We start from the raw sequence: 228676 nt of genomic DNA on the forward strand, positions 1-228676 counted from the left end.
GGCGTTGACTTTTGGCACGCTGTTGAGTTCTCAAGGAACGGTCGCTTCCTTTGTACTCACCCTCTCGGGCTTTCCTCCGGGCGCTTCCCTTCGGTGTTCCAAACTCTATCAGTGTTTTTCCGGCCCCCTGACCACTCTCCTGCGGGCATGCAGAAGGTGATCCGAAGATAGGATCTGACAAGTTGGTTGCTGCCCGGCCAGGACGCGAGGTCGCGTCGCTCAGCCCCAGGCAGGAGTACGACTGTACACGCGGCCGCGGAGCAGGGGCAAATCGATTTGAGGTATGGTCTAGACCACTTCGAGGTGCTCACGCGGAACCGGCACTTCAGGTGACATACGCTGCTGAACAGTGTGCCGCCCGGTACCTACAGGGACGGCCATACCGATCTCCACCCCTGGGAGGCTTCCCATGACCACCGTGACGTCCCCGCTCGCAGGACGCGCCATCGGACTGGCAGCCGTGCCGGATCCCGTCTTCTCCGGGGCCATGGTCGGCCCGGGCACAGCGATCGACCCCGTACGTGAGCCTTCCGAGGCCGTCTCGCCCGTGGACGGCGTCATCGTCTCCCTGCACCCCCATGCTTTCGTCGTGGTCGACGAAAGCGGACACGGCGTGCTCACCCACCTCGGTATCGACACCGTGCAGCTCAACGGCGAGGGTTTCGAGCTGCTCGTGAACAAGGGCGACACCGTCAGGCGCGGTCAGGGCGTCGTGCGCTGGAATCCGGCTGCCGTCGAGTCCGCCGGCAAGTCCGCGATCTGCCCGATCGTGGCCCTGGAGGCCACGGCCGAAGCTCTCTCCGATCTTCGCATCGACGGCGAAGTGAAGGCCGGCGACAGTCTCTTCCTCTGGAAGTGACGTCAGTGCCGTCGTATGACGGCGAGTACCACAACCAACGCGGCGGCGGGGCCCGCCGCTCTATCGGAGACGGGTGAGATGGAGACAACGCTGCGAGGCGTCGGCGTGAGCCACGGTGTGGCCATAGGCGAGGTCAGGCATATGGGAACGGCGGTGCTCGAGCCGCCCGCGAAGCAGATTCCGGCGGAGGAAGCGGAGCGTGAACAGGGGCGCGCCCGCAAGGCCGTCGAGGCGGTGGCGGCGGACCTGATGGCGCGGGGCAACCTGGCCGGTGGCGAAGCCCAGGCGGTGCTCGAGGCGCAGGCCATGATGGCCCAGGACCCCGAGCTGATGGCCGATGTGGAGCGGCGGATCGCCGTCGGCAGCACGGCGGAGCGCGGCGTGTACGACGCGTTCGCCTCCTACCGCGAGCTGCTGGCGGGAGCCGGTGAGTACCTCGCTGGCCGCGTTGCCGACCTCGACGACGTGCGGAATCGAATCGTCGCCCGGCTGCTGGGGGTGCCGATGCCGGGCGTCCCCGACAGCGACGAGCCCTACGTCCTGGTTGCCCGTGACCTCGCTCCGGCCGACACCGCGCTGCTGGACCCGACTCTGGTGCTCGGCTTCGTCACGGAGGAAGGCGGTCCGACCAGCCACAGCGCGATCCTGGCCCGGGCGCTCGGTGTGCCGGCCGTGGTGGCGCTGCCGGGAGCCGGTGAGCTCGCCGAGGGCACGATGATCGCCGTCGACGGCAGCACGGGAGAGATCTTCGTGGACCCGAGCGACGAGAAGAAGGCTCAGCTGGAGGCCGCGGCCGCCGAGCGCAAGGCTGCGCTGGCCGCGTCTACCGGGCCCGGTGCCACCGCGGACGGTCACAAGGTGCCGCTGCTCGCGAACATCGGTGGCCCCGCTGATGTGGCGGCCGCCGTCGAGGCCGGTGCCGAGGGAGTGGGTCTCTTCCGCACCGAGTTCCTCTTCCTCGACGACAGCAAGCAGGCGCCGTCCGAGGAGAAGCAGGTCGCTGCCTACCGGCAGGTGCTCGAGGCGTTCCCCGAGGGGCGTGTCGTGGTGCGGGTCCTGGACGCGGGGGCGGACAAGCCGCTCGACTTCCTCACGCCGGCCGACGAGCCGAACCCGGCGCTCGGTGTGCGTGGGCTGCGGACGCTCCTCGACCACCCGGAGGTCCTGCGCACGCAGCTGACCGCGCTCGCCAGGGCCGCGGAGGGGCTGCCGGTCTACCTCGAGGTCATGGCACCGATGGTGGCGGACCGTACGGATGCCCGGGCTTTCGCGGACGCCTGCCGTGCGGCTGGGCTGCGGGCGAAGTTCGGCGCGATGGTCGAGATCCCGTCGGCCGCGCTGCGAGCCCGCTCGATCCTTCAGGAGGTCGAGTTCCTGTCGCTGGGGACGAACGACCTCGCTCAGTACACCTTCGCCGCCGACCGTCAGGTGGGTGCTGTGTCCCGTCTGCAGGATCCGTGGCAGCCCGCTCTGCTCGACCTGGTGGAGCTGTCCGCCGAGGCGGCGAAGGCCGAGGGCAAGAGCTGTGGTGTCTGTGGTGAGGCCGCGTCCGACCCGCTGCTCGCGTGTGTGCTGACCGGTCTGGGCGTCACCTCTCTCTCGATGGGTGCCGCGTCGATTCCCTATGTCCGGGCGACGCTGGCCAAGTACACGCTGGCGCAGTGCGAGCGGGCCGCCGCGGCGGCGCGGGCGACGGACAGCGCTGAGGACGCGCGCAGCGCCGCGCAGGCGGTGCTGTCGGGCGAGTAGGCCCGGCCTGCGACGAACGGTTTCCCGGGAGGGGCGCTCCACTGAGGTGGGGCGCCCCTCCCGGCATGTCAGTGCTGGTGCCCCGGGGTGGGTTTCTCCTCCCCGAGGTCGGGCGGCGCGCAGTAGTCGACGTTGGATTCCGGGGAGATCAGGTCTCCGGATTCGACGTCGGTGCAGTAGGCGTCGAAGACCTCTCCTGCGGTGAGGGGTTCGAGTCCGTAGCCGCGCATGCGCCAGCCGTAGACGCGGTCGGGGCTGTCCGGGGCGCTGGTGCGGATGACGAGTCCTCCGGGGCTATCGGTGGCCAGGCCGAGGGCCAGGATCGTCGTGAACTCGAGGGCTTCGCTTTCGTTCAGTTCCAGGGAGGCCCCGTCGTCGGTGATGTGGAGGGCGGCGGTGAGGGTTTCGGGCGGTCCGGTGACGCTGCAGACGAGGTGGCGGTCGCCGGGTGGGGCCGTGTCGAGGATGCGGACGAGCAGGCTCGCGGCTCGGCTGAAGGCGGCTCGTCCGATGTCCTCGCCGCAGGAGGCGCAGGGGCCCAGGCGGGCGAGGAGGGTGGTCGCGTACTCCCAGGTGGCCTGACGTACGGCTTCGTCGACGAGGGCCGGGAGCAGGTCGGCAAGCGGGCGGCCGTCGTAGGGAAGGGTGGGGCCTGTGGTTGCGATCTGTGCGGTGAAGCGTGTGCGGCTCGACGGGTGGTCGGGGTCCAGGCCCTTCTGTGTGCAGAACTCGGCGTACGCCTCGGGGTCGAAGAGGGCGACCGTGGTGTGGCTGCCCTGCAGGGCGCGGGTCCTGAGGAGGGCCTCCACCTGTTTCAGGTAGGTCGCGTGATCGGCGAAGGTGAAGCTGCGGTAGCGCCGCATGGCCCGGAAGTCGTGTTCGTCGGTCAGCAGGCCGATGGTGCCGGCGATTTCGCGGTGCAGGACGCGTCGCATGGTCCGGTTGTCGGTGTGCGCCATTGTTTCCCCCTGTGCACGGTCGATCAATGCTCACTCACAGTAACCGGCGGCACTGACAATGGCCCGTCTTCGGGCGTTCACGTACCCGGGAGAGGCCGGAAGGGGCAGGTCACAGCGGGTGCAGCTGTGACCTGCGCCCCGAGCGCCGGTGACGGGGAGTTGCGGGTCGGGGGCGGGGTCAGGCGCGTTTGCGGGCCAGCTCCTCGTAGAAGTTCAGCAGGTCGAGGTTGTCGATGGAGCCCGGGTTGACCGCCTTTTCCAGGGGAGTGCCCTGGAGGAGGCGTTTGACGGGGACCTCGATGCGCTTGCCGGTGAGGGTGTGCGGGACGCCGGGTACTTCGATGATCTCGTCGGGGACGTGGCGCGGGGAGAGCTGCTCGCGGATCGTCTGCTTGATGCGGTTCAGCAGGGCCTCGTCGAGGACGGCTCCGGGGGCCAGGTGTACGAAGAGGGGCATCCAGTAGCCGCCGTCGGGCTGCTCGATGCCGATGACGAGGGACTCCCTGATCTCGGGGAGCCGCTCGACGGCTTCGTAGATGTCGGCGGATCCCATGCGGACGCCCTGGCGGTTGAGCGTGGAGTCGGAGCGGCCGTGGATGACGACGGATCCGCGGGAGGTGACGGTGATCCAATCGCCGTGCCGCCACACGCCGGGGTAGGTGTCGAAGTAGCTGTCGTGGTAGCGGCTGCCGTCGGGGTCGTTCCAGAAGTGGATGGGCATCGACGGCATGGGGTTGGTGACGACGAGTTCGCCGACCTCGTCGGTGAGGGGGCTGCCGCCGGGGTCCCAGGACTGGAGGTCGGTGCCGAGACAGGGGGCCTGGAGCTCGCCGACGTGGACGGGGAGGGTCGGTACGGCTCCGGCGAAGCAGGAGCACACGTCGGTGCCGCCGCTGACGGAGGCGATCCACAGGTCGTCGCGGACCTCGTCGTGGAGCCAGCGGAAACCGTCGGGCGGCAGGGGCGAGCCGGTGGTGGCGACGCACTGGACCGAGGAGAGGTCGAAGTCGCGGGACGGGTGCACGCCCGCCTTGCGGCAGGCCATGACGTAGGCGGCGGAGGTGCCGTAGAGGGTGGCCTTCGTGCGTTCGGCGATCCGCCACTGGGCGCCGGTGTCGGGGTAGCCGGGGCTGCCGTCGTAGAGGACGATCGTCGTGCCGGTGAGCAGGCCGGAGACGAGGAAGTTCCACATCATCCAGCCGGTCGACGTGTACCAGAAGAAGCGGTCCTCGGGGCCGAGATCGCAGTGCAGGCCGAGTTGCTTGAGGTGCTCGACCAGGATGCCGCCCTGGGACTGGACGATGGCCTTGGGCAGCCCGGTCGTGCCGGAGGAGTAGAGCACCCACAGGGGGTGGTCGAAGGGCACCTGCTCGAAAACGGGTTCCGTGTCGGCAGAGGTCAGGGCCGACCACTCCAGGGCTCCCGGGGGTGCCTCGGTGCCGAGGAGCGGGATGTGGATCACCGCGCGCACGGTGGGCAGTTCACGGCGCAGTTCGGCGACGACCTCGCGTCGGTCGTGCTCCTTGCCGCCGTAGCGGTAGCCGTCGACCGTGAAGAGCACGACCGGTTCGACCTGCTGGAAGCGGTCGAGGACGCTGCGGGCGCCGAAGTCGGGCGCACAGGACGTCCAGACGGCGCCGACGGCGGCCGTGGCGAGGAGGGCGACGACGGCCTGTGGGACGTTCGGGAGGTAGCCGCTGACCCGGTCGCCGGGGCGTACTCCGAGCGCTCGCAGTTCGGCGGCGAGGGAGCCGACCTGGCGGCGCAGCTCGGCCCAGGTCACGGGGCGTGGTTCGTGGGTCTCGTCGACGTGGAGGAGGGCCGGTTCGTCCGCGCGGGTGCCGGCCGCGCGCAGGGCGTGTTCGGCGTAGTTCAGGGTCGCTTCGGGGAACCACTGGGCGCCCGGCATCGAGCGGTCGCCCAGCACGCGCGCGTAGGGGTGCGAGAAGCGGACCTCGAACCACTCGGTGACGGCTTTCCAGAAGGTGTCCAGGTCGTCGACGGACCAGCGCTGCAGGGCCGCGTAGCCGCCCTCGGCGGGGGCCCCGTGGTGCTCGGCCGCCCAGGCCTGGAACCTGGTGATCCGTGCGCGGGCGATGCGCTCGGGGTCGGGCTGCCAGAGCGGCTGGGGACTAACGGTCGACATGGTCGGCTCCCGGACTGTGCGCGTCGTGTGCGTCCTCCGCGCACGGGCTGGGGTGTGCGCGTGAGCGGCTGGCACGGACAATGCCATGTGATCGACTTCGGCACCAGGGTGCGCCCCACATAGTCCGTGTCGTGAAGATGTGGTCCTGGCACGGGTGAACGGCAGTTGAACGACACTCGATTGCGAGGCGGTCAGTGGCAGGGTGAGCAGCATGAACGGTCGTGACCTGGTGCGTTCGGTGAAAGCGGTGGCTTCGGTGGGGGCGGCGCAGGGTGTGCGTACCGTACGAGCAGCGTGGCGCAGGCGCCGGGCCGACGCCACCGGGCTGCCGGCGCGGGGGGCGGAGCGTGCGCGGGTGCCCGGGCTCGTGGAGGGCGCAGAGCCGGGGCCGGGAGGCGGCGTCGTCCGGTTCAGCCGGTCGGAGCTGCGGATTCTGGTCGCCGTGAACGGGGCCGTGTTCTGGGGCTGGGACGGGGCGGAGCCCGAGCCGTCGTACGCGCTGGCCGGCCGTTGCCCGGAGCCCGATCCGCGAGCGGTCCTGGAGCCGGACAAGGACGGCGGCTGGCGTGTGGTGGCCGAGCGGGTGACGGTGGTGGTCTCCCGGCACGGTGCGGTGGAGGTGCTCACTCCGGGTGGTGTGACCCTGCGGCGTGATCTGCCGCCGCGGTGGTGGGAGCCGGTCGGCGGCGGCCCGGCGCGGTGGATGCAGCGGTCGGAGGTGGGCGCCGACGCGCGGTTCTTCGGGCTCGGGGGGCGTGCCTCGGGTCCTCGGCTGCCGGACGGGACGTACCGGCTGTGGAACACCGATCCCGGCCGCGCCTTCGCCCCTGGGGACGACCCGCTGTACATCACGATGCCGGTGCAGCTGGTGGTGTCCGACGGCGGTACGCACCTGGCCTTCCACGACAGCTCGTGGGACGGCACGGTGACGCTGCGGGAGGGCGAGGAGGGCGCGGGTTCCGGGCACGACCGTGCCGGGACGAGCGAGCTGCGGATGGAGGGCGGCCCGCTGCGTTGTTGGGTGATGGTCGGCACCCCCGCGCGCGTGCTGCTCGCCTGGGCGTCGCTCACCGGGGCGCCCGCGCTGCCGCCCGCGTGGGCCCTCGGGTACCAGCACGCGCGGTGGGGGTTCGGCAGTGAGCAGGAGGTGCGGCGGATCGTCACGGGGTACCTGGAACACGGTCTGCCGCTGGATGCCGTGCACCTGGACATCGACCACCTGGAGGCGCATCAGGTCTTCACCGTCGACCGGGACCGCTTCCCGAAGCTGCCCGTCCTGGCCGAGGAGCTGCGGCGGGAGGGCATCAGGCTGGTGTCGATCATCGACCCGGCTGTGAAGGCCCTGCCCGGCCATGCGGTGTACGACGGTGGGGCTGCCGAGGACGCGTTCGTGAGGGGTGCCTCGGGGGACGTGGTGGAGGGGGTCGCATGGTCCGGGGAGGCGGTGTTTCCCGACTTCACGCACGCGCGCGTGCGTGCGTGGTGGGGCGGGCTCTACGAGGAGCGGCTCGCCCAGGGCTTCGCGGGCTTCTGGCACGACATGAACGAACCCACGTCCTTCGCCGCCTTCGGTGAGTCGACCCTGCCGCGGTCGGCCCGGCACTCCCTGGAGGGGAGGGGCGGCGACCACCGCGAGGCGCACAACGTGTACGCGCTGTGCATGGCCAGGGCGGCCTTCGAGGGGTTGCGGAAGCTCGCTCCCGGGGAGCGGCCGTTTCTGTTCTCCCGCTCCGGGTGGGCCGGCATGCAGCGCTACGGAGGGACGTGGTCGGGGGACGTGGCCACCGGCTGGCCCGGGCTGCGGGCGTCCTTGGCCCTGGTGATGGGGCTCGGGCTGTGCGGTGTCCCGTACTCGGGTCCTGACGTCGGGGGCTTCGACGGGCATCCGTCCCCCGAGCTGTATCTGCGGTGGCTCCAGCTGGGCGCGTTTCTGCCGCTGTTCCGTACCCACGCGAGTCTGCGGGCGGGGCGCAGGGAGCCGTGGGAGTTCGGGGGTGAGGTGCTGGAGCACGCGCGCGTGGCGCTCGTCGAACGCCGGCGGCTGCTGCCGTACTTCATGACGCTGGCGCATCTGGCGCGGCGTACGGGAGCGCCCTATGTGCGGCCTGTGTGGTGGACGGCGCCGGAGGAGCGGGCGCTGAGGGAGTGTCAGGACGCCTTTCTGCTGGGCGACAGCCTGCTGGTGGCGCCGGTGCTGGCCCCGGGCGCCGACCGGCGTGCGGTGCAGTTGCCGCGGGGGCGCTGGTACGACACCGCGACGGGGCAGGCGTACGAGGGGCCGGGGCAGGTGCTCGTCGACGCGCCCCTGGCGCGCATCCCGGTGCTGGCCCGCGCGGGTGCCGTGCTTCCGGTACGCGGGGAGGACGGCGGGCTGGAACTGGAGGTGTGGGCGCCCGCCCGGGGGCGGACCGGGGGCGGGCTGGTCGTGCCGGACGGAGGCGACGGGTGGGACGAGCCGGAGATCGAGCGCTACACCGCTCGGTGGAGGGGCTCGCGGGTGGTCGTGGAGCGGGAGGGTGAGGACGGCGGGGGCGCGCCGCCCTACCCGGTGCGCGTCCGCGGGGCCGGGGAGCCGTGAGCTCAGATGTACCGGCCTTCGAACCAGGCCCGTACGGCCAGGGTGTGCAGGGGGAAGGCGAGTTCCTCGGGCCTGCGCAGGAGGTGCCAGCCCGCTGTCTCGTTGGTGGCGGCCGAGGAGGGCAGGCCCTCGGCCGGTCGCTCCGGGAGGAGACCGAACAGCAGCAGGTGTCCGTCGGGTGAGCTCATCGCGTCGGCGAGCCGTACGTCGCGGCCGGCCGCGTCGATGCCGGTTTCCTCTCTGAGTTCGCGTATGACGGCCTGCCGCCAGTCCTCCCGGTCGTCGATGTAGCCACCGGGCAGGGCGATCCCCCCGCGCGCGGGGGCGATGGTTCGGGTGATGACGACCAGGGCGGTGCCCTGGGTGTCGTACACGGGCTGGAGGGCCACCGCGACCGGGAGTGGATTGCGGTAGGCCACGGCACCGCACACCGGGCAGGTGCGGGGCCAGCCGGTGACGCCCTCTCCGTAGGGCGCGCCGCAGCTGGAACAGTGGGAGTTCGGCGCGGAGTTGGAAGCGGAGTGCTGAGTCTCGGACACGCGGCGGACTGTAGCCGATCACGGAGAGGGCTCCTCGGGCAGGCCGCTCAGTGCGCGCTGGTCAGCGACTTCCTGGACACAGGGAAGTCGAAGTAGGTGTCCGGATAGGCCTCGGGCTTGAAGGTGTAGTGCCACCACTCCTCTGCCAGGTTCACGAAGCCGAGTCCTTCCAGGGTGCTTTTGAGGAGCATCCGGTGGTGGCGCTGCCGGCCCTGGATGCGTGGGTCGAGGGTGTGGGAGAGGGTGTCGAAGCAGTCGAACCCGGTCCCCATGTCGACCGAGTTGTCGGGGAACCGCTCACCCTGGGGGGCGAAGCACGGCACCAGGGGCTCCCCGGGGTGGTAGGGCCTGGTCGGCTTGGCCGGGAGTCTGACGAGCGTGACGTCCAGGGTGGAGCCGCGGCTGTGGCCGGATTTCGCCGCGATGTACCCGTCGGCGAACAGCCGGGCCTTGTCGACGTTCGGGTAGAACTCGCCCTTCATGGCCTCGTCTTCGAGATCCTCGGCCCAGCGGACGAAGTGGTCCACCGCCCGCTGTGGCCGGTAGCAGTCGTACACCTTGAGCGTGTAGCCCTGGCGAAGGAGCTTCCGCTGGGCCTTGTGGAGGGCTTCGGCGGCGGGGCGGGTGAGGATGCAGACGGGCTGCCGGTAGCCGTCGATGCGCTCGCCCACGAAGTTGTGCGGGGTGACGTAGCGCATCTCCTGGATGATCGTCGGGTCCACGCTTCTCAGCGCCACGAATTCGTCCGGCGCCTTGGGGTCGGTGCCGGCCCGGGCGGTCGCGGTGGGGGCGGTCGATGCCAGCAAGGCGGCGAACGCGGTGATCAGGGCACGTGCCACGGTGGAGAGTCGTGTCATGTCCCTGCGTCTATCAGGAATGGCGGAGTTGGGGAAAGGGACCGCGGCCGGCGTGGCAACCACCCGGCGCACTCGGGGTCGTGCCGCCGTCCTCCGGCCGGCCGTGACACATTTCTGACATCACGTCACATTAACCCCCGAGTCCTACGCTGCGTGATCGCTCCGGAATGCTGCGTGAACGTCTCATGAACTGCGCTCGGGCGTGCGCCGGTGACGTCAATCATGCTGCTGTGCACTCCTGGACGGACACTCTCCGCTTCGCTTTCCAACCGGTGGTCAATCTGACGACCGGCGCGGTCGCGGGGCTGGAGATACTCGCCCGCCCGGAGGCCGGCGACGTCCTGGCCGAGGCCCGCCGGGACCCCGGGCTGGACTGCCGGCTGGCGGTGGCGGCGGTTCGCGCGGCGGCGCGCATGGAAACCCTGCTTCCGCTGTTCGTCAACGTGTTCGCCGGGACACTCGCGGACCTCGGCGGGCTGCCGTCACTGCACGACGCCGTGCGGGAGGCGGGGCGGCTGCCCTGGGAAGTCACGATCGACCTCTGCCCGCCGTACACACATGTGCCACAGCGGGCTCTCCTGGAGGCGGTGGCCACGCTGCGCGGGCAGGGCTTCCGGTTCTGCGCGGACGGGGTCGGGGACGGCGACGTGCCCTTGCGGCTGCTGTCGGACCTCTCCCCCGGCCTGCTGAAGCTGGATGCGTCGCTGCTGGCACGGCCGGCGGTGGTGCGGTCGATGCGGACACTGTGCGACGAGCTGGGGGCGCTCCTGGCCGTGGAGGGCGTGGAGACCGAGGGACAGTGTGCGGCGGCGCTGGCGGGCGGGGCGCAGTTGGCGCAGGGCGAGCTGTTCGCACCGCCGGCGCGCCTGCCCGCCGCGGACGTCTACGTCCCGCCCCGCTCCCCCGCCGAGGTGGCCGCACCGCGGACCGGGCCGTCGGTGCGGGAGTTCGTCCGGCCCGCCGCTCTGCTGCCGGCCACCGCGTCCGCGGGGCAGGTGCGCGCCCTGCTGACCGGGTCGCCGGACGTGTCCGGGGTGCTGCTCGTGGACACCACCGGCGTGCCGGTCCGGTCGGTGCACCGCTCGCGCTTCCTGCTGTCGATGTCGGGGCGCTACGGACACGCCCTGTACGCCGACCGGCCCGCGGCCAAGCTCGGTGACCCACCGCGGACGGTGGGCGTCGACGCCACCGCCTGGGAAGTCCTGGACGTGGTGGCGGTCGGAGGGCGGGACCGTACGTCGGACGACGTGGCCGTGGTGGACGAGTACGGGCGGTGCGTGGGGACCGTGCGGCTCGCGGACCTCGTGCGAGCACTGGCGGAGACACGGGTGGAGGAGGCGGCCGGGCTCAATCCGCTGACGCGTCTGCCCGGCTCGGACGCGATCACCGGCGAGGTGGACCGGCGGATCGCAGCGGGGCGGGCGTTCGCGTTGAGCTGGCTGGACGTCGACCACTTCAAGCAGGTCAACGACGGGGCCGGGTTCGCGGCGGGCGACGAGCTGATCCGGGCGGTGGGCCGGGCACTGCAACGAGCCGCGTCGGACGGGGCCCGTGTGGGGCACATCGGCGGGGACGACTTCCTGGTGCTCGCCGATCCGGACGGTCTCGATCCGCTGGCCGCCTCGGTGCTGGACGCCGACTGGTCGGCGGGGGGCCGGCCGGTCACGCTGTCTCTGGCGACGGTGCTCTGTACACCGGGCAGTGTGAGCGACCACCGGCAGGCCGCGGCCTGCCTGGCTCCCTTGAAGAAGGCGGCGAAGGCGCTGCACGGGGCGAGTTGGGTGCTGGGCCGGGCCGGCGTGCCGGGCCATGAGGCACGCAGGGGCTCGCGGCCGGCGCCCGCTTCGGCGGGGTGCGCGGTGGCGGTCGAGAGGGGCGTGCAGGGCGTCTGAGGCGTGCGCGAGAGCCGTCGCGCCTCCTCATGGGCGGATGCTGCTGGGCTGGTCCTGGCCGACGGTCCGGAACCGCGGCATCCGCGCCCTTCGGCAGCTGAGCCAGGAGGGCTCGGTGCACGGGGTCGCGGCGCTGCCGAGGTCGTGCCCGGGGCGGGCGGTACCCGGCCCGCGCGGGGTCTTCCGGGGCGGCCATGGCGCCGCGGAACTCCTGCGGTTGAGAAACCGCCAGGTCAGGTGAATCCTGGACACTAGCAAGCGAGGAGTCAGGTGCGGCCGGGCTTTCGCCCCCTGCGGAGCCCGGCGGAGGCCGGACACCATCAGTCAAGCCTCGCGCGGCTCACGGAGGCCCGCGCGGGTCCGGACCAGATCTGAACAACGACCCGACCGGGCGCGCCATGGCCGAGCAACCGGCCCGTCGGCCCGGCGCGAGCCCGGCGGCCGTCGGATGGCCGTCAACCGTTGCGGTCGGCGACCTTGACGCCCCATGGGTGCCGGTGAACACTTCCGGTGTCAGTCGACATCGCCGTACATACGCGGCGTATTCCGGCACTGCGGCGCGTGGATGCGCCTGCGCCAAGGCCCATTCCTCCACGGGCGATTCGGCTGCGACGGCACGCTCGTCACGGATGCCGGGCGGGGCGCGGACACTCCCCGCCTCCGGCTGAAGTAGCCACGGGAAACGCACCTTGCAGGTGAGAACCGGGGCCGATCGTCCCGGGCCAGGGCTGAGGAGCCGCCATGACTAACGGAGACATTTTCGTCGGCGAGATGATCGGCACGGCGATCCTGATCCTGTTCGGTGCCGGCGTGTGTGCCGCCGTCACCCTCAGATTCTCGAAAGCGCGAGCCGCGGGGTGGGTGGTGATCGCGTTCGGCTGGGGCTTCGGCGTGCTGGCGGGCGCGTACACCGCCGCTCCCCTCTCCGGAGGGCACCTCAACCCGGCCGTCACCTTGGGCCTGGCCGTCGACACCGGCGTGTGGGACAAGGTGTGGATCTACCTGCTGGGACAGATCACCGGCGCCATGATCGGGGCCGTCCTCGCCTACCTCGTGTACTTGGCCCAGTTCCAGGCGAACGTGCGGAAGACGGGCACCACGGAGGGCACGGTGGACGAGCCGGTTCCGACGCTGGGCATCTTCTCCACGATCCCCGAGATCCGTAACCCGGTGGCCAACCTGATCACCGAGATCCTCGCCACCATCGCCCTGGTGCTGCCCCTCCTCGCCCTGGTGGGCAGCAACAGACACGTCGAGGGCGTCGGCATCGGCTTGATCCCCGGCGAAGAGGGCATCTACGGGTCCGGCATCGCGATTCTCCTGGTCGCCTTCCTGGTCGTCGGTATCGGCCTGTCCCTGGGTGGCCCCACCGGCTATGCCATCAACCCGGCGCGTGACCTCGGCCCGCGCATCATCCACGCCATCCTGCCGATCCCGAACAAGGGCACCACCGACTGGGGCTACTCGTGGATCCCCGTCGTGGGACCAGTGATCGGCGGCCTCCTGGGTGGCGTCATCTACAACGCAGCCTTCTGACCAGCCGAAGGGGTAGCCATGACGGACAACTCCGCGAAGTACGTCGCAGCCATCGACCAGGGCACCACGTCGAGCCGCTGCATCGTCTTCAACCAGGACGGCGCGATCGTCGCCGTTGACCAGCGTGAGCACCGCCAGATCTTCCCGAAGCCCGGCTGGGTGGAGCACGACGCCACCGAGATCTGGTCCAAGACGCAGGCGGTGGTGGCAGGGGCGATCGCCAAGGCCGGTCTGAGGGCCGACCAGCTGAGCGCGATGGGGATCACCAACCAGCGCGAGACGACCCTCCTGTGGGACCGCTCCACGGGCAAGCCGGTGCACAACGCCATCGTCTGGCAGGACACGCGGACGGCGGCGCTGTGCAACCAGCTGGGTGGCTCGGACGGGCAGGACCGCTTCCGCGAGCAGACGGGCCTGCCGCTGGCCACGTACTTCTCGGGGCCCAAGGCGGCCTGGTTGCTCGACAACGTGCCCGACCTGCGGAAGCGTGCCGAACGCGGCGAGATCGCCTTCGGCACGATGGACTCCTGGCTGATCTGGAACCTCACCGGCGGCACGGACGGCGGGCAGCACGTCACCGACGTGACCAACGCCGGGCGCACCATGCTGATGAACCTGGAGACCCTCCAGTGGGACTCCTCGATCCTCTCGGCCATGAACATCCCCGAGGCCATCCTGCCCGAGATCCGCTCCTCCTCCGAGGTGTACGGCACCGCCGTCGGCCAGCTCGCCGGTGTGCCCGTGGCGTCCGCGCTGGGCGACCAGCAGGCGGCCGTGTTCGGGCAGGCCTGTTACGACGTGGGCACGGCGAAGAACACCTACGGCACGGGGAGTTTCCTCCTGCTCAACACGGGTGACCGCCCGGTGCCGTCGAAGAGCGGACTGCTGACGACGATGGGGTACAAGATCGGCACCGAGGCGCCGGTCTACTGCCTGGAGGGCGCGATCGCCATCACGGGCGCGCTGGTCCAGTGGTTCCGGGACCAGCTCGGCATCATCCGGACGGCCGACGAGATCGAGCCTCTCGCGGCGAGCGTGGAGGACAACGGCGGCTCGTACATCGTTCCGGCGTTCTCGGGCCTGTTCGCGCCCTACTGGCGCTCCGACGCACGCGGTGTGATCACCGGCCTGACCCGGTACGTCACGAAGGCGCACCTCGCGCGCGCGGTGCTGGAGGCGACGAGCTGGCAGACCCGTGAGGTCGTGGACGCCATGTACCAGGACTCCGGGGTGCACATCACCACCCTCAAGGTCGACGGCGGCATGACGAAGAACAACCTGCTCATGCAGCACCAGGCGGACGTGCTCGACGTCCCGGTGGTGCGGCCCAAGGTCTCCGAGACGACCTGTCTGGGCGCCGCCTACGCGGCCGGTCTGGCCACCGGCGTGTGGAACGATACGGACGAACTCAAGGCGCACTGGCAGAAGGACGTCGAGTGGACTCCGGACATGGAGGCGTCGGTGCGGGACCGCCAGTACCACAACTGGCGCAAGGCCGTGGAGAAGAGCTTTGGCTGGGAGGAGGGCGACAGCTGACCACGCGCGCGTGGAGCGTCCTTTCCGACGGCGGCCCGTACCCCGGTCGGCGGGGGTACGGGCCGCGTGAGCCGACGGGGCGGCGTCAGCCGGTGACGACCTCGCGGCGGTCGGCGGCGTACGCCATGGCGTGCTGGACGACGCCGATGAGTGCCTCCTTGACCGACTCGCGGTCGCGGGCGTCGCACATCAGCAGCGGCACGCCCTCGTCCAGGTCGAGGGCCTGGCGGACGTCCTCGACCGGGTAACGGGGAGCGCCCTCGAAGCAGTTGACGCCGACGAGGAAGGGGATCGAGCGGCGTTCGAAGTAGTCGACGGCGGCGAAGCAGTCCTCCAGGCGGCGGGTGTCGGCGAGGACGACGGCACCGAGCGCGCCCTCGGAGAGTTCGTCCCACATGAACCAGAACCGCTCCTGGCCGGGTGTGCCGAAGAGGTACAGCACGAGGTCCTCGCGGAGGGTGATACGGCCGAAGTCCATGGCCACGGTGGTGGTGTGCTTGCCCTCCACGCCGCTGGTGTCGTCGACCGGGCGCCCGGCCTCGGTGAGCAGCTCCTCGGTGCGCAGCGGCCTGATCTCGCTGACCGCGCCGACGAGCGTGGTCTTGCCCACGCCGAAGCCGCCGGCCACCAGGATCTTGAGCGTGACGGGCTCGACCGGAGGCTTGCCGCGCTCAGAACGCCCGAAGATCATCGATCTCTTCTCCTGCTTGATGGGGGTCGGGCGACGGCGGGCCGTAGCCTCCGCCGCCGGGGGTTTCGATGACGAGTACGTCGCCGGTGACGAGGTCCGCGGAGTCGCTGCCGCCGAGTGCGGTCACCGTGCCGTCGGCGTGCTCCACCCGGTTGGCGCCGAGAGCACCCGGCTCACCGCCCGCCATGCCGTAGGGCGGGACCCGGCGGTGCTGGGACAGGGTGGAGACGGTCATGGGTTCGAGGAAGCGGATGCGGCGTACCGCGCCGTCCCCGCCGTGCCACCGGCCGGCGCCGCCGCTGCCCCGCCGGACGGCGAACTCCTCCAGACGCACGGGCAGTCGCCACTCCAGCACCTCGGGGTCGGTGAGGCGGGAGTTGGTCATGTGGGTCTGGACGACGGGTGCGCCGGGGAAGCCGTCGCCCGCGCCGGAGCCCGAGGCAACGGTCTCATAGTACTGGTGGCGTTGGTTGCCGAAGGTGACGTTGTTCATGGTCCCGGAGCCCTCGGCCTGGACGCCGAGCGCCGCGTAGAGGGCTCCGGTGACGGCCTGGGAGGTCTCCACGTTCCCGGCGACCACGGCAGCGGGCGGCTCGGGCGCGAGCAGGCAGCCGGGCGGGACGACGATGTCCAGGGGGCGCAGACAACCGTCGTTGAGGGGGATGTCGTCCGCGACGAGGGTGCGGAAGACGTAGAGGACGGCGGCGTTGACGACCGAGAAGGGGGCGTTGAAGTTGGTGGGCAGTTGCGCGGACGTGCCGGTGAAGTCGATGGTCGCGGACCGGTCCTGGCGGTCCACGCGCACGGCCACGCGGATGACGGCACCCGAGTCGGTCTCGTAGGCGTAGTCGCCGTCGTCGAGGGCGCCGATGACGCGGCGTACGGCCTCCTCCGCGTTGTCCTGGACGTGCCTCATGTAGGCCTGGACGACGTCGAGGCCGTAGTCCTCGATCATGCGGCCGACCTCGTCGACGCCCTTGTGGTTGGCGGCGATCTGGGCGCGCAGGTCGGCGAGGTTGGTCTTCGGGTTGCGGGAGGGATGGGGCGCGTCGGTGAGGAGGCGGAGCGTCTCGTCCTCGCGGAAGCGGCCGTTCTCGGCGAGCAGCCAGTTGTCGAAGAGGACGCCCTCCTCCTCGATGGTGCGGCTGCCCGCGGGCATGGAGCCGGGGGCGATGCCGCCGATCTCGGCGTGATGGCCGCGCGAGGCGACGTAGAAGAGGATCTCCGGGTCGCTCCCCGCACTTCCTTCCGTGTCACTCTCCGTGTCCGGTGACGGTGAGGTGTCGAAGACCGGGGTGATGACGGTGACGTCGGGCAGGTGCGTGCCGCCGTGGTAGGGGTCGTTGACGGCGTAGGTGTCGCCGGGGCGCATGCGGGGGCCGCGCCGGCGGATGACCTCCTTGACGCTCGTGCCCATCGAGCCCAGGTGGACGGGGATGTGCGGGGCGTTGGCCACCAGGTTGCCGTCCGGGTCGAAGAGGGCGCAGGAGAAGTCCAGGCGCTCCTTGATGTTGACGGACTGGGCGGTGGATTCGAGTCGGGCGCCCATCTGCTCGGCGATCGACATGAACAGGTTGTTGAAGACCTCCAGCAGAACCGGGTCGACTTTCGTGTCGAGATCGGAACTCTGCGTAATCGCGGCGCGTTCCATGACCAGATGCCCGTCGTGGGTCGCCGCAGCCCGCCAGCCGTCGTCGACGACGGTCGTCGAGCCGGCTTCGGTGATGATCGCCGGGCCGGTGACGGTGTCGCCGGGGGGAAGGTCCTCTCGGCGGTGGAGGGGCACGTCGCGCCAGGCGCCGCCGGTGTGAAGGCGGACGGTCCCGGGCGCTGCGGAGCCGCGGCCGGGGCTGCCGTCGGGGGTGGCCGCGTGGGGCGCGAGAGCGGACAGATCGGGGGGTTCGGTGATGCCGGTGGCTTCGACGGAGAGGGCTTCGACGACGATCGGGCGGTCGAGAGTGAAGGAGTACGTGGCGCGATGACGGTCTTCGAAGGCGCGCCGCATCGCGCCGGGCTCGGTCAGCTCCACGGTGAGGGTGGTGTCGGTGCCGTCATAGCGGAGTTCCGCGCGGCGGGTGACCTCGATGTGCTCCTCGGGCACGTCCTCGGCGAGGAGCTCGGCGCGGGCCGCCGCTTCCAGGTCTTCGGCGGTCTTGAGGACGCCGGGCATCGAGTCCGGTGCCAGGGGCGCCTCGACGGACTGCTCACGCATGGCGGTGGTGTCGGCGAGGCCGATGCCGAGTGCGGACAGGACTCCGGCCATGGGGGGCACGAGGACGGTGCGGATGCCGAGGGAGTCGGCGACCATGCAGGCGTGCTGGCCGCCGGCGCCGCCGAAGGTGGTGAGGGCGTAGCGGGTGACGTCGTGGCCCTTCTGGACGGAGATCCGCTTCACGGCGGAGGCGATGTTGGCCACGGCGATCTGCAGGTAGCCCTCTGCGACCTGTTCGGGCGTGCGGTCGTCGCCGGTCTGCTCGCCGATCTCGCGGGCGAGGGCGGTGAAGCGGTCCCGGACGAGTGTCTCGTCGAGTGGCTGGTCGCCGTCCGGTCCGAACACCTTCGGGAAGTGAGCGGGCTGGATCCGGCCGAGCATGACGTTGGCGTCGGTGACGGCGAGCGGTCCGCCGCCGCGGTAGCAGGCGGGCCCCGGGTCCGCGCCCGCCGAGTCCGGCCCTACGCGGTAGCGGGAACCGTCGAAGTGCAGGACGGACCCGCCACCGGCGGCGACGGTGTGGATGTCCAGCATGGGCGCGCGCAGCCGGACGCCGGCGATCTGGCTGGTGAAGACGCGCTCGTACGCGCCCGCGAAGTGGGAGACGTCGGTGGAGGTCCCACCCATGTCGAAGCCGATGACCCGGTCGAACCCGGCCAGCTGCGACATGCGGGCCATGCCGACGATGCCTCCGGCCGGCCCGGACAGGATGGCGTCCTTCCCGCGGAACTGCCCTGCTTCGGTGAGGCCGCCGTTGGACTGCATGAACATCAGCCGGACGCCTTCGAGCTCGTCGGCGACCTGCCGGACGTAGCGGCGCAGCACGGGCGAGAGGTAGGCGTCGACGACGGCGGTGTCGCCACGGGGTACGAGCTTCATCAGGGGGCTGGCCTCGCTGGAGAGCGAGATCTGCGGAAAGCCGATACGGGCGGCGACTTCCCCGACGGCCTGCTCGTGGGCCGGGTGGAGGTGGCTGTGCATGCAGACCACCGCGACGGCGCGGATCCCGTCGTCGTACGCCTCCCGCAGCGGCCCGGCGAGGGCCTCCGGGTCGGGGGCGCGCAGGACGGTGCCGTCGGCGGCGATGCGCTCGTCGACCTCGACGACCCGTTCGTACAGCAGCTCGGGCAGGTCGATGCGGCGGGCGAAGATGCTGGGGCGGTTCTGGTAGGCGATGCGCAGGGCGTCGCGGAAGCCGCGGGTGATGAGCAGCAGGGTGCGCTCGCCCTTGCGCTCCAGGAGGGCGTTGGTGGCGACGGTGGTCCCCATGCGCACGCTGTCGACGGGGTCGCCGGAGCCTGCCAGCAGGGTACGGACACCCTCGACCGCGGCGTCGGCGTAGCGTGCGGGGCTGTCCGAGAGCAGCTTGTGCGTGAGCAGCCGGCCGTCCGGGCGCCGGGCGACGACGTCGGTGAAGGTGCCGCCCCGGTCCACCCAGAACTGCCAGCCAGTCACGTCAGTACCCCGCTTCCGCGCTGCTCACAGCGCCCGGAGGCCGTTGATCACGTCGCGCAGAATACTCTCGTCCGGCAGTTCGGCAGGGGGTACGGGCCGGTTCACATGGACGAATTCCGCGTCCACGAGATCTCCGACGAGGACACGTACCACCCCGATCGGCAGGTCGAGTTCCGCTGCGAGTTCGGCGACCGACTGCGGGATGTCGCGGCACAGTTCGACGATGTCCACATGCTCCGGGGAGAGCATGTGGTCGGCTTCCGGATCGTCCGCGTGCGGCTCCGCGACCACGACCGCGATCAGGTCCAGGCGGTGCTGGCCCTGGCTGCTGGTGCGGCCGCGGGTCATGGCGTACGGACGGACGACCGGTCCGGCATCGTCGTCGAACCAGTGGCTTCTTCCCTGACCGTCAGCGCTCATGTCATCCCACTACCCGCCTGCGGGCAGATCGGTGCGCGGAGCGGCGGCCAGATGCACGCCCACCCGCTTCACGAGGAGCGTCATCTCGTAGGCGACCTGGCCGACGTCGGAGTCGGCGTCCGACAGGACTGCGAGGCAGCTGCCGTCGCCGGCCGCCGTCACGAACAGGAAGGCGTCGTCGAGCTCGACCACCGTCTGGCGGACGTTGCCGGCCTCGAAATGGCGCCCCACGCCCTTGGCGAGGCTGTGGAACCCGGAGGCGACGGCGGCCAGGTGCTCGCTGTCCTCCCTGGTCAGGTCCTTGGACACGCCCGTCGGCAAACCGTCGCCGGAGAGCACGAGGGCCTTGCGAATGCTCGCGACACGGTCCACCAGGTCGTCGAGGAGCCAGTTCAGCTCCCCCTTGATGGTCGCGGTGTGGCCGGTCGCCTTCGGTGCGGTCATCGACCGTCCCCCTCTGTCGTTCGTTGTGGTGCTGCGCCGTTGTGGGCTGAGTCGCCCTCGGCGTTCTCCTCACGGCCACGCTGCCAGCCACGCTGGAGCGATGCCATGCGGCTGCGTACTTCCTCGGCGTCGCGTTCGACGGGCTCGGCCCTGTCGTCGGTACGCGGCTCCGAGCTCCGCTTGAGCTGCGGGGCCAGGTTGGCCTGGCGGACACGCCGGGGCAGCGGCGCGGAGCCGGGGCCGGGCGGTGGTGCGGAGCCGGTCGCCCGGGCGCCGGAGCCTGTCTCGCTGCGTGAGGGCGCGCCGGTGGCCTCCGGCGTGCGGCCGGAGCCGTGGTCCGGCCCGTGCGGGCCGCTCGAGGCGATCTCCGCGCGGCGGGTCCGCAAGGGCAGAGCGGGGGGCTCGGAGCGGCCGCCGGCGGTGCTCCCGGACGAGACCGGGGATTCCGTGGGGTCCTCGGCGCGGCCGGCCGCGCCGATGCCGCGACGGGCGGGCTCCGTCCCGCGACGGCGCGCCGGAAGCGGCGGAGGCGCGTCCGGCAGGGCATCCGCCCGCCGGCTGCCGGTCGAGGAGCTCTCGCCGGGTCGCCGGGCCGGAAGGGCGGTCGCGGGGTCGGGTCCCGGCCGGCCGGCGGTCCGGCCGCCCGTGGGCTCCTCGCCCCGGCGGCGTTGCGGAAGGGCGGAGGTGGAGCCCGACTCCGTTCGGCCGGTGGCCGTGGTGGTCTCCTCGTCCGTCTTCCCCCGCCGGGGGCGCTGCTCGGTGACCGGACGCCCGTGTGAGCTGACCAGCTTGGGTGTGCTGCGGCGGGGCATCGAGACCGGAGCACTCAGCTCTTCGCCGCTGTCCGTCCGCTCCGCCGAGCCGCGGGCCTCAGTGCCTTGCCGACGTGGGTCGGCGCGGCGGCCCGCCGTCTCGTCCGGAGCACGGGTCAGGGAGTGGCGAGGGCGGAACAGACCGCCGTGTTCGCTGTCCTCGTCCTGGATGGCACCGGGGAAGTCCCCGATGGTCTCCAGGTCGACGGGGGCCTCCAGCTCGACCGGGCCGTCCAGCAGGGAGGCGGGCAGTCCGGTGCGCTGTGCCGGGGCATGGGACAGCGCGGCACGGCGGCTGTCCTGCGGCTCGCTGTCCGGGGCCAGCTGGGGGCGGTCGAGCCGGAACCCGATGCCGTTGGTGTCCGGGACGTCGTCGGTCAGCAGGGCGTCGGGGATGAAGACCACCGCGGTCGTGCCGCCGTACGGGGAGGGCTGCAGGGAGACCCGGACGTTCTGGCGCTGGGCGAGTCGGCTGACCACGAACAGGCCGAGCCGGTCGGTGTCGGACAGCTCGAACTCCGGCGTCTCGGCGAGCCGGAGATTGGCGTCCAGCAGCGCTTCGGCGGCCATGCCGAGGCCACGGTCGTGGATCTCCAGGGTGAAACCGTTGGCGACGCGCTCGCCGAGCACCTGGACGGCGGTGTGCGGCGGGGAGAACACCGTGGCGTTCTCCAGGAGTTCGGCCACCAGATGCGTGAGGTCCGCGACGGCCGGGCCGCTGATGGCGATGCGCGGAAGGCGGCGGACCTCGATGCGTTCGTAGTCCTCGACCTCGGCGACGGCGGCGCGCACGACGTCCATGAGCTGGACGGGCTTGCGCCACTGCCGGGAGGGCGCGGCGCCGGAGAGGATCACGAGGCCCTCGGCATGCCGGCGCATGCGGGTGGTCAGGTGGTCGAGGCGGAACAGGTCGGCGAGTTCCTCGGTGTCCTCGGTCCGGCGCTCCATGGCGTCGAGCAGGGTGAGCTGCTTGTGGAGCAGGACCTGGCTGCGGCGCGCGAGGTTGACGAAGACCTCGGAGACGCCGGCGCGCAGCTCGGCCTGCTTGACGGCGGCTTCGACGGCGGCGCGCTGCAGGGTGTTGAGGGCCTGGCCGACCTCGCCCATCTCGTTCTTGTCGTATTCGAGGCGCGGGACCTCGGTCTCGACGTCGACCTGCTCTCCCGCGGAGAGGCGGCGCATGACGCTGGGCAGGCGTACTCCGGACGCCTCATGGGCCTCCAGGCGCAGCTGCCGCAGATCGCGGATGAGGGTGCGGCCGACGCGTACGGACAGGAAGAGGGAGAGCAGGAGCGCGATCAGGCCGAGTGCGCCGGCGATGACCGCCTTGGCGATGACGCCTACGGCGACGGGGTGGACGCGGTCCTGGTAGCGGTCGTTGGCCTGGTCGTTGAGGGTGCCGAGCTCGTCGAGCACGTTGCCTGCGGCGCTGTCCCAGCTCTTGGCGGAGATACCGCGGGGGGTTCCGGCCCCGGAGGAGACGGCGGCCTCCTCGGCCACGCGCAGGGGGGCGGAGGAGGCGTTCTTCCAGAAGCTCTGGTAGCGGTCGCGCTCCGCCACGGGCAGCAGCGGCAGGTTGACGTCGTACATCAGGGTGCGCTGGGCCACGAGGTCGGAGATGTCCCGCTCTTCGGAGTGGGAGATCCTGCCGACGATCAGGGCGGAGCCGAGGAGGGCGTCCTCACGGGAGAGCAGTTCGCGGGCGCGGGCGAGGTTGACCAGCGCGCGGTACTGCTTGTCCAGTTCGACGTTGTCGACCACGTGCAGATTGGCGAGGAGGACGTAGCAGGGGTCGACGAGCCGGTTGTAGAGGTCGAGGGCCTGGGCGCGGTTGACGGTGCCGTCCTCGACGCTGCGGCGCAGCGACTCGATGCCGTCGAAGGCGTCCAGGACGGCGGTCAGCCGCTCGTCGGTGTCCGCGCCCATCGCGTCGCGCACGTCAGGGTTGCGGGCGTTCGCGCGGATGCTGCCGACGGCCTTGTCGGTGGCGGTCCGGCTGCGCCGGAGTGCGGCGAGCCCGTCGGAGGCACGGGGGTCGGCGAGATGGACGAGGGTCTGGCGGCGCTCCTCCTGGAGGACGCGGACGGTGTCCTCGATGGGGTAGCCGATCTTCTCCACCACGGACGACACGTTGAACAGGTCGCCCGCCTCACGCCCCGTGAGCACCGTGGCGAAGGCCCAGATCGCGGTCAGGGACACCAGCGGCACGAGAAGCAGCGCCACGATCTTCCGGCGGATGGACTTCCCGCGAAAGCGCATGGCCTCCCCCAGCTCGGGCCCCCGGCTACCGGGGGTACACATGTGCGTCAACAAACGGCGCGAGCCTACTACCGACCCACAGGGAACTCGAAGGCCGGTCCGGAACCTGAACTTCCGCGCCAGCCACGCGGCGTGGCGAGTTGTCCGGGCATTGCGGGAGTTGTCTCCCCGAAACCGGTGGTCGTGGCGTCGGCCAACCCCTGAACTCCGTCAGGGCGGTTGGCTGAAATTTTTCGATTCCTGGGAATCTTCACGAGGAGTTGTTCGTCCTTGCTTACGGGAAACGGGGGCGGAATCGGCCACAGGAGCCGCGTCCCGCACCTGGGCGGCGTAAAACAGCGCAAGCCGGGCAGCCACTGAGGAGCACGGGTCTTCGGATGCGAGCGAGCGGTCTGCTGGCGGTGGGGAGTGACACGGTGATGGGCACGGCGGAACGGCGCGGTGCGCCCAGGGCGGGTGGGGCGCGGCTGACGGGGCATCGGGATCCCGAGGCGACCGATCGCGACACCCCCGGGGGCGCAGCGGGCCTCCCGGGACGAGAGACGGAAGGCCTGGCTCACGAGGTGGGTCGCGGCGCCGGGAAGCAGCAGCGCTACAGGCCCCTGTGGGTCGAGGAACCCGCGCGCCGGCGCCGCTTGCCGGATCCGGTGCGGACTGCGGCCGTGCGAGCGGTCCTGCTCATCGCCGTGACGCTGCTCCAGGCGATGGTGGCCTTTCTGTGCACGATGGCGGGGTCCTGGCTGGCGTTCCCGATGGTGATCAGCGGTGTGGTCAGCACGATCGCGGCCACCTGGGGTGCGCTCGACGTATGGGTGACGCGCCAGGTCTGGAACCAGCGCCACGGTGTGGTGTCCGTGCCGAGCAGCACGGCGCGGGCTCTGCGGCGCGAGCGGCGGCGGACCCGTCGGCAGGAGCGGGCCGCCGAGCGCGCCCGGGGCCGGATACGCCGCCGGAGTGGTGCCGGGCAGTTGTCCCACTCGTAAGACCCGTGAGGACAGGGGGCTAGGCGGGACGAGGGCGACCGGATACGTGAGAGCGGCGTCCGGTCCGAGGCCCGAGCCGCCGCCTCCTTCTCATGGTGGGACCGGCTTCGCTCCCGGGCTCGCGAGGCTTGCCGGGTATCGCAAGGCGGAGAACCTCTGGCGCAACACCTGCCTCACCCACCAGGGTTGACGACTGATCCACATCAGTCTGAGGCAACCCATTGAGGAATTCCGCCATGAGAACAACCGCAGAGCCGACCGACCCACACGGCCGCGACGACGCCGAGCTCACCGAGTTCGGCTACCGGCCCGAGCTCAAACGCACCCTCGGCAACTTCCACACCTTCGCCGCCGGGATCAGCTACATCTCGATCCTGACCGGCACCTTCCAGCTGTTCTACTTCGGGTACGGCAGCGGCGGCCCCGCCTACTGGTGGTCGTGGCCGATGGTCTTCGTCGGCCAGTTCATGGTCGCCCTGTGCTTCGCCGAGCTCGCCGCCCGGTATCCCGTGGCGGGCTCGGTCTACAACTGGTCGAAGAAGATAGGCAATCCGCATCTGGGCTGGCTCGCCGGCTGGATGATGCTGATCGCCTCGATCGTGTCCATATCGGCCGTCGCGCTGGCGTACCAGCTGACGCTGCCGCAGATCTCGTCGTTCTTCCAGTTCGTGGGGGACGGCACCGGTACGTACGACGTGGCGACCAACGCGGTCATCCTGGCCGCGGTGCTGATCCTGTTCACGACCCTCGTGAACGCCTTCGGCGTCAAGCTGATGGCAAGGATCAACACGGCGGGCGTGTTCATCGAGTTGATCGCCACCGTGGTTCTGATCATCCTCTTCGCGGTCCACATCACGCGCGGTCCGCAGGTCGTCATGGAGACGCACGGCACCGGCGCGGGGTACGGAAACGGCTATCTGGGCGCCTTCCTGGTGGCTTCGCTGGCCTCGGCGTACGTCATGTACGGCTTCGACACCGCCGCCTCGCTCGGCGAGGAGTCCCTGGACCCGACCAGGAACGCGCCGCGCGCGATCATCCGGGCGATCGTGGCGTCGTTCGTGCTCGGCGGCCTGATCCTGCTGCTCGCCCTGATGAGCGTGTCCAGCCTCAAGGGCGAGAAGCTGTCCACGGACGGCCTGCAGTACATCGTGCTGGACGTGCTCGGCCCGACGGCCGGCAAGGCGATGCTGTGGTGCGTGCTGATCGCGGTGACGGTGTGCGCCCTGGCCGTGCACACGGCGGCGGTCCGGCTGGCGTTCGCGATGGCCCGCGACAACAACCTGCCGGCGTCCTCGAAGCTGGCCAAGTGCCACCCGCGGTTCCAGACACCGGTCCTGCCGACCGTGATCATCGGGATCCTGGCTCTGGCGATCCTGGTGGTCAACATCCGACAGCCGCAGATCTTCACGGTGGTCACCAGCATCGGCATCATCATGATCTACCTGGCCTACCTGGGCGTCACGGTGCCGTTGCTGGTCGCCCGGCTGCGCGGGAAGTGGCAGCCCGCGGGCGAGGGCCGGTTCTCGCTGGGCCGCTGGGGTCTGCCGGTCAACATCCTGGCCGTCCTGTGGGGCGCCGCCATGACGCTCAACCTGATCTGGCCGCGCGCCGCGGTCTACAACGCCGCGGCTCCCTACCACTGGTACCTGCGCTGGGGCGCGGTACTGTTCGTCGCCGTCATCGCGGGCGGCGGCTTCGCCTACTACTGGTTCGTCCAGCGGCACCGGACCGGCGTGCTCGCCGAGCACCGCTCGGAGCCCACGGACTCCGCTCTCCTCGACTCCAGCTCCCCGCGCCCCTAGGGGGTTGCGGACGCCGGGCGTTTGAACATCCTGGTCGCCGTGATCTCACTGTGTACGGCTTCCCCGGCGGGAGCCTCACGCGGCAGACCCGGGCGGAGGTGTTCCTCGACGCTGATGTACTTGAGGCCCGCCCTCAGGTCCGCGTCATTGCGCATACGGATGACCAGGGGGAACTCGGCCAGCGCGGTGGTGTCGAACAGGCCCGTGGTGTACAGGAGCTGGACGCCCAGGGCATCCGACACCGCCCGCTGGAGTTCCAGCAGGTACGTGGCGTTGGCGCGGCCGATGGGGTTGTCGAGGAACAGCGTGCCGGCGTGCCGGTGCTTGTCGCGGCCCCGGTCGTTCGAGCGCAGCGCGGCCATCGTGCAGTAGAGGGCGATGGCCGCGGTGAGGAGCTGCCCGCCGGAGAAGACGTCGCCCATCTGCCCGACGGGGACGCGCTCGGCGCGCAGCACCGCGTCCGGCTTGAGGATCTCGACGGCGACGCCCTTGGGCTGCAGGGCGGCGGCGACACCCCGCAGCAGCAGGGACATGCCGTCGCGGCGCAGGTCGGAGTTCTTCTTGACGGCGGCGCGGGTCGCCTCGTCGATGACCTCGCCGAGCCGCTCGGTGAGTGTGGCCTGGTCGGGCTCCTCGAAGCGGATGCGGAGGAACTCCTGCCCGGACCATTCGCCGAGGCCTTCCGGAAGCCGGGAGAGCCGCTGGGCGGAGCGCAGGGTGGCCAGGGCCGACTCGACGAGGCCGCGCAGGCGGTCCACGATCGAGTCGCGGTTGCGCTCCAGCTGCTCCAGTTCGTCGGTCAGGACGCGGAGCCGGGGCGCGAAGGCGTCCGCCCACTTCTGCGCGTGCTCGGGCAGAGCAGAGGCGGGCAGTTCGCGGATCTGCTGACGGGCCGGGGTGCGGACCTGCTCGTAGCGCGTGGAGTTGGCGTGCCGGACGAGGATGTCGCTTGCCTCGCGCACGGCGGACTCGGCGGCGGACAGGTCGGCGGCGCAGCCACGCAGGGAGCGGCGGGCCTCGGCGGCCGCCTGCCGGGCCTCCTCCGTGGTGCCGGGGTAGGGCTCGGGCTCTTCGTGCTCCTCGTCCGTGGTGTGCTCGCGCAGCAGGTCGCGGAGCATGGCGGCGATCTCGTCGAAGCCGCTCGCCGCGTCCTCGGCGGCGCGGTGGGCGTCGAGGAGTTCGGCATGCGCCTCCCGGGCCCGGTCGAGCGCCTCGGTGTGGGAGGCGAGTTCGGCCGTGGCGGTGCGCAGCAGGCTCTGCGCGTGCTCGGCGTCGCTGGGCTGGAGGTCCTCGGGGAGGTCGGTGTGGGCTTCGCCGTCCTCGGGAGCGAGCCGCTCGGCCTCGCCGCGCAGCCGTCCGAGCTGCTCGCTCGCGGTCGACATCCGGGTCTCCAGGAGCTGCACCAGTTCCTCGGCGCGGGCCGCGGCGGCCTGGCGGCTGGGCCCGTCGGAGCCGTCGGGGGATTCGAGGAGCTGCTCGGCGCGCGTACGGACCTTGTTGCTGAGCCGGTCCAGCTCCGCGCGGGCCGCGCTCTCGTCGCTCTCGGCACGGGCCTGCTCGGCGCGCAGGTCGGCGCCCACGCCCACCTTCTCGTACACCTGGGACGCGGCGCGGTAGGCCTCGCGCAGGGCGGGCAGGGAGGCCTTGGGGGTCTGGGCGTCGTCCTCGGGTACGTCGTCGGGGGCCCCGGCGATCTCCGAGCGCTCGGCGCGCAGCGCGCGGGCGGTGCGGCGGGTGTCGTCGGCGGCGCGCTGGGCGGCACGCCGGTCCTCGTCGGCGGCCCGGGCCCGCTCCAGGCAGGCCTGGGCGCTCGCCTCGGACTCGGCCGCCTCGTCGGCCAGTTCGCGGAGCTTCACCTGCCAGCCGGCCCGCTCGCGCAGCCGGAAGGCGAGCCCGGCGAGGGCGTCGGCGGAGCGGCGGGCCTTCTGGGCGGCTTCCTGGCGCTCGTCCCGGACGCGCGCGGCCTCGGCGGCGACCTCGTCCGCCTCGGCCCGCACGGTGCGGGCCTCGGCCAGTTCGGCCTCCGACTCCTCGGCGAACGTCCGGGCGGCGTGGGCCGCCTGGGTCAGTTCGGCGAGCCGGCCTGCGGGGCAGCCGGTGCGCCAGGAGGCGAGCCGGGCTGCCAGCTCGCGGTCCTTGCCGAGCCGGGCGGCGAGCGTGCGGATCTCCTCGTCCCGCTCGGTCGCCCGGGCGCGCAGGGCCTGCCGCTCCTCGTCCGCGGCGTGCTCGTCGTGCATGGCTGGGTTCGGCGGCACGAGGAACACGTCGCCGCTGTCGCTGTCCGGCGCCGGGGTCGGGGCGAGCAGGGCGGCGGCGGTGCCGACCGCCACGGCGGAGCGGGGCAACAGCGCGGCGTCGCCCAGCGCCTCCCGGGCCCGGGCGTGGGAGTCCGGATCGGTGATGATCACGCCGTCGACGAGTTCGGGCCGGGCGGCCAGCACGCGTGCGTGGTCGGCCGGGTCGACGGCCTGGGCGAGGTAGCGCCAGCCGGGCAGCGCGGGGATGCTGTGCTCGCCGAGGAACTCGACCGTGGCGAGCACGTCCGGGCCGGGCGGCAGCAGCCCGCCGTCGCCGAGCGCGCCGAGGATGCGGGAGTCGTCGGCGGCGGCCGTACGCAGCTCGAACAGCTGACGCTCGGCGGAGGAGACGGAGTCGTCGAGCAGGACGCGCAGGTCGTCGGCGAAGCGGTCGAGCTCCTCCGCGGTGAGCCCCTGCTCGCCGGGGGCCGCGTGCGTGACCGGCTCGCTGTCGGTGCCGTGGCGGGGTTGCGGGATGCCCGGGCGGGGCTCCGGGGTGAGGCTGAGCAGTTCCGCCAGCCGCTCCTCCGCCGCGAGTGCCTCGGCGGTGCGGCGCTCGGCCTCGTACGACCGCTCCGCCGCGGTCGCCGCGTCGGCCGCGCGGGCCGCGGTCAGCTCGGCGCGGTTCTCGGCGGAAGCGGCTTCGCGAGCGTGCTCCGTGGCCCGGCGGGACGCCTCGCGGGCCGAGTCCCAGGCCGCGACGGCGGCCTTCTCGGCGTCGCTGGCGGCCAGGGCGGCCCGGGCCGGGTCGGCGTCGGGCGCGGAGTCGTCGAGCCAGCCGGCCCGTACCGCCTCGGCGGTCTCCTGCTCGACCTCGGCGAGGCGCTGCTTGAGGTGACCGGCCTCGCTGCGGGCGCGCTGCGCCTGCGTCGCGGCGGCGGTGGAGTCGCGGTAGGCCGCGTCGCTGACCTCCTGGAGGGCGGCGGAGCGCTCCTCCTCCTCGTTGGCGTGGCTCTCCGCCTTCTCCGCGGCCGCGTGCAGGGCCCGTACGAGGTCGACGGCGGCCTTGGAGCGGGCGGCCAATGCCGGGGCGGCGTCCCGCTCGGCCTCCTGGATCGCGGCGGACACGCGGGTGACGCGGTCGGAGGCGGCGCGGTGGCGCAGCACGGCCTCGGCGGCCTGCCACGCCGCGTACAGCGTGCGGGCGTCGGCGAGCTCGCGCTTCTGCGCGGCGGCGGACTTCTCTGCCCCGGCGAGCGCCAGCGAGGCGTGCCGGTAGGCGAGTTCGGCGGAGATGAGCGCGCTGCGCTCGCGGGCCGCCTCGGCGTGTGTGACGGCGTACGCGGCGGCGGTGACGCGCTGGGCCAGGTCGGCGGCCCGCACGCGCTCCCGCACCCCGCGCGCGGAGAGCCGGCGGGCCAGGGTCCGGGTACGGCGCTCGGCCCCGGCGTGGACGTCACGCGCGCGTGAGCGGGCCTCGGCGGCCTCCACGATGCGTCCGAGAAGGTCGACGGACCCGGCGGTGAAGTCGCGTTCGGCGATCAGCTCGGCGCGCCGGCCCAGCTTGTTGCCGAAGCCGCTGACCAGGTCGGCGAGCCCGTCGGTGTCGCGGGTGTCGGTGACGGCACGCAGCAGCAGATCGGTGAAGTCGGCGTCCTTCTTGACCGCGAAGAGACCGGCGGCCTCACCTTCGTCGGCGTTCATCTCGCGCTGGTAGCGGAAGAGTTCAGGGTCGAGGCCGAGGTCGCCGAGGTGCTCGATCCAGCGGTCGTGGATCTCCTCCCAGTGCACCTCCAGGTGCGGGTAGGTCTTGCCCGCCTCCGTGAGGGCGTCCCGGAAGCCCTTCATGGTGCGGCGCCGCCCGCGCGCACTGGACTGGCCCTCGCTGGGGGCCCGTACGGCGGTGGCCTCGGCCACGGGGAGGTTGTCGAGGCTCAGTCCGGGCCCGGGGCGGAAGGAGTACCAGGCCTCGGCGAACTTCCGCGGGTCGTTGGAGACCTGCCGCCCGCGCCACTCGCTGACCTTGCCGACGACGACGCACTCGCCGGTCAGCACGTGCTGCCACTCCAGCGCGACGTGCCCGCAGTCGTCGGCGAGCAGGAACTTGCGCAGCACGCCGGAGCTGGCGCCGCCGAGGGTGTTGCGGTGGCCCGGCAGCATCACGGAGAAGATCAGCTTCAGCAGGACGGACTTGCCGCCGCCGTTCTCCAGGAAGAGCACGCCCGCGGGCGCCGGCCGGCGCGGCGGTCCGACGGGCTCCTCCTCGAAGAACTCCGCCTGCGCGGGGGCGGGATCCGGCACGGGTTCGCCCACCCCGCGCAGGTCAAGCACGGTGTCGGCGTAGCGCGCACCTGCGGGCCCGATGGAGTAGAGGCGGACCCGGGACAGCTCGTACATGGCGGACTCTCGTAAGCCTTCTCAGAAAAGGGACGTTCAGGAGGAGTGGAACGGCAGTCCGGCGTCGGCGACCAGCTCCAGGTCGTCGCTCTCCTCGGGGGGCAGCAGCGTCGGTGTGCCGTCGGTGACCGGGACGACGCCCAGCTCCAGCAGTTCGGCCAGGGCGGCGCTGCCGGCCAGGTCGCGGACCTGGAGCTGGTAGCGCGCCGTCGTGCGGTACGTGCCGCCGTGGTCGTCGCCGGTGCGCTGGAGGAATCCGGAGTCGGTGAGGAACGCGACGGCCTTGGCGACGATGCCGGTGGTCGAACCGGCGAGCCGGCGCGCGTCCTTGGTGGCGCCGGTGGCGCTGCGCCGCACCCAGATCCGCCAGGCGGCCTCCAGGCCGGGCGCGTCGGTCGCCGGGTCGGTGTTCTCGCCCTGCTCCTCGGCGCGCTCCTCCAGCCGGCGGCAGGCCTGGCGCACGAAGGCGTCGACGCCGTTGACCGTGACCCGGCCGATGTAGCCGTCGTCGGCGAGGTCCTCGGGGCGCGGGAACGCCAGGGCGGCGACGGCGAGATGGGCGAGACCGTGCAGGAACCGGTCGCCGCCGTCGGCGGACGTACGACGCGCGTAGTCGCCCATGCGGACGGCGAACACCGAGTCCTCCGCGGCGGTCACGGCCATGCCCGCGCGCGGGGACACCTCCAGGACGATCAGTCCCAGGCCGGTCGCCACGGCGTCCGCGAGCCGCGCGAACGGCGGGTCCTCGCGGTAGCGCCGCAGCAGGTCGGCGTACTCCTGGTCACGGGCGGGCTGCAGCTTGGGCTGCAGGCCGAAGGACACGAGCCGGGCCGCGTCGGCGGCGTCGGCGGGAGTGACGGCGGCGCCGGCCGCCGGGGCCGGTCCGTCCGGCTCGCTCCACTCGACATGCTCGCTCACGGTCGGGACTCCTTGTGCCACTCGTACTGACTCATGCTGCTTCCGTCCGGTCCGCCGCCATCCCCGCCGCGTCCAGCAGCGCGGTGCCCACGATCAGGTCCGCCCCTCCGAACTCCGGATCGTCGAGCTCGGTCCCGTCGTCCACGGCGAACAGCAGCTTCTGCTCGCCCTGGCGATAGGCCGTGCCGACCGGCGGGCTGGCGGCGTGCACCGCCATCAGGGCCACCAGGTAGGGCAGCTCGGGATCCTGCCGCCGGGCGTCGGCGAGCAGCCCCGACAACCGGCGCGGCGCGTCCGCCGGCAGGTCGAGCAGCTCCTGCGCCGCCGCCAGCTGCTCCTCGCTGAACCGGCTGTCGTCCGGTGTGGCGATCAGGTCGGGCTCCGGCATCTCCGCACCCAGGTGCTCGCGCTCCGCCGGCGGCGTCAGCAGTATGTCGACCAGGTCGCCGACCCGGACGGAGAACGGCGTGCGCAGCCCGGTGCCGCGGCCGAAGAAGGCGTCGGTGACGCGGACGGCCTGCTCCAGCGGCAGCGGCAGCACGGGCGAGAGGAGATGCCCGTACAGGTCCGTCCCCGAGGTCGTCATCGGGGTGGCGAAGGCCTGCCGGTCCTGCTCGGCGCGGAACAGCGGCCCGGCCTCCAGCAGCCGGGACTGCAGCTGGGTGTGCCGGCGGATGCAGTCCTTGACGATGTCGACGAGCTCGGCGGCGCGGCGCTTCTGCTCCGGGTCCTCGGACTCGTCACGGGCCTTGCGGATGTTGGTGAGGATCGCGTTCTCGTGGCGGTAGCGGTCGGCTACGTGCTCCAGCGCCTCGGCGATCATGTCGGGCACGGTGGACAGCCAGTCCACCGCGCGCACGTTGCGCCGGGTCGCGTCCAGGGCGCGGCGCAGGGTCTCCGAGTACTGCACGGTGCGGTAGCGGGCCTGTTCGGCCGCGAGCTGGGCGTCGGCGAGCCGGCCGCGGCTGATCAGAACCTCCAGCTTGACCTCGGCGGCGATCTGCGCGCTGGTGACGTCCGTGTCGAGGGCGCCGACGAGGACGTTGACCGCCTCGTCGGTCGTACGAAGGTAGACCGTGCCGCCGGGGCCGGGGACCTCCTCGATCAGCTTGAAGTCGTAGTCGCGGCGCACATAGGTGCCGTCCGCACCGAACGTGCCGTACACCGCGCGGAAGCCGCGGTCGACGCTGCCGACGTTGATCAGGTTCTCCAGGACCCAGCGGGCCACCCGCTCGTGCTCGGCGGCGGGCCGCTGCGGCGCCTGGGCGGCGATGCGCGGGATGAGCCGGGCGACGATCTGGTCGTGGTCGGCGCCCGTGTCGAAGTCCATGTTCAGGGTGACCAGGTCGATGGCCGCGAGGGCGACCTCCGCCATGCCGTACACCGAGTACTCGCCGGCCAGGTTAGCCTTGCGCGCGTCCAGGTCGTGCAGCGGCGCGGTGCAGGCGAGCGCGCGCAGCCGCCGCGCCAGGCCCTCGTCGGCGGCCGGCCCCGGGGCGGGGCGCGGCCCCGCGCTGAGCTGGGGCGGAACGCTGTCCGTCGATGCAGGCGAAGTCACGGTGCACAGACTAGGTCCTGGGTCTGACAACCACCCAAACGACGCGGTACGCCCCCTGCGCCGCTGCCCTCATCCGTCCCCGACCGCCACACTCACCTGTCCTCAACCGGCGTCCTCACCCGTCCTCGCCGACCCGCCGCCGGTACACCTCGACCACGCGCTCCAGCGAGTCGTCGAGGTACCCGGCGAGCAGGCGCTCGGCCTTCCCCCGCTCCCCTTCCTGAAGAGCCTCCAGAATCGCGACATTTCGCGCGATGTACGGCTCGTGCAGGCGCTGCGGCTCATCCACCACGTGGAAGGCCAGCCGCAGTTCGGCGAAGACGCTGCGCATCAGCTCGGCGGTGCGCTCGCTCGCGGCGAGGGCGACCAGTTCCCGGTGGAAGTGGATGTTGGCCGTACCCACACCATTCCAGTCACCTTCACGGGCCGCCCGGCGCCCCTCCTCCACGGCGCCGGCGAGCCCGTCGAGGCCGTACGGGGGCTCGCCCAGGCCGCGCACGACGGCGCACTCGACGAGCCGCCGGGTGCGGTAGATGTCCTCGACGTCCTCCACGGTCAGGACCCGGACGAAGACGCCCCGGTTCAGCTCGTGGACGAGCAGACGCTCGTGCGTGAGCAGCCGGAACGCCTCGCGCAGCGTGTTGCGGGAGACGCCGAGGGCGCCGCCGATGCTGTCCTCCGACAGGCGGGTGCCGGGAGGGAAGTAGCCCTCGGCGATCCGGCTCCTGAGGATGTCCGAGACCCGCTCCGCGGTACTGGTGCGGCCCAGGAGAGCCCGGTCGTCGGCGAGGTCCTTCAGCTGCTCTGCCATGCCGGAATTCAATCGCAGATCCCAAGAACGAACCAACATGGGTATTGAGGGATCGTTGAACAATCCTCTACGGTGCTACGCACGGCGTCGCTCCCCCACCGCGGCGCCGACCGCTTCCGCACGGCACGGCTCACCCCGAAGCACCCTCCGTCCTCCCACTGCGAGGTGCCCATGAGCACGACCCCTCCACCGCAGGCCAAGATCGACGACACACGCCCCGCGAGCCCCGAACGCACCTCGGACGACGGGGCGTTCGGCTGGCTGCGCGCGCTGGGCCCGCGCGGCCGCCGCGCCTTCGCCGGCGCCTTCGGCGGCTATGCCCTGGACTCGTACGACTACTTCACTCTGCCGCTGAGCATGGTCGCGCTGTCGGCCTACTTCGGCCTGAACAGCGGCCAGACGGGCCTGTTCACCACGGTCACCCTCGTGGTCTCGGCGATCGGCGGCGCCCTCGCCGGCGTCCTCGCCGACCGTGTCGGCCGGGTGAAGGCGCTGATGGTCACGGTGATCACCTACGCGGTGTTCACCGTCGCCTGCGGCTTCGCGCCCAACTACGAGACGCTGCTGGTCTTCCGCGCCCTCCAGGGCCTCGGCTTCGGCGGCGAGTGGGCGGTCGGCGCGATCCTGGTCGCCGAGTACGCGAGCGCCAAGCACCGGGGCCGCACGCTCGGCGCGATCCAGAGCTCCTGGGCGGTGGGCTGGGGCATGGCCGTGATCGCCTACACCGTCATCTTCTCGGTGGCCGGCGACGACCTGGCCTGGCGCATCATGTTCTGGACCGGGGCGCTGCCCGCGCTGCTCGTCGTGTGGCTGCGGCGCAGTGTGCAGGACGCCCCCGAGGCGGCTGCCGCGCGCGAACAGAACGCGGAGAAGGGCTCGTTCACGGCGATCTTCAAGCCCGGCCTGCTGCGGGTCACGGTCTTCGCCGGGCTGCTGTCGACCGGTGTCCAGGGCGGCTACTACACGCTGGCCACCTGGGTGCCGACGTATCTGAAGTCCGAGCGCGACCTGTCGGTCGTCGGCACCGGCGGCTATCTGACGTTCCTCATATCGGGCGCCTTCATCGGTTACCTGACCGGCGGCTATCTCACCGACAAGCTGGGCCGGCGGCGCAACATCTGGCTCTTCGCCCTGCTGTCGGCGCTCTGCATCCTGGCGTACGCGAACATCCCGAGCGGCGCCAACACCCTGCTCCTGGTGCTCGGTTTCCCGCTCGGGTTCTGCATGTCGGCGATCTTCAGCGGCTTCGGGTCCTACCTGAGCGAGCTGTACCCGACGGCGGTGCGCGGGACGGGGCAGGGCTTCACGTACAACACCGGCCGGGCGGTGGGCGCCGTGTTCCCGACGACGGTCGGGTTCCTGGCCGACAGCTGGGGCGTCGGCGGCGCGCTGGTGTTCGGCGCGATCGGCTACGGCATCGCGGCGCTGGCGCTGCTGGGGCTGCCGGAGACGCGCGGGAAGGAGCTCGCGTGAACCGCACGAGCACCGAGGACCGCCCCCTGCTCCTTGTCGACGAGCACGCGCACGCGTGGAGCCCCGCGACGGCCCGGTCCCGTTTCCGGGAGGGTCTGACCGGCCCCACGGCCGGGGTCGCGGCGGGCCACACCCAGGTCAACCTGATCTCGGTGCCCGCCGACTGGGCCTACGACATGCTGCTGTTCTGCCAGCGCAATCCCAAGCCCTGCCCGGTCCTCGACGTCACGGACGCCGGCTCCTGGACGACCGTGCTCGCCGACGGCGCGGACCTGCGCACCGACCTGCCGCGCTACCGCGTGTGGCGGGACGGCGAACTGGTGGACGAGCCGACGGATGTGCGCGCCTACTGGCGGGACGACCTGGTGTCGTTCCTCATCGGGTGCAGCTTCACCTTCGAGTGGGCGCTGGCCGGGGCGGGCGTGCCGATCCGCCACGTCGAGCAGGGCCGCAACGTCCCGATGTACGTGACGAGCCGGCAGTGCCGTCCGGCGGGGCGGCTGCACGGACCGCTGGTGGTGTCCATGCGGCCGGTGCCGCCCCGGCACCTGGCGGCGGCGATCCGGGAGAGCAGTCTGCTGCCGGCGGTGCACGGCAGTCCCGTGCACTGCGGCGACCCGTCGGGCCTCGGCATCGACGACCTCGGCCGCCCCGACTTCGGGGACCCGGTGGACGCCGAGCCGGACGACATCCCGGTCTTCTGGGCCTGCGGAGTGACCCCGCAGGCGGCCGTGATGGCCTCGCGTCCGCCGTTCGCCCTCACGCACGCCCCGGGGCAGATGTTCCTCACCGACGCCCGCGACGAGCAGTACCGCGTGGCCTGACAGGAGACACGGCACATGACCTCGATCGACCTGAACGCCGACCTCGGCGAGGGCTTCGGCCGCTGGCGGCTCACCGACGACGAACGACTGCTGTCCGTCGTCACCAGCGCCAACGTGGCCTGCGGCTTCCACGCCGGGGACCCGGTCACCATGCGCCGGGTGTGCGAGCTGGCGGCCGAGCGCGGGGTCCGGATCGGCGCCCAGGTGTCCTACCGGGACCTGGCCGGGTTCGGGCGGCGCGCGATGGACGTGCCGTCCGCCGAGCTGGCGGCGGAAGTCGCCTACCAGATCGGGGCGTTGGAGGTCTTCGCGCGCGCGGCGGGCGCCCGCGTGGCCTACGTCAAACCGCACGGCGCGCTCTACAACCGGGTCGTGCACGACGAGGAGCAGGCCGCCGCGGTCGTCGACGGCGTGCTCCTCGCGGACGCCGCGCTGCCCGTGCTCGGGCTGCCCGGCTCGCGCCTGCTGGAGCTGGCCGGGAAGGCCGGACTGCCGGTCGTCACCGAGGCGTTCGCGGACCGGGCGTACACCGATACGGGCACCCTGGTGCCGCGCACGCTGGAGGGCGCCGTGGTGACCGACCCGGACGCCGTCGTGGAGCGCTCCCTGGGCCTGGCCCGTTCCGGAGAGGTCGTCTCCCGCTCGGGCACGCGCATCGAGGTGCACGCGCGTTCCCTGTGCCTGCACGGCGACACGCCGGGCGCGGTGGAGCTGGCGCGCCGGGTGCGGGAGCGGCTGGAGGCGTCGGGGGTCCGGGTGGAGGCCTTCGCATGAAGGTCCTGCCCGTCGGCGAGGACGCCCTGCTCGTCGAGGTCTCCTCGGGCGACGAGGCCCAGGCCCTGCACGCGGAGCTGCTGCGGCGCCGCGCGGAGGGATCGCTCTCGGTCCGCGAGATCGTGCCCGCGGCCCGCACGGTCCTCCTCGACGGCCTCGACGCCCCCGCCCGGCTGGCCGCCGAACTGACCGCCGCCGACCTGCCGGCCGCTCCCCCACGCGCGCGGGAGGTCGTGGAGATCCCGGTCCGCTACGACGGCCCGGACCTGGCCGAGGTCGCCGCGCACTGGGGCGTGCCGGTGCCGGAGGTCGCCCGCATCCACGGCGCCACCGAGTTCCGGGTGGCCTTCTGCGGCTTCGCACCCGGCTTCGGCTACCTCACCGGGCTGCCGTCGCGCTACGACGTCCCACGCCGGGCCACTCCGCGTACGTCCGTCCCGGCCGGGTCGGTCGCCCTGGCGGGCCCGTACACGGGCGTGTACCCGCGCTCGTCGCCGGGCGGCTGGCAGCTGATCGGCACGACGGACGCCGTGCTGTGGGACCACGCGCGCGTGCCGGCCGCGCTGCTGTCGCCGGGCACGCCGGTGCGGTTCGTCCCCGGGGCGGGGTCATGACGGACCGCGCCCTCGCCGTCGTCCGGGCCGGGGCCCTCACCACCGTGCAGGACGCGGGCCGCCCCGGGCACGCCCATCTCGGCGTCCCCCGCTCCGGGGCGCTGGACCGGCCCGCCGCCGGCCTCGTCAACCGGCTCGTCGGCAATCCGCCGGAGACGGCCGTGCTGGAGACGACCCTCGACGGCTGTGCCGTACGCCCCCGTTCCACCGTGACCGTGGCGGTCGCGGGGGCGCCCTGCCGGGTCACGGTGGACGGGCGGCCCGTCGCCTGGGGCGCGCCGGTGCGCGTGCCTGCCGGGGCGCTGCTGGACGTCGGTCCCGCTGTGTCGGGCGTACGCGCCTACGTGGGGGTCTCCGGGGGCATCGCGGTCGACCCGGTGCTCGGCAGCCGGTCGACGGATCTGCTGTCGGGGCTGGGCCCGCCCCCGCTCGCGGACGGCACGGTGCTGCCGCTGGGGCGGCCGTCCGGCGTGCACGCGCGCGTGGACGTCGCCCCGCAGCCGGCGCCGCCGGCCGAGCTGGTGCTGCGGGTGACGCTCGGCCCGCGCGACGGCTGGTTCACGCCGGAGGCCGTACGGGCCTTCGTCTCCCGGCCCTACCGGGTGTCCTCGGCGAGCAACCGCATCGGACTGCGCACGGAAGGACCCGCCCTGGACCGGGCCCGGCCGGGCGAACTCCCCAGCGAGGGCATGGTGCTGGGCGCCGTGCAGGTCCCGCCGGACGGCAGGCCGGTGGTGTTCCTCGCCGACCACCCGACCACCGGGGGCTACCCGGTGATCGCCGTGGTCCGCGCCGCCGACCTCCCGGCCGCCGCGCAGGCGGTCCCCGGCACGCCGGTCCGCTTCGTGGCCGTACGGCGCCGCTAGGCCGCGTCCGCCCGCTCCGCCACCGACAGGCCGGCCAGGGCGGCGGACACCGCGGCCGAGGCCCGCAGGTCGAGCCGGGCGCTCGTGCCGCGGGCGCGGTGCCGGAGCTCGTCGGCGGCCAGGGTCAAAAGCTGGGGAAGCAGGTCGGTGCACCGGCGGGCCACCCAGCCGGTGCCGGCCGTGGCCAGCCACCACAGGCTCGCCGCCTTCGCCGGGACGGGGAACTCGGGGTCGGGCGAGGGCGCGGGCCCCGTCGCGAGGCCGTGCTCCGCGAGCAGCGCGTGGAAGCGCAGGGCGAGTTGCCGGTGACCGCGTTCCCCGGGGTGGAGCCGGTCCGCGCTCCACAGGGCACGGTCGGTGATCCAGTCGCCCTCGCACGCGTGCAGGTGCAGCGCCCGGTACCGCTCGGACAGGGCGTGCACCACCGTGTTCACGGCCCGTTGCCGCCGGGCGAGTGGGTCGGCGAGGGGGGCCGGCAGGCCGAGCATCCTGCCCGGGTCGGGCAGGCACGCGGTGAGCAGGACGGCGCCGTGCTCCGTGCAGGCCGCGTACACCTGGTCGAGCCGTGCGGCCACGGCCCGGATGTCGAACGTGCAGCGCAGGGTGTCGTTGACGCCGACGACGACGGACACGAGGTCGGGCCGCAGGTCCAGGGCGGCGGGCAGCTGCCGCTCCAGCACGTCCCGGGTCTGCGACCCGCTCACCGCGAGGTTGGTGAACCCGGCCGGCTCCTCGCAGAGCCCGTCCGCGAGCAGCGCCGCCCAGCCGCGCCACGCGCCGTTCCCGGCGGGATCCCCCACGCCCTCGGTGAGCGAGTCCCCGAGGGCCACGAACCGTGGGGGCCCGTCGAAGGACCCGGGCCTCTCGGCCCGCGGGGCTCCGTCGAGCAGCCCAGGCCCCTCGCACCGCGGGGGTCTCATGCCACGCCCCCGGGCACGAACGGCCGGACCGGCCGCACGGGGACAGGCGCGTCGTGCGCGGCGAGGAACGCGTCGACCGCCGCGTTCCACCCGAAGCACTCCGCACGCGCGCGTGCCGCCTCGCGCCGGTCCGCCTCCCGGCGTTCCCGCAGCAGGTCCACGGCGTCCGCGAACGCCTCCCCGTGGTCCGCCGCGACGGCACCGGCGGCGCCGATCACCTCCGACAGCGCCGACGAGGCGCTCGCGACCACAGGCGTGCCGCAGGCCATGGCCTCCAGCGCGGCGAGCCCGAAGGTCTCGGCGGGACCCGGGGCGAGTGCCACATCGGCGGACGCCTGGAGCGCGCCCAGCAGCCCGCGGTCGGAGACGTGCCCGAGGAAGGTGACCGGCAGGCCGCTCTCGCGCGCCCGCTGTTCGAGCCGGGCGCGCAGCGGACCGTCCCCGGCCACCACCAGTACGGCCCGGCGGCCGCGCCGCAGCAGCGCCTCCAGCGCGTCCAGTGCCGTGCCGGGCCGCTTCTCCACGGACAGCCGCGAGCACATGACGAGCAGCGTCTCGTTCACGCGCGCGTGCCGCGCCCGTAGCTCCGGGTCGCGCAGCGCCGGGTGACGCTGCACCAGATCGACGCCGAGCGGGGCCCGGACGACGTTGCGGGCCCCGATCCGCACGAACTCCCGCTCGGCGAACTCGGTGGTGCACACCACGCGCGCGTAGGTGTGGGCCGTGCGGACGTTGAGGGCGTCGGCGGCACGCCGGGCGGCCCCCTCGGGCACACCCCAGGTGCGCAGCACCCCGTCGGCCGTCTCGTGGGAGACCATCACGGCCGGGATCCGGGCGCGGCGCGCCCACTTGCCGGTCCACCGCAGGGTCGTCCGGTCGGACACCTCCAGCCGGTCCGGCCCGAGCTCCTCCAGGAGCCGGGCCACCCGCCGCTTGCCGGCGAGGACGCGGTAGCCGCCGGTGCCGGGCAGCAGCGGCCCGGGGAGGGTGATCACCCGCCCCTGCTCGGTATCGCGGTCGCTCATGCGCTCGCCGGGGATCACGAGGACGGGTTCGTGGCCCGCCGCCTTGAAGCCCTTGCCGAGTTCGCGCAGCGCGGTGCGCAGTCCGCCGGATGAGGGGGCGACGAAGTTGGCGAGCCGGACGATCCGCAGCGACTCGGGGCTTTCGCCGGAACGGGAGTCGCTCATGCCGCCACCGCCGTCCGGCGCCCGGCGAGCACCTTCGCGTAGTGCCCGATCAGCTGGTCGCCGACGGCCGCCCAGGTGCGGCCCTCGACCGTGGCCCGCCCGGCGGCGCCGTAGGCGGCCCGCAGGCCGGCGTCGGCGGCCAGGGACCGCACCGCGTCACGGACGGCGTTCGCGTCGCGCGGCGGCACCAGCAGCCCGGTGCGCCCGTGGGCGACCAGGTCCAGCGGTCCGCCCGCGGCGGGCGCGATCACCGGCAGTCCGCCGGCCATGGCCTCCTGGATCGTCTGGCAGAACGTCTCGAACGGGCCCGTGTGGGCGAAGACGTCGAACGAGGCGAAGATCCGGGCGAGGTCGTCACCGGTGCGCCGGCCGAGGAAGACGGCACCGGGCAGCGCCTGTTCCAGGCCGGGCCGGCTGGGGCCGTCGCCGACGATCACGACCCGGACGCCCTCCAGTCCGCAGACACCGGAGAGGAGTTCGACCTGCTTCTCGGGGGCGAGCCGGCCCACATAGCCGACGATCAGCTCACCGTTCGGGGCGAGTTCCCGCCGCAGGGCCTCGTCGCGCCGGCCGGGCCGGAAGCGCTCGGTGTCCACGCCGCGCGGCCACAGCTCGACGCGCGGCACACCGTGGGTCTTCAGGTCGTGCAGGGCCGCGCTGGACGGGGCGAGGGTGAGGTCGCAGGCGCCGTGCACGGAGCGGATGCGCCGCCAGGCGGCGGCCTCGCCGGCGCCCATGTAGGTACGGGCGTAGCCGGCCAGGTCGGTCTGGTAGACGGCGACGGCGGGGATACCGAGGCGCGCGGCGGCGGCCATGCCGCGCACGCCGAGGACGAAGGGGCTGGCGAGGTGGACGACGTCGGGACGGTGCTCGACGAGGGTGGCGGCCAGGCGGCGGCTGGGGAGGGCGACGCGGACCTGGGGGTAGCCGGGGAGCGGGAGGGAGGGGACGTGGACGACGGGGCACGGCGCGGAGGCGTCGGGCTTGTTGCCGGGCGCAGGGGCCGGGGCGACGACGACGGGGGCGTGACCGCGGTCGACGAGGTGCCGGGCGGTCTGGAGCGCGCAGTGTGCCACGCCGTTCACATCGGGGGGAAAGGATTCGGTCACGATGACGACTCGCATACCGACGTTGTCGCCGTGCCGGACGTGGCCGCGTCAACGTGGATCTTTCCGGCCGAGGAACGTCCTATGAGCGTTCTGAGGTGCACCCGCGCAGGTCAGGCGGCGTCCATGCCCTCCTGACCCGCGAGTCACCCGATGTTCACCCCACCGGCGCGATTCCGCCCCGGCATCCCGTCGGAGAGGGGGTCACACAGCGGTCTCCTCGGGACCGATCCGGCTGCGTACGGCCGTCTGCACCTCGTCCTCCTCGGCCGGGTCGGCGGCGAGCCGGCGCAGTCGCTCGACGACGCGGGTGTCCCCGGTCTCGGCGTGCCGGGCGGCGATCTCCCGGGTGGTCTCCTCGCAGTCCCACAGGCACTCGACGGCGAAGCCGGTGGCGAAGGAGGGGTCGGTGGCGGCGAGGGCCCGGGCGGCCCGGCCGCGCAGATGGGAGGAGGCGGTCTCGCGGTAGACGTGGCGCAGCACGGGTGCGGCGCAGGCGATGCCGAGCCGTCCGGTGCCGTCCACGAGGGTCCACAGAGTCGGCGCGTCGGGGCCTTCGCCCCGCACGGCCTCCCGTAGCGCGGCGAGGACCAGGTCGCGGTCCTGCACCCCGCCCCGGCAGGCCAGTACGCGTCCGGCGGCGGCGCCCAGCGCGTCGGGCCGCCGGGCCCAGCCGCGCGCGCGGTCCACGGCGGCCAGTGAGCGCATCCGTTCGAAGGCGTCGACGGCCGCGTCCACGACGAGCGTCGAGCCGGTGGCGACGGCGCCCTCGATCAGATCGAGGGCCTCGGGATCGTTGCCGTCGGCGAGGTACCTGAGGGCCGTGCACCGGGCTCCGTCGCCGCCGTCCTTCGCCGCCCGGACGATCTCGGCCCGGTCCTCGGGGCCCGCCACGGCGGTGAGGCAGCGGGCGGCCGGCACATGGAGGGCGGCACCTCGGTCGATGCCCTGCTGGGCCCACTCGAAGACGGCCTGCACGCTCCAGCCCGGCCGGGGGCCGGACGGCCGCATCTGCCGCTGCCAGCGGTCGAAGGAGCCCGTCTCGTGGGCGGCACGCACGCGTGTGGCGACGGATTCGCGCGGATCCTCGGCCCACAGGCGCCACGGCCGGGGCTCGAAGGCGTCCCGGACGGTGGCGGCCAGCTCGGCGTCGCCCTCCGGATCGGCGGGGAACCGGGCGAGGACGGGTGCGGCGAGGGCGCGCAGGCCCGCGTCGTCGTCCCTGAGGGCGAGTTCGTCGAGGGCCCAGGCCCAGTTGGAGCCGTGGGCGGCGTACCTGCGCAGCAGTTCCAGCGCGTCCCGCCTGCCGTAGGAGGCGAGGTGCCCGAGGACGGCGAGGGCGAGCCCGGTGCGGGACTCGTCGGTGTCGAGGACGTCCTCGGCGCAGAAGAGATGGGCCTCGACCTCGTCCAGCTCGCCGTTCAGGTCGAGGTAGAGGCGGGCGTAGTAGAGGGAGCGGTTCTCCACCTGCCAGTCGTGGCGGGGATCGCGCAGCACACAGTGGTTCAGCGCCGCCAGCGCCTCGGGGCGCGGGGCGGTGAGCGCGTGCAGCGTACCGTCGCCGCGGCCCCGCTGGAGCAGGCCGAGCAGCGTACCGCTGGGCGCTATGACCGGATCGAACATGGGAAACAGCCTCACATCAAGCGTCGACGCAACCGGGGACGTGTACTACCTGGCCGCGCGACAACACGTCGGAGTGCCCGCCGTTTCCTGCTTGCTGTAGACCATCTTCCTCTGCCTCTCGTCGGTGGCCCTTGCGGACCGCGTCACGGCCCGCGCGGTGCGGCAACACCTGCCCAACCATCACGTCCGTGAACCACGTCGTCATGATGACTCGGCACTCTCGTCTGCCGCGACCGAAATTTCGGCGGCCCTGTACCGCCTCCCCCGTTTTCTGTGTTTTTGCTGGTCAGACCTGTCGGTTCAGTGCTCGCCGAACAGTTCGAGCAACTGCGTCCGGCCGAACATCCGCGCGGTGTCGACGGCCGACGGCGTACCTGCGGACGGGTCGGCGCCGCCCTCCAGGAGGGCCTTGATGACGTCCGCCTCGCCCTTGAAGACCGCTCCGGCGAGCGGGGTCTGGCCTCGGTCGTTCACCCGGTCGGCCTCGGCGCCGCGCTCCAGGAGCGCGCGCACCGCGTCGGAGTGGCCGTGGTAAGCGGCGAGCATCACGAGCGAGTCGCCGCGGTCGTTGGTGAGGTTGGCCGGAACACCCGCGTCGACGTACGCCACGAGCGCCTCGGTCTGTCCCCGCCGGGCCAGATCGAAGATCTTGGTCGCCAGCTCCACGACCTCGGGGTCGGGGACTTCGGTCATCGGCCGGACCGCCTCTCCACTGCACATCGTCTCGGGTGCGTACGCCTGCGAGGGGCGCAGCCGTACGAGTGAATCGCCAGGGTACTGGCTCGTGCGGCACATGACCCGATGTGCCCGAGGTAAAGATCAGCACAGACCCGGACAAGCGCAGCAGCCCGGCTCCACCGGACCCGGGACCACTCCGCCACTCGGGGGAAATCATCCGAATTTCACCCAGTTGCACCTTTTATCGTATGGATACATCCTGTGAGCCTGGAAGTACTCATGGTGACTGTCCCCGCGAACCAGGAGAACTCAAATGATCCTCTCCATCTCAGGTGTGGTCCTGCTCGGCATCGTCGTCTTCATCTTCTTCCGCAAGGACGGGCTGAAGGCGTCGCATGCCGTGGTCGCCATGTTGTTCGGCTTCTATCTGGCGAGTACGGCCATCGCCCCGAGCATCAAGGCGGGCGGCGAGAGCCTGGCGAGCCTCCTCGGCGGCATCAAGTTCTGACGCACCCGCTCCCCGTACGCATCCCGCCCGTACGCACTTACTGGAGGCAGTAGTGGCCCGGCGCCCCCTCCCCCGCATTCTGAGCAACGGCAGCGCGCAGCTCGCCCGGAGCCGGGAGCTGGCCCGGACGGCCGCCGACAGCGCCACCGACGTCCTCCACCCGCTGATCACGATCGTGCGGGGTCTGCGCCGGCTGGCAGCGGCCGGACGGCGCAGATGGACCGAGACCCCCAAGGAGCGACGGGGGGCGCTGCTGTTCCTGGCGGCCTCCGTGATCCTGGTCGTGGCCCTGGTGCCGTACGGACCGCTACTCGCCGCCATCACCCTGATGGCGGCGGCGGCCTGGCAGGGCCGGGAACGCTCCCCCGCGGCGTCCGACGGGCCCGACGAGTCGCAGACCCAGCGGCTGAAGTCGCTGTACGAGGCGCTGGTGCCGTACTTCTCGGCCGCCGAGGACCCCGAGCCGCTGTACTCCCACGGCGGCGCCTGGGACAAGGCCTTCCCCGCCTACGCCTTCGACGGCGGCGGCCGGATCTCGCAGCTGGTGGTCCGCTACCCGGCGTACTTCACCGACGGCGAGGCCGAGGCCCGCGCCCGGATCGAGCACCTCCTCGCGGCCAAGTCGGGCCGGGGCCGCGAATACCACTTCACGTGGGACGAGGAGGGCAACCAGTTGACGGTGGGCGTACTCATGCCACTGCCCGTCGACATCGCCGCCCAGCGTTTCGTCACCACCCCCGGCGAGACGGTCCTCGGCTTCACCGACCCCACCCGGGTCCAGCGCACCCTCCCCCTCACCCAAGGGGAACAGCAGCGGGACGTACCGCCGGTCATCTGGCGCACGGGCCTGCGCTCCACCGAGCCGCACCTGCTGGCTCTCGGCCAGCCGGGCAGCGGCACTTCCACCCTGTTGCGGTCCATCGCCCTGCAAGCCCTGCTCCACGGCGACGTGGTGATCGTGGACGGCGGCGGCACCGGCGAGTACGCCTGCCTGACCGGCCGGGACGGCGTCCTGGCGGTCGAGGCGGGGCTCGCCGGGGTCACGGCCAGCCTGGAGTGGGCCGCGACCGAGACGGAGCGGCGCCTCATCGCCGCCAACCGGGCCCACCAGGCCGGCGACCCACCGCCGGACGACACCAAGCGCCCGCTGTGGATCCTCCTCGACCGCCCCACGGCCTTCACCCATCTGGCCGCGGCGGCGGGCCGCAAGGATCCGCAGTCCCTCCTCCAGGTCCCTCTCCGGCACGGCCGCCCGGCGAACGTGACGGTGGTCGTGGCCGACCAGCTGGACAGCATGGACGCCCTGATCGAGCCGGTACGCCAGCACACCCGCGCCCGTGTGGTCCTGGGCCCCGCGACGGCGGAGCAGCTGGAGTCGGTCCTGGGCGCGCCCCCGCACACCACCCCGATCGACGAGGTTCCGCCCGGCCGCGGCTACGCCCGCCTCGGCACGGGGCCGGTCAACCGCCTCCAGGTACCGGCCACCCCGAACCCCTACGACGACGCGACCCCCGACGCCCTCTGCGAGGCGGTCCTCAGCCTTCTGCCGCCGCGCACGACCCCGGCGGACGGGGAGACGATCCCGGAGCAGGACCAGCCCGAAGACGTGCCGGAGCCGGCAGTTCCGGCGGCGGAGGAAGCGGAGGCGGCACCGGTGACCCCGGAATCACCGGAGCCAGAGCCGGAAGCAGCTCCGGCCGCGATGCCGGTCCTGACCAAGGAGACCTAGCCACGCCTTCGTGCCGCCGGGGGTGCACAACCCCCGGCGGCACGAAGGCTCCCGGCGCTAGGCCACGAACGTACGCGGCGCCTCCGCATTGCCCACCGCACCGCTCTCCACCAGCGCCGCCGCGGCGGCCAGCCGCGCGGCGGCCTCCTCGGCCACCGCGCCGCCCACGGTGAACGGCAACCGCACGTACCCCTCGAACGCCCCGTCCACCCCGAACCGCGGCCCGGACGGCACCCGCACTCCCACGCGCTCCCCCGCCTCGGCGAGCCGCGACCCGGACAGACCGCCCGTGCGCACCCACAGCGTCAATCCGCCCTGAGGCACTTCGAACTCCCACCCGGGCAGCTCCCGCCGCACCGCGGCCACCAGTTCGTCCCGGTTCGACCGCGCCTGCTCCCGCCGTACCTCCACGGCCTGCTCCCAGCCCCCGGTCCCGAAGAGCCAGTTCACCGCCAGCTGCTCCAGCACCGGCGTACCGAGATCGGCGTACGCCCGGGCGGCGACCAGGCTGCGGATGACGTCCGGCGCGGCCCGCACCCACCCGATCCGCATCCCGGCCCAGAACGCCTTGCTCGCCGACCCCACCGTGATCACCGTCGACCCGGCGGGATCGAACGCGCACACCGGCCGCGGCATCCGCACCTCGGCGTCGAGCCACAGCTCGCTCATCGTCTCGTCCGCGATCAGCACGGTCCCCGCGGACCGCGCCGCGTCCACCAGCCGCCGCCGCTGGTCCTCGTCGGCGAGCGCCCCGGTCGGGTTGTGGAAGTCGGCGACGACGTACGCGATGCGGGGCGCGGCGTCCCGCAGGACCTGCCGCCAGCGGTCCATGTCCCACCCGGTGAGCCCCTCGGCCATGGCGACGGGCACCAGCCGCGCCCCGGCCTCCCGCATCAGCTGGAGGATATTGGCGTACGAGGGCGACTCGACGGCGATGCGCTCACCCCGCCCGGCGAACAGATGGCAGATGGCGTCGATCGCGCCCATCGCGCCGGTGGTCACCATGATCTGCTCGGACATGGTCGGGATCCCGCGCGCGGTGTACCGCTCGGCGATCATCGCCCGCAGCGCGGGCAGCCCGGCGGGGTAGTCGCCGTGTGTGTGCGCGTACGGGGGCAGTTCCTCCAGCGCGCCCTGGACGGCCCGGGTGAGCCAGGGCTCGGGAGCGGGGAGGGCGGCGCAGCCGAGGTCGATCAGGGAGCCGAGGGCCTCCGGCGGCAGGGGCTCGAGACCGCGGGCGGGCAGCGGGTTCCCGGCCGGGACGGCGGTCCAGCTGCCGGCGCCGCGCCGGGACTCCAGGAAGCCCTCGCCGCGCAGCGCCTCGTACGCGGCGGCGACCGTCGTGCGGCTGACGGACAGGGAGAGGGCGAGTTCTCGTTCGGCGGGCAGCCGGGCGGCCACCGGGACGCGCCCTTCGAGCACCAGCAGGCGGATGCCGTCGGCGAGCGCGCGGTAGGCCGGCGGCCGGCGTGTGCCGGGGCCCGCCGGGCGGTCCTGCTGGGAGCTGAGGAGCCGGGCGAGCTGCGCCGCACCCACGGCCGAGGTCCACTCTGCCATCGAAATCAGTCCACCTTCCCCGGATTGGCCATGGATGGCCTCTCCATCCAAGCCACAGGGTGTCATGCAGCAGTCCACTACCGCCACACAGGGGGGCGCATGATGTTCACGCGGGATCGGCTCACGCGGCGACTCGTCCAGCTCTACGCCGGTCTCGCGCTGTACGGCGCGAGTTCGGCACTGCTCGTCCGGTCGGGGCTCGGCCTGGAGCCGTGGAACGTGCTGCACCAAGGGCTGTCCGAGCGGACGGGCCTGTCGATCGGTGTCGTCCTGACCCTCGTGGGCGCCGCGGTGCTGCTCGCCTGGATCCCGCTGCGTCAGCGGCCCGGCCTGGGGACGATCTCCAACGTGCTGGTCATCGGCATGGCCATGGACGCGACGCTGGCCCTGGTGCCCGACGCGCACGGCATGGCGCCACGCGTCACGCTGATGCTGGCGGGGATCGTCCTGAACGGCGCGGCGACCGGCCTGTACATCGCGGCCCGCTTCGGGCCGGGCCCGCGCGACGGCCTCATGACCGGACTGCACCAGCTCACGGGCGTCTCGATCCGCCTGGTGCGCACGGGCATCGAGCTCACGGTGGTGGCGACCGGCTTCGCGCTGGGCGGCACCGTCGGGATCGGCACACTCCTGTACGCCCTGGTGATCGGCCCCCTCGCCCAGGCGTTCCTGCGCGTGTTCGCCGTCCCCGCGGCATCCGGCGTCAGCACGGCCGTTGCCACCGGTCAACCCCGAGGGGCGATACTGCGTCCGTGACCCCGCGGATACGCCATCCCTACCTCGACCATCCCGGCCCGATCGCCTTCGCCCACCGGGGCGGGGCGGCGGACGGCCTGGAGAACACCGTGCGGCAGTTCCGGTGTGCCGTCGAGGCCGGCTACCGGTACATCGAGACGGACGTGCACACCACCCGGGACGGCAAGCTCGTCGCCTTCCACGACGCGACCCTGGACCGGGTGACGGACGGCGCGGGCCGCATCGCCGACCTGCCGTGGCAGGAGGTACGGCAGGCGCGGGTGGCGGGCGAGGAACCGCTGCCCCTCTTCGAGGAGCTGCTGGAGACCTTCCCCGGCGTGCGCTGGAACGTGGACGTCAAGGCGGAGGCCGCCCTGCAGCCCTTCCTCGACCTGGTCGGGCGGACAAACTCCTGGGACCGGATCTGCCTCGGCTCGTTCTCCGAGGCGCGGGTGGTGCGCGCCCAGCGGCTGGCCGGCCCCCGCCTGGCCACGTCGTACGGAACGCGGGGCGTGCTGGGGCTGCGGCTGCGCTCCTGGGGACTGCCCGCAGCGGTGCGCCGTTCGGCGGTGGCCGCCCAGGTCCCGGAGATCCAGTCCGGGATCCAGGTCGTGGACCGGCGCTTCCTGCACGCCGCCCACGCACGCGGCCTCCAGGTGCACGTGTGGACCGTGAACGACGCCGAGAGCATGCACCGGCTTCTCGACCTGGGCGTGGATGGCATCATGACCGATCACATCGACACGTTGCGCAAGGTCATGGAGGACCGCGGCGTCTGGGTCTGAGGCCCCGGGCCCGTCCCCTCCGCGCGCTCACGGGGAAGCGAGGGCACGGGTGGGCAACGACACCGTGCGGACACCGCCGGCCGACGGAGCAGCGGAGCTGAGGCGCGAGCAGCGCGGCTGGTACTTCTACGACTGGGCTTGCTCCGTCTACTCGACGAGCGTGCTGACCGTGTTCCTCGGCCCCTATCTGACCTCGGTCGCCAAGTCGGCCGCGGACGCCGAGGGGTATGTCCACCCCCTCGGCATCCCGGTGCGGGCCGGTTCCTTCTTCGCCTACTCGGTGTCCCTGTCGGTGATCGTGGCCGTGCTGGTGATGCCGTTGGTGGGCGCAGCGGCCGACCGCACCGGCCGCAAGAAGCCCCTTCTCGCGGCGGCCGCCTACACCGGCGCCACGGCCACGGCGGCCATGTTCTTCCTGGACGGCGACCGCTACCTGCTGGGCGGGGCATTGCTGATCGTCGCGAACGCCGCGCAGTCCGTGGCGATGATGCTGTACAACTCCTACCTGCCGCAGATCGCCCCGCCCGAGCAGCGGGACGCCGTCTCCTCCCGCGGCTGGGCCTTCGGATACGCGGCGGGTTCCCTGGTCCTCGTCGCCAACCTGATCCTCTACACGGGACACGACGGCTTCGGGCTCTCCGAGAGCACGGCGGTCCGCATCTGCCTGGCCTCGGCCGGTCTGTGGTGGGGTGCGTTCGCCCTCATCCCGCTGCGGCGGCTGCGCGACCGCAGGACGACCGGGCGGGAGGCGGCCCTGCCGGGTTTCAAGCAGCTCGCGGCGACCGTCCGCGACATGCGCCGCCACCCGCTGACGCTGGCCTTCCTGCTCGCCTACCTCGTCTACAACGACGGCATCCAGACGGTGATCTCCCAGGCCTCGGTCTACGGTTCCGAGGAACTCGGCCTCGGGCAGTCCACCCTCATCGGCGCCGTTCTGCTGGTGCAAGTGCTGGCGGTGGCCGGCGCGCTGGCCATGGGCCGGCTGGCCCGGGTGTACGGGGCCAAGCGCACGATCCTCGGCTCGCTGGTCGCCTGGACGGTGACGCTGGCGGCCGGGTACTTCCTGCCGGCCGGGGCGCCGGTGTGGTTCTTCGTCCTGGCCGCCGGGATCGGCCTGGTCCTGGGCGGCAGCCAGGCGCTGTCCCGCTCGCTGTTCTCCCATCTGATCCCGCCGGGCAAGGAGGCCGAATACTTCTCGGCGTACGAGATGAGCGACCGCGGGATGAGCTGGCTCGGGCCACTGCTGTTCGGGATCACCTACCAGCTGACCGGGAGCTACCGGGACGCGATCATCTCGCTGGTGGCCTTCTTCGTCCTCGGGTTCGCCCTGCTCGCCCGGGTCCCGGTGCGGCGTGCGATCGGCGAAGCGGGGAATCCGGTTCCCGACAGGATTTAGCACTCGGAGCGAAAGGGCTGTAGTGTACGCGTTTGGCCTGCCAGGCGGACCGTTACTGCGCGTCAAAGATGCCGAAACGCTGGGTTATATCTGCTATCAGATGTGACAAACCGGGCGCTGGTGGGTACAACAAGGGCGGCTACGACGGCGACGCATGACCCGGAACGGGACTCGGAACGGGAATCTTTACCGCCGACCGGACGTTGACCGGATGACGACGACAGCGACACCTGTCCTGTGGGCGACAAGCCCGGGAGGCACGATTCATGAGTGAGCGAGCTCTTCGCGGCACGCGCCTCGTGGTGACCAGCTACGAGACGGACCGCGGCATCGACCTGGCCCCGCGCCAGGCCGTGGAGTACGCATGCGAGAAGGGGCACCGCTTCGAGATGCCCTTCTCGGTCGAGGCGGAGATCCCGCCGGAGTGGGAGTGCAAGGTCTGTGGGGCCCAGGCACTCCTCGTGGACGGCGATGTCCCTGAAGAGAAGAAGGGCAAGCCCGCGCGTACGCATTGGGACATGCTGATGGAGCGGCGCACCCGCGAGGAACTCGAAGAGGTCCTCGAGGAGCGCCTGGCGGTTCTGCGTTCCGGTGCGATGAACATCGCTGTTCATCCCCGCGACAGCCGCAAGTCGGCATAGCCCTCCAGGGGCCTGGCCGAAGTAAAGCGCAGCACAAGACCGCGGGCGCCGTACGAGATGTACGGCGCCCGCGGTCTTGTGCGTGTCCGCTGCCCGGGCGCGTGCCCGGGCTCGGCTCAGTTCGTCAGCGGCGGGCGGGGCGGCTGCTGGGCGTCCCGGGGCTCGTCCCTGATGACCTCGCCCTGGACGACCTTGCCGTCGGGCTGGTGCATCCGGGCCTGCTGGAAGGCACCGCCCAGGGTGCCCGGGCGGGCCTCCCTGAGCTTGCGCTCGAAGGTGCGCTCCGCCGAGCGGCTCACGATCTTCTGGACCGGCGGCAGCAGCAGGAGCAGGCCCACCGCGTCCGACACCAGGCCGGGGATCATCAGGAGCAGGCCGCCCAGCATCATCAGGCCGTTGCCCTCGCTGCCCGGTCGGGCCGCGTCGGGCATCACACCGCTCTGCTGCTGTTGCAGCGCCTCGGAGAGCTTGCGGAAGGCCCGCCGGCCGGCCCGCTTGATGACGACCGAGCCGAGGACGAGACCCGCCAGCAGCACGAGGAAGACCACCAGCCCGCTCGTCGCCCCCGCGACCAGCGTGAGCAGCCAGATCTCCAGCACGAACCACGCGGCGACCCCCAGCGGCAGGAACGTACGCAGCCGGGAGCGCTTGGGCCGGGCAGGGGGCAGCGGGGTCTGAGCGCCAGTCGTCATGTCCCCAGTGTGCCTGGCCCCGGCTCAGCACGGGATAAGGCCGCCATCAGCTGTTTCTGTGAGCGGCTGCCCCGGACGGAGCGCGCGGTTACGGCTGGGAGGGTTTGCCGCCGCGCCCCGTGACCTTGCCGAACCGCTCCCCCACGCCCCAGGCCGTGACGCGCCACAGCGCCTCGACGAGGATGTCGCGGCTCATCTTGGAGTCGCCGAGCTCGCGCTCGACGAAGGTGATGGGCACCTCGACCACCTGGTAGCCGGCCCGGACCGCGCGGCGGGCGAGGTCGACCTGGAAGCAGTACCCCTGTGAGGCGACCTCGTCGAGGCCGAGACCCTCCAGGGTCTCGCGGCGGAAGGCGCGGTAGCCGCCGGTGACGTCGCGCAGCGGCAGGTCGAGCGCCAGCCTGGAGTAGAGGCTGCCGCCACGGGAGATCACCTCACGGGACTTCGGCCAGTTCACCACCCGGCCGCCCGGCACCCAGCGCGAGCCCAGCACCAGGTCGGCGCTCTTGAGGGCGGTGAGCAGACGGGGCAGTTCCTCGGGCTGGTGGGAGCCGTCGGCGTCCATCTCGATCAGCACGCCGTAGTCGCGCTCCAGGCCCCAGTGGAAGCCCGCGAGGTAGGCGGCGCCCAGGCCCTCCTTGCCCTTGCGGTGCAGCACGTGGACGTGCTCGTCCTCGACCGCCAGCTCGTCGGCCAGCTTGCCGGTGCCGTCCGGGCTGTTGTCGTCGGCCACGAGCACGTGCGCCTCGGGGACGGCCTTGCGTACCCGGCCGACGATGCTCTTGATGTTCTCCGCCTCGTTGTAGGTCGGGATGATCACCAAGGCCGTACCGAGCGGGCCGAACTTCCTCACCTGGGCTTCTGCCGCGAGGGTTCCGTCGCCGTCGTTCACTGCTGCCCCTTCATGTTCATACGCAGGGGTCCACCATAGTGGGCCCGGCCTGCGCTGACGTGACAGGACGTTCGAATCGTGGTGTCGAATCCGCAAGACGCGGGTAAGAGCGCGCCTCCGGGTGCGCGCGTACGGCGGATGGGGGCCCGGCGCCCTTCGGGCCGGCCTGGGATCCGCCGGCTGCGGATCGACCGAGAGCCGTTGTCTACTGAGCGCCCGGGCCCCACCCGGGTCACACCTCCCCGACCGGCCGGAACGTTCCCTCGGCGCTGCGCCGGCCTGAGCCTGGCTCCCAGTGGCGGTGCCCCGGTGCGGCACACCGTCCCTGACCCGGCGGCGCCGCGGCGAGTGCTCGGACGTTCCCCGGTCGGGCGTCCGGTGGTGGACTCGGACGAACCTACCGGCCTCCTGCGGCCGCCTGTCAACAGCCGTCCGACCTGCGCATCTTGCGGCAAAGCGCTGGTCAGGGCCGAGGATGCGCAGGTCGCGCGCCGGGGGCGCGGCGCACGACTTCATGCGCGCCACCCCCGTAGATCACTCGCCCGGCCCTACGAAGACCGTACGTCCGCCCACGACGGTGCGCAGACAGACGGGCAGGTCATGGCCCGGAGTGAGGTCGGGCAGTCCCGGGGTGCCGGAGCGGGGGTCCGTCGACCAGCGGGCGACGCGGTCGTCCGGCGCCTGGACGACGAGTTCGCCGGTGCGCCAGACGGCGTAGTCGGCGGGGGCGCCGGGGACCAGCACGCCCGCGTCGTCCCGTCCGACGGCCCGCCAGCCGCCGCGCGTGTGCGCCGTGAACGCGGCGCGCACGGAGACGCGGTGCTCCGGCGTGCGGTGGAAGGCGGCGGCCCGGACCGTGCCCCACGGGTCGAGCGGGGTGACCGGGCTGTCGGAGCCGAACGCGAGCGGGACACCGGCACGCAGCAGGGCCGCGAAGGGGTTCAGGGCCCGGGCCCGCTCCTTCCCGAGCCGCTGCGCGTACATGCCCTCCTCGCCGCCCCACAGGGCGTCGAAGGCGGGCTGCACGGAAGCGGTGAGGCCGAGTTCGGCGAAAGCGGCGACACTCTCCGGGGTGAGCATCTCGGCGTGCTCGACACGGTGCCGGGCGGCCCGGATCCGGCCGAGCCCGAGCTCCTCGGCGGCGGCGCGCACGCCCTCCACCACGGCGTCCACGGCGGCGTCGCCGATGGCGTGGAAACCGGCCTGCAGACCCGCCTCCGTGCACGCCACGACGTGCGCGGCGACCGCGGCGGCGTCCAGGTAGGCGATGCCGGTGTGCCCGGCGTCGGCGTACGGCTGGTGCAGACAGGCCGTGTGCGAGCCGAGGGCGCCGTCGACGAACAGATCACCCGCGGCGCCGGCCGCGCCCAGCTCCCGCGCCTTGGCGACGTCCTGCTCGGCCCAGTAGCCGACGACCCGCGGCCCGGGCTCCTCCCCCGCGAGGCGCAGCAGGCCGGTGAAGTCGTCCTCGGAGGAGATCTCCGGCCCGGCGCACTCGTGGATCGTGCCGATCCCGAGCGAGACGGCGTGCGCGAGGGCGGCGCGCTGCGCCTCCGCGCGCTGCCGCGGCGTCACGGCGGCGAACGCCGCGCCCCGCACGGCGTGATGGGCGTCCGCGGTGAGCGGACCGTCCTCACGGCCGACTTCGGGCACCAGGTCGAGCAGGGCGGAGCTCACGACCGCCGAGTGGACGTCGATCCGGCTGAGGTAGAGGGGCCGGTGCCCGGCGGCCTCGTCGAGCTCGGCCCGCGTCGGAGGCCGGCCTCCGGGCCAGCGGGCGGCGTCCCACCCGTGCCCGAGCAGGACGCGGTCGCCGGGGCGCGCGGCGGCGAATTCCCGTACGAGGGCGAGGGCGGCTTCGAGGGAGGGGGCGCCGGACAGGTCGAGACCGGTGCGCGCGAGCCCCGTGGCAGTGGTGTGCACATGCGCGTCCGTGAACGCCGGGGTGACCAGGGCCCCATCGAGGTCGACCACCTCGTCCACCCCGTCGGCGAAGGCGTCCGCTGCCCCCTCGGACCCCACCCACGCGACCTGCCCCCGCTCCACGACCATGGCGGTGGCGAAGGGATCGGCGGGGCTGTGGACCTCGCCACGGCGGAGAAGAACGGTTTTGGGCGGGGCGGTGGACTCACTCATGGAGCACAGTCTCACAGGGGCGGGGGCGGCGCCTGAATCAGGGGCGCGGGGAACTGCGCGAACAACCCCGCGCGCCCCGCACCCGGCAACCGGCGTTCAGATCCTCGGCGGTCGCGCCTCGTACGGCGTGGACAGCACCACTGTCGTCCGCGTGGACACCCCGGCCAGGGACCGCACCCGCGCCAGCAGCTCCTCCAGTTCGTGCGGCGTCGCCACCCGCACCTTCAGGATGTAGTTCTCGTCGCCCGCGACGCTGTGACACGCCTCGATCTCGGGGACGCCGGCCAGCCGGTCCGCGATGTCGTCCGGCGCGCTGGGATCGAAGGGTTTCACCGAGATGAACGCCGTCATCGGCAGCCCCACGGCCTCCGGGTCGACGACCGCGGCATACCCCCGGATGACGCCCCGCTGCTCCAGCCGCCGCACCCGCTGATGCACGGCCGACGTGGACAGCCCCGTGGCCTTGCCCAGGTCGGTGTAGCTCATCCGCCCGTCCTTGACGAGCAGCTGCACGATCTGTCGGTCCAGCTCCTCCATGGCGCAAGAACCTACAGGGCGGTTGATCTCCTCGGATACCTGAGCAGCCCAGGTCATGCCCGCTTCGTGATGTGGCCGGAAGCCGGCTGTCAGCCGTCCGGGGGACAAATGCGCCGCAGTGGACACCTGCACGGGGCATGTGACGAACGCCACAGGCCTCGAACAGTCTCCGTAATGTTGTCGTGATTACCTCCCAGGGGTGACGGGAAGTGCTTGCTGTGGCCGAGGCCGCAGCGCCTGTTACGGCCCAGTCCGAGGGGGAGAACCCAATGCAGAGTCTTAAGCGCCCTGGTCGCACCGCACCCAAGCGGCAGCAGCTCGTCGTCGAGCCCGAGCCGGAGGGCGTCGAACCCGACGCCTTCGACGACGAACTCGACGCCTACGACACGTTCGAGATGTTCCGGGTCGTCTGCCCGGACTGCGCGCAGCCCATCGCCCTGCTGGCGGACGAGGAGGTTCTGCCGGAGCACGCGCTGTGCGCCTCCCCGTGGAACCCCTTCGGGCTCACGGTCTGCGCCGGAACCGGCCGCAGGGCCACGGACGCCCGCGCCGCGGACGAGTCCGCGGAACCTCAGGAACAGGACACCGCACTGCTGTTGACGCTGCCTCAGGGACTCGACTGGCGGACCCAGCCCTTCTCGCACGTCGGCGGCCCGGGCTCACGCCCCATCAGGGTTCCGGTCATGCGCCGCGCGGCCTGAGCGCGGGCTCTCCTCACCCGTTCGCTCCACTCCCGTAGCTGAACCGCACCACGGCTCGCGGATCGCCGTGGTGCGGTTCAGTGTGTCCGGAGCCGTGTGCGGCAGTGAACGAACGCCCGATTCCGTCGTCCGGTGACCTGTCCGGGCCCTGTCGCGTTGGCCTGGTATGACCCCCATCTCCTCAGCGACCGGGCGTCAGCGCCTCCTGTACGTCCCGCCGCCCGCAGAATCGGTTCGGCCGGCTCCGCCCCGCTATCAGGACCCGCCGATCTACCGCGACTTGATGCGGACCTGGGCCGAGGGCGGCCGCACCCTCCCGGGCCGGCACGACCCGGAGTGGATGCGGCTCGCGGCCCCCTGGCGGGGCCTCGACCAGTTCAGCGTCCCTCTGGACCCACGAGATGGCGGGCGATGACCATCCGCTGGATCTGGTTGGTGCCCTCGACGATCTGCAGCACCTTGGCCTCGCGCATGTAGCGCTCGGCCGGGAAGTCGGCGGTGTAGCCGTAGCCGCCGAGGATCTGCACGGCGTCGGTGGTGACCCGCATCGCCGTGTCGGTGCAGTGCAACTTGGCCATGGCGGCCTGCCTCGCGAACGGCCGGCCCGCGTCCTTCAGCCGTGCCGCCGCGAGGTAGAGGGCGCGGCCCGCCTCGATCTGCGTCGCCATGTCGGCGAGCATGAACCGCAGCCCCTGGAAGTCGGCGATCGGCTTGCCGAACTGGCGCCTTTCGGCCGCGTAGGTGAGCGCCTCGTCGAGCGCGGCCTGCGCCACGCCGATCGCGCACGCCGAGATGCCGAGCCGCCCCGAGTCGAGCGAGGACAGGGCGATCGCGAAGCCCTGCCCCTCCTCGCCGATGCGGCGGTCGTCCGGGACGCGGACGCCGTCGAAGTGGACCTGCGCGGTGGGCGAACCCTTCATGCCCATCTTCTTCTCGGGCACCGCGGCGCTCAGCCCCTCGGCGTCGCCGGGCACCAGGAACGCGCTGATCCCGCGGGGGCCCTCCTCGCCGGTGCGGGCCATCACCGTGTAGAAGTCCGCGATGCCGCCGTGCGTGATCCAGGCCTTGGTGCCGGTGATCACCCAGTCGTCGCCGTCCCGGACGGCCTTGGTGCGCAGGGCCGCCGCGTCCGAGCCGGAGTGCGGCTCGGAGAGGCAGTAGGCGCCGAGCAGGCCGCCGCCGAGCATCGCGGGCAGGTGCTCGACCTGCTGCTCCTTGGTGCCGTACGCGGCGAGAGCGTAGGAGGCCAGGGAGTGGACGCTGACACCGAGGCCGACGGTGAGGCGGGCCGCGGCGAGCTCCTCCAGCACTTGCAGGTAGACCTCATAGGGCTGATCGCCACCGCCGTACTCGGAGTCGTACGGCAGGCCGAGCAGTCCGGAACGGGAGAGCAGCGTGAACAGCTCGCGCGGGAAGCGGCCGGCGTCCTCCTCCTCGGCCGCCTTCGGGGTGATCTCCTGCTGCGCGATGTCGCGGACGAGCGAGATCAGGTCCCGGGCCTCCTCCGTGGGCAGTTGTCGGTCCACCGGCTGCGGGGCGCGGTCGGGCATGGGGACGCTCTCCTCCCTGTCGGGCACTGGCGGACGGGCCCATGGGTGGGGGCGGCGCCGCCGGGTCGTTCTGGTGCCTGGCCGATGCTTGCGGTCCCGGGTCTCGGGAGCTGCTGACCAGCGGCTGTGCGCTGTGAGTATGCCCGATCGGAGGCATCCCGTCACCAGTTAACGACCGCTCACTTCAAGAATAGGCCGCAGGCGTCCGGGGCGGCGAAATTGGTCCGAACCATTGACCCGACTGGTCTAGTCCTCCTACTGTTTCGCTCCACCGATTCACCGCGTTCATGCCAATCGGCGCGCGTTCCCTCTCCCCACGAGGAGACACCGGATGCACACCCCCCACCGTTCCCGCTTCCGGGCCATCGTGTCCGCGGCCTGCTGCGCCGTCCTCGGCGCAGGACTGCTGGCCGGCGCGGGCACCTCCGCCACCGCGGCGACCTCGGCTCAGGAGGCCGCCGCCGGTTCGAAGGCCGCTCCCCGCGCCAGGGCCGCCGGATCCAAGGTCATCGGGTACTTCACCGAATGGGGCACCTACGACCGCAAGTACTACGTCAAGAACATCGAGACGTCCGGATCGGGTTCCAGGCTCACCCACATCAACTACGCCTTCGGCAACGTCACCGGCGGCAAGTGCGCCATGGGCGACGGCTACGCCGCCACAGACCGGGCCTACACCGCCGCCGAGTCCGTCGACGGCAAGGCCGACACCTGGGACCAGCCGCTGCGCGGCAACTTCAACCAGCTGCGCAAGCTGAAGCAGAAGCACCCGAACCTCAAGGTCCTGTGGTCCTTCGGCGGCTGGACCTGGTCGGGCGGCTTCGGCGAGGCCGCGAAGAACCCGGCCGCCTTCGCCCAGTCCTGCTACGACCTCGTCGAGAACTCCAAGTGGGCCGATGTGTTCGACGGCATCGACATCGACTGGGAGTACCCGAACGCCTGCGGCGCCACCTGCGACACCAGCGGCAAGGCGGCCTTCCGGAATCTGATGCAGGCGCTGCGGGCCAAGTTCGGTTCGCGGAACCTCGTCACCGCGGCGATCACCGCCGACGCCACCCCGGGCGGCAAGATCGACGCGGCGGACTACGCGGGCGCCGCCCCGTACGTCGACTGGTACAACCCCATGACGTACGACTTCTTCGGCGCCTGGGACGCGGCCGGGCCGACGGCGCCCCACTCGCCGCTGACCTCGTACCCCGGCATTCCGAAGGCGGACAACCACAGCTCGGCGACCATCGCCAAGCTCAAGGGCCTCGGCATCCCCGCGTCGAAGCTGCTGCTCGGCATCGGCTTCTACGGCCGCGGCTGGACCGGCGTCACCCAGGCGGCCCCCGGCGGCACCGCTACCGGCCCGGCGGCGGGCACCTACGAGCAGGGCATCGAGGACTACAAGGTGCTCAGGAGCAAGTGCCCCGCGACGGGCACGGTGGCCGGCACGGCGTACGCCAAGTGCGGCAGCAACTGGTGGAGTTACGACACCCCGGCGACCATCGGCACGAAGATGAACTACAAGAACCAGCAGGGCCTGGGCGGCACGTTCTTCTGGGAGCTGAGCGGCGACACGTCGAACGGTGAGCTGATCAAGGCCATCCGGTAGCGCACGGCGCGAGGGGGCGGAGGTCCGCGGCGGACCCTCCGCCCCTTTCTCATACGCCCCGGCGGGCCGGCTGCGGCGCCGGGTGGGCGGGGTCGAGCTCCTCGATCGCGCGCAGGGCGCCCCCGAGGGTCTTCACCAGCAGCTCGCTCATGGTGTGGCGGGGCAGTTCGGGGCGGTCGATCCATTCGAGCGTGGCGCCCTCGACGCTGCACACCCAGGCCAGCAGGCCCATCCGCGCCAGCGCGGTGACGTCGGCACGGCCGTACGCGCCCTCGGCGATGGTGGTCACGACGGCCTCGCGCACTCCGTCACGGATGGCGTGCACCTCGGTGTCGAAGCCGACTCCGCCGCTCACGATCGTGCGGTACGCGGCCTGGTTGTGCTCGGCGTAGCGCAGGTAGCTGTCGATGGTGCGCTGGACCCGGTCGACCGGGGGCAGTTCGACCCCGCTCGCGGCCAGGGTGAGCAGCTCGGTGACCGAGTCCTGGATGATGGCCAGGTAGTAGCCGCGCTTGGACTGGAAGTAGTAGTAGATCAGCCCCTTGGCGACGTGCGCCTGCCGGGCGATGTCGTCCATCGACAGGGCGTCGTAGGACGTGTCGGCGAACAACCTGCGCCCGATGGCGATGAGTTCGGCACGGCGCGCCATCGAGCGCTCGGTGCCGCGGGCCCTCGGACGCGCGGCAGGCTGGGGGCTGATATTCAAATTCGACCCTGGTCTCAACGGGCGGGGCGGGACCTCCGCAGTATGGCAGGCCCCACTCCCGGTCCGTGGGTCAGGTCACAGCAGCCCGAGCTGGGTCACGAGCATCGCCACGACCACGACGAGAGCCCATCCCATGAGGTGCTCGACGAGCTTCGGGCCGTCTTCCTGAGGGCCGCCGGTGCGGACGCGTGGGGCGATGGCTGAGTGCGCGGTCATGGCTTCTCGCTCATTCGGTGGTGCGGACGGACTCCCCCGGAGTTCCGTCCACCTTGCCACCGGAAGCGGCTTTTGCGGCCGAGAGCTTGCTCACACGCGTACGCCCACGGCCGCCAGTGCCTTGCGCTGGGCCGCGCTCGGGCGCGCCGGGAAGTACAGGTAGCAGATACCGCCCGTGCCCGAGGCGACCTTGCCGGAGGCGTTGTAGCGCTTGGTCCGGAGCCAGATGTTCTCCCACTCGCGCCGCCGGTAGACACGCCGTACGGCCTCGTTGCTCGCCGAGAAGGGGTCGTTGGCGATCACGTCACCGTCGGCCGTGAAGCCCACGACGGTCATCAGGTGCCCGGCGGTGCCGTACCCGGCACCCGTGAGCTCCTCCTTCAGGAACGACTGGGACGTTATGGCCGGGATGCCCGCGGCGATCAGCGTCTCCAGTTCGGTGAGCGAGCCGAGCCGGGTGACCACGCCCTGCAGGTCCTTGAACGTGGCCGCGTAGGCGGCGTTGAACGGCCAGTTGCCGCAGCCCCCGTACTGGTAGTCGTAGGTGAAACGGGCCGCGTGGCAGACCTGCGGGTCGGAGTACGAGGGATCGACCCAGGCCAGCTGCCCGTCGGTGAGCCGGCCGCCCCAGTACTCGATGATCATCTGGGAGGACGTCGGGCTGCACCAGGCCTCGCCGCCGTTGTCGTACTCGGGGTACCGGCCCTTGTGGATCTCCTGCGAGTAGCGCGGGACGGCCAGTTCCTTCGCGAGGCCGGGTACGGACGCCGGGACGGTGAACCGGTCGGGCACGTCGGAGCCCATGACGCCCAGCCGCCACACCGTGGGGGTCGCCTTGCTGCCGGGCTTGCGGTGGAGGGTCAGGCGCAGCCGGTACGACGCGAGGCGCAGGCCGGTCGCCGTGTCGTCGATCGACAGGGTGTCGGTCCAGACGGTGCTCCTGCCGTCGCTCTGGTCGTCGACCGAGGTGCGCCGGATGTCCTGGTCGCCGGACGCCCAGCGGGCCATCACGTACCAGGGGGTGCTGGTGCCGTCGGTGTAGGTGCCCTTGATCTCGGCCTGGATCCAGGTGCCGGCCGGGGTGCGCGCGTTCCAGGAGACGATCGCCTCCGTCGCGGGGACGGCGAGCCGGTGGACGGGGGACGTCCAGGTGCCGTACTCCCAGGCGGCGGTGGTGCCGGTGTGCGGGTCCTTGTAGTCGGCTGTTCCGGCGGGCTTCGCGATCACCAGGCCGGGGCGGGTGCCCGCGACGGCCCGGGTGCCCTTGGCGGTGCCGCCGGACCAGTCGCCGTACGAGACCCAGGCCCGGTTGTCGACCGTACGGGGCGGGACGGCGCGGGCGGGATCTGCGGTGTCGGTCGCCACGGGGGCCTCGGGGTCGGCGGCCGCCGGACCCGCGCCCGCGGTGACGGCGGCGGCGACCGCGGCGGCCAGGACGGTTCTGCGGGACGGCGGTTCGGCTCTGCGCATGACGGGGACCCCCGGATGTCGGAGTCGGGCAGGGGCGGGGCAGGTCCGCGCACGGTCGGTCGTATCCGTGCGTGCGCCACATATGAGCACAGCACGCCGTGTCCTGCCAGCACTTCGACGCGCGCCGCGCCCACCAATATTGGCGTCGACCAGTGGCATCCGCGCCGGACCGCGTCGTTAGAGTGCTGAGCGAGATGAATCCCTCCCTCCGCCCCCCACCGGACCCCGCCGTCCGCGACCTGGCCGCCCGGATCCGCCACCTGTCCCCCTCCTGCGGCCCGGTCCGGCTCGTCGGCGTGGACGGCCACGCCGGGTCCGGCAAGAGCACCTTCGCCGGGCGATTGGCCGCGGCGCTGGACGGTGCGCCCGTGCTGCGCCTCGACGACATCGCCAGCCACGACGCGCTGTTCGACTGGACCGGCCGGCTGCTGGAGCAGGTGATCCAGCCGCTGTCCCGGGGCCGGACCGCGCACTACGCCCCCTACGACTGGCGGGCCCGCCGCTTCGGTCCGCCGCGTCCGCTGCCGCCGGCCCCGGTGCTCCTCGTGGAGGGCGTCGGCAGCGGACGCCGGGCACTGCGCTCCCACCTGGCCCTGCTGCTGTGGATGGAGCTGCCGCGTGAGGAGGCCTGGGCGCGAGGACGGTCGCGGGACGGGGAGGAGCAGCGGGAATTCTGGGACGGGTGGGTTCCGGCGGAGCGCCGGCATTTCGCCGAGGATCCCTCGAGACCGTTCGCCGACCTCCTGGTACGGCAGCGAGAAGAGGGATACGAGGTGCTCACGGCACCTGCTGGGGCCGCTGGACCGAACCAGCCCCTCACGCACGGTGACGGGCCGCCCGCTGTGTGCTGAACTTGTGAAGGGGCTTGCGGAGCAAGTTGCCTGAGTGCTCCAACTCGGCTTGACCGCTGGGCCGTACAGGTCTTACGTTCTCAATGTGCGGCATCGGAGCCGCCCACAGACGCGAAGCCCCCGGTTGTTCCCCCGTGATCGGGGGCTTCGTTCTGTCTTTTTCCGGTTTCGCGGCCGCCGCGGGGCTCCGGACGCTCACCCTGGGTCACCGCGTGCGGGTCCGCCGCGTCCGCTCCCACCTCGCCGAACGGCCCTGCGGCCCCCTACGGAGGCGCCGTCCCCGAAGGTACGATGCCCTCGTCGCGACCTGCGGACGGTTGCTGCGCGCGGTGCAACTCCGGTCCGTGGCACAGCGGTTCGAGCAGGGCAGCCGGCTGGGGGACGGCTCGTTGGCATACCGACGGGGGCACGGTTTGTGGGGGACGTGATGGACTTCGGCACCCAGGGCCCTCAGGCCCCGGCCGACCTCGCCTGGCTGCGAGGCGTGGACGCCTACACCATGGGCGCGTATCCGCAGGCGGAGGAGGAGTTCCGCGCCGCCGTGCGGATGGACCCCGGGATGGCCGACGGCTGGCTGGGGCTGCACGCGCTGCGCGTCGACACGACGGCCGCGCTGCTGCGGATGTTCCGGCACCGGGACCGCTTCGGGGAGCAGCGCTCCCGCTACCGCCGCACGCTCAACTCCTGGTACTGGCTGGGCTGGTGGGTGCAGCCGGTGCTGGAGAGCCCCCGTGACCTGCTGCTCGCGCACGCCTCCCACTGGCTGGACGGCCGTCACGTCCCCGAGCTGGACCAGGCCCTCGCCGGGCTGCCGCCGGTGGACACCGACCACCAGGTCCGCTTCCTGCATTCCTGCCGCGCCTACCTGGTCAAGGACTGGGAGCAGCTCGTCCGCCACACCGACCCGCTGCTCGGCGACCCGATGCTCGGGATCGAGGCCGGCCTGTTCGGCGGCATGGCCCGGGTCCGCCTGGAGATGTACGGCCAGGCCGAACCGCTGCTGTCCGCGGCGCTGATGCGCTGCCGCAGCGAGCAGCCGCAGCGCAAGGAGCTGCGCTACTGGCTGGCCCGGGCGCACGAGGGCACGGGCCGCAGCGCCGCGGCGCTCCCCCTGTACCGGGCGGTGCACCGCGTCGACCCGGCCTTCATGGACACCTCCGCCCGGCTCGCCGCCATAGCCGAGGGCGACGGGTACGACGACGTGACGGACCTCGCGTCGATCACGCTCACCGGCGCGGGCCAGGACGCCGTGGACGGGCCGGACGGCTTCGATCCGCTCTTCGGCATCGAGGGGCGCGACCTGCGGCTGCCCGACTCCGACCTGCCGATCGCCCCCCTGCCGCCGGTGACCGGCCCCCCGGTCCGCGAGCGGACCGGCCCCGTTCCCTCCCTGCCCGCCGGGCCCACCGACCCGGCGTTACTGGAGGAGGCGCTCGCCGAGCTGGAGCGCATGGTGGGACTGGAGCCGGTGAAGCGCCAGGTCAAGGCGCTCTCGGCACAGCTGAACATGGCCCGGCTGCGGGCCGGGCAGGGCCTTCCGGTCCAGCCGCCGAAACGCCACTTCGTCTTCTCCGGCCCCTCCGGCACCGGCAAGACCACCGTCGCCCGCATCCTCGGCCGCGTCTTCTACGCCCTCGGGCTGCTCGGCGGCGACCATCTCGTGGAGGCGCAGCGGGCCGACCTGGTCGGCGAGTACCTCGGGCAGACGGCGGTGAAGGCGAACGATCTGATCGACTCGGCCCTCGGCGGTGTCCTCTTCGTCGACGAGGCCTACTCGCTGTCCAACTCGGGCTACGGCAAGGGGGACGCGTACGGCGACGAGGCCCTCCAGGTGCTGCTGAAGCGCGCGGAGGACAACCGCGACCACCTCGTGGTGATCCTGGCCGGCTACCCGGAGGGCATGGACCGCCTGCTCGCCGCGAATCCCGGGCTGTCGTCCCGTTTCACCACCCGCGTCGACTTCCCCTCGTACCGGCCGCTCGAACTCACCGAGATCGGCAAGGTGCTCGCCGCGGAGAACGGCGACCTGTGGGACGACGAGTCCCTCGACGAGCTGCGGTCCATCGCGGGGCACGTGGTGGACCAGGGGTGGATCGACGAGCTGGGCAACGGGCGGTTCCTGCGGACGCTGTACGAGAAGAGCTGCGCGTACCGGGACCTGCGGCTGTCGGTGTACCCCGGGGTGCTGGGCAGGGAGGATCTCGCGACGCTCCGGCTGCCGGATCTGATGCAGGCGTACGGGGAGGTCTTGTCGGGGCGGGGGCCGCAGGATCCGTCGGCTACATGAGCGCATCGGCCGCGGGCCGGTGGGGGCTGGTCGCGCAGTTCCCCGCGCCCCTGAGTGGGTGCCGTGAAGGCCGGTCGAGCTGTGCCCACCTGTCCGGGGGGCGCGGGGAACTGCGCGACCAGCCCCCACGCGCCCGCAGCCGCACACCTACGAAGCCAACGCCTCCTCGCTGCCCCGGGGCTCGGTGACCCGGACCTCCGGCACCTGCCGGTGCGCCGGATCCCGAACCTCCCCCACCAGCAGCTCCAGCACGTCCTCCAGGGCGACCAGCCCGAGCACCTTCCCTGACCCGTCGGCCACCTGGGCCAGGTGCGTCGCCGCCCGCCGCATCACCGTCAGCGCGTCGTCGAGCGGCAGCTCGGACCGCAGGGTGGTCATGGGACGCCACAGGTGCTGCGGGACGGCCCGGTCCGAGTCCTCCAGGTCGAGGACGTCCTTGACGTGCAGGTAGCCCATGAAGGCGCCGTTGTCCGAGGCAACCGGGAACCGGGAGTACCCCGTGCGGGCCGTGAGCTCGACGATCCGCCCGGGGGTGACCGACGGGCTGACCGTGACCAGGGACTCCCGCGTCAGCAGGACGTCCGTCACCGGGCGGGAGCCCAGCTCCAGGGCGTCCTCCAGGCGTTCGGCCTCCTCGGGGTCGAGCAGGCCCGCCTGGCCGGCGTCCTCCACGAGCCGGTTGAGCTGCTCGCTCGTGAAGACGGCCTCGACCTCGTCCTTGGGCTCGACGTGGAAGAGCCGCAGGATGCCCTGCGCGACCGCGCCGAGGGCGGCGGTGATGGGCTTGCAGAAGCGCGCGAACCAGACCAGGCCGGGGCTGAGCCACAGCGCGGCCTTCTCCGGGGCCGCCATCGCCAGGTTCTTCGGGACCATCTCGCCGATGACGAGGTGGAAGAAGACCACCGCGGCCAGCGCGATGACGTAGGTGAGCGGGTGGATCATGCCGTGCGGCAGGTGGATCCACTCGAAGACCGGCTCCAGCAGGTGGGCGACCGTCGGTTCGGCGACCGCACCGAGGGTCAGCGAGCAGATCGTGATGCCGAACTGGGCCGCCGCCATCATCTGCGGCAGCCGCTCAAGACCGTAGAGGACCTGCCGGGCGCGGGCGGTGCCGAGCGGTTCGATCTGGCTGCGGCGTACCGAGACCAGCGCGAACTCGGCACCGACGAAGAAGCCGTTGGCCAGCACGAGCAGCGCGGCGAACAGGAGTTGGAGCACGCTCATCGGACGGCCTCCGCCATGGAGACCACCGGGGCGGTCCGCACCAGCCGGACCCGCTCCGCGCGGTAGTGGCCGACCTGGCGCACCGCCAGCCGCCAGCCGGGCAGTTCCGCCTTGTCGCCGACGGCCGGGATCCTGCCCAGCAGGTCGGCGATCAGGCCGGCGACGGTCTCGTACGGGCCTTCGGGCACGTCGAGGCCTATGCGCCGCAGGACGTCGACCCGGCAGCTGCCGTCGACGTCCCAGGCGGGCCTGCCGTCCTCCGGCGGTGCGGCGGCCAGCTCGGGCAGGTCGTGTCCGTCGTGCTCGTCGCGGACCTCGCCGACGATCTCCTCGACGATGTCCTCCAGCGTGACGACACCGGCGGTGCCGCCGTACTCGTCGACGACGACCGCGATGGGCTGCTCGCTGCGCAGGCGGGCCAGGAGCGGCCGTACGGGCAGCGTCTCGGGGACGAGCAGCGCCGGGCGGGCGATGTGCCCGACGGGGGTGCGCAGCCGGTCCTGGACGGGCACGGCCAGGGCGTCCTTGAGGTGGGCCATGCCGACGACCTCGTCGATCTTCTCCCGGTAGACCGGGAAGCGGGACAGGCCGGTGGCGCGGGTCAGGTTGACGACGTCCTCGGCGGTGGCCGAGGACTGCAGGGCGCTGACCTTCACGCGCGGTGTCATCACGTGCTGCGCGGTGAGCTCGCCCAGGGACAGGGTCCGGACGAACAGGTCGGCCGTGTCCTGCTCCAGGGCGCCGGCCCGGGCCGAGTGGCGGGCCAGGGAGACGAGCTCCCCCGGGGTGCGGGCGGAGGCCAGCTCCTCGGTGGGTTCGATGCCCAGGGCGCGCACGAGCCGGTTGGCGACGGCGTTGAGACCGGCGATGACCGGGCGGAACAGCCGGGCGAAGACGTGCTGCGGGCCCGCGACGAAACGCGCGACCTGCAGCGGCCGGGACACCGCCCAGTTCTTGGGCAGCAGCTCGCCGATCACCATCTGCACGGCGGAGGCCAGCAGCATGCCGACGACGACCGTGACACCCGAGACGGCTCCCTCGGGAATGCCGATCGAGGTGAACGGGCCGTGCAGCAGCTCGGCGAGCGCCGGTTCGGCGAGCATGCCGACGACGAGCGAGGTGATGGTGATGCCGAGCTGGGTGCCCGAGAGCTGGAAGGACAGTTCCCTGAGTGATTCGACGACTCGGAGGGCGCGCCGGTCGCCTTCGGCGGCGGCCTTCTCGGCCTCCGGCCGTTCGACCGTCACGAGTCCGAACTCGGCCGCCACGAAGAATCCGTTGGCGAGAATCAGCAGGAACGCGGCTGCCAGGAGCAGCAGGGGGGTGGTCATGGTGCCGCCGCCTCCGCACGGTCGCGTACCTCGGCGACGAGGTAAGCGCTATGTCGGCAGGGGGCGGCGCAGGTACTGCAGGACGATCCGTCCATCGCCGGAGGGGGTCACTCCTCGGTTAGCAGGAGCCTCTGCGCACCGGTCCGGGCAACAGAGGCGGAGGCGCATCCATCACGCCTCCGCCAACAGATTAATCAAGACACGGCCCGGTGCGGCAGTGGCGGCCGCCCGGAGGATTGCGCGAGTCAGCCCTGATGCCGTTCGGGGCCGGCCGCGGAACGGGCCTCGGCGAGCGCCCGCAGCGCCCGGGCATCGGCGATCGCACGCTGCTTGGCCAGGCCCGGCTGGATGCCCAGAGCAGGCAGGCTGGTGCCGTCGCTGAGGTTGAGGAACACCCACGGGTCGCCGGGCCGGAGGGTCACCTGGAGGATCTCGGCCCAGTCCAGCCGGCGCTTGTTCGTGAGATTGACGACAGTGACGCCGTCCTCGTCGACGACGACCTTGGGACGGGCCAGGAGCAGCAGCACGGCGTCCAGCAGGAGCGCCGTGAAGATGAAGCTGACGCGCTCGGCGGGGCTGAGCTGTTTCAGCAGCATCGCGACCGCGGTGATCACCACGAAGATGGCGACGGCCGCGGTGAGCAGCACCACGCGAGTGCTGCCCGGCCGGAACGTGACGGGCAGGGTGGGCAGATCGGACATCTCGCGTATGCCCCTCAGAGACGGCAGGCGTGGATGGCCGTGGTCAGGATGGCCCGGGCGCCGATGTCGTACAGGTCGTCCATGATCCGCTGGGCTTCCTTGGCCGGGACCATGGCGCGGACGGCGACCCAGCCCTCGTTGTGCAGCGGGGAGACGGTCGGGGACTCCAGGCCGGGCGTGAGGGCGACGGCCTTCTCCAGCTGCTCGACGCGGCAGTCGTAGTCCATCATCACGTACGTCCGGGCGACCAGGACGCCCTGGAGGCGGCGCAGGAACTGCTGCACCTTGAGGTCGTCGGCGTCCGCGCCGGTGCGGCGGATCACCACGGCCTCGGACTTCATGATCGGCTCGCCGGCGACTTCCAGGCCCGCGTTGCGCAGCGAGGTGCCGGTCTCGACGACGTCGGCGATGACCTGGGCGACGCCGAGCTGGATGGCCGTCTCCACGGCACCGTCGAGGTGGACGACGGAGGCGTCGATGCCGTGCTCGGCGAGGTGCGCCGCGACGATGCCCTCGTAGGAGGTGGCGACGGTCTTGCCGGCCAGGTCGGCCAGGCCGCTGATCGTGCCGGGCTTGGCGGCGTAGTGGAAGGTGGAGCGGGCGAAGCCGAGGGGGAGGATCTCCTCGGCTTCGGCGCCGGAGTCGATGAGCAGGTCCCGGCCCGTGAGGCCGATGTCGAGCTGCCCGGAGGCGACGTAGATCGCGATGTCGCGGGGGCGGAGGTAGAAGAACTCGACCTCGTTCACCGGGTCGACGATCCGCAGTTCCTTGGACTCCCGGCGCTGCTGGTAGCCGGCCTCATGCAGCATCTCCGCCGCAGGGCCGGACAGGGAACCCTTGTTGGGGACGGCGATGCGCAGCATGAGGTCGGCTTCCTTTGCGTGGTGTCGTACGGGGACGGATGCGGCTTACAGGTGGGCGTAGACGTCGTCGAGGGAGATGCCGCGGGCGACCATCATCACCTGGACGTGGTAGAGCAGCTGCGAGATCTCCTCGGCGGCGGCTTCCTTGCCCTCGTACTCGGCGGCCATCCACACCTCGGCGGCCTCTTCGACGACCTTCTTGCCGATGGCGTGGACGCCCTTCCCGACCAGTTCTGCGGTGCGGGAAGTGGCGGGATCGCCCTGGGCGGCCTTGTGCTGGAGCTCGGTGAAGAGCTCCTCGAACGTCTTCTTGGACATGGTGACGCTCAGCCTATGCCACAGGTGGCTTCCGTCAGCGCCAGGGTTCGGATACTGAGCGGAGGGTGGCCGCGGTCGCCACCGCCGCCGTCACCGCCTCGTGTCCCTTGTCCTCGTTCGAGCCCTCGATGCCGGCACGGTCCAGGGCCTGCTCCTCGGTGTCGCAGGTGAGCACGCCGAAGCCGACGGGGACGCCGGTGTCGACGGAGACCTGGGTGAGGCCCTGGGTCACGCCCTGGCACACGTACTCGAAGTGGGGGGTTCCGCCGCGGATGACGACGCCGAGGGCGACGATCGCGTCGTAGCCGCGGCCCGCGAGGACCTTGGCGACGACCGGGAGCTCCCAGCTGCCGGGGACCCTGAGCAGGGTCGGCTCGTCGATGCCCAGGTCGTGCAGGGCGCGCAGGGCGCCGTCCACCAGTCCGTCCATCACCTTCTCGTGCCACTGTGCCGCGATGACGGCGACCCGGAGGTCACCCACATTGCGTACGGACAGCTCCGGTGCACCCTTGCCGCTCACATTGCTCCTCTTGTGCTCTGTTACTGGTTGCCGCAGGCGGGCACGGTGGTCGTGTCCAGCCAGGGCAGGTCGTGGCCCATCCGGTCCCGCTTGGTGCGCAGGTAGCGGAGGTTGTGCTCGCCGGCGCTCACGGGCATCGGCACACGGGCCTTGACCGCGATGCCGTGGCGGACGAGAGCGTCGGTCTTGTCGGGGTTGTTGGTCAGCAGCCGGACGCCGCGCACACCGAGGTCGGCGAGGATCTGCGCGCCGGCCGCGTAGTCGCGGGCGTCGGCGGGCAGGCCGAGTTCGAGGTTGGCGTCGAGGGTGTCGCGGCCGCGTTCCTGGAGTTCGTAGGCGCGCAGCTTGCTCATCAGGCCGATGCCGCGGCCTTCGTGTCCGCGCAGGTAGACCACGACGCCCCGGCCCTCTTCCTGGATGCGGGCGAGGGAGGCGTCCAGCTGGGGGCCGCAGTCGCAGCGGGCCGAGCCGAAGACGTCGCCGGTGAGGCATTCGGAGTGGACGCGGACGAGGACGTCCTGGCCGTCGCCGATCTCGCCGTGCACCAGGGCGACGTGCTCGACGCCGTCGACCGTGGAGCGGTAGCCGTGGGCGGTGAAGGTGCCGTGGGCGGTGGGCAGTTGGGTCCTGGCCTCGCGACGGACGGTGGGTTCGCTGCTGCGGCGGTAGGCGATCAGGTCCTCGATGGAGATGATCGTCAGGCCGTGCTTGCGGGCGAAGGGGATCAGCTCGGGCAGGCGCAGCATGGTGCCGTCCTCGCCGGCGATCTCGACGATCGCGCCGGCCGGGCGCAGGCCCGCGAGACGGGCGAGGTCGACGGCGGCCTCGGTGTGGCCGTTGCGGGTGAGGACCCCGCCGGGCCGGGCGCGCAGCGGGAAGATGTGGCCGGGGCGGACGAAGTCGTCGGGCCCGGACACGCCGTCGGCGAGCAGCTGGAGCGTGGTGGCGCGGTCGGAGGCGGAGATGCCGGTGCTCACGCCGTGCGCGGCGGAGGCGTCGACGGAGACCGTGAACGCGGTCTTCATCGACTCGGTGTTGTCCTCGACCATCTGCGGGAGCTTCAGCCGGTCCAGCTCGTCGCCCTCCATGGGGGCGCAGATCAGGCCGCGGCACTCGCTCATCATGAAGGCGACGATCTCAGGGGTCGCCTTCTCGGCGGCGATGACGAGGTCGCCCTCGTTCTCCCGGTCCTCGTCGTCGACGACCACGACGGGGCGGCCGGCCGCGATGTCGGCGATGGCCTGCTCGACGGGGTCGAGCGCGAAGCTCTCGACGCCGCCGGTGCTGTACAGGGCGGTTGTCGAGGGGGTGGCGCGAAGCGCCTCGTTCAGGGTGGTGGCGGGTGACGGGCGGGCAGTCATGCCGGCGCTCCTTCCAGGGTGGGCCGCGCCGTCTGACGCGAGCGCAGCCACCAGTCGCGCAGGCCCCACAGGACGAGCGCGCCGTAGATGACGTAGACGAAGCCGGAGAAGGCGTAGCCGTTGGCGAAGTTGAGGGGGACGCCGACGAGGTCGACGAGCAGCCAGGCGAACCAGAACTCGACCATGCCGCGTGCCTGGGCGTACATGGCGACGATGGTGCCGACGAAGATGTAGGCGTCCGGCCAGGGGTCCCAGGACAGCTTCGGGTACGCCGTGAAGAGCAGCGCCACGGCGACCGTGCCGGCGGCGGCCGCCGCGGCCATCGCCGCGCGCTCACGCCAGGTGGCGAACCGTACGGCGATGTGGCCGTCGTCCCCCTGCCCCTTGCCGCGCTGCCACTGCCACCAGCCGTAGACGGCGACGAGCACGACGACCGCCTGCTTGCCCGCGCTGCCGGTCAGATGGCCGAAGAAGGCACCGAAGAGGATGAGGCCGGCCAGGAACTGCACGGGCCAGGTCCAGATGGAGCGCCGCCAGCCGAGGGCGAGGGCGGCCAGGCCGAAGAGGTTGCCGACCATGTCGGACCAGAGGATGTGCTGGCCGAAGAGGGTGAAGGCCTCGGAGTTCAGCGAGTTCACCGGGTCGCCCCCTGCGCGCGGTCGCCCAGCATCCGCTCGACGTACTTGGCGATGACGTCCACTTCGAGGTTGACCGGGTCGCCGGGCTGCTTGTGGCCGAGCGTGGTCAGGTCGAGGGTGGTGGGGATGAGGCTGACGGTGAAGTGGTCGTGGCCGGCGTCGACGACCGTGAGGCTGATGCCGTCGACGGTGATGGAGCCCTTCTCGACCACGTACCGGGTGAGGTCCGCGGGGAGGGAGATCTTCACGATCTCCCAGTTCTCCGAGGGCTTGCGCTCCAGGATCTCGCCGGTGCCGTCCACATGGCCCTGCACGATGTGCCCGCCGAGGCGTTCGCCGACGGCCATGGGGCGTTCGAGGTTGACCCGGGAGCCGGCCTCGAGGGCGCCGAGGCTGGAGCGGTTCAGCGTCTCGGCCATGACGTCGGCGGTGAATTCGTCGCCCTCGTGGTCGACGACCGTCAGGCAGACGCCGTTCACCGCGATCGAGTCGCCGTGCTTGGCGCCTTGGGTGACGACCGGTCCGCGCAGGCGGAAGCGACAGGCGTCGTCGAGGGTCTCGACGGCGGTGACCTCGCCCAGCTCTTCGACGATTCCGGTGAACACTTCCCGGGTCCTCCTGCCTCTTCGGGCACGGACTCCGGGGCTGTCGATGACGACAAGTACGAGCAGGGACACCGGGGACGACGCCGGACGGAGTCCGCCACGGGGACGGACTTCTCGGGCGGCGCGCACGAATGCCCGCTCGCCGCGCACTGCCTCCCATCCGGACTTTAACCGTCGGTCCAGGAATTTCACCTGGTCAACCGGCCGCTGGAGGCGACCGGGTCGCGGACTGTAACCGCCGGTTCGGACTTTCACCGACCCCGGAGTGCGCTGCTACTGGTACACGGCCAGTGTGCCACGCCTGATCGAGGTTCAAAGGGGCACAGTGTGTGGGCTGCCTCACAGACCGTGTCACACCCCTTCCCGAGCGCGACCGGCGCTCCAACTTCCCCCTCGGCGCACGCCCTTGACGTCTCGGGTTGGTACACACCCATTGACGCAGTGGTCTAGTCCTTTCTAGGGTCGACGCCAGGGTCGGCACACCCCCCGCGGACCGGCCCGGCGGCGGTGACGACGGCCCTTGCCCGCCGTCGGGCCTTGCCACGCCGGGCTCCCGCCCGGGCTCCCAACACTGGGAGGGCCGCCCTCTGGCAGGGTGAGTCGTATGACCACGACCACCGCCGAGGAGTTCGAAGTCCACCGGCCCAGGCTGTTCTCGCTCGCCTATCGGCTGCTGGGCTCCGCCGAGGAAGCCGAGGACGCGGTCCAGGACGCCTACCTGCGCTACAGCGGCGCCGACCGGGCGGGGATCGAGCACCCGGCGGCCTGGCTGGCCAAGGTCGTCACCAACCTCTGCCTGAACCGGCTCACGTCCGCGCGGGCCCGGCGCGAGCGGTACGTCGGGACCTGGCTGCCCGAGCCCGTGGTCACCTCGGACGGCACGCTCGGCCCGCTGGAGTCCGCGGAGCAGCGGGACGCCGTGTCGATGGCGATGCTGGTGCTGCTGGAGCGGCTGACGCCGACCGAACGGGCCGTCTACGTGCTGCGGGAGGCGTTCGGCTACGGGCACCGGGAGATCGCCGGGGTGCTGGACCTGAGCGAGGCCAACTGCCGTCAGCTGTACCGGCGTGCCGTGCGGCGGGTGGGCGAACCGCAGGCCCGGTTCGAGCCCGCCTCCGAGCGGCAGGAAGAGCTGGTCACTTCGTTCATCACGGCGGCCCGTGACGGGGACCTGGCCGGGCTGGAGAAGCTGCTCGCGGCCGACGCGACCTGGTGGAGCGACGGGGGCGGCAAGGTCACCGCGGCGCGGTGGCCCATCGAGGGCGGGCCCGACATCGCCCGCTTCCTGGCGGGCGGCGGGCCGAAGTTCGCGCGGGGCCTGGACTTCGTGCCGACCGAGGTCAACGGGGCGCTGGGGCTGGCGAGCTGGGCGGGCGACACGCTCGTCGGACTGTCGGTGATCGAGGTGCGCGACGGGCTGGTCACGGGCGTGCGGGCCGTGGTCAACCCGGAGAAGCTGGCGTTCGCACGGCGCCAGCTCACCCGGCCGTAGGACCGCGGGGCGCGCCTGTCACATTCGGCGGGGCTGTTCGGTCTCAGTCGGCGAGGGGCGCTCCACCCGGGAGCGCCCGGCGTCCGAAGGGGCTGAACAACATGACCACGATCCTGGTGACCGGCGGCACCGGAACGCTGGGGCGGCTCGTCGCCGAGCAGTTGCGCGCGGGCGGGCACGAGGTGCGGGTGCTCAGCCGGCACAGCGAGCCGTACGCGGTGGATCTGCGGGCGGGCGGAGCCGGACTGGACACGGCCGTCGCCGGTGTGGACACGATCGTGCACTGCGCGTCGGCACAGAAGGGGGACGAGCAGGCGGCTCGGAACCTGATCAGTGCGGCGCGCGGTGCGGGCGTGCGTCATCTGGTCTACGTGTCGATCGTCGGTGTCGACGAGGTGCCGTTCCCGTACTACCGGAGCAAGCTCGCGGTGGAGAGGCTGGTCGAGGAGTCGGGGATCGGCTGGACCGTACTGCGGGCGACGCAGTTCCACGATCTGCTGATCATGATGTTCCAGGGGCTGTCGAAGCTGCCGGTGATGTTCCTCCCGGCGGGCGTGCGGGACCAGCCGGTGGAGGTGGCCGAGGTGGCGGACCGGCTGGTCGAGCTGGCGACGGCCGCGCCGGCGGGGCGGGTCGAGGACATGGGCGGGCCGGAGGTACGGCCGCTGGAGTCCTTCGCCCGTGCGTATCTGAAGGCGTCGGGCCGTCGGCGAGCGGTGGTGAACGTGCCGCTGTGGGGAGCGGCGTACCGGGGCTTCCGGAGCGGGGGCCATCTGGCGCCGCGACGGGCGGTGGGCAAGGGGTCGTTCGAACAGCACCTGGAGAGGCGGTTCGGGAGCGGCCGGGTGCAGGCGGGCAGCGGGCGGTCCGGGGGCTGAGGGAGGAGGACGGAGGGGGGCGGTTACGGGCCTGACGGCCTACCAGCCCGGCAGGGCTGGGGTGGGGGCTCTCCGGGTGTGAACAGTTCCTCCTGGGCGCGGTCCCGGGCCGTCAGCAGCGCGCCGCGCAGGACCGCGCCGCCGCCCAGGGTCGTCGCCCGTACCTCCGTGGGCAGGGGCGTCATCCGGGCGATGCGGTCCCGCACCCGTGACGCGAGCTCCTCGCCACCGGCCTGACCGACCTCACCGCCGAGCACCACGCACCCGGGATCCAGGATCGCCACGACGGAGGCGACCCCGACGGCGACACGATCGGCGAGGGCGTCCAGAAAGCGGGCGGCGGGGACAGGGGCCGTGGGTGGGGACGCCTCGGCTCCGGGCCCCCCGCCCACCGCCGCCCGCACCACGGCGACGGCCGCCCGCACCACCCCCACCGCGGGCGTCTGCTCCCCCGGCGTCGCCGGAATGCCGCACTCGGCCGCGAGGGACACGACCGCCGCCGAGGAGGCCAGCGAGTGGAAGCCGCCCTCGCAGTCCGTGGCCGACGGCAGTGCGGTGGTGCCCGGGACCGGGAGGAAGCCGATCTCTCCGGTGCCGCCGGAAGCGCCGCGCCGGAGGGCGCCGTCGAGGACCACGGCCGCCCCCGTTCCATGGCCCAGCCACAGCAGGACGAACGTGTCCCGGTCCCGGGCCGCCCCGTCGCGCTGCTCGGCCAGCGCCGCGAGGTTGGTCTCGTTCTCGACGCTGACGCGGGCCTCGGGCAATCGCTCCTGGAGGGTGGCAACGAGTCGGCGGTGCCACTCCGGCAGCCCGGTGGAGTCGCGGAATTCGCCGCTGGACGGGTCGATCAGACCGGGCGCCCCGATCCCCACGGTGTGCAGGCGGTCGGCACCGGCCTCCTTCGCCACGCGCTCGACCAGCGTGACGGCCTGCTCCACGGCGGGGCCTGTCCCGGTGTCCCCGCCGATCGGCACCGACGCCTCGGCCAGGACCCGACCCACCAGGTCCGCGACGGCCACGGCGACGCCTTCGGTGCGGACGTCGAGGGCGGCCAGGTGGGCCCGGTCGGCGACGATGCCGTAGACCTTCGCGTTGGGGCCGCGGCGCTGCTCCCCCGCCTCGCCGACCACCGCGATCAGTCCGGCGGCGGTGAGGCGTTCGACGAGGTCGGCGACGGTCGGCCGGGACAGACCGGTCAGCTGCTTCAACTGCCCTGCCGTCAACGGGCCTTCCTGCTGGAGCAGACGCAGGGCGAGCCGGTCGTTGATGGCCCGGGCGGTGCTCGGGGATGCGGGCATGCCGGGATCCTTCCAGATCGGCGGGACCGTCGGCCGGGACCCGCCGGGAGACCCTCTTATTATCAGGCAGGGTTCCTGATAGTTTACGCGCGCACCAGACGCGAGCACGGCAGAGACCTGGAGGGGGACCGCAGAATGGGCAGCGTGGTCGACGAACAGCGCGAGGTGAAGCGGTCCCGGTACGCCGTGGCCGCCGTCTTCGCCGTGCACGGCGCCGTGACCGGCTCGTTCGCGACTCGCGTGCCGTGGATCCAGGACCACGCGGGCGTGAGCGCGGGCCAGTTGGGGATCGCTCTGGCCTTCCCCGCGCTCGGCGCGTCCGTGGCGATGCCGGTCGCCGGCAGCATCAGTCACCGCTTCGGCGCCCGCAACGCGCTGCGCGGACTGATCGCCCTGTGGACGCTGTCGCTGGTCCTGCCGTCCCTCGCCCCCAACCTCCTGACGCTCTGCCTGGCCCTGTTCACGTACGGCGCGACGGCGGGCATGGCGGACGTGGCGATGAACGCGCTGGGGGTCGAGGTCGAGAACCGCCTCGGCCGGTCGATCATGTCCGGGCTGCACGGCATGTGGAGCGCGGGCGCCCTGGTCGGCTCGGCGGCCGGCACGCTCGCCGCGCACCTCGGATCGGACGCCCGGCTGCACCACGTCCTGGCCGCCGCGGTCCTCACCGCCGTCGGCGTGCTGTCCTGCCAGTGGGTGCTCGACCTGCAGCCCGCCGAGGACGAGGAGCCGCCGCCGCGCTTCGCGCTGCCGCCCCGCTCGGCGCTGCTCATCGGTGCCATCGGGTTCTGCGCGGTGTTCGCGGAGGGCGCGAGCCTGGACTGGTCGGCGGTCTACCTGCGCGAGCAGCTGGAGACCTCGGCCGGTCTCGCCGCGGCCTGCACGACGGGCTTCACGCTGACCATGGCCGTCGCCCGGCTCGCCGGCGACAGGATCGTGGACCGCTTCGGTGCCGTGCGGACGGTGCGGGCGAGTGGTGTGTTCGCCGTCCTCGGCGGGCTGCTGATCGTCGTCGCGGACCATCCGGCGGTGGCCATGAGCGGGTTCGCGCTGATGGGCCTGGGCATCGCCGTCGTCGTGCCGCTGTGCTTCGCCGCGGCCGGCCGCAGCGGATCCAACCCGAGCCTGGCCATCGCTGGCGTCGCGACCATCACCTACACCTCCGGGCTGATCGCGCCGAGCGCGATCGGCATGCTGGCGCAGGCGACGAGCCTGATGGTGTCGTTCTGCCTGGTGACGGCGCTGTCATGCGGCCTGGTGGCATTCGCCGGTGTACTCCGCCCCGGCGAGCGGACGAAGATCGGCCGGACGGACGCGGCGGTCCCCGACCCGCGGCCGTGACCGGACGCCCGCCCCGGTCATCAGGACGGTGGGCGCACCCCGACAATGGTCCGGACACTCGCACGCACGACGAAAGCGAAACCGCACCATGGATCTCGGCGTCCGCTGGAAACTGCACGGCGACGGAAAGATCCCGGCGCCCGGCGCCGTGGTCCGCCCCGACGAGCGGCTCTCCTGGCCGCGCACGGCCGGACTGGGCGCCCAGCATGTCGTGGCGATGTTCGGTGCGTCCTTCGTCGCCCCGGTTCTGATGGGTCTCGACCCGAACCTCGCGATCATGATGTCGGGCGTCGCGACCGTCGTGTTCCTGCTCGCCACCCGCGGCAGCGTGCCCAGTTATCTCGGCTGCTCCCTCTCCTTCGTCGGCGTGGCGGCGGTCATCCGGGCGCAAGGAGGCAGCAGCGCGACCGTCACGGGAGCGGTGTTCGTCGTCGGGGGCGCGCTGTTCCTGGTGGGGCTGGCCGTACGACGCTTCGGGGCGCGGATCATCCACGCCACCATGCCGCCGATCGTGACCGGCGCGGTGGTGATGCTGATCGGCTTCAACCTGGCGCCGGTGACGGCCTCGACGTACTGGCCGCAGGACCAGTGGACGGCCCTGCTGGTGATGCTGTCCACCGGTCTGGCGGTGGTCTGCCTGCGCGGCTTCTGGTCCCGCATCGCGATCTTCCTGGGGCTGGTCTTCGGGTACGGCATCTCCTGGGTGTTCGACCTGGTCTTCGGCAAGATCCACTCCGTGGACGCGAGCGGCAAGGTCACCGACCACTGGCGGCTGGACCTCTCCGGCGTGGGCCAGGCCGACTGGATCGGGCTGCCGACGCTGCACGCCCCGTCCTTCGAGTGGTCGGCGATCCTGGTCGCCCTGCCGGTCGTCATCGCGCTGGTCGCGGAGAACGCCGGGCACGTGAAGGCGGTCGGCGAGATGACCGGCGACTCGCTGGACGACAAGCTCGGCACGGCGATCGCGGCCGACGGCGTCGGCTCGATGCTGTCCACCGCGGTCGGCGGCCCGCCCAACACCACGTACTCCGAGAACATCGGCGTGATGGCCGCGACCCGCGTGTACTCGACGGCCGCCTACTGGGCCGCTGCCGGTTTCGCTCTGCTCTTCGGCGTCTGCCCGAAGTTCGGCGCGGTCGTCGCGGCGATCCCGGGCGGGGTCCTCGGCGGCATCACCGTCATCCTGTACGGCATGATCGGCCTGCTCGGCGCGCAGATCTGGATCAACGCCGAGGTGGACCTGCGCAATCCGCTGAACCTGGTCCCGGCGGCGGCCGGCATCATCATCGGCGTCGGCAACGTCTCCCTGAAGTTCTCGGACACGTTCTCGCTGAGCGGCATCGCGCTCGGCACGGTGGTGGTCATCACCGGCTACCACGCCCTGCGGGCCTTCGCCCCGGCCCACTTGAAGACACAGGCGCCGCTGCTGGACGAGGGCACCTCCTCCTACGACGACGCCAGGTCGTAGGCGTACGAGGCCGTGAACGTCCCCGGTCGGCCCTTGCAGCCGTCCGACTCCCCCGGCAGCTTCACCCACAGGTAGCCGTCGATCCGGGCCTCGCCGGTGCTCAGGGTCGGGGTCCGGCCGAGTCTGCGGCCCGCCGGGTCGCACCACTCGCCGTCGGCCGGGGCGCCGTTGCCGTTGCGGCTGGTGTCGATGACCGCGCTGAGGCTTGCCGGGCCGCCTAGCGCGTCCAGCACTCGCCGGTCGTAGGCGACCTCGTCGGCGGTGGTGTGGAAGTTGGAGACGTTGCTGAAGATGCCGTCGGAGGATTCGGGCGAGGCGGCACCGGCCTGCCTGAGCCACGCCGCCTGTTTGCCGGGCGCGTTCCAGCCCGAGTGTCCGGCGTCGAAGTAGACCCGGGCCCGGGGGTTTGCCGCCTTCAGGACGCGGCCGGCCCGGGCCAGCGAGGCGAAGCGGTCCGCGCGTTCACCGGCGGAGAGGCACTCGGCCTGGGCGACGGAGTCGGGCTCCAGGACGACGATGACCTCGCCGGAGCCCAGCCCGGCCGCGAACCGGTCGATCCAGGCGTCGTAGGCGTCCAGGCCGGGCGCCCCGCCCTGGGAGTGGCCGCCGCAGTCCCGGCCGGGGATCGCGTACGGCACGACGACGGGTACCCGGCCCAGCGCGGCACCGCCCGAGGTCACCGCGGCGACCCGGGCGGTGACGGTCTGCGGCGAGTAGTCGGCGAACCAGACGGCCGCGGGCTGCTCGGCGATACGGGACGCGATGACCGCGTGCCGGGGGTCGCCGGAGTGGGAGCGGACCCAGTCGAGGACCTGGGAGTCGGGGTGGCGGTAGAGCCGTCCGGCCACGGTGGTGGTGCGCTCCTGCTTCTTCTTCTCCGGCTGCGCCGAAGTGGGGCCCTGGGTCCGGCGTGCGGAGGGGGACGGCGAGGGGGAGGCGGATCCGGCGGTGGCGGTCGGGGACGGCGACGGCACGGCCGGCAAGGGGGCCGGACGGGGCGAGGCCGACACCTCGGGAGGCCCGGCCTCGTCGGAGGCCCGTCCGCCGTCGTCGAACGCGGCGACGGCCCCCGCGACCGCGCCCGCCACGACGACGAGCGAGGCCGCCACGACCATCGCGCCACGCCGGGCGGCGCGCCTGCGCCCGGCCCTGCGGGCGGCCAGGCGCTGCGCACGCGAGCCTGACACGCTGCTGCTCCCCCTCCCCCTGCGGCGGGCGCGGTTCCCCCGTTTCGGGGAAGCCCCCGGCCCGCCGGTGCTCCCGCCAGCCTAGAGCTGCGACTCTGCCCGCATGCCGCGATGCGAACAAGTCCCCCCAGCCGTGGACACTCCGGTCGACGCCGTCATCTCCCGTATGCGCGCGCTCGACGCGGCCCTGCACCCACGGGACGGGGTGGCGGTCTTCAACCGCGTCTACCTCGCCGTGACGGAGGCGGTGGACCGGTACGTCGACACCGGGCGGTTCGCGGACGCCCACGCCGCGCTCACGCTGGACGTACGGTTCGCGCGGCGGTACCTGGCGGCCGTCGAGTCGGTGGCGGACGAGCGGCGTCCGCCGGCCTGCTGGCGGCCGCTGTTCCAGTTCCGCCGCCATCCCGGGGTACGTCCGTTGCAGTTCGCGCTGGCGGGCATCAACGCGCACATCGGGCACGATCTCGCGCTGGCCGTCGTGGACACCTGCCGTACGCTCCGCTGCGCACCCGTCGATCTGGAGGACGAGTTCGACATGGTGGGCGATCTCCTCGTCTCGCTGGAGGAGCGCATCCGCGACGATCTGATGCCGGGCCCCGACCTGTTCCGTATCGCCGACCCGCTGACCCACCTGCTCGGCTCGTGGAGCCTGGACCGCGCCCGGGACGCCGCCTGGACGGCGGCCCGGGCCCTGTGGGCCCTGCGTGAACTCCCCGATGTCGCGGACGAGTTCACGGAACGCCTGGACACGGCGGTGGGCTTCGCGGGGCGCATGCTGCTCACGCCCCTGAGCGAACCGCCGCCGCGGTTCCTGGGGGCGGGAGCCCTCTAGTCCTCCGGCAGTTCGACGGGGGCGATCTCGTCGTAGACGTCGCCGGGGCCCGGGTTGGTCGGGTCGGTCGTGCCGCCGAGGTGGTGCATGACGCCCCAGACCGCGTTGAGGGCGGTCTGGATGGCACCCTCGGCCCAGCCGGCCGTCCAGGAGATGTCGTCGCCGGCGAGGAAGATGCCGCGCTTGTCCTCGGGCAGCCGGTCCTGCATGAAGTGCGTGAACAGGCGCCGCTGGTAGCGGTAGTGGCCGGGGAGGTTGGCCTTGAACGCGCCCATGAAGTAGGGCTCGTTCTCCCAGGAGACCGTCACCGGGTTGCCGATGATGTGCTTCCGGATGTCGACCTTGGGATAGATCTCGCCGAGCGACTTCAGCATGACCTCCATCCGCTCGTTCGCGGACAGCGGCAGCCACTTCAGGCTGTCGTCGCACCAGGTGTAGGAGAGGCAGATGACGGCGGGCTTGTCCGGGCCGTCGTCGAGCAGGTAAGTACCGCGCGTCATACGGTCGGTGAGCGTCATCGACATGACGTCCCGGCCGGTCTCCTCGTCCTTGTCCAGCCAGAACGGCCGGTCCACCGGCACGAACAGCTTGGAGCTCTCCATGTAGTGCGTGCGCTCGATCGCCGTCCAGTGGTCGATCGGGAAGAGCGAGTCGTCGCAGGCGATCTTCGACAGCAGCATCCAGGACTGTGCGGTGAAGATGGCCGCCTGGAAGGTGCGGATGTCGCCGTCGGCGTCGGTCACCGTGATGCGGTTGCCGGCGGTGCGGTGCAGCCGGGTCACGGCCGGGCGGGGCTCGCCGCCCTCGTGCAGGCTCGCGAGCGAGGTGCCCCGGGCCCAGTGGACGATCTTCTGCGGCTCGCGCTCCCACAGGCGCAGCGGCAGCTGCTGCGAGCCGCCGACGATGCCGCGGTGGTGGTCGTCGGCCTCGGTGTAGACGACGCGCAGGATCTCCAGGATGGAGTTGGGGAAGTCGGTGTCCCAGCCGCCCGTGCCGAAGCCGACCTGGCCGAAGATCTCGCGGTGCCGGAAGGACTTGAACGCCTCGGAGTCGCAGAGGAAGCCGTAGAAGGTCTGGTTGTCGAGCTTTTCGACGAGCCGGGACCAGATCTCGCGGATGCGCGGCACGTCCCGCTCGCGCAGGGCGCGGTTCATGTCGGAGAAGTCGGCACCCTCCTCCAGGCACCGGTTCCAGGCCTCGGCGACGTCCCGGTAGACCTGGGGCAGGTCGTCGATCGTCTCGGCGTAGTGCGACTCACCCTTGAGGTCGACGACGGTCGAGGGGGTCGCCTCGGCGAGGGGGTTGGGGAAGGACCGGGTCTCCAGGCCGACGAGGTCGATGTAGTGCTGGAGGGCCGTGGAGGACGGCGGGAAGCGCATCGCGCCCATCTCGGCGGTGAGGGACTCGTCGCAGCCGTCGAAGCCCACCGTCCGCAGCCGGCCGCCGATCTGGTCGGCCTCGTACACGACCGGCTTGAGGCCCATCTTCATCAGCTCGTACGCGGCGACGATGCCGGACAGGCCGCCGCCGATGACCGCGACCTCCGTGCCGTGCGCGGTCGCGGGTATCTGCCCGAGGCCCGCCGGGTGGGCGAGGAAGTCGTCGTACGCGTACGGAAAGTCCGGGCCGAACATGGTGATCGGCGGCTGCTGCGCGTCTGCGTGCTCGACGGCGTTGGGCACGGTGGACGTCATGGGGTACGGACTCCTTGCACGGGGACGAACGGGCGGTTCGGGTTCAGGGGGGATTCAGACGAGCGGGCCGTACAGGCCGGGCCGCCGGTCCCGCAGATACGGGTTGTTCTCGCGCGACGCGGCGAGGAAGGCCGGGTCGACGTCGGCGAGCACGAGTTCCTCACCGCGTCCGGCCCGGGTGCGGGCGATCCCGTCGGGGCCGGCGAGCGTGGACAGGCCCACGAACTCGAACTCGCCCTCCTGTCCGGCCCGGTTGACGTACGCGACGTACATCTGGTTCTCGAAGGCGCGCACCGGGATCATCGACTCGGCGACGAACTGGAACGGGTGCATCTGCGCGGTCGGGACGACGAGCAGGTCGGTGCCGGCGAGGGCGTGGGCGCGGACGTTCTCCGGGAACTCCACGTCGTAGCAGATCAGGATGCCGACCCGGAGGCCGTCGATCTCGGCTTGGACGACCGGCTGGTCGCCGGGCGTGAAGTGGTCGCGCTCGAAGCAGCCGAAGAGGTGGGTCTTGCGGTAGTTCGCGAGCCGGGTGCCGTCGGCGGAGATCAGCTGGGCGGAGTTGAACACGGCGTCGCCGTCGCGCTCGGGGTACGCGTAGGCGATCGCCAGGCCGTGGTTCGTGGCGATCTCGGCGACCGCGTCCGCGCAGTCGCCGTCGGCGGGCTCGGCGAGGCGGCCGATGGCGTCGCCGATCGCGTACCCGGTCAGGAACATCTCCGGCGTCACGAGCAGCCCCGCGCCCGCGGCGGCGGCCCGGCCCGCGGCCTCGTCGAGGACCTTGAGGTTCTCGGCGGTGGAGCCGGGTCGGCCGGAGCTCTGGAGCAGGGCGGTGCGCATGCGTGTTCCTCACCGGGCGGAAGGGTGGTTGGAGGGGCCACCTAGACGGTACGGGCCGCTGACCAGGGCGGACAAGAAGGAGCCGTTGCGCGCCGGTGAACGGTTCGTTGCGTGCGTCCGGGGGCGGGCGGCGATTCGTTGCGCGCCGAGAGTCGTAGCCCGGCTCCTCCTCGGAGCCGGGGTCCGTCCCGTCTCCCCCGCCGTGCGGCGGAGACAGGGTCCCGCCCTGCGCTCGATGTCCCGGCCGCGCCGGGCCGGGAGAGTTGGGGCTGTTCAGTCGACCTGCGGAAAGGACCGAAATGAAGCGCCGTACGAAGATCGTCGTGCTCGGCTCCGCGCTGCTGCTCACCGCCGGGGCGGCCTCGGCCGCGACCGCGTCGGACGCGCCCCGGCAGCGGGAGGCCGCGGCCCTCACCGGCACCGCCAAGCTGTACCGCTCGGCCGGGGACGACATCACGTTCTCGTTCGACGCGCATCTGGCCGCGAAGGACAAGGCCGATCCGCTGAAGGCCACCGGCACCTTCGAGTTCAGCCACTACCTGAACGGCTCCGGCGCCCGGGCGGAGGTCGAGGTCGACTGCCTGGTCACCGGCGGCAAGGTGGCCGTCGTCTCCGGTGTGATCACCAAATCGGACCTGCCGGGCGCCGAGGGCAAGCGCGTCGGCGTCACCGTCCACGACCTCGGCCGCCACGACCGGCTCGGCTACAGCTGGGCCTCGACGGGCCGTCCCGGCGAGGGCAACGAGCCTCCGAAGTGCGTGAGCTCCGCCCCCTTCGAGAAGGTCCAGAAGGGGACGGGCGACTTCAGGGTCGTGCCGTGGCAGCCCGAGCTCTAGCCAATACCAGGGCCGTCACCAGGTAGGGGAACGCCAGCACCGCGAAGACCGTGCCGTGCGGCGCGTCCGTGCCGAGCAGCGCGTACACGCCGAACGTGGCGACGGTGGCCAGCTCGGTGCCCAGGCTCGCCACGGAGGTGAGCGTGGCCCGGCGGGACTCGTCGATGCGGTGCTGGAGACGGACGTCGGCGAGGACCTCGGCCAGCTGGAACCCGGCGAAGGCGAGGCTCACGAGGGCGATACCGGCCAGGGAGCGGGACGCGGCTCCCACGGCCAGGGCGAGGGCGGCGCCCGCGAGCAGCACCGCGAGCCCGCCCGTACCGAGGCGTTCGGCCGGTCCGGCCAGCAGGCTGCCGAGGGTGACGCCGGCCCAGATCAGCATGATCAGGTAGGGCACCGTCGCCTCGGCGACGCCGATGTCGCGGACCAGCAGGGGGGTGTACTCGTCGAGTGCGCCCCACACCGCGGCCACGGCCGGGACCAGCAGCAGGGCGCCGCGCACCGAACGGTCCCCGCGGACCTGGGTGAGTCCGGTCCGCAGGGTCGTCGCCCAGGTGTCACCCGCGTTCTCCGCCCGCACCCGGTGTTCGGGGAACCGGGTCGCGGTGACGGCGGTCAGCACACAGGCCAGGAAGCTCGCGGCTCCGACGGCCGCGTAGCCGCCCTGCGCGAAGACGGGCCCCGCCAGGCCGATGGATGCCACGGTGCCCAGCAGCCGCGCGGCCCGGGCCCGGCCCATGGTCCGCGCGTACCGGTCGGCGGCACCGAGCCGGTCGAGCTCGTCGTAGACCAGCGCCTCCAGAGCGCCGGAGCCGAGCGCCCCGCCCGCGCCCCACAGGATGAAGCCCACCGCGAAGGCCCCGTACGACGGGACGGCCACCCACAGCGCGAAGCCGGCGGCGGTGAGCAGCGGGCCGATCCAGAGCAGCCTGCGGCGCGAGACGGCGTCGGCCCAGGCGCCGGAGGGCACTTCCAGCACGACCGAGGTGATCGACCACAGGGCGAACAGCGAGGAGATCTGCCAGAGCGACAGGCCGGTGTCGGCGAACAGCAGCGCGTACACCGGGTAGAGCAGGACGAAGTCGTCGAGGAACGCGTAGCCGTACAGCGTGGTCGTCAGACGGCGGACACCGGTGGCGGGCACGCGTGCGGGTGAGAGTGTCATGGGGCCTTCCCGGAAGGACGGATCGGACGCCGGAGGTGCGGCGTCCGAGGCGGTCCTCGGGAGGCACGGCTGGTGGATCAATGTCGCCAGGTCATGGCACCGATGCTAGGCCCGGCGCGGGGGCCGGGCCAGTGACTTACGTGGGCGACCCGGACGAGAAGCGCCGCAGCAGCGGCGAGAGCACGAGCACGGACTTGGTCCGCTCGACGAACGGCTCCCCGGCGATCCGCTCCAGGACCCGTTCGAAGTGGCGCATGTCGGAGGCGAAGACCTGGACGATCGCGTCCGCGTCCCCGGTGACGGTGGACGCGGCCACGACCTCCTGGTAGCGCTCCAGGCCCCGCTGGATCGTCTCCGGGGAGGTGTTCCCGCGGCAGTAGATCTCGACGAACCCCTCGGTCTCCCAGCCGAGGGCGCCCGGGTCCACCCGTACGGTGAAGCCGGTGATGGCTCCGGTGGCCCGCAGCCGGTCCACGCGCCGTTTCACGGCGGGCGCGGACAGGCCGACGAGTGAGCCGATGTCGGCGTAGGAGCGGCGGGCGTCCTCGGCGAGGGCGTGCACGATGCGTTCGTCGAGATCGTTCAGCACAGTGGGTCGATCACTTCTCGGATGGCGCGAGTCGGGAACGGCGGAAGCCGTACACGAAGTAGAACACGAGCCCGGCGGCCATCCAGACACCGAAGACCACCCAGGTCACGGTCGACAGGCTGCCCATCATCCAGACGCAGAAGGCGAAGCCCAGCGCGGGCAGGACCGGCGAGAGCGGCACCCGGAAGGTGCGGGGCATGTCCGGCTTGGTCCGGCGCAGCACCACGACGGCCACGTTGACGAGGGCGAAGGCGAACAGGGTGCCGATGCTGGTGGCGTCGGCGAGGTGGCCGAGCGGGATCGCGGCGGCCAGGACACCACAGAACAGCGACACGATCAGGGTGTTGGCGCGGGGGGCGCCGGTCTTCGGGTGGACCTTGGCGAACACCTTGGGCACGAGCCCGTCGCGGGACATGGCGAACAGGATGCGGGTCTGGCCGTACAGCACGGTCAGCACGACGCTGGCGATGGCGATGACGGCGCAGAAGGCGAGCAGCGTGCCCCAGAAGGTCTGCCCGGTGACCTCGCGCATGATCTGGGCGAGGGCGGCCTCGGAGTCGGTGAAGTTCTGCCAGGGCTTGGCACCGACGGCGACGGCGGCGACGAGGACGTACAGCGCGGTGACGACGACCAGCGACAGCATGATCGCGCGGGGCAGGTCGCGCTGGGCGTTCTTCGCCTCCTCACCGGCGGTGGAGGCGGCGTCGAAGCCGATGTAGGAGAAGAACAGGGTGGCACCGGCGGCGCTGACCCCGGCCATGCCGAGCGGCATGAAGTTCTCGTAGTTGCCGGAGCGGAAGCCCTGGACGCCGATGGCGCAGAACATCACCAGCGCGGCGATCTTCACGATGACCATGACGGTGTTGGCGCGGGCGGACTCGCGGGCGCCGCCCAGCAGGAACGCCATCGCGAGCAGCACGACGATCAGCGCCGGCAGGTTGAACATGCCACCGTCGCCGGGCGGGGCGGACAGGGCGGCCGGGATGGTGACGCCGATGGTCCCGTCGAGCAGTTCGTTGAGGTATTCGCCCCAGCCGACGGCGACGGCGGCGACCGACACGCCGTACTCCAGGACCAGACACCAGCCGCATATCCAGGCGATGAGCTCGCCCATCGTTGCGTACGCATACGAGTACGACGAGCCGGAGACCGGGATGGAACCGGCCAGTTCGGCGTAGGACAGGGCCGAGAAGAGGGCGGTGAGGCCGGCGATCACGAAGGCGAGCGTGACGGCCGGGCCCGCCTTGGGGACGGCCTCGCCGAGGACGACGAAGATGCCGGTGCCGAGGGTGGCACCGATGCTGATCATGGTGAGCTGCCACAGCCCGAGGGTGCGGCGCAGCGACCCTCCCTCACCCTGGCCACCTTCCGCGACCAGGCGTTCCACGGGCTTGCGGCGCATGAGGCGGGCACCGATGCCGGGGGACGCGGGGGCGGCTGTCTGGCCTGGATCCTGCGGGGGTGCACCTTGGTCGAGCACGCGCTTGGCTCCTTATCGCTGCCGGTCAGGGCGGCGGGGACCGCGGGCACCCTTGAGCAGGGACCCACCGAGCGGAGTCCCCGCCACGCCACGTACGAGGCGACAGCCTATGAGCAACGGCGTTGCTCTCGAAATGCAGCAACCTTGCGCATCCGTGCACGATCATTGCGTTACCGGGGGCTGGGTGGGTGTTCGTTGCGGGACGGCTGTGGAGTGTTGCACCGGACGCTTCACAGGCCGTGAAGAGGTACCGACGACAACGGCCCCCGCCGTCCCGCGGGGCGGGTCGGCGGGGGCCGTGGCAGGGGGCGCCGGGGCCGTCAGCTCCAGCTCGCGTGCAGGGGCTTGCCCTCGGCGTAGCCCGCCGCGCTCTGGATGCCGACGATGGCCTTCTCGGCGAACTCCTCCAGGGAGCCTGCACCGGCGTAGGTGCAGGAGGAGCGGACGCCCGCGATGATCGAGTCGATCAGGTCCTCGACGCCCGGGCGGGCCGGGTCGAGGAACATGCGGGAGGTGGAGATGCCCTCCTCGAACAGCGCCTTGCGGGCGCGGTCGTACGCCGACTCCTCCGAGGTGCGGTTGCGCACGGCGCGCGCGGAGGCCATGCCGAAGGACTCCTTGTAGGCGCGGCCCTGGGCGTCGTGCTGGAGGTCGCCCGGGGACTCGTAGGTGCCCGCGAACCAGGAGCCGACCATCACGTTGGACGCGCCGGCCGCGAGGGCCATGGCCACGTCGCGGGGGTGGCGGACACCGCCGTCGGCCCACACGTGCTTGCCGTACTTCTTCGCTTCGGCGGCGCATTCCAGGACGGCGGAGAACTGCGGCCGGCCGACGCCGGTCATCATGCGCGTGGTGCACATGGCGCCGGGGCCGACACCGACCTTGACGATGTCCGCGCCGGCCTCGATCAGGTCGCGCACACCCGCGGCGGCGACCACGTTGCCCGCGACGATCGGCACCTGCGGGTCGAGGTCGCGCACCAGCTTCAGGGCGCTGATCATCGACTCCTGGTGACCGTGCGCCGTGTCGATGACGAGGGCGTCGACGCCCGCGTCCAGCAGCTCCTTGGCCTTGCCCGCGACGTCGCCGTTGATGCCGACGGCGGCGGCGATGCGCAGCCGCCCCTGCGCGTCGGTGGCCGGCGCGTAGAGCGTGGCGCGCAGGGCGCCCTTGCGGGTCAGGATGCCGGCGAGCGTGCCGTCCTGGTTCACGGCCGGGGCGTAGCGGCGGTTGGCGTGGTCGAGGGTGTTGAAGGCCTCTCCCGGGTCCTGGTCCGCGTCGATGAGCAGCAGGTCCCGGGACATGACCTCGGCGAGCTGCGTGAAGCGGTCGACGCCGGAGAGGTCGGAGTCGGTGACCACGCCGATGGGCTTGTGGTTCTCGTCGACGACGACACCGGCGTTGTGCGCCCGCTTGGGCAGCAGCCCCAGCGCGTCGGCGACGGTCTGGTGCGGGGACAGGATGATCGGGGTGTCCAGCACCAGATGGCGGCTCTTCACCCAGGAGACGACGTCGGTGACCACGTCGTTCGGGATGTCCTGCGGTATCACCACGAGGCCGCCGCGGCGGGCCACGGTCTCGGCCATCCGGCGGCCGGCGATGGCGGTCATGTTGGCGACGACGAGCGGGATGGTGGTGCCCGTGCCGTCCGGGGAGCTGAGGTCGACGGCCTGCCGCGAACCCACCGCGGAGCGGCTCGGCACCATGAAGACGTCGTCGTACGTCAGGTCGTACCCGGGCTGGATGTCATTGAGGAAACGCACGTGCTGCACATCCCAGTCGATCAGAGGTGACCCCCGGACCGGCCGGCCAGGGGGAAAGAGCACGTACTTCATTCTCCCATGGCCGACGCCCGAACCACCCCCAGCGGATCATCCAGGCTGGTCAGGGAGGCTCTCGGAGGATTCTCCAAGGCCGAGGGTCACGAACAGCCCGGGGCCCCGGTCCGTCGCCTCGGCGAAGATCTCCTCGGCGACCTGCCACTCCTCGGGCCGCGTCTCGGCGTACTTCCGCCAGCCCTGGACGACGACCAGCAGGCCCCGCTCCCCGGCCCCCTCGGGCCAGAGGGCGGGGTCGGCCATGGAGTCGGCGAGGGCGTCCCAGTTGCGGCCGAACCAGTCGGGCAGGGCCAGATCGCGGGCGCAGCGGTCCATGAGGGCCGCCTTGTCCGTGACCCCGCCCAGGTCCAGGACGACCACGATCCGGCCCGCCGGGTCCTCCGGCACCCCGCGCGACTCACCGAGCACCTGTCAGACTCCGTCCGGGTCGGACCGGTTGAGCGCGGACTTCGGCGCCGGTCCGGCCGTCATCAGGTAGTCCGCGGCCGACGTGTCCGTCACGAGGCTGGTGACGAGCCCGGACCGCAGCACGGCGTCGATCGCGGGTCCCTTGCGCTGCCCGCCCGCGATCGCGACGACCTCGGGGATCCGCCGGAGCTGGTCGGCCTTCACCGTGATGCACCGCTCGCCCAGGTCCCGGCCGACCCGGCGGCCCTCGGCGTCGAAGAGGTGCGCGGACATCTCGGCGGCGACCCCGAGGGACGCGTAGTGCGCCCGCTCCTCGTCACTGAGCATGTCGTGCACCGTGGAGATGCCCGGCTCCCAGGAACCGATGGAGACACAGGCGACGGTGACCTTGTCGAAGTGCTCGAAGGCCCGGGCGATGCCCGTCTGGTTGCGCAGCGCCGCGGCCGTGGCCGCGTCGGGCAGCAGCATGGGCGCGTAGATGGGGTGGGCGTCCCCGCCGGCCACCTGGGCGGCGCGGCGCACCGCCTCCACCGAACCGCGCTCGGCGGTCCCGGCGTCGTACACGCCCGTCAGCTGCACCACCGTGCACGGCGGCAGCCGGTCGAGCGCCGCCGCCATGTGGATGGTGGAGCGGCCCCAGGCCAGGCCCAGCACATCACCTTCGTTGACCAGTTCGCCGAGCAGGTCGGCGGCCACCTCTCCCAGGTTCTCGGGGTCGGGCGTCTCCTCGGCCTCGGCCGGGGACTCGACCACGACAGCGTGCCTGAGGCCGTAGCGGGCGCGGAGCGCGTCCGAGCGCTCGGCGTCCAGCTCGGCGGGCACACGGATCTCGATACGCACGAGATCCCGTTCGAGAGCGGTCTCCAGGACCCGGGCCACCTTGAAGCGGCTGACGCCGAACTCCTCCGCGATCTGGATCTTGGACTTGCCCTCGAGGTAGAAGCGGCGGGCCATGGCCGCCGCCTGCACCAGCTCAGCGGGTCCCATCCGCATGGCTGACCGGCCCGCCGACATACCCGACACGGCGATCTCCTCACTGCTGTTCACACTCTGGATTCGCCGTTCATCCTTGCAGATCCGGCGCGGATGATCAGCCCTGATGAGAGCCGTTCACTTTGCTGTGGCTCAGTGGTCGCAGGCCCAGGAGGCCTTCGCCGTCGTCGCCTCCGCCTGGGTGCGTAGTGCACGTACCGCCTCTGCCGGGTCGTTTGCCCCGTAGACCGCCGATCCGGCCACGAAGACGTCGGCTCCGGCGTCCGCGCACCGCTCGATGGTGGAAGCGGAAACTCCGCCGTCGACCTGGAGCCAGAGCTCCAGTCCGTGCTTGCTGATCAACTCGCGGGTGCGGCGAATCTTCGGAAGCATGATGTCGAGGAAGGCCTGTCCCCCGAAGCCCGGTTCGACGGTCATGATCAGCAGCATGTCGAGCTCGGGGAGCAGGTCCTCGTACGGCTCGATGGGGGTCGCGGGCTTCAGCGCCATGGAGGCGCGGGCGCCCTTGGCCCGGATCTCACGGGCGAGCCGGACGGGAGCGGCGGCGGCCTCGACGTGGAAGGTGACGGAACCGGCCCCCGCTTCCACGTACTGGGGCGCCCAGCGATCGGGGGCCTCGATCATCAGGTGGCAGTCCAGCGGGGTGTCCGTCGCACGGGCGAGCGACTCTACGACCGGCACGCCGAGCGTGAGGTTCGGGACGAAATGGTTGTCCATGACGTCGACGTGGAGCCAGTCGGCTCCTTCCACGGCCTTCGCCTCGTCCGCGAGGCGGGCGAAGTCTGCGGACAGGATGCTGGGGTTGATCTGCGCGGCCATGTCCTAAGACTGCCATGCCCTCCGGGGGTTGTGGGCATCGGTCCCGGGTGGGACTGGTGGTACGTCGACCGGGGGCCGTCGTGGGTTGCTCGCGCAGTTCCCCGCGCCCCTTGCGGGGCGCTGCCGCCGAGGGGGTTGAAATGAAGCAGGGCGTCGCGCATCTGGTCTGCGGGCGGCGGGCCAAGTGGCTGGTTCTGGTCCTGTGGGTGGTCGTGCTGTTCATCGCCGCGCCGTTCGCCATGAAGCTGACCGACGCCCAGGACAACGACGCGGCGTCCTGGCTGCCGGGGTCCGCCGAGTCGACGCAGGTGCTGGAGATCTCCGAGGACTTCCGGCCGGAGCAGATCCCTGCGGTGGTGATCTACGCGCGGGAGAGCGGCCTGACGCCGCAGGACCGGGCGGAGATCGCCGAGGACGTCACACAGCTCAAGCAGCTGCGTGACCACGGCATCATCGGTGAGCAGACGCGGGGGCCGGTGTTCGACCGGCAGACCGACCCGCGGGCGGCTCAGGTCTTCGTGCCGATCATGATGGACGAGGAGGGATGGGAGCGGATCTCACCCGCCGTGGAGTCCATCCGGGACGACGTCGGTACCGGCGGCGACGGGCTGAGCGTGCACATCACCGGCCCGGGCGGCACCTCGGCGGACTTCGCGGAGGCCTTCGAGGGCATCGACTCGACCCTGCTGTTCTCGGCGATGGCGGTCGTCGTCGTCATGCTGCTCATCACCTACCGCAGCCTGACGCTCCTGGTGGTCCCCCTGGTCGCGGTGGTCTGCGCACTGTTCGCCGCGCAGGCGCTGATCTACCTGCTGGCCGAGCACGCGGGCCTGACGGTCAACGGCCAGAGCGCCGGCATCCTCACGGTGCTCGTCTTCGGCGCCGGGACGGACTACGCCCTGCTGCTGGTCGCCCGCTACCGGGAGGAGCTGCGCCGCCACGAGGACCGGCACGAGGCGATGGCCCTGGCCCTGCACCGCGCCGGTCCGGCCGTGCTCGCCTCGGGCGCGACGGTCGTCCTGAGCATGCTGGTGCTGCTGACCGCCGAGATGAACTCGACCAGCGGCCTGGGCCCGGTCGCCGCGATCGGTGTAGCCGTCGCCCTGCTCGCGATGATGAGCCTGTTCCCGGCGCTGCTGGTGATCTTCGGCCGGTGGATCTTCTGGCCGGTGATCCCGCACCTGGGCTCTCCCGAACCGACCGAGCGCGGCATCTGGGCGCGCACGGGCCGCCGTATCGCCCGCCGCCCGCGCATGACCTGGGCCGTCACGACGCTCGCCCTGGCGGTCTGCTCCCTGGGCCTGATCCAGCTGCGCGCGGAGGGCATCAGCAACGCGGACGCCTTCACCGGGAAGCCGGACTCGATCACCGGCCAGGAGGTGTCGGCGCGCTACTTCCCGGCGGGCAGCGGTGATCCGCTGGTCGTCGTCAGCAACCAGGCGCAGGCCGTGCAGGTGGGCCGGGCGGTCGCGCAGACGCCGGGGGTGGTCCCCCAGTCCCTCGGGCTGCCGCCCGGCACGAAACCGGCCTTCGAGGGCAAGGTCCTCTTCGAGGCCACCATGACCGCCCCGGCGGACAGCGAGGCCGCCAAGCAGACGGTGGAGCGGGTGCGGGACGCCGTGCACGCGGTGCCGGACGCCGACGCCAAGGTGGGCGGCGGCACGGCGGCCCTGCTCGACATGGACAAGGCGACCACGCACGACAACGTGCTGATCATCCCGCTGGTGCTGGTGGTCGTCCTGCTGATCCTCTGCGTCCTGCTCCGGGCCCTGACCGCCCCGCTGCTGCTGATCGGCACGGTGATCCTGTCGTTCACGGCGGCCCTCGGCATCAGCGCGCTCGCGTTCCGGTACGTCTTCGACTACGCGGGCGAGGCGACCGACTTCCCGCTGTTCGTGTTCGTGTTCCTGGTCGCCCTGGGCATCGACTACAACATCTTCCTGACGACCCGTATCCGCGAGGAGGCGGTCCGCCAGGGCACCAGAGCGGGCGTGGTCACCGGCCTGGCCGCCACCGGCGCGGTCATCACCTCGGCGGGCCTGGTGCTGGCCGGCACGTTCGCGGCCCTCGGCACCCTCCCGATGGTCGCCTTCGCCGAGATCGGCTTCACGGTCGCCCTCGGCGTCCTCATCGACACCTTCATCGTGCGCTCGGTGCTGGTGACGTCCCTGTTCCTGGACGTCGGCCCGAAGGTGTGGTGGCCGCACCGGCTGGCCAGGGAGGACGGCGGTGCGGCGGCCCGGGAGGACGCCGGGGTGGGGGTCAGCCGGTCCGGCGGATGAGCGCGAGGTACATCGCGTCGGTGCCGTGCAGATGCGGCCACAGCTGCACGTCGGGCCCCTCGCCGAGGTCCGGTACGCCGGGCAGCAGCGGCCGGGCGTCGACGAGGTCGGTGTCCGGGTGCTGCTTGAGCACGTCGGCGACGACGGCCCGGGTCTCGGCGAGGTGCGGCGAGCAGGTCGCGTAGCCCACGACTCCCCCGACCCGCACGGACTCCAGGGCGGTGCGCAGCAGCCCGCGCTGCAGCGGCGCGAAGCCCTCCAGGTCCTCCGGGCGGCGCCGCCAGCGTGCCTCGGGGCGGCGGCGCAGGGCACCGAGGCCGGTGCACGGCACGTCGACGAGCACGCGGTCGAAACTGCCGGGCCGCCATGCGGGACGGGTCCCGTCGGCGGCGATCACCTGGTACGGACCGGGATTGCCGTCCAGGGCCCTGGCCACCAGCCCGGCGCGGTGGGTCTGCTTCTCGGAGGCGACCAGCAGCGCACCCCGCTCGGCGGCCAGCGCGCCGAGCAGCGCCGCCTTGCCGCCGGGCCCCGCGCACCCGTCCAGCCAGCGCCGGTCGGGCCCGTCCAGGGGCGCGTTGGCGAGGGCGATCGCCACGAGCTGACTGCCCTCGTCCTGCACGCCGGCCCGCCCGTCCCGCACGGCGGTGATGGCCCCCGGTTCCCCGCCCTCGGTCAGCCGCACCGCGTAGGGCGACCAGCGTCCCGGCACGGCGGCGTCCTCGTGGAGCAGTTCCTCGGCGGTGGCCCGCCCGGGCCGCGCCACCAGCGTCACCTCGGGCCGCTCGTTGTCGGCGCGCAGCAGCTCCTCGACGCCGTCGCGCCCGCCGCCGAGGGAGTCCCACAGGGCGGACACGACCCACCGGGGATGCGAGTGGACGACGGCGAGATGGTCCTCGGGGTCGTCGTCGTAGGGCGGTGCGACCCGCTCCAGCCAGCCGTCCAGATCGTCCTGCGCGACCTTGCGCAGCACGGCGTTGACGAACTTGGCCCGCCCGTCGCCGAGCACGACCCGGGCGAGTTCGACGGTGGCGGACACGGCCGCGTGGGTCGGGATGCGCGTGCCCAGCAGCTGGTGCGCGCCCAGGCTGAGCACGTCCAGCACCGGCGGGTCGACCTCGCCGAGCGGCCGGTCGACACAGGTCGCGATGATCGCGTCGTACGTGCCCCGCCGCCGCAGCGTCCCGTACACCAGCTCCGTGGCGAGCGCCGCGTCCCGGGCGTCGAACTTCTCGGGCCCCTCCTTCTCCCGGGCCTTGCGCAGCAGGGGCGGGAGAACGAGGTTGGCGTAGGCGTCCCGCTCGTCCACGGCCCTCAGGGCCTCGAAGGCGAGGATGCGGACGGGGTCCTTCTTGGGCCGGCGGTAGGGCTTGCCTGACGTGCGGGCTCGACGGGGCTGTTCGCTCACGAAAAAGGTGCTCCGGGGGTGAGAAGAAGTGCGCCGTCCAGCCTACGCCGCCGGGACCGGGGCGTGACCGGCAGCGGGGCGCCTGGCCACGTCACCGGGCGCCGCTCCGGCTTCTGCCGCCGAGCGGGACGCGACCGGCAACAAACGACACCCGGCCAGCCGGCCGGGCGCCACTCCGGCGTCAGCCCCCGAGCCGCTCGCCCTCGCCGATGCGCACCCCGCGGGCCCAGTCCGCCGCCCGCATCGGCTTCTTGCCCTGGGCCTGCACCCACAGCAGCTCGACGCCGTACGAGCCGGTCCCGGCATACACGTTGTTCTTCCCGGCGGCGATCTGTCCGGGGGCGAGGTCCGTCCGGTCGGGCACAGGGGCGACCTGGATGAGCTTGAGCCGCTCACCGCGGAAGGTGGTCCAGGCGCCGGGAGCCGGGGTGCAGCCCCGCACCATCCGGTCGACGCGCAGCGCGGGTGCGTTCCAGTCGAGGTGCGCGTCCTCGACGTTGACCTTCGGGGCGAGGCTGATCCCCTCGGCCGGCTGCGGTACGGCCTTCAGCGTGCCGTCCTCGATGCCGTCCATGGTCGCCGCGAGCAGCCCGGCACCGGCGAACGCCAGCCGCGTCAGCAGGTCACCGCTGGTGTCCGTGGCCCGGATCTCCTCGGTCACCGTGCCGTACACCGGCCCGGAGTCGAGCCCCTCCTCGATCAGGAACGTCGACGCCCCGGTGATCTCGTCGCCGGCCATGATGGCGTGCTGCACGGGTGCGGCACCGCGCCAGGCCGGGAGCAGGGAGAAGTGCAGATTGACCCAGCCGTGCGCGGGGATGTCGAGCGCGACCCGGGGCAGCAGTGCTCCGTAAGCGACGACGGGGCAGCAGTCCGGCCCGATCTCCCGCATCCGCTCGAGGAACTCGGGGTCCTTCGGCTTCACCGGCTTCAGCACCTCGATCCCGGCCTCCTCCGCCCGCTCGGCGACGGGCGACGCGACGAGCCTGCGTCCGCGCCCGGCCGGCGCGTCGGGCCGCGTGACGACGGCGGCCACCTCGTGGCGTCCGGAGGCGAGCAGAGCGTCCAGGGCGGGAACGGCGACCTCGGGTGTACCGGCGAAGACGAGCTTCATGGGATGGTGGGGGCCTCTCGGGCGGGGGCGAACGACGGGCAGCACACAAGTCTAGGAGCCGGGAACGAAAAGCCGCCGACGGCGCTCGCCCCCCACCACGGGAGACCCGGGCCTGCCGAGTGACGGTGACGGGCGGTGCGCGGGCCGAAGACACGAGCCGATGGCCGGAGGCCAAGGCGCACACTCCGCGCAAACAGGCGCACGCGTATGCCCCCGCGCCCCCACACCGTGACCAGCGGAGCGAATCCGCGTTGTCAAGACAGAGTTGACCACAACGGGCCGCGATCGCGGCCCATTCCTTTCAACGCCGGTTCGAGAGGCTTGTTCATGGCCGACCACGCAACCCACGACGCCCAGGCTCGGGCCAGCCTGCACTTGCTGGTGCGGGACATCGAGCGGGTCCGCCGGCAGGTGGACGCACTGCGCACCCTCACCGCCCAGTTGGGCAACGTCTACCGCCCGCGCCGCTCCGGCCCCTCCACGGGCTTCGTCGTCTACGGACGCGCCCCCGCCCCGACGGTACGTCTCGCGCAGGAACTGCGGGACAGTGTCGAGACCCTGGTCACAGCGGCCGTGGACTTCGACCGCTCGCTCGGCTTCTCCTGGGACGCGGTGGGTTCCGCACTCGGAGTCACCAAGCAGGCGGTCCACCGCCGTTACGGCTCCCGCCGTGCCACGGCCCCGTCGGCCACGCCCGAGCCGGAGCGCACGCCGGAGCCGATGCCGGCGGGCGGCCGCTCGGTCAATGTGACCACCGGCCTGCCCACGGTCCCGACGGTCCCCGCGGCCCGCTCCATGCCCACGCAGCCGACAGCAGGCAGCCCCGCTCTCCGCGACGACGTCAGGCCCACGGCTTTCCCGGGCCCCCGCAACGGCTGACGGCCCCCTCTGCCCTGCCCTCCCGGAAGACCCCGGGAGGGCAGTCGCATACCCGGCCGATGGCCGGATGCCCGGCCCCGGCGGGCTCCCGCCACCGCGGGCCACGCATCACCCGATGTCGGCAGGATCGACCCGCACCCACACTCCGGGCCCGCTTCCGCTCCCCCGGGCCATTCGCGCGGCCTGCGCGGTCTTGAGCGCGGTGGCCAGCGCGGCCCCCCGCCCCGGCGGCACCCGCAGCAACGCCCGCTCCCACTGCTCCCCCGGCGGCGGCGCCCCCGCCCGCCGCGGCCGCCCGGCGGCGGGGACGGGCAGCGGCACCGGCCCCAGCACCTCGGCCTCGGGCGGCAGTTCGGCCGTACGGAGAAAGTCGGCCACCGCCTCCGGCGGGCCCGACACGGCCGCCATCCGCGACACCGGCGGAAATCCCAGCTCGGCCCGCTCGGCGAGCTCCCGCACCGCATGGCCGACGGGATCCCACCGCACGAGCGCCTGTACGGGCCGCAGCGTCGGCTCGGCCACGACCACCACCGTGCCGCCGTCCGACTGCGGCCGGACGAGGGCCGCGGCCGCGATCCACCGCCGCAACGCGTCCTCCCCGGCCCGCAGATCGGGCCGCCCGAGCATGGCCCAGCCGTCCAGCAGCAGCGCCGCCGCATACCCGCCCTCGGCGACGGGCTCGGCCCCCGGCGTGCTCACCACCAGCGCGGGCGCCCCCGGCACCGTGTCGAGCACATGCTCCCGCCCCGAGGTTCGCACCGGTACGGCGGGGAAGGCCCGGCCCAGCTCCTCGGCGGTCCGCCGCGCCCCGACGACCGAGGCGCGCAGGCGGAAGGAACCGCAGTCCGGGCAGTGCCAGCCGCTCTCCTCGCGTCCGCACCACCCGCAGTTCAGCGCACCGCCGTCCGGCGCCTCCAGCGGCCCGGAGCAGTGCCGGCACCGCGCGGGCGCCCGGCAGTCGGCACACGCCATGCGCGGCACGTACCCCCTGCGGGGCACCTGCACCAGCACCGGGCCGTGCCGCAGGCCCTCCCTGACGGCCTGCCAGGCGAGGGTCGGCAGCCGGGCGGCCCGGGCGGCCTCGTCGCGGGCGAGATCCTGGTCCCCGACGGTCCGGACGAGCGGAGCGGCTGCCCGGACCTGGTCCCGGCCGGCGACGAGCGGCCGCGCCCAGCCGCTCTCGACGAGCTGCGCGGCCTCCACCGTGCAGCCCCAGCTCCCCAGCAGGAAACCGCACTTGTCCTGCGCGGCCCGCAGCAGGAGCACCTCGCGGGCGTGGGGCTGCGGGGCGTGCTGCTCGCTGTGGCTGTCGTCGCCGTCGTCCCAGAGGGCGACCAGCCCGAGGTCCTGGACCGGCGCGAACATCGCGGCCCGGGTTCCGATCACGGCCCGCACGGAACCGCGCCGCACCGCGAGCCACTGCGCGTACCGCTTCTCGGGGCCGGCGTCGGCGGTGAGCACCGCGTGCCGCCCCTGCCCCAGCAGGGAGGTCAGAGCGGCGTCGACCCGCGCGACCGCGCGACCGTCGGGCAGGACGGCGAGCGCCCCGCGCCCGGAGGCCAGCGTCGCGGCGATCGCCCGGGCCAGCTCGTCGCTCCACTGCGGCCCGGGCAGCGCGTTCCACACGGCCCGGGGCGCTCCGCCGGAGGCCAGCGACCCCAGGAAGGCCGGTCCGCGATCGTACCGCTGCCAGGACTGCGCGTCGGGCGCCGGGGGCGGGGGCAGCGGGTCGGGTGAGGGGCGCTGCTCGGCCCGGGCGTTGCGCGGCGGTACGGCGAGTTGCAGGACGTCGGCGAGGCTGCCCGCGTACCGGTCGGCGACCGCCCGGGCCAGCCCCAGCAGTTCCCCGCTCAGCACCTGCTCGGGTGACACGACCTGGGCGAGGGCTGCCAGCGGCCCGGCGTAGTCGGACTCGGCCAGCCGCTCGACGAGGAACCCGTCGATCAGTCCGCCGCCCTCGCGCCGCCCGTCCCGCACGCGATGCCGTCCGGCCCCGAAACGCACCCGCACCCGCACGCCCGGCCGGGCGTCCGCGTCCAGCTCCTCGGGCACGGCGTAGTCGAAGTACCGGTCGAGATGCAGGACGCCCTTGTCGACGAGGACGCGTGCGACGGGGAGCTCCTTGGCGAGCGCGGCCCCCCGCCAGGTCCGCGGTTTGGCCCGGGGGACCTTGGCCTTGCGCACACTGTCCCGGATGAGCGCGAGCTGCTCGGGCGGCGCCCCTTCGGCCCCGCCGCCCGCCTCTTCGTTCTCGCTGCTCACGCTTGCATTCTTACCAAACGCCACTGACAAGCGGCGCCCCCGCGGCAGGCCCCGGGGACACGGCAAGGCCCGGCTCCCCGAGGGGAGCCGGGCCTCACGCCATGCCCTGGAGGGCGGGACCTACATCCCCGCGGCCTTGCGCAGCGCGTCCACGCGGTCCGTCCGCTCCCAGGTGAAGTCGGGCAGCTCGCGGCCGAAGTGGCCGTACGCCGCGGTCTGGGAGTAGATCGGGCGGAGCAGGTCGAGGTCGCGGATGATGGCGGCCGGGCGGAGGTCGAAGACCTCGTCGATCGCCTTCTCGATCCTCTCCGTGTCGATCTTGGCGGTGCCGAAGGTCTCGACGAACAGACCGACCGGCTCGGCCTTGCCGATCGCGTACGCGACCTGGACCTCGCAGCGGGTGGCGAGGCCCGCGGCCACCACGTTCTTCGCGACCCAGCGCATCGCGTACGCCGCGGAACGGTCGACCTTGGACGGGTCCTTGCCGGAGAAGGCGCCACCGCCGTGCCGGGCCATGCCGCCGTAGGTGTCGATGATGATCTTGCGGCCGGTCAGGCCGGCGTCACCCATCGGGCCGCCGATCTCGAAACGGCCGGTCGGGTTGACCAGGAGACGGTAGTTCTCCGTGTCGAGCTTGATGCCGTCGTCCAGCAGCGCCTTGAGCTCCGGCTCGACGACGAACTCCTTGATGTCCGGAGCCAGCAGCGAGTCCAGGTCGATGTCGGAGGCGTGCTGGGAGGAGACGACGACGGTGTCCAGGCGGACCGCCTTGTCACCGTCGTACTCGATGGTGACCTGCGTCTTGCCGTCCGGGCGCAGGTAGGGGATCGTGCCGTTCTTGCGCACGTCGGACAGGCGCTTCGACAGGCGGTGCGCCAGGAAGATCGGCAGCGGCATCAGCGTCGGCGTCTCGTCCGTCGCGTAGCCGAACATCAGGCCCTGGTCGCCCGCGCCCTGCTTGTCGAGCTCGTCCTCGTCGCCCTCGACACGGTTCTCGTACGCCGTGTCCACACCCTGGGCGATGTCCGGGGACTGCGCGCCGATCGACACCGACACGCCGCAGGAGGCGCCGTCGAAGCCCTTCTTGGAGGAGTCGTAGCCGATTTCGAGGATCTTGTTCCGGACCAGCGTCGCGATGTCCGCGTACGTCTTGGTCGTGACCTCGCCGGCCACGTGCACCAGGCCGGTCGTGATCAGGGTCTCGACGGCGACCCGGGAAGTCGGGTCCTCGCGCAGAAGCGCGTCGAGAATGGTGTCGCTGATCTGGTCAGCGATCTTGTCGGGGTGACCCTCGGTCACGGACTCCGAGGTGAACAGACGACGGGACACAACGCTCCCTGAGGTTGCAGCGGCTGCTGGCTGATCATTGGCGGACGGCGGGGGCTGCACCCGGCGCCGTCCGTGGAACAGTTTACGGGTCACGCTTCGGCCACGGTCCCCCCGTCTCGCCACTCGGGAGTGCTGTGACCTGCGGCACAGGCATTCTGCCCAATGTCGAGCGACGTTGGCCAGAGGCGCCACGCCCCAATCCACCCGCATTCGAGGGGGTACGCGACGCCCGGGCCGTCAGCTCAGGCGCTCGGCCACCAGGTCCCACACGGTCTCGGCCAGGGCCTCCTTGGGCCCGTGCGCCACCGCGGTCTCGCTGCCGTCGGTGCCGAGGACGACCGCCTCGTTCTCCTCGGAACCGAAGGTCTTGAGCTCCCCCACCTCGTTCACGACCAGGAGATCGCAGCCCTTGCGCTTGAGCTTGGCGCGGCCGTTGGCCAGGACGTCGTCCGTCTCCGCGGCGAAGCCGACGATCACCTGCCCGGGGCGGGCCCGGTCGGCCGAGATCTCCGCGAGGATGTCCGGATTCCGCACCAGGGTGATCGGCTCCGGCTCCTGGCCGTCCTTCTTCTTGATCTTCCCGGCCGCGTACGCCGCCGGGCGGAAGTCCGCCACCGCGGCCGCCATCACCACGGCATCGGCCTCCGGCGCGGCCCGCAACACCGCCTCGCGCAGTTGCACGGCGGTACCGACCGGGACGACGTCCACGCCCGCCGGTGCCGGCAGGGTGCTGTTGGCCGCGATCAGCGTGACACGGGCGCCGCGGGCGGCGGCGGTGCGGGCGAGGGCGTAGCCCTGCTTGCCGGAGGAGCGGTTGCCGAGGAAACGGACGGGGTCCAGGGGCTCGCGGGTGCCGCCGGCGCTGACGACGACGTGCCGGCCCCTGAGGTCGGGCTCGGTGACGCCCCGGGCCAGCACACGGCGGCAGACCTCGAAGATCTCACCCGGGTCGGGCAGCCGGCCCTTGCCGGTGTCGACGCCGGTGAGACGGCCCACGGCCGGCTCGATGACGAGGGCGCCGCGGCGGCGGAGCGTCGCCACATTCTCCTGGGTGGCCGGGTGCTCCCACATCTCCGTGTGCATGGCGGGGGCGAAGACCACCGGGCAGCGGGCGGTGAGCAGCGTGTTGGTGAGGAGGTCGTCGGCGAGGCCGTGGGCCGCCTTGGCGAGCGTGTCGGCGGTGGCGGGGGCCACGACGACCAGGTCGGCGTGCTGCCCGATGCGGACGTGCGGGACCTCGTGCACGTCGTCCCACACCTCGGTGGAGACGGGGTTGCCGGAGAGCGCGGACCAGGTGGCGGCGCCGACGAAGTGCAGCGCGGAGGCCGTGGGCACCACGCGCACCTCGTGGCCCGACTCCGTCAGCCGCCGCAGCAGCTCACAGGCCTTGTACGCGGCGATGCCCCCGCTGACCCCCAGAACGACCTTCGGCTTGTCCACGTCTCTCCCCGGACCTCGGCAATCGGCACACCGTACGACTCCATGACACACCACAGGCCCGGCAGTCGGCCTGCCGGGCCTGTGGACAAGTCAGCGCAAAGCTGTCAATCCTGCTTACTGCGCCGGGCCCTCGACGGCCTCGGACGTCAGGAGCCCCGCGTTGATCTCGCGGAGGGCGATCGAGAGCGGCTTCTCGTGGACGTGGGTGTCGACGAGGGGACCGACGTACTCGAGGAGACCCTCGCCGAGCTGCGAGTAGTACGCGTTGATCTGGCGGGCACGCTTGGCCGCGTAGATCACGAGGCTGTACTTCGAGTCGGTGGCCTCGAGGAGCTCGTCGATCGGCGGGTTGATGATGCCCTCGGGCGCGGAGATGGAAGAGGACACGCTCTACCTTCCGATGGATGGGAAAGAATCTGTCGGGGTGATCAGCCGATCGGAACGATCAGCGATGGTCACACGACGTCCATCAAGGCTAGCAGCTCGCGTGCCACGTCCTCGACGGAGGTGTTGACCAGGGTGGTGTCGAACTCCGGCTCGGCCGCGAGTTCGATCTTCGCCGCGTCGAGCCGGCGCTCGATCACCTCGGGCGGTTCGGTACCCCGCCCGGTGAGTCTGCGCACCAGCTCCTCCCAGGAGGGAGGGGCCAGGAACACCAGCTGGGCCTCGGGCATCGACTCGCGGACCAGGCGGGCGCCCTGCAGGTCGATCTCGAGGAGGACGGGGTCGCCGTTCTCCAGGCGCTCCTGCACGGCCGCACGCGGCGTGCCGTAGCGGTTGCCGGCGAACTCGGCCCACTCCAGCAGTTCCCCGTTGGCGATCAGCTTGTCCATCTCGTCGTCGGAGACGAAGAAGTAGTGGACTCCGTGCTGCTCGCCGGGGCGGGGCTTGCGGGTCGTCGCCGACACCGAGAGCCAGACCTCGGGATGTTCCTTGCGCATATGAGCGACGACCGTGCTCTTGCCGACCCCGGAGGGGCCGGAGAGCACGGTCAGCCGCGGACGTACGTCCGGGGGTACGGGGGACGTCCCCCGGGGTGTTGCAGCCATGCAGCGATTATCCAGCAATCGCGGAGTGCCCGGGACTCGCTTCCCCGGAGCGCCCGGTTCAGGAACCGGTGCTGCCGAACTCGCGCTCCAGGGAGGCGATCTGGTTGGAACCGAGACCCCGCACGCGGCGGCTCTCGGAGATGCCGAGTCGCTCCATGATCTGCTTGGCGCGGACCTTGCCCACGCCCGGCAGCGACTCGAGGAGGGCGGAGACCTTCATCTTGCCGATGACGTCGTTCTCCTGGCCCTGCTTGATGACCTCGTGAAGGGAGGCGCCGGAGTGCTTGAGTCGATTCTTGACCTCGGCCCGCTCCCGGCGAGCCGCGGCGGCCTTTTCGAGCGCGGCTGCGCGCTGTTCAGGGGTAAGGGGCGGAAGAGCCACGCCTACGTCACCTCGGATGTCGAACTGTCGGATACGGACCGGTGAGGAACCTAGTCGCCCCACACCTGGGGAGCCACGAGCAACACACGCTTGCCCGTTCTCTCGTCGGAGACTAGCGGGCAAGTCCGCCAGAGTCAGCGAGAACAGCGGAAAAGTCCTGGTCAGCCTTCATCTGAACGGACATTTAGGACATACTGCCCCGGATTTGAGGATGTATTCAGACTCAAGCGGGCCCCTGACCACTCATCGGAGGTCTCGCGGTAAGGTCTGGACCGCCTCACGAGCCCGTCACGGCGTGCCGGATCTCCTCCGCGAAGCGCTCTGCGGCGTCACGCAGAGCGACCGCGTCGGGACCGTGGCGTAGCACTCCCCGGCTGACGTTCGGCACGACGTTGCGCACCGCGGCGCCGAAGACCCCGGGAAGATCGGCCGGCGTGGCGCCCTGGGCGCCGATCCCGGGTGCGAGGAGCGGGCCGTTGATGTCCAGCTCGTACGTCGACAGATCACCGAGGGTGGCGCCGACGACCGCGCCGAAGGACCCCAGGGGCTCCTCCCCCGTGTTCTCGGCGGCCAGGTGCGCCAGCATCGTCGCTCCGACGTTCCGGCCGCCGGAGCGCACGGCGTGCTGGACCTCGCCGCCCTCCGGATTGGACGTCAGGGCCAGCACGAACAGTCCCGCGCCGTTCTCCCGGGCCATCGCGACGGCCGGGCTGAGCGATCCGTAGCCGAGGTACGGCGAGACCGTCAGGGCGTCGGAGAACAGCGGCGCGTCCTTGTGCAGGAAGGACTCGGCGTAGGCGGCCATGGTCGAGCCGATGTCGCCGCGCTTGGCGTCCATGACGACCAGCGCGCCCGCCGCCCGCGCCTCGGCGACCGACTTCTCCAGGACGGCGACGCCGCGCGAGCCGAAGCGCTCGAAGAACGCGCTCTGCGGCTTGAGCACGGCGACCCGGTCGGCCACCGCCTCGACGACCGTGCGGCTGAACCGCTCCAGGCCCGCCACGTCGTCGTTCAGGCCCCACTCGGCGAGCAGGGAGGCGTGCGGGTCGATGCCCACGCACAGCGGGCCGCGCTCGTCCATGGCCCGGCGCAGGCGCGCGCCGAAGGGTTCCAGGGCACTCATGCCGTCTTCCTCACGTCGGCGCCCACCGCGTCGGCGAGCGTGGCGTAGGGGCTCGTGGCCAGGCGAGCGGCGAGCCCCTTGTGGATCGCGCGGCCCCAGAAGGGCCCCTCATAGATGAAGGCGCTGTAGCCCTGGACCAGCGTGGCGCCCGCCAGGATGCGCTGCCAGGCGTCCTCGGCGTTCTCGATGCCGCCGACGCCCACCAGGGTGATCCGGTCGCCCACGCGCGCGTAGAGGCGGCGCAGGACCTCCAGGGAGCGTTCCTTCAGGGGCGCCCCGGACAGGCCGCCGGTCTCCTTGACCAGGGAGGGGTCGGACTTCAGGCCGAGGCCTTCGCGCGCGATGGTGGTGTTGGTGGCGATGATGCCGTCCAGGCCGAGTTCCACGGCGAGGTCGGCGACGGCGTCGACGTCCTCGTCGGCGAGGTCCGGCGCGATCTTGACGAGGAGCGGGACCCGGCGGGCGGACACCGTGCGGTCGGCGGCCTCGCGGACGGCGCTCAGCAGGGGGCGCAGCGCCTCGGTGGCCTGGAGGTTGCGCAGGCCGGGCGTGTTCGGCGAGGAGACGTTGACGACCAGGTAGTCGGCGTACGGCGCGAGCCGCTCGGCGGACTTCACGTAGTCCGCGACGGCCTCCTCCTCCGGTACGACCTTGGTCTTGCCGATGTTGACGCCGACGACCGGCTTGAAGACCGGCGTACGGGAGGCGAGGCGGGCGGCCACGCGGAGCGAGCCGTCGTTGTTGAAGCCCATGCGGTTGATCAGCGCGCGGTCCTTGACCAGGCGGAACAGCCGCTGCTTGGGGTTGCCGGGCTGGGGTTCGCCGGTCACCGTGCCGATCTCGACGTGGTCGAAGCCGAGCATGGCCATGCCGTCGATGCCGACGGCGTTCTTGTCGAAGCCCGCGGCGAGCCCGAAGGGGCCGTGCATGCGCAGGCCGAGCGCCTCGGTGCGCAGCTCCTTGTACCGGGGTGCGAGGGCGGCGGCGAGGAAGGTGCGCAGCACGGGAACGCGGGCGGCCAGGCGGATCCAGCGGAAGGCCAGGTGGTGGGCCTGCTCCGGGTCCAGCCGCTTGAAGACGAGACGGAAGAAGATCTTGTACATGGTGTCCTCACGAAGACATGGCGTCCTCACGAAGAGGGGGACACCGTTTCCGGTGTCCCCCTCGGGGCTGCTAGTCGCGGGCCGCGGTCAGGTGTTCCGCGTGTTCCTGGAGCGAGCGGACGCTCACATCGCCGCGGTTGAGGGCGTCGATGCCCTGGACCGCCGCCGCGAGCGCCTGGACCGTCGTCAGGCAGGGCACGGAGCGTGCCACGGCCGCCGTACGGATGTCGTAGCCGTCGAGGCGGCCGCCCGTGCCGTACGGGGTGTTGACGATGAGGTCGACCTCGCCGTCGTGGATGAGCTGGACGATGGTCTTCTCACCGTTCGGGCCGGTGCCCTCGGACTGCTTGCGCACGACCGTGGCGTTGATGCCGTTGCGCTTGAGGACCTCGGCCGTGCCGGACGTGGCCATCAGCTCGAAGCCGTGGGCGACGAGCTCGCGCGCCGGGAAGATCATCGAGCGCTTGTCGCGGTTGGCGACCGAGATGAAGGCGCGGCCCTTGGTGGGCAGCGGGCCGTAGGCGCCCGCCTGCGACTTGGCGTAGGCCGTGCCGAAGACGGAGTCGATGCCCATGACCTCACCCGTGGAGCGCATCTCCGGGCCGAGGACCGTGTCGACGCCGCGGCCGTGGATGTCGCGGAAGCGCGACCACGGCATGACGGCCTCCTTCACGGAGATCGGCGCGTCGAACGGCAGCTCGCCGCCGTCGCCGGTGGCCGGGAGCAGGCCCTCGGCGCGCAGCTCGGCGATCGTGGCGCCCAGGGAGATCCGGGCGGCGGCCTTGGCCAGCGGCACCGCCGTCGCCTTCGAGGTGAAGGGGACCGTCCGGGACGCGCGGGGGTTGGCCTCCAGGACGTAGAGGATGTCGCCCGCGAGCGCGAACTGGATGTTGATCAGGCCACGGACGCCGACGCCCTTGGCGATGCCCTCCGTGGAGGCGCGCAGGCGCTTGATGTCGAAGCCGCCGAGCGTGATCGGGGGCAGGGCGCACGCCGAGTCGCCGGAGTGGATGCCGGCCTCCTCGATGTGCTCCATGACGCCGCCGAGGTAGAGCTCCTCGCCGTCGTAGAGGGCGTCGACGTCGATCTCGATCGCGTCGTCGAGGAACCGGTCGACCAGGACCGGCCGGGACGGGCTGATCTCGGTCGACTCGGCGATGTACGCCTCCAGGCGGGTCTCGTCGTAGACGATCTCCATGCCGCGTCCGCCGAGGACGTACGAGGGGCGCACCAGGACCGGGTAGCCGATCTCGTCGGCGATGGCCTTGGCCTCGGCGAAGGTGGTGGCGGTGCCGTGCTTCGGGGCCGGGAGGCCGGCCTCCTTGAGGACCCGGCCGAAGGCGCCACGGTCCTCGGCGGCGTGGATGGCCTCCGGGGAGGTGCCGACGATCGGCACGCCGTTGTCCTTGAGCGCCTGCGACAGACCCAGCGGGGTCTGGCCGCCGAGCTGCACGACGACGCCCGCGACCGGTCCGGCCTGCTGCTCGGCGTGCACGATCTCCAGCACGTCCTCGAGCGTCAGCGGCTCGAAGTACAGGCGGTCGGAGGTGTCGTAGTCCGTGGAGACGGTCTCCGGGTTGCAGTTGACCATCACGGTCTCGTAGCCCGCCTCGCTCAGCGCGAAGGAGGCGTGGACGCAGGAGTAGTCGAACTCGATGCCCTGGCCGATGCGGTTCGGGCCGGAGCCCAGGATGATGACGGCCGGCTTCTCGCGGGAGGCGACCTCCGTCTCCTCGTCGTAGGAGGAGTAGAAGTACGGCGTCTTCGCGGCGAACTCGGCGGCGCAGGTGTCGACCGTCTTGTAGACGGGGCGGATGCCCAGCGCGTGCCGGACCTCGCGGACGACGTCCTCGCGCAGGCCGCGGATCTCGCCGATCTGCGAGTCGGAGAAGCCGTGCCGCTTGGCCTCGGCGAGCAGGTCGGCGGTCAGCTCGGGGGCCTGGGCCAGCTCGTCGGCGATCTCCTTGATCAGGAAGAGCTGGTCGACGAACCAGGGGTCGATCTTCGTGTAGTCGAAGATCTCCTCGGGCGTGGCGCCCGCGCGGATGGCCTGCATGACGGTGTTGATCCGGCCGTCGGTGGGACGGACCGACTCGCGCAGCAGCTCGTCCTTGTCGCCGGGCTCGCCGACGAAGGTGAACTGGCTGCCCTTCTTCTCCAGGGAGCGCAGGGCCTTCTGGAAGGCCTCGGTGAAGTTGCGGCCGATGGCCATGGCCTCGCCGACGGACTTCATGGTGGTGGTGAGGGTGGCGTCCGCGCTCGGGAACTTCTCGAAGGCGAAACGGGGGGCCTTCACGACCACGTAGTCGAGCGTCGGCTCGAAGGAGGCCGGGGTCTCCTGGGTGATGTCGTTCGGGATCTCGTCCAGCGTGTAGCCGACGGCGAGCTTGGCGGCGATCTTGGCGATCGGGAAGCCGGTCGCCTTGGAGGCCAGCGCCGAGGAACGCGACACACGCGGGTTCATCTCGATGACGATGACCCGGCCGTCCTCGGGGTTCACCGCGAACTGGATGTTGCAGCCGCCGGTGTCGACGCCGACCTCGCGGATGACGGCGATGCCGATGTCGCGCAGGGTCTGGTACTCGCGGTCGGTGAGCGTCATCGCGGGCGCGACCGTGATCGAGTCGCCGGTGTGCACGCCCATGGGGTCGAAGTTCTCGATGGAGCAGACGACCACGACGTTGTCGTGCTTGTCGCGCATCAGCTCCAGCTCGTACTCCTTCCAGCCGAGGATGGACTCCTCCAGGAGCACCTCGGTGGTCGGGGAGAGCGTGAGGCCCTGGCCGGCGATGCGGCGCAGCTCCTCCTCGTCGTGGGCGAAGCCGGAGCCGGCGCCGCCCATGGTGAAGGAGGGGCGCACGACGACCGGGTAGCCGCCCAGCGTCTCGACGCCCTGGAGCACGTCGTCCATGGAGTGGCAGATGACCGAGCGGGCGGACTCGCCGTGGCCGATCTTGCCGCGGACGGCCTCGACGACCTCCTTGAAGAGGTCGCGGTCCTCGCCCTTGTTGATGGCCTCGACATTGGCGCCGATCAGCTCGACGCCGTACTTGTCGAGCGTGCCGGCCTCGTGCAGGGAGATGGCGGTGTTCAGGGCCGTCTGGCCGCCCAGGGTGGGCAGCAGCGCGTCGGGGCGCTCCTTGGCGATGATCTTCTCGACGAACTCGGGGGTGATCGGCTCGACGTAAGTGGCGTCGGCGATCTCCGGGTCGGTCATGATCGTCGCCGGGTTGGAGTTCACCAGCACGACCCTGAGGCCCTCGGCCTTGAGGACGCGGCACGCCTGGGTGCCGGAGTAGTCGAACTCGGCGGCCTGGCCGATGACGATCGGGCCGGAGCCGATGACCAGGACGGACTGGATATCGGTGCGCTTAGGCACGCTGGCCCTCCATCAGGGATACGAAGCGGTCGAACAGGTAGGCGGCGTCGTGCGGGCCGGCTGCCGCTTCGGGGTGGTACTGGACGCTGAAGGCGGGGCGGTCGAGGAGCTGGAGCCCCTCCACCACGTTGTCGTTCAGGCAGACGTGCGACACCTCGGCGCGGCCGAACGGGGTCTCGGAGACCTGGTCGAGCGGGGCGTCGACGGCGAAGCCGTGGTTGTGCGCGGTGACCTCGACCTTGCCGGTCGTGCGGTCCTGCACCGGCTGGTTGATGCCGCGGTGGCCGTACTTCAGCTTGTAGGTGCCGAAGCCGAGCGCGCGGCCCAGGATCTGGTTGCCGAAGCAGATACCGAACAGCGGGGTGCCGCGCTCCAGGACACCCCGCATCACGGAGACGGGGTGGTCGGCGGTGGCCGGGTCGCCCGGGCCGTTGGAGAAGAACACGCCGTCCGGGTTCACCGCGTACACGTCCTCGACGGTGGCGGTCGCCGGGAGCACGTGCACCTCGATGCCGCGCTCGGCCATGCGGTGCGGGGTCATGCCCTTGATGCCGAGGTCGACGGCGGCGACGGTGAACTTCTTCTCGCCGATCGCCGGGACGACGTACGGCTCGGTGGTGGCGACCTCGGCGGAGAGGTCGGCGCCCTTCATCTGCGGGGCTTCCTGCACGCGGGCGAGGAGCGCGCTGTCGTCCTGGACGGCGTCGCCGCTGAAGATGCCGACGCGCATGGCGCCGCGCTCGCGCAGGTGGCGGGTGAGGGCGCGGGTGTCGATGCCGCTGATGCCGACGACGCCCTGGGCGTCCAGCTCCTCGTCCAGCGTGCGCCGGGAGCGCCAGCTGGACGGCACGCGCGCGGGGTCGCGCACGACGTAGCCGGAGACCCAGATCCTCTTGGACTCCATGTCCTCGTCGTTGACGCCCGTGTTGCCGACGTGCGGGGCGGTCATGACGACCACCTGACGGTGGTAGGAGGGGTCGGTGAGGGTCTCCTGGTAGCCGGTCATGCCGGTGGAGAACACCGCTTCGCCGAAGGTCTCCCCCACGGCCCCGTAGGCGCGGCCACGGAAGACCCGGCCGTCCTCCAGGACGAGTACGGCGGGAGTCTTGGCGGCTCCCCTGGTGGAGGTGGTCATCGTTCGGCGCCTTCCCTGGTGTTCGTTTCGATCATGGAGTTGATGGCTTCGACCCACGCGTTGTGCTCGGCCGCGTGGTCGGAGCGGAACCCGGAGTCGATCAGCCGGTCGCCGTGCTCCCAGGTGACGACGAGCAGGCCGCCCTCGGTGAGGACCTTGCCGGCGATGCCCTTGTCGAGCCGGGCCTCGCGCAGCTGTGCGGCCGGCACGAAGAAGTCGCTCGCCCCGGGCCGTACGACGTCGAGGCCGGCGTCCGTGAGGGTGAGCTCGGCCCGGCTGCGGGTGCCCAGGCCCCGGGCGACGATGCGGTCGAGCCACTGACCGGCGGTGGTGGAGCCGTGGTAGCGGCCGCTCAGGCTCAGCTTCTCGGGGCCCGGGTCGTCCGGGGCCGTCGGCAGCTCGGGCAGGTCGCCCTGGAGGGTGCCGCGCCACTTCCAGCCCTCGCGCATCAGCCAGTAGACGAGCGCGACGAACAGGGCGAGGCCGACGACCCAGCCGATGCGGGCGGCCCAGTCGGTCACTTGCGCCGATTCCTTCTCGGCGGCCAGCAGGAGTACAGGTGTCACGTGAGCTTCCCGTCGACGAGCGTGGCCTTGCCCCGCAGCCACGTGTGCGTCACACGGCCCGGCAGCTCACGCCCCTCGTAGGGGGTGTTGCGGCTGCGCGAGGCGAAGCCCGCGGGTTCCACAAGCCCACGGTATGCCGTGTCGACCAGGGTGAGGTTGGCGGGCTCACCTGCCGAGACGGGACGGCCGTGGCCCGTGGCCTGTCCGATCTGCGCGGGCTTGACGGACATCCGGTCGGCGACGCCGGCCCAGTCCAGCAGACCCGTGTCGACCATGGTCTCCTGCACCACCGACAGCGCGGTCTCCAGGCCGACCATGCCCATGGCGGCCGCGGCCCACTCGCAGTCCTTGTCCTCGTGCGGGTGCGGGGCGTGGTCGGTGGCGACGATGTCGATCGTGCCGTCGGCGAGCGCCTCGCGCAGGGCCATGACGTCGCGCTCGGTGCGCAACGGCGGGTTGACCTTGTAGACGGGGTTGTACGTGCGGACCAGCTCGTCCGTGAGGAGGAGGTGGTGCGGGGTGACCTCGGCGGTGACGGCGATGCCGCGGGACTTGGCCCAGCGGACGATCTCGACGGACCCGGCGGTCGACAGGTGGCAGATGTGGACGCGCGAGCCGACGTGGTCGGCGAGCAGGACATCCCGGGCGATGATCGATTCTTCGGCCACGGCGGGCCAGCCCCCGAGCCCCAGCTCCGCGGAGACGATCCCCTCGTTCATCTCGGCGCCCTCGGTCAGCCGCGGCTCCTGCGCGTGCTGGGCGACGACACCGCCGAAGGCCTTCACGTACTCCAGGGCGCGGCGCATGATCACGGCGTCGTGGACGCACTTGCCGTCGTCGGAGAAGACGGTGACGCCGGCGGCCGACTCGTGCATGGCACCCAGCTCGGCGAGCTTCTTGCCCTCCAGGCCGACGGTGACGGCGCCGATGGGCTGGACGTCGCAGTAGCCGTGCTCCTGGCCGAGCCGCCAGACCTGCTCGACGACACCGGCGGTGTCGGCGACCGGGAAGGTGTTGGCCATGGCGAACACGGTGGTGTAGCCGCCGGAGGCGGCGGCGCGTGTGCCGGTGAGGACCGTCTCGGAGTCCTCACGGCCGGGCTCGCGCAGGTGGGTGTGCAGGTCGACCAGGCCCGGCAGCAGCACCTTGCCGTCGGCCTCGACGACCTCGGCGCCCCCGGCGCTCAGACCGGCACCCACCGCGGCGATCGTCCCGCCGTCGATCAGCACGTCCTGCGGCTCGCCGCCGAGCACCTTCGCACCACGGATCAGGATCTTGCTCATCTGTCTTACTTCTCCTCGGTACGGGGGTGGGTGACGGCGGGCTCGTTGCCCCCGAGCAGCAGGTACAGGACGGCCATCCGGATGGACACTCCGTTTGCGACCTGCTCGACGACGGTGCAGCGGTCGGAGTCGGCGACCTCGGCGGTGATCTCCATGCCGCGGACCATCGGGCCGGGGTGCATCACGATGGCGTGCTCGGGCATCCGCGCCATGCGGTCGCCGTCGAGGCCGTAGCGGCGGGAGTACTCGCGCTCGGTCGGGAAGAACGCGGCGTTCATGCGCTCGCGCTGGACGCGCAGCATCATCACCGCGTCGGACTTGGGCAGCGTGCTGTCGAGGTCGTAGGACACCTCGCAGGGCCAGGTCTCGATGCCGACCGGCAGCAGGGTCGGCGGGGCGACGAGGGTGACCTCGGCGCCGAGGGTGTGCAGCAGGTCGACGTTGGAGCGGGCGACCCGGCTGTGCAGGACGTCGCCGACGAGCGTGATGCGCTTGCCGTCGAGGTCCTGGCCGAGTCCGGCGTCCGGGCCGATCAGGCGGCGGCGCATGGTGAAGGCGTCGAGCAGCGCCTGCGTGGGGTGCTGGTGGGTGCCGTCGCCGGCGTTGACGACCACCGCGTCGATCCAGCCGGAGTTCGCCAGGCGGTACGGGGCTCCGGAGGCGCCGTGCCGGATGACGACGGCGTCGACGCCCATGGCCTCCAGGGTCTGGGCGGTGTCCTTCAGGGACTCGCCCTTGGAGACGCTGGAGCCCTTGGCGGTGAAGTTGATGACGTCCGCGGACAGCCGCTTCTCGGCGGCCTCGAAGGAGATCCGGGTCCGGGTGGAGTCCTCGAAGAAGAGGTTGACGATCGTGCGGCCGCGCAGGGTCGGCAGCTTCTTGATCGGCCGGTCGGCGACCCGGGCCATCTCCTCGGCGGTGTCGAGGATCAGGACGGCGTCGTCGCGGGTGAGGTCGGCGGCCGAGATGAGATGACGCTGCATCTGTCAGGCTCCGTAAGGCAGTTCATTCGGGAGATTCGGGGCAGGCGGGCGCGCCGGGGCGCGCACCGAGCCGGCGTACGACGGCGGCGTACGCCTCTGGAGCGCTACTGAGGGGCCGGCTTGGCACCGAGCAGCACGGTGTCGCGACCGTCCTCCTCGGCGAGCTGGACCTTGACCGTCTCCCGCAACGACGTGGGGAGGTTCTTGCCGACGTAGTCGGCGCGGATGGGCAGTTCGCGGTGCCCGCGGTCGACGAGGACGGCGAGCTGCACCGCGCGCGGGCGCCCGAGGTCGTTCAGCGCGTCGAGGGCGGCGCGGATGGTGCGGCCGGAGAAGAGCACGTCGTCGACGAGGACGACGAGCTTGCCGTCGAGGCCGTCACCGGGGATCTCGGTGCGGGCGAGCGCGCGCGGCGGGTGCATGCGCAGGTCGTCGCGGTACATGGTGATGTCGAGCGAGCCGCACGGGACCTTGCGCTCGGTGATCTGCTCCAGCTTGTCCGCGATCCGCCGGGCGAGGAAGACGCCCCGGGTCGGAATGCCGAGGAGCACCACGTCGTCGGCGCCCTTGGCGCGTTCGACGATCTCGTGGGCGATGCGGGTCAGCACCCGCGCGATGTCGGGCCCTTCGAGAACGGGCCGGGCATCGGACTGCGTGTCGTGCGTGTCCATACGAAACGGACCTCCTTCTCCGCCTCACGGGACGGACCTTAAAGGACGTCGGGATTGCGCCATACAAGATAGCAGGTCCCCGCTGTCGCTCCGATGGCCCCCTCGAATCACCCACTCGGCCTAACGGAACGCCGATACCACGGAAGAGCCGGTGCGGACCATTCGGCTTGACGCGGCAGAGTAACGCTGCGTAACCTCACAGTGAGTTACCAGCCGCGCGGCCTGGCACCCACGCCAGACGCGTCGACACAGTGCCGGGGAGCTATATGTCCAGCGAATACGCCAAACAGCTCGGGGCCAAGCTCCGGGCGATCCGCACCCAGCAGGGCCTTTCCCTCCACGGTGTCGAGGAGAAGTCCCAGGGACGCTGGAAGGCGGTCGTGGTCGGTTCGTACGAGCGCGGCGACCGTGCCGTGACCGTGCAGCGCCTTGCCGAGCTGGCGGATTTCTACGGCGTTCCGGTGCAGGAGCTGCTTCCGGGCACGACCCCGGGCGGGGCCGCCGAGCCGCCGCCGAAGCTGGTTCTGGACCTGGAGCGGCTGGCCACGGTGCCGGCCGAGAAGGCGGGCCCCCTTCAGCGCTACGCGGCCACGATCCAGTCGCAGCGCGGTGACTACAACGGCAAGGTGCTGTCGATCCGCCAGGACGACCTGCGCACACTGGCCGTCATCTACGACCAGTCGCCCTCCGTCCTCACGGAACAGCTGATCAGCTGGGGTGTTCTGGACGCGGACGCGCGCCGCGCGGTGGCGTCCCACGAGGAGGCCTGACCCGCTCCGCGGGCCCAGCAGAAACGTGCCGCCGGGGTGGCCGGAACCGAATGGTTCTCGGCCACCCCGGCGGCGTTCTGAGAGCCTCACGGCGCACGGCCGTACAGGACGGCCCCGAAGACGCGGGAACGCCGGAGGGCCCGCAGCAGTGATGCTGCGGGCCCTCCGGCATGCGGTCTGTCTCAGACCTCGTCGCGGCGGAGCGAGGGCTTGAGGTCCTTCAGCCGGCCGAGCAGGCCGTTCACGAACGAGGGCGACTCGTCCGTGGAGAACTCCTTCGCCAGCTGCACCATCTCGTCGAGGACGACGGCGTCCGGCGTCGCATCGACCCAGATCAGCTCGTAGGCGCCGAGCCGCAGGATGTTGCGGTCGACGACGGGCATCCGGTCCAGCGTCCAGCCGACGGAGTACTGCGCGATCAGCTCGTCGATACGCTTCGCGTGCTTCGCGTAGCCCTCGACGAGCTCCATCGTGTACTCGCTGACCGGCGGCTGCCGGGTGTCCGCCCGGGACAGCCGGACCCAGTCCGCGAGGACGGTCAGCACGTCGGCGCCGCGCTGGTCCCCCTCGAAGAGGATCTGGAAGGCGCGCTTACGGGCCGTGTTGCGGGCAGCCACGGTTAGCTGTTCACCCGGCCGAGGTAGTCGCTGGTGCGGGTGTCGACCTTGATCTTCTCACCGGTGGTGATGAAGAGCGGCACGTTGATCTGGTGGCCGGTCTCCAGAATGGCGGGCTTGGTGCCACCGGTGGAACGGTCGCCCTGGACGCCCGGCTCGGTCTCCTGGATGACGAGCTCGACGGCGGCCGGCAGCTCGACGAAGAGCACCTCGCCCTCGTGCTGCGCGACGGTGGCGGTGAAGCCCTCGATCAGGAAGTTGGCGGCGTCGCCGACGGCCTTCCTGTCGACGTGCAGCTGGTCGTAGGTCTCCATGTCCATGAAGACGAAGTACTCGCCGTCCATGTAGGAGAACTGCATGTCGCGCTTGTCGACGGTGGCCGTTTCGACCTTGACGCCGGCGTTGAAGGTCTTGTCGACGACCTTGCCGGAGAGCACGTTCTTGAGCTTGGTGCGCACGAAGGCCGGGCCCTTGCCGGGCTTGACGTGCTGGAACTCGACGACGGACCAGAGCTGGCCGCCTTCGAGCTTGAGCACCATGCCGTTCTTGAGGTCGTTCGTGGAAGCCACGGTTGCGGAATCTCCTGGACTGACGTACGACCCCGGGGCACGCGCCTGCCTGGCTACAGGGCGAGCAGCTCCTTGGTCGTGATGGTGAGTAGCTCGGGTCCGCCGTCCGCCTCGGGGCGGACGACGAGCGTGTCATCGATCCGGACGCCGCCCCGGCCCGGGAGGTGGACCCCCGGTTCGACGGTGACCGGCACGCAAGCGTCCAGTTTACCCATGGCCGCGGGGCTCAACTGAGGGTCCTCGTCGATTTCGAGCCCTACGCCGTGTCCGGTCAGGACCGTGAGGCCCTCCGTGTACCCCGCGGAGTCCAGGACCTGGCGTGCGGCGCGGTCGACGTCCCGGCAGGCGGCGCCGGGTACCAGGCTCTCACGCCCGGCCCGCTGGGCTGCGAAGACCAGGTCGTACAGCTCGATCTGCCAGTCCGCGGGAGCGGTGCCGATGACGAAGGTGCGCCCGATCTCGCAGCGGTAGCCGCGGTACGTGGCGCCGAGGCACACGGAGAGGAAGTCGCCCTCCTCCACCCGGCGGTCGGTGGGCCGGTGGCCGGGGCGGCCGGCGTTCGGGCCGGTGGCCACCGAGGTGGGGAAGGCGGGCCCGTCCGCCCCGTGATCCACGAGTCGCCGCTCCAGTTCCAGGGCGAGGTGGCGCTCGGTGCGGCCGACGAGGATCGACTCCAGGAGCTCTCCGAGGGCCTGGTCGGCGATCTCGGCGCCGATGCGCAGACAGGAGATCTCCTCCTCGTCCTTGACGACCCTGAGTTGTTCGACGGCGCTGCCGAGGCCGGCGAGACGCAGCCGGGGGGCGACCGAGCCGAGGGCCCGGTGCCGGGCCACCGTGAGGTGGTGCTCCTCCACCGCGAGTGAGTCGGCGCCCTGGCTCGCGGCGATACCCGCGGCCGCGACGGCCGGGTCACCGCCGCCTGCTCCCGGCAGGGTCTGGACGCGCAGGGCCTCGTCGGGGCGTTCCTGCGTGGGTCGGTCGGCCGTGGGTCCGGCACGGACCAGGAGGTCCTGTTCCTCGGTCCTGCCCAGCAGCAGGACGGCGCCGTGCGGGGCGGCGCCCGCGAGATAGCGCACGTTGGCGGGGCGGGAGACCAGCGCCGCCGCGCTGCCGCCCGCGTTGCAGTAATCCCTCAGACGCGTCCGGCGGGCCGCGTACACCTCTGACATGACCCGAGCGTATGAGCTCCGCCCGTTTTGCGCTGGTTGAGGAGGTCTGAGTGGGCGGTGCCTGAGATGTCCGGGTGGGGAGGGGTGCCGTTCGGGGTTGTGTGCCGTCCGCGCCTGCGTGGGGGCTTGTCGCGCAGTTCCCGCGCCCCTAAGGGGCGCTCACCATGGGGGTGGGCTGGCTATGGAGCGGGCCAGGACGTCGTCCAGGACGCGGGCCGTCTCCGGTACGTCCAGCTGGGAGTTGTCGATGATCGGCAGACCCGAGCCGTACCACCCGGCCATCCGGCCGTGGATGCGGGCGACCTCCTCGTCGGACAGTCTTCGGTTGCCCGAGCGCTCCGCGTTGCGTTCGAGGACGATGTCCAGCCCGGGCAGGAGGACGACCGGCAGCAGGCCCGGCCCGACGTGGCGCTTCCAGCCGCCGAGGCCGACGACCGGGCGGTCGGGGAAGACCGCGTCGTCGAGGATGCACGAGATGCCGTTGGCCAGAAAGTTCCGCGCGGCGAAGCCGCAGGTGCGGCGGGCCAGGCGGTACTGGGCTTCGGAGTTGTCGTTCCACCCGGACTGGGGGTCGGCGAAGCCGGAGCGGACCCACTCGCGTACGTCGTCGAGGCTGATGTGGGCCGTGGGGACCCGGCGGTGGTCCGCCCAGTACTTGGCGACGCTGGTCTTGCCCGCGCCCGCGGGGCCGATGAGCAGCACCGCGAGCGTCGTGCCGGCGGGGTCGGGTGCCGCCGCGGCGGGCGGGGCCGTCGGCATGGCGACCGGGCCGCCGGGGGGCAGCGGCACATGGCCGGTGGTCTCCGGCGCCGGCGGGGCGCAGGCCGGGGCCGGCCCGGGCGGGGGCGCCGGATATCCCGGTGCCGGGGGCGGCGGGGGCACGGGCACGGAGCCCTGGTGCGCGCCCGCGTTCGGCGGGACCGGGTGTTGCGCGGCCGGCGACCAGCCGGTGGCCGGTCCGTGCCCCGGCTGATGGGGCGGCGGCAGCGGAGAACCCACTGCGTGCTGCATCCGGTGCCACTCCGTCTCGTACAGGCGATGGGCGCTGACAGCGGGGCGGTACCCGCGTGCTACCGAACGGTACCGCCCCCGGTCGTCGATGTGTGAACGGCCGGGGGCGGCCCGAAGTGCCCGGCTCCGTAAGGTGATTTCGGGCGGAAGGAGCGACGGCGGACTTACTGCCCCACTTCGCCGTACGCGGCGAGCAGCACGGCCGGGTCGGGCCCCTCCAGGACGGTGGGCTTGGCCAGGCCGTCGAGGACGATGAAGCGCAGCAGGTTGCCGCGGGACTTCTTGTCGACCTTCATGTTCTCCAGCAGCTTGGGCCACTGGTCGTGCCGGTAGTGCAGGGGCAGTCCGACCGCTTCGAGGATGGTGCGGTGGCGGTCGGCCGTCGCGTCGTCCAGCCGGCCTGCCAGGCGCCCCAGTTCGGCGGCGAAGTGCATGCCGACCGAGACCGCCGCGCCGTGGCGCCACTTGTAGCGCTCGTTCTTCTCGATGGCGTGGCCGAGCGTGTGGCCGTAGTTGAGGATCTCGCGCAGGCCCGACTCCTTCAGGTCCGACGACACGACGTCGGCCTTGACCCGGATGGAGCGCTCGATGAGCTCGGCGGTGTGCGGGCCGGCCGGGGTGCGGGCGGCCTCGGGGTCGGACTCGATGAGGTCGAGGATGACCGGGTCGGCGATGAAACCGGCCTTGATGACCTCGGCGAGCCCGGAGACGTAGTCGTTGGCCGGCAGGGAGTCCAGCGCGGCCAGGTCGCACAGCACACCGGCGGGCGGGTGGAAGGCACCGACGAGGTTCTTGCCCTCGGCGGTGTTGATGCCGGTCTTGCCGCCGACGGCCGCGTCCACCATGGCGAGCACGGTGGTCGGGATGGCGATCCAGCGCACCCCGCGCAGCCAGGTGGCGGCCACGAACCCGGCGAGGTCCGTGGTCGCGCCGCCGCCGACGCCGACGATGACGTCCGTGCGGGTGAAGCCGGACTGGCCCAGCGCCTTCCAGCAGTAGGCGGCGACCTCGGCGGTCTTGGCCTCCTCCGCGTTGGGCACCTGGACGGCGACCGCTTCGTAGCCCTGCTCGGCCAGGTCGGCGCGCAGCGCGTCACCGGTCTCGGCCAGCGCCTCGGGGTGGAGGATCGCGACCCGCTGGGCCTTGTCGCCGATCAGCCCGCCGAGTTCGCCCAGCAGCTGCCGGCCCACCAAGACCTCGTACGGGTCGGTGCCCGCGGTGCCGCCGACCTGGATCCGCGTCACTGCCTCGCTCATGCTTCCTTCAACTCCAGTGCGTCCAGGGCGGCTTCGGTGACCTCTTCGGGCGTACGGCCATCGGTGGCGACGACGGCCGTGGCGACCTCTTCGTACAGGTGGCGGCGGGCCTCCATCAGCTCGCGCCACTGCTTGCGCGGGTTGACCGCGAGCAGGGGCCGGGCCGCGTTGAGGCCGGTGCGCTTGACCGCCTCCTCGACGTCCATCGACAGGTACGCCACGCGCTGCCCGGCGAGCAGCGCGCGTGTGTCGGCGTCGAGGATCGCGCCGCCGCCCAGGGCCAGGATGCCGTCGTGCTCGGCGAGCGCCCGCTGCACGGCCGTCTTCTCGATGGCGCGGAAGGCGGACTCCCCCTCGTCGACGAAGATCTCGGCGATGGTCCTGCCCTGCGCGGCGACGATGTCGTCGTCGGTGTCCCGGTAGGAGACGCCGAGCCGCTCGGCCAGCAGCTGCCCGACGGTGGACTTGCCGACGCCCATGGGGCCGACCAGGACGACCAGCGGGCCGCTCATCGGATGGCGAGGTTGTCGAGGTACGACGTCACGTTGCGGCGGGTCTCGGCCACCGAGTCGCCGCCGAACTTCTCCGCCACCGCGTCCGCGAGCACCAGGGCCACCATGGCCTCGGCGACGATGCCGGCCGCCGGGACCGCGGAGACGTCGGAGCGCTGGTGGTGGGCCTGTGCCGCCTCGCCGGTGGTGACGTCCACGGTCTGCAGGGCGCGCGGCACGGTCGCGATGGGCTTCATCGCGGCGCGGACGCGCAGCAGCTCGCCGGTGGTCAGACCGCCCTCGGTGCCGCCGGAGCGGCCGGAGGTGCGCCGGATGCCGTCGTCGGTCTTCACGATCTCGTCGTGCGCCTTGGAGCCGGGCACTCGCGCCAGCTCGAAGCCGTCGCCGATCTCGACGCCCTTGATCGCCTGGATGCCCATGAGGGCGCCGGCGAGCCGGGCGTCCAGCTTGCGGTCCCAGTGCACGTGCGAACCGAGGCCGACGGGCACGCCGTAGGCCAGGATCTCGACCACGCCGCCGAGGGTGTCGCCGTCCTTGTGGGCCTGGTCGATCTCGGCGACCATCGCCTTGGACGCGTCGGCGTCCAGGCAGCGCACGGGGTCCGCGTCCAGCCTCTCGACGTCGGCCGGGGTCGGGTAGACACCGCGCGGCGCCCTGGCGGCGGCGAGCTCCACGACGTGGCTGACGATCTCGACGCCGGTCGTCTCCTTGAGGTACGACCGGGCCACCGCGCCCAGCGCCACGCGGGCCGCGGTCTCACGCGCGGAGGCGCGCTCCAGGATCGGCCGGGCCTCGTCGAAGCCGTACTTCTGCATGCCCGCGAGGTCGGCGTGGCCGGGGCGCGGCCGGGTCAGCGGGGCGTTGCGGGCGAGCCCGTCGAGGATGTCCGGGTCGACCGGGTCGGCCGCCATGACCTGTTCCCACTTCGGCCACTCGGTGTTGCCGACCATGATCGCGACCGGGGAGCCGAGGGTGAGGCCGTGCCGGACGCCGCCGAGGAAGGTGACCTCGTCCCGCTCGAACTTCATCCGGGCACCGCGTCCATAGCCCAGGCGCCGCCTCGCGAGATGGTCCGCCACCATGTCCGTGGTGATCGGCACGCCGGCGGGAAGGCCCTCCAGCGTCGCGACGAGTGCGGGACCGTGGGACTCCCCCGCGGTCAGCCAGCGCAACCTGCTCAACGGTGCTCCTCAGTGCTCGCGCTCTGGTACTGCCCTGCGTACGCGCCTCGTCGCGTACGGCGACGGCGTGGCCCGGGTGCGCGGCCCGGCCCGCCGTCTCCGATCCTCCCACGCCGGAGCCGCTTGCCCGGCGGCCGGTCCATCAAGCGGACGCGTTCGCGGACGGACCGTCGGCCTGACGCTGCTGGGGCGCGTACGACCCGAGGAAGTCCGCACCGCTCGGCTGCTGCGCGGGCCGGTCCGGCTGCGGGACGGCCTGCGGGGGTGCGTACTCCCCGAGGTGGTCCGCTCCGCGCCCCTGCCCGTACTGGGCCGCCGCATGGACCGGCTGCCCGTTGCGGACGGCACGCCGGTGGGCGATCTTGCGCTTGATCTTGACGCCCCAGGACGCCACGACGGCGAGCAGGATCAGGGCGAGCACCGTGATCTGCACCCAGTCGGGCAGGAACTCGAGCAGGGACTCGAATATCTGGGACTTGACTGACGCCTGAGGCAGGCCTGCGGACATGACGGACGTTCCCCTCCCCTGTTCCGCCCCCTGCGGAACCGAGAGCGGATCTTATCGGCCGGCGAGTGCCCGCTCGCCCGCTTTTCGCATGGCGTCCAGGGGCGCCGGGGCCAGCCCCGTCATCTGCTCGACCTGGAGCACGGCCTGGTGCACCAGCAGGTCGAGACCGCTGACGACGGCACCGCCGTACGCCGACCAGCGGGCGGCCAGATCGGTCGGCCAGGGGTCGTAGAGAACGTCGAAGAGGGCTGCCGGGCGCTCCGGCACGGACCGGGCCAGGGCGTCGGTGACACCGGCCGGCGTGGTGCTGATCACAAGGGGGGCGCTCAGGGCCCGCTCGGCGTCCGCCCAGTCGGCGATGCGGACGGCCACGTCGAGCCGCTCCGCCCACTGCCGCATCTCGGCGGCCCGGGCCTCGCTGCGTACGTACACGGCGATCTCACCCGGGCAGATCCGGGACAGCGCGGCCAACGCGGAGGAGGCCGTGGCGCCGGCGCCGAGGATGGCGGCGGAGCCGGCCTCCTCGATGCCGTGCTCGCGCAGGGCGGCGACCATGCCGGGGATATCGGTGTTGTCCCCGATCCTGCGTCCGTCCTCGGTGCGGACGACGGTGTTGACGGCGTCGACAGAGGCGGCGGTCTCGCTGATCTCGTCGAGCAGCGGGATCACGGCCCGCTTCAGCGGCATGGTCAGCGAGAGCCCGGCCCACTCGGCACCGAGCGTCTCGAAGAACGCGGGCAGCCCGGCCTCGTCGACCTCGAACCTGTCGTACGTCCAGCCGGCCAGGCCCAACTCCTGGTAGGCGGTGCGGTGCAGGACCGGGGAGAGGGAGTGGGCGATCGGGGAGCCGAGTACGGCGGCCCGGCGTGGTGCGGCCATCAGGGTCTTCCTCAGTTGTTCCGCGAGGCGTTGAACTGGTCGACCAGCTTCTGGTGTTCGGCGTTCGTCTTCGTGAACTTGCTGGTCTTGCCGTCGAGCGAGATGAAGTAGTACCAGCCGTCGTCCGTCGGCTTGAGGGCGCCCTTGATGGCGTCCTCGCCCGGGTTGTCGATCGGACCGGGCGGCAAGCCCTTGTGGAAGTACGTGTTGTACGGGTTGTCGTAGTTCCGCAGTTCGCTCAGGCTCAGGTCGATCTTGCTCTGGTTCTTGATGTAGTTGTAGGTGGAGTCGAACTCCAGCATGCCGTTGGTCTGCGGGTTGCCGGGCTTCATCCGGTTGTAGACGACCTCGGCCATCTTGCGGAAGTCGCTGTGGCTCGTCCCCTCGGCCTGGACCAGGCTGGCGATGGTGACCAGCTGCCACGGGTCCTCGAGTCCGAGGCTCGCGGCCTTCTTCTCGACGCCGAACTTCTCGTACGTCGCGGTGGCCCGCTTGACCATCTGCTTCAGGACGGCCTCAGGCTTCTGCCCCTCGCTCACGCCGTAGCTGGAGGGGTAGAGGAAGCCCTCCAACGGGTCCTTGACGTCGGCGTGGTTCTGCGCCCAGGCGGGCAGACCGAGCTGCTTGTAGTCCTTCTTGGCCACGGCGGCGGTGGTGCCCGCCTTGACCTTGAGGCGCTTGTCGATGAGCCGGTAGATGTCGGCGTTGCGACGGCCCTCGGCGATGATCAGGTTGTCGCGGCTCTTCGGACTGAGCATCAGTTCGACCGCACTCGCGGCCGACATTTGCTTCTGCAGCGTGTAGACGCCGTCTTGGATGCCCTTGCCGTTCGGGTTGTCCTCCTGGGCGGCGACGAACGCGTCGACGCTCTTGACGACCCCCGCGCTCTTCAGCACCTGGCCGATCTTGTAGCCGAGCGCTCCCTCGGGGATCTCGACGGACACCTGCTGCCCGTTGCCGTCACCCGCGAAGTCCGGGGCGTCGCCGAAACGATCCTGGTAGAACTGGTAGCCGAAGTAGCCGACACCGGCCAGACCGCCGCCGAGGATCACGACCACCAGCAGGCAGGCCATGCCGTTGCGGCGCTTCTTCGGTTTGCCGCCGCCGCGCCCTCGCTTGTCGTCGCGCCCGCGGCGCTCCCCCGGCTCGTCGCCGTCGTCATCGTCATCGCCCGCGAAGAAGGCGTGTTCGCCCTGATCGGGGCCGGGATCCCAGTCGGTCACCGCTTCCTGGGCGGGCTCCTGAGCGGGTGCGACCCCTCGCCGGCCGGGCGGCTCCGGGGGCGGATACGCGTCGGGGGTGCCGTAGTAGTCCTGCTGTCCCCCGCCGTACGCACCGGCCTGCTGCCCATAGGGGTCCGCCGGGTCACCGGGGTAGGAGACCTGCTGGTGTGGGTCGTTGACCCAGCCGCCGGTGTCGTACTGCTGCTGGTGGTAGCCCTGGCCCTGCTGGTGTCCGGGGTCCTGCTGGCCGGGGTACTGCTGGTGGCCGTGGGCCTGTGCCGCGTAGTGCTGGTCGTACGGGTACTGCTGCTGTGCCTGACCGTATCCGGCCTGGTCACCGGTGCCCCAGTCGCCGTACTGCGGCTGCTGCGGCTGCTGCGGATGGTGCTGCGGCTGGCCGCCGTAGGGGGGCTGCTGACCCTGATGGGCCTGCTGCCCGTCCCATCCGCCGTCCCCGTACAACGGGTCCTCCGGATGCCACGGTTCGGAGCCTTGGCCCCGGCCATACTCAGTCATCGATCCCCTAGAGCCGCGAGGCGGCGGTCGCGCGGCTTCCGGCCCGGCTCCCGTCCCGCCTCTTGCTGTGCGGCGGCTGTTCGAATGCCGCCGCATCGCGCGGAACGTTACCGTATCGCGATCAGATGACCACTTCGACGCCTTCGCCGGGTGCTTTACCTGACACCCGTTCGGATTCGAGGGCCTGTTGCAGGATGATCACGGCCGCTGCCTGGTCGATGACGGACCGGCCCTTCTTGGATTTCACGCCCGAGGCGCGCAGTCCCTGGCTGGCCGTCACCGTCGTCATGCGTTCGTCGACGAGTCTCACCGGAACCGGTGAGATCATGCGGGCCAGTTCCTGGGTGAAGCCCCGGACCTTGACCGCCGCCGGGCCCTCCCCGCCCTTGAGCGAACGCGGGAGACCGACCACGACCTCCAGCGGCTCGTACTCCTCGACGAGTTGCTTCAACCGTCGCTGAGCTGCGGGGACATCACGCCCCGGGACCGTCTCCACCGGGGTGGCGAGGATCCCGTCGGGGTCGCACGAGGCGACCCCGATGCGGGCGTCCCCGACGTCGATCGCGAGTCGACGTCCTCTGCGCATGCTGTCCGACCCGTCTCTTACTTGGCCGTCTCGGTGACCAGACGCTCCACGGCGTCCACGGCGTCACCGATGGCGGCCGGGTTCTGGCCACCGCCCTGGGCGACGTCCGGCTTGCCGCCACCGCCGCCACCGAGGGTCTTGGCGGCCGTACGGACCAGTTCGCCGGCCTTCAGGCCGCGCTCGCGGGCGGCCTCGTTGGTGGCGATGACCGTCAGCGGCTTGCCGTTCGCCACCGTGAACAGGGCGACGACGGCGGCCCGCCCGCCCTGGATGCGTCCGCGCACGTCGAGGACCAGCTTGCGCAGGTCGTCGGCGGTCGTGCCGTCGGGAACCTGACCGGTCACGACAGCAACGCCACGGATGTCCTTGGCGGACTCGGCGAGACCGGCGGCGGCCTGGAGGACCTTCTCGGCGCGGAACTTCTCGATCTCCTTCTCGGCGTCCTTCAGCTTGCCAAGCATGGCGGAGACCTTCTCCGGGAGCTCCTCCGGACGGCCCTTGATCAGCTCCTGGAGCTGGGCGACGACCGTGTGCTCGCGGGCGAGGAAGTTGTAGGCGTCCACGCCGACGAGGGCCTCGATCCGGCGCACACCGGAGCCGATGGAGGATTCGCCGAGCAGCTTGACCAGACCGAGCTGGGCGGTGTTGTGCACGTGGGTGCCGCCGCACAGCTCCTTGGAGAAGTCGCCGATGGTGACCACGCGGACGCGCTCGCCGTACTTCTCGCCGAACTCGGCGATGGCGCCCTGCTTCTTGGCCTCGTCGATGCCCATGACGTCGGCGCGGACGTCGAGGTCGCGGGCGAGCACCTCGTTGATCTTCTGCTCGACGTCGGTCATCACGGCCGTCGGTACGGCGGACGGGGAGCCGAAGTCGAAGCGGAAGCGGCCGGGCTGGTTCTCGGATCCGGCCTGGGCGGCCGTGGGGCCGAGGGCGTCGCGCAGGGCCTGGTGGGTCAGGTGGGTGGCCGAGTGGGCGCGGGCGATGGCCTTGCGGCGGCGGTCGTCGATCGAGGCGTGGGCCTTGGCGCCGACGGTGACCTCGCCGACCTGGACGACGCCCTTGTGGACGTAGACGCCCGGGACCGGCTTCTGGCAGTCGCGGATCTCGATGACGGCACCGGTGTCGACCTTGATGCGGCCGGTGTCGCCGATCTGACCGCCGCCCTCGGCGTAGAAGGGGGTGCGGTCGAGGACGATCTCGACCTCGTCGCCCTCGGTGGCGGCCGGGGAGGAGGCGCCGTCGACGAGGATGCCGACGATCGTGGACTCGCTCTCGGTGTCGGTGTAGCCGATGAAGTCGGTGGCACCGGCCTGGTCGGCGATCTCGCGGTAGGCGCCGGCGCCGGCGTGCCCGGTCTTCTTGGCCTGGGCGTCGGCCTTGGCGCGCTCCCGCTGCTCCTTCATCAGGCGGCGAAAGCCGTCCTCGTCCACGGAGAGGCCCTGCTCGGCGGCCATCTCCAGGGTGAGGTCGATCGGGAAGCCCCAGGTGTCGTGGAGCAGGAAGGCCTTGTCGCCGGGCAGGACGGTGCCGCCGGCGGCCTTGGTGTCGGTGACGGCCGTGTCGAGGATGTTGGTGCCGGCCTTCAGCGTCTTGAGGAAGGCGTTCTCCTCGGCGAGGGCGACCTTCTCGATGCGCTCGCGGTCGGTGATGAGCTCGGGGTACTGCTGGCCCATCATGCCGATCACGGTGTCGATCAGGTCCTTGACGACCGGACCGGTGGCGCCGAGCAGGCGCATGTTGCGGATGGCTCGGCGCATGATGCGGCGCAGCACGTAACCGCGGCCCTCGTTGCCGGGGGTGACGCCGTCTCCGATGAGCATCACAGAGGTGCGCATGTGGTCGGTGACCACGCGCAGGGAGACGTCCGAGCCGTGGGCGTCGCCGTAGCGGACGCCGGTGAGCTCGGTGGCCTTGTTGATGACGGCCATCGAGGTGTCGATCTCGTACATGTTCTGCACGCCCTGCAGAATCATGGCGAGGCGCTCGAGACCGAGGCCGGTGTCGATGTTCTTGCTGGGCAGTTCGCCGAGGATCTCGAAGTTGTCCTTGCCGATGCCCTCGCCCCGCTCGTACTGCATGAAGACGAGGTTCCAGATCTCCACGTACCGCTCGTCGTTGACGGCGGGGCCGCCCTCGGCGCCGAACTCGGGGCCGCGGTCGTAGTTGATCTCGGAACACGGGCCGCAGGGGCCGGGGACGCCCATGGACCAGTAGTTGTCCTTCATGCCGAGGCGCTGGATGCGCTCCTTCGGCACGCCGACGACCTCGTGCCAGATACGCTCGGCCTCGTCGTCGTCCTTGTAGACGGTGATCCACAGGCGCTCGGGGTCGAGGCCGTAACCGCCCTTGTCCTGGGCGCCGGTGAGCAGCTCCCAGGCGAGCTTGATGGCGCCTTCCTTGAAGTAGTCGCCGAAGGAGAAGTTGCCGCACATCTGGAAGAACGTGCCGTGCCGGGTGGTCTTGCCGACCTCTTCGATGTCCGGCGTGCGCACGCACTTCTGCACGCTGGTGGCGCGGTCGAAGGGCGGCTTGACCTCACCCAGGAAGTAGGGCTTGAAGGGCACCATGCCGGCCGGGACGAGGAGCAGAGTCGGGTCGTCCGCGATGAGCGACGCCGAAGGGACGACGGTGTGACCGCGCTCCTCGAAGAAGCTCAACCAGCGGCGGCGAATCTCAGCCGACTCCATCAGTGGTCCTCATTCCGGTTGTACGGGTACGTCTGGTACGCCGAACCCTCGACGTACTTCGGGTTGTTGCGGTTCTCGATGGCGGCGAACCGCCGGGGGCCGGGGAGTTCGGGATGCTCGTTGATCCCGAGGGCGTCGCCCAGCTCGGCCTCCCGCACGGCCATGTTGTCCCGGACGTCGAGCGCGAAGCCCACGGCACGGTCCTTGATGCGGTGACCGGCCTCGATCGCCTTGTTGCCGGCGGTTCTGGCGAGGCTCTCGGGGGTCAGCTGCTTCAGCTTGCGATTGACCTTGGTGGTGGCCCACACACCGGCGGCGACGCCCGTGGTGAACCAGAAGGTGCGGCGGAACATCGCTGGCTCTCAGTCCCTCTTGTCTCGGGCGCTGCGCCGGGTGACCGTACGGCCCACGATCACGGTACGCCTGGACGCCTTGGCGGGCACGTCCTCCTTGCGGCCGCCGAGGGCCCGGCGCACGCCGTAGCCGAAGGCCGCGACCTTGACCAGGGGGCCGCCGAAGGTGGAGGCGACGGTGGTCGACAGCGCCGAGGCGTTCGACGTGACCTCCTGGACGTCGGAGGCGATCGAGTCGACCCGGTCGATCTGCGTCTGCGCGGAGCGCACCGCCGCTGAGGCGTCGGCCAGCAGCGGGACGGCCTGGTCGGTCACGTCCGCCACGAGCTTGGTGGTCGCCTTGAGCGTCTGGGCCACCCTCGCCAGCGCGACGGCGAGGAAGGAGACCAGGATCGCCCAGAAGACGGCCACCAGGATCCCGGCAACCTCTCCACCGGACACTGTGTGCACCCGCTCCCTGAAACGTGCCTGAACATCAAAAAGTCGTGCGACGAGCCTATCGCGCCGGAGGTTGCGCTCCGTACCGGTTTCCCGCGCGGCAGCAGGGGAATCGCGAAGCCCGCCGCCTCGCCCACCCGGAGGGGTGGGGAGACGACGGGCTGAGATATACCGCGTGCCTGCCGAGGATCAGCGGGCGTAGTACTCGACGACGAGCTGCTCGTCGCAGATCACCGGGATCTCCTTGCGGTTCGGCTCACGGTCCAGGCGGAACGCCAGGGCCTTGAGGTTCACCTGGAGGTAGCGCGGGGTCTCACCGTCGGGGGCGAAGCCACCCTCACGAGCGATCGTGAAGAGGGTCTTCTCCTTGGAGCGCTCGCGAACCTGCACGACGTCGTCCGGACGGACACGGAAGGAGGGCTTGTCGACCTTCTTGCCGTTGACCGCGATGTGGCCGTGGACGACCATCTGGCGGGCCTGGTAGATCGTGCGGGCGATGCCCGAACGCAGAACCAGGGCGTCGAGACGGCGCTCCAGCTCGATGATCAGGGCCTCACCGGTCTTGCCCTGGACCTTGGAGGCACGCTCGTAGGCGCGGACGAGCTGGCGCTCGGACACGTCGTACTGCGCGCGCAGACGCTGCTTCTCGAGCAGACGGACCTTGTAGTCCGAGTTCTGCTTGCGGCCGCGGCCGTGCTCACCCGGCGGGTAGGGGCGGGCCTCGAAGTACTTGACGGCCTTCGGGGTCAGCGCGATGCCGAGGGCACGCGACTTCTTGACCTTGGGGCGGGACTGGTTCGCCACTGTCTTTTTCTCTTTCCTGGTTTCCGGCTTGTCAGGGTTGAGGGAGGTCGCATCCGCAGCCGGGGAAACCCTCCTGGGTCCTGGTGGACCCCGGTGGGCAGCCGCTCCCCTGGTCTGGGCACATACGTGCAGCACGCGAGTTGCCCACCGACCGGTTCCGTCGTGAGACGGTGGTGGTGGGCTGCCCGCGACACCGTTCGACGGTGCGCGACGCTCCTGGAGCCGGTCCGGGGACCGGGCTCCGGCCGGCTGTCCCGTTCTGACTGCACGGGACGCGGCACTCCGGACGAGTTTACAGGGTGCTCAGGACCGCTTTCGACCGAGGTTCTTCCGGGTCCACTCGACCGCGTCCGCGTAGCGGGCCTCCGCGCCGTGCCGGGTGGGCTCGTAGTACTCGCGGTCCTTGAGGGCGTCCGGGGCGTACTGCTGGGCGGCGATGCCCTCGGGCAGGTCGTGCGGGTACACGTACCCCTGGCCGTGGCCGAGCTTGGTCGCGCCCTTGTAGTGGCTGTCGCGCAGATGGGCCGGGACCGGTCCGGCGAGGCCCTTGCGCACGTCCTCCAGGGCGGCGCCGATCGCGGTGGTCGCGGCGTTGGACTTGGGTGCCAGGGCAAGGGCGATCGTGGCGTGGCTGAGGGTGAGGGCGGCCTCGGGGAAGCCGATCATGGCGACGGCCTGGGCGGCCGCGACGGCCGTCTGCAGCGCGGTCGGGTCGGCCAGGCCGATGTCCTCGCTGGCGGAGATCATCAGGCGCCGGGCGATGAACCGGGGGTCCTCGCCGGCCTCGATCATCCGGGCCAGGTAGTGCAGGGCCGCGTCGACGTCGGAGCCGCGGATGGACTTGATCAGGGCGCTGGCCACGTCGTAGTGCTGGTCGCCGTCCCGGTCGTACTTCACGGCGGCCCGGTCGACCGTCTCCTCCAGGGTCGTCAGGCCGATCTCCGCCTCGCCCTTGTCGAGGGCGGCTCCGGCGGCCGCCTCCAGGGCGGTCAGGGCACGGCGGGCGTCGCCGCCGGCGATGCGCAGGAGGTGGCTCTCGGTCTCCTCGGGGAGGGTGACGGCGCCCTTGAGGCCGCGCTCGGCGGTGAGGGCGCGCCGGATGAGGCCCCTGACGTCGTCGTCCGTGAGCGGTTCGAGGGTGAGCAGCAGCGAGCGGGACAGCAGGGGCGAGATCACCGAGAAGTACGGGTTCTCCGTCGTGGCCGCGATGAGCGTGACCCAGCGGTTCTCGACGGCCGGGAGCAGGGAGTCCTGCTGGGCCTTGCTGAAGCGGTGGATCTCGTCGAGGAAGAGGACGGTCTCCTTGCCGTAGCCGCCGGAAGCGCGGCGGGCGCCGTCGATGACCGCGCGGACCTCCTTGACGCCCGCGGTGATCGCGGACAGCTCCACGAAGCGGGCGTCGGTGGCCTTGGAGACGACGTAGGCCAGGGTGGTCTTGCCCGTGCCGGGCGGGCCCCAGAGGATCACCGAGGAGGGCCCGGCCGGACCGGAGGCCTCCCCGACCAGTCTGCGCAGGGGTGAGCCCGGCTTCAGCAGGTGCTGCTGGCCCACGACCTCGTCGAGGGTGCGCGGGCGCATCCGCACCGCCAGGGGGCTGCTGGACGGCTCCTTCTCCTGGCGTTCTTCGGCTGCGGCGGTGAACAGGTCGGGCTCCACGTCAGAAACCCTAAATCACCGCACCGACAGTCCGCCCGGGGCCCGGAACGGCCCGGATCAGCTGAGCCAGAAGTCCCACCAGCGGGTCAGGATCAGCATGCCGATGATGCCGATGTGCAGCACGGGCATGACCCACGTGAACTCGCCGAAGAAGCTCTTGAGCCAGCTCGGGGCGGGCAGGAAGCCCTTGCGGATGTTGAACGACGTCACGTACCAGAACATCAGGATCGTGGCGACCCAGGCCAGGCTGCACCACAGGCAGAGCGCGTTGATCCGGTACAGGGACTGGAACGTCAGCCAGGCGCAGAAGACGACGCCGAAGAGGCAGCCCGCGTTGAAGGTGAGCCAGTACCAGCGGGGGAAGCGGGCCCGGGCGAGCAGGGCCATGCCGACGCCGATGACGATCCCGTAGCAGACGATGCCGAGCATCGGGTTCGGGAAGCCGAAGACCGCGGCCTGCTTGCTCTCCATGACGCTGCCGCAGGAGACCACGGGGTTGAGGCTGCAGCCGGGCGTGAACGTCGTGCCCGCGACCTTGGCCTCGAGGATCTTGAACTTGTCGATCGTGATGACCCACGCGGCGAGCAGTCCGGCCGCGCCGGTGATCACCAGCAGCAGGGCCAGGGCCCGGCTGCCGCCCTCCGCGCGGGGCGCGGTCCCGGCGCGCTCCGGCTCGGACTCCGTGGAGACGTCCCTGCCTGTCGTCTTGATCATCACGCCGATTCCGTCACTCGAGACCTGAACATCTTCGGGCAGGGCCATTGTGCCGCACAGGTGCCGGTGTCCACCGTTCAGTGGACATAAGGAGGGCCGCCCGGTCGTCCCTGAGGGTTGCATTCCGGCCGACGCTGCGAATCGGCGCCCGCCGGGTTGACGGTCCGGGAGACCGTGCGGCTCGACGAGCGGATGGCGCGGGCCGGGTCGGCGTGCCGGGTGGCCGTACCCGCTGCGCGTTTTCGGCAAGCCCGGCGTGGACGACCGGACGGCGGCGGTCACCAGTGCGATGCGGTACGGGCTGCTGGAGGAGCGTGGAAGGCGCCGTGCCCCGGCGCCTTCCACCCCCTGTGTCTCAGCCGAGCCGTGCTTCCAGTTCCGCCACGATCTCGTTCACGCCCACCGCCGTCTGCTCGCCGGACTCCATGTCCTTGAGCTGGACGACGCCCTCGGCGAGGTCGCGTTCGCCGGCGACGACCGTGTAGCGGGCGCCGCTGCGGTTGGCGTTCTTCATCGCGCCCTTGAGGCCCTTGCCGCCGTAGGAGAAGTCTGCCGCGATGCCGTTCTTGCGCAGTTCCGTGACCTTGGCGAACAGGATCCGGCGGGCCTCCTCGCCGAGCGGGACGGCGAACACGCTGGTGGTGGCGGGCAGTTCGAGCTCGACGCCCTCCGCCTCCAGGGCGAGGACCGTGCGGTCGACGCCGAGGGCCCAGCCGACGGACGGCAGCGCGGGGCCGCCGATCATCTCGGAGAGGCCGTCGTAGCGGCCGCCGCCGCCCACCGCGGACTGCGAGCCGAGGCCGTCGTGGACGAACTCGAAGGTCGTGCGGGTGTAGTAGTCCAGGCCGCGGACCAGCTTCGGGTCGTCCTCGAAGGAGACACCCGCCGCCGTGATCAGCTCGCGGACCTCCTCGTGGTACGCCTTGCACCCGTCGCACAGGTAGTCACGCAGCAGCGGCGCGTCCCCCAGCTGCTTCTGCACCGACTCGCGCTTGTCGTCCAGGACGCGCAGCGGGTTGATCTCCGCGCGGCGCAGGGTGTCCTCGTCCAGGTCCAGGCCGCGCAGGAACTCCTGCAGCGCCGACCGGTAGACGGGGCGGCACTCCTGGTCGCCCAGGCTGTTCAGCAGGATCCGGAAGTTGCTCAGGCCCAGCGAGCGGTACGCCTGGTCGGCCAGGATGATCAGCTCGGCGTCCAGCGCCGGGTCCTCCGCGCCGATCGCCTCGGCACCGACCTGGGAGAAGTGGCGGTAACGGCCCTTCTGGGGACGCTCGTAGCGGTAGTACGAGCCGGAGTACCAGAGCTTGACCGGGAGGTTGCCGGCCTTGTGCAGGTTGGCCTCCAGCGCGGCGCGCAGGACGGAGGCCGTGCCCTCGGGACGCAGGGCGAGCCGGTCGCCGCCCTTGGTCTCGAAGGCGTACATCTCCTTGGTCACGATGTCGGTGGACTCGCCGACCCCGCGCGCGAAGAGCTCGACGTTCTCGAAGCCGGGCGTCTCGATGTAGCCGTAGCCGGAGTTGCGCAGCGGAGCGGCGATCGCCTCCCGGACGGCGAGGTACTTGGCGCTGTCCGGCGGGATCAGGTCGTACGTGCCCTTGGGGGCCTTGAAGGTGCTCACGGAAGGTCTCGTCACATTCCTCGTCGGGGAGCCTCGGCAGCGCCGTGTCCTTGGCGGTCTGCCGCCACTTGCCGCAGATACGGGTTGGTGGAACGCTCCTGGCCGATGGTCGTCTGGGGGCCGTGGCCGGACAGCACCACGGTCGAGTCGTCGAGCGGCAGGCACACGCGGGCCAGCGAGTCGAGCATCTCGGCCATGTCACCGCCGGGCAGGTCGGTGCGTCCGATGGAGCCGGCGAACAGCAGGTCGCCCGAGAAGAGGATCGGCGGGATGTCCGCCGCCTCGGGCATGCCGAAGGTCACCGACCCCTTGGTATGGCCGGGCGCGTGGGCGACGGACAGCTCCAGGCCCGCCAGCTCCAGCTTCGCCCCGTCGGCCAGCTCCTTGACGTCATCGGGCTCCCCCACGGTCAGCTCGCCCATCAGCGGCATCCCGATGGAACGGCCGAGCGCCTTCTCGGGGTCGCTCATCATGTACCGGTCGTCGGGGTGGATCCAGGCCGGCACGTCGTGCGCGCCGCACACCGGGACGACCGAGGCCACGTGGTCGATGTGGCCGTGGGTGAGGACGACGGCGACGGGCTTGAGCCGGTGCTTGGCGATCGCCTCCGCGACGCCGTCGGCGGCCTGATGGCCGGGGTCGATGATCACGCACTCCTCACCGGCGGCGGGGGCGACGAGGTAGCAGTTCGTCCCCCAGGCCCCGGCGGGGAACCCGGCAATGAGCACGATCGTCCTTCGTTGTGTCGATACGGGCGGCTACGGCTGCTCACAGAGCCTACCGGCGCTGCCGATTCCTCAGCGAACCCATATACGGTACGGGGCACACGCAGGCGGTCGGCACACAGGACGCACGCGTACCGGTCGACGTTCGAGACCCATGAGGAGAGAACCCGGTGGTCAGCCAGGAACAGCGGCGGCGTCAGCTCGCCCGGGAGAAGTTCTTGCGGCAGCAGCAGCGACGCACTGACGCGCGACGCAAGGCCCGTATCCGCAACTCCGTGATCGCCTCGGCTCTCGGCGTGATCGTGGTGCTCTCGGTGACGGTCTTCCTGACCAAGCCGTTCGAGGACGACGGCAAGAAGGAGAACGCGAACGCGGACGTCACCCCGAGCGCCACACCGAGCAAGGCCCCGGACCCGTGCGAGAAGCCGGCTCCGGGCAAGGTCAAGTCGGAGACCTGGAAGAAGGAACCGGCGATGACCATCGACAAGTCGGCGAAGTACACGATGAAGCTGGACACGACCTGCGGCGAGATAGACGTCGCGCTGAAGGCGTCCGCTGCGCCGCACACCGTGAACTCGTTCAACTTCCTTCTCGGCAAGGGCTACCTGGACCACAGCAAGTGCCACCGGCTCACCAACCAGGGCATCTACGTCCTGCAGTGCGGCGACCCGAAGGGCACCGGCATGGGCGGACCGGGCTACACCATCCCGGACGAGAACCTCAAGGACAAGAGCCTCAAGGGCGGGACGTACCCGGCGGGCACGGTCGCGATGGCGAACCAGTACAACGCGCAGACGAAGCAGGGCCGCGACAGCGGCGGCAGCCAGTTCTTCCTCGTCTACCAGGACAGTCAGCTGCCGCCCGACTACACACCGTTCGGTACGGTGTCCGAGGCGGGCATGAAGGTTCTGCAGAAGATCGCCAAGGCCGGGGCGCAGGCGCCGGACCCTCAGACGGGCAATACGGCGCCCAACGCGACGGTCGTGATCAACAAGGCCGCGATCACGGAATCCTGACCCCTCAACTGCGAAATTTCGGTCGCGCGGGATGCGGACAGGCCCCCCGCCGGTCGCCTATGTTGGCCGTGACGAAACTGTGGACGATGCCCGGGGGTGCTGAGGCCCCTCGCAGGCATCATGTGGAGGAGGCGCTGTGAGCAGCGACCCGTGGGGCCGCGTCGACGAGACGGGGACCGTGTACGTGCGTACGGCCGACGGCGAGCAGGTCGTCGGTTCCTGGCAGGCGGGCTCCCCCGAGGAGGCGCTGGCCTATTTCGAGCGCAAGTACGAGGGCCTGGTTGTCGAGATCGGCCTCCTCGAGAAGCGAGTGAAGACCACCGACCTGTCGGCGAAGGACGCCCAGGCGGCCATCGACCACATCCGGGAGCAGGTCGACGCGCACCACGTGGTGGGCGACCTGGACGCCCTGCGGGTCCGGCTGGACAAGCTCGTCGAGCTGGTGGAGGCGCGCCGCGAGGAGCGCAAGGCGCAGCGCGCGAAGCAGTCCGACGAGGCGCGCAGGTCCAAGGAGGCGCTGGTCGCCGAGGCGGAGGAGCTGTCGCAGTCCGACCAGTGGCGGGCGGCCGGTGAGCGGCTGCGGGCCCTGGTGGACACCTGGAAGGGCCTGCCGCGCCTGGACCGCAAGTCCGACGACGAGCTGTGGCACCGGTTCTCGCACGCGCGGTCGGCGTTCTCCAAGCGGCGCAAGCAGCACTTCGCGCAACTGGACGCGCAGCGCGAGGAGGCCCGCAAGACCAAGGAGCGGCTGGTCTCCGAGGCCGAGGCGCTGTCGAACTCGACGGACTGGGGCGTGACGGCGGCGCGCTACCGCGAGCTGATGTCCGAGTGGAAGGCCGCGGGCCGCGCCCAGCGCGAGCACGAGGACGACCTGTGGAACCGCTTCCGCGGCGCCCAGGACGTGTTCTTCGCGGCCCGCAGCTCGGTCTTCGCCGAGCGGGACGCCGAGCAGTCGGAGAACCTCAAGCTCAAGGAGGAGCTGGCCGAGGAGGCCGAGAAGCTCCTGCCGATCACGGACCTCAAGGCGGCCCGGGCCGCGTTCCGGAACGTGAACGAGCGCTGGGAGGCCATCGGCCACGTGCCGCGCGACGCCCGGCCCAAGGTCGAGGGCCGTATGCACGCGGTCGAGCGGGCCATCCAGGAGGCCGAGGAGGCCGAGTGGCGCCGGACGAACCCGGAGGCACGGGCGCGTGCCGAGGGTCTGACCGGTCAGCTCCAGGCCGCTGTGGACAAGCTGCGGGGCCAGATCGAGCAGGCCCGCGCGCAGGGCAACAACGCCAAGGCCGACAAGCTCCAGCGTGAGCTCGACGGCCGGCAGGCGCTGCTGGACCAGGCGCTGAAGGGCCTGCAGGAGTTCGGAGGCTGAGCAGTCGATCGAGAAGGGGCTCCCGTACACGATGTACGGGAGCCCCTTTCGTGTGGTCGTGTGCGACGAGCGGCTACGACCTGCTGCGCGCCGACGTCACCCGGTACACGTCGTAGACGCCCTCCACGCCCCGGACCGCCTTGAGCACGTGCCCGAGGTGCTTCGGGTCGCCCATCTCGAAGGTGAAGCGGGAGGTGGCCACGCGGTCGCGGGAGGTCTGGACGGCCGCGGAGAGGATGTTGACGTGCTGGTCGGACAGCACGCGGGTGACGTCCGAGAGGAGCCGGGAGCGGTCCAGGGCCTCGACCTGGATGGCGACCAGGAAGACCGAGGACTGCGTGGGCGCCCACTCGACGTCGAGGATGCGCTCCGGCTCACGGGACAGCGAGTCCACGTTCACGCAGTCGCTGCGGTGAACCGATACGCCGCTGCCACGGGTGACGAAGCCGATGATGGGGTCCCCGGGGACGGGCGTGCAGCAGCGGGCCAGCTTGACCCACACGTCCTCGACGCCCTTGACGACGACGCCCGGATCGGCGCTGGTACGGCGCTTGCGGCTGCGGCCGGGGGCCGGCGGGACCGACTCGTCGATCTCCTCGGTGGCGGCCTCCTCGCCGCCGAGGGCCTGGACCAGCTTCTGCACGATGTTCTGCGCGGAGACATGGCCCTCGCCGATCGCCGCGTACAGCGCGGAGATGTCGGCGTAGCGCATCTCGTGCGCGAGGGTCACCAGGGAGTCGCCGGTCAGGATGCGCTGGATCGGCAGGTTCTGCTTGCGCATAGCGCGGACGATGGCGTCCTTGCCCTGCTCGATCGCCTCGTCGCGGCGCTCCTTGGAGAACCAGGCCCGGATCTTGTTGCGGGCGCGCGGTGACTTGACGAAGCCGAGCCAGTCGCGGGAGGGGCCGGCGCCGGCGGCCTTGGAGGTGAAGACCTCCACCAGGTCGCCGTTGTCGAGGGTGGACTCCAGCGGGACCAGCCGGCCGTTGACGCGGGCGCCTATCGTGCGGTGCCCGACCTCGGTGTGCACCGCGTAGGCGAAGTCCACCGGGGTGGCGCCGGCGGGGAGCGCTATGACGTCGCCCTTGGGGGTGAAGACGAAGACCTCGTTGCGGGACAGGTCGAACCGCAGCGACTCCAGGAACTCGCCGGGGTCCTCGGTCTCCTTCTGCCAGTCCAGCAGCTGCCGCAGCCAGGCCATGTCGTTGAGGTGGTCGTCCTTGCCCTTGCCGGACGACTTGGGGGCGTCGCTGCGCACCTTGGAGGCGCCCGCGACGGCCTCCTGCTTGTACTTCCAGTGCGCGGCGATGCCGTACTCGGCGCGGCGATGCATGTCGAAGGTGCGGATCTGCAGCTCGACCGGCTTGCCGCCGGGGCCGATGACCGTCGTGTGCAGCGACTGGTACATGTTGAACTTGGGCATCGCGATGTAGTCCTTGAACCGGCCGGGGACCGGGTTCCATCGCGCGTGCACCGTGCCGAGGGCCGCGTAGCAGTCGCGGACGGTGTCCACGAGGACGCGGATGCCCACCAGGTCGTAGATCTCCGCGAAGTCCCGGCCGCGGACGATCATCTTCTGGTAGACGCTGTAGTAGTGCTTGGGGCGGCCGGTGACGGTCGCCTTGATACGGGCCGCCCGCAGGTCCTGCTGGACCTCGTCGGTGACGATGGCCAGGTACTCGTCACGCTTCGGTGCCCGCTCGGCCACCAGCCGGACGATCTCGTCGTACATCTTGGGGTAGAGGATCGCGAAGGCGAGGTCCTCCAGCTCCCACTTGATGGTGTTCATGCCCAGGCGGTGGGCGAGCGGCGCGTAGATCTCCAGGGTCTCGCGCGCCTTCTTCTCCTGCTTCTCGCGCTTGAGGTAGCGCATGGTGCGCATGTTGTGCAGGCGGTCGGCGAGCTTGATGACCAGGACGCGCGGGTCCTTGGCCATGGCGACGACCATCTTGCGCACGGTCTCGGCCTGGGCGGCCTCGCCGAACTTGACCTTGTCCAGCTTGGTGACGCCGTCCACGAGCAGGGTGACGACGTCGCCGAAATCGCGGCGCAGGTCGTCCAGGCCGTACTCGGTGTCCTCGACCGTGTCGTGCAGCAGCCCGGCCATCAGCGTGGCCGGATCCATGCCCAGCTCGGCGAGGATGGTCGTCACGGCGAGGGGGTGCGTGATGTACGGGTCGCCGCTCTTGCGCTTCTGGCCGCGGTGCCAGCGCTCGGCGACCTGATAGGCGCGCTCGATCTGGCGGAGCGTCGACGTCTCGATCTTCGGGTCGTTGCTGCGCACTATCCGCAGCAGCGGCTCCAGCACCGGGTTGTACGGGTTCGCGCGCTGCACACCGAGCCGGGCCAGACGGGCGCGGACGCGGTTGGAGGAGCCGGAGCGGGCCGGCTGTCCGGCGGCCTGACGTACCGCGGGCGGCGGGGTGGGCTTGGGCCGCGACTGCTCGGCGGGCTTGTCGACCGGAGCCGCCTGGGCATGCTCGACCGGCCCACGGCTGTCGTTCTTCGCGTGGGGCGCGTTCGGCGCGGGCTTGGCCGCGGCTGCCGAGGCGGACTCGGGCTTGGCGGCGGTCAGGTGCTGGGCCTCGTCTGGCAAGAGGGCTCCTCGTGCGCGATCCGGGTCCCCCGGTCAGGCTCCGGACCCCCATGGTAGCGATCCCGAGCCCCTGGATCGCCTTCAGGCCAATGTGAGGACCGTCTACCCGGGAAACGCACGAGGCGGGCACCGGATCCTCCGGTGCCCGCCTGCGCGGTGTCGTGCCGGTCTCCGGCGGCCCGCCGCGCGGTCGCTAGACCGTGAGCAGGGCATCCAGCGGCGCGCCGTTCAGCGCCGGCTCCAGGCGGGCGCGGCCGCTCAGGAAGCCGAGCTCCATGAGGACGGCGAGACCTGCGACCTCGGCGCCGGCCCGGCGGATGAGCTGGACCGATGCCTCGGCGGTGCCGCCGGTGGCGAGGACGTCGTCGACGACCAGGACACGGTCCTCGGCGGTGAGGTCCTCGGCGTGCACCTCGATCTCCGCCGAGCCGTACTCCAGGTCGTAGGCCTGGGCGAGCGTCGCTCCGGGGAGCTTGCCCGCCTTGCGCACGGGGATGAAGCCGATACCGGCGCGGACGGCGACCGGGGCGCCGAGGATGAAGCCGCGGGCTTCCAGGCCGACGACCTTGGTGGCACCGGTGCCCTCGGCGATCTCTGCGAGGGCGTCGGTCAGGGCGGTGAAGGCCGCCGGGTCCGCCAGGAGCGGGGTGATGTCCTTGAACATCACGCCCGGCTCCGGGTAGTCGGCCACGTCACGGATGCGGCTGAGCAGCAGCTCCCTGATCTCGGTCATCGGCGCTTCCCCGAGGGGCGGCCGCGGCCGCGGCTGCGGGAGGCGGGCTGGTTGCGAGGCCCGACGACCGCGGGTGCGGCGTCCTCCGGCTCGTCGGCGTACGTCTCCTCGTCGTGGACCTCGGTCCCGCCCTGGGCGGCGGACTGGGCCCGCTTGGCCAGGACGCGCTTCTTCAGGGCCTTCATCGCCGGCTCGCGCTCCTTGAGGTCGGCGACGAGCGGCGTGGCGATGAAGATCGAGGAGTAGGCACCGGCGGCGAGACCGACGAACAGCGACAGCGAGATGTCGTTCAGCATGCCGGCGCCGAGGACACCGCCACCGATGAACAGCAGGCCCGCGACCGGCAGCAGCGCGACGACCGTGGTGTTGATGGAGCGGACCAGAGTGCTGTTGATCGAGCGGTTGGCGACGTCGCTGTAGGTCCAGCGGGTCTGTTTGGTGAGGTCCTTCGTCTGTTCCTTGAGGCTGTCGAACACCACGACCGTGTCGTAGAGCGAGTAGCCGAGGATGGTCAGCAGACCGATCACCGTGCCCGGTGTGACCTCGAAGCCGACCAGGGCGTAGATGCCGACCGTGATGGTGATGTCGTGGATCAGCGCGACGAACGCGGCGAGCGCCATGCGCCACTCGAAGGCGATCGCCAGATAGATCACCACGAGGACCATGAAGATCCCGAGACCCTGCCAGGCCTTGTTCGCGATCTGCTCGCCCCAGCTGGGGCCGACCAGCTCGGCGTTGATCTGCTCCGAGTCGACCTTGAGATCCTCCGAGAGCTGGCCCTTGATCTGGTTGGCCTGGTCGGTCTCGATGCCCGCGACCTGGATCCGCAGGCTGCCGTCACCGAGCTTCTGGACGATCGCGTCGTGACCGGAGGCCGCTTCCGCGTACTCCTCGGCCTGGGACACCGAGACGCTGATGTTCTTCGGGGTGGTGAAGACGGCACCGCCCTGGAACTCGATGCCCATGTTCAGGCCGCGGACCGCCAGACCGGCGATGGCCACGATGGTGATCAGGATGGAGAGGCCGTACCAGATCTTGCGGTTCTTGACGAAGTCGTAGCCGATCTCGCCGCGGTGCAGCCGGGCGCCGAGGTTGCCGAGTTTCGACATCTCACGCCTCCTTCGTCTCGACGGGGGCGGAGGGACGGCGGGTGCGGCGCAGTGGCGGCTGGGCACCCAGGCTCTTCGGGTCGAGGCCGGACCACTTGTGGCCGTTCGCGAAGAAGGGGCGACGGGCCAGCAGGGTCAAGAGCGGCTTGGTGAAGAGGAATACCACGACCACGTCGAGCAGCGTGGTCAGGCCGAGTGTGAAGGCGAAGCCGCGCACCTTGCCGACGGTGACGATGAAGAGCACCGCTGCGGCGAGGAACGACACGAAGTCGGAGACCAGGATGGTGCGCCGGGCGCGAGGCCAGGCACGCTCGACGGCGGGGCGCAACGTACGGCCCTCGCGGATCTCGTCACGGACGCGTTCGAAGTAGACGATGAACGAGTCCGCCGTGATGCCGATGGCGACGATGGCACCGCACACGGCCGGCAGGTTCAGCGCGAAGCCGATGGCCGGGCCGAGCAGGGCCATGAGCGTGTAGGTGAGGGCGGCGGAGACCAGCAGCGAGAGGATCGCGACGAACGACAGACCGCGGTAGTAGGCCAGCAGGTAGATGACGACCAGCGCGAGACCGATCGCACCGGCGATCAGACCGGCCTGCAGCTGGTCACCGCCCAGCGCGGCGGTCACGGTCGTCATGCTGTCCACCTTGAAGGTGAGCGGCAGCGCACCGTAGCTCAGCATGTTGGACAGGTCCTGGGCGGACTGCTGGTTGAAGTTGCCGGAGATCTCGGCGTTGCCGCCGGTCAGGGCCTGCCGGACGTACGGGTCGGAGACGACGTCGCCGTCGAGGACGATCGCGAACTGGTTCTGCGGGGACTGGTTCTGCGCCAGCTTGCCGGTGATGTCCGCGAACTTCTTGGCCCCGGCGTCCGTGAAGTCCATCGTGACCGTCCAGCCGGCACCGGTCTGGGTGTTGAGGACGGCCTGGGCCTTGTCGACGTCCGTGCCGTCGACCTCGGCGGGGCCGAGGATGTACTTCTGCCACTGGCCCTGCGCGTTCTTGCCGCAGGCCAGGGTGGGCTGGGAGGCCTTGACGCCGTCGCCCACGGTGGAGCGGATCTTGGCGTTCGTGCAGTCGAGCGCGGCGTACTTCGCCTGGAGCGCGTTCGCGTCGGCCTCGGCGGTGTCGCCGCTCCCCGACGGGGAGGGGCTGGACCCGGGCTTGTCCGAGGCGCTCGCGGACGGCGTGGCGTCGGCCTTCAGCGCGTCGGTGACCGCTCGGCCCTGGGTGGTGGGCGTGGCGGACGGCGAGGCGGAGTTCTTGTCGGTGGCCTCGGGCTTGTCGGACGCCTTGCCGGACGGCTGGTCCGAGGGCTTGCCGGTGGGGCTCGGGGAGGGGTTGGCCGCGCCCTTGCCGCCGGCGACCTCGGTGGCGATGACCGGACGGAAGTAGAGCTTGGCGGTGGTGCCGACCTGCTTGCGGGCCTGCTCGGAGTTGGTCCCCTTGGGGATGTTCACGACGATGTTGTCGCGGCCCTGCGTCTGGACCTCGGCCTCCGAGACGCCCAGACCATTGACACGGCGCTCCATGATGGAGACGGCCGTGTCCATGTTGGTCTTGTTGATCGCCGACTCGTTGCCGGCCTCGGGGACCGCGCGGAGCGTGATGCTCGTACCGCCGGCAAGGTCGATGCCGAGACGCGGCTTCGTGTGCCCCGAGGCGAACATCCCACCGGTGAGCGCCGCGATGGCGATCAGGATCAGGGCCAGCGAGCGCCCCGGCTTGCTCTGGGCGCTCGCGTTCCTGCCCTTTTTAGGTGTGGCCACCTTCTCGTACTCCCTCTCGGGCCGCCTCGCTCCGGATCGGCGGACGGGCGGCCATGACATGGTGTCGGGACTCCGTGCGAGCTGGGCGTGTCCCGGGATGCGCGGGCAGGACCCGCGCACCCCGGGACACGACTACTTCGCCTCGGAGTCGCCGTCGGTCTTCTTCGGCTCTGCGCCCGGCTTGGCCTCGGCCGCCTCGTCGGCCGGTTCATCGGCAGCGTCCTTCTTGCCGAGGTCGACGGCCTTGTCGTCAGCGGGGGCGTCGGCGGCGGAGCCGTCGGTCTCGGTGAGGGAGGAGGCGTCGTCCGGGACGATGTCGGCGTCGGACTTCAGGTCGTGCTCGACGCCGTGGACGATGCGGTTGTACTCGTCGTCGGTGAGGACGGCACCGATGGCGTTCTTGGCGAAGAGGAGCTCGACGCCGGGACCGGCGTCGACGAGGACGGTGTCCTCGTTGACCTCCTTGACTGTGGCGTACATGCCCCCGATGGTGCGGATACCGCTGCCGGGCTGCATTTGGTTCCGCATCTCCACGGCCTGCTGCTGCTTCTTCTTGGCCGACCGGGTCATCAGGAACATGGCCCCGATGAGCACGATGAACGGGAGGAGGGTCAGGAGACTCACGGGTCGGTACTTCCTTCACACGACCGCGCTGTGAGCGGCCAGATGGTTGGGGGTGTGTACGCCGCCGACAAAGGCGGCATCGGCGGAGTCTAAGCGAGTCCGCGCGCATGGAACAACGCTCAGCATGGCACCGGGGTTCCTGCTCCGGCCACTGACCTCGCCGCCCCGGAGCCGTGACGGCGCCGTCACGCCCCGAACAGGTCCCCTTGTCCGTTTCCGGCGGCCTGGGAGCGTGGCGGGGTGAGGCCGAGATGCGCCCATGCGGCGGGCGTGGCGACCCGGCCGCGGGGGGTGCGGGCCAGCAGCCCCTCCCGTACGAGGAAGGGTTCGGCGACCTCCTCCACGGTCTCACGTTCCTCCCCGACCGCGACAGCGAGCGTGGAGAGGCCGACCGGACCGCCGCCGAACAGCTTGAGCAGGGCTTCCAGCACACCCCGGTCGAGGCGGTCGAGGCCGCGCGCGTCCACCTCGTACACGGCGAGGGCCGCCGCGGCGATGTCCCTGGTGATCAGGCCGTCGGCCTTGACCTGCGCGTAGTCGCGGACGCGCCGCAGCAGGCGGTTGGCGATCCGGGGCGTGCCGCGGGAGCGTCCGGCGATCTCGGCGGCGCCCTGCGGCTCGATCTCGACTTCGAGGAGGTCGGCCGAGCGGTGGATGACCCGCTCCAGTTCGGCCGGTTCGTAGAACTCCATGTGCGCGGTGAAACCGAAGCGGTCGCGCAGCGGGGGCGGCAGCAGGCCGGCCCGGGTGGTGGCTCCGACCAGGGTGAAGGGGGGCAGCTCCAGGGGGATGGCCGTGGCGCCGGGGCCCTTGCCGACGATGACGTCGACGCGGAAGTCCTCCATCGCCATGTACAGCATCTCCTCGGCGGGCCGGGACATGCGGTGGATCTCGTCGAGGAAGAGGACCTCGCCCTCCTGGAGGGAGGAGAGGATCGCGGCGAGGTCGCCGGCGTGCTGGATGGCGGGGCCGGAGGTGATGCGGATGGGGGCGCCCATCTCGGCCGCGATGATCATCGACAGGGTGGTCTTGCCGAGGCCGGGGGCGCCGGAGAGCAGCACGTGGTCGGCCGTCGCGCCACGCGCGCGTGCGGCGCGCAGCACGAGGTCGAGCTGCTCGCGGACCTTCTCCTGGCCGATGAACTCGTCCAGGTCCTTGGGGCGCAGGGCGGCCTCGACGGCCTGGTCCTCACGGTCGGCGACGGAGCCCACCAGCCGCTCGGCGGCATCGGCGTCGGTCGTGTCGTCCCAGTTCATGTGATGTGCCTCGGGGTGGGGGGTCAGCGGGCGCGGTTCAGGGTCTGGAGGGCCGCCTTCAGCAGCTGGCCGACCTGGGGCGTGCCGTCGGCGGCCTCGGCCTGCGGGGCCACGGCGGTCACGGCCTCGTCGGCCTCCCGGGTCGCGTACCCGAGGCCGATCAGGGCCGCGTGCAGCTGGTCACGCCAGCCGGTACTGACCGGCGCGCCGACGGCGGGCGCGCCGACCGGGGCGCCGAGCCGGTCCTTCAGCTCCAGGAGCAGTTTCTGCGCGCCCTTCTTGCCGATGCCGGGGACGGCGGTGAGGGCCTTCTCGTCGGCGGTCGCGACGGCCCGGCGCAGGGCGTCCGGGCTGTGCACGGCGAGCATGGCCTGGGCCAGCCGGGGGCCGACACCGCTGGCCGTCTGGAGCAGCTCGAAGACCTGCCGCTCGTCGTCGTCCGCGAAGCCGTACAGGGTGAGGGAGTCCTCGCGGACGACCAGCGAGGTGTGCAGCTTGGCCGGCTGGCCCATGCGGAGTGTGGACAGGGTGTTCGGCGTGCACTGCACGGCCATGCCGACACCGCCGACCTCGACGACCGCGGCGTCTGGAGCGAGTGCGGCCACTGTGCCGCTGACGAAGGCGATCATGCCGTCCGGCCTTTCGGTGCTTTGGCGGTGTGCAGGGCGACGGCCTGCTGGAGTCGGTTCTGCGCGGGGGCGCGCCAGATGTGGCAGATGGCGAGGGCGAGGGCGTCGGCCGCGTCGGCGGGCTTGGGCGGTGCGCTGAGCCGGAGCAGGCGGGTGACCATGGCCCCCACCTGTGCCTTGTCGGCGCGGCCGCTGCCGGTGACAGCGGCCTTGACCTCGCTCGGGGTGTGCAGGGCCACGGGGATGCCGCGGCGGGCGGCACAGAGCATGGCGACGGCGCTGGCCTGTGCGGTGCCCATCACCGTACGGACGTTGTGCTGGCTGAACACCCGCTCGACGGCGACGAATTCGGGCCGGTGCTCGTCGAGCCATTGCTCGATGCCCTGCTCGACGGCGACGAGGCGGTGGCCGAGGTCGGCGTCCGCGGGCGTGCGGACGACGCCGACGCCGATCATCGTGAGCGGCCGTCCGGCGACGCCCTCGACGACGCCGACACCACACCGGGTCAGTCCCGGGTCCACCCCCAGTACGCGCACGCGCCCCTCCCTTTCGCTCACCTGTTTGTGCAGGCTATCGGGTGCCACCGACAACGCGACGGGCCGACGGGGTGTGTCCCGTCGGCCCGTTGACTCGGTGGAGCCCGGTGCTACGCGTCGACCTTCTCCATGACCTCGTCGCTGACGTCGAAGTTGGCGAAGACGTTCTGCACGTCGTCGCTGTCCTCCAGGGCGTCGATCAGCTTGAAGATCTTCTTGGCGCCCTCCTCGTCCAGCTCGACCTGCATGGTCGGGACGAAGTTGGCGTCGGCGGAGTCGTAGTCGATGCCGGCGTCCTGGAGGGCGGTGCGGACCGCGACCAGGTCGGTGGCCTCGCTGAGGACCTCGAAGCTCTCGCCGAGGTCGTTGACCTCCTCGGCGCCCGCGTCGAGCACGGCGGCCAGCACGTCGTCCTCGGTCAGTTCGCCCTTGGGGACGATGACGACGCCCTTGCGGTTGAACAGGTAGGACACCGAGCCCGGGTCGGCCATGGAGCCGCCGTTGCGGGTCATGGCGACGCGGACCTCGGACGCGGCGCGGTTGCGGTTGTCGGTGAGGCACTCGATGAGCACGGCCACGCCGTTCGGGCCGTAGCCCTCGTACATGATCGTCTCGTAGTCGGCGCCACCGGCCTCGAGACCGCCACCGCGCTTGACCGCGGAGTCGATGTTCTTGTTCGGGACCGACTGCTTCTTCGCCTTCTGGATGGCGTCGTAGAGCGTCGGGTTGCCGTCGATGTCGACACCGCCCATGCGGGCCGCGACCTCGATGTTCTTGATCAGCTTCGCGAAGAGCTTGCCGCGCTTGGCGTCGATCACGGCCTTCTTGTGCTTCGTCGTAGCCCATTTAGAGTGGCCGGACATCTGCCTGTCTCCTTCGCGTAACCCATCTCAGCAACGAACGCAGGAATCCTACAAGGACTCGGCTGTCCGGTTCGCCCGCACCATGTCGACGAACAGGGCGTGGACGCGGTGGTCGCCGGTCAGTTCCGGGTGGAACGACGTGGCCAGCGCGGTGCCCTGGCGGACCGCGACGATGTGGCCGTCGTGCTCGGCGAGCACCTCGGCCGCGGCGCCGACGGACTCCACCCAGGGGGCGCGGATGAAGACGCCCTCCACCGGGTCGCCGTCGACGCCCTCGACCGCGACGGCGGCCTCGAAGGACTCGTTCTGCCGGCCGAAGGCGTTGCGGCGCACGATCATGTCGATGCCGCCGACGGTCTCCTGGCCCGAGCGCGGGTCGAGGATCTTGTCGGCGAGCATGATCATGCCGGCGCAGGTGCCGTAGACGGGCATGCCGTCCCGCACGCGCGCGCGGAGGGGCTCCATCAGGCCGAACAGGACGGCCAGCTTGGAGATGGTGGTGGACTCGCCGCCGGGGATGACGAGACCGTCGACCTCGGCGAGTTCCTCGGGGCGCCGCACCGGCCTGGCCACGGCATCGGCCGCGGCCAGGGCGACGAGGTGCTCCCGTACGTCGCCCTGGAGGGCCAGGACGCCTATGACGGGGGTGTCGCTCATGGATTCCTGTGCCTTACCAGCCGCGGTTGGCGTAGCGCTCGGCCTCGGGGAGGGTGTCGCAGTTGATGCCGACCATGGCCTCGCCGAGGTTGCGGGAGGCGTCCGCGATGATCTTCGGATCGTCGTAGAAGGTGGTGGCCTTCACGATGGCGGCGGCGCGCTTGGCCGGGTCACCGGACTTGAAGATGCCGGAGCCGACGAAGACGCCCTCGGCGCCGAGCTGGCGCATCAGGGCGGCGTCGGCGGGGGTGGCGACACCGCCGGCGGAGAACAGCACCACGGGAAGCTTGCCGAGCTCGGAGACTTCCTTGACCAGCTCGTAGGGGGCGCGCAGCTCCTTGGCGGCGGCGTAGAGCTCGTTGTTGTCGTAGCCGCGCAGGCGGGCGATCTCGTTCTTGATCTGGCGCAGGTGGCGCACGGCCTCGACGACGTTGCCGGTGCCGGCCTCGCCCTTGGAGCGGATCATCGCGGCGCCCTCGGCGATGCGGCGCAGAGCCTCGCCCAGGTTGGTGGCGCCGCAGACGAAGGGGGTGGTGAAGGCGAACTTGTCGCTGTGGTTGACCTCGTCGGCCGGGGTGAGGACCTCGGACTCGTCGATGTAGTCGACGCCGAGGGACTGCAGGACCTGGGCCTCGACGAAGTGGCCGATGCGGGACTTGGCCATGACCGGGATCGAGACGGCCTCGATGATGCCCTCGATCATGTCCGGGTCGGACATGCGGGCCACGCCGCCGTCCTTGCGGATGTCGGCCGGGACCCGCTCCAGGGCCATGACGGCGACGGCGCCCGCGTCCTCGGCGATCTTCGCCTGCTCCGGAGTGACGACGTCCATGATGACGCCGCCCTTGAGCTGCTCGGCCATGCCGCGCTTCACACGGGCGGTACCGGTCTCGGGAGCCTGGTTTTCGGAGATGGGCACGGGTGACCTCGCTGATGGGAAAGAGGGTTTCTGCAGCACTGAGGAAACGTGAGAGAACCAGGCCACAGCAAGGGCCAATGGGAACGCCGTGGACCCTTTTGCGGCGGTCGGCCGGGAAACGGCACGGGAAACGTGGCTCAGGCGGCCCGGTCCACCAGGGCCGCCGGAGGCTCGTCGTCCATTTCGAAGGCCATTGGGAAGGGCGCGTGACCGGCCAGGCGGAACCAGCGCACCTTGCGGTGCCGGCGCAGGGCCCGGGCCGCCCGTACGGCGTCGTTGTGGAAGCGCCGGGCCATCGGCACCCTGCGGACCGCCTCGGTGAGTTCCCGGGCCGCCTCCTCTCCCCCGGGCGCCTCCCGTACCGCCTCCACCTGCGGGGCCTCCCCGAAGACGGCCCGCAGCGCCTGGCTCAGTTCGCTCTCGGCGATCTCCCGCTGCTCCTGCTCGGCCTGCCGGGCGGCGTGCGCCGCCTCGTACAGCACGATCGAGGCGGCCGGGTCCAGGACCCCGGAGGTCGCCAGTTCCTGCGCCACCGAGGCCCGGCGCAGCAGCTGCGCGTCCAGGGCGGCCCGGGCGGCGTCGATCCGGGCGTGGAGGCGGTCGAGCCGGCCGGCGGTCCAGCTCAGGTAGAGCCCGATCACGACCAGGGCGACGGCGATCCAGATGAGAGTGGTGGTCACGGGCGGCAAGGCTAGCGGCACGCGCGGCCACGCCGTTCACCCCGCCCCGGCCGTGGTCAGCGACCCCCGTCGTCCGTCAGCGGCGGGATGGACATCAGCGTCTTGAAGTGCCCCTTGGGGTGGCCCTCGCCGACGAGTTGCCCCTCCGCCTCGACCCAGGCGTGGGCGGCGAAGGGGTGGGTGCGCACTCCGGTGCACCAGGTGGGCCAGGACCCGCGCGCCCGGCAGAGCAGGGCGGTGGCGATGGAGCGCTGCAGACAGCCCTGGCCCGCGCAGCGCAGGCTGACGGACACGACCTCCTCGCGGGCCCGTAGCGCCTGGGCCGCCGTCGCGGGACGTGCGCCACGGCGGGCGAACTCCAGGACGGTGCGCAAGCGCGCCGGTCTGGCGCGCGCCAGCAGGCGGGCGGCGCCGACGGCGAGCAGGGGCAGGACGCGACGGCGCAGAGGGAGCCGACGCCGTTCGGACAGCGCGACGGACATGCTCATGAGATCACCAGTTCCGAGGCCCGCAGTCGTTCGATGACCGCTGTGACGTCGCGTTCGGCCTGTTCGAGACCGATGCCGTACCGGTCGGCGAGCTCGGCGGCAATACCGGTCGGCTCGTACCCGCCCAGCAGCTGCCGGAGCACATGGCCGCCGGTGCTGTTCAACTGCCAGTACCGTCCGGTGCGTTCGTCGAGCAGTACCGTGCCGTCGTCGGTGTCGGTGGTGCTCACGTCAGGATGCAGGCGCACGGGCGTCGAACCTCCAGGCAGGGGTGGGTCGGGTGGTGGCACGCAGCCAGGTCTCACAGCCGATCAGCGGCTCCACCGCGTTCCTCGTGGAGTTGTCCGGCTGGGGAGCGAGGAGCCGGGTGCGCAGGATGCCGGGGTCGATGAGTCCGCGGGCGGCCAGGGCCGAGTCCTCGAACATGCCCAGGACCTCGGGCAGGTTGCGGCGCAGCCCGCTGTTGGCCTCGTCGCTGAACTCGCCCTTGGTGGAGCGGCCCAGCACCGGCTCGGGGACGATGCCGCGCATCGCCTCGGCCAGCAGCGGCTTGTACCCCCAGGGGCCGGCGTGTTCGTGGGTCCGCACGGCGAGGACGGCTTCCACCACGCGGTCGTCGAAGAACGGCGAGTCGAGTTGCACGCCGTGGTCCGCGAAGACGCGGGCCAGTTGCCGGTACCAGGGAGCGGCGGTACGCAGGGCGAGCAGCAGCTGGTGCTGTGCCAGGTCCGGGGAGTGGGGCTGTACGCGGGCGGCGGTGTCCCGCAGGGCTTCCCGGGCCGCCTCCACCACGGTGGCGGTGGCCCAGGACGGCGCACGCAGCGTCCACAGGCCCCACCCGAGGGCGGGCCGGCGTTTCGACGGGGGCGGGTCGGTGAGCCCTTCGGCCTGCGCGCGCCACCAGGCGGCCTCGTCGCCGGGGCGGGTCAGCGCGGCCAGGGTGGGCAGGACGGGCCAGCGGTGCAGCGCGCCGTAACCGCGGACGTGCCGCAGGGCGGTCAGCGGGCGGCGGCGGAGCAGCCCGTGGAGGTAGCCGGGGAACGGGGTGAAGAGTTCGTCCCCGCCGTGTCCGGCGAGGTGCCTGCGTGAGCCGCTGCCGGCCAGCAGTCGCGCGGTGTGCCGGGTCCGGGCGAGGGTGCGCGCGAACGGATAGGGCTCTTCGGTGTCCACCAGGGACGAGGGGTCGGTGAAGAGCGGTGGGAGGTCGTCGGGCGGCACCACGATGTGCTCGGCCGCGTCGAGGGCGCCGATGGCGTGTGCCGCGAAGGCGGAGTCGTCGTTGCCCGCCTCGGCCTCGCCCCATCGGAAGGTGATCAGGTCGGGTGTGCTCCGGGCGGCGAGGAAGCACAGTGATGTGGAGTCCATGCCGCCGGACAGATCGGTGCTCAGCCGGCCCTTCGCGGGGCCGCGGTCGTCGAGGGCCGAGGTGAGGGCGTCCCGTACCGACGCGGCACCGGCCGCGAGCGTCAGCTCGGGAGCCGGAGGCCGCCACCAGGGCATTTCGCGCGCCCGGTCGCCTTCCCACAGCAGGCAGTCGCCCGGTGCCGGTGCGAAGACGCCGGACCACAGGGGCCGGTCACCCAGTGGGGGCGGCAGGAACCCGCCCGTGGCCACGCGGAGCGCCAAGGCCTGTTCGTCCACGCCGGCGCCGGTCATCGCCGCCAGGACGTCGGCCCGGTCGGACGCCACGTCGACGTCGTTCAGCCGGGCGCGGAAGACCCGGCGCAGTCCGGTCACACTGCCCTGGAAGCGCACCTCGCCGTGGGCCGAGACGACGAGGTGGCAGGAGCCGGGCAGGACCGCGGCCAGTTCGTCGGCGTTCCGTACCGTCCGGATGCGGGCGGCGTACCGGGCGAGCCGGGCGGCGGGGACGGGGCAGACCCCGACCACCGCCACCCGTACCGGGCCCGCCGTGACCACCGTGATTTCTCCCGGTGACCAACGGCCCACCAGCCAGGGACGCCCCGAGGCGTGTGTGTGTTCCTCCGGCGACGCCCACGGCACGGCCGTGCGCGCCTCAGCCGCGGCTGCCGTGTCCGGCAGGACGACGAACCCGGTGCTGGTCATCTGCTGACTTCTTCAGGAGCCGGTCAGGCGACGCTCAGAAGCCGCCGGAGTAGTGGCCGAAGATGTCGTTGCCCCAGCCGATGAAGCCCAGGGTGTCCTCGTTGAACTCCCCGACCTCGGTGAGCATCGGCGGTGCGTACGGCTCGGTGGTCGTGAGTTCGGTCTGCTCGTCCATGACATCCTCCTCCGTTACCAACGGCAGCCGATCGGCTACCCGTTGCACCGTACATACGAAAGGGATTCATGATCCATCCAGTTTTCACTCACATCTCAGACGCCCCTTCGCACACACGAACGACGCGTCAAGATCGCCTGTGATCTGCATGATCGATGGCGTGAGGCGCCCGCCCGCCCACGCCGCGACCGCTCAGGAGCGTGGCTGAAAAATCGAGCCCCTCCATGCCGCACCTGTTGAGCCACGGCCGGAGTCAGTCCCGGGCGAACCCCAGCCGCCCCCACAGCCCGGTCGTCCGCTCGTCCTCGGCCACCGCCGCCGCTCCGGCCGTCACCGTCTCGTAGACGGACAGGATGTCCGCACCGACGGTCGACCAGTCGAATCGCCGCACGTGGGCACTCCCCCGCTCGCGCAGCTCCGCCCGCCGCTGCGGGTCGGTCAGGAGCCGTACGGCCGCGTCGGCCAGGGCGTCGGCGTCCTCGTTGGGGAACAGCTCGCCGGCCGCCCCGCGGTCCAGGACCTGGGCGAAGGCGTCCAGGTCGGAGGCGAGGACGGGAGCTCCGGCGGACATGGCCTCGACGAGGATGATGCCGAAGCTCTCGCCACCGGTGTTGGGCGCGACGTACAGGTCGACGCTGCGCAGGAAGCGGGCCTTGTCCTCGTCGCTGACCATGCCGAGGAACTCGACGCGCGAGCGCAGCTCGGCCGGCAGGGACTCCACGGCCTCCTCCTCGTCACCGCGCCCGGCGACCAGCAGCCGGGTCTGCGGGCGCGCGGCGAGGATCTTCGGCAGAGCCTTCATCAGCACCGGGAGTCCCTTGCGGGGCTCGTCGATGCGCCCTATGAAGCCGATCGTGTCGCCCTGCCACTCCGCCTTGGGCTCGGCGCCGGCGAAGAAATCGACGTCGACACCGTTGGGGATCACGACCGCGTCGCCGCCGAGGTGCTCCACCAGCGTGCGGCGGGCGTACTCGCTCACGGCGATCCGGGCGCTGATCTTCTCCAGGGCGGCCTGGAGGATCGAGTACGCGGCGATCATCGCGCGGGAGCGCGGGTTGGAGGTGTGGAACGTGGCCACGATCGGCCCCTGGGCGGCCCAGCAGGTCAGCAGGCCCAGGGAGGGCGAGGTCGGCTCGTGGATGTGAATGACGTCGAACGCGCCGTCGTGCAGCCAGCGGCGCACCCGGGCGGCGCTCAGGAAGCCGAAGTTCAGCCGGGCCACCGAGCCGTTGTACGGCACCGGCACCGCGCGCCCGGCCGAGACCACGTACGGCGGCAGCGGGGTGTCGTCGTCGGCCGGGGCGAGCACGGACACCTGGTGGCCGAGGCGGATGAAGTACTCGGCGAGGTCCCGGATGTGGAACTGGACGCCGCCCGGTACGTCCCAGGAGTACGGGCAGACGATGCCGATCCTCACGGGCGTCCCTTCCCGGGGTCGAGATCCGCGAGCCACAGGCGCTGCAGCATGTGCCAGTCCTCAGGATGATCGGCGATGCCGGTGGCGAAGGCGTCGGCCAGCGCCTGCGTCATGGCGGAGGTCTTCTCGGCCCGCGTTCCCGACTCGGGCACCTCGACCGGCGGGTGGACGCGGCCCCGCATCACGGGCGATTCGTCGTACCAGAGCGTGACGGGCAGCAGCAGGGCACCCGTCTGCTGGGCGAGCAGGGCCGGTCCGGCCGGCATCCGGGCCGTGTCGCCGAAGAAGTCGACCTCGACGCCGGAGGCGGACAGGTCGCGGTCGGCGACCAGGCAGACCAGGCCGCCGTCGCGCAGCCGCCGGGCCAGGGTGCCGAAGGCGGTGCCTCCGCTGTGCGGCAGGACCTCCATGCCCAGGCCCTCGCGGTAGGCGACGAACCGGTCGTAGAGCGTCTCGGGCTTCAGGCGCTCGGCGACCGTGGTGAAGGGGATGCCGAGCTTCGTGGTGACCCAGGCACCGGCGAGGTCCCAGTTGGCCAGGTGCGGCAGGGCGAGGACGACGCCCTTGCCGGCGGCCAGGCCCTCGGTGAGGTGGTGCAGGTCCTTGCCCTCGAAGCCGCCCTTGATCCGCTCCTCGCTCCAGGCCGGGAGGCGGAAGGACTCCATCCAGTAGCGCAGGTAGGAGCGCATGCCCGCGCGGGACAGCTCGGCCAGGCGCTCGGGGCTCGCGTCCGGCACCACGCGCGCGTAGTTGCTCTCCAGGCGCTGGACGCCCTTGCCGCGCTGCTTCCAGGCCGCGTCGGCGATGGTCCGGCCGAGCCGTGCGGCGACCGGCTCGGGGAGCTTCTTGACCGTGCCCCAGCCGAGGCCGTACAGCGCGTCCGTCAGCCGGTCCTGTGCGCTCACGTGGCCGCCTCGCTCCCGTGGGAGGCGTTCTGCTGCTCGTCCTCATCATCCTGCTCGCCCTGCGCGGCGGCCTCGGCCTCAGCGGACTCCCGGCGGACCGTGACGACCCGCTGGATCAACGTGACGAGGCTACCGACGGCGACGATCCACAGAGCGACGGGCAGCAGGTACTGGATGCCGGGCACGCCGAACTTGTGCAGGCCCGCGAAACCGGCCGCGACCAGGGAGATCACCAGCCGCTCGGCCCGCTCGACGAGCCCGTTGACCGCGACCGGCAGACCGATCGACTCGCCCCGGGCCTTGGTGTACGACACCACCTGGCCGCTGGCCAGGCAGAAGATCGAGACGGCGCACAGGACGAGGTCGTCGCCACCACCGGCGTACCACAGGATGAAGCCGCCGAAGATCGCGCCGTCGGCGACCCGGTCGAGCGTGGAGTCCAGGAAGGCGCCCCAGCGGCTGGAGCGGCCGAGCTGACGGGCCATGTTGCCGTCGACGAGGTCGGAGAACACGAAGAGCGTGATCACGACCGTGCCCCAGAAGAACTCGCCCATGGGGTAGAAGACCAGCGCGCCCGCGACCACACCGGCGGTGCCGATGAGCGTGACGGTGTCGGGGCTGACGCCCCGCCGGATCAGAAACGCGGCGAACGGTGTGAGGACACGCGTGAAGAATGCACGCGCGTACTTGTTCAGCATGGCCTTCCCGAGGGTCGGTGTCGCCGTCTGGCCCCTGCTGGCCACCGGCTGGCCCATCGTAGTCACGCGCGCGTGTGGGCGAGGTGCGGGCACCCGCACCCCTTTCGGGGGAACCCGCGAGCCGCTGGTGGGCGGTGAGATCACGTCGTTCGTATGGACGCACCGTGACGGGAGTGGGAAGGTCGAATGACCGCGGGCGACGCCGGAGCCGCCACGCACGCGGACTCCGCGTGTCCGCGCCCACAGTGACCTCACCGTGCACGGGAGGCAGGATCATGGGCGACAAGGCACAGACACACCCTGGGGCCGCCGGCAGGGCACAAGCGGCCGACCACCCTCAGTCCGTACGGAATGTGGTGCTGGTCGGCCACTCCGGATCGGGCAAGACCACGTTGGTGGAAGCCCTCGCGCTGGCGGCGGGGGCGGTGAACCGGGCGGGCCGCGTCGAGGACGGCGGCACCGTCTCCGACTACGACGACATCGAGCACCGGCAGCAGCGCTCGGTACAGCTCTCCCTGGTGCCCGTCGAGTGGGACGGCATCAAGGTCAATCTCCTCGACACCCCCGGATACGCCGATTTCGTCGGTGAGCTCAGGGCCGGTCTGCGCGCGGCGGACGCGGCCCTCTTCGTCGTCTCGGCCTCGGACGGCGTGGACGGCTCGACGCGCATGGTGTGGGAGGAGTGCGCGGCCGTGGGCATGCCCCGGGCCATCGTCGTCACGCACCTGGAGTCGGCGCGTTCCGACTTCGAGGAGATGACCCGCAGCTGCGCCGAGGCCTTCGGCGCGGACGACCCCGACGCGGTCCTGCCGCTCTACCTGCCGCTGCACGGCCCCCAGGCGGCCGACGGGCACGCGCCCGTGACCGGGCTGATCGGGCTCCTGTCGCAGAAACTGTTCGACTACTCGACCGGCGAGCGCAAGGAGTCCGAGCCGGGCGAGGACCAGCTGCCGCTGATCGAGGAGGCCCGCAACCGGCTCATCGAGGGGATCATCTCGGAGAGCGAGGACGAGACCCTCATGGACCGCTACCTCGGCGGGGAGCCGGTCGACGTCAAGACGCTCATCGAGGACCTGGAGCGGGCCGTCGCGCGCGGGGTCTTCTTCCCCGTCCTGGCCGCCGCCCCCGCGGCCGAGGGCTCACGGCAGGGACTCGGCACGGTGGAGCTGCTGGAGCTGATCACGCGGGGCTTCCCGACGCCGCTGGAGCACGAGACGGTGCGGGTCACGACCATCGACGGCAAGCCGCGCGAGCTCAAACCCTGCGACCCGGACGCTCCGCTGGTCGCGGAGGTCGTGAAGACGTCCTCGGACCCGTACGTGGGCCGGCTGTCGCTGATCCGCCTGTTCTCCGGCACCCTGCGCGCCGACCAGACGGTCCACGTCTCCGGGCACGGGCTGGCCGACCGCGGGCACGAGGACCACGACGTCGACGAGCGGATCGGCGCCCTGTCCACGCCGTTCGGCAAGCAGCAGCGCCCGGTGTCGCACGTCATCGCGGGCGACCTGGCCTGCGTGGCGAAGCTGAGCCGCGCCGAGACCGGCGACACCCTGTCCGCCAAGGACGACCCACTGCTCATGGAGCCGTGGCAGATGCCCGACCCGCTGCTCCCGCTGGCCATCCAGGCGCACAGCAAACCCGACGAGGACAAGCTGTCCCAGGGCCTGGCCCGGCTCGTGGCCGAGGACCCGACGATGCGGCTGGAGCAGAACCAGGACACCCACCAGGTGGTCCTGTGGTGTCTGGGCGAGGCGCACGCCGACGTCGCCCTGGAGCGGCTGCGCAGCCGGTACGGCGTCCAGGTCGATGTCGTCCCCCACCGGGTGTCCCTGCGCGAGACGTTCGCGTCCAAGTCGGCCGGCCGGGGCAGGCACGTCAAGCAGTCCGGCGGGCACGGGCAGTTCGCGATCTGCGAGATCGAGGTCGAGCCGCTGCCCGGCGGGTCCGGCATCGAGTTCGTCGACAAGGTCGTGGGCGGTGCGGTGCCCCGGCAGTTCATCCCGTCGGTGGAGAAGGGCATCAGGGCCCAGGCCGCCAAGGGAGTGGCGGCCGGGTTTCCGCTCATCGACGTACGGGTGACCCTCCTGGACGGCAAGGCGCACTCGGTGGACTCCTCCGACGCCGCCTTCCAGACGGCCGGTGCGCTGGCCCTGCGGGAGGCCGCGGCCGACGCGAGGATCCATCTGCTGGAGCCGGTCGCCGAGGTGTCGGTGCTGGTCGGCGACGACTTCGTGGGCGCCGTGATGAGCGACCTGTCGGGACGCCGCGGCCGGGTGCTCGGCACCGAGCAGACCCCCGGCGGGCGCACCCTGATCCGGGCCGAGGTGCCCGAGATCGAGATCGGCCGGTACGCGATCGACCTGCGGTCGATGGCGCACGGCACGGCGGGGTTCAGCCGCCGGTACGCGCGTCACGAACCGATGCCGCAGCAGGTCGCGGAGCGGGTGCGTGAAGAGGAGCGCAAGGCCTCGTAGTTGGCGCCGGGCGCACAACAAGTGCCCCTCTGACGGCTCCCCTCCGCGGGGGCGGGCGGCTTGACAGGCCACCCGCCCCCGCCTGCCGGTTCGGACGGATACGCTGATGACCTGATCAACAGGTGTGCGGAGCGCGGAAGTCGGGAAGGCCGCAGATGCGGATGCGGCAGCGATGGGGGCGGCAGTGACGGACGGATTCGACTTCAGCCCTGGGGCCCAGGTGCCTCTGGCGGGTGCGAGCGGCCAGACGGCGGCGACCTACGCGCTGGCCGCGGCGGCGTACCGCGACGACGAGGTCACCAAGATCCTGGCCGCCGACAACGAGTGGCACCAGTCCAAGGTGACTCCGCCGCGCCCGTGGGCGAAGATCTTCCGCCCCCGGTTCGGCGAGGCCTTCTCCCGCGCGGTGATCGACCGGATGCTGGGGGCCGGGCGCAAGCCGGTCATCCAGTCCTTCGGCATCGAGCCCCAGGTCGTCGTCGAGCACTGCCTGGCGGCCCACCGCATCCGCCGTGACCGCGACAACTGGCTCTCGGCGATCACGGTGATCTGCGGGCTGCTCTTCCTGCCCGGCTTCCTCGTGTGGCTGCTGGTGTTCACGCTGCGCACCACCATGACCAAGCGCGAGGACAAGCGTGCCGGCGCCCTCGCCACCACACTGCTGGTCGCCGTGGGCGCGCTGGCCGTGCTGTTCCTGATCCGCATGCCGTTCACCGGATTCTGGGCCCTGTACGGACGCGCGGCGGTGATCATGCCGGTCGTCGGCTGGTTCTGGGCCAAGCAGATCTGCGAGCGGACCGCCCGCGATCTGCGGGAGCGCTGGTCGAGCATGCTGTCGGGCGGCGGTGTGGGCGCCAAGATCCCCGAGGCCGTCCCCGGCAACCCCGGTGACGCGGCCGAGCAGGTCCGCAAGGAGCTGGCCCGCCTGGCCGCCGAGCAGCGTTCCAACTCGGTCTTCTACGCCGGCCCCAAGGGCATACTCGGCATGGGCACGCGATGGGGCAGCTGGCAGCTGGCCGAGGAGCTGGTCTCCGCCGATCCCGGCAAGGAGTTCCACCCGTTCCGCAGCTGGGACGTCATCGTGGCGATCCAGGGCGGTCTCGGCATGCTGGAGCGCACGTCCATCAACACCGGCGGCTTCCCCAAGCCGTCCATCACGCACTGGATCGTCTCGCCGATCGGCGAGAAGGCGACGGAGGTGTCCCGGCCGAGCGGCACGGACGTCGACGCGTACACGGTCCGGACGCACGCCGTGCAGGACATCTGCAACAAGCAGCAGTTCGGCAGCGGCGACCGGCACTACCTGGGCGTGCAGTGGACCCTGTGGGACGGGCACCTGGTGATCACGATGCTGATCACCGTGACCGTGCTGCACGACACGCTGCGCATCGAGGTCACCGGGCATGCCCTGGGACCGGTCAACCCGCTGTTCAACGAGAAGCCGGCGGCCAAGGAGAAGGCGGTGCAGAAGGCCTTCCGGTTCTGGGAGACCCGGACCGTGAAGCTCCCGCTGATCGACGCCGACGAGGTGGTACGGCTGGCCGCGCGCGCCCCGCTGACCTGGTATCCGCCGCTGCTGAACTGGCTCGGCGGCAGCCTGACGCTGCCGGAGCCGTTCGGTCTGCGGCACGCCTGGGCCGACCAGCCGTGGCGGCATCGGTTCATGGCGGACGACGCGCTGCGGGCGGCCACTCCTGTGCTGCGGGTGGTGCACGCGGCGGCGCTGAAGGTGCTGCGGGAGAACGGGGTCGACGTGGAGAAGTTCGGGTCCCGGTCGTCGGCGCTCAGCGGTGCGGTTCAGGAGGCCTCGCCGAGGAAGGCCGACGTCTACGACGCGTAGGTGCCGGGAGGTCAGACGGTCGGCCAGGCCTCCGCCAGCATCTTCCTCGTGTCCGCCAGCAGCTGCGGCAGGATCCGCGTGTGCCCCACGACCGGCATGAAGTTCGTGTCCCCGCCCCAGCGCGGCACGATGTGCTGGTGCAGGTGCGCCGCGATGCCCGCGCCCGCGACCGTGCCCTGGTTCATGCCGATGTTGAAGCCGTGCGCGCCGGAAGCCGTGCGCAGGGCCGTCATGGCCTGCTTGGTGAGCTCGCCGAGCTCGGCGGTCTCCCCCGCCGTGAGGTCGGTGTAGTCGGCGACGTGCCGGTAGGGCACGGTCATCAGGTGCCCGCCGTTGTACGGGTAGAGGTTGAGCACCGCGTAGACCTGCTCGCCGCGCCGGACGACGAGGCCGTCCTCGTCGGACTTGGCCGGGATCGAGCAGAAGGGGCAGCCGTCGCCGGCGCCCGGGCCGGTGGGCTTGTTCTCGCCCTGGATGTAGGCCATCCGGTGGGGCGTCCACAGACGCTGGAACGCGTCCTGCGTCCCCACTCCCAGCTGCTGCTCCGGCTCACTCGTCATGCAGTGCAGCATATGGCGTCGAGCTGGGGGGACGGCAAAGGCCCCCGGGATCTCCCGGGGGCCCGTGCGGCGCGCGATCAGACCTGAGCGCGCTCCTCGACGATCTTCTGGATCTTCGCGATGGCCTCGTCGAAGGGGATGCCGTTCTCCTGCGAGCCGTCGCGGTAGCGGAAGGACACGGACTCGTGGGACATGTCCTCGTCGCCCGCGATGACCATGAAGGGCACCTTCTGCTTCTGGGCGTTGCGGATCTTCTTCTGCATGCGGTCGGAGGAGGAGTCGACCTCGACGCGCAGGCCCTTCTTCCTGGCCGCGGCGGCGAACTTCTCCAGGTACTCCACGTGCGCGTCGCCGATCGGGATGCCGACGGCCTGGACGGGGGCCAGCCACGCCGGGAAGGCACCCGCGTAGTGCTCCAGGAGCACCGCGAAGAAGCGCTCGATCGAGCCGAACAGGGCGCGGTGGATCATGACCGGGCGCTGCTTGGAGCCGTCGGGACCCGTGTACTCCAGGTCGAAGCGCTCCGGCAGGTTGAAGTCGAGCTGGATCGTCGACATCTGCCAGGTGCGGCCGATGGCGTCCTTGGTCTGGACGGAGATCTTCGGGCCGTAGAAGGCGGCGCCGCCCGGGTCGGGAACGAGGGGCAGGCCCTGCTTCTCGGCGACCTGGCGCAGCGTCTCCGTGGCCTCCTCCCAGGCCTCGTCCGAGCCGACGAACTTCTCCGGGTCCTTGGTGGACAGCTCCAGGTAGAAGTCGGTCAGGCCGTAGTCGCGCAGCAGGCCGAGGACGAAGGTGAGCGTCTTGTCGAGCTCTTCCGACATCTGCTCGCGCGTGCAGTAGATGTGCGCGTCGTCCTGAGTGAATCCGCGGGCCCGGGTCAGGCCGTGCACGACGCCCGACTTCTCGTACCGGTACACCGTCCCGAACTCGAAGAGGCGCAGCGGCAGTTCACGATAGGAACGTCCGCGCGCGTCGAAGATCAGGTTGTGCATCGGGCAGTTCATGGGCTTGAGGTAGTAGTCCACGCCCTCGTCGAGCTGCATGGGCGGGTACATGCCGTCGGCGTACCAGTCCAGGTGGCCCGAGGTCTCGAAGAGCTTCCCCTTGGTGGCGTGCGGGGTGTAGACGAACTCGTAGCCCTCTTCCTCGTGGCGGCGCCGCGAGTAGTCCTCCATGACCCGGCGGATGATGCCGCCCTTGGGGTGGAAGACGGCGAGGCCCGAGCCGATCTGCTCCGGGACGGAGAACAGGTCGAGCTCGCTGCCGAGCTTGCGGTGGTCGCGCTTCTCGGCCTCGGCGAGGAACTCCAGGTGCGCCTTCAGCTCGTCCTTGGTGGGCCAGGCGGTGCCGTAGATGCGCTGGAGCATGGGGTTCTTCTCGCTGCCGCGCCAGTAGGCGGCCGCGTTGCGCATCAGCTTGAACGCCGGGATGGCGCGGGTCGACGGCAGGTGGGGGCCCCGGCAGAGGTCCTTCCAGCACAGGTCGCCGGTCTTGGCGTCCAGGTTGTCGTAGATCGTCAGCTCGCCGGCGCCGACCTCGACGTCCGCGCCGTCGTCGTGCGAGGCGGAGCCCTTGAGGCCGATCAGCTCCAGCTTGTACGGCTCCTCGGCCAGTTCCTCGCGGGCCTCGTCGTCGGTGACGACCCGGCGGGAGAAGCGCTGTCCGCGCTTCTGGATCTCCTGCATCTTCTTCTCGATGGCCTTGAGGTCATCGGGGTGGAAGGGCTTCTCGACGTCGAAGTCGTAGTAGAAGCCGTCCTTGACGGGCGGGCCGATGCCGAGCTTGGCCTCGGGGAAGAGCTCCTGCACGGCCTGCGCCATCACGTGCGCGGTGGAGTGGCGCAGAATGTTGAGGCCGTCCTCGGAGGAGATCTCGACGCCCTCGACCTCGTCGCCCTCGGACAGGGCGTACGACAGGTCCCTGAGCTCGCCGGCCACGCGCGCGGCGATGATCGAGCGCTCGCCGGCGAAGAGCTCGGCGGCCGTAGTGCCCGTCGTCACCACGCGTTCTTCCCGCTCGGAATCGCGCTGGATGATCACACGGACGTCTGACACCGGTCTCTCCTGACTGAAGGGGGCCGCGGGCGCCATACCGGAGCGCGCGCACGAGTAAGGATCGTACCGACCCGGGACCACCCTTCGCGAAATCAGTCCCCGCAGTCCCCTCCGCAGGCCTCCTCGAAGAAGTCGAGGTTCTCGTGGAGCTCCTTCATCAGCCGGTCCCGCTCGGCGTCGTCGACCTGGACGGGAACGACGCCGTGGGCGCCGGTGAGGCGGCGGAATCCGCCCCGGCTCTCCAGCCGCCCCTGCACCCGCACCGGGAGTCCGACCAGGTGGGCGTGCCCGGCGATCCGGTAGGCCTCCTCGTCGAGGGTGATCCGGACGTTCGGCACGTCGGCCCCGGCCAGCACGCGCAGCCGTACGGTGCCGTCGCCGCGCGGCCCGGACCTGCGCAGCCGTACCACCGCCCCCGTGATCCGCACCGGGACCGCGGGTTCCTCGCGCAGGTAGCGGGCGGCCGCCTCGCGCAGCACGGCCAGGTCGCCGGGCGAGAACTCGACGGGCTCGGCGGCGGACGCGCAGCCCTCGGGCACCCCGGCCGCGGGGGCCCATTCGACGGCGATCCGGGCGCCCTCGGTGCCCCGGACGAGGGCGACGAGGGCCTCGGTGAGCTCGTGGCTCACTCCTGCCTCGACGGCGGCGTCGAAGGCGTCCATGCCGCCGGTGGCCCGCTGGTAGTCGATGGCCTCCCGGGCGGCGAAGAGGGCCTGGTGGAGGCGTACGGCGAGGGGGCGGCCGCCGGCGACCGGGACGAAGGCCGTGAGCCGGCCGTCGGTGGCGGAGCCGACGAGGACGTTCTCCAGGGCCGCGGCGGCGGAGCGGCGGTGGCGGGCGCCGTGGTAGCCGGCCCGGGCGCGGGTGGCGAGAGCGGCGGCGAGCAGCATCCGGCGGGCGGCCCCGCGCAAACGGTCCTCGACAGTCCAGGAGGCCGCGCCGGCGGGTCCGGCGGGGGCGTCGTGCCACCAGCGGATCTCGTCGCTGGGCACGGCGAGGGAGACGAGGACCTCACGGGCGGAGGGCGAGCCGCTGCGGGACAGGGCGAGCAGGGCCTCGCCGAGCAGGTCGTCGCTGTCGGGGAAGGCGCGGGTCTCCGGCACCAGGAGGCTGGTGCCGCTGCCGCCGGGGCCGGGCGGGGTCCAGCGGCCGTAGCGTCCGGGGGCGCCGCCGCGCCGCTGCCAGCCGTGCCGGCGCAGCAGGGCGCTGAGCACCGCCGGGTCGACCTCGGCGGGTTCGGGTGAGGGGCCGGCTGTGTCGACGGGGTGGGGCCGCACGGGCCTCAGGGGTTCCTCGGTCGGGCGGTGCGTCACGGTTTTCCTCCCGTCCCGACCCGCGTCATGATCTCGCACAGGGCCCGGTCGTCGAAGATGCGTGCGGTCGGTATGCGCACGGTGGTGCGGCGGCGGCCGGTGATCGGCTGTCCGGCGAGGTTGGTCCAGTAGCAGCAGTGCCTGAGGTCGAGCCGGTCGTGGCCGGCGCGCAGCCAGTCGTCCTGGGCGCGCGGCACCAGCATCACCACGAGGATCTTGTGCACCGACACGGGTGTGCGGGCGAGCTTCGCCAGATGGTCGTTGTCGAGCGTGAAGGAGAAGGTGCGGCCCGGCGGGTTGGGCGGCACCTGGTAGGTGGCCTTGAGCTGCACCTTGATGGTGACCTCGTCGTCGACCGTGTGCCCGGGGGCGCTGTGGCTGACGTGCCAGTCGATGCCGTTGTCGGGAAAGGGCTGGGACAGCGAGCAGCCGGCGGCCGCCGCGACGGCGTGCAGATAGCCGACCTGCAGTGTCTCCATGCAGGCGGTGGTGGCGAGAGTGCCGCGAGAGGGAGCCGTGCGCTCGGGCAGCAGCCCGCCCCGTTCGGGCTGCGCAATGGCCATGGCCAACAGCCTTCCAGAACAAGTGATTCCCCGCTGCGGGCCGCTGAACTGCAACGACCCGTACTCCTGTTGTCTCCTTCCGGCGTAGTGCGCAAACAGCCCGGGTATCACCGGATCGGGCAGCGGACGGTGCGTCAACTGCCGAAGGTGAACGAGGGGTTGTGGGGCTATGACGACGTGCTGGTACGAGGGGCCGCTGGCCGCCTTCGACACGGAGACGACGGGCGTGGACGTCGAGACCGACCGGATCGTGTCGGCCGCCGTCGTCGTCCAGGATGCCCCGGGCATCCGGCCGCGGGTGAGCCGCTGGCTGGTGAACCCGGGAGTGCCGGTGCCCGCCGAGGCGACAGCGGTGCACGGGCTGACGGAGGAGCACCTGCGGCTCAACGGCCGGTGGCCGGCGCCGGTGATGTACGAGATAGCGCAGGCGCTGGCCGAGCAGGCGCACGCCGGGCGCCCGGTCGTGGTGATGAACGCGCCGTTCGATCTGACCATGCTGGACCGGGAGTTGCGCCGCCACCGCGCATCGGCGCTCGGCCGCTGGTTCGAGTCGGCGCCGCTGTCCGTGCTCGACCCGCGGGTGCTGGACAAGCACCTGGACCGCTACCGCAAGGGCCGCCGCACCTTGACCGACCTGTGTGCGCACTACGGCGTCGCCCTGGACGGCGCGCACGACGCGGCGGCCGACGCCACGGCGGCACTGGAGGTGACCCGGGCGGTGGGCCGCCGGTTCGCGTCCCGGCTGGAGCGTCTCGCCCCGGGCGAGCTGCACACCCTGCAGGCGGTGTGGCACGCGGCGCAGGCGCGGGGCCTGCAGGCGTGGTTCGCGCGCAGCGGCGTGGACGAGGTGGTCGACCCGGCGTGGCCGCTGCGCCCGGACCTGCCGGCGGCGGCCTGAGCCGGGCCGTCCCGGACATGAAAAAACCGGTCCGTCTGAGACGGACCGGCTGTTTCCGGTGGGCGATACTGGGTTCGAACCAGTGACCTCTTCGGTGTGAACGAAGCGCTCTCCCACTGAGCTAATCGCCCGGGAACGCACTGAACAATACAGGTCCCGGCACGCTTCCTTCAAACCGCTCGGAGGTGCCGGAGGAGTCCGCGCCGCCCGGACCGCATCATCAGCGCGTGGTTGGCGCGGAAGAGGGGCCGTCCCGGTACGGCGAGCCGCCGCAGCAGCGGCTTGCGCACGCTGACGACTTGGTCGTACCGCGCCAGACTGCCCGTCCCGAGCGGTGTGACGGTCCAGCGTGCCCAGCCCTCGATGTCCCCGGACAGCGCGGTCTCCAGCACGCCTGCTTCGGGGTCGCGCCGCGCCTCCCTCGCCGTGAAGGTCATGTCGTACGGCAGGACGGAACGGATGCGGATCACCCCGGTGGTGTCGTCGAGCTTGGTCACCTCCCGCACCTGGGGCCACCAGCGCGGGTAGTCCTCGGGGCGTTCCAGCGCGTCGTACACCTTCGCGGGGGGCGCGGGCAGGGTCCACAGACTGCGGAAGCGGTAATGGTTCCAGTCCATGCCGCAAGTCTGCCCACGCGTGACGCCGACCGTATGAGTACGCGCCTGAGTATCCGCACTCATGCCGTGCGAGGTGACGCGGACCACACTGCGAGGCATGACCCACCTTCCGCCCCCGGCCGAGGAATTGCGGCTCCTCGATGCCGAACTCTGGCAACTGGACGCCCGGCGCTCCCAGTTGCTGGCCCGACGCGCCTGGCTAGTAGCGGCCCTGAACCAGACGCGGTGGCAGTCGCGGGCCCAGGCCTCGACCCAGCCGCCGGCCGCCGCGGCGTCCCGGCCGGAGACGGCCGCGCCCAGCGTGCAGAACGTGCTGCTCGTCCTCGGCGGTGTCCTGCTGACGCTCGCGGCGGCGGTGTTCACCCTGGTCAGCTGGGGGCACATGGGGATCGCCGGGCGGGCCCTGGTGCTGGGCGCGGTCACGCTGGCCACGCTCGCCGCACCCGTGGCCCTGCTGAAGCGGGGGCTGCGATCGACGGCCGAGTCCGTGGCGGGCCTGGGGCTCGCCCTGACCGTCCTGGACGCCTACGCGCTGCACGCGGCGGCCCTCTCGGGGACGGACGGCACCGGGTACGCGGCCACCGCGTCGGCGGTGCTGGCGGTGACCTGGTCGGCGTACGGCCTGCTGCCGGTCACGGCCGCGCTGCGCCTGCCCCTGCCCTGCGCCCTGGCCGTGGCCCAGTTCCCGCTGCTGCTGTGGGCGCTGTCCGCCGACGCGGGTGCGTACGCGATCACCGCCGCGCTGCTGGTGACGGCCGGGCTCGACGCGCTGGCGGTGGCGCGGCTGACGGCCGGGGCCGTGCGGATCACCGCCGTCGCCGGTGCGTACGGCACGGGCGGCTGGGGTGCTCTGGGTGCCGGCTGGCTGTCCTTGACGGCCGGCGGTCCGGCTGACGCTTCCCGTGCCGGGGCGCTGCTCCTGCTCGCGGCGGCGATCGCCCTGGGTGCGGCCCGGCGAGGGCCGGGCGTCACGCACGCCCTCGGTCTCGCGATCACGGCCGGGCTGCTCGTGGTGGCCGCGCTCGGCGGGGTGGCGCGTTCCGGGCTGCCGTCGCAGTGGGCGGTTCCGGCTCATCTGGCCGTCGGTATCGCCCTGTTGGCCGCGGTGCGGGCCGAACGGCTGCCGGACGCGATGCGCGGGGGCTTCGCCTGGGCCTCCGGTGCCGTACAGGCGCTGGCGGTGCTGTGGACGCTGCCCGTCGTCGCCGTGGTGCTGCTGGGTCCGGCCGGCCGGCTGGGCCGGGTGTGGAGCGGTGCGCCGGCGGACGCCCGTGCGGCGGTGGCGGCCGATGTGCCCTGGCCGCCGGACGCGGCAGTGGCTCCCCTGGTGCTGGTGGCCGTCGCCGCCGTGCTCGCCCTGGCGGTCCGCGCGCAGGAGTGGCGTGGGCGTGCCCGGCTGGGTGCCGCGGGTCTGCTGTGGGCCGCGGCTGTGACGCTCCCGGCGGTCTTCGAGGCTCCGTACGCCGCGGGGCTGCTGGTCCTGGGCGTCGTGACGGCGGCCGCGCTGTACGCGTGCCGGGTCACGGTGGGGGCCTCGCAGGTCATGGCGCTCGTCCTCGCCCTGGTCACGGCCGCCGGCCTCACCCTGGTCTCGCTCGCCTCCCAGTCCGCGACCCTGGTCGTGCTGTCCGTGCTGACGGCCCTGTTCGCGGCGGCCTCATGGCGGGCGGACGTCGCCCCCTTCACGGCTCCGGCCGCTCTCGTGCACGCCGCCGCGCTGGCCTCGGCGTCCGGTGCCGCGGCGGACTGGCCACCGGCCCGAACCGCCCTGCCGGTGCTGGTCGTTGCCGGTGCCGCCGCCCTTCTGGCGGCGCGCCTGGGCGGGTCCCGGACGACGGTGCCCGTCGAGGCCACGGGTGCCGCCGTCGGTCTGTTCGCCGTGGCGCTCACCGTCTCCGACCCGCCGATGCTCGCCCTGGTGCTGGCCCTGTACGGGGTGATCGCCGCGGGGACGGCCCTGCGCGACGGGCGCCGTCCTGTCGGCTACGCGGCCACGGCCCTGTTCGTGCTGGCCTCGTGGGTGCGCCTGGCGGCCTGGGACGTGGACACGCCCGAGGCGTACACCCTCCCGGTGACCGTCCCGGCGTTGCTCGTCGGTGCCCTGCACCGGCGCCGCGACCCGCAGGTCTCCTCCTGGACGGCGTACGGCCCGGGACTCGCCGTGACACTCCTGCCGAGCCTGGCCGCGGCCTGGGCCGACCCGTACTGGACGCGGCCGCTGCTGCTGGGCGGTGCGGCGCTGCTGGTCACCCTGCTGGGTGCGCGGCACCACCTCCGGGCACCGCTGGTACTCGGCGGCTCGGCGCTGGCCCTGGTCACCCTGCACGAACTCGCCCCGTACGTGGTGCAGGTGACGGGGGCGCTCCCCCGCTGGGCACCCCCCGCTCTCGCCGGCCTCCTGCTGCTCGCCCTCGGAGCGACGTACGAGCAGCGGATCCGGGACGTCCGGCGGGTGCGGGAGGCCCTGGGCAGGATGGACTAGGTGCGTGAGGCCGTCTCGACTGCGGACAAGTCCCGTGATGTCATACGTTCTCCGATCGGCCGCCAGCACGGCGGCACGGTCGGGCGGGGGACGGGAGAGGCATCGTGGCGGACTCGGGTGAAGCGTCGGGCCGGGGTGGGGGCGCCGGGGACCAGGGGACATTGGAGCGCCTGCTCTCGGTGGTGGGGGCGGGGGCCGTTGAGTTGCACACGGCCCCGGAGGGACTGCGGACGCGGGTCACCGGGGTGCATGTGCTGGACGCCCTGGAACCGGTGATCAGACCGCGGGAGTTACTCCTCGCGGTCGGCGTCGACCCGGGATCGGCGCACGCGCTCGACGTGGTGCGCCGGGCCGGTGAGGCCGGTGCGGCGGGTGTGGTGTTCGGCCCGGGACGGCCGGAGCCCACCGCGAAGGCGTTGCAGTCGGCCGCGGCGGACAGCGGCACGGCGGTGCTCTTCCGCACAGCCTGGTGCACCTGGGCCCAGCTCGTGGGGGTGCTGAGGGCCGGGCTGGCCGCAGCGGGTGCTCCCCCGATGCCGGCCACCAGCGGCGTGCCCCTGGGCGATCTGGACTCCCTGGCCGACGCGGTGGCCGCCCTGGTGGGGGGCTCGGTGACGATCGAGGACACGGAGTCGCGGGTGCTGGCGTACTCGTCCACCGAGGAGAACGTGGACGAGATGCGCCGGCTGACCATCCTCGGCCGCCGGGTTCCGCCCTGGCGGGTGGCGGCCATGCGGGAGGCGGGGTTCTTCCAGGCGCTGTGGGGTGCGGGCGACGTGCTGCACCGGCCCGCCCACGGGCAGGATCCGGAGCGTCTGGTCGGCGCCGTGCGGGCGGGCGGAGAGGCGCTCGGGTCAATCTGGGTGGCGGCGGTGGCCGGCCGCCCCCTGTCGCCGAACGCCGCGGAGACGCTGCGCGCGGCGGCCCGGACCGCCGCCGCCCACCTGCTGCATCACCGCACCCACAGCTCGGACGGCCGGCTGGTGGAGGATGCGGCCCGGGCACTGCTGGAGGACCGCGGATCGGTCGAGGTGCTCGCGGAGCGGGCCTCCCTGCCGCCCCGGGAGCCCTGTGCCGTCCTGGCCGTGGGCACCGGGCCCGGCCGCTCCGCGGACGACGGCCCGTCCGGGCTGTACGGCCTGCTGACGTTGCACTGCGCGGCCCTGGGGCACCGCGTCGTGGTGGTCCCGGCGGGGGGCGGGACCCTGGTGCTGGTGAGCGGGCTGGAGCGCGCCGCCGAGCGCGCCGACGCCCAGGTCAGGCGGCTCGGGAGCGCGCTGGCCGATCAGCTGTCGGCGACGATCGGCTCGGCGGTGAAGGTGGGGCTCGGCGACGTGGTCCCCGGCCTGGCAGGGGCGCCCGCGTCACGCCGGTCGGCCGAGCGGGCCCTGCAGGCGCTCGTCGCGGCCGCCGGACCGCACGCCGTCGCGCGGTGCGAGGACGTCGCGGACACGGTGGGAATCCTCCAGGTCGTCGATGCCCTGCGCGAGGTGACGCTGCCGCTGCGGACCTCGGTGGCCCGGCTGAGGGAGTTCGACGCCGATCACGGCGGCAGTTGCCTGGTGGAGACCCTGCGGGCCTACCTCGACCACTTCGGAGACGTGTCCGCCGCATCGCGCGCGCTGGGCGTGCACGCCAACAGTCTGCGCTACCGGTTGCGCCGTATCAGGCAGGTGTCGGGGCTGGACCTGGAGAGTCCCGACGCCCGGCTGCTCGCCCAGGTGCAGTTGCGGCTGGGCGGCGAGGCCGGTGGCGCACGCCCCTGAGTGTCCGGTCCCGGGGCGCGAGCGGGCGCGCGTGCCGGCCGCGGTTCGGCCGGGGCCACCATCGGAGGGCCTCCTCTTTGTCGTATCGGACAACTCCTCTGCTCGGCAGAGGAGTTGTTGCGCCCGACCGCCGTGGGTGAGGCCCGCGTCTTTGACGACTCGACGAAGACGCCGTCCCGGTACGGGCCGCAGCCTGGTGTTGAACCCGGGACGGTCCCGGGCTCCGCGCGTACGACACCGGAAGGCTCACCATGACCGGACTGACCCCCGCCGCCGAACGGCGCGAACGGATCCTCCAGGAAGCGGTGCGGCAGCAACTGCTGGACGCCGGGCGGTCCCAGCTGGCCGCCTTCGTCGACCTCGACGGCGTCGCCGCGACCGTCACTTCCCTGCACCGCGCCTTTCCCTCCGCGCCGCGGGTGCTGCACGCGTTCGCCGCCAAGGCGAACTGTCTGGTGCCGGTGCTGGCGGAGCTGCGGCGGCTCGGCATGGGCTGCGAGGTGGCCACCGCGGGTGAGCTGGCCCGCGCGCTGGCAGCCGGGTTCGCACCCGACCGGATCGTCTTCGACTCCCCCGCCAAGACGGAGGCCGAGCTGCGGCACGCCCTGGACCTGGGTGTGGCCGTCAACGCGGACAACTACCAGGAACTGGCGAGGATCGACCGGGCGCTGGAGGGCCGCTTCCCGGTCTCGCGGATCGGGGTGCGCGTCAACTCCCAGCTCGGCGGCGGCAGCATCGCCGCGATGAGCACGGCGACGAGCACCTCGAAGTTCGGCGTCCCGCTGGCGGACCCGGGAAGCCGGCAGCGGTTGCTGCGCGCCTACCACGACCACCCGTGGCTGACCTGGGTGCACACGCACGCCGGTTCGCAGGGCTGCCCGCTCGACCTCATGGCCGGCGGGGTCGGGCAGGCCGTCGCGTTCGCCGAGGAGGTCAACGCCTCGCTCGGGCGGCGCCAGGTCGTCGGCATCGACATCGGCGGCGGACTGCCCGTCAACTTCGCCGACGACGAGACCACACCGACCTTCGGCACGTACGTCCGGCAGCTGCGCGCCCACGCTCCCGCCCTGTTCTCGGGCGGGTACGAGATCGTCACCGAGTTCGGGCGGTCCGTCCTCGCCAAGAACGGGTTCTTCGCTGCGTACGTCGAGTACACGAAGAGCATGGGCGGCCGGCCGATCGCGGTCACCCACGCCGGTGTGCAGGTGGCCACCCGGACGGTTTTCAACCCCGACGCCTGGCCGCTGCGGATCGAGGCGCACGACGCGAGCGGCAGGACCAAGCGGGGCGGACCGGTCCGCCAGGACATCGCGGGACCCGCCTGCTTCGCCGGGGACCTCCTGGCACGGGACCGCGCGCTGCCGCTCCTGGAGCCCGGTGACATCGTCACCGTCCCGGACACCGGCGCCTACTACTTCTCGACGCCGTTCCACTACAACAGCCTGCCCGAGCCCGCCGTGTACGGGGTCCGGACGAGTGGTGACGGCGACGATGTCCGCTTCGAACTCCTGCGTCCCGCGCAGGATCCGTGGGACGTGCCGGGCCCGGGCGGCCACGGCGTGCCCCTGCGGCGACAGGCGCCCGAGCCCGTTCACGGCGTCGGGTAGGGGGCACCGAGGTGGCACAGGCCGACCGCCGAGGGCCCGGCCGGGACGGACCGCTCATCAGTCAGCGTGCCGCGATCGTCTTCCTGCTGGCAGCCCTGGCCGGCATCGGTGCCACCGTCCTGGCGGCCCTGGCCGGCAACGTGTGGCCGGTCGCGGTGAGCGTCGGAGGCGGGGTGGTGGCCCCGGCCGTCCTGTTCTTCAACCAGATCATCGACTAGGTCGTGTCCGCGAGATCCCCAGGACGAGCGGTTCCCGCCACGGCGTCGCCACGGGAACCGCTCGTTCCGGCTTTCCGCTCCTTCAGCGTCCCGCTACGGCATCTTGTCGCCGAGCAGCGCCAGGTTCTCGATGGCGGCCAGGCCGTACAGCGCGGTGTCGTTCGTGGACACCCAGGTGGCCTCGCTGCCCGGCACCAGCGCGACGGGGCCGCTCAGCTTCTCCGTCCGCCAGGGCGCCGACTCCTTGTAGCCGTCGGAGTTGTAGAACTTCTCCCACGCCCGCTTGGCGAGCTTCTCGTCCCCCGTCTTGACGGCCGCGTACGCGTCCAGGCGCGAGTGGCCCTGGAAGAGCAGCAGGTTGCCGAAGTTGGAGCCGTAGCGTGCCGCCTGTTCGGCCTTGGTGGCGTTGAAGTAGCGGCAGTAGTCGAAGTACGCCTCGTTGAACTTCGGCATGTCGACCAGGTCGATGAGCTCGGCGCACAGCTCGTTGAGGCCGAAGACTGCCGAGAGGTGCGAGACCTCCACCTTGGCGGTCCCGGCGACGGCGAACCTGCCGGTGTCCAGGTCGTACAGGCCGCTGCCCTGGACGAAGCCGTTGGGCTGGGCGGCGATGGTCTCCATCGTGGACAGCACGCGGGCCTTGGCCTTCTCCCACTTCGGGCCCTTGCGCTCCCACTCCGTCAGCCACGCCGACACAAGGCCGCTCCAGTCCGTGCCGAAGCCGATCGACAGGGCGTGCCGGTCGGGTGTGTAGGGCTCGGTGCGGATCTTGCGGATGGGGTCGAGGACGAGGAACGTCTCGTCGGAGTCGACGTTGGCGTGCATGAGGTCGCCGACGCGTTCGTCCGCCGTGAGGAAGTAGTAGTAGCGCCGGTAGGTGGTGTTGGCGATGCGCTGCTGCTTGGCGCTGTCGGCGAAGTGCTGCACACCGTGCCGGGTGCCGAGGCCCGCCCATTTGCCCAGGTGGTAGACGTCGACCTCGCCGGTGTGCCGGGTCATCGCCTCGGCAAAGCGGAAGATGTCGGCGCGTCCGGAGCGCAGGTAGGCGAACCAGAGCCACAGGTCAGGCGACAGCTCGGAGTTGTCCCAGGCGTAGCCGCCGACGTCGTAGCGCCACTGGTGCCGGAACGTGTCGTAGGTGTGCATGATGTCGCCGTAGTCCCAGAAGCCGTACCAGCGGCGCTGCTCCACCTGGTCCTTGTAGTAGGTGAGGAGGAAGTCGAGGTGGTCCTCGATCTTCGCCTTGGCCGGGGTGGAGCGGTCGGGCTCGGAGTACAGGCCCGGCCCGAAGACCTTGGCCTTGATGAGCTGCTTGGGCGGGGCGGCCAGCTGCGGCAGCACGCGGACGGCCTCGACCTGCTCGGCGAGCCGGTCGGGGCTCGGGGTCGAGTCGTTGGCCCAGAAGAGGAGTTCGGAGGTACGGGCGATGCCGTACGGGGTGCCGAACTCCGGCTCGTAGTCCTCGTAGGTGATGTTGAGTCCTTCGAGCTGCTCCGGGAAGGTGTCCTGGCCCATGCCGTCGTGGTAGAAGCGCATGTCCATGGGCTGTGCCTCGGGCGACCAGAGCCAGAGAGTCACTTCGGCCTCGTCCGTGTGGGCGTCCCGGATGTCGAGCTGGGCGGGGAACTTCTCCCAGAAGTCCCGCAGCCCGAAGGAGAACCCGCCGCTCGCCCCGCCGACGTAGCCGAAGCCGGACGCGCGCCGGCCACCGCCCGCGGCGACCCAGCCGTGCCCCTTCTTCGTGCGCTTGCGCAGTGTGAAGCCGTCGGCGGAGAGCTGGGAGAGGGTGTAGTCGCCCCACTCGGGGATGTACTGCAGCCGGGTCGTCACCCGCTGGTCCCAGGTGGCGGGGTCGGGCAGCTTCTTGCCCTCGAACTGGGCCGCCTGCACGGCCGCGCCCGGGTCCCGGCGCAGTCCGGTGATGCCCTTGACGGCCTCGCGCAGCAGTCCGGTGCCGTCACCGCCGATGCGGATGTGGCGGTCGTACGACTCGTCCCGCATCGGCACGGTGAAGCGGACGCCGAGGCCGCGGATGAAGTCACCACTGGCCTTGCCCGGCTCCTGCGTGCCGTCGTAGGTGATGGTGTGCACCATGCGGAAGGAGTCGGCGCCCGCGTAGAAGTAGAGCCTGATCGAGAAGGGCAGCCAGCTGCGGCCGCCCTTGCGGTGCTTGCCGTCGATGCGGACGACCGCGCGGACCGGGCCCGCCTGCTCGACCTCGACCTTGGAGATGGCGCCGTCGAAGCGCTCGGTCCTGACCCCGCCCTGGTCCTCGTCCTCGATCTCGGGCTGGCGGATCAGCACGAGCCGGCCGTTCTTCGCGATCTCCGTGGAGCCGCGGGTGACGGACTTGACGAGGGTGGAGCCGGACTTGCCGATCTTGGCGGTGATGACGCCGGTGGAGATGTCGATGGTGCCGCCCCGCTTCTCGACGGTGACCTTCTTCTCGGGAGCGGCGGGGGTCCCGGCGGCGAGGGTGAGCTTGCCGTCGCCCGAGGCGACCGCGTGCGCGGTCCACTTGAGGGAGCCGTCGGGCCAGTAGGCGATCGGCCAGGACTGTACGGGTACGGCCTTGCCGCCGGCGTCCGTCAGCGCGAAGGTCTGGTCCTTCTGGTACGCGCCCTTGGGCCAGGGCACACCGACGGTGGAGCCGGGTGCGGCGCCGAGGCCGCCGTCCTCCAGCCAGTCCAGGGTCACCGGGTCCGCGTCGGCGGGTTCGGCGCGCGGTGCGGCCTGGGCGTCCTGGGCTCCCAGCGCCCAGCTGAACTGGGCGGCGGCTCCGGTGACGGCGGCCGCCTTGAGGAGGGATCTGCGGGGGATGGGAGACATGGCGATGCTGCCTTTCCTCGTCCGTGCGGGAAGCGAATCCGTACGTGTGCAGGGGCATGACAGAAAGAGGTGCGGCGCGGGGGCGCCGGCCTGGAACATGGGGGCCCCGCAGCTCAGCGGTGCAGGTACCGCTCCTCCACGGCGACGGCCGCCGCCGCGACGACGCCGAGGACCGCGATCGCCAGCGGGGCGGCGAACCAGGCGGACACGGCCACCACAGCCAGCCCGCCGACGATCAGGAAGGACCCGGCCGGATCGAGCACCGTCCGCCGTCCGGCCCCGGCCAGCAGCGTCCGCCAGCGGGCTCCCGGCGCCCAGACCGCCGCCGCGCGCAGCCCGGCGACGACGAGCCCGATCAGCGCGACGACCCCGGCGGCCCCGACGAGCGGCCCGCCGGGAATCCCCGCCCGGGCCGCCTGCACGTCCACCCAGACCGCGGCCACGGCCGCCCACCCGGCGAGCCCGGCGAGCCACCCGCCGCGGAGCGCCGCGCGGAAGTCCGCGGCGAACTCCCGCCAGCCACCGCCCTCATGAGCGGTCCGGCGCCGCAGATGCCGCGCCCCGGCGGCGAACGCGGCGGGATAGGTGACGACTCCCAGTGAGGCCACCGCGATCCACACACCGGTCAGCAGGCACTCGGCGAACACCGCGAACCTTCCCCAAGCTCTCGACTCCGCTCGAGCAGGGGACGCCCCAATGGCCAGTGCCGACTCCCCCCGTCCCTTCACCCGTGTCCCGGCCATGCCCGCCTCAGCCCTTCAGACCCGATGTGGCCATGCCGTCGATCAGATACCGCTGGAAGGCGAGGAAGAAGGCGAGCACCGGCAGCAGCGCCACCAGCGACATGGCGATCATGCCGCCGTAGTTGGCCAGCCCTTCCTGGTCGACGAACATCTTCAGGCCGAGCGAGACGGTGTACTTGTCGGGCTCGTTGAGGTAGATCAGCGGGCCCATGAAGTCGTTCCAGGAGTTGATGAAGGTGAAGATCGCACTGGTGATCAGGGCCGGCCGGCTCAGCGGCAGGACGATCGACCAGTAGATGCGGAGGTGCCCGCAGCCGTCGAGGCGGGCCGCCTCGTCCAGTTCCCTGGGCATGTTGCGCATGAACTGCACCATCAGGAAGACGAAGAACGCCTCGGTGGCCAGGTACTTCCCGAGCAGCAGCGGCGTGTAGGTGTTGATCATCTCCATGTTGCGGAACAGCACGTACTGCGGGATCAGCAGCACGTGGTACGGCAGCAGGAGCGTCCCGATCATCAGCGTGAACAGCAGATTGCGGCCCGCGAACCTGATCCTCGCGAAGGCGTAGGCCGTCAGCGAGCAGGACACCAGGATGCCGACGACCGAACCGACCGCCAGGAGGAGCGAGTTGAGGAAGAACGTGGAGATCGAGATGTCGGCGATGCCGTCGGCGAGGCTCTTGTAGTTGTCGACGACCGGGTTCCCCGGGAAGAGGTCCAGGCTGCCGACGATGTCCTCGCTCTTCTTGAAGGACCCGCCGACCACCCAGATCACCGGGTACAGGATCACTGCGAGGATCAGCAGGGACCCGAGGTGCCAGGCGAGGGAAGCCGGCAGCCTGTGCCGCAGTCCGCCCCCTCGCGGGGTGACGTCGGTGGCCGATGGGGGTGCCCCCTGATCGAGCGAAGTCGAGAGATTGGGGGAACTCATCGGGCGCCCTCCTCGTAGTGCACCCAGCGCTTCTGGGACCAGAACAGCACCGCCGTCACCAGGGCGACCGCGACGAGCAGCATCCAGGCCATGGCGGAGGCCAGCCCCATCCGGCTGTTCTCGAAGCCCTGGACGTAGAGATAGCAGGTGTAGACCATCGAACCGTCGGCGGGACCACAGGCGTTGCCGCCGGCGCCGCCGCCCACGATGTACGCCGAGCTGAAGATCTGGAACGAGTGGATCGTCTCCAGCAGGACGTTGAAGAAGAGGACGGGGGAGATCATCGGCAGCGTGATGTTCCAGAACCGCCGCATCTTGCCGGCCCCGTCGACCTCGGCCGCCTCGTACAGCTCACGCGGGACCTGCTTGAGACCGGCCAGGAAGATGACCATGGGGGCGCCGAACTGCCAGACGGTGAGCGCCACCAGGCTGTAGATGATCATGTCCGGGTCGCCGGTCCAGCCGCCCACGTCGATCCCGAAGATCTTCTGGGTACGGTCGACGACCGCGTCGTCCGAGAAGATCGCCTTCCACACGATCGCGACGGAGACGCTGGCGCCGATGAGCGACGGCGCGTAGAAGGCGGCCCGGTAGAAGGCCTGCCCGCGCCGGCTCTGGGCGAGCAGCAGCGCCACCCCGAGGGCGGCGATCAGCTTCAGCGGCGTGCCGACGGCGACGTACCAGAGCGTCACCTGCACCGAGTGGCGCCAGCGCGGATCCCCGAACATCTCGGAGAAGTTGTCGAAGCCGATCCACTGGGGCGCGTCGAACAGGTTGTAGTCGGTGAAGGCGAAGTAGAGCGAGGCGATCATCGGGCCCGCCGTGAGCAGCAGGAACCCGGCGATCCACGGGGACATGAAGAGATAGCCGGCCAGGTTCTCCCGGCGCCGCCGCCGCTTGAGGGCGGCGGGGCGCCCGGGCTTCACCGGACCGTGCCGCGGCTCGGAGTCCTGGGACAGGCCCTCCAACGCTGGGGCGTGTGTCACGGTGGTTCCCATCAGGTGCCGAGAGCCGTCTTCGACTCGGTGAAGAACTGCTTGACGGCCTCGTCCACCGACCGCTTGCCCAGGGCGAGTTCCTCGGCGATGCGCAGGAACGCGGACTCGCAGATGTCCGCGCCGTTCGGGTGCGGTGTGATGGGCTCCAGGACACCGGCCTTGACGAGGGACTCCTCGTAGGCGGCTATCGCCTTGTTGACCTCGTCGGTCGGCTGGTACGCGTCGTACTGGGCCTGGGTCGCGGGCACGCCCCGGTCGTAGCCCATGATCTTGGCGACCTCGGGGTCGTGCACCATGAAGTCGATGAACTGGGCGACTTCCTTGGGGTGCCGGGTGCGCTTGGAGGCGCTCAGCATGAGCGAGCCGAGGTACTGGCCGGTCTTCTTGCCGTCCGTCGTCGGGATGGGGGCCAGGCCGTACTCGCTCTTGCCCTCGGAGGTGTAGCGGACGGTGAAGTTGTCCCAGGTGAACTCGCCACCGGCGAGCTCGGCCGCGACCGCCGACTTGGGCTTGATCTGGGCGACCTTCTTGGCGTCGGCGTAGAGGCCGTCCTTGACGCCCTTCTCGGCCTTCGTCCACCAGTCCGCCAGATCCGACTCGGTGAAGCCGAGCCCCTCCTCGGTGAAGAACGCCTTGCCGTTCTGGCGCAGGTACAGGTCGTAGAGGTACATGACGCCGTACATGCCGCTGTCGCCGGCGCGGCCGGTCTTGTCGCGGATCTTCTTCATCGCGGCGTCGAAGTCGTCCCAGGTCCAGCCCTGCTCGGGCTTGACGCCGGCGCGGGTGTAGACGGGCTTGTCGATGACCAGGGCCATGGAGTTCGAACCCACCGGAACGCCCAGGAGCTTGCCGTCGATCTCGCCGAACTTCTCGAGGCCCGCGCGGAATCCCTCCATCCGGAGGTTGCCCGCCTTCGCCTGCTCGCTCAGATCCAGCAGCACGTTCTTGGCGTCGTATTTCCGGAGGAAGCCGATCGCATTCTGGAACACGTCCGGCGGATTTCCGCCGGAGGCCTGGGTGTTGAACTTCTTCCAGAAGTCGAGATAAGGCTGGAAGTCCGTTTTCACCTTGATCTTCGGGTACTTCTTCTCGAAGAGCGCGATGGTCTTGTTGATTCTCTGGGCGCGGTCCTCCGCACCCCACCACGCGTAACGGATCGTCACCGTCCCGTCCGCGGAGGCCCCTCCGTCACCACCGCAGCCGGTCGTCGCGGCCAGCCCCAGCGTGGCCGCCGTGGCTCCGGCCGCCTTCAGGACGGTACGTCTCTCAACATTCCTGCCGTTCACCACGGTTGGACCTCCCCGCACGTCGTGCCGCTCGCATGAATCGTTTCAAGTAAGCGCTTGCTGGCACAAGGTACGGAGGGGCTGAGGGTGCGTCAATGATTCGGACAAGAATTTCTTACCGACGGGGCGGGCGGCAGGGCGGGCCGAGGGGGCGGGGCTGGAAGCGCAGCCGGAGGATGTCCCTGGTGACGGCCACGCTTCCGGAGCGCCGAACACCGCGGGGCGAGTCGGGTTGATTCCGGGCGCGACCGAAAGACGACGGTGGGGCGGACGGGCGAATGCCGGTGCGGGGATCGGATTCGGCCACGGGATGCCGGGGTGAGGGAGGCGGTTTTCGGCCATGTGGGGTGGGGGCGAGGGGTTTGTGGGGTGAGCGCGGGTGGGGGATGCCCAGGGTTGCGGCCGTGCGGCCGGCAGGGGGCGGCATGGGTGCGCTGGTGGCCGGGATGCGGTGATCAATACGGTCGGCCGGAGGGCGGCGGGACGGGGGGCTCATGCCTGGGAACCGTTTGACCGTGCGGGAGGAGGGCGGGGAGGCCGCTCGGGCGGTCTGACATCCAGGACTCGGTGATCGTAGGGGTCGGCTGAGAGAGCGGGGCACGGCGGTTTGGTGCTCGGGGCTCAGTGAGTCCGGGTGGTTGTGCCGGGAGCGGGCGCCGGGTGGGGTGGGGCGGGCTGACGGCGGACTGCGTCGATTCGATGGCTGGATCTCGGCGGGAAGCCGGCTCGGCGGGGCGTGAGCCGTCCGAAGGGGAGGGGCGCGGCATGCCCTTCCGCGGTTGGGCAGTGACCTTGCTTGGCCGGCAGTACGGGATCTCGCCATCAGTCGGCTCGCGCGGGGGGGCGACTGCGCGAGCGGCGACCGGGCCTGGACTCCCCCGACACCCGGCCCCTGGCGGTATCGGCACCAGCCAAGCCGATGGAGCCCGCCGGCGCCCGGCAAGGTGCGCAGCGCGGCGAGAGGCTCACCAGGCACGGGCCCTGGCAGGCTCAGCAGGGGGTGAGTATCGGCCACCGAGCGGGCTCGAACGACAGATCTCAGCACCGGTCGGCTAGACGACGGCGTCAGTGGCCAAGGGCTGCCTCGTACGCCCTGCCCGAGGGGAATCTCGCCCCAGCCTGATGCGCACGCAGGCAAGGATGTGCAGGCTCGGCCCGGGCGAATCCCGGCTTCGGACTCAGCCGTCCCGGGCTCGCGAATCTCAGCCCTCACCGGCCCCACAGAGAGCTCGGCGGCGTGAGCAGCCCCGGGCGGATCCCGATGCCACCAGCAGCCCGGGCACGCTGGCCGTCGCTCCCCGCCCGACGAACGGCCCCGGCGAAGCCCTGCTCCACACAACGACGGCAGCCCACCTGCGCAATCGCAGATGGGCCGCTGGTCCGGGTGGGCGATACTGGGTTCGAACCAGTGACCTCTTCGGTGTGAACGAAGCGCTCTCCCACTGAGCTAATCGCCCGGACGCAGGAAGAACATTACCCCATGTCAGGGGGTGCCTGTGACGCTCACTGGTCCTTGATCTTCCACGGCATCGTGATGCCGAACTTCCACAGGTAGATGCCCGCCAGCACGCCGATGATCACCAGCCCGATCGACGTCAGGATGATGTTGCGGCGCCGCACCCTGGGATCGAGCGCACGCTGCGCCGCCTCGGTGACCTTCCGCTTGGTCCAGCGGAGGACCAGCTGGGCCCAGACGAACTCCGTCGCCCAGATCGCCATGCCGCCGAAGATCACGACCCACCCCGGTCCGGGCAGGGGCAGCATGATGATGCCGGTCACGACGACCGCGAGCCCGATGATGAAGACGCCGACCTGCCAGCTGAGGTGCAGCGCCCGGCGGGCCTTGATGAATTCCGGCGCGCGCGAGCCGAGCCCGCGGTCCTGCTCGCCGTACGCCTCGCCCGTCCCCGTCTCGTTCGACGCCACGGCCACCTCGCCCGGCTCGTTACTCCCCGTATTCATACGGCCAAACACTACCGGAGCGAAACCAGTCACCGGAATGGACGCAGGACGCGAACGATCCCTCAGCCGGAAGAGTTACGTAAAGGCACGCAAAACACTCAGAGGGGTTTACAACGGCACCGTAGGTGGCATGTCGATTTCGCCGACGTGCGAATCCCCGAGCGCACACTGAGCGAAAGGCCCTGGCGCTTATGAACACCACGGTCAGCTGCGAGCTGCACCTGCGCCTCGTTGTGTCGAGCGAGTCCTCCCTGCCTGTCCCCGCAGGCCTGCGGTACGACACGGCCGACCCCTACGCCGTGCACGCCACCTTCCACACCGGAGCCGAGGAAACCGTCGAGTGGGTGTTCGCCCGCGACCTCCTCGCCGAGGGACTTCACCGCCCTACGGGCACCGGCGACGTCCGCGTCTGGCCGTCGCGCAGTCACGGCCAGGGCGTCGTGTGCATCGCCCTGAGCTCGCCGGAGGGCGAGGCCCTGCTCGAGGCCCCCGCACGGGCCCTGGAGTCCTTCCTGAAGCGGACCGACGCCGCCGTGCCGCCCGGCACGGAACACCGGCACTTCGACCTCGATCAGGAGCTCTCGCACATCCTGGCGGAAAGCTAGGGCGAAGCCCTCACAAAGCCGCCCGGCGCCGTCGACTCGGGGAGACGGCTCGGGCCCGGACAACCGCATACGGGATGACACCGGCGCCGGCACCGCGGATCACGCGGTACGGCGCCGGTTCGCGTGGGAGCGCCCCTCCCCCGGTGTCCCTTCCCCGGTGTCGCGCCGCACGGGAACCCTTGCGGGCCGGGAGGCGTTGTATTCGAAGCCATGTACGGGCATGAGGCGGTCCGGCGGAGGTGGAGCCGTTACCATCGGCCAGCATCGGCGGGCGCCCGCCCGACCCTCAGGCCAGGGAGCGAATCGTGCTGATCACCCACGACACCCGGTGCGCCCTCGACACCGTGGTCGATCTGGTGAACACCGCACCGGAGGACGACACGGCGCCGGACGGGCTGCCGGACGTGGCGACCCTCGCGGACTTCGTGCGGAACCACGAGATCAGCGATGTCGGGGTGCTCTCGGACTTCGACCTTTCGGCGGTGCGCAAGATCCGCGGACGCTTCGCCGCCGTCTTCGCCGCCCCGGACGCCCGGGCCGCGGCCGGGCAGATCAACGAGCTGGTCGCGGCGGCCGGCACCACGCCCCGGCTCACGGACCACGACGGCTACGACTGGCATGTGCACTACTTCGCGCCCGGTGCCTCCGTCGCCGATCATCTGGCCGCCGACTGCGGGATGGCGCTGGCGTTCTTCGTGGTCGCCGGGGAGCAGGAGCGGCTGCGGCGGTGCGAGGCACCGGACTGCCGGCGCGCCTTCGTCGACCTGTCCCGCAACCGCTCGCGGCGGTACTGCGACAGCCGCACCTGCGGAAACCGCCTGCACGTGGCCGCGTACCGGGCGCGCCGCAAGGAGGCGGCGGGCTGACACCCGGCGCCGGGGCGCACGCCGGGAAGGATGTCGATGCCGACGCGGTCCCGGCGGGTGGCGCCGGGCACCGCGGGTGAGGCTCACAGCAGCAGCAGATCGTGCAACGAGGCCATGAGCAGCAGACTCCCGATCACCGCCAGGAAGATCATCAGCGGTGGCTGAGAGAGGGCGAAGAGGCAACCACGTGGCTCGTCCTGCCGGGGATGTGGCTCGTCCTGCGGCGGTGCGGGGTCGCTCTGTTTCGTCGTGTCCAGCATCTCGCGCCGATGATGACGCAGTCGCCCCATCGGGCGCGATCAGCGGCCTCGTTCCGTGCGGGAGTGCACCTATTCCGCCTGGTCCGGTTCGGGTTGTGATCATTTCCGCGCACCGGCGGACCCACTGTGACGATCGGCCCCGGGCGGGCCGTCATATGCCGTGCTTCTTGAGGATGGCCTCGATGTCGCTGAAGTCGTCGTCGCGGGGCGCCTGCGCCGGCTTGGCCGCCGGCCGGGCGCCCTGGCCCAGGGAAGGCGCCGAGGCGGCGGGGGCCACCGTGTCGGGCCGGTCGGCGGCGCGGGCGGCCGCCCTGCGCTCCTTGCGGGTGCCGCCGCGGCGGCGCTCCACGGCTCGTGTGGTCATGAAGAGCACCCATGCGAGGCCGAGCACCCCGAACCCGGCCCAGGCCGTCGGACTGAACGCGGTGTCGGCCAGCCACTCGACGACCCCCGTCATCACGAGGCCGATCGGGACGAGGGAGTAGGCCGCGACACGGACGGCGGCGAGGTAGCGCTTGCGGTACGCCGTGACGATCGCAATGCCCAGGCCAGCCGCGGACACGGCGGAGCAGACGGTCTCGGCAATCATCCGGTCCTCCAGGCGTGGCGCGGTCGGGTCGGGGCCCTTCGTCCCTTCCATCCTGCACCCGCCGCACCCCGGTGGGCCATGTTCCGGCCCGACATCAGGGACATCTCCGGGTCGCCTCCTCCGCGGGTGCCGGTGCGGGCTGCGCCTCCGCCCTCGGCTGCTGGGAGACTGTCGGCATGAGCGACTCCTCCTCCGACCGTTCCGCCGCCCCCGTCCTGGAGATCTGGTGCGACCTCCAGTGCCCGGACTGCCGTACCGCGCTGGACGATCTCCATGCCCTGCGCGCCCGCTACGGCGACCGCCTGGAGCTGCGGCTGCGGCACTTCCCGCTGGAGAAGAACAAGTACGCCTTCGCCGCCGCGCAGGCCGCGGAGGAGGCGTGGGAGCAGGGCCGGGGATGGCCGTACACGGAGGCCCTGCTGGGGCGGGTCGAGGAGCTGGCCCGTAAGGGAGAACCCTTCCTGGTCGAGGTGGCCCGCGAACTGGACCTGGACGCCGAGGAGTTCGACACGGCGCTGATCGACGGCCGGCACATCCTGATCGTGGACGCCGACCAGGCCGAGGGCAAGGCGATCGGTGTGACCGGCACCCCGACGTACGTCATCGGCGGGGAGCGGCTCGACGGCGGCAAGAGCCAGGAGGGGCTGCGCGAGCGCATCGAGGAGATCGCGGACCGGCTGCTGGCCGGGCAGGAGCACTGATCGCCCTCACCCGGCTCCGGCTCCCGGGCCGCTACAGCAGCGGCTTGTACAGGGCGTACCGCTCGGTCTCGTAGCCGAGTGAGGCGTAGAGCCGTTCGGCCGGGGTGTTGCCCGCGAAGACGTTGAGGCCGAGGATCCGCCTGCCCTCGGCGATGGTCTGGGCCTCGGCCAGCAGCATCAGGGTGCGGCCGTGGCCCTGCCCCCGGTGGGCGGCGTCGGTCTCGACGTCGAAGACGAACGCGCTGCTCTCGCGCACCGCGAGCCACAGCGTTCCCACGGGCGTCCCCAGGTGTTCCACGACGCTGATGAGCGTGCCCGGGGTGGCGAGACCGTCGGGCAGCAGGGTCGCGTGGTCGCGCTCCGACTTGACCCGGGCCTCGGCCTCCGGGACGCCCCGCTCGATCCAGCTGCGCGCGTAGTCCTCCCGGCCCTTCTCCAGCCAGGGGCCGAACTCCGCCTCGGTCATGGGCCGGGCGCGGCTGCCCTCCGGCAGCTCCGGCGGGGTGTCGCCGAGCTGCTTCTCCAGGCCGCGGTTGCGGACGACGTAGCCGAGCGCCGTGGCGAGCCGGAGTCCCGCCTCGGACGTGGCGGGGACCACCGCCTCGATGCGGTGGCACCCCCAGCCGCGCGCCACCTCCTCAGCGGCGAGCGCGGCAACCGTGCCCCGGCCCCGTCTGCGGTCGGCTTCGTCGATGCGCAGCTTCGTGATCCGGGCCACCGTGGTGCCGAACACGGGGTGCGTGTCGAGGCGTATCACCCCCACGGGACGGCTGTTCACACATACCTGGTAGCGGCGTGAGCGCGTCCCGTCGGCGTTCTGCTGAAGCGGCTCGGTCGGCCGCAGGGTCGTGGTCATCAGGGGTGTTCTACCCGCAACCACGGTCCCGGTCAGCCGAATTTGCCGGGACTGTCAGGGGTCGAGGTCGTGCCCGGAGCGCTCCTCGAAGATCCGCATGGCCTTGGCGGTCACCGGGCCGGGCGCGCCCGGCAGCTCACGGCCGTCGACGCGGTGCACGGCCTGCACGTCCCGCAGGGTGGATGTCAGGAAGACCTCGTCGGCCCGCTCCAGGACGTCCAGCGGCAGGTCGGTCTCCTTGGCGCCCGTCCATTCGGCCGCGAGCGCCCGGGTGATGCCCGCGAGGCAGCCGGAGGCGAGCGGCGGTGTGTGGATCTCGCCGTCGAGGACGACGAAGACGTTCGACCCGGTGCCCTCGCACAGCTGCCCCACCGTGTTGCCGAACAGGGCTTCGGACGCGCCCTGTTCACGGGCCCGGGCGAGGGCGACGACGTTCTCGGCGTACGAAGTGGTCTTGAGGCCGGTGAGCGCGCCGCGCTCGTTGCGGGTCCAGGGGACCGTGATCACGGCGGTGGAGTCGGGGCGGCGGGTCGTCTCGCCGAGGGCGACGACGAGGGTCGGGCCGTGCTCGCCCCGGTCGGATCCGAGGGGGCCGTCGCCGCCGGTGTAGGTGATGCGGAGGCGGCCGAGAGGGACGGGGTTGGCGTCGAGGACGGCGGCGCAGGCGCGGCGCACCTCGTCGTGGTCCGGGTCCGGCAGGCCGAGGCCGCGCGCGGAGCGGGTCAGCCGGTCGAGGTGCCGGGTGAGCGCGAACGGCCGGCCGGCCACGGCCTTGACCGTCTCGAAGATGCCGTCGCCCACGGTCAGCCCGTGGTCGAAGACGGAGACGCGGGCGGACTCGGTGTCCTGCAGCCCGCCGTCGAGCCAGATCTTCACGTCAGGTCCTCCCCACTCAGCTCGTACACTCCCGACGCTATCGCGAGCAGCCGGGCCGCCTTGAGCTCGGTCTCCCGCCACTCCCCCTCGGGATCGGAGCCCCAGGTGATGCCGGCGCCGGTGCCGAAGCGCAGCACGCCGTCCGCCCGGTCGATCCAGAAGGTGCGGATCCCGACGGCCAGCTCTCCGGTTCCCCGGTCGGCGTCGACCCAGCCGATACCGCCGCAATACGGCCCCCTGGGCGCCGTCTCCAGCGCGTCGATGATCCGCAGGGCGCTGGACTTGGGCGCGCCCGTGACCGAGCCGGGCGGGAAGGCGGCGCCGAGCAGCTCGGCCCAGCCGGTCCCGTCCGCCAGCTCGCCGCGGACCGTCGAGACGAGATGGACCAGCCCGGGGTGTTTCTCGACGGCACACAGGTCGGGCACCGTCACACTGCCCGTGGCGCACACCCGTCCGATGTCGTTGCGGACCAGGTCCACGATCATCACGTTCTCGGCGAAGTCCTTCTCCAGCAGGTCCGCCTCGGTCCGGCCGGTGCCCTTGATCGGCCCGGACTCGACGACCCGGCCGTCGCGCCGCAGGAAGAGTTCCGGGGACGCGGTGGCGATCTCGACGCCGTGCCCAGGCAGGCGGATCGTTCCTGCATAGGGCGCCGGGTTGCCGCGGGCCAGCAGGGCGGTGAGGGCGTCCACGTCGGCGCCGGGCGGGACGGGCGCGGACAGCACCCGGCACAGGTTCGCCTGGTAGACCTCGCCGGCCGCGATGTGGTCGCGGATCCGCCGCACAGCGGCCGTGTACGCGGCGCGATCGAGCGAGGACGTCCAGTCACCGGCGGCCGGTGCGCGCCATGCGCCGGGCACGGGAGCCGGCACGTCCGCCGTCCGGACCTCCGCGAAGCGGGCGCAGGTCAGACGGCCCTCGAAGTCGGCACAGACGGCCCAGAAGCCGCTGGACTCCAGGGCCTCGGGATCATCGGTGACGTCGAGGAGCCCGGTGGCGAGGCGGTCGCCGAAGCGGGCGAGAGGAGGGAGGTCGAGCACGCATCGAGTCTATGGCGGGGGCCCCGCGGGTGACCGGGGATGTCCTCCCGGGCGGCCTTGTGACCTCCCTGAGCAGGGGAAGCGCAGCACGCTGCACAAACGCGTTTTTGTACTGGCCCCGGAATCCGCTAGAGTTCAACACGTCGCCGGGCCGCGAGGGCGGACCGAAACGACAGGCGGACGTAGCTCAGTTGGTAGAGCGCAACCTTGCCAAGGTTGAGGTCGCGAGTTCGAACCTCGTCGTCCGCTCGAAGGAAGAGGGGGCTCCCGGCCCCCTACACTCCTGGTGGAGTGGCCGAGAGGCGAGGCAACGGCCTGCAAAGCCGTCTACACGGGTTCAAATCCCGTCTCCACCTCCAAGGACGATTAGCTCAGCGGGAGAGCGCTTCCCTGACACGGAAGAGGTCACTGGTTCAATCCCAGTATCGTCCACTGGATCTCCCGAGATCCCAACCCGCGCGATTAGCTCAGCGGGAGAGCGCTTCCCTGACACGGAAGAGGTCACTGGTTCAATCCCAGTATCGCGCACGCAGTGCCCATGATCCGCTGCATGCTGTGGTCATGGTCCCGAGGACGATTAGCTCAGCGGGAGAGCGCTTCCCTGACACGGAAGAGGTCACTGGTTCAATCCCAGTATCGTCCACATCACAAGGAGCCCCCGGCCGTTCGCGGCCGGGGGCTTCTGTGATGTCACGGCTCAGGACGAGAACAACATGCGACCGAAGCTCTTGTTGCGGTGGTGACCGTGGTGGCCGTGATGTCCATGCCCGCCGTGCGGGGCACCCCAGGCGGGGGCCGGAGGGGCGGGGTAGGCCTGCGGGGCGGGCGGAGGCGGCGGGGCGGCCTGGGACCACTGGGCCTCCAGACGGGTCAGCGACTCCAGCTCGCCGTAGTCGAGAAAGATCCCGCGGCACCCGCTGCACTGCTCGATCTGGACACCGTTGCGGTTGTACGTGTGCATCGGCGCACGGCACTTCGGACACTGCATGGTCGTTCAACTCCTCGCCGGTCGGTCCTGCTTCACATCTCGCCAGGACAGACTCTGTCCCGCTGTGCTCGGTTGCACCCTACTTCGCGTGCTCCTGCACCAACTGGGGCGGGACGGTAGCCATTCGGTCACAGGCGTCCACGACCGACTGCTCCACCTCGTCCAGCGGGCGGCCGGCCGCGACGGCCTTGGCCACGGCCCGGGCCGCGGTCTGGGCGGTGAGGGCGCGGGCGGGGACGTCGAGGGCGGGCCAGGGGTCGCCCTCGGCGGGCACGGCGGGACCGCCGGCCTCCCGATAGGCGGTGAGGAACCGGTCCCACTCGCCGGGCGGGAGCAGGCCGCAGGCGTACCAGGCGGCGGGGCGGGCGAGGTCCCAGGCGGGGACGCCGACGCCGACGTCGTCCACGTCGATCAGCAGCCACGGCCCGTCGGCGGGGTGTCGTACGAGCTGGCCGAGGTGGAGGTCGCCGTGGCAGAGGGTGCCGGTGTGCGGCATCGGGGCCTCGGCCCGGGCCCAGGGCGGGAGCGTGGCCCAGGCGCGCAGGACGGGCGCGGCCGCGGGGTGCGGGCCGGCCTCGCGGAGCCGGGCGACGGCCCGGGCCGCTTTGGCGGGGCCGCGCATGACGGGCAGGCCCTCCGGAGCCGGGGTGCGGTGGAGGCGGGCGAGGAGTGCGGCGGCGGCTTCCCAGGGTGCGGCGTCCGGGTCGTCGGGATCCACGGGGGTGCCGTACGGCCAGAACGTCACCAGGCGGCCGTGCAGGTCGACCGGGGCTGGGTCCAGTGGGGGCAGGAGGATGTCGGGGTGCCGGGCGGCGAGGGTGAGGCGGCTCGTGAGCTCGGCGGGGGTCGTGTCCAGGGGGTGGGCCTTCGCGACGGTGTCCGCGTGGCGTACGACGGTGCCGTCCGGGCGGTCCGCGAGCGTGGCCGCGCCGCAGGGGCAGACCGGTGAGCGGGCATGGGCGGCGGCTCGGGCCCTGGCGGTGAGACCGGCCAGCAGCGGGCCGGGGACGGAGTTCACCGGGTGAGAGTACGCGCCGACGGGACCCGCTGGAGGGGGGCGTGTCCGTTCCGGGTGCTCCGCGCCGGGGGGGCAAAAGCAATGCCGGCGCAGCTCCCCAGCTGCGCCGGCATTTGTGCCGTCCGCCGCACCCCCGTCCCCACGGGGTTTCATGGTCGGGATGTCCCCGCCCGGACCGCTCTTCCGGGCCTGGGGTCGCCGCTCAGCGCCCCAGCATCTCGCCCACGGACGACGCCTGTGTGGCCACTGTCTCCCACCCGTCGAAGACGAGGAGGAGCAGGACCGCCAGGGGAAGGGCCATCAGCGTCGCCACCAGCGGGTGGCGACGGCCCTGACGGCGGGGGCGGAACGCGGCGGCGTACACCTTGCGTCCCTCCTCGCGGAGCAGCGTCCGCGGAGCCGTCTGGGCCATGGTCCCTCTCCTGACCTCTGTCGGTTGTCGTTGGCAGCGGCGGGCGTCTGACCTCGGGGGACGAGTGCTGCACCCGCCGCTTGACCTCAAATCTAGGTGTCCGGCCCTCTCCAGGCGTCATGCCCTCGTACCGATTGCCGGGCCTCCCGGAGGATGAGCCGCCACCTGCGATGTACTCCCCTGGTTGGAGACGGGGACGCGGGTCTCAGGGTCTTCCCCGAGGGGGCGACCGGATCACCCCTCTTTGTCCGAGCCGTCCTCTCGCGGAACCGGCTGCTCCACCAGGGCCAGCACCCGATTCGCCATGAAGCGGGCGGTACGTACGACCGTCCCGCTACGGGTGACTTCGCTCACTTCCACGACACCTCGGCGTACCGCCGTCTCCACCCTGCGGCCCGCCCTGCTCGCCACCACCTCGTATGTGCGCGTCGTGTCCCCCGCGTCCACGACTATCTCCACGCGATCACCCTTCACAGGACCAATCCCCCTTCTGCGACGGGTGGTTGGGATCACTCTCCACGCGAAGTCCGCCTCTTCGCGCCCTCCCTGACCACCTTTCAAGTCTCCCACCCACCACTGACAATCCATCACCCTGAGAGGGCGCGGCCTCTGCGCGCGGGCGGCCGTGGAAACGTAAGCTGTGGCTCGTCACATGACCGGGCAGCGGGGATGAACATGGCGATGATGCGCCTGAGGCGCGAGGACCCGCGCGTCGTCGGCTCGTTCAAGCTTCACAGACGGCTCGGCGCGGGCGGGATGGGCGTGGTCTACCTGGGCTCCGACAAGAAGGGGCAGCGGGTCGCACTCAAGGTCATCCGGCCCGACCTGGCGGAGGATCAGGAGTTCCGGTCGCGGTTCGCCCGTGAGGTGTCGGCGGCGCGGCGGATCCGCGGCGGCTGCACGGCCCGGCTGGTGGCCGCCGACCTCGACGCGGACCGGCCCTGGTTCGCCACGCAGTACGTGCCCGGACCCTCCCTGCACGACAAGGTCGCGGCCGAGGGCCCGCTGGGCGCGGCCGACGTCGCGGCCGTCGGTGCCGCCCTGTCGGAGGGCCTGGTCGCGGTGCACGAGGCCGGGGTGGTGCACCGGGACCTGAAGCCGTCCAACATCCTGCTGTCCCCGAAGGGGCCGCGGATCATCGACTTCGGCATCGCCTGGGCCACCGGCGCCTCGACGCTCACCCACGTCGGCACGGCGGTCGGCTCCCCCGGCTTCCTCGCGCCGGAGCAGGTGCGCGGGGCGGCCGTCACACCGGCCACGGACGTGTTCTCGCTCGGTGCCACGCTCGCGTACTCCTCGATGGGCGACTCGCCCTTCGGGCACGGCAGTTCCGAGGTGATGCTCTACCGCGTGGTGCACGAGGAGCCGCAGCTGCACGGCGTGCCCGACGCGCTGGCCCCGCTCGTCCGGGCGTGCTTGGCGAAGGACCCCGAGGAGCGGCCCAGCACGCTCCAACTGTCGTTGCGGCTCAAGGAGATCGCGGCCCGGGAGTCCCAGGACCTCGCCGGTGTCCGGCCTCCCTCGCCCCGCGGTGCCGAGACCGATCGGCTCGCCGACACCTACCCCGAGCGCACCCGGCGTCCGCAGGGACAGCAGGGTGCCGGGACCTCCGGGGCGCAGCGGGGCCGGGGCACACCCCCGCCGCGGGGGTCGGCTCCCTCGCGGGACGGCCACCCGTCGCCGGACGGCCCGGCCTCCCAGAGCGGGACCGGTGCGCGCGGCGGAGCCCGGCCGGGCGGCGCCGGGAACCGGTCGACGGGCGGCGGAAGCCGCGGCAGGACTCCGGTGCGCGGTCCCGCTGCCTCGCGCGGCGGCACCTCGTCGCGGTCCGGGTCGCGGCCGACGCCCACCGGGCGCAACGGGACGCGGTCGGGCAGCGGCAGCCGGCCCGCCCCGCACAGCGGCACCGGGCGTCCGGCGTCCCGGGGCACGGGCACCGGGCTGCGGCCCGCCAACCCGCGGTTGCTGCGGCAGCGGCTGTTCGTGTTCGTCGTCGTGACGCTGCTGGTGGCGGTCGGTATCGCCCTGGTGCAGGGCTGCCAGGGCCCGGCGCGGGGGCTCGGCGGCGACGGGGGCGGGGTCCGGCAGGACCGCGTCCAGCAGTACGAGCACCCCCGGGACTTCTAGCCGTGTGACGACGGCCCGCCGCCCGGCGGGTATCAGAGCTCCGGCAGGATCCGCTCGAAGAACTCCCGGTCGCCGGCGAAGACCGGGTCCAGGGCCAGGAACTCCCGCGGGGTGACCCAGCGGGTCTCGGCGACCTCGTGCGGGTCGGGGACCACCTCGCCCGTCTCGGCGCGGGCGGTCCACCAGTGGAGCCGGAAGCGGTGGTCGTCGGTCTCCGACTCCCAGACCTTCGCCTCCGGTACGACGGTGAGGCCGACCTCCTCGCGGACCTCCCGGACGACCGCCTGCTCCTGGGTCTCGCCCGGCTCGACCTTGCCGCTGAGCGGCTGCCAGTAGCCGGGGCGGACGACCCCGGGGCCGCGCCGGATCGCGAGCAGGCGCTCACCGCGCAGGAGCACGGCGACGACGGCCTCGCGCTGCTCCACGACGCCCCCTAGACCTGGGGCCGGCCGGTGGCGACGGCGTAGAAGGCGACGGCCGCCGCCGCGCCGACGTTGAGGGAGTCGACGCCGTGGGACATCGGGATGCGGACCCATTCGTCGGCGGCGACCAGGGCCTGGGTGGACAGGCCGTCGCCCTCCGCGCCGAGCATCAGGGCGACGCGGTCCATGGTGTGCGGGGCGGCCTCGTCGAGGGGCCGGGCCTTCTCGTCGGGGGTGAGGGCGAGGAGGGTGAAGCCCGCCTCGCGGACCGACTCCAGGCCCTTGGGCCAGGTGTCCAGGCGGGCGTAGGGGACGGAGAAGACCGCGCCCATGGAGACCTTCACGCTGCGGCGGTAGAGGGGGTCGGCGCAGTCCGGGGAGAGCAGGACGGCGTCCATGCCGAGGGCCGCGGCCGAGCGGAAGATCGCGCCGATGTTGGTGTGGTCGTTGACCGACTCCATGATGACGACCCGGCGGGCGGTCCGCAGGAGGTCGGCGGCGGTGGGCAGGGGCTTGCGCTGCATGGAGGCGAGCGCGCCGCGGTGCACGTGGTAGCCGGTGACCTGCTCGGCGAGCTCCGGGCTGACGGCGTAGACCGGGGCGGGGAGTTCGTCGATGACGTCGCGCATGACATCGACCCACTTGGCCGAGAGCAGCATGGACCGCATCTCGTAGCCGGCCTCCTTGGCCCTTCGGATGACCTTCTCGCCCTCGGCGATGAACAGGCCCTCGGCGGGTTCGCGCTTGCGGCGCAGCTCCACGTCGGTCAGGCCGGTGTAGTCGCGCAGACGCGGGTCGTCGGGATCCTCGACGGTGATGAGATCGGCCACAGGGTGATACTGCCTTGTCCTGGGTGCGGTGCCAACGGCTCGGTACGGGTTGTGTTACCCGGGGTTACTTACGGGGCGCGGGGGCCGCGGGGCCGACCGTCACGACCTCGCCGATGACGATGACCGCCGGGGGCTTCACGTCCTCGGTCCGCACGGTCTCCGCGACCGTCGCGAGAGTGGCGTCGACGCGGCGCTGGCCGGCCGTCGTGCCTTCCTGGACCAGGGCGACGGGTGCGTCCGGGGACTTGCCGTGGGCGATGAGCGTCTCGGCGACCTTGCCGATCGTGCTGACGCCCATGAGGATCACCAGCGTGCCGGTCAGCTTGGCCAGGGAGGGCCAGTCGACCAGGGAGCGCTCATCGTCGGGGGCGATGTGGCCGCTGACCACGGTGAACTCGTGGGCGACGCCCCGGTGGGTCACCGGGATGCCGGCGGCGCCCGGGACCGAGATGGAGCTGGAGATCCCGGGCACGACCGTGCACGGGATGCCGGCCTCGGCCAGGGCCTGGACCTCCTCCATGCCGCGACCGTAGACGAAGGGGTCGCCGCCCTTGAGCCGGACGACCGACTTGCCCTTGCGGGCGTGCTCGATCAGGGCGTCGTTGATGGCCTCCTGGGCCATGAACCTGCCGAAGGGCAGCTTCGCCGCGTCGATCACCTCGACGCCCGGGGACAGTTCCGCGAGCAGGTCGCGCGGGCCGAGGTGGTCGGTGATGACCACGTCGGCCTCGGCGAGCAGACGGCGGCCGCGCACGGTGATCAGGTCCGGGTCGCCGGGACCGCCCCCGACCAGGGCGACGCCCGGGGTGCGGGTGCGGTGATGCGGGGCGACGAGCGTGCCGTCGCGCAGGCCCTCGACGACCGCGTCGCGGATGGCGGCGGTGTGGCGGGGGTCGCGTCCCTTGGCGTCGGTGGTGAGGACGGCGACCGTGACGCCCTCGCTGTGGCCGGTGGCCGGGGTCCAGGCGGTGGCCCGGTCGGCGTCGTCGGAGCGGACGCACCAGACGCGGTGGCGCTCGGCTTCGGCCGAGGCGGCGGTGTTGGCGTCGGGGTCGCTGGTGGCGATGAGGGCGTACCAGGCGTCCGCCAGGTCGCCCTCCGCGTACGGGCGCCGGTGCCAGGTGATCTCGCCGGCGTCCGCCATGGCCTCGACCGAGGGGGTGGCCTCGGGGGACACCAGGAGGACGTCCGCGCCCGCCGCGATCAGGGCCGGGAGGCGGCGCTGGGCGACCTGGCCGCCGCCGAGGACGACCACGCGACGGCCGGTGAGGCGGAGGCCTACGGGGTAGGCGGGGTGTTCGGCCATGAGGTGCGGCTCCTGTTGCGGCGGTGTTCGATGCCCTGACGTGCGGATTTTAGTGGGCAGGAGGAAGGGCGGCGCGGGTGGTCCAGTGGCTGGGCACCCTGCCCGATGCCGGGGCGTGACCGTGGGCGGGCGTTCCGTCGTGCGGGAACGGCCGCCCACGCATCCGCGTCGGCTGCGGGAGCCTACTTCTCGGTGACTCCCGCCGAATCGAACGTCGCCACCTCGTGCATGGCCCTGGCCGTGCTCTGGACCAGCGGCAGGGCGAGCAGGGCGCCGGTGCCCTCGCCGAGGCGGAGGTCGAGGTCGACCAGGGGGCGCAGGCCCAGCTTGTTGAGGGCGGCGACGTGCCCCGGCTCGGCGCTGCGGTGGCCCGCGATGCACGCGGCCAGGACCTCGGGGGCGATCGCGCGGGCGACCAGGGCGGCGGCGCCGGCGCTGACGCCGTCCAGGATCACCGGCGTACGCAGGGAGGCGCCGCCGAGGAGGAGGCCGACGATGGCGGCGTGCTCGAAGCCGCCGATCGCGGCGAGCACGCCGATCGGGTCGGCCGGGTCCGGCTGGTGGAGCTCCAGGGCGCGGCGCACGACCTCGGTCTTGCGGGCGAGGGTCTCGTCGTTGATGCCGGTGCCCCGGCCCGTGACCTCGGCCGGGTCCGCGCCCGTGAAGACGGAGATCAGGGCGGCGGACGCGGTGGTGTTCGCGATGCCCATCTCACCGGTCAGCAGGGCCTTGTTGCCGGCGGCGACCAGGTCGCGGGCGGTCTCGATGCCGACCTCGATGGCCTGTCTGGCCTCCTCGCGGGTCATGGCGGGACCGGTCGTCAGGTCGGACGTGCCGGCCCGGATCTTGCGGGGCAGCAGGCCCGGGGTGGCCGGGAGGTCGGCGGCGACGCCCACGTCCACGATGCAGACCTCGGCACCGACCTGGGTGGCGAAGGCGTTGCACACGGCCCCGCCGCCGAGGAAGTTGGCCACCATCTGGGCCGTGACCTCCTGCGGCCAGGGGGTGACGCCCTGGGCGTGCACTCCGTGGTCGCCGGCGAAGATCGCGACGGCCGCGGGCTCCGGGATGGGCGGCGGGCACTGGCGGGACAGGCCCGACAGCTGCGCGGAGATGATCTCCAGCATGCCCAGCGCACCGGCCGGCTTGGTCATACGCTTCTGGCGCTCCCACGCCTCGCCGAGCGCCTTGGCGTCCAGCGGGCGGATCTGCGCGACGGTCTCGGCGAGCAGGTCGTGGGGTTCCTCTCCGGGCAGGGCACGGCGGCCGTATGTCTCTTCGTGCACGACCCAGGACAGCGGGCGGCGCTTGGACCAGCCGGCCTGCAGCAGCTCGGGCTCGTCCGGGAATTCGTCGACGTAGCCGACGCACAGGTAGGCGATGATCTCCAGGTGCTCGGGCAGGCCGAGGGCGCGGACCATCTCGCGCTCGTCGAAGAAGCTGACCCAGCCGACGCCGAGGCCTTCGGCGCGGGCGGCGAGCCACAGGTTCTCCACCGCCAGGGCAGCGGAGTACGGGGCCATCTGGGGCTGGGTGTGGCGGCCGAGGGTGTGCCGGCCGCCGCGGGTCGGGTCGGCGGTGACCACGATGTTCACCGGCGTGTCGAGGATGGCCTCGATCTTCAGTTCCTTGAACTGCTTGGCCCGGCCCTTGGGGAGGGACTTCGCGTAGGCGTCGCGCTGGCGCATGGCCAGTTCGTGCATCGCGCGCCGGGTGTCGGCGGAGCGGATGACGACGAAGTCCCACGGCTGCGAGTGGCCGACGGAGGGCGCGTGGTGGGCGGCCTCCAGGACACGGAGGAGCACCTCGTGCGGGATGGGGTCGCTGCGGAAGCCGTTGCGGATGTCGCGGCGTTCGCGCATGACCTTCAGGACGGCCTCGCGCTCGGCGGGGTCGTAGCCGGGGGCCGCGGGGCCGGTGGACTGTCGGGCTTCTGCCACTGCGGCCGCACTCTCTTCTCGGCGTTCCTGGTCGGCGATGTCTTCCTGTTCGGCGGCCCGGGTGTCCAGGTCGTCGGCGTTCTGGGCGAGTTCGGCGTCGCCGTCTCGGGGAGCCGGGACGGTGCCCGCGGGTGCGGGGGGCTCCAGCGTCTCGGGTGCCTCCGGCTGGGACTGCTGCGGACCCTGCACGGGGTGCCCGGGCTGCTCCGCCTGCTCTTCCGCGGCCGGGGCGGGGAGTACGACGGTGACGTCCTCGCTGGGCGCCGGGGTCTCGGGGGCGGCTCCCTGAGGGGCGGGGGCAGGCTCGACGGCTTCGGCGACGGGGCCGGCCGTGACCGGTTCGGGGACCTGAGCCGGGACCGGCGCTTCGGGGGCGGGCGCGGGGGCCTCGGCGGGTGCCGAGGGCGCCTCGGATGCCTGAGCGGGTGCGGCGACGGCCTCGGTTGGCATCGGTTCCGGGGTCGGCTGAGCCAGGGCGGTGGCCTCCGGGGCGGTCTCCGGCGTGACGGTGCCGGGGGCGGCGCCGGCGTCTGCGGGCGCAGCAGCCTGGGCTACCGGGGCCGGGGCGGCCGGGGCAGCGACGGTCTCCGCGGCCGGGGCCGGGTCGGATGTGGCGACAGGCTCGGCAGCCGGTTCCGGGGCAGGGGCGGCGGCAGGTTCTGCGGGTGGAACGGGCACGGGTGCTTCCTGGGCGGCCGGGTCGGCGGGCGGAGCGGCCGGTTCCTGGGCGGCCGGGTCGGCGGCCGGGGCGGCGGTGATCTGGACGGGGGCTTCAGGGCCGGGAGTGGTGGGCTGGGGAGCCGTCGCCTCGGGCTCCTGCGCGACCGACGCGGCGTCAGTTGCCGCAGGGGGCTGGGGCGCAGCCTCTTCGGCGGCGACCTGCTGCTCCGGCACGACGGCCTCGGGGGCCGCCGTGTACATGTCCGGGCCCGGGGCGGCGGCCTCGGGGGCGACGCCCGCTGCCGGCACCTGCGCGACGGCCTCCGGGGCTGCCGCGTCGGGTGCGTGAGCGGCGGCGTCCGGGACGGCGGCCTCGGGCGGGGTGACGACGGCGGCCTCCGGGGCAGCGGCAGCCTCGGGGAAGGGCACCGCTTCCGGGACCTGACCGGCCTGCGGAGCAGGCGCCGGCGCGGCGGCCTGCTCGGCGGTTGCCGTGGGCTCCTGCCCGCCGACGGCGTCCGGCACAACAGGCTCCGGAGAGACACCGGCAGGCTCACCGCCCGGCACGGAGCCGTCCACGGCGGGCCCGGGTTCCGGAGGTTCCGGAGCCGGTGGTACGACGGCTGCCTGGGCGGCCGCGGTCCCGGCCTGGGCGACGGCCACGCGCTCTTCCGCCGCGGCCACGCCCGGATCCGTGAGGTCTGCCCCCGGTGCCTGCAGGACCGGCTCGGCGGCGGCCACTTGGGCTCCGTCCGGGCCGACGCCCGCACCCGCGGGGGCGGACCCGGGAATCTGACCGGCCTCGGCTGCGGCTGCCTGGCCCTCAGCCGGGACGACGCCCTGACCGGCGGGGTCGCCCGCAGGGGCCTGCCCGGCCTCGGCAGACGCCACCGGCTCGCCCGTGGGCTGCTCGGCGTGGGCGGCCTGCCCGGCCTCGGCCGGCACCGGAGGTGCCGTGTGGCTGGTCTCCGTCATCACACTGGCCGCGACCGCCTGGGCCGTGCCCGCCGACTCCGCTGCCGCCGACTCCGCTGCCGCCGGTTCCACTGCCGTCGGCCCCGCTGCCGGAACAACCGTTTCCGCAGGGGCCGCCCCGGCGCTCACCGGAGCCGGGGGCGTGGCCGGTACGCCCCAGGGGGCGGCGGGCTGCGCGGGCGTCTCGGGAGCGCGGGGGCCGTCGAGGTACTCGGGGCCCGCCGCGGACGGCGCCGGCTGGCGCACGGGCGCGTCCGCGGGACCGCGGTCGGCGAGGGAGCGGACCGGGCTGGCGGAGCTGTCGGGCAGCGGCGGGCCGAGGTGCAGGGGCCGGCGCGGGGTGACGGGCGGGATCGGCGGCGGGTCGGGCAGACGGACGCCGCCGAGGTCGACCGAGCCGCTGTCACGGCCGGAGATCTCGTGCGGGCCCGGCTGGTGCACGGTCTCGAGGACCGGCTCCGGCGCGGGCGGAGGGACCTCGTTGCCCCAGGCGCCCTGAGCACCCGGCAACAGCAGCAGGTCCTCGTCCTCTGCCTCGGCGGTGGTCTCGGAGAGGTAGGTGTACGCGCCGGGCGCGGGGACGCCCGGCTGCTCCACCGTGCCTGCACTCTCCGGCAGTCCCTCGCCCGGGACCTGGCCGGTGTCGGTCATGCGTACCCCTCGCCCATCGGTTAGTGCTCCTACGACCTGCTCGCCCGGAACGGCGCACCGACCGCCCCGCAGTGAAGAACGAGCGTGCGTCCTCAGCGGCACGAACGGTCCGCCCCGAAAAGGCGACAAAGCCATTCACTGGCATTGTTGCGGCCGTACCACCCTCACGGCAGCTTGATCCGCGACGGTTCCGCTGTGGACTGCGCCACGTTGCGCGTCCTTCGGTTCTGCCGTACCACACACGCCCCAAAACGGGCGCGCTTTCCGGACATTGGCCGACGAAGCGCCGGGCGTCCTTGTGCGGTGCAGCGATCGGCCAGCCTACCGCGCGCAGTACGACAAGCCGATCACGGGGACGGCGCCGGGATCAGGCGCTGCGTCGCGGCAGTACGCCGCTGAGCAGGAACGCGACGCTCCGCTCCTTCTCCGTCCAGGCCCTGGTGTCGAGTTCGACGGACTGGAGGAGGGCGCACTCGACGCTGTAGCCGTGCTCGGTGAGGTCCCGGCCGATGAGTTCGGCGGCGTCGCGGGTGGCGGCGTGCGTGACGATGCGCTGCGGGCGCCGGTCGGCGACCGCCGAGACGACGGCCGCTCCCCCGCCGCCGACCCGGACGACGTCGGGTTCGGGGAGGTTCTCCAGGATGTGCGGGGCGGTGCCGTGCACGATCTGGAGCTGGACGCCGAGGCGGCGGGCGGCGGCGTCGGTGCGGGCGCAGGCGGCCCTGTCGCTGTCGACGGCGAGGACGGCGGCACCGGCCCGGGCGGCCTCGACGGCGAAGGCGCCGCTGCGGCACCCGATGTCCCAGACGAGGTCGCCGACGCGGGGACCGAGGCGGGCGAGTTGGGAGGCACGCAGCAGCTGGTTCTCGCCCTCGCCGAGGTCCGCGCCGTACGCGTCGGCGGGCAGGGTCCAGCCGCGCGGTCCGGCTGACGGGTCGCGGCCGGAGATCCAGCCGCCGGCCTCCCCCGCGGTGTCCGGCCGGGCCGGGCCGCCGAGGACGATGACGACGTTGGGGTCGCGCCAGGTGTGGTCGGCGGCCTTGTCGGAGGTGACGACGGAGACGCGCTCGCGGGTGGTGCCGAGTTCCTCGCAGATGACGAAGGAGCGGTGGACCCCTTCGAGGAGCAGGCCGAGTTCGGCGGGGCCGGCGCCGGGTGAGGTGAGGACCGCGACCTTGGTGTGGGCGCGGCATACGTTGACCGCGCGCCGCAGCGTGCGGGGGTGTGCGGCGACCACCTGTGCGTCGTCCCAGGGCATACCGGCGCGGGCGAAGGCGGCGGCGACGGAGGACACGGCGGGGACGACCTCCACCTCAAGGCCGAACTCGGGCGCGCGCAGGGTGCGTACGACGCCGAAGAAGCCGGGGTCGCCGTCGGCGAGCACGACGGCCGTGCCGCGGTGGCCGGCGATGCGGCGGGCGGCGAGGGCCACACTGCCGAGCCGGATGCGCTCGGCGCCTGCGGGTACCTCGGGGAGCGCCAGGTGGTGGGCGGCACCGGCCACGAGCGTGGCGGCACCCAGGGCGGCGCTCGCCGCGGCGGTCAGCGGCGAACCGTCCCAGCCGATCACCGTGACCCGGTCGGCCATCGTCGTCAGTCTCCAGGGGTTTTCGCAGGTCGTCTGCGTGGCGTTGTGGGGAGCAGCCCGCGGGCGGGCTCCGTGAGGGTACCCGGTGGAGGTGTCGGAGGGGGCCCCGGTGTCCTGGTCGCCGCCGTCCTGCGGGTGGTTCCGGTCAGTTCCAGTCGCCGAAGGACGTGAAGCCGTCCCGCAGCTGCTCGCCGACGCCTTCCAGGTCCTCCGGGAGCAGGCTCCAGACGATGAAGTCGGTGCGTACGTCGGTCCATGTGCCGTCCTCGGCACGGGCCCGGGCTATACAGGCGTTGCGCAGCACGCCCTCGCTGATACAGCCGATCTTCTGCGCGACCTGCTGGGAGGCGGTGTTGTCGGCCGCGGTGCGCAGTTCGATGCGCTCGAACTTCTGGTCCGTGAAGAGCCACTGGGCGGTGACCAGGGCGGCCTCGGACGCGTAGCCCTCGCCGCGGGCCCAGGGGGCGATGATGTACGACAGCTCGGTGGAGCGTACGTGCCAGTTGGTCTTGGAGAGCTGGATGACGCCGACCAGGCGCTGGGTGAGGAACTCGGTGATCGCAAAGTCGATTCCGCGTCCCCCGGTGCGCTCGGCGGGGGCGTACTCGGTGATCCAGCTGCGGGCGCCGTCCTCGGTGAAGGGCTGGGGGACGGACGTCCAGGCCGCCACCTGTTCGTCGTTCATCATCGCGGCCAGGGAGGCGACGTCGTCTTCGTCGAGGGGACGCAGCACCAACCGCTCCGTGCTGATGGAGATGTTGGGGAAGGTGCTCGTCATGCGCCGCTCCGTAACCTTCGGTGAACCTTCAGGGCATGCTGAACTGCCCAGCATGCAGCATGAAAGCACTGATCCGCACCACGGGACCCTCCCCACCGGGTGGGGGAAGGGCCCCGTGCGCGCGGGTGCCGGACGTGGGCTCAGAAGGAGGCGAGCACGGAGCCGGCGTACTTGTCCTGGATGAACTTCTTGACCTCGGGCGAGGTGAGGAGCTTGGCGAGCTTCTTCACGCGCGGGTCGTCCTCGTTGCCCTTCTTCACGGCGAGGAAGTTGCCGTAGGGGTTGTTCTCCGGGGACTCCAGGACGAGGGCGTCCTTGGAGGGCTTGAGGTCGGACTCGATGGCGTAGTTGCCGTTGACCACGGCGGCGTCCACGTCGTCGAGGGAGCGCGGGGTCTGGGCCGCCTCCAGCTCCTTGAACTTGAGGTTCTTGGGGTTCTTGGTGATGTCGGAGGGGGTCGCCTCGTTGCCGACGCCCGCCTTGAGGGTGATGAGCCCGTTGGCGGCGAGGAGCTTGAGGGCGCGGGCCTCGTTGACCGTGTCGTTGGGGATGGCGACGGTCGCACCGCTCTTCAGGTCGTCGGCCTTCTTGACCTTGTGGGAGTAGAGGCCGAGCGGCTCCAGGTGGACCGTGACGACGGGCACGATGTCGGTGCCGTTCTTCTTGTTGAAGTCGTCGAGGTACGGCTTGTTCTGGAAGTAGTTGGCGCCGACGGAGCCGTCCTGCGTCGCCGTGTTCGGCGTGACGTAGTCGGTGAACTCCTTGACCTGGAGGTCCAGGCCCTCCTTCTTCGCCAGGTTGTCCTGCACGTAGGTGAGGATCTCGGCGTGCGGGACGGGGCTGGCGGCGACGATCAGGGGTCCGTCGGTGGAGGAGGAGCTGTCGCCGCCGCAGGCGGTGAGCCCGAGGGTGAGGGCTCCGGCGGCGAGGACGGCGGTGGTGATCTTGGCGGTGTTACGCACGAAAAGTGCCTTTCCTTATGACCTTGCGAGTGGTGCGACCCCGTTGTGGGTGAACGGGGGGCTCAGGAGGCGGCTTTGAGGAGCCGCAGTTTGGGGGCCGGGCCCGCGTGGGAGCCCCGGCGGTGCAGGGAGCGGGCCGCGTAGTCGCCGGCGAACTGGATGACCGAGATGACGACGGCGAGGATCGCGACGGTGATCCACATCAGCTGGGTCTCGAAGCGCTGGTAGCCGTAGCGGATGGCGATGTCCCCGAGGCCGCCGGCGCCGACGGTGCCCGCCATGGCCGAGTAGCCGATGAGGGCCACGATCGTGGTGGTGGTGCTGGAGATCAGCGACGGCAGGGACTCGGGGACGAGCACCTTGCGGACGATGGTCCAGGTGTTGCCGCCCATGGACTGCACGGCCTCGACGAGCCCGTGGTCCACTTCGCGGACGGCCGTCTCGACCAGGCGCGCGAAGAAGGGGATGGCGCCGACGGCGAGGGGCACGATGGCCGCCTCGACGCCGATGGTCGTCCCGGTGATCGAGCGGGTGAAGCCCATCAGCGCGACCATCAGGATGATGAACGGCAGGGAGCGGGCGATGTTCACGACCTGCCCGATGACCTTGTTGGCGGCGAGGTTCTGCAGGAGGCCGCCGCGGTCGGTGAGGACCAGCAGGATGCCGAGCGGCAGTCCGCCGACGACGGCGATGAGCGTGGACCAGCCGACCATGTAGAGCGTGTCCCAACACGCCTGCTCCAGCAGGGGCTGCATCTCGGACCAGGTCACTTGGCACCTTCCTTCACCAGTTCGGACTCGTGGCCCAGGACGTCGATCTGGAGCCCCTGTTCCCGCAGGAAGCCGATCGGCACGACGTTGTCCTCGTAGCGGCCGGGCAGTTCGATGCGCATCCGGCCGACCTGGAGGCCGCCGACGGTGTCGATGGCGGCGCCGAGGATCGATATGTCGATGTTGTAGGTGCGGGCCAGCTGCGAGATGACGGGCTGGGTGGCGCTCTCGCCCTGGAAGGTGACGTCCACGACGGTGCGGTCCTCGCCGGAGGCCTCGCCGCCGAGCGGGAACAGCGCCGAGGCGAGTTCGGAGCCGGGGGTCGCGAGGAGCTCGCTGACCGTGCCGGACTCGACGATGCGCCCGTTCTCCATGAGGGCCGCCGAGTCGCAGACCGACTTCACGACGTCCATCTCGTGGGTGATGAGCAGGACGGTCAGGCCGAGCTGCCGGTTGAGGTCGCGCAGCAGCGCCAGGATCGAGCGGGTGGTCTCCGGGTCGAGGGCGCTGGTGGCCTCGTCGGACAGCAGCACCTTCGGGTCGCCGGCGAGCGCGCGGGCGATGCCGACGCGCTGCTTCTGGCCGCCGGAGAGCTGAGCCGGGTAGGACTTCGCCTTGTCGGCCAGGCCCACCAGGTCGAGCAGTTCCAGCGCCTTGCGGGAGCGTTCCTGCCCGGACTTGCCGAGGATCTCCAGCGGCAGTTCGACGTTGTCCTGGACGGTCCGGGAGGACAGCAGGTTGAAGTGCTGGAAGACCATGCCGATGCGGCTGCGCGCCCGCCGCAGTTCCTTCCCGGCGCGCGGGCCGCGGCCGGCCAGGGCGGTGAGGTCCTGCCCGGCGACGGTCACGGTGCCGGAGGTGGGGCGTTCCAGCAGGTTGACGCAGCGGATGAGCGAGGACTTGCCGGCGCCGGACTGGCCGATGACGCCGTACACCTCGCCTTCGCGGACGTGCAGGTCGACGCCGTCCAGGGCGGTGACCTCGCGGCCGCGTGCACGGTAGACCTTGGTCAGGCCCGAGGTGGTGATCACTGGGATTCCGTCACTGTCGAGTGCGCGGGCGTGGGTGTGCCCGGGCACAGGTGCATTCGGTCAGGGACGCGACACGGTTCTCGCTGGAGAGTGGAACCGGGGAGAACATGTGCGCGGGGCGGCATCGGGTCACGCAGCGCTCAGGGCGTGCGGACGGGCCGCGGTCTCGCTTCGGGGCGCGAGCTCAGGGGGTGGTGCGGGGGCCCTCTAGAAGGCGCACATTCGACACATACAACGAGCACCGGGCGCCATGGTCGCCTCGGTCGCGGGGATGCGGTCGCTCGTCGTGGTCATGTCGTCAGTAAAACACGCGTACGGTCCTGACCGGCCCCCCGCTGTCCGAATGCTGGACAGCGGTGGACGGAGTCGGGATCGGTCAGCCGCGCAGGGAGATCTCCACGCCCTGCTCGGTGACCAGTGCGGACAGGGCCGACAGGTTCTCGACGACCAGGTCGGCGTGCAGTTCGTGGGCCTGGTGGGTTGTGGTCAACGCCACGGTGGTCATGCCGGCGGCCCGGCCGGACGCCAGGCCCGCGGGGGCGTCCTCGAAGACGACGCAGTGGGCCGGGTCGACGCCGAGGGCGCGGGCGGCGAGGAGATAGGGCTCGGGGTCGGGCTTGCCGCGGGTGATGTCGTCGGCGGCGACGAGTGTCTTGGGCAGGATGCCGACGGCGTCGAGCCGGGCCTCGGCCAGGCGCCGGGTGGCGGAGGTGACGACGGCCCAGCGGTCACCGGGCAGGGAGTCGAGGAAGCCACGGGTGCCGGGCAGCAGGTGCACACCGCCGTTCGGCACGTCGTCGACCTCCAGGTCCTCGATGCGGGCGACGGCCTGCGGGACGATCTCGGCGGGCAGCAGGTCGGCGGCTATCTCGGCGGCCGGCCGCCCGTGCAGCTCGACCCGGGCGAACTCCTCGGCCGTGATCCCGTACTCCGCGGCCCACCGCGTCCAGCAACGGTCGACCGAGGCGAGGGAGGAGACGAGGGTTCCGTCGTTGTCGAACAGCAGGGCCTGCGCGTGGATCGTCATGCCCTCGACCCTACGGTGCAGGCCAGGGCCGCAGGCATCGGGCCTTTTCGGCCGTAATAAGGTCGCAGCATGCTTGATGTCCTGACGCTGGTGACCGGCGTCGCCGCGCTGCTGCTCGCCGCCTGGTGCGGCTGGGCCGCCTACCGTGACCAGCCGACGAAGGACTGGCACTTCATCGGGATGGCCGTGGTCACGCTGCTGTCGCTGATCCAGCTGGTGGCCGGGATCGTGCTGCTCGCGCAGGGCGAGAAGCCGGAGCAGGGCACGACGATCTTCGTGGCGTATCTGCTGGGGGCGTTCGCGTGCGTCCCGGCGGCCGGGTTCATGTCGCTGGCCGAGCGGACGCGGTGGGGTTCGGTGACGGTGGCCGCCGGCGGTGTGGTGCTGGCGGTGCTGGAGGTGCGTCTCTATGACATCTGGGGAGGCTGAGGTGAGCCGGCAGCGGCTGATCAGCGGGCCGGGCACGCTGCTGGTGTGGCTGTACGGCGTGATGGTCGTGGGGGCGGTGTCGCGGTCCGCGTATCAGATCGCGACGGAGTTCGACCGGGCGCCGCTGGCGTACTCGCTGTCGGCGGTGGCGGGGCTGGTGTACGGGTTCATCACGTACTCGCTGGTGCGGGGTGGGGAGACGGCGCGGAAGGCTGCGCTGGCGTGCTGTGTCGCCGAGTTGGCGGGTGTGCTGACGGTGGGGACGTGGACGTTGATCGAGCCGTCCGCCTTCCCGGACGCGACGGTGTGGTCGGACTTCGGGATGGGGTACCTCTTCATTCCCGTGCTCTTGCCGCTGTCCGCGATCTACTGGTTGCGCCGGGGTGTGCCTCGGGAGGATGCCGCCTGAGGTTCGTCAGGCGGCCGCGGGCCAAATGTGGTTGCTCGCACAGTTCCCCGCGCCCCTGAAGGGCGGTGATCAAGCCGTCGCCGCGTAGGTCCCGGCCGGCTTCTCCAGGACGATCATCGGTACGCCGTCCGCGCCCTGGGACGTGCCCACCGTCTCGTAGCCGACCTTGCGGTAGAGGCGGAGGTTGCCCTCGCTGCGGTGGCCGGTGTGGAGGCGGAAGCGGGTGGCGCCGTGCTGGTCGGCGAGGGCCGACTCCGCTGCGCGGAGCAGGCGGGCGCCGATGCCGTGGCCCTGAAGGCGGGGGTGGACGCAGAGCTTGCCGATCCCGGCGGCGCCGTCCTCGGAGACCGAGCCGCGGACCGAGCCGACGACCTCCTCGCCGAGCCGGGCGACGAAGACGCAGTCGCGGGTGACCTCCTCGCGGACCGAGTCGAGGGTTTGGACGAGCGGGTCGATGCGGTAGTTCCCGTACAGCGCCGCCTCCGTCTGGAAGCACAGGTACTGCAGTCTGAAGATCTGCTCCGCGTCCTGCTCGGTCGCCGCAGAGATGGTCACGCTCATGCCCATGTGCGCACGCCTCCCGCTCATCTGATCACCGGTCGTTCCCCACTCCTATCCCCGTCCTCAGCGGGCCGCAACCTCCGGCGTGAGCAATCTTCGGAGACATCCCAGGCATCTGGAACGTTCCGGGCCAAGACTCCCCTGTGAGATACCCAACTCCCCTGCGATTTCCCGGTATGTCAGGTCTTCCGGCGAGAGCAGGGCCTCCATCAGCCGGGGGCAGCGGCCCGGGAGGCGGCGCACGGCTTCGCGCAGGGCCCGGCCACGGGCCGCGGCGAGGGCGAGCTGTTCGGGATCGCGGTCCGGGTCGTCCACCGGTTCACCCGCGTACGGCCGTTCGAGACGGCTCGTACGGCGGGTGCGGCGCACCTCGGAGCGGACGGCGCGGCGGAGCCACTGCTGAGGATCGAGCGGCGGGCCCTCGGCGTCGAGACGCTCCAGCAGGCGGAGCCAGACCGCCTGCTCCAGGTCGCCCGGCTCGGTTCCGGTGGAATATGCCTCCGCCGAGACCTCGGCGGTGAGCAGCGGGCGCAGGGCGGTGACCAGGTCGTGCGTCATATGCGGAGCGACGCGGCCGCCCGGGCGGCGGGTTGCCCGGACGGCCGAAGCTCACTCGACCGGGGTGTGTGAGCCCGGGTGTTGACGGACTCAGGCGTTGAAGTCCTCGCGGGCCAGCAGACCCGTGTCGGGCTGGTCGGTGAAGACGCCGTCGATGCCGGTCGCGAAGTACGCCCGGTACGCGCCGAAGACGTCACCGTAGGCGTCCGCGTCCGTGCCCTTGCGGAACTCGGCGGGCAGGAAGGGGTTCTCGTTGCGCATCGTGTACGGGTGCAGGATCAGGCCCACCTTGTGCGCGTCGGAGACGAGCGACGTCGGCCGGGTGAGCCTGCCCTGGGCGTCGCGCGGGATGACCAGGTCCAGGGTCGGCCCGATGCCGCGCGCGTAGGAGGCGATCTCCCTGAGGCCGGCCGGCTTGACCAGATCGGCGACCGTGCGCGGGTCACCGGTCTCGACGAAGTCCCAGGGGCGGGAGCCCGCCGAGGACAGCAGGACGACCAGCGGGTTGTCGACGAGCTTGTGCAGGCGCTGGATGCTGGTCGGTTCGAAGGACTGGAGGATGACCGGGGAGGTGCGCCGGTCCTTGCGGTACTTGCGCAGCAGCTTGGCGACGCGCTCCTCCAGCGGGAGGCCCTGCTTGCGGAAGTAGGTGGGGTGCTTGAGCTCGGGGTAGATCCACACCTGCTTGCCGCGCTCGCGGGTCTGCTCGTCCTGCCATCTGAGGACCTCTTCGAAGGTGGGGATCTCCCAGCGGCCGTCGTAAAGGGTGTTGTGCGGACGGTTGGCCGGGATGCGCTCGACGGCGCGCAGGGTCTTCAGCTCGGCGAGCGTGAAGTCCTCGGTGAACCAGCCGGTGGTGGAGACGCCGTCGAGCAGCTTGGTCTTCCTGCGGCCGGCGAACTCGGGGTGGTCGGCGACGTCGGTGGTGCCGCCGATCTCCGGCTCGTGCCGGCAGACCAGGTGCCCGTCCTTCGTCGGGACCAGGTCGCCCGCCTCGACGATGTCGGCGCCCATGTCGAGGGCCAGCTGGTACGAGCCGAAGGTGTGCTCCGGGCGGTAGCCGCTGGCGCCGCGGTGGCCGATGATCGTCGGCCTGGGCAGGCTTCCCGGCCCGCCGCCGTGCCGGGCGGCGTCCGCCCGCGCGGTGCCGGCCATGCCGAGGACCGCTCCCCCGGCACCGAGCACCGCAGCGCCGAGCAGGGCCCGCCGTCCGGTTCCGCTCGGTCCGGTACCGCTCGTTTCTTCGTTCGACTCCTGCGTTCCCATGAGCGCCCTCCCTGCCGTCCGGCTCGTCATTGCGGGCCGATCGTAGGGGCGCGTACATGACCGGTGGGAGACCTCGGGCGGAACACGCGGGTGACGTCGGATGTCGTAGTGGCTGGTGAGGAGGATGAATTGACGGTTCGTCGTGTCGGTTCGATTCGGTCCGGCGGTTCTGGGAACGCGTGCGATGTGCTCCCGGGCGATGTGTGTCACATCGTGTCGGCCTCGTTACGCCCTTCCGGCGGTGCGCCACCGCAGGTAAACACGCGTCAACAATGCGTAAGGCCTCGGTGAAGTCGCCGTGCCCGATGTGCGCGATGCCCGGGGCCACGAGTATCGTCCTCACCTGCACAGACTCATACAGAACCCCTTGACACCGGAGGGTCCGTTGTCCCGCTTCGCGCTCATCAAGGCAGTGCTCGGCCCGGCCATGCGCCTGATGTTCCGCCCCCGGGTGGAGGGTGCGGAGCACATTCCCGGCGACGGCCCGGTCATCCTGGCCGGAAACCACCTGACGTTCATCGACTCGATGATCCTGCCGCTGGTCTGCGACCGTCAGGTCGTCTTCATCGGCAAGGACGAGTACGTGACCGGCAAGGGTCTCAAGGGTCGGCTGATGGCCTGGTTCTTCACCGGCGTCGGCATGATCCCGGTGGACCGTGACGGTGGCCGGGGCGGTGTCGCCGCGCTGATGACCGGGCGGCGGGTGTTGGAGGAAGGCCGCATGTTCGGCATCTACCCGGAGGGGACGCGGTCGCCCGACGGGCGGCTGTACCGGGGGCGGACGGGGATCGCCCGGCTGACCCTGATGACGGGGGCGCCGGTGGTGCCGTTCGCCATGATCGGAACGGACAAGCTTCAGCCGGGTGGGGCGGGGCTGCCCCGGCCGGGCAGGGTGACCGTGCGGTTCGGTGAGGCGATGGAATTCTCCCGGTACGAGGGGATGGACCGGGACCGGTATGTGCTGCGGGCCGTGACCGACTCGGTGATGGCCGAGGTCATGCGGCTGTCCGGGCAGGAGTACGTGGACATGTACGCGAGCAAGGCGAAGGAAGCGGCGTAGGTTTTCCGGGGCGCCTTTGGGCTCGGGTGGCCGTGGACCGTCGGCGGCTGCGGGTTGTGGTGGGCTTGTCGCGCAGTTCCCCGCGCCCCTGAGGGCATGACCTCAGGGGCGTTTGCCGGCTGAGCGCGTGATGGTCAGGCGTGGTTTGCCGGGCCGCCTTCCAGCTTCTGGCCTCGTAGCAGGAACCACGCCGCCACCGCCGCGGCCAGCAGGACCGCCGCGCCCACGCCCGCCGCGAGGGCCAGGCCGTCGACGAAGGACGTGCGGGCCGCGTCCAGCATCGCGGCGGCGCTGTGGGACGGCATGCCCGCGGCCGCCTCGACCGCGCCCCCCAGCGACTCGTGGGCCGCGGCCGGTGTACCCGAGGGGCCGGTGAAATCGCGATAGACGCCGGTGACGATCGAGCCGAGCGCGGCGATGCCGAGCGCGGCACCGAGTTCGTACGCCGTCTCGGACACCGCGGACGCGGAGCCCGCCTGCTCCTTGGGCACGCTGGAGAGGATCACGTCGGCGGTCACGGTGAACGAGAAACCGGCCCCCACACCGACCACCAGCAGCGCGGTCCCGAGCAGCGGGTAGCCGGTGGACTGGTCGAGCACCGTCAGCGCGGCCAGCGCGAGGCCAATGGCCGCGAGGCCCCCGGAGACGACGGCCCGTACCGACAAGCGCCGGGCCGCGCGCCCCGCGACGAGTCCGGCCACCACCGCGCCGACCGCCGCGGGCAGTTCGGCCAGCCCGGCCTCGAACGGGCGCCTGCCCTGGACGAGTTGCAGGTACTGCGACAGGAAGAACACCAGCCCGGACAGGCCCAGGATGGTCAGCAGATCGGCCAGCACCGCCCCGCTGAAACCGCGGTTGCGGAACAGCCGCATGTCCAGCAGTGGCGTCGGGAGCCTGAGCTGACGGCGGACGAACCCGTACAGGGCGGCCGCCCCCAGCAGGCCCGCGGCCAGGGTGGTCCACGCGAAGCCGTGGGTCGCCGCTTCCTTGATCGCGTACACGACGCCGATCATGCCGACCAGCGACAGCACGACGCTGACCAGATCCCAGGGGCCGGGGTTCGCGGTGCGCGACTCGGGCAGCAGCTTGATCCCGACCAGGACCAGCACGGCCATCACGGGCAGGTTGATCAGGAAGACCGACCCCCACCAGAAGTGCTCCAGCAGGAACCCGCCGACGATGGGGCCGACGGCCGTACCCGCGGAGGCGGTGGCGCCCCAGATGCCGACGGCGAGGCTGCGCTCGCGCGGGTCGTGGAAGAGGTTGCGGATGAGCGCGAGCGTGGCCGGCATCAGGGTCGCGCCGGCGACGCCGAGCAGTGCCCGCGCGACGATCATCATCTCCGGGGTCGTGGCGTAGGCGTTGAACACGGATATCGCGCCGAACGCCGTGGCACCGACCAGCAGGATCCGCTTGCGGCCGATCCGGTCGCCGAGGCTGCCCATGGAGACGAGCAGGCCGGCGATGACGAACGAGTAGACGTCGCCGATCCACAGCAGCTGGGTGCCGGAGGGCTTGAGGTCCTCGCTGATGTAGGGGGTCGCGAGACCGAGAACGGTCGCGTCGACGGCCACCAGCAGCACGGCGAGCACGAGAACGCCGAGCGCGAGCCAGCGGCCCGGGCGCTCCACCGCCTCGGTCGTCGACGCCGGCTGCAGGGTGCTGGTCATGATTCCTCTCTCCTGAGTGCGCCGCCGAGCATCAGCTCGACGATCATGTGCTGGAAGTCCTTGGGGGCGCCCTTGCCGCTCTGCACCAGCCAGGCGCCGGAGGCCATCAGGCCGTACAGCGCCTCGGTGAGCCAGGCGGGCGTGAGGTCGATGCGGAACTCGCCGCTGAGCTGGCCGCGCCGGAACAGGGCGGAGATCCGGTCGTCGATCAGGGCCCAGCCCGCGTTCTGCTCCTCGCCCTCGAAGAGCTGGTTCTCGGTGTAGAGGAACGCGAGCAGTCCGGCGGCCGGCTCGACGGCTCCGACGAGCCGGCGTACGGCCTCGCTCGCGGTGCCCTCGTCGAGCCGGGCCGCGTCCAGCGCGGCCTCGCACTCCGCGATGCCGAGCGCTTCCAGTGCCCGGACGAGGGCGTCACGTCCGGCGAAGTGACGGTGCAGCGTGGCCCGGCTGATCCCGGCGGCCTTGGCGACCTCGTCCATGGTCGCGGTGGATTTGCGGGTCAGCAGGGCCGCGGCGGCGCGCAGCACGTGCTCAGGATCGACAGCCATGAGACGACCATACCCCAAATGAGACATGAATGTCTCACTCGGGGCATGCGTGACTCACGGCTGCCGTTGAATGCGCGCGGAGGTGATCAGTGCCAGGGCAGCTGCGCGCGCCGCTCCCAGTACGCCTGAGGCTCCTCCACCAGGGTGGCGAGGCGGGTCAGCTGCTCGTCGTCGAGATCGACGACCGCCGCGTGCAGGTTCGAGGCGAGCTGGTTGGTGGTGGCGGCGCCGGAGAGGACGACACCGGCCCAGGGCTGGCGCAGGATGACGGCCAGGGCGACGGCGTCGCAGCCCAGCCCGGCCTGTTCGGCGATCTCCCGCAGGACCTCCGGGGCGTGCGGCCCGGCCAGTCGGCCGTTGGCCATGCCCTCCTTGACGATCACGGTGAGTCCGGCGTCGTGCGCCTCGGCGAGGGCGGGGGCGGCGGAGGTCTCCAGCGCGTTGTACGTGGACTGCACCGTACGGAAGAGGGGTTCGCCGTCGACCGTCACGGCGAGGGCGGCGCGGATCGCGTCCGCCTGGGCGGGGCCGCTGGTGGAGAAGCCGACGGTGAGGCCCCGCTCGGCGGCTTCCGCGAGCCTGGCGTGCAGTTCCTTGTCGGTGAGGGCCGGGCTGTCCGGGGTCACGGAGTGGATCTGGTAGAGGTCGAGCCGGTCGCCGAGCAGGGTCTCGCTCTCCGCGCGCTGCCGTTCGTAGGCGGCGAGGGTGTGGTCCTTGACCTCGTGCTTCTCGGCGTCCGTGGACCAGTCGGCGGTGTAGGTGTAACCCCACTTGCTGCCTACGACGATGTCGCCGAAGGCCGGCCTCGCCTTGAGCCAGTCGGCGAGGAACTCCTCGGAACGGCCGTAGGAGCGGGCGGCGTCGAAGTAGCGGACGCCCTGTGCGTACGCGGCGTCGAGGAGTTCGTGGGTGCGGGTGCGCAGCGTCTCGACGCTGCGGTCCTCTCCGAGGTCTTCTTCCCGGCCGAGGTTGATGTAGCCCGGGCGTCCGACGGCGGCGAGGCCGAGGCCGATGTGGCAGGTGGGGGTTGTGGCTGTGGCCAGGCGGGCGAAGGGCATCGGGGGCTCCGTTCGGTCGGCTCCGGTTCGGCTCCGACCCAACGTAACCCGCGATGACCTTCGCCTCAGAGCTCGGCCGTTGCGGTGTTTCGGCGAGTGCGGGTCGTCTTCGCTCGTTCGCGCAGTTCCCCGCGCCCCTGGAGGGCGATTCCCTCAGGCCTGCTTCCTGGCCACTGCCCACTCGTGCTGGGCCGCCACGTCCGCCTTCACCTCGGCCAGCTGGATCGCCACCGCGCTCGGGGCCGTGCCACCCCTGCCGTTGCGGGAGGCCAGGGCGCCGGGGACGTTGAGGACCGTGCGGACCTCGGGGGTCAGGTGGCTGGAGATCTTCGCGAACTGGTCGTCCGTCAGCTCGTCCAGTTCCTTGCCCTCCGCCTCGGCGGCCTTCACGCACTCCCCCGCGACCTCGTGGGCCACGCGGAACGGGACGCCCTGCTTGACCAGCCACTCGGCGATGTCCGTGGCGAGGGAGAAGCCGGCCGGGGCCAGTTCCGCCATGCGCTCGCGGTGGACGGTGAGGGTGGCCATCATGCCGGTGAAGGCCGGGAGCAGGACCTCCAGCTGGTCGATGGAGTCGAAGACCGGCTCCTTGTCCTCCTGGAGGTCGCGGTTGTACGCGAGCGGGAGGGCCTTGAGCGTGGCCATCAGGCCCGTCAGGTTGCCGATCAGGCGGCCGGACTTGCCGCGCGCCAGCTCCGCGATGTCCGGGTTCTTCTTCTGCGGCATGATCGACGAACCCGTGGAGAACGCGTCGTGCAGGGTCACGAAGGAGAACTCCTTCGTGTTCCAGATGATGACCTCTTCGGCGATCCGGGAGAGGTTGACCCCGATCATCGCCGTGATGAACGCGAACTCGGCGACGAAGTCGCGGGAGGCCGTCCCGTCGATGGAGTTGCCGGCGGAGCCGTGCTCGAAGCCGAGGTCCTTGGCCACCGCCTCCGGGTCCAGCCCGAGGGAGGAGCCCGCCAGGGCTCCCGAGCCGTAGGGCGAGACCGCCGTGCGGGCGTCCCACTGGCGCAGCCGCTCCGCGTCCCGGGAGAGGGACTGGACGTGGGCCAGGACGTGGTGGGCGAAGAGGACGGGCTGGGCGTGCTGGAGGTGCGTGCGGCCGGGCATCGCCACGTCGGGGTGGGCCTCGGCGAGGCCGATCAGCGCGTCCTGGAGCTCGGCGACGAGGCCGCCGACGATCCGGGCGTGATCCCGCAGGTACATGCGGAAGAGGGTCGCGACCTGGTCGTTGCGGGACCGGCCCGCGCGCAGCTTGCCGCCCAGGTCGGGGCCGAGGCGCTCCAGGAGGCCCCGCTCCAGGGCGGTGTGGACGTCCTCGTCGGCGATCGTGCCCACGAAGGAGCCGTCGGCGACGTCCGCCTCCAGCTGGTCGAGGCCGGCGATCATGCGGGTCAGTTCGTCTTCCGTGAGCAGGCCGGCCTTGTGGAGCACGCGCGCGTGGGCGCGCGAACCGGCGATGTCGTACGGCGCGAGGCGCCAGTCGAAGTGGACGGACGCGGACAGCTTCGCCAGGGCCTCGGCGGGACCGTCGGCGAAACGACCGCCCCAGAGCCGGACGTCACCGCTGTTGCTGCTCACCTGCGTGCTCCTCAAGGGGTGTGGATGTGCCTCACCGTCATGCATGAGTATGCAGAGGTCTGCATGATTCGTCAATTCAGCGGGGCTGAGGAGGGGATTTCGGCCAGGCGAGAGGAATTTGAAGATCCTTTGAACGCGGGAAACCGCTTACCCGTACCTCTCGCCGAACGCAGGCGCCGCGTTACGACACCGACGACACCCCCGACCCTAGTGAGGCATCCGCATGTCCAGGGCTCTTCCGAAGTACAACAAGCGTCGCGTCACGTTCATCGGCGGCGCCGCCGCGGTGGCGCTGTCCGGCACGGTGATCGCCGGCTTCGCCCTCGCCGGGGAGGGCTCCAAGAGCGACGGGACCAGCGCCCGGACACTCGCGGGCCCCGGCACGATCACCTGCCCGGACGTCAGGTCGAAGCTCCCCGCGGTCCCCGCCTCCGCCAAGGCCGAGGTCGACCGCAACCTGACCCTGCTCAACACGCAGATCCAGGAGGCCAACAAGCGCCTGGTCGACACCGTCGGCCAGGGCGGCCCGAACTTCGTCCAGAACGCCATCCTCGGCCCGCTCAAGGACAAGCGCGTGGCGACCGTCAACCGCATCGCCACCGCCATCGGCCGCACCGCCGCCAAGCCGCAGGGCCTGGACTCCCTGGCCACCTGCACGCTCAACGGCGCGAGCACCAACGCGGGCGGCGGCGCGGCCGGCAAGCCGCAGGCGGGCGGCAACGCGGGGAACGCCGGGAACGCCGGGAACGCGGGCAACGCCGGGAACGCGGGCAACGCAGGCAACGGCGGCGGCGCAGGCACGATCACCTGCCCGGACGTCAGCTCGAAGCTCCCCGCGGTCCCCGCCTCCGCCAAGGCCGAGGTCGACCGCAACCTGACCCTGCTCAACACGCAGATCCAGGAGGCCAACAAGCGCCTGGTCGACACCGTCGGCCAGGGCGGCCCGAACTTCGTCCAGAACGCCATCCTCGGCCCGCTCAAGGACAAGCGCGTGGCGACCGTCAACCGCATCGCCACCGCCATCGGCCGCACCGCCGCCAAGCCGCAGGGCCTGGACTCCCTGGCCACCTGCACGCTCAACAAGTAGGTGACAGGCGCTGTGGCCGCCCCGTGGGAGCGCCGGCCGGGGCGGCCACGGCATACGTCCGCGCGGGGTCCGGCAGAGGTGACCGGATCCCGCACTTCCCTGGGCGCGATTCCTTAGACAGCCGAAAGACCTGCGAGCATAATCGTTCGACATGGGAAAGACTTATGAGCGCATAGACGGCCGGCTCCGCACGTTCATCGAGGCGCAGCCGGTCTTCTTCACCGCCACCGCTCCCCTGGCCGCCGACGGCACGGTCAACCTCTCGCCCAAGGGGCTCACGGGCTCCTTCGCGGTGCTCGACGAGCACACGGTGGCCTACCTCGACTTCGCCGGTTCCAACGCCGAGACCATCGCCCACCTCCGGGAGAACGGGCGGATCACCCTGATGTGGTGCGCATTCCAGGGCCCGCCGAACATCGTCCGCGTGCACGGCAGAGGTGAGCCGGTCTTCCGCGACGACCCTCGCTTCGGGGAACTGCTCACGCACTTCCCGGACATCGACACGACCCAGCACGGCCTGCGCGCGATCATCGTCGTCACCGCCGAACTCGTCCGCGACACCTGCGGTTACGCGGTGCCCTTCATGGCGTACGAGGAGGACCGGGACCTGCACGGCAAGCGGTTCGCCCGGGAGGACGACGCCTCGCTCAGCGCGTACTTCAGCAAGAAGGAGCACATCGCCAGCAGCCTGGACGGACTACCCGGGCTGCCGTTGCCGCTGCCCCCCTCTACCGTCTGAGGCATGCGCCCCGGTGCCGTCGCCCTCGCCGTCTCCTCCCTGATCGTGCTCGGCGCCGGGCCGCCCGCCCCCGCCCCGCCGCTGCCGGCCCGGATGGCGGACACCGGCGGCGGCACCCAGCTGATCACCGCGGTGGCCCCGGGGCGGGCCTCGACGACGGGCACGGTCGTCTGGTGGGACCGCGGCAAAGACGGGCGCTGGGTGAAGAGGGGCTCCGCGCCGGCCCGGTTCGGAGCGAACGGGCTCGTCGGGGGCGCCTCCCGCAAGCAGGGCACCAGTACCACACCCACCGGCCTCTACGGCCTGCCGTACGCCTTCGGCATCAAGGCGGCGCCGCGCGGGACGGCGTACACCTACCGCAGGGTGCACCACGATTCCTGGTGGTGCCAGGACAACGACTCCCGCTCCTACAACCGCTGGAGCGAGCCGCGCGCGGCCGACTGCCGGGCCGCCGAGGCCGAGCAGCTGATCGCCTACCGCGCCCAGTACGCGCACGCGCTCGTCATCGGCTTCAACTACGGGCGTCCCGTGCGGGGGCGCGGCGCGGGCATCTTCCTCCACGCCAACGGGCGCGGCGCGACGGCCGGTTGTGTCTCCGTGCCCGAGGACGCGATGCGGCGGATCCTCGTCTGGGCCGACCCAGCACGGCGGCCGCACATCGCCGTCGGCACCCGGAGCGGGAAGACGGCCGTCACGCGGCTGTGACGGGGTGCGGGCCGCGCGCGTGTTACCAGCGGTCACCGCTGTCAGCACCCGACCTGGAACACGGCTGAACACTCCCGTCTCCCGGCACGTATCTGTGGGCCAAGGGTCAAGTCCCCACGGAGGAACCGTGACCACCACGCTCGCAGGCGGACGTGCCGCCCGCCGCCAGACGATGCGCCGCATCCGCCCGCGCCGCTCCCCGGCCGTCCCGCTGCTGATCGCCCTGTGGGCCGGTGCGGCGGCCGTGCTGTGGCTGTGGTGGGACAACACACCGTCCCTCGCGGACAACACGAGCAAGATCCTGGCCGCCGGCCGGATCACCGGCCTGCTCGCCGGCTACCTCATGGCGCTGGTGGTGCTCCAGATGGCCCGGGTGCCCGCGCTGGAGCGCCGGGTGGGCACCGACCGGGTCGCGCGCTGGCACGCCATGACCGGCCGCTACACGCTCTGCCTGGTCCTCGCCCACGTCTTCCTCATCATGTGGGGCTACGCCCTGCAGGCGGGCAAGGGGCTCGGCGACATCGTCCAGCAGACGACGGACTCCATCAACCAGCTGCCCGACATGGGCAAGGCCGCCATCGGCACGGGCCTGCTGTTCGTCATCGGCATCCTGTCGATCGGCGGGGTGCGCCGGCTGATCGGGTACGACACCTGGTACCACGTGCACCTGCTGACGTACGCGGCGGTGTACCTGACGTTCTGGCACCAGATCACCACCGGCAACGAGTTCGCCGTCGAGCCGGCCGCTAAGACCTTCTGGTACGGGCTGTACGGCGTGGTGACCGCGCTGGTCGTCTGGTACCGGATCCTCACGCCGATCCGGCTGAACATGCGACACCGCATGCGGGTGGCGGCGGTCATCGAGGAGACCCCCGGGATCGTGTCCGTGCTGATCAGCGGGCGCAAGCTGCACCGGATGGGCGCGGAGGCCGGGCACTTCTTCCGCTGGCGGTTCAAGGCCCCGGGAATGCGCTTCAGTTCGCACCCGTACTCGCTGTCGGCGGCGCCCCGCCCCGACATGCTGCGGATCACGGTCAAGGCGATCGGTGACCACACCTCCCGGCTGCGTGATCTCGAACCCGGCACCAAGGTGTGGGCCGAGGGCCCGTACGGCGCGATGACCGCGCAGCGCCGCAGCCGCGGCAAGGTCCTGCTGGTCGCGGGCGGTGTGGGCATCACCCCGATGCGGGCGCTGTTCGAGACGCTGCCGGGGGCGTCCGGCGACATCACCCTCCTCTACCGGGCCAACACCACCCAGGACCTGGCGCTGTGGGGCGAACTCGCCAAGATCGCCGACGAGCGCGGTGCCCGGCTGATGTACGCGGTCAACAGCCCGGAGGGGGAACGCCCGGACATCTCTGCGGAGTCCCTCCAGCGCAAGATCCCGGACATCGACGACCACGACGTCTTCATGTGCGGTCCGCCCGGTTTCGCCCAGTCGGTCTACGAGGCACTGCGCGGCGCGGGAGTACCCGCTCGCCGTATCCATCACGAGTCGTTCGAGATGTGAGCGACGGGACACCAACGGTCTTTCAGGAGTTTGGGAAACGATGAGGAAGTCTCACCCCGTCCGGCGTGCCGTGCTCGCCGGCGCAGCCACCGTCTCCGGGATCGTGCTGCTGCTGTCCCTGAAGCCGGCCTCCGACCCGGGCTCGGCCCAGGCGGCGGGCCAGGCGCCGCCGGCGGCGGCCGGGCAGGCCCCGCAGGGCGGCGTGAACGGCGCGGTCACCGGTGACGCGGCGCAGACGCAGTACGGCGCCGTGCAGGTCCGCCTGACCATGGCCAACGGCAAGATCACCCAGGCCGAGGCGGTCCAGGCCCCCAAGGGCGGCCGCAGCGACCAGATCACGGCCAGCTCGGTGCCGCGCCTGAACCAGGCGGCGGTCGCGGCGCAGAGCGCGGAGATCGACGCGGTCTCGGGCGCCACGTACACCAGCGCCGGCTACAAGAAGTCCCTCCAGTCGGCCCTGGACAAGGCGAAGGCCTCGGCCGGGTCCCAGCAGGGTTCGGGCGGTGCGCAGACGCTGACCGGCGATGTCGCGCAGACGCAGTACGGCCCGGTGCAGGTGCGGGTGACCGTCGCGGGCGGGAAGATCACCAAGGCCGAGGCGGTCCAGGCCCCCAAGGGCGGCCGCAGCGACCAGATCACCTCCTCCTCCGTCCCCCGCCTCAACCAGGCGGCCGTAGCGGCCGGAAACGCGGACATCGACGCCGTGTCGGGCGCCACGTACACCAGCGCCGGCTACAAGAAGTCCCTCCAGTCGGCCCTGGACAAGGCTCCGGCCGGGGGCGGTTCCTCGCAGGCCGCGGGCTCGGGAGGCGGCCAGGCCGCGACGCGGACCCTCACCGGCAGTGTGGCGCAGACGCAGTACGGCCCGGTGCAGGTGCGGGTGACCGTCGCGGGCGGGAAGATCACCAAGGCCGAGGCCGTCCAGGCCCCCAAGGGCGGCCGCAGCGACCAGATCACCTCCTCCTCCGTCCCCCGCCTCAACCAGGCGGCCGTAGCGGCCGGGAACGCGCAGATCGACGCCGTGTCCGGGGCCACGTACACCAGCGCCGGCTACAAGCAGTCCCTCCAGTCCGCGCTGGACCAGGCCGGTGGCTGACACGGTGACCGACTCCGCACAGGCTCCCGCCGCGGTACGTCATGCCGAGGAGACGATGGGGACCGTCTTCTCCTTCGACGTCCGCGGCGGGGAACCGGCCGCGGTGCGCGCGGCCCTGGACGAGGCCGTCGCCGGGCTGCACCGGGTCGACGAGGTGTTCAGCACGTACCGCCGGGACAGCCAGATCTCCCGGCTGCAGCGCGGGGAGCTGACCGTGGCGGAGTGCGACCCCGAGGTCGCCGAGGTGCTGGAACTGGCCGCGGAGGCGGAGCGGAGAAGCGACGGCTGGTTCAGCACGTCGTATCAGGGCCGCCTCGATCCGACCGGCATCGTCAAGGGCTGGGCCGTCGAGCGGGCGGCTCGGCGGCTGGCGGACGTGCCCGGGGTGTGCGGAGTGAATCTGAACGGCGGCGGCGACGTGCAGTTGCTCGGGACACCGGGTGGGCAGCGGCCGTGGCGCGTGGGCGTGTCCGACCCGTTGCGTCCGGGGGGTCTCGCCGCGGTCGTCTCCGCGGCCGGGACGGCGGAACTGTCCGTGGCCACGTCCGGCACGGCGGAGCGGGGAGATCACATCGTCGACCCCCGTACGGGACGTTCCGCCGTGACCGACCTGGTCGCCGTGACGGTGGTGGGTCCCCGGCTGACGTGGGTGGACTGCTGGGCGACGGCGGCGTTCGCGATGGGTTCGCGGGAGGGCCTGGCGTGGCTGGAGTCGCTGCCGGATGTGGAGGCGCTGCTGATCACGGCTGGTGACGAGGTGCGTTGTACGGGGGGCTTGGCTGCGAGGCTGGGGTGAGTTCCGGCTGGGGCGGGGCGTCCCGCAGCCCGGCGTAGCGGGGTGCCGCTTCTGTGGGACGGGTGCCCGCAGCTAGGCCGACCCAGGGGCGCGGGGAACTGCGCGACAAGCCACAGCGCACCCGCACCCGTAGGACGGGTGCTCAGTGCCCGTTCTGCGCCAGCCTCAGCAAATGGTCGGCCAGCGCCTGCCCACCCGCCGGCTCCCGGCTGATCAGCAGCAACGTGTCGTCACCGGCGATCGTCCCCAGGATGTCGTGCAGCTCGGCCTGGTCGATCGCCGAGGCGAGGAACTGCGCCGCCCCCGGAGGGGTCCGCAGCACCACGAGGTTCGCCGAGGCCTCCGCGGAGATCAGCAGCTCCTGCGAGAGCCGCCGCATCCGCTCCTCCTTCGCCGACCCGCCCAGCGGCGCCCGGGGCGTACGGAACCCGCCCTCGCTGGGCACCGCGTAGATCAGGTCGCCGTCGGCGTTGCGGATCTTCACCGCGTTCAGCTCGTCCAGGTCCCGGCTGAGCGTCGCCTGGGTGACGCTCAGGCCGTCGTCGGCGAGCAGCTTCGCCAGCTGGCTCTGCGACCGGACCGGCTGCCGGTTGAGGATGTCCACGATCCGGCGGTGGCGGGCGGTGCGGGTCTGCGGCACGGCGGGCCCGTTCGCCCCCGGCTGCTCGTGGTCCTGCGCCTGGCTCATCGTCGTCTCATTCCCCGGATCGTCCGTCCCCGCTGACTGCCTGGAGGATGCCGGGCAGCGCCCCGAGGAACGCGTCCACCTCGTCGTCGCGAAGGTTCAGCGGCGGCATCAGCCGGACGACGTCGGGGGCGGGCACGTTCACCAGGAATCCGGCCTCCTGAGCCGCCTGGCGCACCTGGGGCGCGAGCGGCTCGGTCAAGACGATACCCAGGAGGAGTCCCGTCCCCCGGACGAAATCGATCAACTGGTGGCCGAGGCCCTCGATTCCGTCCCGCAACCTCTCGCTCTGCCGTTTGACGTTCTCCAGCAACCCCTCGTTCTCGATGGTGTCGAGGACGGCGAGCCCGGCCGCGCAGGCGACCGGGTTGCCGCCGAAGGTCGTGCCGTGCTGGCCGGGCTGGAGCAGGTCGGCCGCGCGCCCGAAGGCGACGGTGGCGCCCAGCGGCAGCCCTCCGCCGAGCTGCTTGGCGAGGGTGACGATGTCGGGCAGGACGCCTTCGTGGGCCTGGTACTCGAACCAGTGCCCGGTCCGGCCGATGCCGGTCTGCACCTCGTCGAGGACGAGGAGCGCCCCGGTCGCGGCGGTGATGGCCCGGGCGGCCTTGAGGTAGCCGGCCGGCGGGACGACCACGCCGAGCTCGCCCTGGATCGGTTCGAGGATGACGAGCGCGGTCTCCTCGGTGACCGCGGCGGCCAGGGCCTGCGCGTCACCGAACGGCACGTGCGTGACGTCGCCGGGCAGCGGCAGGAACGGCTCGCGCTTGCTTGTCTGGCCGGTCATGGCCAGGGCGCCCATGGTCCGCCCGTGGAAGGCGCCCTCGGTGGCCACGATGTGGGTCCGCCCGGTCAGCCGGCCGATCTTGAAGGCTGCCTCGTTGGCCTCGGCGCCGGAGTTGCAGAAGAAGACCTTGCCGTCCCGGCCGAACAGGTTGAGCAGCCGCTCGGCGAGGGCGACGGTCGGCTCGGCCATGAAGAAGTTGGAGATGTGGCCGAGTGAGCCGATCTGCCGGCTGACGGCCTCGACGACGGCCGGGTGGGCGTGGCCGAGGGCGTTGGTGGCGATGCCGCCGACGAAGTCGAGGTACGCGTTGCCGTCGGCGTCCCACACCTTGGTGCCCTCGCCGCGTGCCAGGGGCAGCAGCGGGGTGCCGTAGTTGTTCATGAGCGCGCCCTGCCACCGCTCGGCGTACTCCTGATGGGCGGTCATACGGCTTCCCCCTCGTGCTCGTCGGGCACGACCATCGTGCCGATGCCCTCGTCGGTGAAGATCTCCAGCAGGATCGAGTGCTGGACCCGGCCGTCGATGACCCGGGCGGTGGTGACGCCGTTGCGGACGGCGTGCAGGCAGCCCTCCATCTTCGGCACCATGCCGGACGACAGGTCCGGCAGCAGCCGCTCCAGCTCGGTGGCGGTGAGGCGGCTGATCACCTCGTCGCTGTTCGGCCAGTCCTCGTAGAGGCCCTCGACGTCCGTGAGGACCATGAGGGTTTCGGCGTCCAGTGCAGCAGCGAGTGCCGCAGCCGCCGTATCAGCATTGACGTTGTAGACATGTCCGTCGTCCTGGGAGCGGGCGATCGAGGAGACGACCGGGATGCGGCCGTCGGCGAGCAGGGCCTCGATCGCGCCCGTGTCGATCGCGGTGATCTCGCCCACCCGCCCGATGTCGACCAGCTCGCCGTCGATCTCCGGCTGGTGCTTGGTGGCGGTGATGGTGTGCGCGTCCTCGCCGGTCAGGCCGACGGCGAGCGGCCCGTGCTGGTTGAGCAGCCCGACCAGTTCGCGCTGGACCTGCCCGGCCAGCACCATCCGTACGACGTCCATGGCGTCCTCGGTGGTCACCCTCAGGCCCGCCTTGAACTCGCTGACGATGCCGTGCTGGTCGAGGGCGGCGCTGATCTGCGGTCCGCCGCCGTGCACGACGACGGGCTTGAGGCCGGCGTGGTGCAGGAACACCACGTCCTGGGCGAAGGCGGCTTTCAGGTCCTCGTCGATCATGGCGTTGCCGCCGAACTTGATGACGACCGTCTTGCCGTTGTGCCGGACCAGCCAGGGCAGCGCCTCGATGAGGATCTGCGCCTTGGGCAGCGCGGTGTGCTTGCGTGTCGATCCACTGCTCATGACGAGTACGCGCTGTTCTCGTGGACGTAGTCGGCCGTGAGGTCGTTGGTCCAGATGGTGGCGGTCTCGGATCCGGCTGCGAGGTCGGCGACGATGTGCACCTCGCGGAAGCGCATGTCGACCTTGTCGCGGTCCTCGCCGACGCCGCCGTTCTTGCAGACCCAGACGCCGTTGATGGCGACGTTGAGCCGGTCGGGCTCGAAGGCGGCCCGCGTGGTGCCGATCGCGGACAGGACACGGCCCCAGTTGGGGTCCTCGCCGTGGATCGCGCACTTGAGGAGGTTGTTGCGGGCGATGGAGCGGCCCACCTCGACGGCGTCGTCCTCGGTCGCGGCGTTGATCACCTCGACCTTGATGTCCTTGCTGGCACCCTCGGCGTCCCGGATGAGCTGCTGTCCGAGGTCGTCGCAGACCTGCCGTACGGCCTCGGCGAACTCCTCGTACTGAGGGGTGACGCCGGCCGAGCCGGAGGCGAGCAGCAGCACGGTGTCGTTGGTGGACATGCAGCCGTCGGAGTCGACCCGGTCGAAGGTCGTGCGGGTGGCGTCGCGCAGGGCCTTGTCGAGCGCCTCGTCGTCGACGGCGGCGTCGGTGGTGAGGACGACGAGCATGGTGGCGAGGCCGGGGGCGAGCATGCCCGCGCCCTTGGCCATGCCGCCGACGGTCCACCCGTCCTTGGTGACGACGGACGTCTTGTGGACGGTGTCAGTGGTCTTGATGGCGATGGCGGCCTTCTCGCCGCCGTGCTCGGAGAGCTGGGCGGCGGCGGTCTCGATGCCCGGGAGCAGCTTGTCCATGGGAAGCAGGACGCCGATGAGGCCGGTCGAGCAGACGGCGATCTCGACGGCCCCCCGCCCGAGGACCTCGGCGGCCTTCTCGGCGGTCGCGTGGGTGTCCTGGAAGCCCTTGGGGCCCGTGCAGGCGTTGGCGCCACCGGAGTTGAGGACGACGGCGGACACCTGCCCGCTCTTCAGCACCTGCTCGGACCACAGGACCGGCGCGGCCTTCACACGGTTGGAGGTGAAGACGCCCGCGGCGGCGCGTCGGGGGCCGGTGTTGACCACGAGGGCCAGGTCGGGGTTGCCGTTCTCCTTGATCCCGGCGGCGATGCCCGCCGCCGTGAATCCCTTTGCTGCCGTCACACTCACGGCGCAACTCCGATCGTCGTCAGTCCGGTGGTCTCGTCGAGACCCAGGGCGATGTTCATGCTCTGGACGGCACCGCCCGCGGTGCCCTTGGTGAGGTTGTCGATGGCGCTGATCACGATGATCCGTCCGGCGGCGGCGTCGTACGCGACCTGCACCTGAACGGCGTTCGAACCGTAGACGGACGCCGTGGCGGGCCACTGGCCCTCGGGAAGCAGGTGCACGAACGGTTCGTCGGCGAAGGCCTTCTCGTAGGCGGCGCGCAGGGACTCGGCCGTGACGCCGTCGGCGGCCTTGGCGCTGCACGTGGCGAGGATGCCGCGGGGCATCGGCGCGAGGGTCGGTGTGAAGGAGACCGTGACCGGCTCTCCGGCGGCCGCGCTGAGGTTCTGGGTGATCTCGGGGGTGTGCCGGTGCACGCCGCCGACGCCGTACGGGGACATCGAGCCCATGACCTCGCTGCCGAGCAGGTGCGGCTTGGGCGCCTTGCCCGCGCCGGAGGTGCCGGACGCGGCGACGATCACGGCCTCGGCCTGGGCCAGGCCCGCCGCGTACGCCGGGAAGAGGGCCAGGGAGACGGCGGTGGGGTAGCAACCGGGCACCGCGATGCGCTTGGACCCCTCCAGCGCAGCGCGGGCGCCCGGCAGTTCGGGAAGGCCGTAGGGCCAGGTTCCGGCGTGCGGCGAGCCGTAGAACCGCTCCCAGGCGGCGGCGTCCGTCAGGCGGAAGTCGGCGCCCATGTCGACGACGAGCACCTCCGGGCCGAGCTGCTCGGCGACGGCGGCGGACTGCCCGTGCGGCAGCGCGAGGAAGACGACGTCGTGACCGGCCAGGACCTCGGGGGTGGTCTCCTGGAGCACTCGGCCGGCCAGGGGCAGCAGGTGCGGCTGGAGCGCACCGAGCCTCTGCCCCGCGTTCGAGTTGCCGGTCAGGGCACCGATCTCGACCTCGGGGTGCGCCAGGAGCAGACGCAGCAGTTCCCCGCCCGCGTACCCACTCGCTCCGGCCACTGCCGCACGTACCGCCATGGATCCTCCTCCTTAGAGGGCATGACTATACGTTTCGCTGCACGTTTATGCAATCCCAAGCAGGGGCGGCGGGGCTGCCGCGGTGTGACCGAGAATTTTGCTTGGCACCTGGAGCACGCTAGTCGGCGAATCTTGGTCCCGTAGCACTGTGTTGCGGTGAGCAGTGATACGCCAGTTGGAACCTGGTCATGAGAGTTGGAACCAGTGCGGCCGACGCCGACCAGGCTCACCACCATGTCCGAGCAGTCCCCCGACCCTCGCATGCAGTCCTTGATCAACCAGCTCCGGCCGGGGGCTGTGAGAACGGTGAAGGTCATCGGGTTTGACGGAGCGGACGTCCTGGTGGAGCTTGCGGATGCCGACGGAGGGACCGAGATCGGTCGGATTCCTAGACAGGAGGCGTCGATGCGCGGGATGGCGCATCCATCCGAGCTGTTTGAGGTCGGCCAGGAGATCAACGCCGAAGAGATCGGGCGTTGGCGCGAAGGCCAGCTTCACCTCTCCTCCAGGGCGTGCGAGATTCCGGCCTTGTGACCCTTCCTCCTCGCGTTTGAACGAGGGCAGGTCGTCGCTGGGACGGTCTCCGAGGTTCGTAACTTCGGGATCTTCGTTCACGTCGATGGCGAACCGGACGGCCTCTGCACCGGCTGAATTCCGGGTGCCGGACCTGCGACGGCTTTCCGGAGTGGTTGACGTTCCCAGTTGCTGCTCATCGCCGACATGCTGCCGTCCCTGACTTGAGTGGGGCCGCTGCACTTGCGGCTCGGCGTGACATGGCTCGAATGGCGCCAGGTGTGCTCGATGTGCGGTACAGACACACTCGCGCCATGGGAGCGCACCCATCGCGTCGATCCTGCGGGAATCCGGCAACGGGCGCCACGAGAAAGCGATTTCCCCAGGTCATCGGTTTTCGCAGGGGTCACATAAAGGTCGTGCGCGGCTCTTGACGTTCGGCAGGCCGAACGGATGTCATGGGGCCTGCTGTTGGGTCTCGTTTACTTCTGATCGGTCGTGTGCCCTTCGGCCTGGACTCGATGGCCGCTGCCCAGCCCCAGGAGTCGCCATGCAACTCTCTTCCTCCGGTCTCTCCTCTCCCGGCCCCGACCGCCGCACGCTGCTGCGGGGGATGGGCGGGGCCGTTGCGCTAGGCGCCGGCATCCCCTTGCTGAGCGCCTGCGGCGGTAGCGGTACGGCGAGTGACCCGAAGACCGTCACGGTCGGTTCCAACGCGTCGGACGCGGTGCCGAAGAAGGCGTTCGCGGACATCTACGCGGCCTACAAGAAGAAGTCCGGGATCACGGTCGACGTGATCACCAAGGACCACAACACGTTCCAGGAGCAGATCAACTCGTATCTGCAGGGCACGCCGGACGACGTGTTCCACTGGTTCGCCGGCTACCGCATGCAGTTCTTCGCGGGCAAGGGACTGGCCACGCCGATCGATGACGTGTGGAAGACCATCGGGGACAACTTCTCCGTCGCGATGAAGGTGCTCAGCCAGAGTGAGGACGGCAACCACTATTTCGTCCCGCTGTACACGTACCCCTGGGCCCTCTTCTACCGGAAGAGCGTCTTCAAGCAGTACGGCTACGAAGTTCCCACCACCTGGGACCAGTTGGTCGCGCTGTGCAAGCGGATGATGCAGAAGGACGGGCTCGTCCCGATCGCCTTCGGCGACAAGGACGCCTGGCCCGCGATGGGCACCTTCGACCAGATCAACTTCCGCGCCAACGGCTACGACTTCCACGTCGAGCTGATGGCCGGCAAGGCCTCCTGGCTCGACGCCAAGGTGCGCAAGACCTTCGACCTGTGGACCGAGCTCCTCCCCTACCACCAGGACGGCGCCGTCGGCCGCACCTGGCAGGACGCCGCCCAGACTCTGGCCTCGAAGAAAGCCGGCATGTATCTGCTGGGCACCTTCGTGGCCCAGCAGATCACCGACAAGGCCGCACTGGAAGACCTGGACTTCTTCGCCTTCCCGGAGATCGACCCGGCGTACGGGCAGGACACCGTCGAGGCGCCGACCGACGGCTTCATGCTCAGCAAGGCCCCGAAGAACAAGGCCGGTGGCTCCCCGGCCGCCGAGCAGATCTACCTCAAGTCCGACCCGAGCGTCGTCGCGGCTTCCAGGACGGCGGACACCTCCTCGTACACCCCCCTGCGGAAGAAGGCCTACGAGATGATCTCCGGCGCCAAGCACCTCACGCAGTTCATGGACCGCGACAGCCGGCCGGACTTCACCTCCACAGTGATGCAGCCCGCGCTGCAGAAGTTCATCCGCGATCCGAAGGGGATCGACCGTCGATGGTCGCCTTCTACGTCAGCCGCTTCGGCTTCCGGCTCAACCTGTTCCTGCTGCGCCTTCGTGCTCAGCAATTTCATGCGTTCACTTCCGCACGAGCTCACCGAGGCCGCCCTCGTCGACGGCGCCTCCGTCTGGCGGCTGTACTGGCAGATCACGCTGCCGCTGTGCAAGCCGGCGATGGCGGCCCTCGCCACCCTGCCGTCCATCTGGATCTACAACGACTTCTCCTGGGCCATCGTCCTGATCTCCACCGGCGAGAACATGCCGATCACCTCGGCACTGAACAACCTCTCCGGCCAGTACTTCACCGACCCCAACCTGATCGCCGCCGGCGCCCTGCTCACCGCGATCCCGACCCTGATCGTGTACTTCGCGCTCCAGCGCCAGTTCGTCAGCGGCCTCACCCTCGGCGCCAACAAGGGCTGACCATCGGCCGCGCCGGCCCCTTTCCCCCTCCCCACCTCCCATTCCTCTGGAGCCGGTAATGAGCACAGAGCGGCAGGCCCATTTCCGTGGGCCACATCCAGCGGTCCAGTGCCCCCGACCGGACGCTGTCCGTCTGCCCGGACTGCAGCCCCCGTTTCACCTGAGCCGCTCTCTCAGCCGGCGAACCCCATCCGTCCCGCACCAGTAGCCGCCGGCGGGGCGCCGATGACGGCGTCGTCGGCCGCGGCAACGGCCGCGCCGGGCTCCTGCCGAGCTGCCGTTGAACACCTCCGGGAAGTCCGCTGAACGGGACTCGGCCGAAGGCCGACAGCGGACGTACCCGACGTCCGATCCCTCGATCTTGGCCCCACCTCGCACATCCTGTCAGCCCCGATCCGGGGTGGGGCCAACCCTCATTCTCGATCAGGCCCAGCGCAGATCGACGAATGGGGCCAAGAGCCGCCCGAGGGTGGGTTCGACCTCCTTCCCGAAGCCGCCCTCCCGTTCACGAAGGAGCAATGATGCTCAGACGTGTTCTCAAGGCATTGCCGGCCGCCTGTGCCGGCGTGCTCGCACTCCTGGTGGCCGGGCCGCCCGCCCATGCCGCCCCGGTCACGTTGACCAATCCCATCGATTTCACCGGGACCAACGGCGATCCCGTCGACGCCCACGGTGGCGGGGTGATCAAGCACAACGGCTACTACTACTGGTTCGGGGAGAACCGGCACCCGGACGACACCTTCAAGGCCGTCTCCGTCTACAAGTCGTCCGACCTGAGGACGTGGGAGTGGGCGGGCGATGCCCTGAACGAGGCGAGCGATCCCGAGCTGGAGTCCGCCAAGATCGAGCGTCCCAAGGTGATCTACAACAGCACCACCAAGAAGTTCGTCATGTGGATGCACAAGGAGAATGCCACGGACTACCGCGAGGCCCGCGCCGCCGTCGCCGTCTCCGACACGATCGAGGGCCCCTACGACTATCAGAGCAGCTTCCGGCCGCCGAGCGGCACCGAGTCCCGGGACATGACGCTGTTCGTCGACAAGGATGCGAACGGCAATGAGACCGCCTACCACGCCACGGCCGCCAAGGACAACGCCGACCTGCGCATCTACAAGCTCAACTACGCCTTCACCGGGTACGACACCAACTACAGGGTGAAGGAAGAGGTCGCCCTGGTCGCCAACCCCTGGCCGGGCCAGTATCGGGAGTCCCCGGCGCTGTTCAAGCGAGACGGTGTCTACTTCATGTTGACCTCCGGCACCAGGGGCTGGAATCCCAACCAGCAGAAGTACGCCACCTCCACCAGCCTCAGCACTGGTTGGTCGGAGATGAAGGATGTCGGTAACGACATCGCCTACGACTCCCAGACCTCGTTCGTCCTGCCCATCCAAGGCACGTCGGGCACCTCGTACCTGTACATGGGCGACCGGTGGGCCGGCGCCGACATCAGGGGCAGGCGCCCGGTCAACGAATCCACGTACGTCTGGCTGCCCCTGACCTTCCCGACCAAGACCACCATGAACCTGCCCTGGTACCCCCAGGTCGAAATCGACACGGCGGCGGGGACGGTCAAGGGCGTGGGCGGCGGCCCCTCCTACAACCTCGTGGCCCGGCACAGCACCAAGTGCGTCGACGTCAAGGACAACTCCTCCGCCGACCACACATCCTCCGCCGACGCCCCCGATACCCAGAAGGCCCCCGTCGTCCAATTCACCTGCAACGGCGGCCTCAACCAGCAGTGGCGTCTGGAGGGCGCAGGCGACGGCTACTACCGCATCCTCGCCCAGCACAGCGGCAAGTGCCTGGACGTCGAGCATGCGTCCACCGCGGACGAGGCCTTCGTGAACCAGTACAGCTGCGGCAGCGGCCAGAACCAGCAGTGGAAGTTCGACGACCGGGGCAACGGCTACTACCGCCTGGTTGCACGACACAGCGGCAAGTGCCTGGACGTTCCGGCCGGCTCCAAGAACGACGATGTCCGCCTCATCCAGTACACCTGCGGTACCGGCACCAACCAGCAGTTCACGCGGCCCAAGGCCTGAACCTCCTGGGACGACACATTGATGCGCTCCACCGCACGCCAGGCCCGGGCCCACCCCGGTCCGCGCCTCGCGTCGGGCGCTCCCCGGACATGCTCGCGTACCTCACCGTCACCGACGCGAGAAGCGACACCATGCCCAGATCGGTTCCTCGTGCCCTGTTGGGAGTCCTCGTGGTCTGCCCCTCACTGCTCGCCCTTCCGCCGACGCCGGCCGCGGCGGCCCAACGACAAACATCACGGTCGACGGGACGTCCGGCGGCCGGACCTTCGACGGCATCGGGGCGATCAGCGGCGGCGGCGGTAACAGCCGCCTGCTGGTCGACTACCCGGAGCCGCAGCGCAGCTAGATAGCAAGTGCCTGGACGTCCCTGAGCAGGCCACGAAGAACGGCACCAAGGTTCGCATCCGGACCTGCAACGGCGGAAGCAACCAGAAGCGGAAGCTCCCCGGTTAGGAAGGTGGCGGAGATCCCATGTAGTCCAGGGGTCTCCGCGCCACCTCGCCACCTCCGACGGCGTCATCCACCTCGCCGATCCTCTGCTCGTGTGGCCAGCGCCGACGCCATCAGATCTGCTCACCCCCCCTTCTGCAACGCACGGCCGCACTGGACTTCGACCTCATCACCCGGCTCCGCGCCGCAGTACCCGTACCGCTGGTCCTGCACGGCTCCTCCGGGGTCGGTGACGCCGACCTCGCCGACCACCCCGCCAAGGTCGACACCCGCAAATACCTCGCCCCCGGACGCGCCGCGCTGGCCCAGGAGGCCGCGCGGCTGCTGTACCTGCTCCGGGCCGGATGAACACTCAGGGAGGAAGTTCTCATGCGAACAACCAGACATCTCGCGGTCCCGGTCGGCCTGGGCCTTGTGGCCTGCGCCCTGACCGGGACCGCCGCTACGGCCCACGCGGCGCCAGCTGCACCCGCTTCCGGCACCGTCTACACCCTGACGAACGCCGCGAGCGGCCAACTGATGGACGTCGGATACGGCTCGACCGCCCCCGGCACACCCGTCGTTCAGTGGCCGTCGAAAAACGGGGCCAGCCAGCAATGGTTGCTGACCCGGACCAGCTCCGGCGCCTATACCGTCAGGAGCGCCGAAAGCGGCCTGTGTCTGGACGTTCCCGACCCGCAGAACTCCGTTCCGCAGCTCGTCCAGAACACCTGCAACGGTTCCGGCGACCAGCAATGGAAGATCGAGTCCGTCGGCGGCGGCAGCTACACCCTTGCCAACGCCGCAAGCGGCCTGCTCGTCGACAACAAAGAGTCGTTGGACAAAGAGGGCAACGAGATCATCCAGTGGCCGTCCAACGGCGGCG

Annotated in this window: 201 protein-coding genes, 7 tRNA genes, 5 pseudogenes and 1 riboswitch (1 of these 214 cut by a window edge); of the genes and pseudogenes, 68 read left to right on the forward strand and 145 right to left on the reverse strand. The window is 71.6% G+C overall.

Annotated elements, in window-relative coordinates; translation table 11 throughout:
* The first annotated feature begins 409 nt into the window (after window positions 1-409).
* Together HNR57_RS20380 and ptsP are read left to right on the forward strand one after the other, a co-directional pair.
* Window positions 410-859, forward strand: coding sequence for a PTS sugar transporter subunit IIA (locus HNR57_RS20380; RefSeq protein WP_184561463.1), 450 nt, complete (start codon window positions 410-412; stop codon window positions 857-859).
* A 78-nt stretch (window positions 860-937) separates the two neighbouring features.
* Window positions 938-2608 (forward strand): phosphoenolpyruvate--protein phosphotransferase, encoded by a 1671-nt coding sequence (gene ptsP / locus HNR57_RS20385; RefSeq protein ID WP_184561464.1) that lies wholly within the window; start codon window positions 938-940, stop codon window positions 2606-2608.
* 68 nt (window positions 2609-2676) lie between these two features.
* Here the strand turns inward: ptsP and HNR57_RS20390 are convergent, their stop codons facing one another.
* Both HNR57_RS20390 and HNR57_RS20395 read right to left on the reverse strand, forming a co-directional pair.
* Complete coding sequence (locus tag HNR57_RS20390) at window positions 2677-3567, reverse strand: DUF8829 domain-containing protein (protein ID WP_184561465.1); 891 nt, start codon at window positions 3565-3567, stop codon at window positions 2677-2679.
* Window positions 3568-3745: 178 nt separating this feature from the next.
* Window positions 3746-5713: an acetoacetate--CoA ligase gene (locus tag HNR57_RS20395; RefSeq protein WP_184561466.1), complete on the reverse strand. Its 1968-nt coding sequence runs from the start codon at window positions 5711-5713 to the stop codon at window positions 3746-3748.
* 211 nt (window positions 5714-5924) lie between these two features.
* Between HNR57_RS20395 and HNR57_RS20400 the strand changes: the two genes are divergently transcribed.
* Entirely contained in the window at window positions 5925-8291 is a 2367-nt protein-coding gene (locus HNR57_RS20400) for a glycoside hydrolase family 31 protein (protein WP_184561467.1), read from the forward strand.
* A 2-nt stretch (window positions 8292-8293) separates the two neighbouring features.
* Here HNR57_RS20400 and HNR57_RS20405 read toward each other — a convergent pair whose 3' ends face one another.
* The gene (locus tag HNR57_RS20405) at window positions 8294-8830 is read right to left on the reverse strand and encodes an NUDIX domain-containing protein (RefSeq protein ID WP_184561468.1); all 537 of its coding nucleotides are present in this window, start codon (window positions 8828-8830) and stop codon (window positions 8294-8296) included.
* Between the two features lie 47 nt (window positions 8831-8877).
* Window positions 8878-9687, reverse strand: coding sequence for a M15 family metallopeptidase (locus HNR57_RS20410; protein WP_184561469.1), 810 nt, complete (start codon window positions 9685-9687; stop codon window positions 8878-8880).
* A gap of 230 nt (window positions 9688-9917) precedes the next feature.
* Here HNR57_RS20410 and HNR57_RS20415 point away from each other — a divergent pair, with 230 nt between their 5' ends.
* From HNR57_RS20415 to glpK, 3 genes are all read left to right on the forward strand, one after another.
* On the forward strand, window positions 9918-11579 hold the full coding sequence (locus HNR57_RS20415) for a bifunctional diguanylate cyclase/phosphodiesterase (protein ID WP_184561470.1): 1662 nt from the start codon (window positions 9918-9920) through the stop codon (window positions 11577-11579).
* 741 nt (window positions 11580-12320) lie between these two features.
* Window positions 12321-13115, forward strand: coding sequence for an MIP/aquaporin family protein (locus HNR57_RS20420; RefSeq protein WP_184561471.1), 795 nt, complete (start codon window positions 12321-12323; stop codon window positions 13113-13115).
* 18 nt (window positions 13116-13133) lie between these two features.
* On the forward strand, window positions 13134-14651 hold the full coding sequence (gene glpK / locus HNR57_RS20425) for a glycerol kinase GlpK (protein ID WP_184561472.1): 1518 nt from the start codon (window positions 13134-13136) through the stop codon (window positions 14649-14651).
* Between the two features lie 85 nt (window positions 14652-14736).
* On the opposite strand, the gene HNR57_RS20430 is transcribed toward glpK, so the two are convergent.
* Genes HNR57_RS20430 through HNR57_RS20450 form a run of 5 tightly spaced genes read right to left on the reverse strand, consistent with a single transcriptional unit; the run spans window position 14737 to window position 22944 of the window.
* Window positions 14737-15342, reverse strand: coding sequence for a GTP-binding protein (locus HNR57_RS20430; protein WP_184561473.1), 606 nt, complete (start codon window positions 15340-15342; stop codon window positions 14737-14739).
* The gene (locus HNR57_RS20435) at window positions 15323-19009 is read right to left on the reverse strand and encodes a hydantoinase B/oxoprolinase family protein (protein WP_184561474.1); all 3687 of its coding nucleotides are present in this window, start codon (window positions 19007-19009) and stop codon (window positions 15323-15325) included. Before HNR57_RS20435 ends, HNR57_RS20430 begins: the two co-directional genes overlap by 20 nt.
* A 24-nt stretch (window positions 19010-19033) precedes the next feature.
* Complete coding sequence (locus tag HNR57_RS20440) at window positions 19034-19429, reverse strand: DUF742 domain-containing protein (RefSeq protein WP_184561475.1); 396 nt, start codon at window positions 19427-19429, stop codon at window positions 19034-19036.
* Window positions 19430-19438: 9 nt separating this feature from the next.
* Window positions 19439-19873, reverse strand: a complete 435-nt coding sequence (locus tag HNR57_RS20445; protein ID WP_031109090.1) for a roadblock/LC7 domain-containing protein — start codon at window positions 19871-19873, stop codon at window positions 19439-19441.
* Window positions 19870-22944: a sensor histidine kinase gene (locus HNR57_RS20450; protein ID WP_184561476.1), complete on the reverse strand. Its 3075-nt coding sequence runs from the start codon at window positions 22942-22944 to the stop codon at window positions 19870-19872. The genes HNR57_RS20445 and HNR57_RS20450 overlap by 4 nt, the downstream gene beginning before the upstream one ends.
* Window positions 22945-23363: 419 nt before the next feature.
* On the opposite strand from HNR57_RS20450, the gene HNR57_RS20455 reads away from it, so the two are divergent.
* Both HNR57_RS20455 and HNR57_RS20460 read left to right on the forward strand, forming a co-directional pair.
* A complete protein-coding gene (locus HNR57_RS20455) occupies window positions 23364-23927 on the forward strand; it encodes a hypothetical protein (RefSeq protein WP_281403902.1) in 564 nt (187 codons plus the stop codon).
* Window positions 23928-24163: 236 nt separating this feature from the next.
* Window positions 24164-25729, forward strand: coding sequence for an APC family permease (locus HNR57_RS20460; RefSeq protein ID WP_184561478.1), 1566 nt, complete (start codon window positions 24164-24166; stop codon window positions 25727-25729).
* On the opposite strand, the gene HNR57_RS20465 is transcribed toward HNR57_RS20460, so the two are convergent.
* The 4 genes from HNR57_RS20465 to HNR57_RS20480 all read right to left on the reverse strand — a co-directional run bounded on the left by HNR57_RS20465 (window position 25726) and on the right by HNR57_RS20480 (window position 33650).
* Window positions 25726-30363: a hypothetical protein gene (locus HNR57_RS20465; protein ID WP_184561479.1), complete on the reverse strand. Its 4638-nt coding sequence runs from the start codon at window positions 30361-30363 to the stop codon at window positions 25726-25728. The genes HNR57_RS20460 and HNR57_RS20465 overlap by 4 nt on opposite strands.
* Before the next feature lie 36 nt (window positions 30364-30399).
* Window positions 30400-31281 carry a hypothetical protein gene (locus HNR57_RS20470; RefSeq protein ID WP_184561480.1) on the reverse strand — a complete coding sequence of 294 codons (882 nt, stop codon included), beginning with the start codon at window positions 31279-31281 and terminating at the stop codon, window positions 30400-30402.
* 31 nt (window positions 31282-31312) lie between these two features.
* The gene (locus HNR57_RS20475; RefSeq protein ID WP_184561481.1) at window positions 31313-32839 is read right to left on the reverse strand and encodes a hypothetical protein; all 1527 of its coding nucleotides are present in this window, start codon (window positions 32837-32839) and stop codon (window positions 31313-31315) included.
* Between the two features lie 115 nt (window positions 32840-32954).
* Window positions 32955-33650, reverse strand: coding sequence for a GntR family transcriptional regulator (locus tag HNR57_RS20480; protein WP_184561482.1), 696 nt, complete (start codon window positions 33648-33650; stop codon window positions 32955-32957).
* Between the two features lie 171 nt (window positions 33651-33821).
* On the opposite strand from HNR57_RS20480, the gene HNR57_RS20485 reads away from it, so the two are divergent.
* From HNR57_RS20485 to HNR57_RS20505, 5 genes are read left to right on the forward strand one after another with little or no spacing between them, the layout of a single operon-like run.
* Window positions 33822-35123, forward strand: a complete 1302-nt coding sequence (locus HNR57_RS20485; protein ID WP_184561483.1) for an MFS transporter — start codon at window positions 33822-33824, stop codon at window positions 35121-35123.
* Window positions 35120-35947, forward strand: a complete 828-nt coding sequence (locus HNR57_RS20490; RefSeq protein WP_184561484.1) for a putative hydro-lyase — start codon at window positions 35120-35122, stop codon at window positions 35945-35947. The genes HNR57_RS20485 and HNR57_RS20490 overlap by 4 nt, the downstream gene beginning before the upstream one ends.
* Before the next feature lie 15 nt (window positions 35948-35962).
* A complete protein-coding gene (locus HNR57_RS20495) occupies window positions 35963-36721 on the forward strand; it encodes a LamB/YcsF family protein (protein WP_184561485.1) in 759 nt (252 codons plus the stop codon).
* A complete protein-coding gene (locus HNR57_RS20500; protein ID WP_184561486.1) occupies window positions 36718-37335 on the forward strand; it encodes a 5-oxoprolinase subunit B family protein in 618 nt (205 codons plus the stop codon). Before HNR57_RS20495 ends, HNR57_RS20500 begins: the two co-directional genes overlap by 4 nt.
* Window positions 37332-38201, forward strand: a complete 870-nt coding sequence (locus tag HNR57_RS20505; RefSeq protein ID WP_184561487.1) for a 5-oxoprolinase subunit C family protein — start codon at window positions 37332-37334, stop codon at window positions 38199-38201. The genes HNR57_RS20500 and HNR57_RS20505 overlap by 4 nt, the downstream gene beginning before the upstream one ends.
* On the opposite strand, the gene HNR57_RS20510 is transcribed toward HNR57_RS20505, so the two are convergent.
* The 5 genes from HNR57_RS20510 to HNR57_RS20530 all read right to left on the reverse strand — a co-directional run bounded on the left by HNR57_RS20510 (window position 38198) and on the right by HNR57_RS20530 (window position 43733).
* Window positions 38198-39031 carry an SGNH/GDSL hydrolase family protein gene (locus HNR57_RS20510; RefSeq protein ID WP_313674404.1) on the reverse strand — a complete coding sequence of 278 codons (834 nt, stop codon included), beginning with the start codon at window positions 39029-39031 and terminating at the stop codon, window positions 38198-38200. The two genes, HNR57_RS20505 and HNR57_RS20510, sit on opposite strands and share 4 nt — an antisense overlap.
* 86 nt (window positions 39032-39117) lie before the next feature.
* Window positions 39118-40311, reverse strand: a complete 1194-nt coding sequence (locus HNR57_RS20515; RefSeq protein WP_184561489.1) for a glycosyltransferase — start codon at window positions 40309-40311, stop codon at window positions 39118-39120.
* Window positions 40308-41435, reverse strand: a complete 1128-nt coding sequence (locus HNR57_RS20520) for a glycosyltransferase family 4 protein (protein WP_184561490.1) — start codon at window positions 41433-41435, stop codon at window positions 40308-40310. The genes HNR57_RS20515 and HNR57_RS20520 overlap by 4 nt, the downstream gene beginning before the upstream one ends.
* Before the next feature lie 186 nt (window positions 41436-41621).
* Complete coding sequence (locus HNR57_RS20525; RefSeq protein WP_184561491.1) at window positions 41622-43040, reverse strand: HEAT repeat domain-containing protein; 1419 nt, start codon at window positions 43038-43040, stop codon at window positions 41622-41624.
* Between the two features lie 300 nt (window positions 43041-43340).
* On the reverse strand, window positions 43341-43733 hold the full coding sequence (locus tag HNR57_RS20530; protein WP_184561492.1) for an ankyrin repeat domain-containing protein: 393 nt from the start codon (window positions 43731-43733) through the stop codon (window positions 43341-43343).
* 298 nt (window positions 43734-44031) lie between these two features.
* Between HNR57_RS20530 and HNR57_RS20535 the strand changes: the two genes are divergently transcribed.
* Window positions 44032-44226 carry a hypothetical protein gene (locus HNR57_RS20535; RefSeq protein ID WP_030843336.1) on the forward strand — a complete coding sequence of 65 codons (195 nt, stop codon included), beginning with the start codon at window positions 44032-44034 and terminating at the stop codon, window positions 44224-44226.
* Window positions 44227-44278: 52 nt separating this feature from the next.
* Entirely contained in the window at window positions 44279-45955 is a 1677-nt protein-coding gene (locus tag HNR57_RS20540; protein ID WP_184561493.1) for a P-loop NTPase family protein, read from the forward strand.
* A gap of 57 nt (window positions 45956-46012) precedes the next feature.
* On the opposite strand, the gene HNR57_RS20545 is transcribed toward HNR57_RS20540, so the two are convergent.
* A complete protein-coding gene (locus HNR57_RS20545; protein ID WP_184561494.1) occupies window positions 46013-47512 on the reverse strand; it encodes an SCO1417 family PLP biosynthesis transcription factor in 1500 nt (499 codons plus the stop codon).
* A 102-nt stretch (window positions 47513-47614) separates the two neighbouring features.
* On the opposite strand from HNR57_RS20545, the gene yczE reads away from it, so the two are divergent.
* The 4 genes from yczE to HNR57_RS20565 all read left to right on the forward strand — a co-directional run bounded on the left by yczE (window position 47615) and on the right by HNR57_RS20565 (window position 51069).
* Window positions 47615-48268 (forward strand): membrane protein YczE, encoded by a 654-nt coding sequence (gene yczE / locus HNR57_RS20550; RefSeq protein ID WP_184562185.1) that lies wholly within the window; start codon window positions 47615-47617, stop codon window positions 48266-48268.
* On the forward strand, window positions 48265-49032 hold the full coding sequence (locus tag HNR57_RS20555) for a glycerophosphodiester phosphodiesterase family protein (protein ID WP_184561495.1): 768 nt from the start codon (window positions 48265-48267) through the stop codon (window positions 49030-49032). The genes yczE and HNR57_RS20555 overlap by 4 nt, the downstream gene beginning before the upstream one ends.
* A 49-nt stretch (window positions 49033-49081) precedes the next feature.
* Entirely contained in the window at window positions 49082-50428 is a 1347-nt protein-coding gene (locus tag HNR57_RS20560) for an MFS transporter (RefSeq protein ID WP_184561496.1), read from the forward strand.
* Window positions 50429-50694: 266 nt separating this feature from the next.
* The gene (locus HNR57_RS20565; RefSeq protein WP_030247095.1) at window positions 50695-51069 is read left to right on the forward strand and encodes an RNA polymerase-binding protein RbpA; all 375 of its coding nucleotides are present in this window, start codon (window positions 50695-50697) and stop codon (window positions 51067-51069) included.
* Window positions 51070-51185: 116 nt separating this feature from the next.
* Here HNR57_RS20565 and fxsA read toward each other — a convergent pair whose 3' ends face one another.
* The 4 genes from fxsA to HNR57_RS20585 all read right to left on the reverse strand — a co-directional run bounded on the left by fxsA (window position 51186) and on the right by HNR57_RS20585 (window position 55326).
* The gene (gene fxsA / locus HNR57_RS20570) at window positions 51186-51761 is read right to left on the reverse strand and encodes an FxsA family membrane protein (protein ID WP_184561497.1); all 576 of its coding nucleotides are present in this window, start codon (window positions 51759-51761) and stop codon (window positions 51186-51188) included.
* An 88-nt stretch (window positions 51762-51849) separates the two neighbouring features.
* Window positions 51850-52653, reverse strand: coding sequence for a polyprenol monophosphomannose synthase (locus HNR57_RS20575; protein WP_184561498.1), 804 nt, complete (start codon window positions 52651-52653; stop codon window positions 51850-51852).
* A gap of 534 nt (window positions 52654-53187) precedes the next feature.
* Window positions 53188-54789: an amidohydrolase gene (locus HNR57_RS20580; RefSeq protein ID WP_184561499.1), complete on the reverse strand. Its 1602-nt coding sequence runs from the start codon at window positions 54787-54789 to the stop codon at window positions 53188-53190.
* A 96-nt stretch (window positions 54790-54885) separates the two neighbouring features.
* The gene (locus HNR57_RS20585) at window positions 54886-55326 is read right to left on the reverse strand and encodes an Lrp/AsnC family transcriptional regulator (RefSeq protein ID WP_006136660.1); all 441 of its coding nucleotides are present in this window, start codon (window positions 55324-55326) and stop codon (window positions 54886-54888) included.
* A gap of 269 nt (window positions 55327-55595) precedes the next feature.
* On the opposite strand from HNR57_RS20585, the gene HNR57_RS20590 reads away from it, so the two are divergent.
* The gene (locus HNR57_RS20590) at window positions 55596-56027 is read left to right on the forward strand and encodes a hypothetical protein (RefSeq protein WP_107458369.1); all 432 of its coding nucleotides are present in this window, start codon (window positions 55596-55598) and stop codon (window positions 56025-56027) included.
* 166 nt (window positions 56028-56193) lie between these two features.
* Complete coding sequence (locus HNR57_RS40880) at window positions 56194-56442, forward strand: hypothetical protein (RefSeq protein ID WP_078615159.1); 249 nt, start codon at window positions 56194-56196, stop codon at window positions 56440-56442.
* On the opposite strand, the gene HNR57_RS20595 is transcribed toward HNR57_RS40880, so the two are convergent.
* Window positions 56405-57577 (reverse strand): acyl-CoA dehydrogenase, encoded by a 1173-nt coding sequence (locus tag HNR57_RS20595; RefSeq protein WP_184561500.1) that lies wholly within the window; start codon window positions 57575-57577, stop codon window positions 56405-56407. The two genes, HNR57_RS40880 and HNR57_RS20595, sit on opposite strands and share 38 nt — an antisense overlap.
* 331 nt (window positions 57578-57908) lie before the next feature.
* Here HNR57_RS20595 and HNR57_RS20600 point away from each other — a divergent pair, with 331 nt between their 5' ends.
* Window positions 57909-59174, forward strand: coding sequence for a glycoside hydrolase family 18 protein (locus tag HNR57_RS20600; protein WP_184561501.1), 1266 nt, complete (start codon window positions 57909-57911; stop codon window positions 59172-59174).
* Between the two features lie 49 nt (window positions 59175-59223).
* On the opposite strand, the gene HNR57_RS20605 is transcribed toward HNR57_RS20600, so the two are convergent.
* The 3 genes from HNR57_RS20605 to HNR57_RS20615 form a co-directional block, all read right to left on the reverse strand.
* The gene (locus HNR57_RS20605) at window positions 59224-59880 is read right to left on the reverse strand and encodes a TetR/AcrR family transcriptional regulator (protein ID WP_184561502.1); all 657 of its coding nucleotides are present in this window, start codon (window positions 59878-59880) and stop codon (window positions 59224-59226) included.
* 75 nt (window positions 59881-59955) lie between these two features.
* The gene (locus HNR57_RS20610) at window positions 59956-60096 is read right to left on the reverse strand and encodes an SCO1431 family membrane protein (RefSeq protein ID WP_184561503.1); all 141 of its coding nucleotides are present in this window, start codon (window positions 60094-60096) and stop codon (window positions 59956-59958) included.
* Window positions 60097-60186: 90 nt separating this feature from the next.
* A complete protein-coding gene (locus HNR57_RS20615) occupies window positions 60187-61566 on the reverse strand; it encodes a C39 family peptidase (RefSeq protein ID WP_184561504.1) in 1380 nt (459 codons plus the stop codon).
* Window positions 61567-61760: 194 nt separating this feature from the next.
* Between HNR57_RS20615 and HNR57_RS20620 the strand changes: the two genes are divergently transcribed.
* Both HNR57_RS20620 and HNR57_RS20625 read left to right on the forward strand, forming a co-directional pair.
* On the forward strand, window positions 61761-62417 hold the full coding sequence (locus HNR57_RS20620; protein WP_184561505.1) for a uridine kinase family protein: 657 nt from the start codon (window positions 61761-61763) through the stop codon (window positions 62415-62417).
* A 427-nt stretch (window positions 62418-62844) separates the two neighbouring features.
* Window positions 62845-64704: an AAA family ATPase gene (locus tag HNR57_RS20625; protein ID WP_184561506.1), complete on the forward strand. Its 1860-nt coding sequence runs from the start codon at window positions 62845-62847 to the stop codon at window positions 64702-64704.
* 147 nt (window positions 64705-64851) lie between these two features.
* Here the strand turns inward: HNR57_RS20625 and HNR57_RS20630 are convergent, their stop codons facing one another.
* From HNR57_RS20630 to HNR57_RS20670, 9 genes are all read right to left on the reverse strand, one after another.
* Window positions 64852-65928, reverse strand: a complete 1077-nt coding sequence (locus HNR57_RS20630) for a hemolysin family protein (RefSeq protein ID WP_184561507.1) — start codon at window positions 65926-65928, stop codon at window positions 64852-64854.
* Complete coding sequence (locus HNR57_RS20635) at window positions 65925-67259, reverse strand: hemolysin family protein (RefSeq protein ID WP_184561508.1); 1335 nt, start codon at window positions 67257-67259, stop codon at window positions 65925-65927. The genes HNR57_RS20630 and HNR57_RS20635 overlap by 4 nt, the downstream gene beginning before the upstream one ends.
* Before the next feature lie 245 nt (window positions 67260-67504).
* Window positions 67505-67960: a PH domain-containing protein gene (locus HNR57_RS20640; RefSeq protein ID WP_184561509.1), complete on the reverse strand. Its 456-nt coding sequence runs from the start codon at window positions 67958-67960 to the stop codon at window positions 67505-67507.
* Window positions 67961-67974: 14 nt separating this feature from the next.
* Window positions 67975-68823, reverse strand: coding sequence for an ATP phosphoribosyltransferase (gene hisG, locus HNR57_RS20645; protein ID WP_184561510.1), 849 nt, complete (start codon window positions 68821-68823; stop codon window positions 67975-67977).
* 45 nt (window positions 68824-68868) lie between these two features.
* A complete protein-coding gene (locus tag HNR57_RS20650; protein WP_019983911.1) occupies window positions 68869-69141 on the reverse strand; it encodes a phosphoribosyl-ATP diphosphatase in 273 nt (90 codons plus the stop codon).
* 34 nt (window positions 69142-69175) lie between these two features.
* Window positions 69176-69661, reverse strand: a complete 486-nt coding sequence (gene ribH / locus HNR57_RS20655; RefSeq protein ID WP_030038615.1) for a 6,7-dimethyl-8-ribityllumazine synthase — start codon at window positions 69659-69661, stop codon at window positions 69176-69178.
* Between the two features lie 20 nt (window positions 69662-69681).
* Window positions 69682-71022 carry a bifunctional 3,4-dihydroxy-2-butanone-4-phosphate synthase/GTP cyclohydrolase II gene (locus tag HNR57_RS20660; protein ID WP_246554810.1) on the reverse strand — a complete coding sequence of 447 codons (1341 nt, stop codon included), beginning with the start codon at window positions 71020-71022 and terminating at the stop codon, window positions 69682-69684.
* Complete coding sequence (locus tag HNR57_RS20665; RefSeq protein ID WP_184561511.1) at window positions 71019-71660, reverse strand: nicotinamide mononucleotide transporter family protein; 642 nt, start codon at window positions 71658-71660, stop codon at window positions 71019-71021. Before HNR57_RS20665 ends, HNR57_RS20660 begins: the two co-directional genes overlap by 4 nt.
* A complete protein-coding gene (locus HNR57_RS20670; RefSeq protein WP_184561512.1) occupies window positions 71657-72265 on the reverse strand; it encodes a riboflavin synthase in 609 nt (202 codons plus the stop codon). Before HNR57_RS20670 ends, HNR57_RS20665 begins: the two co-directional genes overlap by 4 nt.
* Before the next feature lie 142 nt (window positions 72266-72407).
* Window positions 72408-72538, reverse strand: a riboswitch (FMN riboswitch).
* A gap of 331 nt (window positions 72539-72869) precedes the next feature.
* Here HNR57_RS20670 and HNR57_RS20675 point away from each other — a divergent pair.
* Both HNR57_RS20675 and HNR57_RS20680 read left to right on the forward strand, forming a co-directional pair.
* Window positions 72870-73757, forward strand: a complete 888-nt coding sequence (locus tag HNR57_RS20675) for an RNA polymerase sigma-70 factor (protein ID WP_184561513.1) — start codon at window positions 72870-72872, stop codon at window positions 73755-73757.
* 101 nt (window positions 73758-73858) lie between these two features.
* Window positions 73859-74635 (forward strand): SDR family oxidoreductase, encoded by a 777-nt coding sequence (locus tag HNR57_RS20680; protein WP_184561514.1) that lies wholly within the window; start codon window positions 73859-73861, stop codon window positions 74633-74635.
* Window positions 74636-74658: 23 nt separating this feature from the next.
* On the opposite strand, the gene HNR57_RS20685 is transcribed toward HNR57_RS20680, so the two are convergent.
* A complete protein-coding gene (locus HNR57_RS20685; RefSeq protein WP_184561515.1) occupies window positions 74659-75933 on the reverse strand; it encodes an ROK family transcriptional regulator in 1275 nt (424 codons plus the stop codon).
* A 135-nt stretch (window positions 75934-76068) separates the two neighbouring features.
* Here HNR57_RS20685 and HNR57_RS20690 point away from each other — a divergent pair, with 135 nt between their 5' ends.
* Window positions 76069-77274, forward strand: a complete 1206-nt coding sequence (locus HNR57_RS20690) for an MFS transporter (protein ID WP_184561516.1) — start codon at window positions 76069-76071, stop codon at window positions 77272-77274.
* Between the two features lie 88 nt (window positions 77275-77362).
* Complete coding sequence (locus HNR57_RS20695; protein ID WP_184561517.1) at window positions 77363-78742, forward strand: uracil-xanthine permease family protein; 1380 nt, start codon at window positions 77363-77365, stop codon at window positions 78740-78742.
* Here the strand turns inward: HNR57_RS20695 and HNR57_RS20700 are convergent.
* On the reverse strand, window positions 78721-79857 hold the full coding sequence (locus HNR57_RS20700; RefSeq protein ID WP_184562189.1) for a glycoside hydrolase family 6 protein: 1137 nt from the start codon (window positions 79855-79857) through the stop codon (window positions 78721-78723). The two genes, HNR57_RS20695 and HNR57_RS20700, sit on opposite strands and share 22 nt — an antisense overlap.
* A gap of 175 nt (window positions 79858-80032) precedes the next feature.
* Between HNR57_RS20700 and HNR57_RS20705 the strand changes: the two genes are divergently transcribed.
* Window positions 80033-80764 carry a DUF5995 family protein gene (locus HNR57_RS20705; protein ID WP_184561518.1) on the forward strand — a complete coding sequence of 244 codons (732 nt, stop codon included), beginning with the start codon at window positions 80033-80035 and terminating at the stop codon, window positions 80762-80764.
* Here the strand turns inward: HNR57_RS20705 and HNR57_RS20710 are convergent.
* Together HNR57_RS20710 and HNR57_RS20715 are read right to left on the reverse strand one after the other, a co-directional pair.
* The gene (locus HNR57_RS20710) at window positions 80761-82458 is read right to left on the reverse strand and encodes a flavin monoamine oxidase family protein (RefSeq protein ID WP_184561520.1); all 1698 of its coding nucleotides are present in this window, start codon (window positions 82456-82458) and stop codon (window positions 80761-80763) included. The two genes, HNR57_RS20705 and HNR57_RS20710, sit on opposite strands and share 4 nt — an antisense overlap.
* 54 nt (window positions 82459-82512) lie before the next feature.
* Window positions 82513-83301, reverse strand: a complete 789-nt coding sequence (locus HNR57_RS20715; RefSeq protein ID WP_184561522.1) for a carbon-nitrogen hydrolase family protein — start codon at window positions 83299-83301, stop codon at window positions 82513-82515.
* A gap of 299 nt (window positions 83302-83600) precedes the next feature.
* On the opposite strand from HNR57_RS20715, the gene HNR57_RS20720 reads away from it, so the two are divergent.
* Window positions 83601-84137, forward strand: coding sequence for a Repetin (locus HNR57_RS20720; RefSeq protein ID WP_184561524.1), 537 nt, complete (start codon window positions 83601-83603; stop codon window positions 84135-84137).
* Here HNR57_RS20720 and HNR57_RS20725 read toward each other — a convergent pair.
* From HNR57_RS20725 to rpe, 7 genes are all read right to left on the reverse strand, one after another.
* On the reverse strand, window positions 84106-85302 hold the full coding sequence (locus HNR57_RS20725) for an MFS transporter (protein WP_184561526.1): 1197 nt from the start codon (window positions 85300-85302) through the stop codon (window positions 84106-84108). The two genes, HNR57_RS20720 and HNR57_RS20725, sit on opposite strands and share 32 nt — an antisense overlap.
* Before the next feature lie 136 nt (window positions 85303-85438).
* On the reverse strand, window positions 85439-85891 hold the full coding sequence (locus tag HNR57_RS20730) for an Lrp/AsnC family transcriptional regulator (RefSeq protein ID WP_033309687.1): 453 nt from the start codon (window positions 85889-85891) through the stop codon (window positions 85439-85441).
* Between the two features lie 10 nt (window positions 85892-85901).
* Entirely contained in the window at window positions 85902-87371 is a 1470-nt protein-coding gene (locus HNR57_RS20735; protein WP_184561528.1) for an amino acid permease, read from the reverse strand.
* A gap of 320 nt (window positions 87372-87691) precedes the next feature.
* On the reverse strand, window positions 87692-89134 hold the full coding sequence (locus tag HNR57_RS20740) for a GuaB1 family IMP dehydrogenase-related protein (RefSeq protein ID WP_184561531.1): 1443 nt from the start codon (window positions 89132-89134) through the stop codon (window positions 87692-87694).
* A 108-nt stretch (window positions 89135-89242) separates the two neighbouring features.
* Window positions 89243-89596 (reverse strand): barstar family protein, encoded by a 354-nt coding sequence (locus HNR57_RS20745; protein ID WP_184562191.1) that lies wholly within the window; start codon window positions 89594-89596, stop codon window positions 89243-89245.
* A gap of 24 nt (window positions 89597-89620) precedes the next feature.
* Window positions 89621-90664 carry a sugar-binding transcriptional regulator gene (locus HNR57_RS20750; protein WP_184561533.1) on the reverse strand — a complete coding sequence of 348 codons (1044 nt, stop codon included), beginning with the start codon at window positions 90662-90664 and terminating at the stop codon, window positions 89621-89623.
* Between the two features lie 78 nt (window positions 90665-90742).
* Window positions 90743-91429 carry a ribulose-phosphate 3-epimerase gene (gene rpe / locus HNR57_RS20755; protein WP_184561535.1) on the reverse strand — a complete coding sequence of 229 codons (687 nt, stop codon included), beginning with the start codon at window positions 91427-91429 and terminating at the stop codon, window positions 90743-90745.
* Window positions 91430-91569: 140 nt separating this feature from the next.
* On the opposite strand from rpe, the gene HNR57_RS20760 reads away from it, so the two are divergent.
* Complete coding sequence (locus tag HNR57_RS20760) at window positions 91570-93711, forward strand: MMPL family transporter (protein WP_184561537.1); 2142 nt, start codon at window positions 91570-91572, stop codon at window positions 93709-93711.
* Here HNR57_RS20760 and HNR57_RS20765 read toward each other — a convergent pair.
* Together HNR57_RS20765 and fmt are read right to left on the reverse strand one after the other, a co-directional pair.
* Window positions 93692-95119 carry an RsmB/NOP family class I SAM-dependent RNA methyltransferase gene (locus HNR57_RS20765; protein ID WP_184561539.1) on the reverse strand — a complete coding sequence of 476 codons (1428 nt, stop codon included), beginning with the start codon at window positions 95117-95119 and terminating at the stop codon, window positions 93692-93694. The two genes, HNR57_RS20760 and HNR57_RS20765, sit on opposite strands and share 20 nt — an antisense overlap.
* A gap of 181 nt (window positions 95120-95300) precedes the next feature.
* Window positions 95301-96233 (reverse strand): methionyl-tRNA formyltransferase, encoded by a 933-nt coding sequence (fmt, locus tag HNR57_RS20770; RefSeq protein WP_184561541.1) that lies wholly within the window; start codon window positions 96231-96233, stop codon window positions 95301-95303.
* 327 nt (window positions 96234-96560) lie between these two features.
* Here fmt and HNR57_RS20775 point away from each other — a divergent pair, with 327 nt between their 5' ends.
* Entirely contained in the window at window positions 96561-97112 is a 552-nt protein-coding gene (locus HNR57_RS20775) for a hypothetical protein (protein WP_184561543.1), read from the forward strand.
* Between the two features lie 108 nt (window positions 97113-97220).
* Here the strand turns inward: HNR57_RS20775 and HNR57_RS20780 are convergent, their stop codons facing one another.
* From HNR57_RS20780 to pyrR, 14 genes are all read right to left on the reverse strand, one after another.
* Window positions 97221-99374 (reverse strand): primosomal protein N', encoded by a 2154-nt coding sequence (locus HNR57_RS20780; protein ID WP_184561544.1) that lies wholly within the window; start codon window positions 99372-99374, stop codon window positions 97221-97223.
* Window positions 99375-99494: 120 nt separating this feature from the next.
* Window positions 99495-100703, reverse strand: coding sequence for a methionine adenosyltransferase (metK, locus tag HNR57_RS20785; protein ID WP_184561546.1), 1209 nt, complete (start codon window positions 100701-100703; stop codon window positions 99495-99497).
* Window positions 100704-100940: 237 nt separating this feature from the next.
* Window positions 100941-102143 (reverse strand): bifunctional phosphopantothenoylcysteine decarboxylase/phosphopantothenate--cysteine ligase CoaBC, encoded by a 1203-nt coding sequence (gene coaBC, locus HNR57_RS20790; RefSeq protein ID WP_184561547.1) that lies wholly within the window; start codon window positions 102141-102143, stop codon window positions 100941-100943.
* A 114-nt stretch (window positions 102144-102257) separates the two neighbouring features.
* Window positions 102258-102530, reverse strand: a complete 273-nt coding sequence (gene rpoZ, locus HNR57_RS20795) for a DNA-directed RNA polymerase subunit omega (protein ID WP_003988945.1) — start codon at window positions 102528-102530, stop codon at window positions 102258-102260.
* Window positions 102531-102598: 68 nt separating this feature from the next.
* A complete protein-coding gene (gmk, locus tag HNR57_RS20800; RefSeq protein WP_184561549.1) occupies window positions 102599-103192 on the reverse strand; it encodes a guanylate kinase in 594 nt (197 codons plus the stop codon).
* Between the two features lie 58 nt (window positions 103193-103250).
* Window positions 103251-103574 carry an integration host factor gene (locus tag HNR57_RS20805; protein ID WP_003977346.1) on the reverse strand — a complete coding sequence of 108 codons (324 nt, stop codon included), beginning with the start codon at window positions 103572-103574 and terminating at the stop codon, window positions 103251-103253.
* A gap of 277 nt (window positions 103575-103851) precedes the next feature.
* Window positions 103852-104697 carry an orotidine-5'-phosphate decarboxylase gene (gene pyrF, locus HNR57_RS20810; protein ID WP_184561551.1) on the reverse strand — a complete coding sequence of 282 codons (846 nt, stop codon included), beginning with the start codon at window positions 104695-104697 and terminating at the stop codon, window positions 103852-103854.
* Window positions 104694-105800 (reverse strand): quinone-dependent dihydroorotate dehydrogenase, encoded by a 1107-nt coding sequence (locus HNR57_RS20815; protein ID WP_184561553.1) that lies wholly within the window; start codon window positions 105798-105800, stop codon window positions 104694-104696. The genes pyrF and HNR57_RS20815 overlap by 4 nt, the downstream gene beginning before the upstream one ends.
* Window positions 105801-105870: 70 nt before the next feature.
* On the reverse strand, window positions 105871-109179 hold the full coding sequence (carB, locus tag HNR57_RS20820; protein WP_184561562.1) for a carbamoyl-phosphate synthase large subunit: 3309 nt from the start codon (window positions 109177-109179) through the stop codon (window positions 105871-105873).
* Window positions 109172-110314, reverse strand: coding sequence for a glutamine-hydrolyzing carbamoyl-phosphate synthase small subunit (carA, locus tag HNR57_RS20825; RefSeq protein ID WP_184561571.1), 1143 nt, complete (start codon window positions 110312-110314; stop codon window positions 109172-109174). The genes carB and carA overlap by 8 nt, the downstream gene beginning before the upstream one ends.
* Window positions 110311-110880 carry a PH-like domain-containing protein gene (locus HNR57_RS20830; protein ID WP_184561573.1) on the reverse strand — a complete coding sequence of 190 codons (570 nt, stop codon included), beginning with the start codon at window positions 110878-110880 and terminating at the stop codon, window positions 110311-110313. The genes carA and HNR57_RS20830 overlap by 4 nt, the downstream gene beginning before the upstream one ends.
* On the reverse strand, window positions 110877-112163 hold the full coding sequence (locus HNR57_RS20835; protein ID WP_184561575.1) for a dihydroorotase: 1287 nt from the start codon (window positions 112161-112163) through the stop codon (window positions 110877-110879). The genes HNR57_RS20830 and HNR57_RS20835 overlap by 4 nt, the downstream gene beginning before the upstream one ends.
* A gap of 5 nt (window positions 112164-112168) precedes the next feature.
* Window positions 112169-113146, reverse strand: coding sequence for an aspartate carbamoyltransferase catalytic subunit (locus tag HNR57_RS20840; RefSeq protein ID WP_184561578.1), 978 nt, complete (start codon window positions 113144-113146; stop codon window positions 112169-112171).
* Between the two features lie 104 nt (window positions 113147-113250).
* Window positions 113251-113817, reverse strand: a complete 567-nt coding sequence (pyrR, locus tag HNR57_RS20845; RefSeq protein WP_184561580.1) for a bifunctional pyr operon transcriptional regulator/uracil phosphoribosyltransferase PyrR — start codon at window positions 113815-113817, stop codon at window positions 113251-113253.
* 266 nt (window positions 113818-114083) lie between these two features.
* On the opposite strand from pyrR, the gene bldD reads away from it, so the two are divergent.
* Window positions 114084-114587 (forward strand): transcriptional regulator BldD, encoded by a 504-nt coding sequence (bldD, locus tag HNR57_RS20850; RefSeq protein WP_018570201.1) that lies wholly within the window; start codon window positions 114084-114086, stop codon window positions 114585-114587.
* 182 nt (window positions 114588-114769) lie between these two features.
* Here the strand turns inward: bldD and nusB are convergent, their stop codons facing one another.
* From nusB to HNR57_RS20945, 19 genes are all read right to left on the reverse strand, one after another.
* Window positions 114770-115204: a transcription antitermination factor NusB gene (gene nusB / locus HNR57_RS20855; RefSeq protein WP_184561582.1), complete on the reverse strand. Its 435-nt coding sequence runs from the start codon at window positions 115202-115204 to the stop codon at window positions 114770-114772.
* A 2-nt stretch (window positions 115205-115206) separates the two neighbouring features.
* Window positions 115207-115773: an elongation factor P gene (gene efp / locus HNR57_RS20860; RefSeq protein ID WP_031138970.1), complete on the reverse strand. Its 567-nt coding sequence runs from the start codon at window positions 115771-115773 to the stop codon at window positions 115207-115209.
* 53 nt (window positions 115774-115826) lie between these two features.
* Window positions 115827-116942: an aminopeptidase P family protein gene (locus tag HNR57_RS20865; RefSeq protein WP_184561584.1), complete on the reverse strand. Its 1116-nt coding sequence runs from the start codon at window positions 116940-116942 to the stop codon at window positions 115827-115829.
* Window positions 116943-117101: 159 nt separating this feature from the next.
* Window positions 117102-117953, reverse strand: a complete 852-nt coding sequence (locus HNR57_RS20870; RefSeq protein ID WP_184561586.1) for a Pro-rich N-terminal domain-containing protein — start codon at window positions 117951-117953, stop codon at window positions 117102-117104.
* Window positions 117954-118117: 164 nt separating this feature from the next.
* Complete coding sequence (gene aroB / locus HNR57_RS20875) at window positions 118118-119209, reverse strand: 3-dehydroquinate synthase (RefSeq protein WP_184561588.1); 1092 nt, start codon at window positions 119207-119209, stop codon at window positions 118118-118120.
* Entirely contained in the window at window positions 119206-119721 is a 516-nt protein-coding gene (locus HNR57_RS20880) for a shikimate kinase (RefSeq protein ID WP_184561590.1), read from the reverse strand. Before HNR57_RS20880 ends, aroB begins: the two co-directional genes overlap by 4 nt.
* Window positions 119718-120902, reverse strand: coding sequence for a chorismate synthase (aroC, locus tag HNR57_RS20885; protein ID WP_184561592.1), 1185 nt, complete (start codon window positions 120900-120902; stop codon window positions 119718-119720). Before aroC ends, HNR57_RS20880 begins: the two co-directional genes overlap by 4 nt.
* 142 nt (window positions 120903-121044) lie before the next feature.
* Window positions 121045-121410 carry a hypothetical protein gene (locus tag HNR57_RS20890; protein WP_184561594.1) on the reverse strand — a complete coding sequence of 122 codons (366 nt, stop codon included), beginning with the start codon at window positions 121408-121410 and terminating at the stop codon, window positions 121045-121047.
* A 51-nt stretch (window positions 121411-121461) separates the two neighbouring features.
* On the reverse strand, window positions 121462-122289 hold the full coding sequence (locus HNR57_RS20895; RefSeq protein WP_184561596.1) for a shikimate dehydrogenase: 828 nt from the start codon (window positions 122287-122289) through the stop codon (window positions 121462-121464).
* An 11-nt stretch (window positions 122290-122300) separates the two neighbouring features.
* Complete coding sequence (gene mltG / locus HNR57_RS20900) at window positions 122301-124028, reverse strand: endolytic transglycosylase MltG (protein ID WP_184561598.1); 1728 nt, start codon at window positions 124026-124028, stop codon at window positions 122301-122303.
* Between the two features lie 121 nt (window positions 124029-124149).
* Window positions 124150-124614 (reverse strand): Holliday junction resolvase RuvX, encoded by a 465-nt coding sequence (gene ruvX / locus HNR57_RS20905; RefSeq protein ID WP_184561600.1) that lies wholly within the window; start codon window positions 124612-124614, stop codon window positions 124150-124152.
* Between the two features lie 17 nt (window positions 124615-124631).
* Window positions 124632-127304 carry an alanine--tRNA ligase gene (gene alaS / locus HNR57_RS20910; RefSeq protein ID WP_184561602.1) on the reverse strand — a complete coding sequence of 891 codons (2673 nt, stop codon included), beginning with the start codon at window positions 127302-127304 and terminating at the stop codon, window positions 124632-124634.
* Window positions 127304-127657: a hypothetical protein gene (locus HNR57_RS20915; RefSeq protein WP_184561604.1), complete on the reverse strand. Its 354-nt coding sequence runs from the start codon at window positions 127655-127657 to the stop codon at window positions 127304-127306. The genes alaS and HNR57_RS20915 overlap by 1 nt, the downstream gene beginning before the upstream one ends.
* A gap of 9 nt (window positions 127658-127666) precedes the next feature.
* Window positions 127667-128107, reverse strand: a complete 441-nt coding sequence (locus HNR57_RS20920; protein ID WP_161364051.1) for a DUF948 domain-containing protein — start codon at window positions 128105-128107, stop codon at window positions 127667-127669.
* A gap of 177 nt (window positions 128108-128284) precedes the next feature.
* Window positions 128285-128899 (reverse strand): 30S ribosomal protein S4, encoded by a 615-nt coding sequence (gene rpsD, locus HNR57_RS20925; RefSeq protein ID WP_010046470.1) that lies wholly within the window; start codon window positions 128897-128899, stop codon window positions 128285-128287.
* A 303-nt stretch (window positions 128900-129202) separates the two neighbouring features.
* Window positions 129203-130555: a replication-associated recombination protein A gene (locus HNR57_RS20930; protein WP_184561606.1), complete on the reverse strand. Its 1353-nt coding sequence runs from the start codon at window positions 130553-130555 to the stop codon at window positions 129203-129205.
* A 57-nt stretch (window positions 130556-130612) separates the two neighbouring features.
* Window positions 130613-131269 (reverse strand): vitamin K epoxide reductase family protein, encoded by a 657-nt coding sequence (locus HNR57_RS20935; RefSeq protein WP_184561608.1) that lies wholly within the window; start codon window positions 131267-131269, stop codon window positions 130613-130615.
* 355 nt (window positions 131270-131624) lie between these two features.
* Entirely contained in the window at window positions 131625-132887 is a 1263-nt protein-coding gene (gene hisS / locus HNR57_RS20940; protein WP_184561610.1) for a histidine--tRNA ligase, read from the reverse strand.
* An 11-nt stretch (window positions 132888-132898) separates the two neighbouring features.
* Complete coding sequence (locus tag HNR57_RS20945; protein ID WP_184561612.1) at window positions 132899-133615, reverse strand: MBL fold metallo-hydrolase; 717 nt, start codon at window positions 133613-133615, stop codon at window positions 132899-132901.
* Between the two features lie 167 nt (window positions 133616-133782).
* On the opposite strand from HNR57_RS20945, the gene HNR57_RS20950 reads away from it, so the two are divergent.
* Window positions 133783-134628 (forward strand): peptidylprolyl isomerase, encoded by an 846-nt coding sequence (locus tag HNR57_RS20950; RefSeq protein ID WP_184561614.1) that lies wholly within the window; start codon window positions 133783-133785, stop codon window positions 134626-134628.
* Between the two features lie 136 nt (window positions 134629-134764).
* Window positions 134765-135994 carry a DUF349 domain-containing protein gene (locus tag HNR57_RS20955; RefSeq protein ID WP_184561616.1) on the forward strand — a complete coding sequence of 410 codons (1230 nt, stop codon included), beginning with the start codon at window positions 134765-134767 and terminating at the stop codon, window positions 135992-135994.
* A gap of 73 nt (window positions 135995-136067) precedes the next feature.
* On the opposite strand, the gene relA is transcribed toward HNR57_RS20955, so the two are convergent.
* From relA to pgsA, 19 genes are all read right to left on the reverse strand, one after another.
* The gene (gene relA / locus HNR57_RS20960) at window positions 136068-138590 is read right to left on the reverse strand and encodes a GTP pyrophosphokinase (protein ID WP_184561618.1); all 2523 of its coding nucleotides are present in this window, start codon (window positions 138588-138590) and stop codon (window positions 136068-136070) included.
* 193 nt (window positions 138591-138783) lie between these two features.
* A complete protein-coding gene (locus HNR57_RS20965; protein WP_184561620.1) occupies window positions 138784-139323 on the reverse strand; it encodes an adenine phosphoribosyltransferase in 540 nt (179 codons plus the stop codon).
* Window positions 139320-140432, reverse strand: a complete 1113-nt coding sequence (gene secF / locus HNR57_RS20970) for a protein translocase subunit SecF (RefSeq protein ID WP_184561622.1) — start codon at window positions 140430-140432, stop codon at window positions 139320-139322. The genes HNR57_RS20965 and secF overlap by 4 nt, the downstream gene beginning before the upstream one ends.
* A gap of 1 nt (window position 140433) precedes the next feature.
* Window positions 140434-142200 (reverse strand): protein translocase subunit SecD, encoded by a 1767-nt coding sequence (gene secD, locus HNR57_RS20975; RefSeq protein WP_184561624.1) that lies wholly within the window; start codon window positions 142198-142200, stop codon window positions 140434-140436.
* Window positions 142201-142332: 132 nt separating this feature from the next.
* Window positions 142333-142824, reverse strand: a complete 492-nt coding sequence (gene yajC, locus HNR57_RS20980) for a preprotein translocase subunit YajC (protein WP_184561626.1) — start codon at window positions 142822-142824, stop codon at window positions 142333-142335.
* A 185-nt stretch (window positions 142825-143009) separates the two neighbouring features.
* Window positions 143010-144080 (reverse strand): Holliday junction branch migration DNA helicase RuvB, encoded by a 1071-nt coding sequence (gene ruvB / locus HNR57_RS20985; protein ID WP_184561628.1) that lies wholly within the window; start codon window positions 144078-144080, stop codon window positions 143010-143012.
* Between the two features lie 23 nt (window positions 144081-144103).
* Window positions 144104-144709, reverse strand: coding sequence for a Holliday junction branch migration protein RuvA (gene ruvA / locus HNR57_RS20990; RefSeq protein ID WP_184561630.1), 606 nt, complete (start codon window positions 144707-144709; stop codon window positions 144104-144106).
* A complete protein-coding gene (ruvC, locus tag HNR57_RS20995; RefSeq protein WP_175431467.1) occupies window positions 144706-145245 on the reverse strand; it encodes a crossover junction endodeoxyribonuclease RuvC in 540 nt (179 codons plus the stop codon). The genes ruvA and ruvC overlap by 4 nt, the downstream gene beginning before the upstream one ends.
* A gap of 110 nt (window positions 145246-145355) precedes the next feature.
* Entirely contained in the window at window positions 145356-146108 is a 753-nt protein-coding gene (locus HNR57_RS21000) for a YebC/PmpR family DNA-binding transcriptional regulator (RefSeq protein WP_184561632.1), read from the reverse strand.
* A 48-nt stretch (window positions 146109-146156) separates the two neighbouring features.
* Window positions 146157-146765 carry a pyridoxal 5'-phosphate synthase glutaminase subunit PdxT gene (gene pdxT, locus HNR57_RS21005; RefSeq protein ID WP_184561634.1) on the reverse strand — a complete coding sequence of 203 codons (609 nt, stop codon included), beginning with the start codon at window positions 146763-146765 and terminating at the stop codon, window positions 146157-146159.
* A gap of 13 nt (window positions 146766-146778) precedes the next feature.
* Entirely contained in the window at window positions 146779-147684 is a 906-nt protein-coding gene (gene pdxS, locus HNR57_RS21010) for a pyridoxal 5'-phosphate synthase lyase subunit PdxS (RefSeq protein ID WP_184561636.1), read from the reverse strand.
* A 137-nt stretch (window positions 147685-147821) separates the two neighbouring features.
* On the reverse strand, window positions 147822-148364 hold the full coding sequence (locus tag HNR57_RS21015) for a LemA family protein (RefSeq protein ID WP_184561638.1): 543 nt from the start codon (window positions 148362-148364) through the stop codon (window positions 147822-147824).
* A 56-nt stretch (window positions 148365-148420) separates the two neighbouring features.
* Window positions 148421-148852, reverse strand: a complete 432-nt coding sequence (locus HNR57_RS21020; RefSeq protein ID WP_184561640.1) for a lasso peptide biosynthesis B2 protein — start codon at window positions 148850-148852, stop codon at window positions 148421-148423.
* Entirely contained in the window at window positions 148849-149082 is a 234-nt protein-coding gene (locus HNR57_RS21025; RefSeq protein WP_313674249.1) for a lasso peptide biosynthesis PqqD family chaperone, read from the reverse strand. Before HNR57_RS21025 ends, HNR57_RS21020 begins: the two co-directional genes overlap by 4 nt.
* 1 nt (window position 149083) lies before the next feature.
* On the reverse strand, window positions 149084-150919 hold the full coding sequence (locus tag HNR57_RS21030) for a lasso peptide isopeptide bond-forming cyclase (RefSeq protein WP_184561643.1): 1836 nt from the start codon (window positions 150917-150919) through the stop codon (window positions 149084-149086).
* A gap of 34 nt (window positions 150920-150953) precedes the next feature.
* Window positions 150954-151094: a keywimysin-related RiPP gene (locus tag HNR57_RS21035; RefSeq protein WP_184561645.1), complete on the reverse strand. Its 141-nt coding sequence runs from the start codon at window positions 151092-151094 to the stop codon at window positions 150954-150956.
* 253 nt (window positions 151095-151347) lie between these two features.
* The gene (locus tag HNR57_RS21040) at window positions 151348-152511 is read right to left on the reverse strand and encodes a glycosyltransferase family 4 protein (RefSeq protein ID WP_184561647.1); all 1164 of its coding nucleotides are present in this window, start codon (window positions 152509-152511) and stop codon (window positions 151348-151350) included.
* Window positions 152508-153416: a phosphatidylinositol mannoside acyltransferase gene (locus HNR57_RS21045; protein ID WP_184561649.1), complete on the reverse strand. Its 909-nt coding sequence runs from the start codon at window positions 153414-153416 to the stop codon at window positions 152508-152510. Before HNR57_RS21045 ends, HNR57_RS21040 begins: the two co-directional genes overlap by 4 nt.
* Window positions 153413-154171, reverse strand: a complete 759-nt coding sequence (gene pgsA, locus HNR57_RS21050; RefSeq protein ID WP_221342842.1) for a phosphatidylinositol phosphate synthase — start codon at window positions 154169-154171, stop codon at window positions 153413-153415. The genes HNR57_RS21045 and pgsA overlap by 4 nt, the downstream gene beginning before the upstream one ends.
* 218 nt (window positions 154172-154389) lie before the next feature.
* Here pgsA and HNR57_RS21055 point away from each other — a divergent pair, with 218 nt between their 5' ends.
* Both HNR57_RS21055 and HNR57_RS21060 read left to right on the forward strand, forming a co-directional pair.
* Window positions 154390-156588, forward strand: a complete 2199-nt coding sequence (locus tag HNR57_RS21055; protein WP_184561651.1) for an elongation factor G-like protein EF-G2 — start codon at window positions 154390-154392, stop codon at window positions 156586-156588.
* Between the two features lie 172 nt (window positions 156589-156760).
* Complete coding sequence (locus tag HNR57_RS21060; RefSeq protein ID WP_184561653.1) at window positions 156761-158428, forward strand: AbeC-like domain-containing protein; 1668 nt, start codon at window positions 156761-156763, stop codon at window positions 158426-158428.
* 11 nt (window positions 158429-158439) lie between these two features.
* Here the strand turns inward: HNR57_RS21060 and HNR57_RS21065 are convergent, their stop codons facing one another.
* From HNR57_RS21065 to HNR57_RS21080, 4 genes are all read right to left on the reverse strand, one after another.
* Window positions 158440-159000 carry an HIT family protein gene (locus tag HNR57_RS21065; protein WP_184561655.1) on the reverse strand — a complete coding sequence of 187 codons (561 nt, stop codon included), beginning with the start codon at window positions 158998-159000 and terminating at the stop codon, window positions 158440-158442.
* Between the two features lie 65 nt (window positions 159001-159065).
* Complete coding sequence (thrS, locus tag HNR57_RS21070; protein WP_184561657.1) at window positions 159066-161042, reverse strand: threonine--tRNA ligase; 1977 nt, start codon at window positions 161040-161042, stop codon at window positions 159066-159068.
* Between the two features lie 92 nt (window positions 161043-161134).
* Complete coding sequence (locus HNR57_RS21075; protein WP_184561659.1) at window positions 161135-162355, reverse strand: hypothetical protein; 1221 nt, start codon at window positions 162353-162355, stop codon at window positions 161135-161137.
* Window positions 162352-162918, reverse strand: a complete 567-nt coding sequence (locus tag HNR57_RS21080) for a DUF4365 domain-containing protein (protein WP_184561660.1) — start codon at window positions 162916-162918, stop codon at window positions 162352-162354. Before HNR57_RS21080 ends, HNR57_RS21075 begins: the two co-directional genes overlap by 4 nt.
* A 169-nt stretch (window positions 162919-163087) precedes the next feature.
* Between HNR57_RS21080 and HNR57_RS21085 the strand changes: the two genes are divergently transcribed.
* The gene (locus tag HNR57_RS21085) at window positions 163088-163816 is read left to right on the forward strand and encodes a 3'-5' exonuclease (protein ID WP_184561662.1); all 729 of its coding nucleotides are present in this window, start codon (window positions 163088-163090) and stop codon (window positions 163814-163816) included.
* A gap of 59 nt (window positions 163817-163875) precedes the next feature.
* Here HNR57_RS21085 and HNR57_RS21090 read toward each other — a convergent pair.
* Together HNR57_RS21090 and HNR57_RS21095 are read right to left on the reverse strand one after the other, a co-directional pair.
* A tRNA-Val gene (locus tag HNR57_RS21090) sits at window positions 163876-163947 on the reverse strand.
* Window positions 163948-163986: 39 nt separating this feature from the next.
* Entirely contained in the window at window positions 163987-164433 is a 447-nt protein-coding gene (locus tag HNR57_RS21095; RefSeq protein ID WP_184561664.1) for an SRPBCC family protein, read from the reverse strand.
* Between the two features lie 61 nt (window positions 164434-164494).
* Here HNR57_RS21095 and HNR57_RS21100 point away from each other — a divergent pair, with 61 nt between their 5' ends.
* The 4 genes from HNR57_RS21100 (at window position 164495) to HNR57_RS21115 (ending at window position 170506) form a co-directional block, all read left to right on the forward strand.
* Window positions 164495-166915 carry an SCO7613 C-terminal domain-containing membrane protein gene (locus HNR57_RS21100; protein WP_184561666.1) on the forward strand — a complete coding sequence of 807 codons (2421 nt, stop codon included), beginning with the start codon at window positions 164495-164497 and terminating at the stop codon, window positions 166913-166915.
* Window positions 166916-167019: 104 nt separating this feature from the next.
* The gene (locus HNR57_RS40600) at window positions 167020-168681 is read left to right on the forward strand and encodes a helix-turn-helix domain-containing protein (RefSeq protein WP_184561668.1); all 1662 of its coding nucleotides are present in this window, start codon (window positions 167020-167022) and stop codon (window positions 168679-168681) included.
* Window positions 168682-168932: 251 nt separating this feature from the next.
* Window positions 168933-170288, forward strand: coding sequence for a type III PLP-dependent enzyme domain-containing protein (locus HNR57_RS21110; RefSeq protein WP_184561670.1), 1356 nt, complete (start codon window positions 168933-168935; stop codon window positions 170286-170288).
* An 11-nt stretch (window positions 170289-170299) separates the two neighbouring features.
* Complete coding sequence (locus HNR57_RS21115) at window positions 170300-170506, forward strand: hypothetical protein (RefSeq protein ID WP_184561672.1); 207 nt, start codon at window positions 170300-170302, stop codon at window positions 170504-170506.
* Window positions 170507-170599: 93 nt separating this feature from the next.
* Here the strand turns inward: HNR57_RS21115 and HNR57_RS21120 are convergent, their stop codons facing one another.
* From HNR57_RS21120 to HNR57_RS21150, 7 genes are all read right to left on the reverse strand, one after another.
* Entirely contained in the window at window positions 170600-173335 is a 2736-nt protein-coding gene (locus HNR57_RS21120; protein ID WP_184561674.1) for an exo-rhamnogalacturonan lyase family protein, read from the reverse strand.
* 113 nt (window positions 173336-173448) lie between these two features.
* On the reverse strand, window positions 173449-174078 hold the full coding sequence (locus HNR57_RS21125) for a hypothetical protein (RefSeq protein WP_184561676.1): 630 nt from the start codon (window positions 174076-174078) through the stop codon (window positions 173449-173451).
* Window positions 174079-174085: 7 nt separating this feature from the next.
* The gene (locus tag HNR57_RS21130; RefSeq protein WP_184561678.1) at window positions 174086-175006 is read right to left on the reverse strand and encodes a carbohydrate ABC transporter permease; all 921 of its coding nucleotides are present in this window, start codon (window positions 175004-175006) and stop codon (window positions 174086-174088) included.
* Entirely contained in the window at window positions 175003-176004 is a 1002-nt protein-coding gene (locus HNR57_RS21135; RefSeq protein ID WP_184561680.1) for a carbohydrate ABC transporter permease, read from the reverse strand. The genes HNR57_RS21130 and HNR57_RS21135 overlap by 4 nt, the downstream gene beginning before the upstream one ends.
* Window positions 176004-177293 (reverse strand): ABC transporter substrate-binding protein, encoded by a 1290-nt coding sequence (locus HNR57_RS21140; RefSeq protein WP_184561682.1) that lies wholly within the window; start codon window positions 177291-177293, stop codon window positions 176004-176006. The genes HNR57_RS21135 and HNR57_RS21140 overlap by 1 nt, the downstream gene beginning before the upstream one ends.
* Window positions 177294-178675: 1382 nt before the next feature.
* A tRNA-Val gene (locus HNR57_RS21145) sits at window positions 178676-178747 on the reverse strand.
* A 46-nt stretch (window positions 178748-178793) separates the two neighbouring features.
* Window positions 178794-179252, reverse strand: coding sequence for a TIGR02611 family protein (locus HNR57_RS21150; RefSeq protein ID WP_184561684.1), 459 nt, complete (start codon window positions 179250-179252; stop codon window positions 178794-178796).
* A 191-nt stretch (window positions 179253-179443) separates the two neighbouring features.
* Here HNR57_RS21150 and HNR57_RS21155 point away from each other — a divergent pair, with 191 nt between their 5' ends.
* Together HNR57_RS21155 and HNR57_RS21160 are read left to right on the forward strand one after the other, a co-directional pair.
* Window positions 179444-179857: an SsgA family sporulation/cell division regulator gene (locus HNR57_RS21155; RefSeq protein ID WP_004002642.1), complete on the forward strand. Its 414-nt coding sequence runs from the start codon at window positions 179444-179446 to the stop codon at window positions 179855-179857.
* Window positions 179858-180162: 305 nt separating this feature from the next.
* The gene (locus HNR57_RS21160; protein WP_184561686.1) at window positions 180163-180723 is read left to right on the forward strand and encodes a CGNR zinc finger domain-containing protein; all 561 of its coding nucleotides are present in this window, start codon (window positions 180163-180165) and stop codon (window positions 180721-180723) included.
* Window positions 180724-180806: 83 nt separating this feature from the next.
* Here HNR57_RS21160 and HNR57_RS21165 read toward each other — a convergent pair whose 3' ends face one another.
* Both HNR57_RS21165 and HNR57_RS21170 read right to left on the reverse strand, forming a co-directional pair.
* The gene (locus HNR57_RS21165; RefSeq protein ID WP_167345902.1) at window positions 180807-180983 is read right to left on the reverse strand and encodes a hypothetical protein; all 177 of its coding nucleotides are present in this window, start codon (window positions 180981-180983) and stop codon (window positions 180807-180809) included.
* 151 nt (window positions 180984-181134) lie between these two features.
* On the reverse strand, window positions 181135-181572 hold the full coding sequence (locus tag HNR57_RS21170) for a hypothetical protein (protein WP_184561688.1): 438 nt from the start codon (window positions 181570-181572) through the stop codon (window positions 181135-181137).
* A 176-nt stretch (window positions 181573-181748) separates the two neighbouring features.
* Here HNR57_RS21170 and HNR57_RS21175 point away from each other — a divergent pair, with 176 nt between their 5' ends.
* On the forward strand, window positions 181749-182273 hold the full coding sequence (locus HNR57_RS21175; RefSeq protein WP_184561690.1) for a DsbA family protein: 525 nt from the start codon (window positions 181749-181751) through the stop codon (window positions 182271-182273).
* A 31-nt stretch (window positions 182274-182304) separates the two neighbouring features.
* On the opposite strand, the gene HNR57_RS21180 is transcribed toward HNR57_RS21175, so the two are convergent.
* The 3 genes from HNR57_RS21180 to HNR57_RS21190 are packed head-to-tail and all read right to left on the reverse strand — an operon-like array spanning window position 182305 to window position 185045.
* Window positions 182305-183129, reverse strand: coding sequence for a GNAT family N-acetyltransferase (locus tag HNR57_RS21180; RefSeq protein ID WP_184561692.1), 825 nt, complete (start codon window positions 183127-183129; stop codon window positions 182305-182307).
* A 54-nt stretch (window positions 183130-183183) separates the two neighbouring features.
* Window positions 183184-184005 carry an aminotransferase class IV gene (locus HNR57_RS21185; RefSeq protein ID WP_184561694.1) on the reverse strand — a complete coding sequence of 274 codons (822 nt, stop codon included), beginning with the start codon at window positions 184003-184005 and terminating at the stop codon, window positions 183184-183186.
* Entirely contained in the window at window positions 184002-185045 is a 1044-nt protein-coding gene (locus HNR57_RS21190; protein ID WP_184561696.1) for a chorismate-binding protein, read from the reverse strand. Before HNR57_RS21190 ends, HNR57_RS21185 begins: the two co-directional genes overlap by 4 nt.
* A gap of 176 nt (window positions 185046-185221) precedes the next feature.
* On the opposite strand from HNR57_RS21190, the gene HNR57_RS21195 reads away from it, so the two are divergent.
* The 5 genes from HNR57_RS21195 to HNR57_RS21215 all read left to right on the forward strand — a co-directional run bounded on the left by HNR57_RS21195 (window position 185222) and on the right by HNR57_RS21215 (window position 185688).
* Window positions 185222-185294, forward strand: a tRNA-Gly gene (locus HNR57_RS21195).
* A gap of 36 nt (window positions 185295-185330) precedes the next feature.
* Window positions 185331-185404, forward strand: a tRNA-Cys gene (locus HNR57_RS21200).
* A 1-nt stretch (window position 185405) separates the two neighbouring features.
* A tRNA-Val gene (locus tag HNR57_RS21205) sits at window positions 185406-185477 on the forward strand.
* A 24-nt stretch (window positions 185478-185501) separates the two neighbouring features.
* Window positions 185502-185573 (forward strand) — tRNA-Val (locus HNR57_RS21210).
* A gap of 43 nt (window positions 185574-185616) precedes the next feature.
* A tRNA-Val gene (locus HNR57_RS21215) sits at window positions 185617-185688 on the forward strand.
* A gap of 54 nt (window positions 185689-185742) precedes the next feature.
* Here HNR57_RS21215 and HNR57_RS21220 read toward each other — a convergent pair.
* The 4 genes from HNR57_RS21220 to HNR57_RS21235 all read right to left on the reverse strand — a co-directional run bounded on the left by HNR57_RS21220 (window position 185743) and on the right by HNR57_RS21235 (window position 187937).
* Complete coding sequence (locus HNR57_RS21220; protein ID WP_079128894.1) at window positions 185743-186033, reverse strand: TFIIB-type zinc ribbon-containing protein; 291 nt, start codon at window positions 186031-186033, stop codon at window positions 185743-185745.
* A 79-nt stretch (window positions 186034-186112) separates the two neighbouring features.
* Window positions 186113-187051: a phosphotransferase family protein gene (locus tag HNR57_RS21225; RefSeq protein ID WP_313674266.1), complete on the reverse strand. Its 939-nt coding sequence runs from the start codon at window positions 187049-187051 to the stop codon at window positions 186113-186115.
* A 202-nt stretch (window positions 187052-187253) separates the two neighbouring features.
* Window positions 187254-187463: a hypothetical protein gene (locus HNR57_RS21230; RefSeq protein ID WP_033309611.1), complete on the reverse strand. Its 210-nt coding sequence runs from the start codon at window positions 187461-187463 to the stop codon at window positions 187254-187256.
* 234 nt (window positions 187464-187697) lie between these two features.
* Complete coding sequence (locus HNR57_RS21235; RefSeq protein ID WP_184561700.1) at window positions 187698-187937, reverse strand: DUF8836 family protein; 240 nt, start codon at window positions 187935-187937, stop codon at window positions 187698-187700.
* A gap of 195 nt (window positions 187938-188132) precedes the next feature.
* Between HNR57_RS21235 and HNR57_RS21240 the strand changes: the two genes are divergently transcribed.
* Complete coding sequence (locus HNR57_RS21240) at window positions 188133-189590, forward strand: serine/threonine-protein kinase (RefSeq protein WP_184561702.1); 1458 nt, start codon at window positions 188133-188135, stop codon at window positions 189588-189590.
* A gap of 32 nt (window positions 189591-189622) precedes the next feature.
* On the opposite strand, the gene HNR57_RS21245 is transcribed toward HNR57_RS21240, so the two are convergent.
* The 10 genes from HNR57_RS21245 to HNR57_RS21290 all read right to left on the reverse strand — a co-directional run bounded on the left by HNR57_RS21245 (window position 189623) and on the right by HNR57_RS21290 (window position 202530).
* Window positions 189623-190015 carry an NUDIX domain-containing protein gene (locus HNR57_RS21245; RefSeq protein WP_184561704.1) on the reverse strand — a complete coding sequence of 131 codons (393 nt, stop codon included), beginning with the start codon at window positions 190013-190015 and terminating at the stop codon, window positions 189623-189625.
* An 8-nt stretch (window positions 190016-190023) separates the two neighbouring features.
* A complete protein-coding gene (locus HNR57_RS21250; protein WP_033309607.1) occupies window positions 190024-190842 on the reverse strand; it encodes a TrmH family RNA methyltransferase in 819 nt (272 codons plus the stop codon).
* A 64-nt stretch (window positions 190843-190906) separates the two neighbouring features.
* Window positions 190907-192148, reverse strand: a complete 1242-nt coding sequence (gene cobA, locus HNR57_RS21255) for a uroporphyrinogen-III C-methyltransferase (protein WP_184561706.1) — start codon at window positions 192146-192148, stop codon at window positions 190907-190909.
* A gap of 182 nt (window positions 192149-192330) precedes the next feature.
* The gene (gene cobT / locus HNR57_RS21260) at window positions 192331-196374 is read right to left on the reverse strand and encodes a nicotinate-nucleotide--dimethylbenzimidazole phosphoribosyltransferase (protein ID WP_184561707.1); all 4044 of its coding nucleotides are present in this window, start codon (window positions 196372-196374) and stop codon (window positions 192331-192333) included.
* 367 nt (window positions 196375-196741) lie between these two features.
* Window positions 196742-197962 (reverse strand): precorrin-6y C5,15-methyltransferase (decarboxylating) subunit CbiE, encoded by a 1221-nt coding sequence (gene cbiE, locus HNR57_RS21265; protein WP_184561709.1) that lies wholly within the window; start codon window positions 197960-197962, stop codon window positions 196742-196744.
* A gap of 145 nt (window positions 197963-198107) precedes the next feature.
* The gene (locus HNR57_RS21270) at window positions 198108-198740 is read right to left on the reverse strand and encodes a GNAT family N-acetyltransferase (protein ID WP_184561711.1); all 633 of its coding nucleotides are present in this window, start codon (window positions 198738-198740) and stop codon (window positions 198108-198110) included.
* Between the two features lie 140 nt (window positions 198741-198880).
* Window positions 198881-199702 carry a MetQ/NlpA family ABC transporter substrate-binding protein gene (locus tag HNR57_RS21275; RefSeq protein ID WP_184561713.1) on the reverse strand — a complete coding sequence of 274 codons (822 nt, stop codon included), beginning with the start codon at window positions 199700-199702 and terminating at the stop codon, window positions 198881-198883.
* A 62-nt stretch (window positions 199703-199764) separates the two neighbouring features.
* Window positions 199765-200472: a methionine ABC transporter permease gene (locus HNR57_RS21280; RefSeq protein ID WP_184561715.1), complete on the reverse strand. Its 708-nt coding sequence runs from the start codon at window positions 200470-200472 to the stop codon at window positions 199765-199767.
* Window positions 200469-201503: a methionine ABC transporter ATP-binding protein gene (locus tag HNR57_RS21285; RefSeq protein WP_184561717.1), complete on the reverse strand. Its 1035-nt coding sequence runs from the start codon at window positions 201501-201503 to the stop codon at window positions 200469-200471. The genes HNR57_RS21280 and HNR57_RS21285 overlap by 4 nt, the downstream gene beginning before the upstream one ends.
* Window positions 201504-201879: 376 nt before the next feature.
* Window positions 201880-202530 carry an HAD family hydrolase gene (locus HNR57_RS21290; RefSeq protein WP_184561719.1) on the reverse strand — a complete coding sequence of 217 codons (651 nt, stop codon included), beginning with the start codon at window positions 202528-202530 and terminating at the stop codon, window positions 201880-201882.
* Window positions 202531-202599: 69 nt separating this feature from the next.
* Between HNR57_RS21290 and HNR57_RS21295 the strand changes: the two genes are divergently transcribed.
* Complete coding sequence (locus HNR57_RS21295; RefSeq protein ID WP_184561721.1) at window positions 202600-202959, forward strand: hypothetical protein; 360 nt, start codon at window positions 202600-202602, stop codon at window positions 202957-202959.
* On the forward strand, window positions 202940-203368 hold the full coding sequence (locus HNR57_RS21300; protein ID WP_184561723.1) for a hypothetical protein: 429 nt from the start codon (window positions 202940-202942) through the stop codon (window positions 203366-203368). The genes HNR57_RS21295 and HNR57_RS21300 overlap by 20 nt, the downstream gene beginning before the upstream one ends.
* A 69-nt stretch (window positions 203369-203437) precedes the next feature.
* Here the strand turns inward: HNR57_RS21300 and HNR57_RS21305 are convergent, their stop codons facing one another.
* The 3 genes from HNR57_RS21305 to HNR57_RS21315 form a co-directional block, all read right to left on the reverse strand.
* Complete coding sequence (locus tag HNR57_RS21305) at window positions 203438-203935, reverse strand: GNAT family N-acetyltransferase (protein WP_184561725.1); 498 nt, start codon at window positions 203933-203935, stop codon at window positions 203438-203440.
* A 57-nt stretch (window positions 203936-203992) separates the two neighbouring features.
* Complete coding sequence (locus tag HNR57_RS21310) at window positions 203993-204487, reverse strand: RNA polymerase sigma factor (protein WP_184561727.1); 495 nt, start codon at window positions 204485-204487, stop codon at window positions 203993-203995.
* A gap of 90 nt (window positions 204488-204577) precedes the next feature.
* On the reverse strand, window positions 204578-205753 hold the full coding sequence (locus HNR57_RS21315) for a glycerophosphodiester phosphodiesterase (RefSeq protein WP_184561728.1): 1176 nt from the start codon (window positions 205751-205753) through the stop codon (window positions 204578-204580).
* 385 nt (window positions 205754-206138) lie between these two features.
* Between HNR57_RS21315 and HNR57_RS21320 the strand changes: the two genes are divergently transcribed.
* Entirely contained in the window at window positions 206139-206813 is a 675-nt protein-coding gene (locus HNR57_RS21320; protein WP_184561730.1) for a lysophospholipid acyltransferase family protein, read from the forward strand.
* Between the two features lie 134 nt (window positions 206814-206947).
* Here the strand turns inward: HNR57_RS21320 and HNR57_RS21325 are convergent, their stop codons facing one another.
* From HNR57_RS21325 to argH, 4 genes are all read right to left on the reverse strand, one after another.
* Window positions 206948-208483 carry an MFS transporter gene (locus HNR57_RS21325; RefSeq protein WP_184561732.1) on the reverse strand — a complete coding sequence of 512 codons (1536 nt, stop codon included), beginning with the start codon at window positions 208481-208483 and terminating at the stop codon, window positions 206948-206950.
* Window positions 208480-209031: a TetR/AcrR family transcriptional regulator gene (locus tag HNR57_RS21330; protein ID WP_184561734.1), complete on the reverse strand. Its 552-nt coding sequence runs from the start codon at window positions 209029-209031 to the stop codon at window positions 208480-208482. The genes HNR57_RS21325 and HNR57_RS21330 overlap by 4 nt, the downstream gene beginning before the upstream one ends.
* Window positions 209032-209117: 86 nt before the next feature.
* Window positions 209118-210089 carry an aldo/keto reductase gene (locus HNR57_RS21335; RefSeq protein WP_184561736.1) on the reverse strand — a complete coding sequence of 324 codons (972 nt, stop codon included), beginning with the start codon at window positions 210087-210089 and terminating at the stop codon, window positions 209118-209120.
* Window positions 210090-210242: 153 nt separating this feature from the next.
* Window positions 210243-211676 (reverse strand): argininosuccinate lyase, encoded by a 1434-nt coding sequence (argH, locus tag HNR57_RS21340; RefSeq protein ID WP_184561738.1) that lies wholly within the window; start codon window positions 211674-211676, stop codon window positions 210243-210245.
* A 223-nt stretch (window positions 211677-211899) separates the two neighbouring features.
* Here argH and HNR57_RS21345 point away from each other — a divergent pair, with 223 nt between their 5' ends.
* The 6 genes from HNR57_RS21345 (at window position 211900) to HNR57_RS21370 (ending at window position 217609) form a co-directional block, all read left to right on the forward strand.
* Window positions 211900-212763 (forward strand): hypothetical protein, encoded by an 864-nt coding sequence (locus tag HNR57_RS21345; protein WP_184561740.1) that lies wholly within the window; start codon window positions 211900-211902, stop codon window positions 212761-212763.
* A gap of 151 nt (window positions 212764-212914) precedes the next feature.
* A complete protein-coding gene (locus tag HNR57_RS21350; protein WP_184561742.1) occupies window positions 212915-213502 on the forward strand; it encodes a pyridoxamine 5'-phosphate oxidase family protein in 588 nt (195 codons plus the stop codon).
* A gap of 3 nt (window positions 213503-213505) precedes the next feature.
* Window positions 213506-214207 carry a L,D-transpeptidase family protein gene (locus tag HNR57_RS21355; RefSeq protein ID WP_184561744.1) on the forward strand — a complete coding sequence of 234 codons (702 nt, stop codon included), beginning with the start codon at window positions 213506-213508 and terminating at the stop codon, window positions 214205-214207.
* A 127-nt stretch (window positions 214208-214334) separates the two neighbouring features.
* A complete protein-coding gene (locus HNR57_RS21360) occupies window positions 214335-215717 on the forward strand; it encodes a ferredoxin reductase family protein (RefSeq protein ID WP_184561746.1) in 1383 nt (460 codons plus the stop codon).
* Between the two features lie 40 nt (window positions 215718-215757).
* On the forward strand, window positions 215758-216813 hold the full coding sequence (locus HNR57_RS21365; protein ID WP_184561748.1) for an FMN-binding protein: 1056 nt from the start codon (window positions 215758-215760) through the stop codon (window positions 216811-216813).
* Window positions 216806-217609, forward strand: a complete 804-nt coding sequence (locus HNR57_RS21370; protein WP_313674285.1) for an FAD:protein FMN transferase — start codon at window positions 216806-216808, stop codon at window positions 217607-217609. Before HNR57_RS21365 ends, HNR57_RS21370 begins: the two co-directional genes overlap by 8 nt.
* A 142-nt stretch (window positions 217610-217751) precedes the next feature.
* On the opposite strand, the gene HNR57_RS21375 is transcribed toward HNR57_RS21370, so the two are convergent.
* Genes HNR57_RS21375 through argC form a run of 5 tightly spaced genes read right to left on the reverse strand, consistent with a single transcriptional unit; the run spans window position 217752 to window position 222588 of the window.
* A complete protein-coding gene (locus tag HNR57_RS21375; protein WP_184561750.1) occupies window positions 217752-218297 on the reverse strand; it encodes an arginine repressor in 546 nt (181 codons plus the stop codon).
* 7 nt (window positions 218298-218304) lie between these two features.
* Window positions 218305-219504 carry an acetylornithine transaminase gene (locus HNR57_RS21380; protein ID WP_184561752.1) on the reverse strand — a complete coding sequence of 400 codons (1200 nt, stop codon included), beginning with the start codon at window positions 219502-219504 and terminating at the stop codon, window positions 218305-218307.
* A complete protein-coding gene (argB, locus tag HNR57_RS21385; RefSeq protein ID WP_184561755.1) occupies window positions 219501-220415 on the reverse strand; it encodes an acetylglutamate kinase in 915 nt (304 codons plus the stop codon). The genes HNR57_RS21380 and argB overlap by 4 nt, the downstream gene beginning before the upstream one ends.
* Window positions 220412-221563 carry a bifunctional glutamate N-acetyltransferase/amino-acid acetyltransferase ArgJ gene (gene argJ, locus HNR57_RS21390; protein WP_184561757.1) on the reverse strand — a complete coding sequence of 384 codons (1152 nt, stop codon included), beginning with the start codon at window positions 221561-221563 and terminating at the stop codon, window positions 220412-220414. The genes argB and argJ overlap by 4 nt, the downstream gene beginning before the upstream one ends.
* Window positions 221560-222588 (reverse strand): N-acetyl-gamma-glutamyl-phosphate reductase, encoded by a 1029-nt coding sequence (argC, locus tag HNR57_RS21395; RefSeq protein WP_184561759.1) that lies wholly within the window; start codon window positions 222586-222588, stop codon window positions 221560-221562. Before argC ends, argJ begins: the two co-directional genes overlap by 4 nt.
* 234 nt (window positions 222589-222822) lie before the next feature.
* On the opposite strand from argC, the gene HNR57_RS21400 reads away from it, so the two are divergent.
* The 8 genes and pseudogenes from HNR57_RS21400 to HNR57_RS21420 form a co-directional block, all read left to right on the forward strand.
* Window positions 222823-223122, forward strand: coding sequence for a S1 domain-containing protein (locus HNR57_RS21400; RefSeq protein WP_246554813.1), 300 nt, complete (start codon window positions 222823-222825; stop codon window positions 223120-223122).
* 27 nt (window positions 223123-223149) lie between these two features.
* Window positions 223150-223239: pseudogene (locus HNR57_RS40310) on the forward strand (S1 RNA-binding domain-containing protein); the annotation flags it as partial.
* Between the two features lie 412 nt (window positions 223240-223651).
* Window positions 223652-224887: pseudogene (locus HNR57_RS21405) on the forward strand (ABC transporter substrate-binding protein); the annotation flags it as partial.
* A gap of 57 nt (window positions 224888-224944) precedes the next feature.
* Window positions 224945-225319, forward strand: a pseudogene (locus HNR57_RS39190) (carbohydrate ABC transporter permease); the annotation flags it as partial.
* Between the two features lie 521 nt (window positions 225320-225840).
* Entirely contained in the window at window positions 225841-227361 is a 1521-nt protein-coding gene (locus HNR57_RS21410; RefSeq protein WP_184561763.1) for an RICIN domain-containing protein, read from the forward strand.
* A gap of 131 nt (window positions 227362-227492) precedes the next feature.
* Window positions 227493-227701: pseudogene (locus tag HNR57_RS40885) on the forward strand (hypothetical protein); the annotation flags it as partial.
* Window positions 227702-227949: 248 nt separating this feature from the next.
* Window positions 227950-228159 (forward strand): annotated as a pseudogene (locus tag HNR57_RS40890) (class II fructose-bisphosphate aldolase); the annotation flags it as partial.
* A 21-nt stretch (window positions 228160-228180) separates the two neighbouring features.
* Window positions 228181-228676, forward strand: partial view of an RICIN domain-containing protein gene (locus tag HNR57_RS21420; RefSeq protein WP_184561765.1) — the start only. The gene runs 1169 nt beyond the window's last position; 496 of the gene's 1665 nt are visible here — the first part of the coding sequence; its start codon is at window positions 228181-228183; its stop codon lies beyond the right edge, outside the window.

The sequence above is a fragment of the Streptomyces paradoxus genome (genome assembly GCF_014202475.1).
Classification (GTDB): Bacteria; Actinomycetota; Actinomycetes; order Streptomycetales; family Streptomycetaceae; genus Streptomyces; species Streptomyces paradoxus.

Excerpts from the sequence above, each read along its gene's own strand:
- HNR57_RS20380 (WP_184561463.1), top strand. The coding sequence starts at position 410 with ATGACCACCGTGACGTCCCCGCTCGCAGGACGCGCCATCGGACTGGCA.
- ptsP (WP_184561464.1), top strand. The coding sequence starts at position 938 with ATGGAGACAACGCTGCGAGGCGTCGGCGTGAGCCACGGTGTGGCCATA.
- HNR57_RS20390 (WP_184561465.1), bottom strand. The coding sequence starts at position 3,567 with ATGGCGCACACCGACAACCGGACCATGCGACGCGTCCTGCACCGCGAA.
- HNR57_RS20395 (WP_184561466.1), bottom strand. The coding sequence starts at position 5,713 with ATGTCGACCGTTAGTCCCCAGCCGCTCTGGCAGCCCGACCCCGAGCGC.
- HNR57_RS20400 (WP_184561467.1), top strand. The coding sequence starts at position 5,925 with ATGAACGGTCGTGACCTGGTGCGTTCGGTGAAAGCGGTGGCTTCGGTG.
- HNR57_RS20410 (WP_184561469.1), bottom strand. The coding sequence starts at position 9,687 with ATGACACGACTCTCCACCGTGGCACGTGCCCTGATCACCGCGTTCGCC.
- HNR57_RS20420 (WP_184561471.1), top strand. The coding sequence starts at position 12,321 with ATGACTAACGGAGACATTTTCGTCGGCGAGATGATCGGCACGGCGATC.
- glpK (WP_184561472.1), top strand. The coding sequence starts at position 13,134 with ATGACGGACAACTCCGCGAAGTACGTCGCAGCCATCGACCAGGGCACC.
- HNR57_RS20430 (WP_184561473.1), bottom strand. The coding sequence starts at position 15,342 with ATGATCTTCGGGCGTTCTGAGCGCGGCAAGCCTCCGGTCGAGCCCGTC.
- HNR57_RS20440 (WP_184561475.1), bottom strand. The coding sequence starts at position 19,429 with ATGAGCGCTGACGGTCAGGGAAGAAGCCACTGGTTCGACGACGATGCC.
- HNR57_RS20445 (WP_031109090.1), bottom strand. The coding sequence starts at position 19,873 with ATGACCGCACCGAAGGCGACCGGCCACACCGCGACCATCAAGGGGGAG.
- HNR57_RS20450 (WP_184561476.1), bottom strand. The coding sequence starts at position 22,944 with ATGCGCTTTCGCGGGAAGTCCATCCGCCGGAAGATCGTGGCGCTGCTT.
- HNR57_RS20455 (WP_281403902.1), top strand. The coding sequence starts at position 23,364 with ATGGGCACGGCGGAACGGCGCGGTGCGCCCAGGGCGGGTGGGGCGCGG.
- HNR57_RS20460 (WP_184561478.1), top strand. The coding sequence starts at position 24,164 with ATGAGAACAACCGCAGAGCCGACCGACCCACACGGCCGCGACGACGCC.
- HNR57_RS20465 (WP_184561479.1), bottom strand. The coding sequence starts at position 30,363 with ATGTACGAGCTGTCCCGGGTCCGCCTCTACTCCATCGGGCCCGCAGGT.
- HNR57_RS20480 (WP_184561482.1), bottom strand. The coding sequence starts at position 33,650 with ATGGCAGAGCAGCTGAAGGACCTCGCCGACGACCGGGCTCTCCTGGGC.
- HNR57_RS20485 (WP_184561483.1), top strand. The coding sequence starts at position 33,822 with ATGAGCACGACCCCTCCACCGCAGGCCAAGATCGACGACACACGCCCC.
- HNR57_RS20495 (WP_184561485.1), top strand. The coding sequence starts at position 35,963 with ATGACCTCGATCGACCTGAACGCCGACCTCGGCGAGGGCTTCGGCCGC.
- HNR57_RS20500 (WP_184561486.1), top strand. The coding sequence starts at position 36,718 with ATGAAGGTCCTGCCCGTCGGCGAGGACGCCCTGCTCGTCGAGGTCTCC.
- HNR57_RS20505 (WP_184561487.1), top strand. The coding sequence starts at position 37,332 with ATGACGGACCGCGCCCTCGCCGTCGTCCGGGCCGGGGCCCTCACCACC.
- HNR57_RS20515 (WP_184561489.1), bottom strand. The coding sequence starts at position 40,311 with ATGAGCGACTCCCGTTCCGGCGAAAGCCCCGAGTCGCTGCGGATCGTC.
- HNR57_RS20520 (WP_184561490.1), bottom strand. The coding sequence starts at position 41,435 with ATGCGAGTCGTCATCGTGACCGAATCCTTTCCCCCCGATGTGAACGGC.
- HNR57_RS20525 (WP_184561491.1), bottom strand. The coding sequence starts at position 43,040 with ATGTTCGATCCGGTCATAGCGCCCAGCGGTACGCTGCTCGGCCTGCTC.
- HNR57_RS20530 (WP_184561492.1), bottom strand. The coding sequence starts at position 43,733 with ATGACCGAAGTCCCCGACCCCGAGGTCGTGGAGCTGGCGACCAAGATC.
- HNR57_RS20535 (WP_030843336.1), top strand. The coding sequence starts at position 44,032 with ATGATCCTCTCCATCTCAGGTGTGGTCCTGCTCGGCATCGTCGTCTTC.
- HNR57_RS20545 (WP_184561494.1), bottom strand. The coding sequence starts at position 47,512 with ATGGCAGAGTGGACCTCGGCCGTGGGTGCGGCGCAGCTCGCCCGGCTC.
- yczE (WP_184562185.1), top strand. The coding sequence starts at position 47,615 with ATGTTCACGCGGGATCGGCTCACGCGGCGACTCGTCCAGCTCTACGCC.
- HNR57_RS20565 (WP_030247095.1), top strand. The coding sequence starts at position 50,695 with ATGAGTGAGCGAGCTCTTCGCGGCACGCGCCTCGTGGTGACCAGCTAC.
- fxsA (WP_184561497.1), bottom strand. The coding sequence starts at position 51,761 with ATGACGACTGGCGCTCAGACCCCGCTGCCCCCTGCCCGGCCCAAGCGC.
- HNR57_RS20580 (WP_184561499.1), bottom strand. The coding sequence starts at position 54,789 with ATGAGTGAGTCCACCGCCCCGCCCAAAACCGTTCTTCTCCGCCGTGGC.
- HNR57_RS20585 (WP_006136660.1), bottom strand. The coding sequence starts at position 55,326 with ATGGAGGAGCTGGACCGACAGATCGTGCAGCTGCTCGTCAAGGACGGG.
- HNR57_RS20590 (WP_107458369.1), top strand. The coding sequence starts at position 55,596 with ATGCAGAGTCTTAAGCGCCCTGGTCGCACCGCACCCAAGCGGCAGCAG.
- HNR57_RS40880 (WP_078615159.1), top strand. The coding sequence starts at position 56,194 with ATGACCCCCATCTCCTCAGCGACCGGGCGTCAGCGCCTCCTGTACGTC.
- HNR57_RS20595 (WP_184561500.1), bottom strand. The coding sequence starts at position 57,577 with ATGCCCGACCGCGCCCCGCAGCCGGTGGACCGACAACTGCCCACGGAG.
- HNR57_RS20600 (WP_184561501.1), top strand. The coding sequence starts at position 57,909 with ATGCACACCCCCCACCGTTCCCGCTTCCGGGCCATCGTGTCCGCGGCC.
- HNR57_RS20610 (WP_184561503.1), bottom strand. The coding sequence starts at position 60,096 with ATGACCGCGCACTCAGCCATCGCCCCACGCGTCCGCACCGGCGGCCCT.
- HNR57_RS20615 (WP_184561504.1), bottom strand. The coding sequence starts at position 61,566 with ATGCGCAGAGCCGAACCGCCGTCCCGCAGAACCGTCCTGGCCGCCGCG.
- HNR57_RS20620 (WP_184561505.1), top strand. The coding sequence starts at position 61,761 with ATGAATCCCTCCCTCCGCCCCCCACCGGACCCCGCCGTCCGCGACCTG.
- HNR57_RS20625 (WP_184561506.1), top strand. The coding sequence starts at position 62,845 with ATGGACTTCGGCACCCAGGGCCCTCAGGCCCCGGCCGACCTCGCCTGG.
- HNR57_RS20630 (WP_184561507.1), bottom strand. The coding sequence starts at position 65,928 with ATGAGCGTGCTCCAACTCCTGTTCGCCGCGCTGCTCGTGCTGGCCAAC.
- HNR57_RS20635 (WP_184561508.1), bottom strand. The coding sequence starts at position 67,259 with ATGACCACCCCCCTGCTGCTCCTGGCAGCCGCGTTCCTGCTGATTCTC.
- HNR57_RS20640 (WP_184561509.1), bottom strand. The coding sequence starts at position 67,960 with ATGTCCGATCTGCCCACCCTGCCCGTCACGTTCCGGCCGGGCAGCACT.
- hisG (WP_184561510.1), bottom strand. The coding sequence starts at position 68,823 with ATGCTGCGCATCGCCGTCCCCAACAAGGGTTCCCTGTCCGGCCCTGCG.
- HNR57_RS20650 (WP_019983911.1), bottom strand. The coding sequence starts at position 69,141 with ATGTCCAAGAAGACGTTCGAGGAGCTCTTCACCGAGCTCCAGCACAAG.
- HNR57_RS20660 (WP_246554810.1), bottom strand. The coding sequence starts at position 71,022 with ATGACTGCCCGCCCGTCACCCGCCACCACCCTGAACGAGGCGCTTCGC.
- HNR57_RS20675 (WP_184561513.1), top strand. The coding sequence starts at position 72,870 with ATGACCACGACCACCGCCGAGGAGTTCGAAGTCCACCGGCCCAGGCTG.
- HNR57_RS20680 (WP_184561514.1), top strand. The coding sequence starts at position 73,859 with ATGACCACGATCCTGGTGACCGGCGGCACCGGAACGCTGGGGCGGCTC.
- HNR57_RS20685 (WP_184561515.1), bottom strand. The coding sequence starts at position 75,933 with ATGCCCGCATCCCCGAGCACCGCCCGGGCCATCAACGACCGGCTCGCC.
- HNR57_RS20690 (WP_184561516.1), top strand. The coding sequence starts at position 76,069 with ATGGGCAGCGTGGTCGACGAACAGCGCGAGGTGAAGCGGTCCCGGTAC.
- HNR57_RS20695 (WP_184561517.1), top strand. The coding sequence starts at position 77,363 with ATGGATCTCGGCGTCCGCTGGAAACTGCACGGCGACGGAAAGATCCCG.
- HNR57_RS20700 (WP_184562189.1), bottom strand. The coding sequence starts at position 79,857 with ATGGTCGTGGCGGCCTCGCTCGTCGTCGTGGCGGGCGCGGTCGCGGGG.
- HNR57_RS20705 (WP_184561518.1), top strand. The coding sequence starts at position 80,033 with ATGCCGCGATGCGAACAAGTCCCCCCAGCCGTGGACACTCCGGTCGAC.
- HNR57_RS20710 (WP_184561520.1), bottom strand. The coding sequence starts at position 82,458 with ATGACGTCCACCGTGCCCAACGCCGTCGAGCACGCAGACGCGCAGCAG.
- HNR57_RS20715 (WP_184561522.1), bottom strand. The coding sequence starts at position 83,301 with ATGCGCACCGCCCTGCTCCAGAGCTCCGGCCGACCCGGCTCCACCGCC.
- HNR57_RS20720 (WP_184561524.1), top strand. The coding sequence starts at position 83,601 with ATGAAGCGCCGTACGAAGATCGTCGTGCTCGGCTCCGCGCTGCTGCTC.
- HNR57_RS20725 (WP_184561526.1), bottom strand. The coding sequence starts at position 85,302 with ATGACACTCTCACCCGCACGCGTGCCCGCCACCGGTGTCCGCCGTCTG.
- rpe (WP_184561535.1), bottom strand. The coding sequence starts at position 91,429 with ATGGCCGCGCAGATCAACCCCAGCATCCTGTCCGCAGACTTCGCCCGC.
- HNR57_RS20760 (WP_184561537.1), top strand. The coding sequence starts at position 91,570 with ATGAAGCAGGGCGTCGCGCATCTGGTCTGCGGGCGGCGGGCCAAGTGG.
- fmt (WP_184561541.1), bottom strand. The coding sequence starts at position 96,233 with ATGAAGCTCGTCTTCGCCGGTACACCCGAGGTCGCCGTTCCCGCCCTG.
- HNR57_RS20775 (WP_184561543.1), top strand. The coding sequence starts at position 96,561 with ATGGCCGACCACGCAACCCACGACGCCCAGGCTCGGGCCAGCCTGCAC.
- gmk (WP_184561549.1), bottom strand. The coding sequence starts at position 103,192 with ATGGCTGCAACACCCCGGGGGACGTCCCCCGTACCCCCGGACGTACGT.
- pyrF (WP_184561551.1), bottom strand. The coding sequence starts at position 104,697 with ATGAGTGCCCTGGAACCCTTCGGCGCGCGCCTGCGCCGGGCCATGGAC.
- HNR57_RS20815 (WP_184561553.1), bottom strand. The coding sequence starts at position 105,800 with ATGTACAAGATCTTCTTCCGTCTCGTCTTCAAGCGGCTGGACCCGGAG.
- carA (WP_184561571.1), bottom strand. The coding sequence starts at position 110,314 with ATGACCACCTCCACCAGGGGAGCCGCCAAGACTCCCGCCGTACTCGTC.
- HNR57_RS20835 (WP_184561575.1), bottom strand. The coding sequence starts at position 112,163 with ATGAGCAAGATCCTGATCCGTGGTGCGAAGGTGCTCGGCGGCGAGCCG.
- HNR57_RS20840 (WP_184561578.1), bottom strand. The coding sequence starts at position 113,146 with ATGCAGCGTCATCTCATCTCGGCCGCCGACCTCACCCGCGACGACGCC.
- pyrR (WP_184561580.1), bottom strand. The coding sequence starts at position 113,817 with ATGGACACGCACGACACGCAGTCCGATGCCCGGCCCGTTCTCGAAGGG.
- bldD (WP_018570201.1), top strand. The coding sequence starts at position 114,084 with ATGTCCAGCGAATACGCCAAACAGCTCGGGGCCAAGCTCCGGGCGATC.
- HNR57_RS20865 (WP_184561584.1), bottom strand. The coding sequence starts at position 116,942 with ATGTCAGAGGTGTACGCGGCCCGCCGGACGCGTCTGAGGGATTACTGC.
- HNR57_RS20870 (WP_184561586.1), bottom strand. The coding sequence starts at position 117,953 with ATGCAGCACGCAGTGGGTTCTCCGCTGCCGCCGCCCCATCAGCCGGGG.
- aroB (WP_184561588.1), bottom strand. The coding sequence starts at position 119,209 with ATGAGCGAGGCAGTGACGCGGATCCAGGTCGGCGGCACCGCGGGCACC.
- HNR57_RS20880 (WP_184561590.1), bottom strand. The coding sequence starts at position 119,721 with ATGAGCGGCCCGCTGGTCGTCCTGGTCGGCCCCATGGGCGTCGGCAAG.
- HNR57_RS20890 (WP_184561594.1), bottom strand. The coding sequence starts at position 121,410 with ATGTCCGCAGGCCTGCCTCAGGCGTCAGTCAAGTCCCAGATATTCGAG.
- HNR57_RS20895 (WP_184561596.1), bottom strand. The coding sequence starts at position 122,289 with ATGGCCGCACCACGCCGGGCCGCCGTACTCGGCTCCCCGATCGCCCAC.
- mltG (WP_184561598.1), bottom strand. The coding sequence starts at position 124,028 with ATGACTGAGTATGGCCGGGGCCAAGGCTCCGAACCGTGGCATCCGGAG.
- ruvX (WP_184561600.1), bottom strand. The coding sequence starts at position 124,614 with ATGCGCAGAGGACGTCGACTCGCGATCGACGTCGGGGACGCCCGCATC.
- alaS (WP_184561602.1), bottom strand. The coding sequence starts at position 127,304 with ATGGAGTCGGCTGAGATTCGCCGCCGCTGGTTGAGCTTCTTCGAGGAG.
- HNR57_RS20915 (WP_184561604.1), bottom strand. The coding sequence starts at position 127,657 with ATGTTCCGCCGCACCTTCTGGTTCACCACGGGCGTCGCCGCCGGTGTG.
- HNR57_RS20935 (WP_184561608.1), bottom strand. The coding sequence starts at position 131,269 with ATGATCAAGACGACAGGCAGGGACGTCTCCACGGAGTCCGAGCCGGAG.
- HNR57_RS20965 (WP_184561620.1), bottom strand. The coding sequence starts at position 139,323 with ATGACCGAGATCAGGGAGCTGCTGCTCAGCCGCATCCGTGACGTGGCC.
- secF (WP_184561622.1), bottom strand. The coding sequence starts at position 140,432 with ATGTCGAAACTCGGCAACCTCGGCGCCCGGCTGCACCGCGGCGAGATC.
- ruvB (WP_184561628.1), bottom strand. The coding sequence starts at position 144,080 with ATGAACTGGGACGACACGACCGACGCCGATGCCGCCGAGCGGCTGGTG.
- ruvA (WP_184561630.1), bottom strand. The coding sequence starts at position 144,709 with ATGATCGCCTTCGTCAGCGGCACAGTGGCCGCACTCGCTCCAGACGCC.
- HNR57_RS21000 (WP_184561632.1), bottom strand. The coding sequence starts at position 146,108 with ATGTCCGGCCACTCTAAATGGGCTACGACGAAGCACAAGAAGGCCGTG.
- pdxT (WP_184561634.1), bottom strand. The coding sequence starts at position 146,765 with ATGAGCGACACCCCCGTCATAGGCGTCCTGGCCCTCCAGGGCGACGTA.
- HNR57_RS21020 (WP_184561640.1), bottom strand. The coding sequence starts at position 148,852 with ATGAGCATGTCCGTCGCGCTGTCCGAACGGCGTCGGCTCCCTCTGCGC.
- HNR57_RS21030 (WP_184561643.1), bottom strand. The coding sequence starts at position 150,919 with ATGACCAGCACCGGGTTCGTCGTCCTGCCGGACACGGCAGCCGCGGCT.
- HNR57_RS21035 (WP_184561645.1), bottom strand. The coding sequence starts at position 151,094 with ATGGACGAGCAGACCGAACTCACGACCACCGAGCCGTACGCACCGCCG.
- pgsA (WP_221342842.1), bottom strand. The coding sequence starts at position 154,171 with ATGGGCCAGCCGGTGGCCAGCAGGGGCCAGACGGCGACACCGACCCTC.
- HNR57_RS21055 (WP_184561651.1), top strand. The coding sequence starts at position 154,390 with ATGGGCGACAAGGCACAGACACACCCTGGGGCCGCCGGCAGGGCACAA.
- HNR57_RS21060 (WP_184561653.1), top strand. The coding sequence starts at position 156,761 with ATGGGGGCGGCAGTGACGGACGGATTCGACTTCAGCCCTGGGGCCCAG.
- HNR57_RS21065 (WP_184561655.1), bottom strand. The coding sequence starts at position 159,000 with ATGCTGCACTGCATGACGAGTGAGCCGGAGCAGCAGCTGGGAGTGGGG.
- HNR57_RS21080 (WP_184561660.1), bottom strand. The coding sequence starts at position 162,918 with ATGGCCATTGCGCAGCCCGAACGGGGCGGGCTGCTGCCCGAGCGCACG.
- HNR57_RS21085 (WP_184561662.1), top strand. The coding sequence starts at position 163,088 with ATGACGACGTGCTGGTACGAGGGGCCGCTGGCCGCCTTCGACACGGAG.
- HNR57_RS21095 (WP_184561664.1), bottom strand. The coding sequence starts at position 164,433 with ATGGACTGGAACCATTACCGCTTCCGCAGTCTGTGGACCCTGCCCGCG.
- HNR57_RS21100 (WP_184561666.1), top strand. The coding sequence starts at position 164,495 with ATGCCGTGCGAGGTGACGCGGACCACACTGCGAGGCATGACCCACCTT.
- HNR57_RS21110 (WP_184561670.1), top strand. The coding sequence starts at position 168,933 with ATGACCGGACTGACCCCCGCCGCCGAACGGCGCGAACGGATCCTCCAG.
- HNR57_RS21120 (WP_184561674.1), bottom strand. The coding sequence starts at position 173,335 with ATGTCTCCCATCCCCCGCAGATCCCTCCTCAAGGCGGCCGCCGTCACC.
- HNR57_RS21125 (WP_184561676.1), bottom strand. The coding sequence starts at position 174,078 with ATGGCCGGGACACGGGTGAAGGGACGGGGGGAGTCGGCACTGGCCATT.
- HNR57_RS21130 (WP_184561678.1), bottom strand. The coding sequence starts at position 175,006 with ATGAGTTCCCCCAATCTCTCGACTTCGCTCGATCAGGGGGCACCCCCA.
- HNR57_RS21135 (WP_184561680.1), bottom strand. The coding sequence starts at position 176,004 with ATGGGAACCACCGTGACACACGCCCCAGCGTTGGAGGGCCTGTCCCAG.
- HNR57_RS21150 (WP_184561684.1), bottom strand. The coding sequence starts at position 179,252 with ATGAATACGGGGAGTAACGAGCCGGGCGAGGTGGCCGTGGCGTCGAAC.
- HNR57_RS21155 (WP_004002642.1), top strand. The coding sequence starts at position 179,444 with ATGAACACCACGGTCAGCTGCGAGCTGCACCTGCGCCTCGTTGTGTCG.
- HNR57_RS21165 (WP_167345902.1), bottom strand. The coding sequence starts at position 180,983 with ATGCTGGACACGACGAAACAGAGCGACCCCGCACCGCCGCAGGACGAG.
- HNR57_RS21170 (WP_184561688.1), bottom strand. The coding sequence starts at position 181,572 with ATGATTGCCGAGACCGTCTGCTCCGCCGTGTCCGCGGCTGGCCTGGGC.
- HNR57_RS21175 (WP_184561690.1), top strand. The coding sequence starts at position 181,749 with ATGAGCGACTCCTCCTCCGACCGTTCCGCCGCCCCCGTCCTGGAGATC.
- HNR57_RS21180 (WP_184561692.1), bottom strand. The coding sequence starts at position 183,129 with ATGACCACGACCCTGCGGCCGACCGAGCCGCTTCAGCAGAACGCCGAC.
- HNR57_RS21220 (WP_079128894.1), bottom strand. The coding sequence starts at position 186,033 with ATGCAGTGTCCGAAGTGCCGTGCGCCGATGCACACGTACAACCGCAAC.
- HNR57_RS21230 (WP_033309611.1), bottom strand. The coding sequence starts at position 187,463 with ATGGCCCAGACGGCTCCGCGGACGCTGCTCCGCGAGGAGGGACGCAAG.
- HNR57_RS21240 (WP_184561702.1), top strand. The coding sequence starts at position 188,133 with ATGAACATGGCGATGATGCGCCTGAGGCGCGAGGACCCGCGCGTCGTC.
- cobA (WP_184561706.1), bottom strand. The coding sequence starts at position 192,148 with ATGGCCGAACACCCCGCCTACCCCGTAGGCCTCCGCCTCACCGGCCGT.
- cobT (WP_184561707.1), bottom strand. The coding sequence starts at position 196,374 with ATGACCGACACCGGCCAGGTCCCGGGCGAGGGACTGCCGGAGAGTGCA.
- cbiE (WP_184561709.1), bottom strand. The coding sequence starts at position 197,962 with ATGGCCGACCGGGTCACGGTGATCGGCTGGGACGGTTCGCCGCTGACC.
- HNR57_RS21270 (WP_184561711.1), bottom strand. The coding sequence starts at position 198,740 with ATGACGAGCACCTTCCCCAACATCTCCATCAGCACGGAGCGGTTGGTG.
- HNR57_RS21290 (WP_184561719.1), bottom strand. The coding sequence starts at position 202,530 with ATGACGATCCACGCGCAGGCCCTGCTGTTCGACAACGACGGAACCCTC.
- HNR57_RS21295 (WP_184561721.1), top strand. The coding sequence starts at position 202,600 with ATGCTTGATGTCCTGACGCTGGTGACCGGCGTCGCCGCGCTGCTGCTC.
- HNR57_RS21300 (WP_184561723.1), top strand. The coding sequence starts at position 202,940 with ATGACATCTGGGGAGGCTGAGGTGAGCCGGCAGCGGCTGATCAGCGGG.
- HNR57_RS21305 (WP_184561725.1), bottom strand. The coding sequence starts at position 203,935 with ATGGGCATGAGCGTGACCATCTCTGCGGCGACCGAGCAGGACGCGGAG.
- HNR57_RS21310 (WP_184561727.1), bottom strand. The coding sequence starts at position 204,487 with ATGACGCACGACCTGGTCACCGCCCTGCGCCCGCTGCTCACCGCCGAG.
- HNR57_RS21315 (WP_184561728.1), bottom strand. The coding sequence starts at position 205,753 with ATGGGAACGCAGGAGTCGAACGAAGAAACGAGCGGTACCGGACCGAGC.
- HNR57_RS21325 (WP_184561732.1), bottom strand. The coding sequence starts at position 208,483 with ATGACCAGCACCCTGCAGCCGGCGTCGACGACCGAGGCGGTGGAGCGC.
- HNR57_RS21330 (WP_184561734.1), bottom strand. The coding sequence starts at position 209,031 with ATGGCTGTCGATCCTGAGCACGTGCTGCGCGCCGCCGCGGCCCTGCTG.
- HNR57_RS21335 (WP_184561736.1), bottom strand. The coding sequence starts at position 210,089 with ATGCCCTTCGCCCGCCTGGCCACAGCCACAACCCCCACCTGCCACATC.
- HNR57_RS21345 (WP_184561740.1), top strand. The coding sequence starts at position 211,900 with ATGTCCAGGGCTCTTCCGAAGTACAACAAGCGTCGCGTCACGTTCATC.
- HNR57_RS21350 (WP_184561742.1), top strand. The coding sequence starts at position 212,915 with ATGGGAAAGACTTATGAGCGCATAGACGGCCGGCTCCGCACGTTCATC.
- HNR57_RS21355 (WP_184561744.1), top strand. The coding sequence starts at position 213,506 with ATGCGCCCCGGTGCCGTCGCCCTCGCCGTCTCCTCCCTGATCGTGCTC.
- HNR57_RS21365 (WP_184561748.1), top strand. The coding sequence starts at position 215,758 with ATGAGGAAGTCTCACCCCGTCCGGCGTGCCGTGCTCGCCGGCGCAGCC.
- HNR57_RS21375 (WP_184561750.1), bottom strand. The coding sequence starts at position 218,297 with ATGAGCCAGGCGCAGGACCACGAGCAGCCGGGGGCGAACGGGCCCGCC.
- HNR57_RS21380 (WP_184561752.1), bottom strand. The coding sequence starts at position 219,504 with ATGACCGCCCATCAGGAGTACGCCGAGCGGTGGCAGGGCGCGCTCATG.
- argB (WP_184561755.1), bottom strand. The coding sequence starts at position 220,415 with ATGAGCAGTGGATCGACACGCAAGCACACCGCGCTGCCCAAGGCGCAG.
- argC (WP_184561759.1), bottom strand. The coding sequence starts at position 222,588 with ATGGCGGTACGTGCGGCAGTGGCCGGAGCGAGTGGGTACGCGGGCGGG.
- HNR57_RS21400 (WP_246554813.1), top strand. The coding sequence starts at position 222,823 with ATGTCCGAGCAGTCCCCCGACCCTCGCATGCAGTCCTTGATCAACCAG.
- HNR57_RS21410 (WP_184561763.1), top strand. The coding sequence starts at position 225,841 with ATGCTCAGACGTGTTCTCAAGGCATTGCCGGCCGCCTGTGCCGGCGTG.